186 protein-coding genes, 2 pseudogenes and 1 riboswitch (2 of these 189 only partly in view) are annotated in these 230,686 nt (G+C 62.7%); of the genes and pseudogenes, 92 read left to right on the top strand and 96 right to left on the bottom strand.

The genetic code is table 11. The features are described 5' to 3' along the window. The 4 genes from bufB to EK373_RS01745 form a co-directional block, all read right to left on the bottom strand. Positions 1 to 439 carry the 5' portion of an MNIO family bufferin maturase gene (gene bufB, locus EK373_RS01760; protein WP_129641031.1) on the bottom strand. The gene continues 413 nt to the left of window position 1, outside the view, so 439 of the gene's 852 nt are visible here — the first part of the coding sequence; its start codon is at positions 437 to 439; the stop codon falls past the left edge of the window. A gap of 89 nt (positions 440 to 528) precedes the next feature. Continuing rightward, on the bottom strand, positions 529 to 786 hold the full coding sequence (bufA2, locus tag EK373_RS01755) for a BufA2 family periplasmic bufferin-type metallophore (RefSeq protein ID WP_129641030.1): 258 nt from the start codon (positions 784 to 786) through the stop codon (positions 529 to 531). A gap of 161 nt (positions 787 to 947) precedes the next feature. Further along, positions 948 to 1,268, bottom strand: a complete 321-nt coding sequence (locus EK373_RS01750) for a BON domain-containing protein (RefSeq protein WP_129641029.1) — start codon at positions 1,266 to 1,268, stop codon at positions 948 to 950. A gap of 48 nt (positions 1,269 to 1,316) precedes the next feature. Beyond that, positions 1,317 to 1,745 (bottom strand): hypothetical protein, encoded by a 429-nt coding sequence (locus EK373_RS01745; RefSeq protein WP_129641028.1) that lies wholly within the window; start codon positions 1,743 to 1,745, stop codon positions 1,317 to 1,319. Positions 1,746 to 1,893: 148 nt separating this feature from the next. Here EK373_RS01745 and EK373_RS01740 point away from each other — a divergent pair, with 148 nt between their 5' ends. The 4 genes from EK373_RS01740 (at position 1,894) to EK373_RS01725 (ending at position 5,187) form a co-directional block, all read left to right on the top strand. Next, the gene (locus tag EK373_RS01740) at positions 1,894 to 3,519 is read left to right on the top strand and encodes a CHASE3 domain-containing protein (RefSeq protein ID WP_129641027.1); all 1,626 of its coding nucleotides are present in this window, start codon (positions 1,894 to 1,896) and stop codon (positions 3,517 to 3,519) included. Positions 3,520 to 3,681: 162 nt separating this feature from the next. Next, positions 3,682 to 4,068 (top strand): helix-turn-helix domain-containing protein, encoded by a 387-nt coding sequence (locus tag EK373_RS01735; protein WP_129641026.1) that lies wholly within the window; start codon positions 3,682 to 3,684, stop codon positions 4,066 to 4,068. Then, a complete protein-coding gene (locus EK373_RS01730; protein ID WP_129641025.1) occupies positions 4,062 to 4,766 on the top strand; it encodes a response regulator in 705 nt (234 codons plus the stop codon). The genes EK373_RS01735 and EK373_RS01730 overlap by 7 nt, the downstream gene beginning before the upstream one ends. Before the next feature lie 37 nt (positions 4,767 to 4,803). After that, the gene (locus tag EK373_RS01725; RefSeq protein WP_129641024.1) at positions 4,804 to 5,187 is read left to right on the top strand and encodes a LytR/AlgR family response regulator transcription factor; all 384 of its coding nucleotides are present in this window, start codon (positions 4,804 to 4,806) and stop codon (positions 5,185 to 5,187) included. 233 nt (positions 5,188 to 5,420) lie between these two features. Here EK373_RS01725 and EK373_RS01720 read toward each other — a convergent pair whose 3' ends face one another. The 3 genes from EK373_RS01720 to EK373_RS01710 all read right to left on the bottom strand — a co-directional run bounded on the left by EK373_RS01720 (position 5,421) and on the right by EK373_RS01710 (position 7,806). Beyond that, the gene (locus EK373_RS01720; RefSeq protein ID WP_129641023.1) at positions 5,421 to 5,663 is read right to left on the bottom strand and encodes a hypothetical protein; all 243 of its coding nucleotides are present in this window, start codon (positions 5,661 to 5,663) and stop codon (positions 5,421 to 5,423) included. A gap of 200 nt (positions 5,664 to 5,863) precedes the next feature. After that, complete coding sequence (locus EK373_RS01715; RefSeq protein WP_129641022.1) at positions 5,864 to 6,118, bottom strand: EF-hand domain-containing protein; 255 nt, start codon at positions 6,116 to 6,118, stop codon at positions 5,864 to 5,866. Between the two features lie 56 nt (positions 6,119 to 6,174). Beyond that, positions 6,175 to 7,806: a M28 family metallopeptidase gene (locus EK373_RS01710; protein WP_129641021.1), complete on the bottom strand. Its 1,632-nt coding sequence runs from the start codon at positions 7,804 to 7,806 to the stop codon at positions 6,175 to 6,177. 145 nt (positions 7,807 to 7,951) lie between these two features. Here EK373_RS01710 and EK373_RS01705 point away from each other — a divergent pair, with 145 nt between their 5' ends. Then, complete coding sequence (locus tag EK373_RS01705; protein ID WP_157994183.1) at positions 7,952 to 8,458, top strand: C40 family peptidase; 507 nt, start codon at positions 7,952 to 7,954, stop codon at positions 8,456 to 8,458. 60 nt (positions 8,459 to 8,518) lie between these two features. Here EK373_RS01705 and acs read toward each other — a convergent pair whose 3' ends face one another. The 4 genes from acs to hrpB form a co-directional block, all read right to left on the bottom strand. Continuing rightward, the gene (gene acs, locus EK373_RS01700; RefSeq protein ID WP_129641019.1) at positions 8,519 to 10,537 is read right to left on the bottom strand and encodes an acetate--CoA ligase; all 2,019 of its coding nucleotides are present in this window, start codon (positions 10,535 to 10,537) and stop codon (positions 8,519 to 8,521) included. A 13-nt stretch (positions 10,538 to 10,550) separates the two neighbouring features. Next, a complete protein-coding gene (locus tag EK373_RS01695; RefSeq protein WP_129641018.1) occupies positions 10,551 to 10,985 on the bottom strand; it encodes an HIT family protein in 435 nt (144 codons plus the stop codon). A gap of 8 nt (positions 10,986 to 10,993) precedes the next feature. Next, positions 10,994 to 11,263, bottom strand: a complete 270-nt coding sequence (locus EK373_RS01690) for a DUF4404 family protein (protein ID WP_157994182.1) — start codon at positions 11,261 to 11,263, stop codon at positions 10,994 to 10,996. A 164-nt stretch (positions 11,264 to 11,427) separates the two neighbouring features. After that, positions 11,428 to 13,971, bottom strand: a complete 2,544-nt coding sequence (hrpB, locus tag EK373_RS01685; RefSeq protein ID WP_232830994.1) for an ATP-dependent helicase HrpB — start codon at positions 13,969 to 13,971, stop codon at positions 11,428 to 11,430. Positions 13,972 to 14,174: 203 nt separating this feature from the next. Here hrpB and EK373_RS01680 point away from each other — a divergent pair, with 203 nt between their 5' ends. From EK373_RS01680 to EK373_RS01655, 6 genes are all read left to right on the top strand, one after another. Next, complete coding sequence (locus EK373_RS01680) at positions 14,175 to 15,428, top strand: serine hydrolase domain-containing protein (protein WP_129641015.1); 1,254 nt, start codon at positions 14,175 to 14,177, stop codon at positions 15,426 to 15,428. Between the two features lie 191 nt (positions 15,429 to 15,619). Beyond that, entirely contained in the window at positions 15,620 to 16,816 is a 1,197-nt protein-coding gene (locus EK373_RS01675) for an efflux RND transporter periplasmic adaptor subunit (protein ID WP_129641014.1), read from the top strand. Continuing rightward, positions 16,813 to 19,968, top strand: coding sequence for a multidrug efflux RND transporter permease subunit (locus EK373_RS01670; protein WP_129641013.1), 3,156 nt, complete (start codon positions 16,813 to 16,815; stop codon positions 19,966 to 19,968). Before EK373_RS01675 ends, EK373_RS01670 begins: the two co-directional genes overlap by 4 nt. Beyond that, entirely contained in the window at positions 19,965 to 21,377 is a 1,413-nt protein-coding gene (locus EK373_RS01665) for an efflux transporter outer membrane subunit (protein WP_129641012.1), read from the top strand. Before EK373_RS01670 ends, EK373_RS01665 begins: the two co-directional genes overlap by 4 nt. 29 nt (positions 21,378 to 21,406) lie before the next feature. Beyond that, complete coding sequence (locus EK373_RS01660; RefSeq protein ID WP_129641011.1) at positions 21,407 to 22,096, top strand: heavy metal response regulator transcription factor; 690 nt, start codon at positions 21,407 to 21,409, stop codon at positions 22,094 to 22,096. Next, entirely contained in the window at positions 22,093 to 23,454 is a 1,362-nt protein-coding gene (locus tag EK373_RS01655; RefSeq protein WP_129641010.1) for a heavy metal sensor histidine kinase, read from the top strand. Before EK373_RS01660 ends, EK373_RS01655 begins: the two co-directional genes overlap by 4 nt. A 16-nt stretch (positions 23,455 to 23,470) precedes the next feature. On the opposite strand, the gene EK373_RS01650 is transcribed toward EK373_RS01655, so the two are convergent. From EK373_RS01650 to EK373_RS01635, 4 genes are all read right to left on the bottom strand, one after another. Then, positions 23,471 to 25,174 carry a phosphate ABC transporter substrate-binding/OmpA family protein gene (locus EK373_RS01650; RefSeq protein WP_129641009.1) on the bottom strand — a complete coding sequence of 568 codons (1,704 nt, stop codon included), beginning with the start codon at positions 25,172 to 25,174 and terminating at the stop codon, positions 23,471 to 23,473. Positions 25,175 to 25,295: 121 nt separating this feature from the next. Continuing rightward, the gene (locus tag EK373_RS01645; protein ID WP_129641008.1) at positions 25,296 to 26,147 is read right to left on the bottom strand and encodes a hypothetical protein; all 852 of its coding nucleotides are present in this window, start codon (positions 26,145 to 26,147) and stop codon (positions 25,296 to 25,298) included. Beyond that, positions 26,144 to 27,799 (bottom strand): AAA family ATPase, encoded by a 1,656-nt coding sequence (locus tag EK373_RS01640; protein WP_157994181.1) that lies wholly within the window; start codon positions 27,797 to 27,799, stop codon positions 26,144 to 26,146. Before EK373_RS01640 ends, EK373_RS01645 begins: the two co-directional genes overlap by 4 nt. Before the next feature lie 19 nt (positions 27,800 to 27,818). Further along, positions 27,819 to 28,556, bottom strand: coding sequence for a PspA/IM30 family protein (locus EK373_RS01635; RefSeq protein WP_129641006.1), 738 nt, complete (start codon positions 28,554 to 28,556; stop codon positions 27,819 to 27,821). A gap of 161 nt (positions 28,557 to 28,717) precedes the next feature. Between EK373_RS01635 and EK373_RS01630 the strand changes: the two genes are divergently transcribed. Beyond that, positions 28,718 to 29,614: an acyl-CoA thioesterase gene (locus EK373_RS01630; RefSeq protein WP_129641005.1), complete on the top strand. Its 897-nt coding sequence runs from the start codon at positions 28,718 to 28,720 to the stop codon at positions 29,612 to 29,614. Here EK373_RS01630 and EK373_RS01625 read toward each other — a convergent pair whose 3' ends face one another. After that, the gene (locus tag EK373_RS01625) at positions 29,615 to 30,475 is read right to left on the bottom strand and encodes a pseudouridine synthase (protein ID WP_129641004.1); all 861 of its coding nucleotides are present in this window, start codon (positions 30,473 to 30,475) and stop codon (positions 29,615 to 29,617) included. A gap of 144 nt (positions 30,476 to 30,619) precedes the next feature. Here EK373_RS01625 and EK373_RS01620 point away from each other — a divergent pair, with 144 nt between their 5' ends. Together EK373_RS01620 and EK373_RS01615 are read left to right on the top strand one after the other, a co-directional pair. Continuing rightward, on the top strand, positions 30,620 to 32,041 hold the full coding sequence (locus EK373_RS01620) for a GMC oxidoreductase (RefSeq protein ID WP_129641003.1): 1,422 nt from the start codon (positions 30,620 to 30,622) through the stop codon (positions 32,039 to 32,041). Positions 32,042 to 32,048: 7 nt separating this feature from the next. Then, positions 32,049 to 32,513 carry a hypothetical protein gene (locus EK373_RS01615; protein ID WP_129641002.1) on the top strand — a complete coding sequence of 155 codons (465 nt, stop codon included), beginning with the start codon at positions 32,049 to 32,051 and terminating at the stop codon, positions 32,511 to 32,513. Here the strand turns inward: EK373_RS01615 and EK373_RS01610 are convergent, their stop codons facing one another. The 4 genes from EK373_RS01610 to EK373_RS01595 all read right to left on the bottom strand — a co-directional run bounded on the left by EK373_RS01610 (position 32,514) and on the right by EK373_RS01595 (position 39,337). Beyond that, entirely contained in the window at positions 32,514 to 34,274 is a 1,761-nt protein-coding gene (locus EK373_RS01610) for an ATP-binding response regulator (RefSeq protein ID WP_129641001.1), read from the bottom strand. 28 nt (positions 34,275 to 34,302) lie between these two features. Continuing rightward, positions 34,303 to 34,935: a response regulator transcription factor gene (locus tag EK373_RS01605; RefSeq protein ID WP_129641000.1), complete on the bottom strand. Its 633-nt coding sequence runs from the start codon at positions 34,933 to 34,935 to the stop codon at positions 34,303 to 34,305. Positions 34,936 to 35,079: 144 nt separating this feature from the next. Beyond that, entirely contained in the window at positions 35,080 to 36,558 is a 1,479-nt protein-coding gene (locus EK373_RS01600) for a tetratricopeptide repeat protein (RefSeq protein ID WP_129640999.1), read from the bottom strand. A 97-nt stretch (positions 36,559 to 36,655) separates the two neighbouring features. Beyond that, positions 36,656 to 39,337 (bottom strand): tetratricopeptide repeat protein, encoded by a 2,682-nt coding sequence (locus EK373_RS01595; protein WP_129640998.1) that lies wholly within the window; start codon positions 39,335 to 39,337, stop codon positions 36,656 to 36,658. Positions 39,338 to 39,653: 316 nt separating this feature from the next. Between EK373_RS01595 and EK373_RS01590 the strand changes: the two genes are divergently transcribed. After that, positions 39,654 to 40,751: a Gfo/Idh/MocA family protein gene (locus tag EK373_RS01590; RefSeq protein WP_129640997.1), complete on the top strand. Its 1,098-nt coding sequence runs from the start codon at positions 39,654 to 39,656 to the stop codon at positions 40,749 to 40,751. 3 nt (positions 40,752 to 40,754) lie between these two features. Here the strand turns inward: EK373_RS01590 and EK373_RS01585 are convergent, their stop codons facing one another. The 5 genes from EK373_RS01585 to EK373_RS01565 form a co-directional block, all read right to left on the bottom strand. Beyond that, the gene (locus tag EK373_RS01585; protein WP_129643242.1) at positions 40,755 to 42,272 is read right to left on the bottom strand and encodes a DHA2 family efflux MFS transporter permease subunit; all 1,518 of its coding nucleotides are present in this window, start codon (positions 42,270 to 42,272) and stop codon (positions 40,755 to 40,757) included. 47 nt (positions 42,273 to 42,319) lie between these two features. Further along, positions 42,320 to 43,561 (bottom strand): HlyD family efflux transporter periplasmic adaptor subunit, encoded by a 1,242-nt coding sequence (locus tag EK373_RS01580; protein ID WP_129640996.1) that lies wholly within the window; start codon positions 43,559 to 43,561, stop codon positions 42,320 to 42,322. A 24-nt stretch (positions 43,562 to 43,585) separates the two neighbouring features. Further along, positions 43,586 to 44,995 (bottom strand): efflux transporter outer membrane subunit, encoded by a 1,410-nt coding sequence (locus tag EK373_RS01575; protein ID WP_129640995.1) that lies wholly within the window; start codon positions 44,993 to 44,995, stop codon positions 43,586 to 43,588. After that, a complete protein-coding gene (locus EK373_RS01570; protein ID WP_129640994.1) occupies positions 44,992 to 45,489 on the bottom strand; it encodes a MarR family winged helix-turn-helix transcriptional regulator in 498 nt (165 codons plus the stop codon). Before EK373_RS01570 ends, EK373_RS01575 begins: the two co-directional genes overlap by 4 nt. Positions 45,490 to 45,575: 86 nt before the next feature. Then, complete coding sequence (locus tag EK373_RS01565) at positions 45,576 to 48,239, bottom strand: glycosyltransferase (RefSeq protein ID WP_129640993.1); 2,664 nt, start codon at positions 48,237 to 48,239, stop codon at positions 45,576 to 45,578. A gap of 138 nt (positions 48,240 to 48,377) precedes the next feature. Here EK373_RS01565 and EK373_RS01560 point away from each other — a divergent pair, with 138 nt between their 5' ends. Genes EK373_RS01560 through EK373_RS01545 form a run of 4 tightly spaced genes read left to right on the top strand, consistent with a single transcriptional unit; the run spans position 48,378 to position 53,426 of the window. Beyond that, the gene (locus tag EK373_RS01560; RefSeq protein WP_129640992.1) at positions 48,378 to 49,052 is read left to right on the top strand and encodes an outer membrane beta-barrel protein; all 675 of its coding nucleotides are present in this window, start codon (positions 48,378 to 48,380) and stop codon (positions 49,050 to 49,052) included. Next, the gene (locus EK373_RS01555) at positions 49,052 to 49,741 is read left to right on the top strand and encodes an ABC transporter ATP-binding protein (protein ID WP_129640991.1); all 690 of its coding nucleotides are present in this window, start codon (positions 49,052 to 49,054) and stop codon (positions 49,739 to 49,741) included. The genes EK373_RS01560 and EK373_RS01555 overlap by 1 nt, the downstream gene beginning before the upstream one ends. Then, positions 49,738 to 52,293 carry an FtsX-like permease family protein gene (locus EK373_RS01550; protein ID WP_129640990.1) on the top strand — a complete coding sequence of 852 codons (2,556 nt, stop codon included), beginning with the start codon at positions 49,738 to 49,740 and terminating at the stop codon, positions 52,291 to 52,293. Before EK373_RS01555 ends, EK373_RS01550 begins: the two co-directional genes overlap by 4 nt. Then, on the top strand, positions 52,293 to 53,426 hold the full coding sequence (locus EK373_RS01545) for a lipocalin-like domain-containing protein (protein ID WP_129640989.1): 1,134 nt from the start codon (positions 52,293 to 52,295) through the stop codon (positions 53,424 to 53,426). Before EK373_RS01550 ends, EK373_RS01545 begins: the two co-directional genes overlap by 1 nt. A 187-nt stretch (positions 53,427 to 53,613) precedes the next feature. Here the strand turns inward: EK373_RS01545 and rraA are convergent, their stop codons facing one another. The 4 genes from rraA to EK373_RS01525 form a co-directional block, all read right to left on the bottom strand. Further along, a complete protein-coding gene (rraA, locus tag EK373_RS01540) occupies positions 53,614 to 54,096 on the bottom strand; it encodes a ribonuclease E activity regulator RraA (RefSeq protein ID WP_129640988.1) in 483 nt (160 codons plus the stop codon). 82 nt (positions 54,097 to 54,178) lie between these two features. After that, on the bottom strand, positions 54,179 to 56,293 hold the full coding sequence (locus EK373_RS01535) for a hypothetical protein (RefSeq protein WP_129640987.1): 2,115 nt from the start codon (positions 56,291 to 56,293) through the stop codon (positions 54,179 to 54,181). 175 nt (positions 56,294 to 56,468) lie between these two features. Continuing rightward, positions 56,469 to 56,554, bottom strand: a riboswitch (cyclic di-GMP riboswitch). A gap of 160 nt (positions 56,555 to 56,714) precedes the next feature. Further along, a complete protein-coding gene (locus EK373_RS01530) occupies positions 56,715 to 57,116 on the bottom strand; it encodes a hypothetical protein (RefSeq protein ID WP_129640986.1) in 402 nt (133 codons plus the stop codon). Positions 57,117 to 57,317: 201 nt separating this feature from the next. After that, entirely contained in the window at positions 57,318 to 57,617 is a 300-nt protein-coding gene (locus EK373_RS01525; RefSeq protein WP_116807048.1) for a hypothetical protein, read from the bottom strand. 184 nt (positions 57,618 to 57,801) lie between these two features. Between EK373_RS01525 and EK373_RS01520 the strand changes: the two genes are divergently transcribed. The 5 genes from EK373_RS01520 (at position 57,802) to EK373_RS01500 (ending at position 62,454) form a co-directional block, all read left to right on the top strand. Beyond that, complete coding sequence (locus tag EK373_RS01520; protein WP_198683007.1) at positions 57,802 to 58,188, top strand: hypothetical protein; 387 nt, start codon at positions 57,802 to 57,804, stop codon at positions 58,186 to 58,188. 197 nt (positions 58,189 to 58,385) lie between these two features. After that, positions 58,386 to 59,807 carry a circularly permuted type 2 ATP-grasp protein gene (locus tag EK373_RS01515; RefSeq protein ID WP_129640985.1) on the top strand — a complete coding sequence of 474 codons (1,422 nt, stop codon included), beginning with the start codon at positions 58,386 to 58,388 and terminating at the stop codon, positions 59,805 to 59,807. Positions 59,808 to 59,877: 70 nt separating this feature from the next. Beyond that, positions 59,878 to 60,825 carry an alpha-E domain-containing protein gene (locus EK373_RS01510; protein ID WP_129640984.1) on the top strand — a complete coding sequence of 316 codons (948 nt, stop codon included), beginning with the start codon at positions 59,878 to 59,880 and terminating at the stop codon, positions 60,823 to 60,825. A 10-nt stretch (positions 60,826 to 60,835) separates the two neighbouring features. Continuing rightward, complete coding sequence (locus EK373_RS01505; protein ID WP_129640983.1) at positions 60,836 to 61,642, top strand: transglutaminase family protein; 807 nt, start codon at positions 60,836 to 60,838, stop codon at positions 61,640 to 61,642. 74 nt (positions 61,643 to 61,716) lie between these two features. Continuing rightward, positions 61,717 to 62,454: a proteasome-type protease gene (locus tag EK373_RS01500; protein ID WP_129640982.1), complete on the top strand. Its 738-nt coding sequence runs from the start codon at positions 61,717 to 61,719 to the stop codon at positions 62,452 to 62,454. 4 nt (positions 62,455 to 62,458) lie between these two features. On the opposite strand, the gene EK373_RS01495 is transcribed toward EK373_RS01500, so the two are convergent. Further along, a complete protein-coding gene (locus EK373_RS01495) occupies positions 62,459 to 63,052 on the bottom strand; it encodes a hypothetical protein (protein ID WP_129640981.1) in 594 nt (197 codons plus the stop codon). 97 nt (positions 63,053 to 63,149) lie between these two features. After that, entirely contained in the window at positions 63,150 to 63,959 is an 810-nt protein-coding gene (locus tag EK373_RS01490; RefSeq protein ID WP_129640980.1) for a secretin N-terminal domain-containing protein, read from the bottom strand. Positions 63,960 to 64,141: 182 nt separating this feature from the next. Between EK373_RS01490 and motA the strand changes: the two genes are divergently transcribed. Then, on the top strand, positions 64,142 to 64,999 hold the full coding sequence (gene motA / locus EK373_RS01485) for a flagellar motor stator protein MotA (RefSeq protein WP_129640979.1): 858 nt from the start codon (positions 64,142 to 64,144) through the stop codon (positions 64,997 to 64,999). Positions 65,000 to 65,019: 20 nt separating this feature from the next. Then, entirely contained in the window at positions 65,020 to 66,036 is a 1,017-nt protein-coding gene (gene motB / locus EK373_RS01480) for a flagellar motor protein MotB (protein ID WP_129640978.1), read from the top strand. A gap of 344 nt (positions 66,037 to 66,380) precedes the next feature. Here the strand turns inward: motB and EK373_RS01475 are convergent, their stop codons facing one another. The 4 genes from EK373_RS01475 to EK373_RS01460 all read right to left on the bottom strand — a co-directional run bounded on the left by EK373_RS01475 (position 66,381) and on the right by EK373_RS01460 (position 70,949). Further along, a complete protein-coding gene (locus EK373_RS01475) occupies positions 66,381 to 67,844 on the bottom strand; it encodes a sensor histidine kinase (RefSeq protein WP_198683006.1) in 1,464 nt (487 codons plus the stop codon). A gap of 70 nt (positions 67,845 to 67,914) precedes the next feature. Beyond that, positions 67,915 to 68,586 carry a response regulator gene (locus EK373_RS01470; RefSeq protein WP_129640976.1) on the bottom strand — a complete coding sequence of 224 codons (672 nt, stop codon included), beginning with the start codon at positions 68,584 to 68,586 and terminating at the stop codon, positions 67,915 to 67,917. Between the two features lie 96 nt (positions 68,587 to 68,682). Next, positions 68,683 to 70,182, bottom strand: a complete 1,500-nt coding sequence (locus EK373_RS01465) for a DegQ family serine endoprotease (protein ID WP_129640975.1) — start codon at positions 70,180 to 70,182, stop codon at positions 68,683 to 68,685. Positions 70,183 to 70,265: 83 nt separating this feature from the next. Beyond that, on the bottom strand, positions 70,266 to 70,949 hold the full coding sequence (locus EK373_RS01460) for a YceH family protein (RefSeq protein ID WP_129640974.1): 684 nt from the start codon (positions 70,947 to 70,949) through the stop codon (positions 70,266 to 70,268). 167 nt (positions 70,950 to 71,116) lie between these two features. On the opposite strand from EK373_RS01460, the gene EK373_RS01455 reads away from it, so the two are divergent. Further along, positions 71,117 to 75,079 (top strand): DUF3683 domain-containing protein, encoded by a 3,963-nt coding sequence (locus EK373_RS01455; protein WP_407676181.1) that lies wholly within the window; start codon positions 71,117 to 71,119, stop codon positions 75,077 to 75,079. A gap of 93 nt (positions 75,080 to 75,172) precedes the next feature. Here EK373_RS01455 and EK373_RS01450 read toward each other — a convergent pair whose 3' ends face one another. The 4 genes and pseudogenes from EK373_RS01450 to EK373_RS34160 all read right to left on the bottom strand — a co-directional run. Next, positions 75,173 to 77,608 (bottom strand): cellulase family glycosylhydrolase, encoded by a 2,436-nt coding sequence (locus EK373_RS01450; RefSeq protein ID WP_129640973.1) that lies wholly within the window; start codon positions 77,606 to 77,608, stop codon positions 75,173 to 75,175. Positions 77,609 to 77,630: 22 nt separating this feature from the next. Beyond that, positions 77,631 to 79,334: a lytic polysaccharide monooxygenase gene (locus EK373_RS01445; RefSeq protein WP_129640972.1), complete on the bottom strand. Its 1,704-nt coding sequence runs from the start codon at positions 79,332 to 79,334 to the stop codon at positions 77,631 to 77,633. Positions 79,335 to 79,421: 87 nt separating this feature from the next. Beyond that, positions 79,422 to 81,248, bottom strand: coding sequence for a glycoside hydrolase family 6 protein (locus EK373_RS01440; protein ID WP_407676180.1), 1,827 nt, complete (start codon positions 81,246 to 81,248; stop codon positions 79,422 to 79,424). Between the two features lie 51 nt (positions 81,249 to 81,299). After that, positions 81,300 to 81,707, bottom strand: a pseudogene (locus EK373_RS34160) (cellulose binding domain-containing protein); the annotation flags it as partial. A gap of 339 nt (positions 81,708 to 82,046) precedes the next feature. Here EK373_RS34160 and EK373_RS01435 point away from each other — a divergent pair. The 4 genes from EK373_RS01435 to EK373_RS01420 all read left to right on the top strand — a co-directional run bounded on the left by EK373_RS01435 (position 82,047) and on the right by EK373_RS01420 (position 87,195). Further along, positions 82,047 to 82,922: a dienelactone hydrolase family protein gene (locus EK373_RS01435; RefSeq protein ID WP_198683004.1), complete on the top strand. Its 876-nt coding sequence runs from the start codon at positions 82,047 to 82,049 to the stop codon at positions 82,920 to 82,922. Positions 82,923 to 82,950: 28 nt separating this feature from the next. Then, positions 82,951 to 84,054, top strand: a complete 1,104-nt coding sequence (locus EK373_RS01430; protein ID WP_129640970.1) for a D-2-hydroxyacid dehydrogenase — start codon at positions 82,951 to 82,953, stop codon at positions 84,052 to 84,054. 95 nt (positions 84,055 to 84,149) lie between these two features. Then, on the top strand, positions 84,150 to 86,423 hold the full coding sequence (locus EK373_RS01425) for a VTT domain-containing protein (RefSeq protein WP_129640969.1): 2,274 nt from the start codon (positions 84,150 to 84,152) through the stop codon (positions 86,421 to 86,423). Beyond that, entirely contained in the window at positions 86,395 to 87,195 is an 801-nt protein-coding gene (locus EK373_RS01420) for an endonuclease/exonuclease/phosphatase family protein (protein ID WP_129640968.1), read from the top strand. The genes EK373_RS01425 and EK373_RS01420 overlap by 29 nt, the downstream gene beginning before the upstream one ends. Here EK373_RS01420 and EK373_RS01415 read toward each other — a convergent pair. Continuing rightward, a complete protein-coding gene (locus EK373_RS01415) occupies positions 87,192 to 87,941 on the bottom strand; it encodes a hypothetical protein (RefSeq protein WP_129640967.1) in 750 nt (249 codons plus the stop codon). The genes EK373_RS01420 and EK373_RS01415 overlap by 4 nt on opposite strands. 132 nt (positions 87,942 to 88,073) lie before the next feature. Beyond that, positions 88,074 to 88,721: a GTP cyclohydrolase I FolE gene (gene folE / locus EK373_RS01410; protein ID WP_129640966.1), complete on the bottom strand. Its 648-nt coding sequence runs from the start codon at positions 88,719 to 88,721 to the stop codon at positions 88,074 to 88,076. A gap of 80 nt (positions 88,722 to 88,801) precedes the next feature. On the opposite strand from folE, the gene EK373_RS01405 reads away from it, so the two are divergent. After that, positions 88,802 to 89,380 (top strand): SRPBCC family protein, encoded by a 579-nt coding sequence (locus EK373_RS01405; RefSeq protein WP_129640965.1) that lies wholly within the window; start codon positions 88,802 to 88,804, stop codon positions 89,378 to 89,380. A 62-nt stretch (positions 89,381 to 89,442) separates the two neighbouring features. After that, positions 89,443 to 90,249, top strand: coding sequence for a M48 family metallopeptidase (locus EK373_RS01400; RefSeq protein WP_129640964.1), 807 nt, complete (start codon positions 89,443 to 89,445; stop codon positions 90,247 to 90,249). Positions 90,250 to 90,267: 18 nt separating this feature from the next. Here the strand turns inward: EK373_RS01400 and EK373_RS01395 are convergent, their stop codons facing one another. Next, positions 90,268 to 90,591 carry a hypothetical protein gene (locus EK373_RS01395; RefSeq protein ID WP_129640963.1) on the bottom strand — a complete coding sequence of 108 codons (324 nt, stop codon included), beginning with the start codon at positions 90,589 to 90,591 and terminating at the stop codon, positions 90,268 to 90,270. Positions 90,592 to 90,688: 97 nt separating this feature from the next. After that, positions 90,689 to 90,946 carry an EF-hand domain-containing protein gene (locus EK373_RS01390; RefSeq protein ID WP_129640962.1) on the bottom strand — a complete coding sequence of 86 codons (258 nt, stop codon included), beginning with the start codon at positions 90,944 to 90,946 and terminating at the stop codon, positions 90,689 to 90,691. A gap of 290 nt (positions 90,947 to 91,236) precedes the next feature. On the opposite strand from EK373_RS01390, the gene EK373_RS01385 reads away from it, so the two are divergent. Both EK373_RS01385 and EK373_RS01380 read left to right on the top strand, forming a co-directional pair. Continuing rightward, positions 91,237 to 91,965: a response regulator transcription factor gene (locus EK373_RS01385; RefSeq protein ID WP_129640961.1), complete on the top strand. Its 729-nt coding sequence runs from the start codon at positions 91,237 to 91,239 to the stop codon at positions 91,963 to 91,965. Between the two features lie 32 nt (positions 91,966 to 91,997). Beyond that, a complete protein-coding gene (locus EK373_RS01380) occupies positions 91,998 to 93,353 on the top strand; it encodes an ATP-binding protein (RefSeq protein WP_129640960.1) in 1,356 nt (451 codons plus the stop codon). Here the strand turns inward: EK373_RS01380 and EK373_RS01375 are convergent. After that, a complete protein-coding gene (locus EK373_RS01375) occupies positions 93,350 to 93,832 on the bottom strand; it encodes a hypothetical protein (protein WP_129640959.1) in 483 nt (160 codons plus the stop codon). The genes EK373_RS01380 and EK373_RS01375 overlap by 4 nt on opposite strands. A 209-nt stretch (positions 93,833 to 94,041) precedes the next feature. Between EK373_RS01375 and EK373_RS01370 the strand changes: the two genes are divergently transcribed. From EK373_RS01370 to EK373_RS01330, 9 genes are all read left to right on the top strand, one after another. Continuing rightward, a complete protein-coding gene (locus EK373_RS01370) occupies positions 94,042 to 94,281 on the top strand; it encodes a hypothetical protein (protein WP_129640958.1) in 240 nt (79 codons plus the stop codon). 98 nt (positions 94,282 to 94,379) lie between these two features. Further along, positions 94,380 to 95,651, top strand: coding sequence for a gamma subclass chorismate mutase AroQ (aroQ, locus tag EK373_RS01365; protein WP_129640957.1), 1,272 nt, complete (start codon positions 94,380 to 94,382; stop codon positions 95,649 to 95,651). Positions 95,652 to 95,774: 123 nt separating this feature from the next. Next, positions 95,775 to 96,356, top strand: coding sequence for a LemA family protein (locus EK373_RS01360; RefSeq protein ID WP_129640956.1), 582 nt, complete (start codon positions 95,775 to 95,777; stop codon positions 96,354 to 96,356). 16 nt (positions 96,357 to 96,372) lie between these two features. Next, positions 96,373 to 98,301 (top strand): M48 family metallopeptidase, encoded by a 1,929-nt coding sequence (locus tag EK373_RS01355; RefSeq protein ID WP_129640955.1) that lies wholly within the window; start codon positions 96,373 to 96,375, stop codon positions 98,299 to 98,301. Between the two features lie 267 nt (positions 98,302 to 98,568). Next, entirely contained in the window at positions 98,569 to 104,355 is a 5,787-nt protein-coding gene (gene uvrA / locus EK373_RS01350) for an excinuclease ABC subunit UvrA (protein WP_129640954.1), read from the top strand. 426 nt (positions 104,356 to 104,781) lie between these two features. Continuing rightward, positions 104,782 to 107,763, top strand: coding sequence for a TonB-dependent receptor domain-containing protein (locus EK373_RS01345; protein WP_129640953.1), 2,982 nt, complete (start codon positions 104,782 to 104,784; stop codon positions 107,761 to 107,763). A gap of 99 nt (positions 107,764 to 107,862) precedes the next feature. Next, positions 107,863 to 109,119 (top strand): aspartyl/asparaginyl beta-hydroxylase domain-containing protein, encoded by a 1,257-nt coding sequence (locus EK373_RS01340; protein WP_129640952.1) that lies wholly within the window; start codon positions 107,863 to 107,865, stop codon positions 109,117 to 109,119. Positions 109,120 to 109,134: 15 nt separating this feature from the next. Further along, positions 109,135 to 110,313: an aspartyl/asparaginyl beta-hydroxylase domain-containing protein gene (locus EK373_RS01335; protein ID WP_129640951.1), complete on the top strand. Its 1,179-nt coding sequence runs from the start codon at positions 109,135 to 109,137 to the stop codon at positions 110,311 to 110,313. Positions 110,314 to 110,432: 119 nt separating this feature from the next. Beyond that, a complete protein-coding gene (locus EK373_RS01330; protein ID WP_129640950.1) occupies positions 110,433 to 110,750 on the top strand; it encodes a hypothetical protein in 318 nt (105 codons plus the stop codon). Between the two features lie 35 nt (positions 110,751 to 110,785). Here the strand turns inward: EK373_RS01330 and EK373_RS01325 are convergent, their stop codons facing one another. Together EK373_RS01325 and EK373_RS01320 are read right to left on the bottom strand one after the other, a co-directional pair. Beyond that, positions 110,786 to 111,136 carry a hypothetical protein gene (locus EK373_RS01325; RefSeq protein WP_129640949.1) on the bottom strand — a complete coding sequence of 117 codons (351 nt, stop codon included), beginning with the start codon at positions 111,134 to 111,136 and terminating at the stop codon, positions 110,786 to 110,788. Between the two features lie 135 nt (positions 111,137 to 111,271). Continuing rightward, the gene (locus tag EK373_RS01320; protein WP_129640948.1) at positions 111,272 to 111,817 is read right to left on the bottom strand and encodes a hypothetical protein; all 546 of its coding nucleotides are present in this window, start codon (positions 111,815 to 111,817) and stop codon (positions 111,272 to 111,274) included. A 700-nt stretch (positions 111,818 to 112,517) separates the two neighbouring features. Between EK373_RS01320 and EK373_RS01315 the strand changes: the two genes are divergently transcribed. Together EK373_RS01315 and EK373_RS01310 are read left to right on the top strand one after the other, a co-directional pair. Further along, positions 112,518 to 115,424, top strand: a complete 2,907-nt coding sequence (locus tag EK373_RS01315) for a TonB-dependent receptor plug domain-containing protein (protein ID WP_129640947.1) — start codon at positions 112,518 to 112,520, stop codon at positions 115,422 to 115,424. Positions 115,425 to 115,520: 96 nt separating this feature from the next. Then, positions 115,521 to 117,341 carry a tetratricopeptide repeat-containing sulfotransferase family protein gene (locus tag EK373_RS01310; RefSeq protein ID WP_129640946.1) on the top strand — a complete coding sequence of 607 codons (1,821 nt, stop codon included), beginning with the start codon at positions 115,521 to 115,523 and terminating at the stop codon, positions 117,339 to 117,341. Here EK373_RS01310 and EK373_RS01305 read toward each other — a convergent pair. Beyond that, positions 117,289 to 117,903: a 2OG-Fe(II) oxygenase gene (locus tag EK373_RS01305; RefSeq protein WP_129640945.1), complete on the bottom strand. Its 615-nt coding sequence runs from the start codon at positions 117,901 to 117,903 to the stop codon at positions 117,289 to 117,291. The genes EK373_RS01310 and EK373_RS01305 overlap by 53 nt on opposite strands. Before the next feature lie 20 nt (positions 117,904 to 117,923). Here EK373_RS01305 and EK373_RS01300 point away from each other — a divergent pair, with 20 nt between their 5' ends. The 3 genes from EK373_RS01300 to EK373_RS01290 are packed head-to-tail and all read left to right on the top strand — an operon-like array spanning position 117,924 to position 121,462. Further along, complete coding sequence (locus tag EK373_RS01300; protein ID WP_129640944.1) at positions 117,924 to 119,195, top strand: aspartyl/asparaginyl beta-hydroxylase domain-containing protein; 1,272 nt, start codon at positions 117,924 to 117,926, stop codon at positions 119,193 to 119,195. A 2-nt stretch (positions 119,196 to 119,197) separates the two neighbouring features. Further along, a complete protein-coding gene (locus EK373_RS01295; protein ID WP_129640943.1) occupies positions 119,198 to 121,021 on the top strand; it encodes a sulfotransferase in 1,824 nt (607 codons plus the stop codon). A 24-nt stretch (positions 121,022 to 121,045) separates the two neighbouring features. Beyond that, positions 121,046 to 121,462, top strand: coding sequence for a hypothetical protein (locus EK373_RS01290; RefSeq protein ID WP_129640942.1), 417 nt, complete (start codon positions 121,046 to 121,048; stop codon positions 121,460 to 121,462). A 17-nt stretch (positions 121,463 to 121,479) separates the two neighbouring features. Here EK373_RS01290 and EK373_RS01285 read toward each other — a convergent pair whose 3' ends face one another. Genes EK373_RS01285 through EK373_RS01270 form a run of 4 tightly spaced genes read right to left on the bottom strand, consistent with a single transcriptional unit; the run spans position 121,480 to position 124,068 of the window. Next, positions 121,480 to 122,169: a hypothetical protein gene (locus EK373_RS01285; RefSeq protein ID WP_129640941.1), complete on the bottom strand. Its 690-nt coding sequence runs from the start codon at positions 122,167 to 122,169 to the stop codon at positions 121,480 to 121,482. Next, entirely contained in the window at positions 122,166 to 122,810 is a 645-nt protein-coding gene (locus tag EK373_RS01280) for an aspartyl/asparaginyl beta-hydroxylase domain-containing protein (RefSeq protein WP_129640940.1), read from the bottom strand. The genes EK373_RS01285 and EK373_RS01280 overlap by 4 nt, the downstream gene beginning before the upstream one ends. Positions 122,811 to 122,812: 2 nt before the next feature. Beyond that, the gene (locus EK373_RS01275; protein WP_157994180.1) at positions 122,813 to 123,349 is read right to left on the bottom strand and encodes a DUF192 domain-containing protein; all 537 of its coding nucleotides are present in this window, start codon (positions 123,347 to 123,349) and stop codon (positions 122,813 to 122,815) included. Next, positions 123,349 to 124,068: a hypothetical protein gene (locus EK373_RS01270; protein ID WP_129640938.1), complete on the bottom strand. Its 720-nt coding sequence runs from the start codon at positions 124,066 to 124,068 to the stop codon at positions 123,349 to 123,351. Before EK373_RS01270 ends, EK373_RS01275 begins: the two co-directional genes overlap by 1 nt. A 219-nt stretch (positions 124,069 to 124,287) precedes the next feature. Between EK373_RS01270 and glgC the strand changes: the two genes are divergently transcribed. Together glgC and EK373_RS01260 are read left to right on the top strand one after the other, a co-directional pair. Further along, positions 124,288 to 125,607 (top strand): glucose-1-phosphate adenylyltransferase, encoded by a 1,320-nt coding sequence (glgC, locus tag EK373_RS01265; RefSeq protein WP_129640937.1) that lies wholly within the window; start codon positions 124,288 to 124,290, stop codon positions 125,605 to 125,607. A gap of 78 nt (positions 125,608 to 125,685) precedes the next feature. Beyond that, entirely contained in the window at positions 125,686 to 126,156 is a 471-nt protein-coding gene (locus EK373_RS01260; protein WP_129640936.1) for an LEA type 2 family protein, read from the top strand. Positions 126,157 to 126,188: 32 nt separating this feature from the next. Here EK373_RS01260 and EK373_RS01255 read toward each other — a convergent pair whose 3' ends face one another. Continuing rightward, complete coding sequence (locus EK373_RS01255) at positions 126,189 to 127,652, bottom strand: glycogen synthase (RefSeq protein ID WP_129640935.1); 1,464 nt, start codon at positions 127,650 to 127,652, stop codon at positions 126,189 to 126,191. Between the two features lie 18 nt (positions 127,653 to 127,670). Beyond that, complete coding sequence (gene phaR / locus EK373_RS01250) at positions 127,671 to 128,204, bottom strand: polyhydroxyalkanoate synthesis repressor PhaR (protein ID WP_129640934.1); 534 nt, start codon at positions 128,202 to 128,204, stop codon at positions 127,671 to 127,673. 176 nt (positions 128,205 to 128,380) lie between these two features. Here phaR and EK373_RS01245 point away from each other — a divergent pair, with 176 nt between their 5' ends. From EK373_RS01245 to EK373_RS01195, 11 genes are all read left to right on the top strand, one after another. Continuing rightward, a complete protein-coding gene (locus EK373_RS01245; RefSeq protein ID WP_129640933.1) occupies positions 128,381 to 129,214 on the top strand; it encodes a poly(R)-hydroxyalkanoic acid synthase subunit PhaE in 834 nt (277 codons plus the stop codon). Then, on the top strand, positions 129,211 to 130,305 hold the full coding sequence (gene phaC, locus EK373_RS01240) for a class III poly(R)-hydroxyalkanoic acid synthase subunit PhaC (RefSeq protein WP_129640932.1): 1,095 nt from the start codon (positions 129,211 to 129,213) through the stop codon (positions 130,303 to 130,305). The genes EK373_RS01245 and phaC overlap by 4 nt, the downstream gene beginning before the upstream one ends. Before the next feature lie 156 nt (positions 130,306 to 130,461). Continuing rightward, positions 130,462 to 131,409 (top strand): cysteine synthase A, encoded by a 948-nt coding sequence (cysK, locus tag EK373_RS01235; RefSeq protein WP_129640931.1) that lies wholly within the window; start codon positions 130,462 to 130,464, stop codon positions 131,407 to 131,409. Between the two features lie 192 nt (positions 131,410 to 131,601). After that, positions 131,602 to 132,684: an efflux RND transporter periplasmic adaptor subunit gene (locus EK373_RS01230; RefSeq protein ID WP_129640930.1), complete on the top strand. Its 1,083-nt coding sequence runs from the start codon at positions 131,602 to 131,604 to the stop codon at positions 132,682 to 132,684. After that, positions 132,681 to 135,821, top strand: a complete 3,141-nt coding sequence (locus tag EK373_RS01225) for an efflux RND transporter permease subunit (protein WP_129640929.1) — start codon at positions 132,681 to 132,683, stop codon at positions 135,819 to 135,821. Before EK373_RS01230 ends, EK373_RS01225 begins: the two co-directional genes overlap by 4 nt. A gap of 461 nt (positions 135,822 to 136,282) precedes the next feature. Next, positions 136,283 to 137,779, top strand: a complete 1,497-nt coding sequence (locus tag EK373_RS01220) for a carboxypeptidase M32 (RefSeq protein ID WP_198683003.1) — start codon at positions 136,283 to 136,285, stop codon at positions 137,777 to 137,779. Positions 137,780 to 137,781: 2 nt separating this feature from the next. Further along, on the top strand, positions 137,782 to 138,612 hold the full coding sequence (ttcA, locus tag EK373_RS01215) for a tRNA 2-thiocytidine(32) synthetase TtcA (RefSeq protein WP_129640928.1): 831 nt from the start codon (positions 137,782 to 137,784) through the stop codon (positions 138,610 to 138,612). Next, positions 138,612 to 139,124 carry an alpha/beta hydrolase gene (locus EK373_RS01210; protein ID WP_129640927.1) on the top strand — a complete coding sequence of 171 codons (513 nt, stop codon included), beginning with the start codon at positions 138,612 to 138,614 and terminating at the stop codon, positions 139,122 to 139,124. The genes ttcA and EK373_RS01210 overlap by 1 nt, the downstream gene beginning before the upstream one ends. Before the next feature lie 62 nt (positions 139,125 to 139,186). Continuing rightward, positions 139,187 to 139,420, top strand: a complete 234-nt coding sequence (locus tag EK373_RS01205) for a hypothetical protein (RefSeq protein ID WP_129640926.1) — start codon at positions 139,187 to 139,189, stop codon at positions 139,418 to 139,420. 21 nt (positions 139,421 to 139,441) lie between these two features. Beyond that, positions 139,442 to 141,895: a glycerol-3-phosphate 1-O-acyltransferase PlsB gene (gene plsB, locus EK373_RS01200; protein ID WP_129640925.1), complete on the top strand. Its 2,454-nt coding sequence runs from the start codon at positions 139,442 to 139,444 to the stop codon at positions 141,893 to 141,895. Between the two features lie 109 nt (positions 141,896 to 142,004). Further along, on the top strand, positions 142,005 to 143,195 hold the full coding sequence (locus EK373_RS01195; protein WP_129640924.1) for a phospholipase A: 1,191 nt from the start codon (positions 142,005 to 142,007) through the stop codon (positions 143,193 to 143,195). 10 nt (positions 143,196 to 143,205) lie between these two features. On the opposite strand, the gene EK373_RS01190 is transcribed toward EK373_RS01195, so the two are convergent. Both EK373_RS01190 and EK373_RS01185 read right to left on the bottom strand, forming a co-directional pair. Next, positions 143,206 to 143,664, bottom strand: a complete 459-nt coding sequence (locus EK373_RS01190; protein ID WP_129640923.1) for a hypothetical protein — start codon at positions 143,662 to 143,664, stop codon at positions 143,206 to 143,208. A gap of 18 nt (positions 143,665 to 143,682) precedes the next feature. Next, on the bottom strand, positions 143,683 to 144,339 hold the full coding sequence (locus tag EK373_RS01185; protein WP_198683002.1) for a CPBP family intramembrane glutamic endopeptidase: 657 nt from the start codon (positions 144,337 to 144,339) through the stop codon (positions 143,683 to 143,685). Positions 144,340 to 144,403: 64 nt separating this feature from the next. Here EK373_RS01185 and EK373_RS01180 point away from each other — a divergent pair, with 64 nt between their 5' ends. Next, positions 144,404 to 145,267, top strand: coding sequence for a DUF1444 family protein (locus EK373_RS01180; RefSeq protein WP_129640922.1), 864 nt, complete (start codon positions 144,404 to 144,406; stop codon positions 145,265 to 145,267). A gap of 7 nt (positions 145,268 to 145,274) precedes the next feature. On the opposite strand, the gene arfB is transcribed toward EK373_RS01180, so the two are convergent. The 4 genes from arfB to EK373_RS01160 are packed head-to-tail and all read right to left on the bottom strand — an operon-like array spanning position 145,275 to position 147,783. Beyond that, positions 145,275 to 145,694, bottom strand: coding sequence for an alternative ribosome rescue aminoacyl-tRNA hydrolase ArfB (gene arfB, locus EK373_RS01175; protein WP_129643236.1), 420 nt, complete (start codon positions 145,692 to 145,694; stop codon positions 145,275 to 145,277). Then, positions 145,694 to 147,010, bottom strand: coding sequence for a mechanosensitive ion channel family protein (locus tag EK373_RS01170; RefSeq protein ID WP_129640921.1), 1,317 nt, complete (start codon positions 147,008 to 147,010; stop codon positions 145,694 to 145,696). Before EK373_RS01170 ends, arfB begins: the two co-directional genes overlap by 1 nt. Before the next feature lie 9 nt (positions 147,011 to 147,019). Then, a complete protein-coding gene (locus tag EK373_RS01165) occupies positions 147,020 to 147,244 on the bottom strand; it encodes a YdcH family protein (protein ID WP_116808299.1) in 225 nt (74 codons plus the stop codon). A 26-nt stretch (positions 147,245 to 147,270) separates the two neighbouring features. Then, positions 147,271 to 147,783 carry a DUF3301 domain-containing protein gene (locus tag EK373_RS01160; RefSeq protein WP_157994178.1) on the bottom strand — a complete coding sequence of 171 codons (513 nt, stop codon included), beginning with the start codon at positions 147,781 to 147,783 and terminating at the stop codon, positions 147,271 to 147,273. A gap of 135 nt (positions 147,784 to 147,918) precedes the next feature. Between EK373_RS01160 and yrfG the strand changes: the two genes are divergently transcribed. Next, positions 147,919 to 148,590, top strand: coding sequence for a GMP/IMP nucleotidase (gene yrfG, locus EK373_RS01155; protein WP_129643235.1), 672 nt, complete (start codon positions 147,919 to 147,921; stop codon positions 148,588 to 148,590). A gap of 29 nt (positions 148,591 to 148,619) precedes the next feature. On the opposite strand, the gene EK373_RS01150 is transcribed toward yrfG, so the two are convergent. Beyond that, positions 148,620 to 150,137, bottom strand: a complete 1,518-nt coding sequence (locus tag EK373_RS01150) for a DEAD/DEAH box helicase (protein WP_129640919.1) — start codon at positions 150,135 to 150,137, stop codon at positions 148,620 to 148,622. 507 nt (positions 150,138 to 150,644) lie between these two features. Between EK373_RS01150 and trxA the strand changes: the two genes are divergently transcribed. The 3 genes from trxA (at position 150,645) to EK373_RS01135 (ending at position 154,533) form a co-directional block, all read left to right on the top strand. Continuing rightward, entirely contained in the window at positions 150,645 to 150,974 is a 330-nt protein-coding gene (gene trxA, locus EK373_RS01145) for a thioredoxin TrxA (protein ID WP_129640918.1), read from the top strand. 239 nt (positions 150,975 to 151,213) lie between these two features. Further along, positions 151,214 to 152,470, top strand: a complete 1,257-nt coding sequence (gene rho / locus EK373_RS01140; protein ID WP_116808373.1) for a transcription termination factor Rho — start codon at positions 151,214 to 151,216, stop codon at positions 152,468 to 152,470. A gap of 212 nt (positions 152,471 to 152,682) precedes the next feature. Next, positions 152,683 to 154,533 (top strand): bifunctional diguanylate cyclase/phosphodiesterase, encoded by a 1,851-nt coding sequence (locus EK373_RS01135; protein WP_129640917.1) that lies wholly within the window; start codon positions 152,683 to 152,685, stop codon positions 154,531 to 154,533. Between the two features lie 11 nt (positions 154,534 to 154,544). Here EK373_RS01135 and EK373_RS01130 read toward each other — a convergent pair whose 3' ends face one another. Next, positions 154,545 to 156,560, bottom strand: a complete 2,016-nt coding sequence (locus EK373_RS01130; RefSeq protein ID WP_129640916.1) for an alpha/beta hydrolase family protein — start codon at positions 156,558 to 156,560, stop codon at positions 154,545 to 154,547. A gap of 72 nt (positions 156,561 to 156,632) precedes the next feature. Between EK373_RS01130 and EK373_RS01125 the strand changes: the two genes are divergently transcribed. Both EK373_RS01125 and EK373_RS01120 read left to right on the top strand, forming a co-directional pair. Beyond that, positions 156,633 to 158,069 carry a DUF1800 domain-containing protein gene (locus EK373_RS01125; protein WP_129640915.1) on the top strand — a complete coding sequence of 479 codons (1,437 nt, stop codon included), beginning with the start codon at positions 156,633 to 156,635 and terminating at the stop codon, positions 158,067 to 158,069. Next, a complete protein-coding gene (locus tag EK373_RS01120) occupies positions 158,066 to 159,259 on the top strand; it encodes a DUF1501 domain-containing protein (RefSeq protein ID WP_129640914.1) in 1,194 nt (397 codons plus the stop codon). Before EK373_RS01125 ends, EK373_RS01120 begins: the two co-directional genes overlap by 4 nt. An 86-nt stretch (positions 159,260 to 159,345) precedes the next feature. Here EK373_RS01120 and EK373_RS01115 read toward each other — a convergent pair whose 3' ends face one another. After that, complete coding sequence (locus tag EK373_RS01115) at positions 159,346 to 160,665, bottom strand: M20/M25/M40 family metallo-hydrolase (RefSeq protein WP_129640913.1); 1,320 nt, start codon at positions 160,663 to 160,665, stop codon at positions 159,346 to 159,348. A 44-nt stretch (positions 160,666 to 160,709) separates the two neighbouring features. On the opposite strand from EK373_RS01115, the gene EK373_RS01110 reads away from it, so the two are divergent. Beyond that, positions 160,710 to 161,804, top strand: a complete 1,095-nt coding sequence (locus EK373_RS01110) for an MBL fold metallo-hydrolase (protein ID WP_157994177.1) — start codon at positions 160,710 to 160,712, stop codon at positions 161,802 to 161,804. A gap of 6 nt (positions 161,805 to 161,810) precedes the next feature. Here EK373_RS01110 and EK373_RS01105 read toward each other — a convergent pair whose 3' ends face one another. Next, positions 161,811 to 162,515, bottom strand: a complete 705-nt coding sequence (locus EK373_RS01105) for a DUF4097 family beta strand repeat-containing protein (protein WP_198683000.1) — start codon at positions 162,513 to 162,515, stop codon at positions 161,811 to 161,813. A gap of 132 nt (positions 162,516 to 162,647) precedes the next feature. Here EK373_RS01105 and EK373_RS01100 point away from each other — a divergent pair, with 132 nt between their 5' ends. The 6 genes from EK373_RS01100 (at position 162,648) to EK373_RS01075 (ending at position 168,666) form a co-directional block, all read left to right on the top strand. Beyond that, a complete protein-coding gene (locus tag EK373_RS01100; protein WP_129640911.1) occupies positions 162,648 to 163,154 on the top strand; it encodes a DUF2721 domain-containing protein in 507 nt (168 codons plus the stop codon). Positions 163,155 to 163,263: 109 nt separating this feature from the next. Then, a complete protein-coding gene (locus EK373_RS01095; RefSeq protein ID WP_129640910.1) occupies positions 163,264 to 163,767 on the top strand; it encodes a hypothetical protein in 504 nt (167 codons plus the stop codon). Between the two features lie 53 nt (positions 163,768 to 163,820). Beyond that, positions 163,821 to 165,107 (top strand): dicarboxylate/amino acid:cation symporter, encoded by a 1,287-nt coding sequence (locus tag EK373_RS01090; protein WP_129640909.1) that lies wholly within the window; start codon positions 163,821 to 163,823, stop codon positions 165,105 to 165,107. Positions 165,108 to 165,121: 14 nt separating this feature from the next. Further along, positions 165,122 to 165,673, top strand: a complete 552-nt coding sequence (locus tag EK373_RS01085) for a GNAT family N-acetyltransferase (RefSeq protein ID WP_129640908.1) — start codon at positions 165,122 to 165,124, stop codon at positions 165,671 to 165,673. A 205-nt stretch (positions 165,674 to 165,878) separates the two neighbouring features. Then, on the top strand, positions 165,879 to 168,269 hold the full coding sequence (locus EK373_RS01080) for a protein kinase domain-containing protein (protein WP_129640907.1): 2,391 nt from the start codon (positions 165,879 to 165,881) through the stop codon (positions 168,267 to 168,269). Between the two features lie 13 nt (positions 168,270 to 168,282). After that, positions 168,283 to 168,666 carry a hypothetical protein gene (locus EK373_RS01075; RefSeq protein WP_129640906.1) on the top strand — a complete coding sequence of 128 codons (384 nt, stop codon included), beginning with the start codon at positions 168,283 to 168,285 and terminating at the stop codon, positions 168,664 to 168,666. A gap of 26 nt (positions 168,667 to 168,692) precedes the next feature. Here the strand turns inward: EK373_RS01075 and purD are convergent, their stop codons facing one another. The 12 genes from purD to cutA form a co-directional block, all read right to left on the bottom strand. After that, a complete protein-coding gene (gene purD / locus EK373_RS01070; protein WP_129640905.1) occupies positions 168,693 to 169,982 on the bottom strand; it encodes a phosphoribosylamine--glycine ligase in 1,290 nt (429 codons plus the stop codon). A gap of 4 nt (positions 169,983 to 169,986) precedes the next feature. Next, the gene (purH, locus tag EK373_RS01065; RefSeq protein ID WP_129640904.1) at positions 169,987 to 171,573 is read right to left on the bottom strand and encodes a bifunctional phosphoribosylaminoimidazolecarboxamide formyltransferase/IMP cyclohydrolase; all 1,587 of its coding nucleotides are present in this window, start codon (positions 171,571 to 171,573) and stop codon (positions 169,987 to 169,989) included. A gap of 15 nt (positions 171,574 to 171,588) precedes the next feature. Continuing rightward, positions 171,589 to 171,816, bottom strand: coding sequence for a DNA-binding transcriptional regulator Fis (gene fis, locus EK373_RS01060; RefSeq protein WP_129643233.1), 228 nt, complete (start codon positions 171,814 to 171,816; stop codon positions 171,589 to 171,591). A 140-nt stretch (positions 171,817 to 171,956) separates the two neighbouring features. Beyond that, positions 171,957 to 172,952, bottom strand: coding sequence for a tRNA dihydrouridine synthase DusB (gene dusB / locus EK373_RS01055; protein ID WP_129643232.1), 996 nt, complete (start codon positions 172,950 to 172,952; stop codon positions 171,957 to 171,959). Then, positions 172,952 to 174,151, bottom strand: a complete 1,200-nt coding sequence (locus tag EK373_RS01050; protein WP_129643231.1) for a DUF3426 domain-containing protein — start codon at positions 174,149 to 174,151, stop codon at positions 172,952 to 172,954. The genes dusB and EK373_RS01050 overlap by 1 nt, the downstream gene beginning before the upstream one ends. A 20-nt stretch (positions 174,152 to 174,171) precedes the next feature. Continuing rightward, positions 174,172 to 175,113, bottom strand: a complete 942-nt coding sequence (gene prmA / locus EK373_RS01045; protein WP_129640903.1) for a 50S ribosomal protein L11 methyltransferase — start codon at positions 175,111 to 175,113, stop codon at positions 174,172 to 174,174. A gap of 105 nt (positions 175,114 to 175,218) precedes the next feature. Further along, positions 175,219 to 176,562 (bottom strand): acetyl-CoA carboxylase biotin carboxylase subunit, encoded by a 1,344-nt coding sequence (accC, locus tag EK373_RS01040; protein ID WP_129640902.1) that lies wholly within the window; start codon positions 176,560 to 176,562, stop codon positions 175,219 to 175,221. A 24-nt stretch (positions 176,563 to 176,586) separates the two neighbouring features. After that, positions 176,587 to 177,048, bottom strand: a complete 462-nt coding sequence (accB, locus tag EK373_RS01035; RefSeq protein WP_129640901.1) for an acetyl-CoA carboxylase biotin carboxyl carrier protein — start codon at positions 177,046 to 177,048, stop codon at positions 176,587 to 176,589. Positions 177,049 to 177,108: 60 nt separating this feature from the next. After that, on the bottom strand, positions 177,109 to 177,558 hold the full coding sequence (aroQ, locus tag EK373_RS01030) for a type II 3-dehydroquinate dehydratase (RefSeq protein WP_129640900.1): 450 nt from the start codon (positions 177,556 to 177,558) through the stop codon (positions 177,109 to 177,111). Positions 177,559 to 177,809: 251 nt separating this feature from the next. Next, the gene (locus tag EK373_RS01025; protein WP_129640899.1) at positions 177,810 to 178,475 is read right to left on the bottom strand and encodes a TlpA family protein disulfide reductase; all 666 of its coding nucleotides are present in this window, start codon (positions 178,473 to 178,475) and stop codon (positions 177,810 to 177,812) included. A 20-nt stretch (positions 178,476 to 178,495) separates the two neighbouring features. Then, entirely contained in the window at positions 178,496 to 180,742 is a 2,247-nt protein-coding gene (gene dsbD, locus EK373_RS01020; protein ID WP_129640898.1) for a protein-disulfide reductase DsbD, read from the bottom strand. A gap of 31 nt (positions 180,743 to 180,773) precedes the next feature. Next, the gene (gene cutA, locus EK373_RS01015) at positions 180,774 to 181,112 is read right to left on the bottom strand and encodes a divalent-cation tolerance protein CutA (protein WP_129640897.1); all 339 of its coding nucleotides are present in this window, start codon (positions 181,110 to 181,112) and stop codon (positions 180,774 to 180,776) included. Positions 181,113 to 181,404: 292 nt separating this feature from the next. Here cutA and groES point away from each other — a divergent pair, with 292 nt between their 5' ends. From groES to EK373_RS00995, 4 genes are all read left to right on the top strand, one after another. Further along, positions 181,405 to 181,695 carry a co-chaperone GroES gene (gene groES / locus EK373_RS01010; RefSeq protein WP_116808371.1) on the top strand — a complete coding sequence of 97 codons (291 nt, stop codon included), beginning with the start codon at positions 181,405 to 181,407 and terminating at the stop codon, positions 181,693 to 181,695. A gap of 53 nt (positions 181,696 to 181,748) precedes the next feature. Further along, a complete protein-coding gene (gene groL / locus EK373_RS01005; protein ID WP_129640896.1) occupies positions 181,749 to 183,392 on the top strand; it encodes a chaperonin GroEL in 1,644 nt (547 codons plus the stop codon). A 100-nt stretch (positions 183,393 to 183,492) separates the two neighbouring features. Continuing rightward, the gene (locus EK373_RS01000) at positions 183,493 to 183,930 is read left to right on the top strand and encodes an NfeD family protein (RefSeq protein WP_129640895.1); all 438 of its coding nucleotides are present in this window, start codon (positions 183,493 to 183,495) and stop codon (positions 183,928 to 183,930) included. Positions 183,931 to 183,982: 52 nt separating this feature from the next. Beyond that, positions 183,983 to 184,903 carry an SPFH domain-containing protein gene (locus EK373_RS00995; protein ID WP_129643230.1) on the top strand — a complete coding sequence of 307 codons (921 nt, stop codon included), beginning with the start codon at positions 183,983 to 183,985 and terminating at the stop codon, positions 184,901 to 184,903. 37 nt (positions 184,904 to 184,940) lie between these two features. On the opposite strand, the gene EK373_RS00990 is transcribed toward EK373_RS00995, so the two are convergent. The 3 genes from EK373_RS00990 to EK373_RS00980 are packed head-to-tail and all read right to left on the bottom strand — an operon-like array spanning position 184,941 to position 189,790. Beyond that, a complete protein-coding gene (locus EK373_RS00990) occupies positions 184,941 to 186,431 on the bottom strand; it encodes a VWA domain-containing protein (RefSeq protein WP_129640894.1) in 1,491 nt (496 codons plus the stop codon). A gap of 15 nt (positions 186,432 to 186,446) precedes the next feature. Then, positions 186,447 to 187,388 (bottom strand): AAA family ATPase, encoded by a 942-nt coding sequence (locus EK373_RS00985; RefSeq protein ID WP_129640893.1) that lies wholly within the window; start codon positions 187,386 to 187,388, stop codon positions 186,447 to 186,449. A 2-nt stretch (positions 187,389 to 187,390) separates the two neighbouring features. After that, positions 187,391 to 189,790 carry a membrane-bound PQQ-dependent dehydrogenase, glucose/quinate/shikimate family gene (locus EK373_RS00980; RefSeq protein WP_129640892.1) on the bottom strand — a complete coding sequence of 800 codons (2,400 nt, stop codon included), beginning with the start codon at positions 189,788 to 189,790 and terminating at the stop codon, positions 187,391 to 187,393. 123 nt (positions 189,791 to 189,913) lie between these two features. Between EK373_RS00980 and EK373_RS00975 the strand changes: the two genes are divergently transcribed. Together EK373_RS00975 and EK373_RS00970 are read left to right on the top strand one after the other, a co-directional pair. Further along, positions 189,914 to 190,669 carry an ATP-binding cassette domain-containing protein gene (locus EK373_RS00975; protein WP_129640891.1) on the top strand — a complete coding sequence of 252 codons (756 nt, stop codon included), beginning with the start codon at positions 189,914 to 189,916 and terminating at the stop codon, positions 190,667 to 190,669. Then, a complete protein-coding gene (locus tag EK373_RS00970; protein WP_198682997.1) occupies positions 190,662 to 192,140 on the top strand; it encodes an ABC transporter permease/substrate-binding protein in 1,479 nt (492 codons plus the stop codon). The genes EK373_RS00975 and EK373_RS00970 overlap by 8 nt, the downstream gene beginning before the upstream one ends. Positions 192,141 to 192,144: 4 nt before the next feature. Here the strand turns inward: EK373_RS00970 and EK373_RS00965 are convergent, their stop codons facing one another. Further along, entirely contained in the window at positions 192,145 to 193,017 is an 873-nt protein-coding gene (locus tag EK373_RS00965) for a DUF72 domain-containing protein (RefSeq protein ID WP_129640890.1), read from the bottom strand. A 150-nt stretch (positions 193,018 to 193,167) separates the two neighbouring features. Between EK373_RS00965 and EK373_RS00960 the strand changes: the two genes are divergently transcribed. After that, entirely contained in the window at positions 193,168 to 194,586 is a 1,419-nt protein-coding gene (locus tag EK373_RS00960; protein ID WP_129640889.1) for an OmpP1/FadL family transporter, read from the top strand. Here EK373_RS00960 and coaE read toward each other — a convergent pair. The 6 genes from coaE to EK373_RS00930 all read right to left on the bottom strand — a co-directional run bounded on the left by coaE (position 194,574) and on the right by EK373_RS00930 (position 202,134). Next, positions 194,574 to 195,218, bottom strand: coding sequence for a dephospho-CoA kinase (coaE, locus tag EK373_RS00955; RefSeq protein ID WP_129640888.1), 645 nt, complete (start codon positions 195,216 to 195,218; stop codon positions 194,574 to 194,576). The two genes, EK373_RS00960 and coaE, sit on opposite strands and share 13 nt — an antisense overlap. A gap of 64 nt (positions 195,219 to 195,282) precedes the next feature. Beyond that, positions 195,283 to 196,203, bottom strand: coding sequence for a prepilin peptidase (locus EK373_RS00950; protein WP_129640887.1), 921 nt, complete (start codon positions 196,201 to 196,203; stop codon positions 195,283 to 195,285). A gap of 75 nt (positions 196,204 to 196,278) precedes the next feature. Beyond that, positions 196,279 to 197,496 carry a type II secretion system F family protein gene (locus tag EK373_RS00945; protein ID WP_129640886.1) on the bottom strand — a complete coding sequence of 406 codons (1,218 nt, stop codon included), beginning with the start codon at positions 197,494 to 197,496 and terminating at the stop codon, positions 196,279 to 196,281. A gap of 41 nt (positions 197,497 to 197,537) precedes the next feature. Continuing rightward, positions 197,538 to 199,277, bottom strand: coding sequence for a type IV-A pilus assembly ATPase PilB (pilB, locus tag EK373_RS00940; RefSeq protein ID WP_129640885.1), 1,740 nt, complete (start codon positions 199,275 to 199,277; stop codon positions 197,538 to 197,540). Positions 199,278 to 199,547: 270 nt separating this feature from the next. After that, positions 199,548 to 200,072, bottom strand: coding sequence for a pilin (locus EK373_RS00935; protein WP_129640884.1), 525 nt, complete (start codon positions 200,070 to 200,072; stop codon positions 199,548 to 199,550). Positions 200,073 to 200,274: 202 nt separating this feature from the next. After that, complete coding sequence (locus EK373_RS00930) at positions 200,275 to 202,134, bottom strand: hypothetical protein (protein WP_129640883.1); 1,860 nt, start codon at positions 202,132 to 202,134, stop codon at positions 200,275 to 200,277. Between the two features lie 59 nt (positions 202,135 to 202,193). Between EK373_RS00930 and EK373_RS00925 the strand changes: the two genes are divergently transcribed. Next, entirely contained in the window at positions 202,194 to 203,726 is a 1,533-nt protein-coding gene (locus tag EK373_RS00925; protein WP_129640882.1) for a hypothetical protein, read from the top strand. On the opposite strand, the gene rffA is transcribed toward EK373_RS00925, so the two are convergent. Genes rffA through EK373_RS00885 form a run of 8 tightly spaced genes read right to left on the bottom strand, consistent with a single transcriptional unit; the run spans position 203,723 to position 211,573 of the window. After that, positions 203,723 to 204,865 (bottom strand): dTDP-4-amino-4,6-dideoxygalactose transaminase, encoded by a 1,143-nt coding sequence (rffA, locus tag EK373_RS00920; protein WP_129640881.1) that lies wholly within the window; start codon positions 204,863 to 204,865, stop codon positions 203,723 to 203,725. The two genes, EK373_RS00925 and rffA, sit on opposite strands and share 4 nt — an antisense overlap. A 15-nt stretch (positions 204,866 to 204,880) precedes the next feature. Then, positions 204,881 to 205,282, bottom strand: coding sequence for a GtrA family protein (locus EK373_RS00915; protein ID WP_129640880.1), 402 nt, complete (start codon positions 205,280 to 205,282; stop codon positions 204,881 to 204,883). Positions 205,283 to 205,296: 14 nt separating this feature from the next. Next, positions 205,297 to 206,094: a GNAT family N-acetyltransferase gene (locus EK373_RS00910; RefSeq protein ID WP_129640879.1), complete on the bottom strand. Its 798-nt coding sequence runs from the start codon at positions 206,092 to 206,094 to the stop codon at positions 205,297 to 205,299. Then, positions 206,091 to 207,095, bottom strand: coding sequence for a glycosyltransferase family 2 protein (locus tag EK373_RS00905; protein ID WP_198682996.1), 1,005 nt, complete (start codon positions 207,093 to 207,095; stop codon positions 206,091 to 206,093). Before EK373_RS00905 ends, EK373_RS00910 begins: the two co-directional genes overlap by 4 nt. Before the next feature lie 10 nt (positions 207,096 to 207,105). Then, on the bottom strand, positions 207,106 to 207,543 hold the full coding sequence (locus EK373_RS00900) for a GtrA family protein (RefSeq protein ID WP_129640878.1): 438 nt from the start codon (positions 207,541 to 207,543) through the stop codon (positions 207,106 to 207,108). Then, positions 207,540 to 208,553: a glycosyltransferase gene (locus tag EK373_RS00895; RefSeq protein ID WP_129640877.1), complete on the bottom strand. Its 1,014-nt coding sequence runs from the start codon at positions 208,551 to 208,553 to the stop codon at positions 207,540 to 207,542. Before EK373_RS00895 ends, EK373_RS00900 begins: the two co-directional genes overlap by 4 nt. Positions 208,554 to 208,568: 15 nt before the next feature. Continuing rightward, complete coding sequence (locus EK373_RS00890) at positions 208,569 to 209,912, bottom strand: sigma-54-dependent transcriptional regulator (protein WP_129640876.1); 1,344 nt, start codon at positions 209,910 to 209,912, stop codon at positions 208,569 to 208,571. Then, positions 209,909 to 211,573 carry a sensor histidine kinase gene (locus EK373_RS00885; RefSeq protein WP_198682995.1) on the bottom strand — a complete coding sequence of 555 codons (1,665 nt, stop codon included), beginning with the start codon at positions 211,571 to 211,573 and terminating at the stop codon, positions 209,909 to 209,911. Before EK373_RS00885 ends, EK373_RS00890 begins: the two co-directional genes overlap by 4 nt. A 129-nt stretch (positions 211,574 to 211,702) precedes the next feature. On the opposite strand from EK373_RS00885, the gene sucC reads away from it, so the two are divergent. The 3 genes and pseudogenes from sucC (at position 211,703) to EK373_RS00870 (ending at position 215,719) form a co-directional block, all read left to right on the top strand. Next, positions 211,703 to 212,866, top strand: a complete 1,164-nt coding sequence (gene sucC / locus EK373_RS00880) for an ADP-forming succinate--CoA ligase subunit beta (RefSeq protein WP_129640874.1) — start codon at positions 211,703 to 211,705, stop codon at positions 212,864 to 212,866. 45 nt (positions 212,867 to 212,911) lie between these two features. After that, positions 212,912 to 213,775: pseudogene (sucD, locus tag EK373_RS00875) on the top strand (succinate--CoA ligase subunit alpha); the annotation flags it as partial. 312 nt (positions 213,776 to 214,087) lie between these two features. Continuing rightward, positions 214,088 to 215,719: an NAD+ synthase gene (locus EK373_RS00870; RefSeq protein WP_129640873.1), complete on the top strand. Its 1,632-nt coding sequence runs from the start codon at positions 214,088 to 214,090 to the stop codon at positions 215,717 to 215,719. Between the two features lie 51 nt (positions 215,720 to 215,770). Here the strand turns inward: EK373_RS00870 and EK373_RS00865 are convergent, their stop codons facing one another. Together EK373_RS00865 and EK373_RS00860 are read right to left on the bottom strand one after the other, a co-directional pair. Further along, the gene (locus EK373_RS00865; RefSeq protein ID WP_129643227.1) at positions 215,771 to 222,331 is read right to left on the bottom strand and encodes a YDG domain-containing protein; all 6,561 of its coding nucleotides are present in this window, start codon (positions 222,329 to 222,331) and stop codon (positions 215,771 to 215,773) included. A 76-nt stretch (positions 222,332 to 222,407) separates the two neighbouring features. Continuing rightward, on the bottom strand, positions 222,408 to 224,153 hold the full coding sequence (locus EK373_RS00860) for a ShlB/FhaC/HecB family hemolysin secretion/activation protein (protein ID WP_129640872.1): 1,746 nt from the start codon (positions 224,151 to 224,153) through the stop codon (positions 222,408 to 222,410). Between the two features lie 247 nt (positions 224,154 to 224,400). On the opposite strand from EK373_RS00860, the gene EK373_RS00855 reads away from it, so the two are divergent. Continuing rightward, positions 224,401 to 224,754 carry a zinc ribbon domain-containing protein YjdM gene (locus EK373_RS00855; RefSeq protein ID WP_129640871.1) on the top strand — a complete coding sequence of 118 codons (354 nt, stop codon included), beginning with the start codon at positions 224,401 to 224,403 and terminating at the stop codon, positions 224,752 to 224,754. 4 nt (positions 224,755 to 224,758) lie between these two features. On the opposite strand, the gene EK373_RS00850 is transcribed toward EK373_RS00855, so the two are convergent. Beyond that, a complete protein-coding gene (locus tag EK373_RS00850) occupies positions 224,759 to 225,544 on the bottom strand; it encodes an outer membrane protein assembly factor BamD (RefSeq protein WP_129640870.1) in 786 nt (261 codons plus the stop codon). Positions 225,545 to 225,650: 106 nt separating this feature from the next. On the opposite strand from EK373_RS00850, the gene rluD reads away from it, so the two are divergent. The 4 genes from rluD to clpB all read left to right on the top strand — a co-directional run. Further along, positions 225,651 to 226,619, top strand: a complete 969-nt coding sequence (rluD, locus tag EK373_RS00845) for a 23S rRNA pseudouridine(1911/1915/1917) synthase RluD (protein WP_129640869.1) — start codon at positions 225,651 to 225,653, stop codon at positions 226,617 to 226,619. Between the two features lie 4 nt (positions 226,620 to 226,623). Further along, positions 226,624 to 227,376 carry a peptidoglycan editing factor PgeF gene (gene pgeF / locus EK373_RS00840; RefSeq protein ID WP_129640868.1) on the top strand — a complete coding sequence of 251 codons (753 nt, stop codon included), beginning with the start codon at positions 226,624 to 226,626 and terminating at the stop codon, positions 227,374 to 227,376. A gap of 96 nt (positions 227,377 to 227,472) precedes the next feature. Beyond that, positions 227,473 to 228,300 carry a ZIP family metal transporter gene (locus tag EK373_RS00835; RefSeq protein WP_129640867.1) on the top strand — a complete coding sequence of 276 codons (828 nt, stop codon included), beginning with the start codon at positions 227,473 to 227,475 and terminating at the stop codon, positions 228,298 to 228,300. 101 nt (positions 228,301 to 228,401) lie between these two features. After that, on the top strand, positions 228,402 to 230,686 hold the 5' portion of the coding sequence (gene clpB, locus EK373_RS00830; RefSeq protein ID WP_129640866.1) for an ATP-dependent chaperone ClpB. The gene runs 298 nt beyond the window's last position; 2,285 of the gene's 2,583 nt are visible here — the first part of the coding sequence; the start codon lies at positions 228,402 to 228,404; the stop codon falls past the right edge of the window.

Raw genomic sequence — 230,686 nt, 5'->3', positions numbered from 1 at the left:
CGTTTTCCAGCACCAGCCGACGGCCGAGCCGCTCCTGAACGGCCGCGATGCGCGACACGACATGTCTCAGCGCGGTTTCGGTAAAGGGCATCGGCATCAGATCGTGCAGGTTCACGCCATCGACGCCAGTCCAGCACAGATGATCCGAGACCCACGCCGGCTCGACTCGGTCCGCGAGCGCTTTCACCTCGCGCAGATACGTTTCATTCAGCGGGTCGGTGCTGCCGATGGACAGCGACACTCCGTGCAGCACGATCGGATAATCGGCGCGCAGCCGTTCCAGATAGTGCAGCGGCTTGCCGCCAGGGAGCAGGTAGTTCTCGGTCAGCGCTTCCAGCCAGCTGACGCTGCCCCGGCGCTCGCCGAGCAGTGCGTCGTAATGAGTGGGTCGGACGCCGAGCCCGAAGCCTAGTGAGGGATGAGGGGACGATTGGGACACTGAACACTCGTGGACTGATCAGGAAACGGCGCGGCCGCTGACGGAAGACCGCGCCGCCCTGACCCTATCAGACCGGGCCTGGAGCTGAATTATTTCTTCAGCTTGGCCTTGGCGGCGTCGCATTCAGCCTTGCTCAGCATCAGGAAGCCCTGACCTTTGCAGGCGTTCTTGCCGGCGCAGGCATTGGCCGCCGTGCCGCAGGCGCTGGTGCCTTTGCACGCGTTCACGCCTTCGCATTTCACCTTGGCTTCATCGGCCGCATTGGCAGCGGTCAGCGGCGCGCTGCTGAACATCACCGCGGCCGCGGTGGCCAGAGCGAGCGTGGAAAGTTTCTTGCCGTGGGTCATCGATGCCATTCCTCATGGAAAGTGCGCTTCGAAGGCGAAGCGCAGGAGTATACGCAGCCTGGAATGAATCGGATTCACACGGCCGGCTGCCACCAACCGGCAATAAAAAAGGGCGGGTGATGAACTCACCCGCCCCTCTTTTCCGCCACGCGGACTGGCTGTTAGCCGCCCTTGCGGATCTCCAGCGCGTCCTTGACGCTCTTGACGCCGTCGACGTCGCGGGCCAGCTGCAGTGCCCGGGTGCGGGCCTGATCTGTCTCCACGAAGCCGCTCAGCTGCACCGCGCCCTTGAAGGTCTCGACGTTGATCTGATGCGCTTTGGTCACCGGATCCTCGATGAGCTTGGCCTTCACCTTCGCAGTGACGACGCCGTCGTCGATTGCCTGGCCGGTCGATTGCTGCGTCGGGGTCGACGAGCAGGCGACCACGGTCGAGGCCATGATTGCGGCCAACAACAATGCCGCCGCGTTTTGCCGTGCCATATCCCTCGCTCCTGAACTACTGAAGTTCGAGTTGATGAACTCTATCCCTTAACCCGCGCCGTCGCGACGGGCTTCAGCTGCGCGCTTGGCATTTTCCAGGTCTGCATCGGCGCGGGCCTTGCAGTCTTCCTGGGCATTGTCTTGCAGCGCTTCGCACTTCTCGACAGCGATCTTATGCGTGGCTTCCGCGCGGGCTACCGCGACTTTGAAGTCACCCTGAGCAGCCGTCTCGCTCGCGTCACGGGCCTGATCGGCCACGTCGTCCGCGTCGTTGTCGGCCTGCGCCTCAGCCACGTCCTTCTGTGCATCTGCCATCGACTCCTGAGCATCGGCCTGAGCGTCAGTTACGTCTCTCTGGGCTTCGGCTTGCGCGTTGCTCACGTCGTGCTGAACATCGGCCGGCGACTCGGCCTTGTTGCAGCCCGCCAGCGCCAGTCCGGCGGCGGCGAGAATCAGATAGATATTGGTCTTCGTCATTGCAGTACCCTCGTCTGTGACCTGTACGGCCTGTTGACTAAGTAACCACTCGCTCGCCGACTGAATCCTCCTGCGGAACGGCCGGTTCCTATCGGTGTGCAACCCGCCAGGAAGCGTGTGGAATTCGCGTCGATAACGTGCCGATGTTATGCAAGGTTCCTCGTACAACTTGCACGCCCGCAACAGCGGACATTTCTACACGTGCACGCTTCGCGAGCGGCAATGTGAGCAAGGGCAGCGACGATGTACGTCGGCCACGGCTGACGAAGGAACCAAGAAATGTACACAGTCGTTGCTGAACACGGCCCCGGAGCTACCCATTCCGGAGCTCGTTCAGGAGGCCATGGGCGAAGCTCCTCACACCGTGCATTCAGCGAATGCAGCCTCGAACACACCCCCGGCAGCGTCGGGCGGTGTGCCGTTGCACGTGCGCATCGTGATCGTGATTTCGATCGCGCTGCTCATGGTCAACGCCACGTTGCTGATCATCAACGTCGGCGCGACCATCGATTCGCACGCTCAATACGCGCGCTCCTACGAGATCAAGCGTTCGCTCAGCACGTTTCAATCGGTGATCACGGCGGCCGAGTCCGGCCAGCGCGGTTATTTGCTCACCGGTCAGACCGGATATCTCGAGCCGTATTACGTGGCGATGCGCAGCTGGCGCAGCGAGCTGGAGCGGCTGCGCACTCTGACCGCTGACAACGCCTCGCGACAAAAAGAGATTGCCGACCTGGAGAGCTTCACCGCAGCAGCGATCAGTCGCTTGAAGGCGACGATCAGTCGCAGCCCGCAGCCTGGACCGAACGGCACCGCCGACGTGGCTGGCACCGAGCAGGCCACGGCCACCATGGATCGGGTGCGAGGCATCGTCGATCGGATGATGGCGGAGGAAGATGCCCGCATCGAAGCGCAGCGTCGCGAGGTATTGCGGGACTTGCTGGTTGCCGGCGGGCTGGCCCTGCTCACCACCGTCGTGACGGTCGCCGTGCTGATCGGCCTGAACAAGCTGCTGCGCAAATACGTGCGCGATCGTGAGAAGGCCGAAAACGCGATACTCCAGGCCAATCAGGCGCTGAACGAGCAAGTCGAGCAGCGCACGGCCGAGCTGACCGAGCTCTCGCAACATTTGATTCGCGTCTCCGAGGAGGAGAAGGCCAAGCTCGCGCGCGAGCTGCACGACACGCTGGGCAGCAATCTCACCGCAATCAACATGGACTTGAACTGGATTCAACGCCGCCTGCCCGAAGGCGCTCGCGAGGTGAAGGAACGGCTGCAGCGGGCCCTGAAGATGCTGGGCGAAACGGTCGAGCTGAAGCACGAGGTGATCGAAGGACTGCGGCCCAGTCACCTGGACAATCTGGGACTGGCGTTCGCCATGCGCTCGCATTGCCGCGAATTCACGCGTCGCACCGGCTTGCCTTGCGAGCTGGACGTGCAGGAGGACTTCGACGATCTCGATCCCGCCTGGTCCATCGCGTTCTATCGAATCGCGCAAGAGTCGTTGACCAACATCGCCAAGCACGCGCAGGCGAGCAAAGTGCGCGTCATCCTGGCTCGCGAAGACGGCGGAATCCGGCTGCGAATCATCGATGACGGCGTCGGCGTCGCGGAGGAGTCGCTGAGCAAGCCGAAGTCGCACGGCGTCGTCGGCATGCGCGAACGAATGCGTCAGATGGGAGGCCGCTTCCAGATCCGTAAACCGGAGGAAGGCGCCGGCACTGTCGTCGAGGCCTTCATTCCAGCCTCCAGTGCGGCGGCCCTGTCGGCATGAGAAGCGCTTTTGCCCTAAAGCAGTGCCGTTTCGGTGGCGGGGTCAATACGTAGGAAACGTCTGACGGTACGAACTTCACTTTGTGGGGAACTTTTCCTCGCCCTGACGCCGTTGTGATCCATCGGGCCACTAAGTGTAAAGCTGACCGTCAGGAGCGAGCGCATGGAGAATCACGTCGAGAGAGCAACCCACAACGATCATCGGGCCTATTCGGGCGATGACCAGGATTCGGGCGAGGAATCGACGGTGGGGGGCGAACGCAACCTAGCGCCGGCGCCTGTGGCGTTACGCATCCCGGTCGGCACCAATCTGGCCGACGTGGAGCGTTGGATGATCTTCGCAACGCTGCAGAAGTGCGGGGGAAACAAGACCCGCGCGGCGGCGTTGCTGGGGGTGAGTCTGAAGACTCTCTACAACCGCCTCAACGCATACCGTGCGCAGGGGGTGGCCATGGACTATGGCCTCAATGACGGTGGGAACGTGGCCATTACCACCCTGCAGGGGGGCGACCTCCGTGAAGCAATGACCGAGGTACCACAGCGATGTTGAATCCAACCGAACTAGGCTCTCGCGAGAATGAGGCCAGGGACGCGTTTCAGGCCACACATACGCCGATTCGCGTGTTGATCGTCGACGACCACGCCATCCTCCGCGCCGGTGTGCGCGAGATGCTGGCGGAAGAACAGGATCTGCAGGTCGTCGCCGAAGCGGGCTCCGCCGAGGACGCCCTTCAACAGCTGCGCAACGGCTTGCAAGTCGACGTCGTCGTGCTCGACATCACACTGCCGGGCCAGAGCGGCATCGATTTGCTGAAACAGTTGAAGCGCGATCAGCCGGAACTGGCGATCCTGGTGCTGAGCATGCACCCGGAGCGCAGCTTCGCGGTCCGCTTGATGCGTGCCGGCGCGAACGGCTATGTGCCGAAGATGATCGTGCCCGAAGAGTTGGTGAAGGCCGTGCGTGCGGTCGGCACCGGGCGCCGTTACATCACTCCGCTGGTGGCCGAGCTGCTGGCTTCGGAGTGCGCGGCGGACGAAGAAGGCCCGATGCACAACCGGCTGTCGGAACGCGAGCTGCAAGTGTTCACGCGCATCGCGCGTGGCGTTTCCCCGGCTGTAATGGCGAACGAGCTCGGCCTGAGCGTGAAGACTGTAAGCACGTATCGGGCGCGCATCCTCGAGAAGATGGGCATGCGCAGTAACGCCGAGATCGCGGCCTACGCGGTACGCAACCAGCTGGTGGAGTGAGCAGCGGGAGCCGCTGGAGACGGACGGGAATGCGCCGATGGGTGCTGGATCCGAACTGACGATCTACATCGTCGAGGATTCGCCGGCTGTTATGGAGCGCCTGGTGGAAGCCGTGGGCGACATTCCCAACGCCAAAGTGGTCGGCAGCGCCGATGCGGTTGCTGCCGCGCTCGAAGGCATGCGCGTCTCGCAGCCTCGCGTGCTCATTCTGGATATCCAGTTACGCGGCGGCAGCGGCTTTCAGGTACTGAAACAATTGCGCGCGAGCGCGAGCCGGCCCGAAGCAGTCATCGTAGTTACGAATCATCCATCCGATGATTACCGGATTGCGAGCCGTGAGTGCGGCGCGGACCATTTCTTCGACAAAGCTTCGGAGTTTCACAAAGTCAGGGAGGTGCTACTGCAGATCGACGCTGCCTGAGAAAATCCGTAATCGCCGAAACAAAACGCAGCTGAATCACGGAACATACTCAGGATCCTGCGCGTCTGGTCGTGCGTTCTGACGCAACTGAATTCGAACCCTGCGCAACTCGTTACATGGACCTCCCCAGGACGATGGGGGCACCCGCTGAGAACCCATCGGACACCATGCTGACGGCTGCGCACTTCAAAGGCCGCGCCTCTTCGTGAAGCGCGGCCTTCTTTTATTCCAGGTTAACGGTCGCGGTCTTCGTGGCTGATGTTACGGCTCCACTCCGCACGGCTGCGGGAGGAATCGTATTCGACGGCTGACTCTGAATGGGTGCTGCGACATTCGTCCTGCCAACGCACGACGACATAGCGGCCGGTGCGCAATTGCCACACGTCGCCACGCAAATCCACGTCGCTGTCTTTGAGTCGGACCGGATCGCCGATACGCAGGCTACTGCGCATCGATTCGCTCATCTCTCTGCTCATGATGTCTCCTTACCCACCGCTATCGGCACGAGCAGTGCAGTAGGTTAGGGGCATCGATATGGATGTTCGACTAGGGGAAAGCAGCAAGCGCCCGGTTTCTTCGGGGACTGAGCATTACGTCACGTGGCGGCCGCATGTCGCGTGTGAGCGAAGTCACAGATTGCGACGCGGGGCGTTTTAACTAAATTCGTTGTCGCGCATCAGCGCGCGTCGGTCCACCAGCCCATGAATTCCTCGAAGCTGATCGAGCCGTCGCCGTCGGCGTCGGTGAGCTCGAACGCCAGCAGGCATTCATCCTCGGACAGGTCCTGATCCAGGGAGTGCAACAAGGCGCTGAATTCCTGATTCACGATCCAGCCGTCGCCATTGCTGTCGCAGGCGTCGAAGCTTTGTTTCAGATCGGGCAGGTCGTCCGCGTCCACATCCACGTCCTTGACTACATCCAGATCTGCCATGGCGCGTTCATCCTTAGTTGCGGGCACTGCGGCCAAGAGCGGCCGCGGCGCGCATCTTACTGCACCGTGTAAAATTTCTCCGCAAAGAAATCGCCATTCACCCAACGGGGAGCGGCCGGCGCATTCGCCACGCTGAGGGCGATGCGCAAGTCGATGCGCGCCAGGTCGGCAGCGGTGGCGTAATCGATCGGTAACATCAGATCGTCGCTGGGCTGATGATAATGCGTCGAAAGAAACTGCCGGCGCAGCTCTTCCAGGTCGACGCTGGGATTTCTCGGTTGATAGCCCGCGCTCAGCACCAGCGCCGGAATGCCGCGGCGGATGAAAGAGAACTGATCGCTGCGGATGAATTTGACCTGCTCCGGTGCGGCGTCGGCGCTGAGCCGATAGCCCTGCGCCGCGACGGCCTGACGTGCCGCTGTTCCCAACGTCGAGTGCTGAGCGCCGAGCGCCACGAAATCGAACACCGGCGCGAACGTCAGCGGCATGTCGACGTTGATGTTGGCGACCACTTTCTTTTCCTGATGCTCGGTCTGCCGCGCGAAAAAGTCGGAGCCGAGCAGACCTTTTTCCTCAGCGGTCACGGCGATGAACATTATCGAGCGCCGCGGCTTCGCATTCGATGCGTGAAATGCCCGAGCTATCTCCAGCATGACGCCGACGCCAACGGCATTGTCGTGCGCGCCGTTATAGACGGCATCACCATTCACCGCCGTGCCGCGGCCGAGATGATCGAGGTGCGCGGAAATAACGATGTATTCGTTCTTCAATTGCGAATCCGTACCTGGCAGCACTCCAACGACGTTCGCGCTCTCGGTCTTACGCAGGCCGGTGGTCGCCGACAAGGTCATCATGCCGGGCAACTCGAAGCCTTGCGGCGTGCCTTCCTCGGAAGCGGCAAGCGCCATGTGGAAGTTGCTTTGCGCCTTCTCGAACAGCTGTGCGGCGGCGTCGTGATTGAAACGAAAGCGCAGCTTCAAAGCGGGGAAGGCGTGGTGCGGTTGGCCCGATTCATCGAGCCAGCGCATCTGCGGGATCCAGCTCATGGCAACGCGACGTTCCCAAGGCGTGCGCTTGGTGTCCGCGTTCGAGTCGATGGTGATCACGCCGACGGCGCCACGATCGACCAGTGTCGACAGCTTGCGCTCCTCCCACGAGTAGTAGGCGCGCTTCTCGTTGGAAAACTTCGCGGGCGCGCCGCTGAAGATCACCGCGATGCGACCTTTCACGTCGATGGTTTCGAAGTCGTTGTAACCGAGCTCGGGAGCATCGATGCCGAAGCCGGCGAACATCATCGGCGCACTCAGTGTGGAACTGGCCGAAAAGAAATCGGCGTTCGGCAGGTAGTGAGTGCCGTATTCGAACGTATATGTATCGTCGTCACGCACCAGCTCGGCCGAGGAGCCGGGCAGCACCGGCGTGGCCTCCAGCAAAGGCACCCTTTGCAGATAGCTCTTGTCGTCGCCGCCGGGCTGCAGGCCGGCCTGGCGGAATTGCGACGCTACATACGCGGCGGCGATGTCATGGCCACGCGAAGCGGTAGCGCGGCCTTCCAGCAAATCGGCTGCAAGAAATTCAACATGACTGCGGATGGCGTCAGGCTGGACCTCGCTCCACGGGCCGCGCTCGGCTGCTTGCAGCGAGCCGGCGGCGATCAAAGGCAGCAGAAAAGCAGGCAATCCGCGCATGTTGTCTCGGGTGAGGGGCGAACGGGCGCAACAGTATCACTGACGCAGGCGTTTCGCTGAGCACTCACAGCACATAAGAGTTCATCCATTGTTCAGTGCTTGGCACTTAGCTTCAGAGTCCGGCATGCTTGGAAACGGTGTCGCCATGAACCGCTGCTTAGCATCTACTCTTGGTCTCGCGCTGGCCGTAGCAACCCTGACGCTGCAGGGATGCGCTGTGCCGCAGCCCTATGTGGCGCCGACGCCGACGGGTAGCACCGTCCGGCCGCCAGTCGCGCCCGCGACCACCGTCGGCAATGAAGTTGCGATTCGTGCGATCTCTCTGCTGGGTGCGCCCTACGAGTGGGGCGGCAATGGGCCGACCACGTTCGATTGCAGCGGGCTGGTGCGCTTCATTCACGACCAATTGGGAATATTCGCGCCGCGCACGGCGGCGGAACAATACTCCGCTGCGACGCCGGTTCCCTTGAACGATCTCGAGCCCGGAGATCTGCTGTTCTTTCGAATCAAAGGCCGCATTTCGCACGTCGCGATCTACACGGGCGAGGGGCGGTTCGTGCACGCGCCACAGACCGGACGCCCGGTCGAGCTGCGAATGCTCGACGATGACTTCTACCGCCCGCGCCTGGCCGGCGCGGGGCGGCTTTTCTGACGACGGATCGGGGCTCCTGCCCCGCCCTTGGCGGCGGGTACATCCATGTACCCGGGTGGATTACCCGGTCTTCTTCTTCTTTTTCTTGGCCGGCGCTTTGGCTTCGGCTTGCTGAGCAGCGGCAATTTCCGCGGCGGGGCGGTTCATGCGCTCGCGAACCAGGTTCTCGACGACGCTCGGATCGGCCAGCGTGGAGATATCGCCCAACTGATCGTGCTCGTTCGCTGCGATCTTGCGCAGGATCCGGCGCATGATCTTACCCGAGCGGGTCTTCGGCAGGCTGGGCGCCCACTGAATCAGGTCGGGCGTCGCGATCGGGCTGATCTCTTTGCGCACCCAATCGCGCAACTCGGTGCGCAATGCCTCGCTGGGCTGGGCATCGGCAATCAAAGTCACATACACATAGATGCCCTGGCCCTTGATGTCATGCGGATAGCCCACTGCCGCCGCTTCGGCGACGCTGGGATGCGCGACCATCGCGCTTTCGATCTCCGCCGTGCCCAAACGATGGCCGGCGACATTCAACACGTCATCGACGCGGCCCGTGATCCAGTAGTAACCGTCTTCATCGCGTCGCGCCCCGTCGCCGGTGAAGTAGCGGCCGGGGAATGTTTTGAAATACGTGTCGATGAAACGCTGGTGATCGCCGAACACGGTGCGCATCTGCCCGGGCCAGCTGTCGGTGAGGATGAGATTGCCTTCGCACGCGCCTGCCAGCGTGTTGCCCTCGTTGTCGACGATGGCCGGCTTCACGCCGAAGAACGGCAGCGTTGCCGAGCCGGGCTTCTGATCGATCGCGCCGGGCAGCGGCGAAATCAACACGCCGCCGGTTTCCGTTTGCCACCATGTGTCTACCACCGGGCAACGGCCATCGCCGACGACGCGGTGATACCACTCCCACGCTTCCGGATTGATCGGCTCGCCCACCGTGCCGAGCAAACGAATCGAGCTGCGCGACCAGGCCTTCACCGGCTCTTCGCCTTCACGCATCAACGCGCGAATTGCGGTCGGCGCCGTGTAGAACAATGTGACTTTGTGTTTGTCGACGGCCTGCCAGAAGCGGCCGCTGTCCGGATAGTTCGGTACGCCTTCGAACATCACCGTGGTCGCGCCGTTCGCGAGCGGGCCGTACACCACATAGCTGTGGCCGGTGACCCAGCCCACGTCGGCGGTACACCAGAAAATGTCGTCCTCGCGCAGATCGAAGACCAGTTCGTGCGTCATCGACACGTACACGAGATAGCCGCCGCTGGTGTGCAGGACACCCTTGGGTTTGCCCGTCGAGCCGGAAGTGTAAAGAATGAACATCGGATCTTCCGCGTCCATCACTTCCGGGGCGCATTCCTTCGGCTGCGCATTGACGACGTCGTCGAACCACTGATCGCGCGGCCCATACATCGGCACGCGAATGCCCGTGCGTCGCACGACCAGCACGTGCTTGACGCAGTCGGTCTTTGGCATCGTCAAGGCGAGATCGACGTTCGTCTTCAACGGCACGCGCTTGCCGCCGCGAAGACCTTCGTCCGCCGTGATCACGACGCTGGATTCGCAGTCGGCGATGCGGCCGGCGAGCGAATCGGCAGAGAAGCCGCCGAACACTACGGAGTGAACCGCACCGATGCGCGTGCAAGCGAGCATCGCGACAGCAGCTTCGGGGATCATCGGCATGTAGATGGTGACGCGATCACCCTTCTTCACGCCGAGCGACTTCAGCGCGTTCGCGCACTGACACACGCGCTCGTACAGCTGACGATACGTAATGCGTTCGGACAGCTTCGGATCGTCGCCTTCCCAAATGATCGCGGTCTTGTCGCCGCGCTTGGTGAGATGACGGTCGAGGCAGTTGGCGGAGACGTTGAGCTTGCCGTCGTAGTACCAGCGAATCCGGAAGTCGTGCTCCTCGAAGCTGGTGTCTTTCACTTTCGCGAACGGCTGGATCCAGTCGAGGCGGCGGCCGATGCGCGACCAGAAGCTGTTCGGATCGCGCACCGACTCCTGATACAACCGCTGATAGTCCGCCAGCCGCAAGTGCGCGAGTGCAGCGAAGTCCTCAGGAACTTTATAGATCTTCTGGCTCATGTGAACTGCCGTCTTATTGGCGTGGTGGCAAGCCGGCTAATGCGGCGCGAATTTTTTCGGCGTGCTGTGCCAGCACTTCCTTGTCCGCCCAGTCGCGGCCGTGGCCGCGTAGCTTCGCGCCTTCGTAGCAGGGGACGATGTGGAAATGGATGTGGAACACGGTCTGGCCGGCGGCCGGCTCGTTGAATTGAATGATGCGCATGCCGTCGGGAGCGAATGCTTGTTGCACGCCGCGGGCGACGTGTTGTGTCGCCTTGATCAGGTCGGCGAGCGCGGCCGGGTCGATGTCGAAGAAATTGCGCGCTTCGACTTTGGGAATCACCAGCGTGTGGCCGTCCGACTGGGGCATCGCGTCCATGAAGGACAACGCCCGGTCGTCTTCGTACACCTTGAACGCGGGGATCTCCCCGCGCAGGATTTTCGCGAACACATTGCTCTGGTCGTACATCGCGCCTCCTAAATGCCAGCCTTCGCGAGCGCGTCGATCAACTGGCGCACGGCCGTGCCGACGGCCGGATGCTCGGCTTCGAAACTCACCGCCAGTTGCTCGAGGCGTTCGGTGAGCGGGTGATCGTCATTGTCCAGCGACGCCGCACCGAGCAGGCGCGTCAGGTCGCTGAGCAGCAGCATGAGCGATTCGCGCGTGTCCGAGTCGACCGCGTCCCGATCGAGACCCTCGAGCCTCGCGTGCAGGGCAAGGATGTGCTGTTGAATGTCTTGGCTCACTGATCTCTCCATTGCTACATACCGAAGCTCGGGATCGGGCATCCTGCCACGACCCTCGCGCGAGCATCAAAAGGCGCGACTTTTGCTGCACGCTCGCCGCCCGAGGCGGCGGGGTACATCCATGTACCCACTGATAATTTAGGCGCGCACCGATTCTACCCGCTTTAGCGCGGCCGGGGCTTGGCCCGTGCGGTGGCCTGGGCGGTGAGGGGATCGTCGGGCCAGTAATGCTTTGGATAACGCCCCTTCAGCTCCTTTTTTACATCCAGGTAGCCGCGGGCCCAGAAGCTCACCAGGTCGCGCGTGACCTGAACCGGGCGATGGGCCGGCGAGAGCAATTGCAGCGTCAGGGGCACGCGGCCTTCGGCGACGGACGGCGTTTCGTGCATGCCGAAAACCTCTTGCAGGCGTACGGCGACAGTCGGTGACTCTTCGGTGTAATCGATGGGGATGCGCGAGCCACTCGGTACCGCTAGATGCGTCGGCGCAAACATTTCCAGGCGCTGCTGCGCATTCCAGTCGAGCAATGACATGAGGATGCCGTGCAGATCCAGGCGTGTCAGATGATCGCGCCGGCTCATGTCGGTGAGCCACGGCGCCAGCCAGTCATCGAGATGTTCCATCAAAGCGTTATCGCTCACATCGGGCCAGGGTGCGGGCGCACGCTCGTCGAAGCGCTTCGCGAAAACCAATCGAGTCTGCAGCGCGCGGGCCGGCTTGGTCCACGGCAGGGCGGCGAGCCCCAGCTCGCGCACGCCTGCCAGCATGGCGTCAAGCATCCGTGCAGGATCGGGCTTGTCGATTCGACGTTCGTATAATTTCAATGCGCCGAGCCAGCGCTCATCCTGAGCCGCCACACTCTGCTCGCGTGAGTCCCACTCGAAACGCTCGCGGTGTTCGATGTGCGACGCGAAGTCAGCCTCGAGCTGGTCGCGAGTAAGGGGCGCGGCGAGCCGGATCAGGGCCTCGCGATCGCCCGCATCGAGATCGGCGACCACGAGGAATTCCGCCTGCGACAGGCTTTGCGCCGGCGGCAACTGCGCGCCACGACCGTTCGATAACAAATATCGTCCGCCCGCGCCGCGAGACTGCGCGATGCGATCCGGGTAGGCGAGCGCGAGCAGACGGCCGACGTCCAGGTCGCCGAGTTTCGTATTGTCGTTGCGCGGCTGTTCCAACTGCCTGGCAAGCAGATCGATACTCCGCAGCGCTCGTTGCTTTGCGCCCTGGTCGATGGAGACGCCGGCGGGCAGGCTGCGCTCGCCACGCAATGCCTCGACGCGAAAACGCAGGTCGACGTTTCTATCCTGGCCTTGAGTGCGCAGCAGGTCGCGCTCGCCGAGCACGGCCGCGATCTGCAGCGATGTGGTTCGCAATCCCATCTCTGTCCCGCGCACGACCATGTGCGCAAGGCGAGGATGAGTGGACATCCGTGCCAACGTGCGACCGTGGTCGGTCACGCGACCGTCAGCCGCGATCGCATCGAGAGAACGAAGCAGATCGCGCGCTTGCGCGAAGGTCGCCGATGGTGGCGGATCGAGCCAACGCAGCGCGCCCGGGTCGGCAATTCCCCAATTGGCCAGCTCCAACGCCAACGGCGCGAGATCGGCGCCGACGATCTCCGGCGCCGTTTGCGCAGGGAGCGCCGAATGTTCGACTTCGCTCCAGAGCCGGTAGCACACGCCTGCTTGAATGCGGCCGGCTCGGCCCCGGCGCTGATCGGCGGAAGCGCGGGAAATGCTGCCGAGCTCCAGGCGGCTCATGCCGGTCACAGGATCGAAACGCGAGCGCCGCTCCTGGCCGCTGTCGACCACGATGCGCACCCCTTCGATCGTGAGGCTCGTTTCGGCAATGTTGGTGGCCAGCACGATCTTGCGTTCGCCGCTACGGCTGGGCTGGATCGCGGCATCCTGTTCCTGCGCCGCAAGCTCGCCGAACAGCGGTAACACTCTCACGCCCGGCGGCAGCGATGTTTCTTCCAGGAAGCGCTGCGCACGGCGTATCTCTCCCTGGCCGGGAAGGAAGGCCAGGACATCTCCCGGCTCATCTTCGATGGCGCGTGCGATGGTGCGGGCAACGATTTGCGCCATGTCTTCGTACTGCGGCCGAGAGCTGCGCACATCCAGGCGTTCTCGATAGTGTGTCGTTACCGGAAACGCGCGGCCTTCGGCTGTAACGATAGGGGCAGCGCCAAGTAACTTCGCAACCGCCGCACCGTCGAGCGTGGCCGACATCACCAACAAACGCAGATCCTCACGCACTGTTTCCTGAGCATCGAGGCAAAGCGCGAGGCCAAGGTCGGCATTCAAGCTGCGCTCGTGGAACTCGTCGAAGATCACCAGCGCGACGTCTTCCAGCGTCGGGTCGCGTTGCAGCCAGCGAGTCAGAATGCCTTCGGTGACGACCTCGATGCGCGTGTCTTTGGTCACCTTGGTTTCCAGCCGGGTGCGAAAGCCGACGGTGCGCCCGACCGGCTCACCCAGCGTCTGCGCCATGCGAGTGGCGACGGCCCGGGCCGCGAGCCGTCGAGGCTCGAGCATCACGATGCGAGCATCGCCGCGCCATCGTTCGGGCAGCAGCGCCAGCGGCACGCCGGTCGATTTGCCCGCGCCAGGCGGGGCCTGCAGGACGACGTTGCGATGTTCGGCCAGGGCGCGCCTCAGGTCGGGCAGCGCGGCTTCGATGGGTAGAGCAGCTGATCGGTTCACGCGGCCATTATCGACCATCGCACGGGGCAATCACGAGAGGCCGGCTCGTACAGCGAAACTGGCAGCACGCCCGGCAGTGCGCGGTTTCTTTCGACCGCTGCGTATGACTACACTCTCGATGCCAACTCGAACTCATACGGCGGTGGTCGCAGCTTCTGGAAGCGGCGCGCCGGAACACTACCTCGATCTTGTTTGGGGGACTCATGAAGCTTGCACGTCGCTTCTTTTGTTCGTTGCTGCTCGCGTTCGTCGTCGGCAGCGCCGGGGCCGCAGATCTCGGCACTGCGCGCCCCGAAGCCGTGGGCATGTCGTCGCAGCGACTCAAGCTGCTCACGGCCGAAATGAAATCGCTCGCCGAGCGCGGCGAGGTGTCGGGCGTCGTGACCATGGTGGCGAGGAAAGGCAAGGTCGTGCACCTGGAAGCGGCCGGTAAGCGCGAGCTGGAAAACGGCACGCCGATGCAGAAGGACAGCATCTTCCGCATCTATTCCATGACCAAGCCCATCACCGGCGTCGCCATGATGATCCTGTTCGAGCAGGGCAAGTGGCAGCTGAACGATCCGGTGTCCAAATATATTCCCGAGTTCGCCGACCTGAAGGTCGCAAAAGTCGATCCGGCCAATGGCGCCGTCACGACCGTGCCCAGCAATCATCCGATGACCATGCGCGAGCTGATGTCACATTCGGGCGGTCTCACCTACGGCTTCTTCGGCGGCACCGCGGTCGACAAGCAGTACGTGGAAAACAAAGTGTTCGACCAGGGCCAGCCGATGCAGACCTTCATCGAGCGGCTGGGCAAGACGCCGCTGCTGTTCCAGCCCGGCGAGCGCTGGCATTACAGCGTAGCGGTGGATGTGCAGGGTTATCTGGTCGAGAAATTGTCCGGCCAGACGTTCCCCGACTTTTTGCAGCAGCACGTGTTTGGACCGCTGCAGATGGTGGACACGGCGTTCTACGTGCCCGCTGCGAAGATGAACCGCTTCGCCGAGTTCTATTACCGCGGCAAGGACGACAAGAGCGTCAAGCATCCCGGCGTCGCCGACTATTCCAAGCCACCGGTGTTCCCGTCCGGCGGCGGCGGCCTGGTGTCGACAGCCAGCGATTACATGCGTTTCTGCCAGATGCTGCTCAATGGCGGTGCGCTCGACGGTCAGCGCATCCTGTCGCCGCTTACGGTGAAGCTCATGCGCACCAACATGCTGCCCGAGTCGGCGCGCACCATGGGGCCGGGCACGGGCTTCGGGTTGGATTTCGCGGTGGTCGAGAATCCGGCAGCCGCCGGCGGCTACGAGGGTGAAGGTACCTACTATTGGGGCGGTTTCGCGGGCACCTGGTTCTGGATCGATCCGGTGTATGAGTTGATCGTGGTCGGCATGATCCAGCAGCGCGGCGATGACATGCCCGACCTGCGTGCCGTGTCGCGTGCTCTGACCTATCAATCGATTGTCGAAGAGTAGCCGGGCGCTACGTTTATCCAGGGCAGGCACCTTCCCGGGCGAGGCTCGCCCGGGAAGGTGTAACTTATTGCCCGTTCAGCAATTCTCACCCCGGCGATCCTGACAGCTCCGTAAGCTGCTCGTCATATTCCGGTGCCGGCGGCTGGGCTATGTTGCTGAGGGCCTCCTTAGAGGCTTGCTCGTCCATCGCCATGTCCATTCGACTCCCTCAATCTCGCGGCGCCCTCGTTGGCGCAGCCGTGGCCGCTGCCGTCGTTTTGCTGATCGCCTATCGGCTGTTGTCCAGCTCGCTGGCTGCGGATCCGCCGATGGGACGACCACCCGTGCCGGTGTCGGTCGTCACGGTCGAGCAAAAGGATGTTCCGCAATTGGCTGCGGGCATCGGCACCGTTCAGTCATTGCACAATGTGATTTTACGTCCGCAGGTCAGCGGCATCGTCACCGAGGTACTGTTCGAGGAGGGGCAGCACGTGAAGCGCGGCCAGCTGCTGGCGCGCATCGACGATCGCACCATCCTCGCAAATCTGCGACAGGCCGAAGCGGAAAAGGCGCGCAACGAAGCTCAGCTGAAAGCCGCCGAGCTCGACAAGTCACGTTACGACAATCTGCTCGCCGAAGAAGCGATCTCACGACAGACCGTCGAGCAGCAGGTCGCGCTGGTCGAGCAGCTCGAAGCGGCGATTCGCGCCAACGAAGCGACCATTGCGGCTCAACAAGTACAACTGTCGTTCACCAAGATCACATCGCCGGTGAACGGACGCGTCGGCCTGCGTCGCGTCGATCCGGGCAACCTGGTGCAGGTGGGCGACGCCGACGGTTTGGTGGCCGTCACGCAGGTCGATCCCATCTCCGTCATTTTCACGTTGCCGCAGGAACTGCTGGGTCGACTGCAGGGCCTGACGCATGGCGACTCGTTCGCCCATGTCGGAGCGTTCGATCGCGACGGTGGCGTGCTGCTCGCCGAAGGCAAGCTCACCACGATCGACAATCAAGTCGACGCGAGCACCGGCACGATTCGTTTGCGCGCCGAGTTTACAAACACGCAGGACAAGCTTTGGCCCGGGCAGTTCGTGACCGTGCGCTTGCAGACGGGAGTGAGCGGCAACGCGCTGGTCGTGCCAACGCGCAGCGTGCGACAGGGTTTGGAAGGGCCGTTCGTGTTCCGCGTGCGCGAGCAGAAAGCTGAAGTCGTACCGGTGCAAGTTGGCTACAGCAACGATGAGATCAGCGTCATTACTGCGGGCCTCGCGAAGGGCGACAGTGTCGTCACCGACGGTCATTCGCGTCTCACGCCGAACGCGACGGTGAAGCTGGTCGCAGGGGCCAGTCCCACGGCGCTGGTTTCCGATGCGCAGAGGTCGCGGCTGCGAGGGAGTGCAGGCCGATGAGCGACAACCTCTCGACGCAGGCCAGTCGAGCGCAAGCCAGTCTCACTCGACCGGGCTTGTCCGACTGGTTCATCAAACATCCCATCGGCACTACGTTGCTGACCATCGGTATCGTGCTATTGGGCATCGTTGCGTTTCCGTTGCTGCCCGTCGCGCCAATGCCGGAAGCCGAGCTGCCGACCATGCAGATCAGCGCCAACCTGCCCGGCGCGAGCCCGGAGACGATGGCGTCCGCCGTCGCCACTCCTTTGGAAGTGCAGCTCAGCTCGGTGCCCGGCATCACTGACATGACTTCGAGCAGCACGCTCGGCAGCACCAGCATCACGCTGCAATTCGTGCTGAACAAGGACATCGACGTGGCCGCGCAGGAAGTGCAGGCCGCGATCAATGCTGCTTCGGGCCGGCTGCCGGCGGACCTGCCGAATCTGCCAACGTGGCGCAAGGTCAATCCCAACGACGGTCCGATCCTGGTCGTGCGCATGCAGTCCGAGTTGATGACGCTCACCGAGTTGAGCGATATCGCCGAGACTGTCGTCGGCCGTCAGTTGAGCCAGATCGAAGGCGTCGCGGAAGCTCCGATCAACGGTCAACGCAAGCCGGCGATGCGCATTCAAGCAGCGCCCGAAAAGCTCGCCGCGCTGGGCCTGACGCTGGCCGACCTGCGGCAGGCGACTCAAGCCGCCAGCGTCAACCAGGCCAAAGGCGCGCTGTTCGGCGCCGATCGGATCTCGACGCTGCAGACCAACGATCAGATTTTCACTCCGCAGGATTACGGCAATCTGATCGTCGCGTATCGCGCCAACGCGCCGGTGTTCCTGCGCGATGTGGCCACTGTGACGTTCGGAGCAGAAAACGAATATGTCCAGGCCTGGCAGAACGGCAAGCCCGGCATTCACTTCATCATCCGTCGGCAACCTGGCGCGAACATCGTCGCAACCGCCGATCGCGTCCGCGAGGCGCTGCCCGAGTTGCAGAAGCTGCTGCCTGCGAGTGTGGAGCTGGAGGTCATCAATGATCGCACTCGCACGATCCGCGCGTCGTTGCACGAAGTCGAAGTCACCCTGGTGGTGACGGCGTTGCTGGTCGTCGTGATCATGGGAGTGTTCCTGCGGCAGCTATCCGCCACGGCCATCGTCGCGGCGGTGCTCGCAGTGGCGTTGCTGACGACGGTCGGCGCCATGTATCTGCTCGGCTTCAGTCTCAATAATCTTACGTTGGTGGCGCTGGTCGTCGCAGTGGGATTCGTGGTCGATGACGCTATCGTCGTCGTAGAAAACATTCATCGACATCTGGAAGCCGGCGAGTCGATGCTGGACGCAGCCCGTAAGGGAGCCGCCGAGATCGGCTTCACGGTTGTGTCGATCAGCTTCTCGCTGATCGCGGCATTCGTGCCGTTGCTGTTCATGGGCGGCGTCGTTGGACGTTTGTTCCGTGAGTTCGCCGTGACCATGACGGTGGCGATCCTGATCTCCGTGGTCGCCTCGCTGACGCTCGCGCCGATGCTGGCGTCGCGTTTCATGAGACCGATGAAACATCACGCGGAGCAGGGCGTGGCGCAACGACTGGTCGCACGATATGACCGGGCGTTGCAGTGGGCGCTGGCGCACCAGCGCACCGTGCTGATCAGTTTCGGCGCGACAGTTGCGGTCGCCGTGCTGGGCTACGTATTCATTCCCAAAGGCTTCTTCCCGCTGCAGGACACGGCCTTCATCTTCGTGAGCACCCAGGGCGCCGAGGATATCTCCTTCGAAGACATGAAACAGAAGCAGCAGGTCGCCGCGGGCATCATCGCGCAGGACCCGGCCGTGCAAGCGATCGCGCATGTCGTGGGCGGCGGCCTCGGCAGCTCCAGCATGGCGAGCGGCCGCATCTTCGTCGTGCTCAAGGATCGAGGCGCTCGCGATGTCTCCGCCGAAGAATTCATCGGGCGGATGCGGCCGAAGTTGATGGGCATCCCCGGTCTGCAAATGTTCATGCGCACGTCGCAGGACATCAATCTCGGCGCCGGTGGCGGCCGCGCGCAATATCTTTATGTGCTGCGAGGGCCGGAAAGTGGCGAGCTCGCCGAGTCCGCGCGACGGTTGGCGGAGAAGTTACAGAGCTACGATCAGCTGCGTGACGTTTCCGACGATTTGCAGCTGGGCGCGTCGGTCACGCGCCTGACTATAGATCGCGCAGCGGCTGCTCGCTTTGGGCTGCGCACGGTCGATATCGATCAGGTGTTGTACGACGCGTTCGGGCAGCGTCAGATCAGCGAGTATCAGACCGAGACCAACCAATACAGAATCATCCTGGAGATCGATCCGACTCAGCGCGGCCGCGCCGAGAGCCTGCAGAACTTCTATTTGCGCTCGCCGTTGACGGGGCAGATGGTGCCGCTGGCGGCCGTCGCACGCATGGAACCGCCGGACACCGGTCCGCTGTCGATCACACATGACGGAATGTTTCCTTCGGTCACGCTCTCTTTCAATCTCGCGCCAGGGGTGGCGCTGGGGGAAGCTGTTACGCTGATTGCGCAGGCCCAAGCCGAGCTTGGCATGCCGGCCACCATCAGCGGCAACTTCCGTGGCACGGCGCAGGAGTTTCAGAAGTCGCTGGCCACGCAGCCGCTGCTGATCCTGGGCGCGTTGATCGCCGTGTACATCATTCTCGGCGTGCTGTACGAAAGCTTCGTGCACCCGCTGACGATTCTGTCGACGCTGCCCTCGGCGGGCGTCGGCGCGGTGCTGGCGTTGTGGCTGGCGAAGACCGACTTTTCCATCATGGCGCTGATCGGCGTGGTGCTGTTGATCGGCATCGTGAAGAAGAACGGCATCTTGATGGTGGACTTCGCGCTGGAGCGTCAGCGCAGGAATGGCTTGTCGCCGCTCGATGCGATTCACGAGGCGTGTCTGGTGCGCTTCCGTCCCATCATCATGACCACACTGGCCGCCATGCTCGGCGCGATCCCGCTGATGCTCGGTTTCGGTACTGGCTCGGAGTTGCGTCAGCCGCTCGGCGTCGCAATCTTCGGCGGCCTGGTCATCAGCCAGATCCTGACGCTGTTCTCGACGCCGGTGATCTATCTGGCGCTCGATCGACTGTTTCATAGGAAACAGCGCGAGGCTCAGCCCGACACGCCGGCACTTCCACATCCGGAGCCTGCGCGATGAGCCGTCGCGCATTGTTTCGAGTGACATCTGCTGTTGCACTCGGCGTGCTCACCGCCTGCAGTGCGCCGGTCAAGCAGCTGCCCGATGATTTGCAATCGTCCTGGGTCGACGAGCAGCGCCCGACGACGATCGCCGATGCCGCGGCGCTGACGTGGTGGCGAGCGTTCGACGATGCGACGATCGATCAGCTGGTCGATCTCGCTCAGCAGCGCAATCTTGATCTGCGCGTTGCGGAGGCGCGAGTGCGTGAGGTGCGTGCTCAGCGTCGCGCGGCGCTGGCGAACCTGGCGCCGCAGATCGATGGCTCGGTCGATGCGCAGCGTTCGCGGGGTCGGCGTATCGGGACCGATACCTCGGTGATCCAGGAGACTGCGTCGGCCAGTGCAAGCGCCAGCTGGGAGATCGACCTGTTTGGTCGCTTGCGCGCCGAAGCTCGCGCCGCCAATGCCGAGCTGCAAGCGGTGCAGTCCGATCGCGACGGCGTCCGCCTGGCGCTGATTGCCGAAGTCATTCGCAGCTATCTCGAGTTTCGGCTGTATCAAGTGCAGACCGAGCTGTCGCTGCGAAACGCTCAGGCGCAGGAGGAAACGGTCCGCATTACGCAGGCCCGCTTCGACCAAGGCATGTCCAGTCGGCTCGATCTGGAGCGCACGGTCTCGGCGCTGCGCACTACGCGATCGCAGATTCCTCAGTCCCGCGAGCTGGCCGAGGCGGCGCGCTATAGACTGGTGCTGCTGACCGCATCGACGCCGGACTCGTTGCGCCCGATGCTGCCGGCCTCGACCACCGATCCGGGCGCGTTGCCTGATAGCGATGCTGAAAGGGTGTTGCTGACACCCACCGACGTCATCGCCCGGCGGCCCGATGTGCAGGCCGCCGAGCGCCGTTTGGTCGCAGCGGCGGAGCAGAGGAACGTGGCCGCGGCTTTGCGCTACCCTCGCATCACGCTGGCCGGCTTGATCGGGGTGGAGGACAATCGCGTCAGCGACCTGCTCGACAATGGCTCGCGCGCCTGGTCGGTCAGCGGTGGCTTGCTGGCGCCATTGATCGATTTTGGCCGCATTCGCGCCGCCATCGACGCCGCCGACGCAGTCCAGGAACAGGCGTACTTGACGTACGAGCAGACCGCCCGCACCGCGCTCCAGGAAACCCAGACGGCGCTGGTGTTGTACACACAGGGTAAACTTCGACAACAGGAACTGTCGCAAGCCGCGGAGTCGGCACGACGCGCCGCCCAGCTCGCCCGTCGGCAGTACACTGCCGGTGCGCTCTCGTTGCTCGAAGTGTTGGATGCCGAGCGCAGCGTCTATGCGGTCGAGTTGAATGCGGCGCAGGCCACCGCGGATGTTTCCATGCGGCTGGTGAACGTTTACGAATCGATGGGCCTGGTGCCGCCGACCGGAGGTTAGCCATCTCTTCTCGCCATAGCGACGATGCCATGAAAGTTCTGATCGTAGAAGATGAGCCGAAAACGGCCGACTATCTCGAGCGAGGTCTGCGTGAGCAGGGCTACGTCGTGGACGTGGCGCGCGACGGGCTCGATGGCAAACACATGGCGCTCGAATATGAGTACGACGTGATCGTGCTCGATGTGATGTTGCCTGGCACCGACGGCTTTTCCGTCTTACATGCCTTGCGCGAGCGTCGCCAGACGCCGGTGATCATGCTGACGGCACGCGATCGTGTCGACGATCGTGTGCGTGGCCTGCGCGAAGGGGCGGACGATTATCTCGTCAAGCCGTTCTCGTTCCTCGAGCTGGTGGCGCGTCTGCAAGCACTGACTCGCCGCAGTCGCGGCCAGGAGGCCATGCAACTGCGCATCGCCGATCTTCAGATCGATCTGCTGGCGCGCAAGGCGTGGCGCAACGGTCAGCGCCTCGATCTAACCGCCAAGGAATTTGCGTTGCTCGCGGCGCTCGCCCGTCGCAAGGGCGAGATTCTTTCCAAGACGACCATTGCCGAGCTGGTGTGGGACGTGAATTTCGATAGCGACACCAATGTCGTCGAGGTGGCCGTGAAACGGCTGCGTAGCAAGCTCGACGATCCCTTCAAACCGACGTTGCTGCACACGGTGCGTGGCATGGGCTACGTGCTGGAAGTGCGCGATGAACAAAGCGAGGACGCATGAAGCTGTCGATCAGCAAGCGCCTGGCTGCGATGTTCGCCGTCGCCAGCTTCGTCATGCTCGCGGTGCTGAGCGTCGCCATGCACGGGCTGTTGAAGCGCGAGCTCGAGCGCCATCAAAGCAACGAGCTGCAGGCGCGCTGGACGATGTACAAGCCCATCATCATGCGCAACGACGACGTGGAGCATTGGGAGTATGTGCGTACCAAGTTCGACAATTCCATCTCCGAGAACAATCGCGTCAGCCTGTGGGTGCAAAGTAACGACAGTCGCTTCCTCTATGGCTCGTCGCTGACCGACGAGCAGCGACACATGATCGGTACGCGCGGCTTCGGGCAAGCCATGCTGCCGGGGCACGATGCGCCACTGAAAACCTACTCGGCGGAGGTCGAAGCTCGCGGCGAGCGTCCCGCGGTACTTTTGACGGTGGGCATCGATTCGAAGCCGTTCGTCGAAACGCTGCGCGCGTTCACCGTCGGGCTGATTGCATTGACGGTCGTGGGTGCGTTGGGCGCCGCTGGGCTTGGGTACTACATTGCGCGCGTCGGCATGCGTCCGCTCGACCGGCTTTCAGGCGAAGCGCGTGGGCTGTCGCCGGGGCATTTGTCGCGACGATTGCAGACTGACACGCTGGCGCCGGAACTTTCCGAACTCGCCGACTCTTTCAACGGCGCGTTGTCGCGGCTCGAGACTGCGTATCAGCAGCTCGAGGCATTCAACGCTGACGTGGCGCATGAGTTGCGCACGCCACTCGGCAACTTGATCGGTCAAACGCAGGTCACGTTGTCGCGCGAGCGCAGTGTCACGGAACTAAAAGAAGCTTTGCACTCTAACCTTGAGGATCTCGAACGGCTGCGCGCCATCGTCAACGACATGCTGTTCCTGGCTCGTGCGGATCGCGGCGAACGCGCGCCGAACCGGGTGGAGGTGTCGATCGCACAGGAAGTGTCGCACGCCGTCGAGTACCTGGAGTTCATCTTCGAAGAAGCTGGCGTGAAGGTGCGCATCGAGGGCGATGCGCAGGCCAGTATCGAGACATCTCTGTTTCGGCGCGCTGTGACCAATCTGTTACAGAACGCCGTCCAGCACGCCCCGCGCGGTGCCGAGATTGTCGTGTTCGTTTTGCAGCAGCCGGGCGCGATTCGCGTCTCGGTGCAGAACACCGGCTCCGGTATCGCGCGGGAGCACCTTTCGAGGCTGTTCGACCGCTTCTATCGCGTCGACAGCTCCCGCAGCGGCAGCCGTGAGAACCATGGGCTTGGCCTCGCCATCGTGCGTGCGGTGGCCACCATGCACGGCGGCACCGTGTTCGCAGAGAGCGAGAGTGGGGCCACCACTATCGGCTTCACTGTGGCGGCCTGATTGCTCAGGCCGACGCTTACTCCAGCGTAAACCACTGCACTTCGACGCGACGGTTCAGCTCGCTATCCGGACCGGCGGGCTCTTCCCAGCCGCGGCCGACGACTTCGATGCGTGATGGAACGATGTCCTTGTGACGTGCGCGTAGCGCTTCGCTGACGGCCATCGCGCGTTGACGGGACAGCTCGATCGCTTTGAGCGCCATGCTCTTCACCAGTTGCTCGCCGCCCTGATCGCGGAATTCGCTCACACGTGCGTTATCGACATGGCCCTTCAGCAGCACGGTCGAGCCGGGGCTGACCTGCAGGAAGCGCTTGATGGTGTCCAGGTACTCCTGGTTCTGCGGCGCGTTCTTGTCGAGCACGGCGGAGTTCGCTTCGAAGAAGAAACGAATGTCCTTGCTCAGCAGCGGATCGCCTTCGAGCGTGGCCTGCGTGGAGCTGCGGATCGGCGCGATGGCGATCTTCTGATCGGCGAACAACCCCTTCTTCGCCAACTCATCGAGTGCGGTGACATCGGCGAAGCGCGAAGCGTCCGTGGGATTGCGGATCACGCTGCCATAGGCCAGCACTGACGATTGGAAGATGCCGCCGAACGAACCGGCGGAATCGATCGTGCCGGAGAAGAACGCGCGGTTCTCCGGAAGGTTCGCGAGATGCACGCGTGACAATTCATCCCGCGCGTCCACGTCACTCCAGCCGAAAGCCTTAGCAACGATGCCGATGTTCGCAGCCTGCTGATCCCGCAAGCGGCGGTTGCCTTCGAGAATGCCGTGCACGAGGCCGCGGACCATATCCGGATTCGCGCGAGCGAAGCCGCCATTGATGGCGAGCACGTCGGCGATCACGAGCAGGTTGCGGTTGGAGACGAGCACCTTCGCGGCGCCATTCGACTTTTCGACGACTTCATCGGTGAACGGTGTCCAGCCCACACAGCCGTTCAAGCGCTGCGAACCACTGAGCTCATGGGCGTAGGCTTCGCAGGCGATGGAGGCGTCGTCATAGAACACGAGGCCGAGCTCGCTGGAGGCGGGCTTGGAGTCCAGATCGCGCAAGACCGTGACCGGCACGCCGGCTTCCTGGGCAAGATAACGAATGAAAAATTCGCTCTCGTTGAACTGAGAGGCGGCCAGGACTTTGCCCGCGAGCTGATTGACCGAGGTGATGCCTCGATCGACGACGACCATGTCGGCGCCACGCGAATAGCCGATCTGCAGAGGAACGACGGCGTCGAACTGACGGCCGAGCACGGCGAGTGCGTCGGTCGTTGTAGCAGTAGCGGCGAGGCGACCGTTGTTGAGCGCCGACCAGGTTTCGCTTTCGCTCTTGGTGATCTTCACCTTGAAGCCGTATTCCTTGGCGAAGAACGACTCGGGATTCGGCTCCATGCCGCCGTTCGCGACGATCAGGCCGCCGTAGCCGGCGTACTCGCTGATATCGATTTGCAGCACGTTGTCTTTGGGGACGTAGGTGGCTGCAGCTTCCAGGGTCGGGGAGCCGGTCACAGGTTCAATCGGCGCAGGCGCGTCGCCCTCGCCGCTGGCGGCCTTGCCCGTGCTTTGCGATGACGTACCGGAGTCGGTTGCGGACTCCGCGCCGTCGCCGCCTTTCTTGCCGAGCCACAAATAAGCGCCCAGGCCAATGATGCCGACCAGTAACAGCAGCGTGATGATGTTGCCGGCGGCGGAGCCGCGGTGGATCAGTCTTGCTTTGAGGTTGCTCATGGTGTGAGTCCTTGCTGAGAGCTCTGTGTTTGTTTCTTAGGCGAAGAGGACGTCGGTGGTTCGCGAGGGCTGGTGGGTTCCAGCTCCTTCCGGCGCCGGGCGTCGGCCGGAGCCTCGTTGCTCATTGAGCGATCCGTTCACCGCGACGCTTCGTCGCTCGCGGCCGAAGCAGATCTGCTGGCGGCGGCTCGTCAGTGAGCCCGTCCAGGCCCGCGAACAACTCTCGTTGATCTTTGAGCCAACGATTCGCTTCATTCAGCGACGCCGACAACGCATCGAGTGACGACGCGACGCTATGTTCGTCCGTCGCGAGCAGGGCCTGCTCGCGAACCAGCGAAACCTGCTGGCGGAGCCGTTCCAACTCGGCCTCGATCAGCTCACGACGATGCTGGGCGTCGGCATGTCCGGCGCGACGCGAGCGGAGGACTTCGAGCTGTTGCTCCAGGCTGCGCCGCAATTCATCGCCGATGGCGTCTTCGGACAGCCGGTCGATCACCCGACGTTCCTGCTCTTCGAGCGCGCGTTTGTCACGCTCTGCCGAATTGATCACTTGAAGGACGGAAGCACGGGCGGCGAGCAGCTTCAGGTGCAGCCACGCCATCTGGCGCACATCGCTCTTCTGCATTTCTGTCGCGCCAGTGCGTGACAGGAGATCGACGATCTCTCGCGCCTGGAACTCGATGGATTCCTGGCGGCGGCGGGCGTCTTCGTCGAGGTGATAGCTGAGCGCGTTGTAACGCGCCACCCAATCGTCGCCTTTGCCGCCCGCATCGACGGCGGCACGGAAGCGTTCATTGCGGGACACCACCCAGAGATACAAACCTTCCAGGCCGGCGCCAATCAACCACAGCCCGGGATTCACGAAGGCGCCGAGCAAGGCAAACGCGGCGATGCCGAACCAGTTCGGCGGCAGGGGCATGCCGAAAGGACGGGCGTTGAAAGCCGCGGCGAGATAAGAGCGTGAGCCGCTCATGGGATCGCAGTGGGCTCGGCGTACTTGTGGAACGCCGGCGGCACAAAGGCGAGATCGGTGGCTTCTCGAATCGAGATGCGCATCTGGAATTCCAGCACGTCGGCCGGCACCGGGTTTTGATAACCGACCAGGCACGCATCCAACGCGGCGCGCGGCTCCAAACTTTCCGTGCGAACGCGGCGATAAGCTTTCACGACGAGCGCTTCGGCCGCACCCGGCGTCAACAGCAACGGCATGCGCGGTTGAAGCGCAGTGAGATCGCCGTCATTCAACTGCAGCCCGTAGCGTTTTGCGAGCGCGCCGATCAGTGCGGCGCTTTCGGCATGCGTGCTGGTTGGCAGCAGCGGCACTTTGACGTCGACGCGGCCAGGGCGTTTCAAATCGACTTCGATCAAGTCAGGCCGGGACGATGCCAGGATCCACAACACGCGGCCGCGATTCGACGAGTCCGACATCTCCTGCGCGATCATCGAATACAAACGGCCCGACAGACCGCTGTCCCCGCTGCCGGAGTCGCGACGGCCGAGCGTTTGGTCGGCCTCATCGATGAACACCATGCAGCGGCCGAGCGCGCGGATCAGCCGGAAGATCTTCTCCAGGTTGCCTTCGCTCGAGCCCACCCAGCGATCCCGGAAGTTCTTGAGCTTGACGACCGGCACGCCGGCCTCGCCGGCGAGGCATTCCACTAGAAACGTTTTGCCGGTGCCGACCGGACCGCACAGCAGATAACCCATGGGCAGCGCTTTGAGATCGCCGGTCTGCCACAGCTTGATGTCCTGGCGCAGCCAGCGCTTCAACGCTTCCTGGCCGTGATACGCATCGAGGGTGCGAGCCGATTCGATGAACTCGACCAGTCCGGCGGAGTCGCGCTCCACCAGTTCTTTCTTGATGCGAGTGAGATCCGCGCTGCTGAGCGCTTGACCGGAATGGTCGCGGACTTTCACCAGGCTTTCCAAAGCCGAGATCGTCACACCAACCAAGGCCGCACCGATCTGGGCGAGATTCGCGTCCGGCGCAAAAGCTTTCGGTTCATGCGTGCGCAGCAGGGTCAGCGCGCGTTCGATCTCGGCCGCCTCCGGCAGCGGCACGCGAATGCGCGAGGCGTGCGTGCTGAACGCGACGAGCGGCTCGACATCGTTGAGATTGTCGGCGATCAGAATGCTGGTGAAGGGCAGATCGGCGAACGGCGCTTCTGAGGACCAGTCGCGCAACACACTCGTGAGACTGCCGTGTTCAAAGCCGGCGCCATCGGCGGGCACGATGTGATCGACGCCTCGCAGGATGACTGCGACGTTTTCTTTTACTTCGCGGCCGAGCGCACGCAAGTTGCCAAGATAGCGCAGATAGCGGCTGATCCACTGCAGCGCCGGCTGCGGCTCGCGCGGCATGGTCTGCAGATTCGCGCCGGGCCATTTCTCTACCAGCTCGCCACCGCGCTCGATGGTGATGCCATTGCCCAGATCGTAGGAGAGCACCACTTGAAAGCTGGAGAGCAGGTGACTTTCGAGATAACCGACCAGGCCGACCAGCTGCGCGCCGACGGCAATCCGATCGTGCACGTTGCCGTACAGAATGAATTGCCCGTGCGCGCCGCTTTCATAGGCGAGCGCGAGCTCGTTGGCCCAGGCCGGTGCTCCATGCGGTGCAGGCATCGCCTTTCTCGCCCGCTCGTTACGTTTCAGACTGCGCACCCATCGTGCGCGTAGCCGGAGCGGCTGGCGCGCCGCCCTCGATGGAAATGCCTTCGCGCGCGGCGAAGTCGGCCAGGGCCTGATCGGCCAGCGCATTCATCTCGGCTTCCTGCACGTTGACGTCGGTCATGTCGATCGAATCCTTGGCGACGCGGGCGCGGCCGGCAGCCTTGGTGCGCTCTTCTTCGACCATCTCGTGCAGGCGATTGAGCGTGTCGCCCGAGCCGCCAATGCTGGTGATCATGCCCGAGGCCATTTCGTGGATCTCGGCCATGGCCTGATTCATCTTCATGTCGTTGATGGCGCCCTTCAAGCTTTCGATCTTGGCGCGCGCGGTCTGCACCGCCACGTCGCGGGCCTTGACCAGATTCTTGTAAGTGCCCTCGGCCGCTTCGAGCTGCTTGCGGTTCTCTTCGAGCTGCGACTCGATGGTCTGCAGACGCAGGGCGTACTGGCCGGCCGCTGACTTGTTGCCGGCGCGCAGATGTGCGGCTGTCTTGGCGCGCAGGTCCTTCTGTTCCGCTTCGAGCTTACGCACCTGGCCCATGATCCGTTCGCACAGGCCAGCGTGGGTGGCGAGGCCCTGATTGAAGTTGGCGATCTGCTTGCGGAGGTTCTCCTGCTCCAGCTCGAGCAGGGCTTCGGGGTTGCGCTTCTCGATGCCCGAGATGAAGAGGGAGAAGAAGCCTTTGATCAGGTTACCAAGACGGCTGAACATGCACCCTCCAAGGTTCCATTGCCGGCCAAAGCCGTAAAAATTGCGCAAAGCCTAACCAAATTAGCAGATTCCGAGTAGGGCTCGAGGGTCGGCGGCCGCTCACTGCCGGTGAGTGGCCCGCCGCCACCGGTGAGGCCCACCCCGATGCTACACTCGCCGGCATGGCCATCCCGATTTCGCCGCCCCCGGCTCCGAAGTGTCTGCGTGAAGTGCTCGAGCTCGAGCAGCTCGACACCAATCTGTTCCGCAGCCAGGTCAACCAGATCAACGTCAATCGCACGCTGTTCGGCGGGCAGATCCTGGGCCAGGGCCTGAAAGCCGCCCAGCACACGGTGGCCGCCGACCGTGTCTGCCACTCGCTGCACGGCTATTTCCTGCTCGCCGGCGCCAGCGATATCCCCGTCATCTACGACGTCGAATTGACGCGCGACGGCGGCAGTTTCTCGACCCGCCGCGTCGTGGCCCGGCAGCGATCGCGACCCATTTTCCATATGGAGCTGTCCTTCCATCGGCATGAGGAAGGTCTGCAGCACGAAGTGACGGTCAGTGGCGATGTGCCCGATCCGGAAGATCTGATGGACGTGCAACAGTTGGTGGAGAAGTTCGGCGACCGCCTGCCGCAAGGGGCCGTCGCACTGCTCTCGCAACAGCGCATCATCGAGTTGAAGCCGGTGAATCCGGAGATGTTCATGCTCCGCAAGCAGTCGCTGCAGCGAGCCCAGTACTGGATTCGCTCCACCTCGCCGCTGCCGGACGATCCGCTCACGCAGCTGGCGGGCCTGGCCTATCTGTCGGATTACTTCCTGGTCTCGACGGCCTTGTTGAAACATCCGACAGCGATGCAGAACAAGGATGTGATGATGGCCAGCCTCGACCACGCCATGTGGTTCCATAGTCCGCCGCGAGCGGATGAATGGATTCTGGTAGAGGCGGTGAGCCCGTTTGCCGGCGGCGCCCGGGGGCTGACGCGAGCGGAGATGTTCAGCCGCGACCGCAAGCTGGTCGCGTCGGTCGCGCAGGAAGGTTTGATTCGACTGCTGGATAGACAGCAGCGCTAGTCAGTCGCTGCTCAACGTCGCCGACCGCAGCTTCTCCACATCCTTCTTGCCGAGCAGCTTGGCCTGCCCGGGCTTGAGATCGCCTGCGCGCAGCGGCCCGATCGCCACTCGCTCCAGCTCGCGCACTTTCAAGCCGACGCGCGCGAGCATGCGGCGGATCTCTCGATTCTGACCTTCGCGCAATGTCACGCTGAGCATCGTCCGATCGCCGCGCGCTCGGTCGACAAAACGCTTGATGATGCGCACGGACTCCATCGAAGCCTTCTTCGATGATTTCGTGCCATCGGCCGCCGGATTGACCAGATACATGCCGGAGCGAAGTTTCTGCAGCTGCTCGTCGGTGGCGAGGCCGGAGGTGAGCACGCGATATTCCTTGGCGATGCCGAACTTCGGATGCGTGAGCTGATATGCGAGATCGCCGTCGTTGGTGATCAGCAGCAGACCGGTGGAATCGCCATCCAGCCGGCCGACAGGAAACAAGCGCTCGTCACGACGCAACGACTGCGGCACCAGGTCGAGCACGTTGCGGCGGCCTTCGGGATCGCTCGTGGTCGTGATGACGCCCTTGGGCTTGTTGAGCAAAACATAGATGAAGGCGCGCGCCTTCGAGCCCGACTTGCCAGTACCGCCCGCGTCCGCGCTGTCTTCCGGAACCGGCAGCTCGATCACTTCGCCGTCGAGCTCGACCACGTCGGTTGCAGGCTCAACAAAGCAGGGCAGGGTCTTCACGACGCGTCCATTCACCTGTACGCGTCCGGCGACAATCATTTCTTCGCAATCGCGTCGCGCGCCGAGGCCGGCGTCGGCCATGGCTTTTTGCAGTCTGACGCCTTTCGCGGCGGGTTCGGAAGTTCGGGGCATGAAATAGTTTCAACGTGTTGCTCGATGGGGACAAGCTTACACGGAAACCCGCAGCCCGCTGTCAGGCAGGCGCGCAAAATCTACGTGTAGACGGAACCAACTGGCTGGGCGTCGGTTTAAGTCCGATGCGCGTTCGGAGGACGGATGGTTCAAGAGCATTTCGATGTCGTCGTGGTCGGCTCGGGATTCGGTTCCCTGTTTTTTGTCGAGGGATATCTGAGCAGGCGGCCGGCGGCGAAGATCCTGATGCTCGAGCGCGGCACGTTCAATTCGCACGCCTGGCAGCTCGAACAAAACAAGAACTCGACCATCGTGCCCAGCTCTACGTTCCGCACCGACGCGGCGAACAAGGTCTGGAATTTCACGATTGGCGTCGGTGGCGGCACCAACTGTTGGTACGCGCAGACACCGCGCTTTCATCCGAGCGACTTCCGGATGCGCAGCAAATACGGAGTGGCGCAGGACTGGCCGCTCGATTACGACGAGCTGGAGCCCTACTACTTCGCTGCTGAAACCAAGATGTCGGTGGCCGGCTCGCCGGAAATGGGGGAGATCCTGCCGCGCTCGGCGCCGTTTCCTCAGCCGCCGCACAAACAGACGGCGGTCGACGCGATCATGCGCAAGGCTCAGCCGCAGTTTCATGTGCCGATTGCCACGGCGCGCGCCAGTGTTGCAGATGCTGGACGCCCGCCGTGCTGTGCCTCGGCGCGGTGCAATCTGTGTCCGGTGAATGCGAAATTCACATTCGAGAACGGCTTTGCGAATCTGCGCGAGCATCCCAACGTCGAGATCCGGACCGATTGCGAAGTGACGCACTTCGATCGTGCCGGCGGCACAGTGCGCGCCGCTCTCTATAAGAAAGGCGGCGCCGAGCGTCGAGTCACCGGCGATCTGTTCGTGCTGGGTGCGAACGCAATTCATAGCCCCGCCATCCTGTTGCGTTCCGGGATCGATCATCCATTGACCGGTGTGGGCATACACGAACAAGTCGGCTACCAGTTGGAAGTGTTGCTCGAAGGCCTGGACAGCCTCGACGGCGGCACGATCACGACGGCGCTGAATTATTCGCTGTACGACGGCCCGTTTCGCAAGGACTACGCGGGCGCGTTGATCTATTTCGACAACCGCTGGCCGCACGGCTTGCGCAAGGAATATGGACGCTGGCGGCAGCTCGCGCCGCTGGTGGTTGTCGTCGAAGATCTGCCGCAGGACTCGAACCGCGTGGTGCTCGACGACGACGGCATGCCGAAGGTGCTGCACGCAGACGTTTCGGACTATGCCAAGCGCGGGCTGCAGGAGTCGCTCACGAACATCGAGAAGGTGCTCGAGCCGCTGCCGGTCGAGCGCATCGACTTCAAGGGCATGCGCGACACCGAATCTCACATCCAGGGCTCGCTGCGCATGGGCAACGATCGAGCTTCGTCGGTCATCGACGCCAGCCAGATCCATCACGATGTTCGCAACCTCGTGGTCGTGGGCTCCTCGGTGTTTCCTTCGGGCCCGAACTCGAATCCCAGCTTGAGCGTGGCGGCGCTGTCGTTGCGCAGTGCTGCTTTGATCGCGTGAGATGACGATGAAACAGAGCAACACATTCTCGCCGGGTCGACGCAAGCTGCTCATCGGTGGCGCCAGCGCCGCTGTCGCGCTAGGAGTCTTTGGTGCTGCCTCCTGGGAGCAGCTGACCAACTATCGCGCGAGCTGGATCGAACGGGTCGTCAGAGAGAACTTGCCGAACATAGATCTCGACCCCGCTTCATTGCAAGCCTTCATCAAGGACATGCTGGCCAGCGAACGCATGCAGCGTAAGGAAGTGAAGGTGACCGTGTTTGCCGATCGCTTCGTGCCATGGCTGCCGGCGCACATCTCCAAAGCGCGTAACGGCCTCGAAGGCCTGGAGCGGTATGTGCTGACGGAATATCTGATCGGCAGCAACTTCTTCCGCGTGCCCGATCCGAAGCGCGAGACCATCGTTTACAGCGGCATGGCCCTGGCGTGCCGGAATCCCTTCACGTACGCCAGTCCTTCCTCCAAGACTTGATCAGGCGCGCTGTTTCTTCGCGAACTCGTGATTGAGCAGGGCGCGCAGGCGCACTGCTTTCAGCGGCTTGTGCATCATCGTCAGGCCGGCGGCGCTGACCTTGCGGAGTTGTTCGGTCGCCGTATCGCCGGAGATCAGCACTGCGGGAATGTCACCCAGCTTCGCACGCAGCTCGCGAATTGCATCGATGCCATTGCGATCGCCGCGCAGCCGCAGGTCAGCGATGATGAAGTCCGGCACGCGGCCGTTGATGCTGGCCAATGCCTGGTCCGAATCCATGGCAGTGATGCATTTGCAGCCCCAGCTCTCCAGCAGACTCTGCATGCCGAGGCGCACCGATTCTTCGTCGTCGATGACCATGATGAGCTTGCCGCCGATCAGGTTCGGCACCTTCTGCTCGATGGTCGCGGCGCCCGAGTGAATCTTGTTCGGATCGGCGAGCGGCACTTCGATGCTGAAGCGCGAGCCGCGGCCCAGCGTCGAGCGAACGTTCAACGGGTGTTCGAGCAGGCTGACGATACGACGCACGGTGGCCAGGCCCAATCCCAGGCCGCGTGAGCGATCGCGGGCCGGATTGTTGAGCTGATAGAACTCTTCGAAGATGCGCTCGTGTTGTTCGGGCGGAATGCCGATGCCCGAGTCCCACACTTCGATGCTCACGCCATTGCGCCGCTTGCGGCACGCGACGATCACGCCGCCTCGCTCGGTGTAGCGAAGTGCATTCGAGACCAGATTGGAGAGCACCCGGAACAGCAGCGTCGGATCGGTGTACAGCACGCCGCGCGAGCGGCGCACGACGAACTTGAGCCCCTTTTCTTCCGCCGACTTGGCGAACGTGCTGCGCAAACGATCGAGCACCAGGTTCGCCGGCACGATTTCTTTCTTGACTTCGACCTGGCCGGCATCGAGCTTGGAGATATCCAGCAGGTTGTCGAACAGCTGCTCCAGCGATTCGGTGGCTTGCAGGATCTGATCGATCATGCGACGGCCTTGCTCGTCGACCTTGCCATTGCGCAAGGCCGTGGCAAACAAGCCGAGCGAGTGCAGGGGCTGGCGCAGATCGTGATTCGCGGCTGCGAAGAACAAAGACTTCGAGCGGCTCGCGGACTCGGCGCGGGCGCGGGCCTGATCGGCGAGCGCATATTGCTGCTGTAACTGACCGACGAGCTGCTCGTTTTCATAGCGCAACCGGATTTGCGCAACGAGCTCTCGGGCCTGGCGATCCCCGAACAACAACAAGTAGCCGAGCACCGCGAACCACATGACGCCGAGCGCGGCATTCCCATAACCGCCGAGCATGATGTAACGAAGCGCCAGCAAGCCGAACACAGGTGCAGTGAACGCGTGCAGCGCCGGCGGGAAGTGAGCATGAGTAATGACGCTGATCGTGGCGCGGGCGGCCAGACAGGCTGCGATCAAAGCCAGCGTCAGCGACTGGTTCGAGTCGACCAGTACGAAGGCCGAAGAGCCCCACACACAGCCAGCAATGCCCGAGGCGGCTGCGAAGCGCCAGCCCCACGAGCTCGACGCGGTCGCGCGATTGTCTGCGTTGCGAAAGCTTGTCGTCAGCACCAGGCTGCCGACCTGCACGAGCAGCGTCGCGATCGACCAGCCGATGATCCGTGTGTGAGAAGTGTGCGGCCAGGTGATGACCGCAATCATCGCCACCATCAGCAATGCGGAGCCGGAGACGGCCAGCGCATTGCCATACAACATTTCCACGCGCTGCTGCTCAACGCGTCGCAACAGTGCGGCGTCCATGTGGAGGCGGGTTTGTTAGAGAAACGAGTTAGCGCGCGTTCGCGTAAGCCGGCGCCGACGGCAGGAAGCCTCGCTTCTGCGCGACGAGCACCGCTTGAGTCCGATTGCGCACATTGAGCGCCTCGAACACTGCGCTCACGTGTGCCTTCACCGTGCGTTCGGCAACATCGAGAGCACGGGCGATTTCCTTATTGGAGAAACCGCGGCCCAACATGCTGATGACTTCCAACTGACGCAGCGTGAGCCCATTGGGCTGCTCGGCGGCGGTGAGATTGGTCGTTTCGGGGACGAAGACTTCGCCGGCGAGCACCTTACGGATCGACGCAATCATCTCGTCGGCGGTGAAGGACTTGGGGATGAAACCGGAAGCGCCGGCGGCAACCGCACGGGCTGCGACCGCTTGCTGATCGTCGCCGGAAATCATGATGCAGGCCGTGGTCGGGAAGCGCTCGCCGATCACCTTCAGTGCGTTGAAACCATCCTCGCCCTTCAGGTGGATGTCGAGCAGCACCAGGCCGATGTCACCGTCTGTCTGCAGGGACTGCAGCGCCTCGGGAACCGAGGACACGCTCAACACACCGGCATCCAGGTCGCTCTGCTCGAGCACCGCGTGGAAACCGGCACGAAACAACGGATGATCATCGACGATGAGAATTTTCATGACACTGCCCCGAAACAGTTGCCTACCAGAAATGCATCGGTCGGTCCGTCGCCGTGCGGATGGGTTTGTATTCCCGATGTGGATCGGGAGCCATCGTACTTCTGCGCTAGGGGGTGGGCAATGACCCTTTCGTGCCAGAGAGCGTCATTTGCTTGACGCTGGAGGTTCTTCACAGCTACAGCCCTGTTCCGTCAGCCAACCGCGCAGCCGGCGGAGTACCTCGGGGCTGGCTTGCGGGTCCTGCTTCAAGGCCCGATACCCCTCGCACAGCAGGCGGCAGGCTTCGGCGTCGTCGCTCCGTTGCAGCCCGATGGCGCGGCCCAGGTACGCCTTGGCCAGATTCTCGCCCGGGGTGTTCGGGCCGAGCTGTGCTGGCCAGATCTCGAGGGCTTTGCGGAGCAGGGTCTCGCCTTCTTTGCCGCCCGCCGCGCTGTCGCGCTCGACAGCGATCCGGCCCTGCCAGGTCAGGGTCTCGGCGATGAAGAAATGATTGGCGGGCAGCGCGCGCTTGCGAACGTTGCTGGCATAGATGGCCAGGGCTTGGGCAAAACCCTTGGTCGCCCCATCCCGAGCGCCGCTGTCATATTGCCAGCGCGCCAGGTTTGCGTAGTCGTTGCCGACCAGCACGTGCGACTCGCCCCGGATGTGCAGACCGAGGTCCAGCGCCTTCTGCAGGTACTTGCCGGCGTCCTTGGCCTGCTTGGGCAGCGAGCGTAGCAGCGAGCCCAGGTTGGCGTAGGTGTCGATGAGATTCGGGTGACAGTCCCAATTCAGCGTACCGACATACAGATCGATGGCGTTCCGATATGCGCGAACTGCGCCGGCGCGCTTGCCGCGCTGTTCGAGCACCAGGCCGAAGTTCGCCAGGTGAGTGGCGTACTTGGGGTGTTTGCGGGTGCCGAGTTGCTTTTGATCGAGCGGCAGCAGCGTCTTGTATGTTTCTTCAGCGGCGTCCAGCTCATGCAGAGCGCATTGCGCACGGCCCAGCACATCCAGCAGCCGCGTCGTATTCGGGTCGGTTTCGTACAAACCGGTTTGTTTCAGGATCTCGAGTCCCTCGCTCGCAGAGTTGCGGGCATCGACGAACAGTCCCTGCAACAGTTGCGCGATTCCCAGCTCCTTGAGGCTCACTGCCACCGGCAGGCCGCGCTCGCCGTAAACCTTGCGATTGATACGCAACGCGTCCTGCACCGCTATGGTGGCCGCTTCATAGTCGCCGCGCTCGCGTTGTACTCGGGAATAGCTGTTCAGGCTCAGTGCTGTGGCAGGATGGTCGTTGCCGAAAAATTTGCGCCGGATCCGCAGGGCGAGCTCGATGAGCCTGGCGCCTTCGTCCAGCATGCCGCCGTTCAGCAGCGTAATGCCCAGCGCATCGAGAATCGTGGCGGCGTGTTCAGGTTCATCGCCGAGGTCGAAGCCGTCGCTGCCGGGCTGCGCGCTGCCAGCTCGACCTTTGCTGACTTTGCTCGCGCCCTTTCGTGGTGCTCGAGCGAAGATCAATCTGCCGATGTCGGGGGCGCCGGCGGTGGCGCGAACCTTCGATCTTCCCTTGCCGCCGGCCGCGAACAGCGGGCGCAGCGTTTTGGATTGAGCGACTTCATCGTCCGCGATCAGGATTCGCACAGCAGCTTCTCTCGTTGTTCGGAGGGTGGGGAGCGCTGGTCGCAGCGGATACTGCAGGCTCCCGCCACTCGTTGCAACCGGACGAATGCACTAATCGCTAGCGCTGCTGCAAAGAAGAGAAATATTCCTTGGCTGCAGTCGGCCGTCCCGTGTCTGAATATAACTGCTCGATCCATCTGCGAACGTCGGCTGCCATTTCGCGATCGCTCTTGCGGGTCGACGTGCTGAGCTTTGGATAGGCCTTGAGCAGGGCGGTCTCGGCGTCTGCGTAGTTACCTTGTAAGGCCTTGGCCCACCCGAGCGCCGCGTTCGCGATGTGATAACCGGAGCTGTCCTGGCCGTACTCGACCTGCCAGATCTTCACGGCTTCGACTAATGACTGTTGAGCCTCTTGCGGCCGGTGCAGCGCCAGCTGCGTCCGGCCGAGCGTGGTCAGCGAGGTTGCGATGAAGCCATGGGTCGGCGGCAAACGCTGGCGATAGATTTCCAGCGCATCTTCGAGGTAGCGCCCGGCGCCGGCGAAATCGCCGCGGCGGTAGGCGAGCCGGCCCAGGTTCTCCAGGTCGTTGCCGATATAGCTGTGAGTGGGACCGCGCACGCGCCGATTGGCTTCCAGGACCGTCGTGAGCACTTGCTGTGCTTCGGCCAATCGATCGGTTTCCACCAGAAATGTGCCGAAAGCACTCAATGTATCGATGCTCTCGGGATGCTCGGGACCCAGCACGCGCTGATTCAACGCGACCACCTTGCGGTACAGGGCTTCCGCTTCGGACGTCTCGCCGAGATCGTGGGTCACTTCCGCGAGCCGTATCAAATGACGGATGTAATACGGATGCTCTTCACTGCGCGTCCTGCGATCGATCTCGAGTACTTCGGCAAGATATGCTTTTGCCCGCTGGCTGTCGCCGCGCTGTGAAGCGATGTGCGCCAGGTTGTCGAGCGGTATCGTGACGAGCGCGTCATGCGGGCCGAGGCGCGCTCTGTAGATGTCGAGGCACGACTGCAGCAGCTTCTCTGCCGAGGCGAATTCTCCTCGGATTTTTTTGATGGCGCCCAGCCGGCACAAGCTGGTGGCCGTGGCCATGCTGACCGGGCCGGTCTGGCGCTGATTGATCGCCAGGGCCTGGCTCGCCAGCTGTTCAGAGATGTCCAGATTGCCCTCTTTTTCGTAGACCTGATCCAACGTGTACAGGCTGCTAGCTACCGCCGCGCTGTCTTCGCCGAACAGCTGCCGGCGCATGGCGAGACCTCGCTCGATCAGCGGCCGGGCCTGGTCGGGCAAGCCGAGCCCGAGATAAGCGCTGCCGATCGTGTCGAGGACGTCGGCCTTGATCGCCTGCTGATCGTTCAGCTCGTGTGCGATGCGTGCGGCGCCATTGTCCAGGATCTGGCGCGCTGTGATTACCTTGCTGCCCTCGGCGAACGGATCGACGACTTTGAAGGAGTCGATCAGAAACCCGGAGACCGCTTCAGCGCGCTCGCGCTGTGAATCGGCGATGTTGCGCTGGGCTTGCGCCAGGTCGCGCTCCTGCTCGATGCGCAACGATTGCACGTAAACAGTGACCGTGAAGCCGATCAGCGTGGCGATCAGCGCCGCGGACAGCGTCACACCGAGTGCGTAACGCCGCACGAACTTGCCGGCTCGATAGTTCCACGAATCCGGCCGAGCAAGCACCGGCAGGCCTCGCAGATAGCGATCGACATCGCCGGCCAGTTGCTCCGCCGAGGAATATCTGCGCTCGGGCTCCTTGCGCATGGCCATGGCGACGATGTTGTCCAGGTCGCCTTGCAGTTCGCGCCGCAGCTTGGCGATGCCAGTGGAGCGTTGGGCGGCGACGGCTCCGAGGCCGCTGTCTTCCTGCCGCTCGGCCGTTGCGATCACTTCGCTCGGCATCGCGGGCACGTCCTCGCAGATGGTCCGCTCGACTTCGCCAAAGTGTTTGCCGCGCAGGGCGAACGGCTTGTAGCCGGTCAACAATTCATACAACAGCACACCCAGGACGTAGATGTCGCTCGCGGTAGAGATCAAGTCGCCGCGCACTTGTTCGGGGCTGGCATGGTCCGGTGTCATGACCCGCATGTCGGCTTGGGTCACCGCCATCGTGTACATCGCAGCCTGCTCATCCAGATCGAGTCGTTTTGCTATCCCGAAATCCAGCAGTTTCGGCACGCCATCGCGAGTGACCAGGATGTTGGAGGGCTTCAGATCGCGGTGAACGATCAGATTCTGATGGGCGCGATGCACCGCGGAGCAGACTGTGATGAACAGGCGGAGCCGCTGCGCGATCGTCAACTGGCGCTGGTCGCAATGGATATCGATTGGCGCGCCGTCGATGTACTCCATCACGATGTATGGAGTGCCGTCGGGCGTCGTGCCGCCGTCGTACAGGCGGGCGATATTCGGATGATCGAGCGAAGCGAGGATCTGCCGTTCCTGGCGCAGCCGGCCCTGCACCTGCCCGGACAGCAAGCCCCGGCGCACCAGCTTGATGGCGACGTTCTGACGGAATTGATCGTCGGCGCGCTCGGCGAGAAATACCTCGCCCATGCCGCCATGGCCCAGGCTTCGAATCAATCGATAGGAGCCGATGATCGACCCGGCAGGATCGGGGTGCGAACCGGTGTCATCGAGGGGCGTATCGAGCGATCCGAGACTATTCGGCAGCAACGGATCGCTCTTGTCGTTACCGGCGCCAGCCGACTGCGACGAATCTTCGGGCAGGATCGCGCTCGCCTTCTCGAGGAACCGATGCCCCACGCCTTTGCGAGTCTTGGTCATGGTCGATTGAGGCTCCGGGCGGTCCGTACCAACGATCAGTTGTTGGCCCGCCGGGCTTGTGCAACTATCCTCTCGGCGGTACTACGCGCAAGGGATGAGTCCATGTGTAAAGAACAACGCGACGAATCTCAATATGCCAAAGGCTTGTATGGCGGCGGCGGCGTCGGCCGCAGCGTCAGGCCGTTCGAGCCTGCCAGGGAATAGCTGCCGCTATCCTAGCGTTCCACCGGTCCGAGTCAAACGAAACCGCGTTGCAGTTTTGGTGGTGGAGGTAACGCTCACATCGTCGTAAGCTCGCTCCCAAAGGAGTGAGCACATGCATGAACTTTCCCGCCGTCATTTCATGAAGGGCGCGGCCGCGGCCACATTCGCGGCGCCCTTCATCAGCACCGCTGCCACACGCGAGAAGGCCGGTCCCGGTAAAAAACTAGGTGTCGCCTTGTGCGGACTGGGCAGGCTCAGCACCGACCAGATCGCACCGGCCTTGCAAAAAACCCAGCACTGCCGGCTCGCCGGCATCGTCACGGGTTCCAGCGGCAAAGTCGACGCCTGGCGCAATAAATACAACCTGCCGGCGCGCAGCGTTTATACATACGACACCATGCATCGCATGGCCGACAACGACGATATCGACATCGTCTATGTCGTCACACCCAACGCGCTCCATTTGGAACATACCGTCGCAGCCGCCAAAGCCGGCAAGCACGTGTTCTGCGAAAAGCCGCTGGAAATCTCGGTGGAGCGCTGCCAGCAGATGATCGATGCCTGTAAGGCAGCGGATCGCATGCTCGGCACCGCATACCGCTGCCGGTTCGAGCCGCATCATCTCGAATGCATTCGGATCGCGCGCGAGCAGGAGCTGGGCCCGGTGCGGATCATCGAAGCGGGCTTCGGCATCGACGTGGGTGCGGCCGATCAGTGGCGAGTCAAGCGCGCGTTGTCGGGCGGCGGCGCACTGATGGACGTCGGCATCTATGCCCTGCAGGCGACGCGTTATCTCACCGGTGAAGAACCGGTTCTGGTGTCGGCGACCGAGACCAAAACAGATCCGGTGAAGTTCGCAGAAGTGGACGAGACCGTGAGCTGGACGGCGCAGTTCCCGGGCGGCGCGACGGCGTACTGCTCGGCCAGCTTCAAAGTCGGTGGCATCAAGAACTTTCGCGCCAACTGCGATCGCGGCTGGTTCGAGCTGGATCCGGCGTATTACTACGGCGGCATCAAGGGTGCGCGTAGCGACGGCAAGCCGCTGTCGTTTCCCCAGGTCGACATGTTCGCCGCCGAGCTCGACGACTTCGCCCGCTGCGTTCTCGAGAAGCGTCCGACCATCGTCTCAGGCGAAGAGGGCCTGCAAGACGTGAAGATCATGTCGGCGATCTACGAGTCCATTCGCACCGGCCGGGCGGTGAAGATTTAAAACTCAATCCGCTGCGACGTGCGCCGCGCCGCCAGTGTGCGGTCGGCGCGCCAGCCAGACGAGGGCGATCATAGCCAGCGTCAGCCATGACGAGATCCAGAAATAATCTATCGAGGACAGCAGGTACGCCTGCCCGACCATTTGTTTGTTGAGCGCCGCCAAGGCGGCGCTGTCGGACATACCTAGCGAATGCATGTGTTCCAGCGCCTGCTGCATGGGGGCGTCATACACGCTCGAGCTGTTCGCCAGGTGCGCCTGATGGAACGCCTCGCGACGATCCCAGAACGTGGTCGTGATCGACGTGGCAAAGCTTGCCGCGATGGTGCGCAGGAAGATCGCAAGACCCGAGGCCGCCGGCACTCGCTGCGGTTCGATGCCGTCGAGCATGATGGTGAGAATGGCGACGAAGAACGTGCCCATCGCCAGGCCCTGAATCAGCTGTGGAATGATGAAGTCCATGGGCGCGGCTTCGGCGGTCAGTCGCGCTCGCATGTAATAAGAAACAGCGAACGCGACGAACGCCATCGAGGTCAGCCAGCGCGCGTCGTATCTAGCCAGGAAGCGCGCCGCCATCGGAGAAATGATCACCGCGATCAGGCCGCCGGGTGCGGCCAGCAATCCCGCCCACGTCGCCGTGTAGCCGAGCTGCGTCTGCATCCACAGCGGCAACAACACGATGTTGCCGAAGAACACCGCGTAGCCCAGGCACATCGGGATCAGCGCGAACGTAAAGTTTCGATGCTTGAACAGCGACAGGTCGACGATGGGATGCTTTTCGGTCAGCTCCCAGATCAGCCAGGCCGCGAAAGCGATCACCGAGACGATGGTGAGCACAACAATGAACGGCGACGAGAACCAATCTTCGTCCTTGCCCTTGTCCAGCATGATCTGCAGCGCGCCGACCCACACCACCAGCAGCGACAGGCCGATCGTATCGACCGGCAGCTTGCGGGTTGGCGTCTCTCGCTTGCGCAACTGGAACCAGCACACGGCAAACGTGAACAGGCCGACCGGAATGTTGATATAGAAAATCCACGGCCAGGTGGCGTTGTCTGAAATCCAGCCGCCGAGCACCGGGCCCATGATGGGCGCGACCAGCGTCGTCATTGACCAGAGCGCCAGCGCCAGTCCTTTCTTCGCAGGCGGAAACAGCATCAGCATCAACGCCTGCGACCCGGGCACCATCGGCCCGGACACTGCGCCTTGCAGCACGCGGAAGAAGACCAACGATTCCAGGTTCCAGGCCACACCGCAGAGGAAAGATGCGACGGTGAAGGCCAGCACCGCGGCAACGAACGTCCGCACGATGCCGAAGCGCTGCATGAGCCAGCCCGTGAGCGGCACGCTGATACCGTTGGCGACGGCAAACGAAGTGATGACCCACGTTCCCTGGTCCGCCGATGCGCCGAGGTTGCCGGCGATGGTCGGAATGGAAACATTGGCGATGGTCGTGTCCAGCACCTGCATGAAGGTGCCGAGCGCCAGTGCCAGTGAGGTCACGGCGAGGGCGCCGCCCGTCATGGGCGCCTGCTCGGATGCAGCGTTCGTGCTCACAGGAGCTCCTGCGATTACCGGCTGGCCTGCCGCGTGCCGGCGGAGTCGATCGCGGCGACCGTCGCGCCACGAGTATTCCCACGGTTGCTCGCGACCGCGCCATGGGCTGTCGCGTTCTGATGAATGATCTCGGCGATGCGTTGCTCGATGCCGGTGTCTTCACCGACGCTCTTCTGCACAGGTTGTGGCGTATTGCGAACCTGCGATGCCACCAACGGACCCGACGTGTCGCGCACGTCGATCTCCGCGTGCATCGACAAACCGACACGCAGTGGGTTCTGCTCGAGCTGCTCGGGATCGAGCGTGATGCGAACCGGCACACGCTGAACGATCTTGATCCAATTGCCCGACGCGTTCTGGGCGGGCAGCAGTGCGAACGCGCTGCCACTGCCGGCGGCGAGGCCGGCAACGGCGCCTTTGTATTCGACATCCTTGCCGTAAATGTCCGCGTGCACGGTGACCGGCTGACCGACGCGCACGCTCTTCAGCTGGCTTTCCTTGAAGTTCGCATCGATCCAAACATCATCGAGCGGCACGACCGCGAGCAATGGCGCCCCCGCATTCACGTGCTGACCCAGCTGAACGCCGCGCTTGGCGATCGTGCCGGATACGGGCGATCGAATGGTCGTACGACGCAGAGCGAGCGACGCGTCGCGAAGTTGGGCGGCGGCGGCGAGCACGTTGGGATGATCTTCCAGCGTCGTGCCTTCGATCTGCGCGAGCGTGGCGTCGAGCTGACGCTGCGCGGCCTGCAACGATGCGCGCGTTTGAGCGATCGTGTCTTGAGCGTGTGCGAGCTCTTCACCTGAGACGGCGCCGTCGGCGACCAATGCCTGACGACGAGCGTAGTCGTTCTGCGACTTCCTGAGATCGGTCTCACGCTCAGCGATCTGGGCGCGCAGCTGATCGGCCTGCGAGTAGAGCGCGCGAACCTGTCGAACGGTGCGTGCGAGCTCTGCTTCGGCTGCAGCCACGGCGATGTTTGCATCGGCGGGATCGAGCTCGACGAGCACCTGGCCGCGCTCGACACTTTGCGTGTCATCGACGTGCACGCCCAGTACGGCGCCCGGCACTTCGCTGGTGATCTGCACGATGTCGCTGGCGACGTAAGCGTCGTCCGTGCTTTCGTAATAGCGCCCGACCGTCAGCCAGTAGGCGGTGTAACCGATGGCGCCGAGCGCGACGACGGCGGCCAGGATCAGCAGGCCTCGCTTGCGGGCGCCGTTGCCGTTGGCAGGAGCAGGGGTGTCGCTCATAAGAATTCCGTTGATGAGTACCGATCAGCTGGCGGCAGTGAAGTTGCCACCGACGGCCAGCAGCAGCGACACGCGAGCGAGCGCTTGTTGATGAAGGATGTCCACAAAGGTGGTGCGTGCGTTCAGCACCTGGGTCTCGGTGGTCAGCACCGACAGATAATTCGCGAGCCCCGCTTCGTAGCGCTTTTGCGCCAGCCGATAAGCTTCTTCCGCGGCGGTGAGCGTGGCGCGCGCCTGTTGTAGCTGCTGCGCGCTGTAGTTCACCTGAGTCAGCTGATCCGCAACCTGCTGAACGGCAGAGAGCACGACGCCGTTATAGGAGCTGACAGCTTCGTCCTGCAGCGCTGTCGCGGTGTTGAATTGGGACTTGAGCCGTTTTGACTCGAAGAGCGGCAAGCTGATCGCCGGGCCGAAGCCATAAGTGCGATTGTTCGCTTCGAACAAGTTGTCGAGTCCGATCGCCTGAAAGCCCGCGAACGCACTGAGATTCACATTCGGATAGAACGCCGCGCGAGCTGCAGCTCTTTCCGAAGAGGCGGCTTCAACTCGTGCGCGAGCCGCGAGAATGTCAGGACGACGGCCAAGGAGATCGGCCGGCAACTCCGTCGGAATCGACAGAGCGGCTTCCAGATTCAGCGTGGGCTTGCCTATCCGCTCGTAAGCGTCCGCGCCGTCGCCGACTAGTGCAGCCAGACGATGCACGGCAACCTCGCGCGCCGCTTCGGCCTGCAGTCGAGCAAGCTCGGCCTGAGGCACAGCTGACTCGGCTTCACGCAATTCGACGTTTGTATCGAGACCCGCGTCGATGCGCTTGCGCGTAATGTCGAGAATGCGCTTTCTCTGTTCCAGCGACTGCTGCGCGATGTCCGCGAGCGCGATGGCGCGATTCAAATCGAGATAGGTTTGTGACAAAGCCACGGTCGTCGCGAGCCGCGCGGCTTCCGAGTCCAGCCGTGCGGCCTCGACGGTCGATCTGGCAGCATCGATCAGTGCGGCCTGCTTGCCCCAGAAATCCAGATCCCAGGACAGATCGGCGAGCAGTTGGCCGGACCAGTAGGTGCCGCCACCGAATGGCGGCGGATAAATATATTCCTCGGGCCAGCGGGCGCGTTGTTCTGCGCCATTCAGCGTCACGCCGGGCGTACGCTGCGCAACGACCAGCTGCACTTGCGACTGAGCGGCGCGCACGCGCGCCAATGTTTGCTGCAGATCGGGATTGTGCTCGAGCGCAGTGGAGACGAGTTGGTCGAACTGTGGATCGCCGTACTGTTCCCACCATCGATCAGTCACGGTCGGCGCAGTGGTGGCGCGGAGGCCGACACTCTCATCGGCGATCGATTGCACCTGTGGCTCGGTCTTCGGTGGAGTCACACATCCGCTGAGCGCGGCGGCGATTGCGAGCAGCAATGCGCCCGTGCGAGCAAGTGCGTTCATGACACTTTCTCCTTGTCCGAGGCTGCCGGAGCGTTGGGCATCAGCTCTTCCATCCGGCCTATCAGACGTCTCAACATCGACTGCAGCATCTTCACTTCTTCACGCGTGAAGCCATCCAACGCGGTGTTCAGTGCATCGCATGCCGTGGGAATCAGGGTGTCGAGGACTTCGGCGCCGGCCTCGGTGAGCGAAAGCTCGACGACGCGTCGATCGTCGGCGCTACGACGTCGCTCGATGAGCTTGCGGGATTCGAGCTGATCGATGAGGCGAGTCATCGCGCCGCTGTCATGGTGCAGGTTGCGGCACATGTCGGCGGTCGTCGTGGCGAGACCGTCGCGCAGATACATGAGCACCGCCCACTGTTGCAGGGTGAAATTCTGCTGCTCGAACAGGCGTTCGATGCGTTCCTGCATCAGGCGCTGCGCGCGCTTGATCAGGTATCCCATGCTGTCGCGCAGGTGAAAGGAATCGGGCTTGTAGTGCGGCTTGGGCATTTGATTGCCTCGGCAATGACTGCCTAGGCAGGCATTATAGGCCGGGCCAGCGGCCTCACAAGCCGGGAATTTCGCGCTTTCTAGAACTAGTCAGCGGAATCTTGGGCACGAAAGGGCGCGGCGGCTGGCACGCCCGTGCTCATTGGCGGGCGGCCCAGCCAACGGGCCGGCAGCGACAGGGCGCTGATCAGTGACATAACCAGGGAGGCCGCATGAGGGATTGCCTGAATGAGCAGCACCGCGACCCACAGCGACACATCGGGCGCCTTCAATTCCTCGGGAATTCCGACCACCAGGCCTGGGGCGATCGTGTACTGACCCGTCAGACCAATGGCTGCAAGCACCAACACGACCATCCAGGCCGTTTCGGCGCGTGCGGCGGCGAAGCCTTCGATCAATGCGTGCGGTTGTTTGCCTTTCGGCGTTCGGAAGAAAGGTTGGCTGCGCGTCAGCAACCCTTGCACGACCGCGACGCTGACGACATGTGACAAGGCCAGGCCAGCCAGTGCGGCGGCCAATGTCTGACGAATGTTTGCGCCGACGCGCGATGCATACAGATGCGCCAGCTTTGCGAGCTTGAACGCGAACAGCGCGAGCGGCAGCACCGAGAACATCATCAGCGGCGGATCGAAGCGATGAGGCGCGAGGATCATCGCGGCCGACCACACCAGAGCGAACGAATTGAAGATCAGGTTCAAGCCATCCATCATCCAGGGCAGCCACCCTGCGATGAAGTGGTATCGCTGGCCTTTGGTCAGGCGTTGATCGGAGCTCAGCAGCACATCCGCATGCGCACGCAGGATCTGAACGGCGCCGTACGCCCAGCGGAAGCGTTGTTTCTTATAGTCGGTGAAGGTCTCGGGCATCAGCCCGCGCCCGTAAGTCACAGGTAGGTACTGTGCGTCGTAGCCGTGCTCGAACAGTCGCAGTCCCAGTTCGGCATCTTCGGTGATGCACCACTCGGCCCAGCCGCCGGCTTTTTTCAACGCCGAGTGTCGGACCAAGGTCATCGTGCCGTGTTGAATGATGGCGTTGCGCTCATTGCGCACGACCATGCCGATGTGAAAGAAGCCGCGGTACTCGGCGTAGCACATGGCCTTGAACGCGTTCTCTTCGGCGTCACGGTAATCCTGCGGTGACTGCACGATTGCGAGATTTTCGTCCGCGAATGCCGGCACGAGCGTGCGCAACCAGTGCGGTTCGACCTTGTAATCGCTGTCGATCACGGCGACGACGCGAGCGTCGGCCGCCGTATGTTTGAGCGCGTAGTTCAGCGCGCCGGCCTTGAAGCCCTTGAGTGGCTCGACGTGGTGGAACTTGAAGCGCTCGCCGAGCTTCCGGCAATGCTCTTCGACAGGCCGCCAGACGGCGGGCCCGGGCGTGTTGTTGTCGACGACGATGACTTCGTAGTCGGGATAGTCCAGCGCAGCGAGCGCGTCGAGCGTCTCGATCAACATCTCGGGCGGTTCGTTGTACGCCGGCACGTGAATCGAGACCTTGGGCAGCACCGGCATCTGGAGCGCCGACAGATCGAACGGCCGTTTGCGCGGCTTGCCCCAGCGCGCCTCGGCCCATTCCAGCGCTTCCGTTATCAGCACGGCGATGACGCCGAGCATGCCCAGGATCAGCAAGGTGCCGATCAAGATGCTGGAAACGGTGAGGTAGCGTCGCGAATAGTCGTAAATGATCCAGACCAAGGTCGTGGCGACGCCGTACACGACGACGGCCAGCAAGCTGCGACCCCGCGTGCCGAGCGCGAGGCTGTGGAAGTAGAGCATGGCCAGGATCACCGTCGAGATCGCGACGGTCACCGCGGCCAGCGTTTGCCATTGTGGAATGCGGACAATGGGTTCGACGAATGCAAACTTGGCCTGACGATGGACGTCATACACGCCCCAGTACGCTTCGACCGCGCCTTGATATCGGGCCTTCCAGGGCTGATCGAACGCTTCCATCAGGTAGTAGACATAGCCCTCGCGTCTGGCGAGATCCAGAAAGCGCCGAAGAAACATCGCCTGATTGCTGGTCGAAGCGACCGCCCCGCCGCGAGTGCGCCCGTCCGATGGCCAGCCGACCTCGGCGATCACGATGGGCTTGCCGGGATAGGCGCGCCGCAATTGCTCCATGTTCGAGACCACGTACTCGATGGCGCGATCGACCGGGATGCCTTCCCAATAAGGCAACAAATGCACAGCCAGATAGTCGACGTGGTCGACCAGTTCGGGATATTTCAGCCAGACGTGCCACGGCTCCGCAGTGCTGACGGGCTGCTCCACTGCTTCTCGTACCCGATCCAGCTGCTCGGTCAGCTGCGCGACGGTGAGGTCGCCGCGCAGGATGGCTTCATTGCCGATCACCAGGCGGATCACATTGGGATGCTGCCTGGCCAGCTCGATGGCGGCGGCCGTTTCCCGATCGTTGGTGGCAAGACGCCGATCCAGCCAGGCGCCCACCGTGACTTTCAAATCGTAACGAGCGGCGAGCTCTGGAATCCTGCCCAGGCTCTTCAGCGTGGAATAGGAGCGAACGGCGGTAACCTTGTCGGCCAACAGTCGCAGGTCGCTGTCGATCTGTTGCTCGGTGGGCAGCACCTGCACGAACGGGTCCTGCCCCGCCTGGAACGGCGAGAACGCCATGCCCTGCACGCGCGCCGGCCAGGGCGGCTCGGCGGTCGGCCGGTTCACGTACGCCCACAGGGCGAAGGTGAGCGCGGCGAACACGGCCGCAACCAGAAAACCCGACCACTTCATTGTGACTCGATTGACGGCGTGGGGGCGAATAGGTGGTGAAGGGCAACGTTCAGGCAACGAACCTGCGACATGTTAACTTAGCCGGCGCGACGGTCAGCCGAAGTCGGCCCGCGGCCGCACCGAAGGAGTCTTTAGGCTATGCATTGGCACATTGGTAAGTGGTTCTTTCCACGACAGATTTCTCTGCGCAACTGGATGCGCGCCGCGTTTGGCGTAACGCTGTTGGCGGCGGCTGCCAGCGCTTCCGCGCAACACGCGCCCGATACGTATTCGAGCTGGGAGTTCACCCCGTTCTACGGCTACATGGCCGGCGGCGAATTCGAAGACCCGACCACCAACACCGATCGCGATCTGGATGCGGACAACAGCTTCGGCTTGTTCATCGATGCCGCCGCGGATGAATGGCGGCACTACGAGCTGATCTACACCAAGCAGGGCAGCTCGATCGACGGCGCCGTGCCGCTGGATCTCGACGTGGAATATCTGCAGATCGGCGGCACCGTCATGTATCAGGACGCCCAGACCGTGATTCCGTATTTCGGCATGACGATCGGCGGAGCGCGGCTCAGTCCGGACGGTCCGGGGCTCGATGACGAGACCAAGTTCGCGTTCTCGGTGGGCGGCGGCTTCAAGGTGCCTGTCACGGATCACTTTGGCGTGCGCTTCGATGCGCGTGCTTTCGTTACGCTGCTCGATAGCAGCGGCAACGTCTTCTGCGTCTCGGATAACGGCGTGGGCACCTGTGGGATCCGTGCCAAGTCCGATACGTTCGTGCAATACCAGGCCGCGCTGGGAGTCATCATCGGCTTCTGATGCTGCGGGTCGAGAACATCAGCAAATCCTTCGGAGGAACGCCGCCGCGACAGGTGCTCGGCGGCGTTTCTCTGCAGCTCGCGCCGGGGGAGTACGTCGCCGTAATGGGCGAGTCGGGCACCGGCAAATCCACACTGCTCAATCTGATCGCCGGGCTCGATACGCCGGACGCCGGGCGGATCTCGCTCGACGGTCGGGATATCGGCGAGCTCGACGACGATTCACGCACACGCCTGCGCCGGGCGCGCATGGGCTTCGTGTTTCAAGCATTCCATTTGTTGCCGCACTTGAGCGTCGAGCGGAACGTTGCCTTGCCGCTGGCTCTGAATGGCCAGCAAGGTCGCGAAGCTGCCGATCGAGTGCGTGAGTTGTTGGACGCCGTCGGCATGTTGGAACGTGCCAACGCTGCGCCGTCCCAACTCTCCGGCGGTGAGATGCAACGTGTCGCCGTCGCTCGCGCGCTGGCGCATCGTCCGGCATTGGTGCTCGCGGATGAGCCCACCGGCAATCTCGATTCCGAATCCGCGGCTGAAGTCCTCGAGCTGCTGGCGGCGCAACTCAAGCGCGACAATGCGGCCGGCATTCTGGTGACTCATTCGGAGCTGGCGGCCGCCACCACCGATCGCATCCTGCAACTTTCCCGGCAAGGATTGGCGCCGCGCGCAGCAGGTTCCTCCCGTCAGTCGTGATCGCGCCGCTGCTCATCGAGGCCGCGATCACCGGCCCCATGCGGCGCTCGCCGGGGCGCACGCTGCTCGCTGTTCTCGCGATTGCGCTGGGTGTGGCGCTCGGACTCGCGATCTATCTGATCAATCGTTCCGCTGCCGATGAAATTTCCTTGGCGGCGCGCAGCTTGTATGGGCTCGCCGATCTCGCCATCGAAGGCGGCGCAGAGGGCTTCGACGAAAGTGTGTATCCGCGCATCGCTCGAACACCCGGTGTGGTGGTGGCCAGCCCGGTCGTGGAAGTCGAAGCGAAGGTCGTCGGCCGTCGCGGTCCATTGATGGTGCTCGGGATGGACGGCTTCCGCTCGAAGCTTTTGCAGCCGGCATTCGCAGCGTCGGTTGTTGGCGCCGGCGCCGATGAAGAGAGATCGGGCGCTGACGCGGGCGATGAACAAACTGACGATCAGTTCGGCAATCGCTCCATCCTCTTGAGCGCAAGCGCGGCGCGCGAATTGCAGCTCGAGCGTGGCGAGTTCATCGAATTCCAGGTTGGCGTGAAGCGGGAGCGGTTGCGTGTGGCCGGAGTGCTGCCGCCGGCGGCGCTGCAGGACTTCGGTGGTGTCGTCGATATCGCGACCGCTCAATGGGTGTTCGAACGGCTCGGTAAGCTGTCGCGCATCAATCTGCGGCTCGCGACCGGTTCCAGTCCGGAGCAAGTAAAAGCAGCGCTCGCGGAACTGCTGCCGCCGACGGTGCGCGTTACGACGCCAGGTGAAGCGACCGACGATGCTTTGAGATTGTCGCGTGCGTATCGGTCCAATCTTACGGCACTGGCGCTGGTTGCGCTGTTCACCGGCGGCTTCTTTGTTTATTCCACGCAGTCGCTGGCGGCGCTGCGCCGGCGTCGTGAGTTCGCGGTCATGCACGCGATTGGCGTGACCCGCACGGAACAGCTGCTGTTGATGCTTTCGAGCACCGTGATCGTCGGCGTGCTCGGCGCGGCGGTTGGCATCGTACTTGGTGTGCTGATCGCGCGGATCGGACTGAGTGCGCTCGGCGCCGACCTGGGCGCTGGTTACTTTCGCGGGCTCGCGCCTGGGTTGAACGTTCATGTTGCTGAAGTCGCAGTGTTCTCGTTGCTCGGCATCGGCGTGGCCGTTGCAGGAGCGCTGCGGCCTGCGCTCGACGCCGCTCGGGTTCCAACGGCCAGTGCGCTGAAGGCAGGCGACATCACCAGCGGTGAGATTCGCCCACATGGCTGGATGGTGTTGACGCTCGGTGTGCTGGCGGCGATCACCGTGAGTTTGCCGCCGATCGCAGGGCTGCCATTGCCCGGCTTCGTTGCCATCGCGTTGTTCCTCATTGCTTGCGTGGTGGCGATGCCGTCGGTTGTTCGCTTCGTACTGCGTCACGCGCCGCGCTGGCGTCGTATTCCGTATGAGATTGCCATTGCGCAGATCGCCGGCACGGCGAAGTACGCGACGCTCAGTGTTTCTTCCATCATCGTCAGCTTCAGCTTGATGGCGTCGATGGCCATCATGGTTACGTCATTCCGCGACTCGCTGGATCAATGGACACAGAAGGTGCTGCCGGCGGACTTGTATGTGCGCGTCGGTTACGTCGGTCAGTCGTCGTATCTGGACGAGTCGCTGGCGAAATCGATGGGGCGGGTGCCGGGTGTCGAGCATGTGGAGTACAACCGCTTTGCTCGCGTGCAGCTCTCGCCCGATCGTCCGGCTCTGACTTTGATTGCCCGTTCGATGAATCGCGATCATCCCGAAAAGACGTTGTGGATGATGAGCACCGCGACTGACGACCCCCCGAGCGGCGCCTTGCCGGTGTGGGTGAGCGAGGCGGCGTCGGATCTGTTCGCCATCGAGTCGGGCGATGAGATCGAGTTCGATCTCGCAGGCAAGCAAGTTGTCGGCTCGGTGCGCGGCGTGTGGCGCGACTATGAGCATCAGAACGGCGCGATCGTCATGGGACGAGATGATTACGTGGCATTGACTGGTGATCGCGCGGTGAACACCGTCTGGTTCTGGCTGGATGACGCAGCGGACATAGGCAAGGTCGGCAATGCGATTCGCGACCTGATGCCACCGGGCACGGATCACGATATGCGCACGCCAGGTGAGCTGCGCAAGCTGTCGCTGGCCGCGTTCGATCGAACGTTTGCGATAACCTATTTGTTGGAGCTGGTGGCCGTGACTATCGGTTTGTTCGGCATTGCGGCCGGTATCAGTGCTCAGGTGCTGGCGCGGCGGAGCGAGTTCGGCGCACTCAGGCATTTGGGCTTTACGCGTGGCCAGGTCGCGACGATGCTGGCGATTGAAGGCTCGGTGCTCGGCGCGCTCGGCGTGATCGTTGGTTTGATCGCGGGCACCGCTATCAGCTTGATTTTGATCTACGTCGTGAACCGGCAGTCGTTTCACTGGAGCATGGATTTGAGCGCGCCCGTCGGATTGCTCGCTGGCTTGAGCGCGGCGTTGATCGCGGCGGCTGCATTGATCGCGGTCGTAAGTGGTCGGCAGGCGATGGGTGGCGAAGTCGTGCGCGCGGTCAGGGAGGATTGGTGATGCGCCGGGTCGTCGCGCGCAACCCGTCCTTGTTAGATGCTCAGCGCGTGTTGGAGCGCATCGTTGCGCGTGTTTGCGTGGTGCTATCGGTTGCGCTTCTCGTTGCCGCCGGTGCACGTGCCGAGGTTGTCTATCCTGACGTAACGCCCGGCTATCAAATGGAATTCCCACGCGACGAGGGCAGTCATCCTCTGTTCAAGACGGAATGGTGGTATGTCACCGGCTGGGTCGAAGACACCTCCGGTGCGCCGCTCGGGTTTCAACTCACTTTCTTTCGCTCGCGCACCGGCATCGACGACGACAATCCTTCGCGATTCGCCTTGCGCCAGGTTTTGTTCGCTCACCTGGCGGTCAGCGATCCAAAGCGCGGCTCGTTGTTACATCACGAGAAGTCCGCGCGGCCCGGGTTTGGGCTCGCTGAAGCTGCGGAAGGGTCGCTCGATGTTTATATCGACGATTGGCAGCTGCGGCGCGACGGCGATGGATATATCGCCGTGGCCAAAGCCGACGACTTACAGCTCGATTTGAAGCTGCAGCCGAAAGCGCCGCCCCTGCTTCAGGGCGATCAGGGCTTCAGTCAAAAAGGCCCGAACCCGATCTCGGCATCGTATTACTACAGCCTGCCTCAACTTGCCGTCACCGGCCGCATCGGTATCGGCGGCAAGGATCAATCGGTGCGCGGCCTCGCTTGGTTCGACCACGAGTGGTCCAGCGGCATCGTCGATGAGCGCGCGCAGGGCTGGGATTGGGTTGGCATCAACCTCGACGACGGCGGCGCGTTGATGCTGTTCCAGATGCGCGGCTCTGGAGACCGCGAACTGTGGGCCGCTGCGAAGTGGCGGGACGCCAGCGCCAACAATGCTGTTTCGTATAAACCCGAAGCAGTGGAGTGGAAGCCGCTGCGCTACTGGCGCTCGTCACGCACGGGCGTTCGCTATCCGATCGAGTGGCAAGTGACCGTCGGCGAGCGTGTGATCACGTTGCAGCCGCTCATCGACGATCAGGAAAACGATGCGAGCGGCAGTACCGGTACGATCTATTGGGAGGGTGCTGTTCGCGCCTTCGAAGCGGGCAAGCCCATAGGTCGCGGTTACCTGGAGCTGACGGGCTACGCAGGGAAGATGCGTTTGTAACTACAGCTACGTTGGCGCGGATGAAATCAAACGTCGCGGCCGCTCGGTGCTGGCCGTCAGCGACGGCAAGCTTTATGTGATGACGCTGGATGGCGCCGCGCTCCACTACTTCGAAGCGTCGCTGCCGGAATTCGAAAAGCTCACCCGGACCGCGAAGATCAGTTGAGCGCCGCGAGCTCGTCGGTCGTTACTTGACCAACTGCCGGCGAGCGAGGATCACGCCATCCTCGTCGGCATACAACCAATCGCCCGGACGGAACGTTACGCCGCCGAAGCGAACGACGATGTCGCGCTGGCCTTCGCCGCGCTTGTCGGTCTTCAAAGGATGCGTGCCGAGCGCTTTGACGCCGATGGGCATGTCGGCCATCGCTGCGGAGTCACGGATACAACCGTAGACCACGATGCCGGCCCAGCCATTATCGATGGCTTTCCGGGCGAGCACATCGCCAACCACTGCGCGACGCATGGATCCGCCGGCATCGATGACGAGCACGCGTCCGTCGCCAGCTTCAGCGGTTAGTTCGCGGACCAGCGAGTTGTCTTCGAAGCATTTGATGGTGGCGATCGGGCCGCCGAACTGGAGCTGTCCGCCGAAGTCGCCGAACAACGGCTCACAGATTTCCAACTCGTCGCTGAATTGATCGCAAAGATCGGCGGTTCGGATGTCCACGGCGCAGCCTCGTCAGGATGGGACGGTGCAGTGTGCCGCAGACCGAAGGGTCGGCGCGAGAGGGCGCGCCGAAACGCCGCAGTTACTTCTTTTTGCCTAGCAGGCGCGACAGCAACGAGTTGTTCTGCGGCAGCTTGCGAATGCCGCTCTCGGACAGCTCGACTTCGCGTGCCTCCTCCATCAGCTCCTCGGCCAGGCTCTTCTTGAGCTGCTTGTGCTTGCCGGTATTACCGGCGCGAGTCGGCTCGGAGCGCTTGGTCGCAGGGGCGGCGGATTTGGCGGCGACTCGGCTGTCCAGTGCTTTGTGAACGCCGGTGGAGTTCAGCTTGAAGGCGCCCGTGGCGTTGGCTTTGAACGCGCCGGTCGCGCCAGGCTTGAACGTGCCGGTGGCGGAGTTCAGCGCTCCCGTGGCGTTCGGGCGGAACGCACCCGTGGCATTGGGACGGAATGCGCCAGTCGCCGATGTATCGACTTCCATCGTGATGGTCGGCACAACGGGCGCGCGATTGGCGCGGGCATTGTTGAGCTCGACGACATTGTTCTTCGGCTCTTCACGTTCGGCACGACGCGGCTGCGGAGCATCTTTGAAGCGCGCCTGTTCGGCGACGCTGATGCGCAGAACCGAGGGCGACGGGAAGAACGTCTTGAGATATCCCGCGACCGCTTCGGCCGACACCGCTTCCTTGAAGAAGCCCAGACGCAGCGAGTGCACGATCTTGCCGCTGCCCGCCGTCGCGACGGAATACAAACGATACGCCTCGAAGATATCGAGGTGCGGCAGGATGTCCAGATTCACCGGCTGCTCGGACGCAGCCAGCTGAATCGCAAACCACTTGTCCTGCGCGTTCTCGTTCAGCTCTTCGCTGGTCAGCGCGCGAATGGTCTGGGTGCTGTCGAGATTCGGATGCGCATGCGACGAGTCGCGAACCAGTGCGGGCGGCACTTGCTTCGGAGACGGCGCCGCGGCTTTGTTTGCTACGGCAGCAGCGGGCTTCGCAGGCGGCTCGGCCTTCTTGGCAACCGGCGGCGCTGCAGGCTTTGCAGCGGCGGGTTTCGGCGCAGCGGCCCCTTTATTTACTGGCGCAGCGGCCGCTTTGTTTGCTACGGCCGGCGCTGGCTTCGCAGCAGCTGGTGCAGCGGCCTTGGCCGGCGGGTCGTCGTAGAGGTCGAGCTCGAACGCGTCGACTTCTTCGATATTGACGCCCTTGCCGACATGATACGGCTGGTTCGATCCGTTGCTCTTCTGAGCGGCGGCCGGGGTCGGTTCAGGATCGGAGAACGTCAGAGCGGGCACGCGCACGCTCGCGGACGTATCCAGCTTCGCCGGGACGACGACAGGGGCGGGCGGAGTGGCGGCCTGGCGCGCAGCCGGCGCCGGATTGGTCTTGATCTTCAGCTTGCCTGTATCGAGTGCGGCGAACTTGCCGCTCAACAAGCCAACGGCCAGCGGTTCCTTCGCCGTCGCGGATGCGGCCGCAGGGGCCGGCGCGGCAGCGGGCGCCGGAGCGGCAGCGGGCGCCGGAGCGGGGCTGTCGTTCCAGCTCATCTCATCGAGGCCAGGCGCTTCGGTCAGCGCCTTTATCTTCGGCAACGAGGCGGACGTGACTGCGGCCTTGGTGGCTTCGTCCGGCTCCCAGGTCATCTCGACGACTTCGTCGTTCGGAGCCTTCTTCGCGGCGGCCTTTGCAGGTTGAGCGGGCTTCGGCGCAGCGGGTTTCGCGGCGGCCTGCGGCGCTGGCGCAGCCTTCGGAGCAGGGGCGGCTTTCGCGGCAGGGGCTGCGGCAACAGGAGCAGGCGGCGGTGTGTTGACAACAGCAACAGGCGGGCGGGGTGCGGGCGCCGGCGCCGCGGCCGGCACATAGCCGCGGGTGAAGCGGCGATCTTCATCGCTCAGGCTGGTCGTGAATGCGGTCGGATATTGCTGACGTACGACGGTGAGCACGCGTTCAGCATGCGCTTCGTTGGTAAAGAAGCCGAGGCGCAAACGATGGCGCGTGCGTCCGTCTTCGACGCGCGCGACCTGATAAAGCTTGTAATTCTCGAGCCCGGGAATGTTACGGCCCGTCGTCGACACCGGCGCGATCGACGCGCACAGGTTGATGACAAACAGCTGCGTACCGCTCCCTGCGTTCTGGGAGACGAGCGGCGGCTGTGAGCGTTCCGGCTCTACATAGACCTTGCTGGTATTGTCTTCCACGTTTCTTCCCCGACCCGTTGCGCCGCCGAATACCGCCCGCTGCGGTGGACGCACTTCGGCTGAACGGATCCTTTCTGCGGGGGGGAAGTGAGCGCGCTTATGCGCGTCGCGCTCATTCACGGCAGTTTCGCTGTTTTCTTGTGTGGCGAAACCGTTGCCGCATCATGTCGCGGCCCGTGGCAACCCCGCTGTCTTAGGAATGAATCCGTTAGACCGGAAGCTTTGCGTCCTCGCCTTTCGGCGAGTTTGCCCGTAAAAAATCGACCAAGAAATTTCTTTGTAGGAACGTTTTGATCATCGACACGCTGAAGGCATAAGTCAAGCAATATGGTCGCTTTCAGCAGACAAGGCGTTTGGCGACAGGTGGCTTGCGGGCCGGGCCTCGAGCTTATGTCTCATTCAGCTGTTCCCCGGGCTGCTTTTACACCGCCATGCGCGTCCAGGCTTCCTTGCTCGCGCTCGCCGGCTCGCCCGCCATGATCCGTGGCGCGAGCTGAGAAACGATGTGGACCTGGGCCGCATCCGACAGGCCTAGCGCACGCAGCGCGCCTTCCAGGCCCTCGATCAGCTGGCGACGCTCGCCTTCCGTCGGGCAACTATCACGGGCCAGCGCCGCGAGCTCATCACCCACGCTCTCCAGGGTTTCGGCGATCGAAGGCGCGAACTCGCTCAGGTCCCCGCGCAGTCGCGCGGCGAAGCGAAACGAGTTGTATGCGCACACGTACGCGCGATGTCTGAGCTTCAAGTTCTTCAACATTCCCACCGCATCGGTCTCCCGCAGAAGCCACGCGGGCGAAAGTGTGAAGGGCGACACGAATTCCACGGTGTGCGCCAGATCGCAAAACCGGGTCGCATTTCGCCGTTGTATTTACGCCTCATTACGGATCAAACACGTACACGCAAACTATTTTTTGCTGCGAAAAATTCATGCGCGCGCCGTTGACAATGAGCAACTGTCATGATGCTGAGCGCGTGGCGAAAAATTCGCCACGCGGGGCGCGGGCGGAGAAGGAGCCTTCTCTACTTAAGCGCGGCCTACATTGCGGTCGGTGGGCGAATGGAAATATTCGCTTTCTTCGGCGAATTGACGCATCAGTTTGCGCAGCTCTTCGATCCGGCCCTCGGCGGTGCTGATCGGCTGGCATTCTTCGCATTCGGGATCCGAGCACGGCTGCCGCGAGTACAACCAGTACTGCACGGCTCCCGCCAGCAAACCGTCGGCGATGTCCCAGATATCGGCCTTGTCATCCGTGTCGGCGATCCGGTTGCCCAGATCGACGGCCTTGCCGAAGGCCTCGCTGAAGGGGTTATCGGGTTCCTGCATGGGTCGTCACTCGAGGCGGCTGGCGCCCGTTGCTCTCATTGAAGATGCCCCCATTGTAACGGCGTTGTGCCCCCTGACGAAGACCGTTCGCCTTGAAGACAGGCACGCCGACTGGTCTACTGTCAAAAAGCACTCGCAGATACCGTAGCCTGCTGCAAGCGGGCGAATTCATTAGAGGTTTCACATGGCCGAAGACCGCAATCAGGACCCGCAGATGGACGCCGAGGGGCTCTACCAGGAGGACAATTTCACCGACCGCCGCGTCGGTGCGATCCGCCGCCTCTCGCCGGTGCGCGCCGACGGCTCTGCCGATCCCAGCCGGCCGGTGCTGTTCATCGGCCAGGCCGAGATCATGACCAACATGGGCCCGGTGCCGATCAACTTCGAGATCGAGGGCCAGACACTGGCCGATGCCGTGATCGGCTTTGCGCCGGCGGCCCAGGTCGCGATCGAGCGCACCGTTCAGCAGATCCAGGAAATGCGCCGCCAGCAGGCTTCGCAGCTCGTGGTTCCGCAGGGCCCGGTGCCGGGCATCACCGGCCGCGGTGGCGGCAAGATCCAGATGCCTTGAGCCGGTCGGGAGGATGGGGCCCGCCCCATCCTCGTGCGTGGGGCCCGTCGTGCGGGCCTTATGCTGGTGCGTCCCGCCCCGAAGCGCCCAGGAATCACGCATAACTCGCCGTTTCCGGCGCTGGCACGTTTTTCGCTCCGTCGCCTGACATCCAGCTCGAGTCGAGGCATCGCTGCCCGACTACAACAGAGGTCGGGATGTTGGCGACTCCGTACGATGAAATGCATGCCAGCGACGGCGACGTGCGCGAGCACGAGCACTACAAGACCTTCGCTTCGTGGCTCGCGCGCACGCCAGGCGAGCGCGTTGCTCACAAGCGCGCCGAGGCCGACACGTTGTTTCATCGGGTCGGCATTACGTTCACCGTTTACGGCGAGGACGCCGGCACCGAGCGGCTGATTCCCTTCGACATCGTTCCCCGCATCATTCCGGCCAACGAATGGAAACATCTCGCCGCCGGCTTGAAGCAACGGGTGCGCGCGCTGAATGCGTTCACCAACGACATTTATCACTCGCAGGAGATCTTGAACGCGGGGCGCATTCCCGCCGAGCAGGTGCTGTGCAATGGCCAGTACCGGCCGGAGATGCAAGGCATCGATGTGCCGGGCTCCATCTACGCGCACATCGCCGGCATCGATGTGGTGCGTGCCGGCGAGGGTGAGTTCTACGTTCTCGAAGACAACCTGCGCGTGCCCTCGGGCGTGTCATACATGCTGGAAGACCGGCGCATGATGATGCGATTGTTTCCCGAGCTGTTCGCGCTGCACTCGGTAGCGCCGGTCGAGCACTATCCCGATCTGCTGCTGGAGAATCTGCGCAGCGTCGCGCCGTCGGGCGTGAACGATCCTACCGTCGTGCTGCTGACGCCGGGTGCTTATAACAGCGCGTACTTCGAGCATGCGTTCCTCGCGCAGCAGATGGGTATCGAGCTGGTCGAAGGGCAGGATCTGTTCGTCGACGACGAGTTCGTCTACATGCGCACCACTCGTGGTCCGCAGCGAGTGGATGTGATCTATCGGCGCATCGACGATGACTTTCTGGATCCGCTGGTGTTTCGGCCGGACTCGATGCTGGGCATCCCGGGATTGTTGGCGGCGTACCGCGCCGGACGCGTGACGATTGCGAATGCGATTGGCACGGGTGTCGCGGACGATAAGTCCATCTATCCCTATGTGCCGGAGATGGTGCGCTTCTACCTCGGCGAAGAGCCGCTGCTGTCGAATGTGCCGACGTTCGTTCTCCGGCGCAAAGAAGATCTGGACTACACGCTCGCGCATCTGCGAGAGCTGGTCGTAAAGGAAGTTCACGGCGCGGGCGGATATGGAATGTTGATCGGCCCGGCTGCGAGCAAGGCGGAGTTGGAAGCGTTCCGCCAGCGGATCCTGCGCGCGCCGGAGAAATACATTGCGCAACCGACGCTCGCGCTGTCGGCGTGCCCGACGTTCGTGGACGCCGGCATCGCGCCGAGGCACATCGATCTGCGACCGTTCGTGTTGTCCGGTCGGGAAGTCACATTGGTGCCCGGCGGGCTGACCAGAGTGGCGCTGAGAGAAGGATCGCTGGTGGTGAATTCGTCGCAGGGCGGCGGGACGAAAGATACCTGGGTGCTGGAGCGATGACCGACCAGCGCATAACGCCGCCACAGGTTGTTACCCTCTCTCGGCGGGGGAGCCCGCAGAGCGTACGCGCATGCTGAGCCGCACCGCCGATCATCTCTACTGGATGGCGCGCTACACCGAGCGTGCCGAAAACCTTGCTCGCATGCTCGACGTCAACTCGCGCATGTCGCTGCTCCCTCAAGGAGCTGAAATCCTGCAGCAGGGCTGGATCGCGACTCTCACCATCATCGGTCTGATGGACGCCTTCCGGCAGCGTTACGGCGCCGTGACCTCGTCGAACGTCATCGCGTTCATGGCATTCGACCGCGACAATCCCTTGAGCATCTGCAGCTGCGTCCACGCCGCCCGAGAAAACGCGCGCGCCGTGCGTGGCACGCTCACTTCAGAGATCTGGGAAACGTTGAACGCGACCTGGCTGGAGATGCGCGGCACCAGCCTGCGCTCTTCCAACGAGGAGGAAGTGGGCAGCTTCTTCGAGTGGGTGAAATATCGCTCGCACGTCGCGCGGGGCGTCATTCAAGGCACGATGTTGCGCGATGAAGCCTGGCACTTCACCTGGCTTGGCACCTATCTCGAACGCGCCGACAGCACCGCTCGCATTCTCGATGTGAAGTATCACTTGCTGCTCCCTCGCGGCGAACAAGCAGGCGGCGCGGCGGATTACTACCAGTGGAGCGCGCTGCTGCACTCCGTGTCCGCGTTCGAAATCTATCGTCGCGTGTATCGCGACTTGATTACGCCGAGACGTGTGGCAGAACTGCTCGTTCTGCGCGATGACATGCCGCGCTCGCTGCGTCGATGTATGTCTCAAGTACACATGCACCTGCAATCGGTGCGGAACGCGCAGTCAGCGGAGACCGAGCGGCGGGCCGGTGAGCTGCAGGCGTCGCTGCACTTCGGGCGTATCGACAGCGTGTTCGAAATCGGGCTGCACGAATACCTGGTGCGATTTCTCGGTAAGGTGCGCGATCTCGGCGATCGTGTGTCGCGAGACTTCCTGGTGTCGGCTGCTGACTAGGAGCAGGTGCGTGCAATTACATATCCGACACGAAACGTTGTATCGCTACGGCGAGCCCGTGAAACGCAGCGTGCAAAACCTGCGGCTGACCCCTCGGCGCGATCCCATGCAACGCGCGCTCAGCTGGAACATGGCGACGCCGGGACACTGTCGCTCGCAAGTCGATGCTTACGGCAACATCGTGCATTTGCTCACCCTCGATGAGCCGCACAAGGAAATTCGCATCGTCGTGAACGGCGTCGTCGAGACCGAGGATCATCCCGCCGTGTCGTTGCCTGACGAGGGGCAGCTGTCACCGCTGGCCTTTCTGGCCGAGACGCCGCTCACTCGTCCAGATGAGGTCATCGCAAGCTTTGCGCGCCCTCGCTTGGCAGCGGGTGCGGACTTGCGAGGCAAGTTGCTCGAGCTCGCGGAAGCGGTGTGTAAAGAAGTGCGCTATGAAAAAGGGGCCACTGACGTGCACGAATCCGCCTCGCGAGCGTTCGCGCGGGGTGCAGGCGTGTGCCAGGATCATGCGCACGTCTACATAGCGAGCTGCCGCAGCGCCGGCATTCCAGCACGCTATGTCAGCGGGTACTTTTACGCAGGCCCCCAGGGCGAAATCGCCAGCCACGCGTGGGTGGATGTTTGGACCGGCCGGGAACAAGGCTGGATGTCCATCGATGTGACTCATCGCACGCCCACCGACGGGCGACATTGCCGGCTGGCCGTAGGTCGCGATTACCTCGATGCTTGTCCGGTTCGCGGTGTCCGTCGCGGCGGCGGAGCGGAAGAAATGCAGGTCGCGGTACGGATTGCAGCAGCCGCGCAACAGTGATGGCCTGTGTCTCGAGAGAGAGTCTATAGTTCGCGTTTCCTGGGCACTGCCGCCCACTAATTGCGGTTGTAGCTATGACGTATTGCGTAGGCATGCTGCTCGATGCCGGGCTGGTGTTTCTTTCCGACTCGCGCACCAACGCGGGCGTGGACCAGATCAGCACGTTCCGCAAAATAACCTTGTTCGAACGACCGGGCGATCGCGTCATGGTGCTGATGTCGGCCGGCAATCTCGCCATCTCCCAGGCAGTCGTGAATGTTTTGCACGAGCATGAGAACGAGCCGGGCATCAAGGGGATCTGGACCTCCAAGAACATGTTCGAGGCGGCGCTCGCGGTCGGCGAGGCGCTGCGGGAGGTTCACAAGCGCGATGCCGAGGCGCTCAAAGAGCATCACATCGAATTCAACGCCTCGCTGATCTTCGGCGGTCAGATCGGCTCCGAAGAGCCGCGGCTGTTTTGTATCTACGCGGCCGGCAATTTCATCGAGGCCACGCCGGAGACGCCGTACTTCCAGATTGGCGAGTCGAAGTACGGCAAGCCGATCCTGGACCGTGTCATCTCACGCAGCACCAGCCTCGCGCAGGGAGCCAAGTGCGCGCTGATCTCGATGGACTCGACGATCCGATCGAACCTTTCGGTGGGCGTGCCGTTGGACCTGCTATCGGTCAAGCGCGATGAGTTGAAGATCCACAGCCACGTGAACATCGACGAGAACCATGCGTACTTCCGCATGATCCGCACTCGCTGGAGCGAGATCTTGCGCCATGCGTTCCACGAGATCCCGGATCCGGAGTGGATGCGGCGGAGCTGAAGGCTCAGCGCTGTTCGATCGACTCGACGTAGAACAACTCGCAGGCGCCGTCGCCCCGGTCGGCGCGGCTCAGTGAGCTCTTCCAGGTGAAATTATCCGGACCGAGCACGCTGACCAGTTGGCCGCGCAGGCGCACGATGTTGCCTGGCTTCACGCCCTTCAGACGGTCCTCGAGAATGCCATCGGCGGGAATCAGGTGCATGTTGGAGGCATTGAGCATGGCGGTGTTCAGGTCGATGGCCTGCTCATCGGGATAAATCGAAAAGAAACGTGCGCCCTGGCGGATGCGAAAGTGAGCGAGCACGGCGCTGTCGGACATCGGGCCCCAGCCGAGCGCGAAATCGATGGGCGAGACGCGAGCGCCGCCGTCCATGCTGTATTCCTCGACCGATAGCACGCGCGCTTCGAGATCGAAATCGGCCAGCGGCGTCAGCTCATATTCGCCGTGGGCAAACGGCGCCCGTTGCACCAGGCGCTGGATCGGCTCATCGGCAACCAATACTCCCGGAGGATGATCGATGGCGCGGCCTTCCACCAGCGCGCCTATGCCCGCACCGAGGGCGCCCAACGCCACCAGGATTCGCCAATGAGCAAACATGACGCGCAGGGTACTGACCAGCTGCCAGCGGCCGCAGTGCGCGCATCACATCGAGGCTGTCAGTGAAGAAACATTCGACGGTGCGATGTGATCCGGGTCACTGTGCGTCCACCTTCACCCACACCGACAGCTCATTGCCGCCGGTGCTGTAGCTGCGACTGGCAATGCCGCTGTTGGTGCTGCTGAAAGACTCACTCACGCCGCCGAGCTGGATCCAGGTTCCCAGCCGGCCCATGACTTGCGTGTTCAATGACTGCGATTGAATGCCGTTGCCGCCTACGCGCTCGTCCTGTTGATCGATCTGCAGGATCACCTGGTCGCCATTGACGCGTGGCGTCACAATGAAGCCGCGTTGCAGATTGCGATGCTCGACCCTGCCGGCGACGAACGGCCGTTTACCGCCGCCGACTGCGACGGCCGTCACAATGGGCACGCTCGTGCCCGTGGCGATGAAGGCGGAATTGCCTTCGAGCACCTGTACGCTGGAAACGCTCGAGTCGTTTGTCTGCAAGTTCCGCTCGCCGGCGCGCACCGTCGCAGACACGCCATCGCGCGTGCTCAACGTTCCGGACGCGGATGCCTGCTCCCGCTGAATGTCCTGCGCTGTGCTCCGGCGCACAGAAACCAACATCTGTCGCTGTTGTTTATCCAACTGAGCGACTGCGGAGCGCAGCTGCGAGAGGTTGCCGCTGCTGGTGCGGACGAACAGTTTGTAGTCCTGCCCGGTCAACGCGCCGCCCTGTTCGAGCAAAGGCTGCAAAACCGGGATCAACTCCTCCGCGCGGCGGTACTTCAAATCAATCACGGTCAGCGACTGCGCCCAGGCTCCGGCCGCCACCAGACAGGCGCTGATGCCGACCCAGGACCCTCGCTGCAGGCCGCGAAAATGCCTTCTCAGAATATTCATGAAGCCTCGTCGAACGTCGCTAAGTGCCTGTCTGGCGGTGATTAAACAACCCAATAAGGCATTCGCCTAGGAGGAAACCGCGGATCTGCCATGCCGGTCGCGCCTCAAGCCGTCGGGGATTATGCCGAATCAGTGACTGTGCGGCCGTGGAGCCGCGGGCTGATCGTTCCTACGGATAATCAATGAACCTGATCCTCGGCATCGTCGTGGTGTTTGGCTGCGTGCTGGGTGGCTTTGCCGTCCACGGCGGCCAACTGGGCGCCCTGTGGCAGCCCTCCGAGCTGCTCATCATCGGTGGCGCCGCGATCGGCGCGATGATCATTGCCAATCCGTTCAGCGTCACCAAGAAGATCGCGGCCGCCATTCCCGCCCTGCTGAAAGGTTCGCCTTACAACAGGGATCACTACCTCGCGCTGTTCTCGGTCATGTACGAGTTGCTGTCGATCGCGCGCAAGGAGGGCATGATGGGCCTGGAGCGTGTCATCGAGGAGCCGGAAAAAAGCGATCTGTTCAAGAAGCGTCCGCTGATCCTCGAGGATCACCACGCCGTCGAATTCATCCAGGATTATCTGCGTCTCATCATCAGTGGCGACATGGACCAGCACCAGCTCGAAGCGCTGATGGACCTGGAAATCGAGACTCATCATCACAGCGGCGAAGAGCCGGCGCAGGCGCTCAACAAAGTGTCGGACGCCATGCCGGGCTTTGGCATCGTGGCCGCGGTGCTCGGCATCGTGAACACGATGGGCGCGCTCGGCGGCCCGCCGGAAGAGATCGGTATCAAGGTCGCGGCTGCTCTGGTGGGTACATTCCTCGGCATTCTGCTCGCGTACGGTCTGCTCGGCCCGATGAGCACGGCCATGGAACGCCGCGCGCGCGACGAGACGGCGTTCTACACCGCTATCAAGACCTGCATCATGGGATTCCTGCAGGGTCACCCGCCGCAGATCGCGATCGAGTTCGGCCGCAAGTCGACGCCGGCGGATCTGCGGCCGAGCTTCAAGGATCTCGAAGCCCAGCTGCGCGGCAAAAAGGCTTGATCTCGTAACCGGGACACGCCATGGCACGCAAGGGTAAAGACGGCGAATCGCTCGCGCCGATCATCATCAAGAAGGTCAAGAAGGGCGGCCATGGTCACCATGGCGGCTCGTGGAAGGTCGCGTTCGCCGACTTCGCGACCGCGATGATGGCGTTCTTCCTGCTCATGTGGCTGATGGGCTCCACCACCGAAGAGCAGAAGGGCGCGATCTCGGAATATTTCAACAATCCGTCCGCCGTGCCGGGCACGAGCACGGTCCCGTCACCGACGTCCATCCACGGTCCCGGCGGCGCCAGCACCAGCATGATTCAGCTGGGCGGCGGTATGGAGTTACACACCGCCAGCGACAACCCGGAAGCGCCGCCAGCGCAAGTCGTCAATGACGAAGAGGCGGAGAAGCGCGCCGAACAGCTCGATCAGGAGCGCTTGAACTCGCTGATGCGTGCGTTGAAGGAAGCCATCGATGCGCGCGAGGCGCTCGCGAAGTTCAAGGATCAGATCCTGCTGGATATCACGCCGGAAGGTGTGCGCATTCAGATCGTCGATCACGAGCGCCGCCCGATGTTCCCGCTGGGCAGCTCGCGACTCGAGGAGTACAGCGCCAAGATTCTCTATGAGCTGTCGAACATCATCAACAACGTGCCGAACCGCATCAGCATCAGCGGTCACACCGACATCAAACCGTACATTGCCAACAACTACAGCAACTGGGAGTTGTCAGCAGATCGCGCCAACGCAGCGCGTCGCGCCTTGGTCACCGGCGGCTTGCCGCAGGAGAAGGTGGGTCGCGTCGTCGGTCTCGCCTCGAGCGTGCTGCTCGATAGCGCGGTGCCCGACAGCCCGGTGAATCGCCGCATCAGCATCATCGTGATGAACCGCCGCACCGAAGAAGCGATCATGCATGAGAACGGCACGCTGCTCAGCGTGATGCCCCCGGCCGCAACGGAAGCGGGATCGACGCCGGTCGCGGAGAGTGAAGCTCGTGAAGAGGGCGCTGCCGCGCCCGTCACGGCAGCAATGGCGCCGATTGCGGGGTAGGAGAAGCCGCCGATAGTTTGTTTGTAACGTTAGGCCCGACGCTAATTTTAAAATTCAGGGTGGAGGTCGAGCTGCGCAGACGTACAGTCGGATATGTCATTCGGCTCTGTCGGTAGCTCATGCCCGAGAAGCGCTCACAACTCGTACATCGGTTTTCCGGTCGGCGCTTTTGCAAACGCCATACACCCGGGTATGCTGATCTCATGAGCGCTGATCTGCGAAAATTGCCGCTGGAGGAACGTCTTCGCCTGGTTGAGGATGGGGTACTCGCCGCGCTCTGATGGCGCGTTTCCCATTCGGAATCTACTTTCGTGTCGAGGCAGACGACGTTGTCGTTGTAGCCATCATGCACGGGAGCCGGCATCCGCACCGCTGGCAGGGTCGGCCGTAAGCTCTTTGCGCACCGGCAACACACATCGCACCAGCAGCCCTGGGTGATTGTCGAGCAGCTCGATCGTCGCTCTATGTAGTCGCATCACCGCAGCGACCAGGCTCAGGCCGAGGCCGCTGCCGACCTGGTCGCGGTCGCGTTCGAGGCGCACGAAAGGTTGCAGGATGCGGGCGCGGTCGAGTTCGGGGATGCCGGGGCCGTTGTCGGCGACGGTCAAGGTGAGTGAGTCGCCGATGGCGCGGACGCTAGCCTCGACCTTGCCGCCTTCGGGCACGTACTTGATCGCATTCTCCAGCAGATTGACCACAGCCTGCGCGAGCAGCTGGCGATTGCCATGGACCGAGGCGGTTGCGTCGCCTTGGTAGTCGAGGCTGATGTTTCTATTGCCGGCTTCGGGTTGATACAACTCGACGAGTTCTTGAGCGAGCGCAGCCACGTCAACGTCTTCGGTGGGAACGTCGCGGCCGCGGCCATCGGTTTGAGCGATTTGAAGCAGCGTGCCCAGCGTTCGCTGCACGCGGTCCAGTTCGGCCAGGGTTGCGTCCATCGTCTCGCGAACGTTATCAGCGAGCCCCTCGTGCTGAAGCGACTCTTCGATTCGCACGCGGGCGCGATACAGCGGTGCGCGCAAATCGTGAGCGGCGCTGTCGAAGGTCGTGCGCAGCGTCTCGGTCTGTTGCTCGATGGTTTCGAGCATGCGGTTCACGGCGGTGGCGAGCGCGTCGAACTCGTCGTGCGCGGGTTCGACGGGCAGGCGTTGTGACAAGTTGCCGGCCATGATGGATTCGCACGTCGCCGCGACCGCTTTGACGCGTCGTCGAATGCGCCGGCTGTAACTCAAACCAAACAAAGTGGCGAGCAGCACGCTCGCGCCGACGCCCCAGAACATGGCGGTTCGCAAGCGGGAGGCGAGGCGGCTGCGATCCAGGATGTCGGTGCCGACGAGCAGCCAGCGATTGCCGGGCAAGCGAATGATCTGCGCGCGCACCGGATGCGAGACCGAGCCGCCGGCGTCGCTGGCGTCGATCTCGAACTCCACCCAATCGTTATAGCGACTGACGACCTGCGGCCAGCGGGCGAGATTGCCCGCGATGGGAAAGCCATTGTTCTCGACCAGGAGATAGACGGCGCCGGTGCGACCCCAGCCATCCGCACGCCGATGTAGTGTAGCGACGAGCTGCAGCAGACCGCCGCGCGAATAGTCGTCCACCAGATTGTTGACCTCAGAGTTGATGACGGCATCGACTTCGTTGTCGAGCACGCGTGCAGTAAGGAAATAAACGGCGGTCAGCACCAACGTGACGCCGACGGCGAAAATCACGATGAACAGCGTCGCGAGCCGCGACGTGGACAGTCGCATGCGCGGTCGCGGGCGGCCGGTCGGCCCGGCGGCATCCGGACGGCCGGAGTCGGTCATGCGTTCGCTGCTCTGAAGAACCTCTGAAGTGGCGGCCATTGTACGACGTCTCCCGCCGCCGCCTGGTCGCCTATTCCTTGAGTACGTAGCCCGCGCCACGCACGGTGTGGATCAGGGGCCGGGAAAAGCCTTTGTCGACGGCATTGCGCAGGCGGCTCATGTGCACGTCGGTGATATTGGTCTGCGGATCGAAGTGCAGGTTCCACACGCCTTCGAGCAGCATGGTGCGCGTGACCACCTGGCCGGGCCGGCGCATCAGGAACTCCAGCAGCTGGAATTCCTTGGTGGTCAGATCGATGTTCTGGCCGGCGCGCGTCACTTTGCGGGCCAGCAGGTCCAGCTCCAGGTCCGCCACCTTGAGCCGGCTCGATTCGGCCAACGCGGTGCCGCGGCGGCTCAACGCTTCGATGCGCGCCAGCAGTTCGGCGAAAGCAAAAGGTTTGGTGAGGTAGTCGTCGCCGCCGGCTTTCAAGCCATGGACGCGGTCGTCGACCGTGCCGAGCGCAGAAAGGATCAGCACCGGGGTGCGGTCGTTGCGTTCGCGCAGGGAGGTGATGATGGTCAACCCGTCGATGTGCGGCAGCTGGCGGTCGGCGATGATCACGTCGTAATGACGCTGCGTCGCCTTCTCCAGGCCGTCACGCCCGTCCGGGCTGTGATCGACGCTGTAGCCAATTTCGCGCAGGCTTTTGAGCAGATATTCGGCTGCCTGCAGATCGTCTTCGATGAGCAGTAGTTTCATGCGATGCGTGAACGTTGAGCTGACCGGCGACGGCCACGGGGATTGCCGGGAAACACGGGGAGAAGTGTCTGCCATCGCCGGTCAGCATTCAAACGTTTAGCCAGTCCGCACCGGGACGAAGATCTGCGCGCTGTCGCGTTCGATCAGCAACGCCACGACCTTGCCCTTGGACTTGCGTGCGGCGGACTTCAGATCCTCCACCGACTTCACCGGCTTGCCGTTGACGCCGAGGATGATGTCGCCCCGCTGCACGCCGGCGGCAGCCGCCGGGCCGTCCGAGTCTTCGACCACGAGATCGCCGTCGGTCTCGACCTGCTGCTTCTCCTGCTTCTGCAGCGGGCGCACGACCAGGCCGAGCTTGGCAGTCTCGTCGGCTTCCACGCCGTCACGATTGGCGACCTTGACGCCCTTCTCGGCGATCTCGACCGGCTTCGCGCTCAGGCGCTTGACGCCGCCGTCACGCCACACCTCAAGATTGACGGTGCTGCCGGGCTTCTTCGACGCGATCAAACCAGGCAATTGCGAGGACTGATCGATCTCGGTGCCGTCGACCTTCAGGATCACGTCGCCCGCCTTGATGCCGGCCTTCGCGCCCGGGCCGTCGTCTTCGACCATGCCGACCAGCGCACCCTTCGGCCGATCGAGGCCGAACGACTCGGCGAGCTGCGCATTCACGTCCTGGATCGAGACGCCGATGCGGCTGCGTGTGACCTTGCCGGTCGAGACCAGCTGGGTCTGCACGTTGCTCGCGACATCGATCGGGATGGCGAACGAGAGGCCCATGTAACCGCCGCTGCGGCTGAAGATCTGCGAGTTGATGCCGACCACTTCGCCCTGCAGGTTGAACAGCGGGCCGCCGGAGTTACCCGGGTTCACCGCGACGTCGGTTTGAATGAACGGCGCGTAGTTGCTGCCAGGCATGGGGCGCGAGGTCGCGCTGACGATGCCGGCGGTGACGCTGTTCTCGAAGCCGAACGGCGAGCCGATGGCGATCACCCACTCGCCGGGACGCAGCTTGGACGGATCGCCGATCTTCACGGTCGGCAGATTCTTGGCGTCGATCTTCAGCACGGCGACGTCGGTGGCTTCGTCGACACCGACGACCTTCGCGGTGTACTCGCGACGATCGGTGGTCTTCACCGTGACTTCTTCGGCGTCGGCAACTACGTGCGCGTTGGTCAGAATGTAACCATCGGCGCTGACGATGAAGCCCGAGCCTTCACCGCGCGGGGGCGGCTGATTGCCGCGCGGCATGGGCTGACCGAAGCGGCGCAAGAAATCGTTGAGCGGATCGTTGGGCGACATGCCCGGCATGTCGTTGTTCACGGGCTGTGACTTGCCGACCACGGCGACGTTCACCACAGCGGGGCCGTAGTGATCGACCAAGCCAGCGAAATCCGGCAGGGCCGCCGCGACGTTGCGCGACGATGCGGTTTGAATAGCGGGCGCGGCGCTCGCGGCTGCGGCCTGAGCGGCTGGGTTGTTGTCGGCAAAGCTGCCTGAGCAGCCCGCCAGCGCGATACCCAGCAACGTGGCGGTGGAAACCACGGTCGCGCGTGCACGATTGAAGGGGACTCGATTCTGTCTGACAAGCATGGATGCTCCTCCCAGTGTGGGTTTCCAATGCAATGCCAGTAAGACGCCCCTCCCCAGCCAAAGTTTGCGCTCAAGCCGCTCTATTACGAGGACTTAATGCTACTGCGTAGTTCTTCCAATTCCTGACGTAGGGCAGCGACCTGCTCTTCGAGAGCAACGACGCGCGACTGCAAGGAATGCCGGGCGTCGGAGGTCGCGGCGTTTGGCTGGGCTTCATCGTTGCGCTCGGTGTCGGCAGGGGGCGCAGGAATCGCGTCCTCACCACTGAACAAATGTGCATAACGCGAATCGCGACGGCCGGGCTCGCGCGGCAGCTGCTTTACGAAAGGACCATCGGGGCGTGTCGCGAGGTCTTCGAGCGCCGAGTCGATCTCCGCGGGGTCGCTCAGCTGAGCCATGCGTGGCACGCGCGTGCGCAGCTCGCCCGGCGTTTGCGGTCCTCGCAGCAACAGCTCACAAACGATCGCGGTCTGCACCGGCGTGAACTCGAAGGAGCCGAAGCCAGTATTGCAGAAGCGGTGCTGGTACTTGGGAACACGGCTGCCAAAGCCTGATTTTTCCAGCACCAGGTGCTTCTTCACCAGGCCCTCGACACTTTCCTGCACGGTGCGCTCGTCCAGGCTCAGCACCGGCTCGCGATTGCTCTTCTGATTGCAGGCGTTGGTCAGGGCATTCAGCGACAGCGGATATTGATCGGGCGTCGTGATGGCCTTCTCGATCAGGCTGCCGATCAAGCGGGCTTCGAGGACGGTCAGATGGGTATTCATGGCGGGTACAGCTGCCGTGGCCTTATGCAGTTTGGTTTGGGGAATATAAAGGATTGGCGAGATCAAGGGCTTATCGTTGATTTCTGCCTTCTTGGACCGGACTGTAACCGCGTACAATCACGGTCCATACCTCGCTTACGGCTCCTAGCCTTACTACCTTGCGCAACTTGTCCCTACCGATTGCTGTTACGGAGCCGGATGCCGCCGTTGCGGGCCCGGCCGCTCGTCTGCGCGAAATCCCTTACAACTACACCTCGTTCTCGGACCGCGAAATCGTGATCCGCCTGTTGGGCGAGTCGTTGTGGACCATTCTCGACGAACTGCGCAGCGAGCGCCGGACCGGCCGCTCGGCGCGCATGTTGTACGAGGTGCTGGGCGACATCTGGGTCGTGCAGCGTAATCCGTACCTGCAGGACGACCTGGTCGACAACCCCAAGCGTCGCCGCCTGTTGATCGAAGCTCTGCATCACCGCCTCAACGAGATCGAGCGTCGTCGCGATGTTTCCGATCCGGAGCGCGATCGCAAGGTGGGCGAGCTGTTGCAGGCGGCGCGTCGTGCGGTCGAATCGTTCGCAAACGATTTCGATCGCTTCGTGCAACTTCGCAAGCGCGCGCGCCGTCTGCTCGAGCGTCACACGCGCGAAGACAACATTCGCTTCGATGCGTTTGCACGCGTTTCGCACGTGACGGACGCGACCGACTGGCGTATCGAATATCCGTTCCTCGTGTTGTCGCCGGACACCGAGGCAGAGATTCCCGCGCTGGTGCGCGATTGCATCGAGCTCGGTCTCACGATCATCCCCCGCGGCGGCGGCACTGGTTACACGGGCGGCGCGATTCCGCTCACGCCGCTCGCAGCCGTGATCAACACGGAGAAGTTGGAGCAGCTGGATCCGATCGACATCATCGATATTCCAGGCGCGAGCACGCCCGATGCGAAGGTGCCGACGATCTTCAGCGGCGCCGGCGTCGTCACTCGTCGCGTCTCCGATGCGGCCGAGCACGCCGGCCTGGTGTTTGCTGTCGATCCTACGTCTGCGGATGCTTCCTGCATTGGCGGCAACGTCGCGATGAATGCCGGCGGCAAGAAGGCGGTGCTGTGGGGTACGGCGGTCGACAATCTCATCTGGTGGCGGATGGTCGATCCCGACGGCAACTGGCTCGAAGTCACTCGCCTCGATCACAACCGCGGCAAGATTCACGATGTAGAAGTCGCGAAGTTCGAGCTGACCTGGAAGGACGGCCGCGACAATCCGCAGCGTGCGCGTGTGTTGCGTACGGCGCGAGTCGATATCGAAGGTCGCAAGTTCCGTAAGGAAGGTCTGGGCAAGGACGTCACCGATAAATTCCTGGGCGGCTTGCCGGGCGTGCAGAAGGAAGGTTGCGACGGCGTGATCACGTCGGCTCGCTGGATCCTCCATCGCATGCCAAAGCATACGCGCACCGTGTGTCTGGAGTTCTTCGGCCACGCTCGTCACGCGATTCCGTCCATCGTCGAGATCAAAACGTTCCTCGACAACGAGGCACGTACGACAGGCGTGCAGCTCGCGGGCTTGGAGCATCTCGACGAACGCTATCTGCGGGCGGTCGGCTACGCGACCAAGTCCAAGCGGGGCGCCTTGCCGAAGATGGTGCTGCTCGGTGACATCGTTGGCGACAACGAAGATGCCGTGGCGCGCGCGACGTCCGAAGTCGTGCGTATTTCCAACAGCCGCGCCGGTGAAGGCTTCGTTGCCGTCAATCCCGATGCGCGCAAGAAGTTCTGGCTGGACCGCTCACGCACGGCCGCCATCGCCAAACACACCAACGCCTTCAAGATCAATGAAGACGTGGTGATTCCGTTGGATCGGATGGGCGACTACACCGATGCCATCGAGCGCATCAACATCGAGCTGTCGTTTGCCAACAAGATCAAGATGCTCCGCGAGCTGCGGGACTTCTTCGAAACCGAGCTGCCCTTGGGCAAGGTCGACGATCCCGACCTTTCTGGCGTGTCACGAGCCGAGCTGCTCGGGGACCGACAGATCCAGGCACAGCAAGTCATCGCGGATACGCTCGCGCGCTGGACGTACCTGGCCGAACATTTGGATACGCCGCTGGGCGCAGCGCTGCCTCAGTTGGTGACGCTCGGCTTCGCGCCGCTGCGCGCCGACTTCGAGCGGCGGGTCGATCGCGAGCCGAACGTTCGCGTCTTCGATCTGGTGCAGGATCGTTCGCTGCGCACGTCGTGGAAAACGGAGGTGCGCGCGCATCTGCGTCGACTATTCGTCGGTGGGGCGTGCTTGCCGATCCTGGAAGCGGTCGAGGAAATTCACAAGCGCGTGCTGCGTGGTCGCGTGTGGGTCGCGCTGCACATGCATGCCGGCGACGGCAACGTGCACACCAACATCCCGGTGAACTCGGACGACTACGAGATGCTGCAGACGGCGAACCGCGCCGTCGAGCGCATCATGGAAATCGCCCGTGGCCTGAATGGCGTGATCTCCGGCGAGCACGGCATCGGTATCACCAAGCTCGAGTTCCTGACGGATGCCGAGACCGAAGAGTTCCGCCGTTACAAGGATCGCGTCGATCCGGACGGACGCTTCAACAAAGGCAAGCTGATGCCGGGCGGCGATCTGCGCAATGCGTATACGCCCAGCTTCAACCTGATGGGACACGAGTCCCTGATCATGCAGCAGTCCGACATCAACTCGATCTCGGATGCGATCAAGGACTGCTTGCGATGTGGCAAGTGCAAGCCGGTGTGCGCGACGCACGTGCCGCGCGCGAACTTGCTGTACTCGCCCCGTAACAAGATTCTGGCGACCTCGCTGCTCATCGAAGCGTTCCTGTACGAAGAGCAAACGCGTCGCGGCGTGTCGCTGCGTCACTGGGATGAGTTCTCCGATGTGGCCGACCATTGCACGGTCTGTCACAAGTGCGAGAAGCCGTGCCCGGTGAACATCGACTTCGGCGACGTATCGATGGCAATGCGCGACCTGCTGCGCCGGATGGGCAAGAAGCGCTTCAATCCGGGCACTGCGGCGTCGATGTTCTTCTTGAACGCAACGAATCCGCAGACGATCAAGATCGCGCGCACGGCGATGCTCGAATGGGGCTTCAAAGCGCAGCGCATGGCCAATCGCGCGTTGAAGGTGGTGGGTAATGCGCAGACGGCGCGTCCGCCTGCGACGACCGGCAAGCCGCCGCTACGCGAACAGGTCGTCCACTTCGTCAACAAGAAGATGCCGGGCGGACTGCCGAAGAAAACGGCGCGCGCGTTGTTGGATATCGAGGATCGTCACTACGTGCCGATCATTCGCGATCCGGCGCGTACGACCAGCGATTCGGAAGCGGTGTTCTACTTCCCCGGCTGCGGCTCGGAACGTTTGTTCTCGCAAGTGGGCCTGGCGACCCAGGCGATGCTGTGGAAGGTCGGCGTGCAGACGGTGCTGCCGCCTGGCTATCTCTGCTGTGGCTATCCGCAGCGAGGCGCGGGCCAGTTCGACAAGGCCGAGAAGATCATCACGGACAATCGCGTGCTGTTCCATCGCGTCGCGAACACGCTGAACTACCTCGACATCAAGACGGTGGTGGTCAGCTGCGGCACCTGTTTCGATCAGCTGCAGGGTTACAAATTCGACGAGATCTTCCCGGGCTGCCGCATCATCGACATCCACGAGTTCCTGATGGAGCGCAACGTGAAGCTCGAGGGTGTGACGGGGGTGCGCTACATGTATCACGACCCGTGCCATACGCCGATCAAGAGCTACGATCCTTTGAAGGTCGTGAACACGCTGATCAACGATCAGATCAACGGCAAGATCGAGAAGAACGACCGCTGCTGTGGCGAGTCGGGCACGTTTGCCGTGACGCGCCCCGATGTGGCGACCCAGGTTCGGTTCCGCAAGGAAATCGAGATGAAGAAGGGCGCGGAGAAGTTACGCGCCGACGGCTTCAAGGGTGACGTGAAGATCTTGACGTCGTGCCCGTCGTGTATGCAGGGATTGAAGCGTTACAACGACGATGCGGACGTCGATGCGGATTACATCGTCGTTGAGATTGCCAAGCATGTGCTCGGTGAGAATTGGCTGCCCGAGTATGTGCAGAAGGCGAACGCTGGCGGGATTGAGCGCGTGCTCGTGTAACCGGGCTCGAAGAGCTCACGCCTCGGCGTTATGCCGAGGCGTGGCTTGCACGATCCCTGTGCTCTTCCTATCCCTGGAAGAACCTCTTTATTGTCAACGACCCCACAGGCGATTCAGCAGATTCGTCTTGCGCTGATCGAAGTTCTGCCACTGGCCCCACCCGGCTTCGTTCGACACCGGGTCATACGCGTGGCCATACCAGCCCGCCGTATCGCCCGACTCCGGATTGATCGACCAGTAGCACCCCTCGATATTCTTGCTCACCATATAGTTCACGAACGCGTCCTGCCATTGCGCGTCCACACCCGGGGTGATGTGGCTCCAGCGATCCCGATCGCGGATGCTGGCCTGCCCCTGCGGCCAATCCAGATTGCCGCCGAATTCCCCGACCACGATGGCGTAGCCCTGCTGTTTGAGATAGCCGAAGTGCTCTTCCCAGCCGGCCGCGAGCTGCGTCGAGTTGATCACGATGTTGCAGTTCGCATCGCCCGCCTCATCGCCTTCCAGGCCGGCGCATTGTGGCTGTGCCGGGTCCATGAACATTCGCTGCACGAACACCGACGGACCATAGGTGTGCGGTGAGAACACCAGCCGCTCTTTGGGAATATTGATCGGATTGCTGCCGGCCTCGAACAGATTCTCGCCCCAGTTCGGATTGGACGCCGCCGCGCCGTGCGGTATGTCCGTGGTTGTGTTCGGCGTGCCGTCCTGCGTGCCCGCGACCGTGCCGATGCCCTGCACGAACAGCAGCGTGTTCGGGTTCACTGCGTTGATCGCCGTGTAAGCGGACTCGACCAGCGACTTCCACTCGGCCCACGTGTAGTCGTGCGGCTCGTTGAAAATGTCGATGCCGATGATGTTATCGACGCCCAGTTGCGTGCCGAGCCCGGCCAGTGTGCGCAGGTTGTCCAGCCACAGCGTCTGGTTGTACGGATGCGTCGTGGTCACCGTGCTCGGGTTGCCGCTGGCCGCGCAGGAATAGTTCTCGCGCGTGAAGTCGTAGTTGTCGCGAGTGGCGTCGACCCAAGGTGGGCGTGCGTCGAGGCGGCCCTTTCTCCAGCCGACATAGTTGGAGCAGGAGTGCACGTCGAGCATGATCTCGATGTTGTTTTGGTCCGCCGCCTGGATGAACTGCTCCAGCGCCAGCCGCGAGTTGGCGACGCGCACCGATGAATGATTCTTCAGGTACGGGTCGCGGCCCTGCGGGTCATTGGCGTTGAGGGTCTGCGGCACGACCGGCAAGCGGATGACGTTGATGCCCATGCCGCTGATCTCGGTCATCGTCTGTTGAATCGTGCGGCCGGTGCCCGCGCCGCCGTTCGCCCAGAAGGTGTTGCCGATGTATTGCTCCATCGGCGCGCCGCTCGGATTGGTGGGATCGTCGGAAGGCTCATGACGTCCTTCCAGACCGAACCAGGATCCACAGCGGACCGGGAACGCCGTGCCGTTCTTGGTGATGCGGCCGGTCGGATCGACTCGGAACACTGCGCCGCCAGGGCTCGTCGTGCGCGTGGCGGTGATCGTCGCCGAGGTGTAACCCGACGCAGCCGCTGTGAACGTCGACGTCGCCGTGCCCGTTCCCGCAGCCGCGGTGAAAGTCACATTGACGCCAGTGTTCCAGTTCGAGCTGGTGAGCGTGACGCTGGTGGGCGAGTGCGTGATCGCCGTGCTGCCAGAGCGCGTGATCGTCACTGGTACTGAGCTCGTGGGAGCCGCACTCAAGCGGATCGACGACGTGCCGCTCGTGCCGCCCGCCAGCGACAACGTGCTGGGAGTCGCGGTGATCGACAGCGTCGGCGTTCCCTGAATCGTGAACGGCACCGCTGCAGTTGCCGTACTCAACGAGGGCGAGCCGTTGTCGAACGCAGTGGCTTGCGCAGTGTGGTTGCCCGAGGCGAGGCCCGTCGCATTGAAGCTGTAGGGCGAGCTCGTGTCGGTGCCCACGAGGTTGCCATCGACACGGAACTCAACGCGAGTAACGGCGCCGCCCGGATCGCTAGCCGTCGCGGAGAGCGGGACGGTCGAACCCGAAGGGAAGGTTTGTCCGCTGGTCGGGCTCGTCAAGCTGATGGTCGGAGCCGTGTTGCCAGTGCCGCCGCCCGTGCAGGCAGTGCCGTTCAACGTGAAGCCGCTCGGTGCGGCGTTCGTCGTGGTGAACGTTCCGTTGAAGCCGATGGTGAACGTCGCGCCGTTGCCGATGTTTTGCCACGCCGCGTTGCTCGTCACCGTCACCTGCGCGCTGCCGGCAGGCTGCGAGAATGACACCGGCCAGCCGTTCTGGATGCGCTCGCCGTTCTGGAATGTGAATACCAGCGTCCAGTTCGAGACCGTCGGGCCGGTGTTGAGAATGGCGATGTTGGCGCCGTAGCCATTACCGCCTTCCCAACTCTTTGTATAAGTGATCTGGCACCCGGCGGCCTGCGCGAATGCGCCGGGCGACGCGGCCAGATAACAAAGGGCCAACAGGATGAACGATAGGATCCAGCGCCATAGCGCTGGATCCCGAACATGAGCATGTGAACGAAGCATGATCTCCTCCGTGTTGCTTGCGTCAGAACGTGCCGGTTTGCGTGTACTGCGTGCCGCCGCTGGTGTAGGTCACCGTCCAGGTGTCGCCAGTGGTGGGATGAGCCGTGCCCGTGCCGCCGAACTGCGCGGCCAAGGTGCGATTCGTTCCAGGACTGAGCGTGACCCCCGAAGCGAGCGTGTACTGATAAGTGATGGCCGAGCTCGTGCTCGAGTTGCTCTGCTGGACCTGGCTGCCGAGCGTGTTGTATTGACCGCTGACGCTGACGCCCGTGGTCCTCTGCACGACGATCGTCGCCGACAGCGCGGTGACCGACGCCGTGTTGGCCAGGCGCAGCTGCAGCTCGTTGTAATACGGGCTGTTGGCGGCGACGGCCGGGGTCACTGTCACTCCGCCGTTGCCCGTAGTCGCCGGCGTGACTTGCAGGAACGCGCTCGAGATGTCCGCTGAAGTCAGTGCGTACACGCGATTGGCAGTCGCGCTCTGCTGAGGGACAACCTGACTCTGGGCATTGAGCACGCCGACGCGCACCGCGCCGTTCGCAGCATTGACCGCTTGCGCCAGCGCCAGTGGCCAGGCAGTGGCTGCGGCGTTGGACGACGTGATGACTAACGGGCTCGTTGGCCAGTATGCGTCTTGACCGCTGCCGTTGACGGTGCGGACGGAAACACGATCGCCGACCGTGAGCGTGCGCGACTCGGAAGTCAGCGGACCGAGATCGAACCACTGCGACGCGACCGCAGGCGCATGGACGAACGTGCGGGTCGCGCTATCGGAAGAGCCGCCGCCCGACACGACCAGTGAAACGGTGACGTTCGCGGATGCCTGCGGATTCCCCAACGTCAGAGTCGCGACCGACTGCGTGGCGTTGGTGAGCGTGTAGAGCGACGGGTTCTGCGAGCTGACGCTCCATTGATAGCTCAGGTTCGATCCGGTCGAGCTGCGCCCGTCGAGCGTGATCGAGCCAGCGCCCTGGAACTCGGCTACGTCGGGTGACAGAGCGATCTGCGCATCGAGGGTCGGTGTATTGCCGCCTTGGAACATGGCGTCGATGCAGCCGTGGAAACGTTCGTACGTCCACTGGTTGCGCCCCCACTCGGCGTAGATCACATGCCGGCCGGTGCGCGACGGAACGTTGCAACGCGTTTGGAAGGTCGCGGCGCCCGGGTTGGGAATCACATCAGGATTGGCGTTCGGTGTCGCGTCGTTGTAGTTGAGCACGCAGAACGGCGCATCCTCGAAATCGCTGAACGACAGCACTCTGCCGGTCTGGAACACGAAGCTGGGCTTGGTGATCCAGTAGCGGAACTCCTGCGTGTCCGAGAAGTGCGGGCCCCACGAGATGTTCCAGGTGAAGGTCTTCGACCCGGCCGTCATCGGCACCGTCGGCCAGTTGATCGGCTGATCCCACGGGGTTGCGTTGCCATTCCAGGTTTCCGAGTTGAAGCTGCAAACGTTCGAGCGCACGCCGACGCCGGCGCGGCCGGTCGTGTGCGTGAGCACGCTCATGAAGCTATAACCGGCATTGGGATCGACGCCGGTGGCCGTGAATGCCTGGCCGCAAACTGGATACTGCGCCGTGCCGTTGGCAACTTGATCGGGTTTGGTAATCGCGCCGCAGAACCAGTTGCGCGATGGCGGGTCTTGAATCAGTCCGTGCCCGTAAGCGCCGCCGATCATCATCAGCAGCCCTGCGAGCAGCATCGTCCGTAACGCGTCGAGCTTCATACATCCTCCGTTGAACATCTGAAGTCCCCCTCGCTTGTCGGATCAGACCCGGCGCACGAGGCGATGCCGGGTCTGAAGCTTTGTTTCCTAAAGTGGCGGATAGGCGTTCTGCAGCAACTGCTGGAATTGCGCCGGGAACCAGTGCCCGGACAGCGGCGCATTCGGCAGCGCGCCTGTCATGTTGTTGTTGTTGCGTGGGTTGCCGCCGTACGTCGGGTCGCACATACGGTCGAAGCCCTTGCCTTCGTCGTTGGGAATTTCCTCGCTCGCGCCGTCGGACTCGCCGGGCGGCTTGATCCAGACGTACGCATCGATGCCGGATGCAGGCGCTGCCCGCGGACGCTCACCCAGACCGGCGCCACTTGGATTGCACCAGTTGCCCTTGTGGATGCGGCGATCGATGCGCGACGCGTTGATGCGAGTGTTGAGATCGGCGGCGGTGCTCGGGCCGGTCGGTCGATTCGGGCCGCCCCAGCCATTGCGCGAGGTGTCGATCAGCATGCCGATGTTGGCGTCGAATCCGGCCTGGACCGCGCGCTGGCGGAACGCTTGGGCGTACGTCAGCTCATCGTTGAATTGATTCCAGTCGATCCAGGTCGACGGACGCGTGGTGCTGTCGACGACGATGTACGGCTCCTGCAACGCCGAGGTGTTCGCGGTGTTGGTGATGAAGCCGTGCACGTTCGCGAGCGTGCTGCCGGAAGCGGTGGCCGCCGTGCGCATCATGTCGACGGTCGGGCCGAAGTTCGTGTCCCAGCCCAGCCAGCCATGGTGGCCGGCATCGACATAGTTATAAACATTCGGGATGGCGCCGAAGGTCGCGAGCGCGTAGCCGACGCCGTCGACGTAGCCGCGATTCTGCAGCATCGTGTCACATTGCGCGGTGCCGGTGGGGCGGCTCGTCACGTTGGTCACCAGGTTCGGTAGCGAATCGATCTCGATGATCAACACGATGCGCAGGTTTGCGTACTCGGGCCGTCGCAGGATGGCTGCGATCGGGTCGACGTACTCCGCCTTGTAGCGCGGCAGATCGTTGGGTCCGAGCTCACCGTTAGAGGCGAGCGCGGAGCAGTCGCGACCAGGCAGGTTGTAGATCACGATCTGGATGACCATCGGCGTAGCGCCGTTCGCTTGATCCTGCGTGAGCGCTTCGTTCAGGTGATCGACCAAGCCCATGCTGCCGGTGGTCGGACTGTTGTTGCCAGTGATCGCGCTGATGCGATCCATCCACACACCGGTGGGCTGCATGGCGATGGCACTGCCGCCGGATGCGGCGGCATTCGCACGCCACTGCGGATTGTTATAAACACCGGAGCTGAGATAAGGATTGTCGACGCGGCCGGTCACGACACCGCTGCGTGTTACAGCTACGGTTGCCGACGTGTAGCCAGTCGCTGCGGCGGTGAACGTCGAGGTTGCGGCAGCTGTGCCACTGGCCGCGCTAAACGTCACCGTCACACCGCTTTGCCAGTTGCTATTGGTGAACGTGATCGTCGTCGGACTGGCGGTGATCGCCGTGCTGCCCGAGCGGGTGAGAGAGACTGAAAGGTTGCTCGTCGGCGCAGCGTTGAGTCGCAGCGTTGCCGTCCCGCTTGCACCGCCTGAGACGGTCAGCGACGCGGGGCTTGCTGTGATCGCGGGCTGGACGGTGCCTTGAATCGTGAATGGCACAGCAGCCGTTGCCGTGCTCAGCGCGGGCGAGCCGTTGTCGAATGCGGTGGCTTGCGCGGTGTGACTGCCGGAAGCGAGGCCGCTCACATTGAAGCTGTACGGTGAGCTGGTGTCCGTATTCACGAGGTTGCCGTCGACCCGGAACTCGACGCGACTCACCGCGCCGCCTGGATCGCTTGCGTTTGCTGCGAGCGTGACTGAGGAGCCGGCAGGAAATGTTTGAGCGCTGGTCGGGCTGGTCAAACTGACGATGGGCGCGGTATTGCCGGTGCCACCGCCGTTGCACGCCGTGCCGTTCAGCGTAAAGCCGGTCGGTGTCGAATTCGTGGTCGAGAACGTGCCGTTGAAACCGGCAGTAAAGGTCGCACCGCTGCCGATGCTCTGATTCCACGACGCGTTGCTCGACACCGTGACCTGAGCGCTGCCGGCAGGCTGCGAGAACGTTACGGGCCAGCCGTTCTGGATGCGCTCGCCGTTGGCGAACGTGAATTGCAGCGTCCAGCCGTTGGTGATCGCCGGACCGGTATTCAGGATGGCGATGTTGGCGCCGAAGCCGGTGCCGCCCTCCCAACTCTTGGTGTAAGTGACCTGGCAGCCAGCTGCCTGAGCGAATGCTTGTGAGGTGAGCCCGACACTGCAGATCAGCAGCAGGGCAAAAAACCAGCGCGCAGCAGGTCCTTCGGACCTTTGTCGTCCTTCCATGATACGACCCCCTGAGAGACATTCCTTTGTTCGAGCGGGCGCGAACATGGGGCAATTGGCCAACGCTGTCAACATGGAAATTATTGCCATTCGAGCCAATGCGAGACATGAACGACGCAACGTGCGCGACTCGTTTTCAAGAAAATCAGCGAACTTATTCGGTGCTCGAACGAGTCATTGCGGAGTCAATTGCGGGTCGTTGCGGCGCGCGTCGCAGGCAGTCTCGACGGTCCGGGTTTGTTGACTTTCGCGCGGGCGCGTAACAGCACCGATTCTTTGCAGGCCGAAGGCGCGTCGCTACACTCCGACGCCTGCCTTCATCGAAACAGGGGATGCGTCATGAGCCGGGATCTGCAGACCGATATCGCCAACGTGTTCTCGCGCATGGAGCTGAACCGCCGTCACATGATGGCGAGCAGCCTGGCCGCCGCTGGTTTCGCGCTCGCCGTGCAGCCGATCGGCGCAGCGACCATCACGACCGACGCCACCGGCCTGGAGGCGGGCGACGTAAAAATTCCAGTGGGCGACCAGACCGTTCCGGGCTATCGCGCCATGCCGTCCAAGGGCGGACCGTTCCCGGTCATCCTGGTCGTGCAGGAAATCTTCGGCGTGCACGAACACATCAAGGATATTTGCCGTCGCTTCGCCAAGCAGGGCTACTTCGCCATCGCGCCCGAGCTGTATTACCGCCAGGGCGATGTTTCCAAGCTCAAGTCCATCGACGAGATTCGTCCCATCGTCGCCAAGGTGCCGGACGAGCAGGTGATGGGGGATCTGGATGCAACTGTCGACTTCGCGCAGAAGTCGGGCAAGGGCGATGTGGCGAAGCTCGGCGTCACCGGGTTTTGTTGGGGCGGCCGCATCGTGTGGCTGTACGCGGCGCACAGCAAGCAGCTCAAGGCAGGTGTGGCGTGGTACGGCCGGCTGGTCGGCGATCCCACCGAGAATCAACCGAAGCATCCGGTCAATATCGCGGCTGATTTGCGGGCGCCGGTGCTTGGCCTGTACGGCGGGAAGGATCAAGGCATTCCGCTCGATACCGTCGAGCAGATGCGGACGGCGTTGAAGAAGGCCAAGGTGCCCTCGGAGATCGTCGTGTTCCCGGATTCGCCGCATGCATTCTTCGCCGACTATCGACCTTCGTACGTCGAGGCCGATGCCAGGGAAGCCTGGAAAAAGGCGCTGGCGTGGTTCAAGCAGCACGGCGTGGCCTGATCGATAGACAATTCCGCGGAGGATTCGGATGAAGTGTCGCTGGCTGGTGGCTGCCGCTTGTGCGTCGGTGTTACTCGGAGCGTCGCTCGAGGCGGCGGAGAGCTCCGCTGCCAATGTGATCGAGCGTTACGATCTGCAAGAGGCCGACACTCCGGTGAAGGAGCGCAAAGGCTGGCGCAAACCCAAGCGCATCCTGGTCGGCGGTATGGGGTCGCGGCTCGGTGCGGAGCTGAAAGCCGCGGCGCCGGAGGTTGAATTCATCGTCGCAGGCACGCCCGAGGCCAAAGCGAAGATCGCGAGCATCGACGCCACCATCGGTGTCTGCGACGCCGAAACCCTCAGTGCCGGCAAAGCCATTCAATGGATTCAGCTGGTGACCGCAGGTGTCGAGAACTGCGTCGCCATTCCGGCGATCAAAGAAAGAAACATCCTGGTCACCAACATGCAGCGCATCGCCGGCCCGATCATTGCCGAGCATGTGATCGCGATGACATTGGCGCTCACGCGCGGTCTCGATGTGTACATTCCCGCGCAAGCGCAAGGCCAATGGATTTCGCGCCTGCCACCGGGCCGCGCGACCACCGTCGACGGCAAGACGATGCTGGTCGTCGGTCTCGGGGGCATTGGCAGCGAAGTAGCCCAGCGAGCGCATGCGCTTGGCATGAAGGTCACAGCGACCCGCAATAGCGGCCGCACCGGTCCTGACTTCGTGAGCTACGTCGGTCTATCGGATGAATTGCCCAAGCTGGCCGCCGAAGCCGATTTCGTCGTGAACACCGCGCCGCTCACGCCGCAGACCAAAGGAATCTTCGATGCGGCCTTCTTCGGAAAGATGAAGCCGACGGCGTACTTCATCAACATTGCGCGCGGCGGCAGTGTGGTGACATCGGACCTGGTCGACGCGCTCAACAACAAGAAGATTGCGGGCGCCGCGCTCGATGTCACCGACCCCGAGCCGCTGCCTGCAGGGCATCCGCTGTGGAAGGCGCCGAATCTGATCATCACGCCGCACGTGTCGGCCGACTCGGATCTGGGCAGTGGCGCGCCGCTGGCGGTCGTGCGCGAGAATCTGCAGCGTTATTCGGCGGGCGGCAAAATGCTGTCGGTGGTCGACGTAACACGCGGTTATTGATCGCCCGCAGCCTCCTCTTCGGAACCGGCCGCATGGTGCGAGCGTTTCGCCGACATCGCACCCTTTTGCCATTTTTGCCAACCCCGCCAGCGATCATGACCTTGCCCGCTGCTCCATCGACTTTGCTCCAGCCCGGCCGCAATTGCTGGCGCGTGGAGAAGGCGCAGCGTGCGGCGTTTCTGGTCGACGGCGACGATTACTTCCGCGCCTTCGTGGAAGCCGCGCGCAAGGCGAAGCGATCCATCCTGATCTCGGGCTGGGATTTCCACAGCCGCACGCGCCTGCTGTGCCGTGATCGGCAGGATTGCGAGCTGGAGCTGGGCGATTTCTTGAACGGTCTGGCGCGTCGTAACCGACACCTGCACATCCACATCCTGATCTGGGACTACCCGGTGATTTTCGGACTGGATCGCGAGTGGGCGCCGTTCTACGGCCTGGGCTGGAAGCCGCACCGGCGCGTGCATTTTCGCTATGACAACACGCATCCCACCGGCGGCTCGCATCACCAGAAGATCGTCGTGATCGACGATGCGGTTGCCTTCAACGGCGGCATCGATCTGACCTGTCGACGCTGGGACACCAACGATCACTCGCCCGACAACGAGCATCGACACGTGAAAGGAACCGCCTATCCGCCGTTTCACGACTTGATGATGGCGGTCGAAGGCGACGTTGCGGGGTCGTTGGGCGATATCGTGCGCGAACGCTGGCGCAAGGCGACGGGCGAGGTGTTGCAGCCGCCAGCGGCGCAGCGGCGTGTGTTCCGCCGCAGAGCTGCGGCGGAGGAAATGAAAACATCCCGCTGGCCGCAGTCGCTGAATGCGCATCTCAGCGAGGTGGAGGTTGGCATTTCGCGCACCGCGCCCGCGGTCAACGGCGATCCCGGCATAAGAGAAATCGAGTCCCTGTATCTCGACATGATCGCTGCCGCCAGGAACAGCATCTATATCGAGAACCAGTATTTCACAGCCGATAAGGTCGGCGATGCACTGGCTGCCCGGCTCGCCGAGCCCGACGGTCCTGAGATCATCGTCGTATTGCGCGAGCTGAGTCATGGCTGGCTGGAAGAGCTCACCATGCAGACGCTGCGTACGCGCCTGGTCCAGAAGCTGCGCGACGCCGATAAATACAATCGTTTCCGCGCCTGCTATCCCTTCATTGCCGGGTTGAAGGAAGGCACCTGCATCGACGTTCACTCCAAGATGATCGTGATCGACGACGACATGGTGCGGATCGGCTCCGCGAATCTCGCCAATCGTTCCATGGGTATGGATACCGAGTGCGACCTGACCATCGAGGCACGCGGTCGCAAGGACATACAACAGCAGATCTGCGGTCTGCGTTCGTTGCTGCTGGCGGAACACCTGGGCTTTGATGTGCAGCAGGTGAGTGAAGCGGTCGCGAACACCGGCAACCTGCGTGACGCGATCGACCAGCTGCATCGTGACGATCGCACGCTGAAGCCGCTGAATGAATTGCCGCAGGTTTCCGAGACGCTGCTGAATGTCATCAGCGTCGCCGATCCGGAGAAGCCGGTCGGTCTCGCGGACCTGGCGCAGATTTTCAGTCCACGCAGCCCGGAGGCGAGCATGGCGGACGCCCATCCTGGCGCGTTCGTGACCAATCGTTCGGAGGCGAACGAGCCGTCGGAGGCGCTCGGTACAAGTGGCCCCGCGTGGGGAAAGATCGCCGCCATGGCGGCGGTCGTGATCGCACTGACCGCGTTGTGGAAGTTCACGCCGCTGCACGTGTATCTCGAAGGCAATCGCATCATGGGCTGGGCCCGGGATGTCGGCCAGACCTGGTGGGTGCCGATCCTGACCGTGCTCGCGTTCACGCCAGCCTCGTATGTGATGTTTCCAAGACCGCTCATCACGTTGTTTGCTGTCATTGCGTACGGGCCCATCTGGGGTTTCGTCATTGCCATGACCGGCATTCAAGTCGCCGCATGGTCGTCGTACGTTGCGGGCAAGCGGCTCGATCCCGGTACCGTGCGACGCATGGCCGGTGCGAAGCTGGACAAGATTCTGCAGGTGTTGCGCCGTCGCGGCCTGCTGGCGATGACGGCGCTGAGGCTGGTGCCGCTGGCGCCCTTCGCCGTCGAAGGGGTGGTTGCCGGCGCGATCCGCATGCGCCTGTGGGAGTTCATGCTAGGGACGGCGATCGGTATCCTGCCAGGCACGCTCACCTCGACGGTGTTCGGCGACCAGCTCTCGACCTGGCTCGATGATCCTCGCCGCATCAACTATTGGGCGATCGCGTTCGTGCTGATTCTGCTCGGCGGCGCCACCTGGCTGGTGCGGCGCTGGCTGCTATCGGCAGCCTCGACGTCCTCACGACATGGCGTCAGCGACCCGCGCACTGTCTGATGCCGAAGTCCCGGCCGAGGCAGCTGAGGCGCCCGCGCCCGGCGTGCGCCGGATTTCCATCGGCTCGTACAACATTCACAGCTGCGTGGGGCTCGATCGGCGCCGCTCGCCTTCGCGCATCGCCGACGTGCTCAGAGAGTTGAATTGCGACATCTATGCGCTGCAGGAAGTCGACAACGAGCCCGGCGATGAGGAGGACTCGCAGCAGCTCGAATATCTATCCGAAGCGATGCACATGGCCGCCATTCCCGGGCTGCGCATCGTGCGCCACAGCGGCGAGTACGGCAACGCGTTGCTGACGCGGTTCCCCGTCATCAGCGTGCACCGACATGATCTGAGTTACGGCAAATGGTTGGAGCCGCGCGGTGCAATCGATGTCGAATTGGATGTCGGCGGTCGCGCGCTGCGTGTGATCGCCACGCATCTTGGACTCAGCCGATCGGAGCGTCGCTTTCAATGGCGGCAGTTACTGGCGGCAATCGCAGCGTCACCGCCCGAGCATCCCACTGTCGTGCTCGGCGACATGAATGAATGGTTTCCAAGCGCGGGCACGCTGCGAGACGCGCACAAGATTCTGGGTGAAGCGCTGGCGCCGCCGGAGTTTCCTTCGTTCTGGCCGTTCCTGGCGCTGACCAGGATCTGGGTGCGGCCGGTGCACGCCATCGTTTCAGTGAAAGCGCACAGCACGCCGCTCGCCAAACGAGCATCGGATCATCTGCCGCTGCGAGCGGAGATCGATGTCGAGCGCTTCGCCCTGCGCGCGCCGACTTAATGCGACGCGAGTATTCGCGACTTGCTCGTTTCGTACTGGTCTTCGGTCAGCACGCCTAACTCGCGCAGCCGATGATGCTCACGCATTTCATCCCGCAGGAATTGATGAGGCGGCTGCGGCCGTGCGGCCTTCGCCGCGTTGATGCTCTTGATGAGCTCGACGAAGAATTTCTTGCCTTCGCGCGCACTGCCGATTGCGCCGGTCACGCTCACCAAGGTCACGCCGCCGTGAACGCTGGTGAACTCGAGCGATTCGGTGGTGCGCCGTAGAAACATCAGCGCCGAGCCAAGCGAGGCGAGCAGTGCGGCCACTGCAGTCAGCGGCACGGGGTGGATCCACTCGGTCCCGCTCTTCGGCCATAGCATCCACAGCGCGCAAGTGGCGAGCCCCGCCAGGCTGATCGCGAGCGCCAGCCAGAACCAGGCGATGTGACGCACGATCACCGGCTTTGCATTGGCGAAACGCAGATCGAAATCGTATTTGCACGGCTCGATGTCGGGGCGCGTGAGCTGCACGGCCAGGAAATGTTCGTCGAGCAGGCCCAGTTGCGTAGAACAGCCGCGCAGTTTGCTGGCGAGCGTATAGCTCATGCGCGTCGGGCGGTGCGGGCGCTTCTTGGGCGCGATGAGGCTGTCGTCGTCGTGACCCGTGTCGAGGGATATATGTTCTGCGCGTGCGCGGACAGGGCGGGGTTCGGGCTCCTGCATCATCGTTTCTGCCACCGCGTTCACATCTGACCTCTGCATCCGACCGTCGTTGTTCTTCGAAGGTGACCGGCCTCGATGCTAGGACTGTGACGGAGTTGCTAACGAGAACGCCGTCACACTCGCGGCGTGAGCGTGAGGAATTGCGGGAGTCCCCGACGTCGAGTGTTAAATCTAGCCGCTCGAGATGTCGATGAAGCGCAGGAATTCGTTGCGGGTGCGTGCGTCTTCGCGGAAGTCGCCCAGCATTTTACTCGTGATCATCGACACGCCCCGCTTGTGCACGCCGCGGGTGGTCATGCATTGATGGATCGCGTCGATCACGACACCCACGCCACGCGGCTTGAGCACGTCGTCGATGCAGCGGGCGATTTGCGCGGTGAGCTTCTCCTGGACCTGGAAGCGCCGTGCGTAACCGTCGACGACTCGGGCCAGCTTGCTGATGCCCACGACCTTGTTGGTCGGCAGATAGCCCACGTGCGCACGGCCGATGATGGGCGCCATGTGATGCTCGCAGTGGGATTCGAACTCGATGTTTCGCAGCACGACCATCTCGTCGTAACCGGCCACTTCCTCGAAGGTGCGGCGCAGATAGTCGGCGGGGTCGCTCAGATAGCCGGAAAACCAGTCGCGATAGGCGTGGACGACGCGCTTGGGCGTGTCACGCAAGCCTTCCCGCAACGGATCTTCTCCCGCCCAGCGCAGCAGCGTCTCGACCGCCTGACGCGCCTCCTGTTCGCTCACCGTCGGCGCCTGCACGTGTGCCTCGGGCAGGCCGTTATCGGCAGGTTTTCGGGTGCGATGGCTTTTTTTCTGGCTCATGGACGCTAGGTTACCATCCTTCGCCCGCAGGGATTACCATGCGCGGTCCGCAGCGGTGAGTCCCTGGAGAGGAAACAATAATGCGTGTACGCCTGATCGCGACGGCTGTCCTGGGCGCTTTATCGGTGACCGGCGCGGCGCGCGCCGAGATCGTCAGCGCCGGGCCGAGCGGCTTCAATCTGCGCCACACGGCCGAGACGCCGAATGTCGCGCCGCCGGTCATTTGGGCCGCGCTTGCCGATGTCGCGAAATGGTGGGATCCCGAGCACACCTACTCGGGCGATGCGCGCAATCTTTCGCTAGAGCCTCATGTGCGGGGTTGTTTCTGCGAGAAGCTGAGCTTGTATGCCGGCATCGAGCACGGCACCGTCGTGTATGCGCAGCCCGCCAAAACATTGCGAGTCAACGGCGCGCTCGGGCCGTTGCAGGAATTCGGCGTAAACGGCGTGATGACGTGGCAGATCGAGTCGGCGGCGGGCGGCTCTCGCATCACGTTCACATACAACGTCGGTGGCTTCGCCGACCGGCCGCTGGCCGACTGGGCGCCCATCGTCGACGAAGTGCTGGGCGGCCAATTGCAGCGCCTGGCGCGGTACGTGACCAACGGCAATCCTGAAGCACCGAAAGAAGCGCCCAAACAGGAACCGTCCAAGCCATAGTGAACTAGTGACATCAGAGCGGACAGATTTAGAATCTGTCCCGAACGGTTCTGGAGGATTTCATGCGCATACGCTCCCTGGTCATTGCTGCTGTCGCCGTGCTGGCGACCGCCTGTCAGAGCGTGCAGACCACGCAGCCCGGTGCGATCGGCGTCACTCGCAAGCAGATGATGGCGGTCTCATCCGAGCAGGTGGACGAGGGCGCCAAGGTTGCTTACGACCAGGAAGTGAACAAGGCGCGCCAGGCTGGCGCGTTGAACAAGGACAAACAAGTCTACGATCGGGTGCAGAAGATTTCGCAGCGCCTGATCCCACAGACCAGGACGTTTCGTCCCGACGCCACCGGCTGGAATTGGGAAGTCAACGTGCAGAGCTCCGAGGACGTGAACGCGTACTGCATGCCCGGCGGCAAGATCATGGTCTACACCGGCCTGATCGATACGATCAAGCCGAGCGATGCCGAGCTCGCCGCCGTCATCGGTCACGAAATCGCGCACGCGTTGCGCGAACACTCACGCGAACGCTTGTCTCGCGCCTATGCTGAACAGCTGGTGCTCGCCGGTGTGGCTGTGGCCACTGGCGCCGAGGCGACGACGATGCAAATCGCCAGTCAGGTTTCGGCTGTGACATTTACGCTGCCGCACAGTCGCGAGCAGGAAGCCGAGGCCGATCGCATCGGTCTGGAATTGATGGCGCGCGCGGGCTATGACCCGAACGCGGCCGTCACGCTGTGGCAGAAGATGAGCAAGGCGGGCGGCGGCGGTCCGCCGGAATTCCTGAGCACCCACCCGTCGGGCGAGTCGCGTATTCGCGATCTCGAAAAGAACGTGCCGCTGGTGCTGCCGTTGTATCAGGCAGCCGCGAAATAACCTGGATTTGGCTGGGGCTTACTGGCTGGCGGCCATCCCGATCGCAATCACGGCGACGACGATGGCCACCACGGCGGTGCCGCCCAGCCACAGCGATTGACGGTGCAGAGCGGTAGCCGCTCGCGTCAGATTCGCCAGCTGCTGCGCCATTTCGTTGACCAGCTCGGCCTGACGCCGCTCGTTTTCTTCCAGGCGTAACACACGCCTGATCAGCTCATCGCTGTCGTTGGGAACCGGCGCCACTTCCGGCGGCGGCATTTGTTTGGTGCGTTTCAGGAGCTCGCGCGACACATCGACGATGGAAGGCACGAGCTGCACGATTTGTAACCAGGGTACGGCCATAGATCAAGGGTAGCAGAGACGACGAGGCCCTACCGCACCGTCACTGGCAGGCGCGATAGGGCCGGTTGCTGAACGAAAACGAAAACGGCAGTGCGCCTCAGCTCTTGGTGCGAGCCGTGAATTCCGTCTTGCTCAGGTAGCCATCGCCGTTGGTGTCGGCCGAGGCGAAGCTGTCCGCCAGCGATTTGTCGGCGGCCGCTTCAGTCTTGCTGAGCTGGGCATCGCCGTTCTTGTCCAGGGAGTCGAAGGTCGCCGCGGAGGATTTCATCGAGTGATCCTTTTTGTCCTTGTTGTCGCCGGCGAACGCAGTCACGGACAGCAGGGCCGCTGCCAGGAATGCAATCAATTTGGTCATGATCGTCTCCTCGTTGATCGAGCTTGTTGATCCAGATAGGCGCGTCTCGTCTCATCTCGCCCGGGCGGGGAGGGAACGCGGAGGCTTAAAACGGGGTTCCGACGGCGCGGAGCGCATCCTGCGGGAATGAGCTGGCGAGAGAAAACGCCGGACATCCGCTGTAGGGCAACGGCATGCATCGACGGGGTTGCACAAAACGAAGTATCGTCCCGCCCGGTCAAACCTGCCTGTAGGCAGAACTTGACGAAACTTCGCAACCCGCGCTTTTTTGGTGTGCCATGGTCCAGCCCATGACCTTGCCTGCTTCCGTTTTGATCGTGGATGACGACCGCGAGCTGGGTCAGATGCTCACCGAGTATCTGACCGGCGAAGGCTTCCAGGTGTCCATCGTGCGCGATGGCGCCGACGCCCTCGAGCGTCTCACCGGCGAGTCGCACCCTTTCGATCTGGTGATCCTCGACGTGATGTTGCCCTCGCTCAGCGGCTTCGAGGTGCTGCGTCGTCTGCGTCACAGCCTGTCGGTGCCCGTCATCATGTTGACGGCGCACGGCGCCGACGTGGATCGCATCGTCGGCCTGGAGCTGGGCGCCGATGACTACCTCTCGAAACCTTTCAATCCGCGCGAGCTGGTGGCTCGCGTGCGTGCCGTGCTCCGGCGATTCTCGCCGCGTGATGCCGATACACCGGCGCATCCCGTGAGCGTCGGCCCGTTGCGCCTCGACCCGGCCACCTTCGAAGTCACATTGTCCGGTGAATCGGTGCGGCTGACCGGCACCGAGCTGCGGCTGCTCGAAGTGTTGATGCGAGCGGTCGGACAAGTGCAATCGCGCGAATCGCTGACGGAGCGAGTACTCGGCCGCCGGCTCACTCCTTATGACCGCAGCATCGATACTCACGTGAGCAACTTGCGTCGCAAGCTCGGCTTGGGTGAGAACGGCTTGCCTGAGATTCGTAGTATTCGTGGCGCGGGCTACGTGCTGATCGCCACCGGCGAAGTGCGTGCCGAGCAACGTGTCTGAGCGGTTGCCCATAGCGCGGCTCTGAGGCTCCAGTGCGCTCGCTGTTCCTTCGCATCTTCCTGTCGTTCTGGGTGGCGACGCTGCTGGTGCTCGCCACCACCGCGGCCGTGGCCTGGTATCGCTTTCAACGCGATCAGACGGCTTCGCCCAACATTCGACAACTCGCTTCGGAAGCACAGAACCGGCTGCTGGTCGGCGGCATGAAGGATCTGTATGCCTGGATCGAGAGCGCCGAAGATCGTTTTCCCGGGCGGCACATCTATGTGGTGCGTCCGGATGGTCAGGACATTCTGCAACGTCCGCTGCCGCCGACTTATCGCAGTTACGCAAATCGGTTGAAGGACGCGGGCTTCTTCGGCCGCGAGCCGCCGCCCAACGGGCGCGACGATCCGCTGTTGCTGACGCCGCTGTTCACCGATCGCGACGGCACTGTTTATACAGTGATGATCGGCCAGCGCTCGCCGATCAGTCCACTGCAGGCATCGGATGTGCGATTGGTGGTGTTCGCGTTCGCGCTGGTCATCAGCGGTCTGGTGTGCTGGTGGCTGGCGCACTACATCAGCAAGCCGTTGGAACGTCTGCAGTCGAGCGCACGCTCGCTGGCGGCCGGGAATCTCGATGAAAGAGTGGGCGAGGAGTTCTCGAGCCGTCGCGACGAGCTGGGCGTACTGGCGCGAGACTTCGACGCCATGGCGGACCACATCCGCACCCTGATCGCATCGAGAGAAGATCTGTTGCGGGCGATGTCGCACGAGCTGCGCTCGCCGCTGGCCCGGCTGCGTGTGGCATCGGGCCTGGCGCGCCGCCCGCAGGCGGACATCGTCAAACAACTGGATCGCATCGAGCTCGAGGCCGAGCGCCTCGATACTCTGATCGGTCAGATGTTGCAGCTGTCGCAGCTGCGCTCATACAAGCCGACGTTGCCGCTCGAGCCCATCGATGTGACCACTCTGTTGAACGAGGTGGTCGAAGACGCACGTCTGGAAGCAAGCGCCGCCGACAAGAACGTCGATTGGACGCCGGGCGAAAGCCTCTGGCTCAATGGCGATCACGACCTCATGCGCAGCGCCATCGAAAACGTCCTGCGTAATGCCGTGCGCTTTACCAAGCCGGGCACAGCCGTGGCGGTGTCACTGGTTCGCGAGCACCGCGATGCCTTGATTGCGATCGAGGATCACGGTCCGGGCGTGCCGGAAGCCGAGCTGGCGCACATCTTCGAGCCCTTCTATCGAGTTGCCGAATCGCGCGATCGGGATTCGGGCGGCACCGGCATTGGCCTGGCGATCACTGCGCGCGTCGTCGGCTTATATAAAGGCCAGGTGCGTGCCCAGAACGCGGCGACTGGTGGTTTGCGGGTGGAAATCAGGCTGCCGCTGCGACGGGACTAGACCTTGTCGTGCCCCTTCACGTCATGTTGCGAGACCGCGTGACTGCGTAGCGCTTGAGCGCGATCGCGTATCGCAGCGATCTCTTCGGCGCTTGCTTCCTTGTTGCCAGCTCTTGCTCTCAACACTTTGCCCTGCTGATCGAACTCGAGCTCGATGGTGTCGTTCGAATTGAGCGCGGCGCCGCTGTATTTCATCAAGCGCGCGCCAAGGAACTCATAAGTGGCGGTTTGTGACGTCGCCTGACGTGTCTCCTCCAGGCTCTGAATTTTTCCTTCCTTGAATTTCGCGCTGTAAGTCGCCGCGATTCCGCCCGGTGCAAACGAGCCGTGAAATTCGTCCATCGATCCTTGCGCCGGATCGGCAGCGCTTTGCTCGACGAGCGCTGTGCTCGGCGCTGTCGCCGGCTTGGGTTCTTTCGAGCAAGCGGCGGCGAGCAGCAGCGTCGCGATGAGCAGCGGAATTCTGATTGTGGTCAGCATTGGTGCAACGTTCTCTATTTGAGCGCCGAGTGCAAGAGGTTCCGTCGTCTGTAGCCGGCGACAAGCGCACGACATAAAACCGCGCCGCCTCGAGGCGTGGCATTCGAGCATCGCACGTGACGCGCGAACGTGATTTGCCTCACACGGCGGCTCGATCACTTCCTCTAGTCTGCCCGCGACTTTCCCACGGATCTCTTTGGAGGACATCGATGAGCGCCGCCAGCCCCGCCCAGACTCAGGTTCGTCGCACAGCCGCGGCCGCGCCTTCCCGAGCTCCGCAGCAGGAACAAGCGACGACGCGGGTGTATGACTTTTCCAAGCCGCGCGGCGAGGACGAGATTCGCGTGAACCTGGCCGACGTGCCGGTCATGCACACGGCCATCGAGGCCGATGTGTTCGAGCCCACGCTGCTGAGCCGGCTGTTCGATCTGTTTGGACCGCGTCGCTAAGCGGCCGATCGTTGCTTGAAAGACCCGCCGGCGACCCGGCGGGTTTTGCTTTTTTGTCTGAAGCGAAGTGCTACATTTCCCCGCCTCGAGGGGAAAGCATGTCACTGCACAAACGCATTTGGATCGCGCTCGCGATGCTGTTCACGGCCAACATCGGCGTCGCTGCGAGCTTTAGCGGGCCGAATGACGTGGCTCGCGTGTTCGACCTGATGCAGCAGCGGCTCGAGCTGATGCGCTCGGTCGCAGCCTGGAAGTTCGCAAACCACGTGCCTGTAGCCGACCCCACCCGCGAGCAACAAGTTCTCGACGCGACCGTTGCCCAAGCGCAGCGCCTCGGCATCGACGCCGCGCCGGCGCGCGAGCTGTTCTCGCTGCAGATCCGCATGGCGCGTGACGTGCAGGAGCACTTCATTGAGTCATGGAAGATTCAGCAGCCAGTCAACGAGCCGATCCGGGATTTGAAGAATGAGATTCGTCCGGAGTTGGACCGCCTCGGAAACGAGCTGCTGCGCTCCGTCTATCTCGCGTTGCCCGAGCTGATGACGGACGGCTTTGCCACTCGCTATCGACCGCAAGCCGCAAAGATCGTCATGCCGGGGTTGCAAAAGGATGATCAAGAATCGTTGTTGAAAGCAGTGAGCCGGCTGCGTCCGTCCGCGATGCCAGTGCTCGAACGAATCGCAGCCAGCAAAGTGCTGCGCATCGGCATGACCGGGGACTACGCGCCGTTTACGCTGGAGCGTGGCGGCGAGCTTTCCGGCGCTGACGTGCAGATGGGCGAGGCGCTGGCGAAATCGCTGGGCGCGCAACCGCAGTTTGTGAGCACGAGCTGGAGCACGCTGATGCGGGACTACCAGGCACAGCGCTTCGATATCGCGCTCGGTGGAGTCAGCATCACGCCGGAACGCGCCAAGCTTGCCGCGTTCTCCGTTCCCTATCATCAGGGCGGCAAGACAGCCATCGTTCGCTGTGGCACCGAGACGCGCTTCGACACCGTCGAAGAAATCGATCGTCCCGAGGTGCGTGTCGTCGTGAACCCCGGTGGCACCAACCAGCAGTTCGTGCGCGAGCGGCTGAGTCGCGCGCAGGTCACCGTGCATCCGGACAATCGCACGATCTTTGCTGAGATCGCGGGCGGTCGAGCGGATGTCATGGTGACCGATGACGTTGAGGTTGACTTGCAGGCGCGCCGTGACAAACGACTGTGTCGCGCGACTTCGGCCACGTTCACTCGCGGTGACAAGGCGATCCTGCTGCCGCGAGAGGAAGCGCTCCGCGGCCAGGTCGATCGGTGGTTGCAAGATCAGATCACCAGTGGGGCGGTGCAAGCCTGGTTGGAAGGCGCGCTCGCCGCGTCAGCTGTGAACTGAGTCACTTAACCGGTGCGGGCGAAGCCCGTTTGCCGGTCGCGGGCGGCCGTTGGCCGGCGAGCCGCTCGAGAGCCGGGCGCATTGGGTATGCTTTGATGCGGCATTTGCCGTGGAGGTCGTCAGATGGGCTGGATCGTTTTCATCGTCATCGTCCTGATCGCGCTTTTTTTCATTTCCATCTACAACAAGCTGGTCGGCGGCCGGAACGCGTACAAGAATGCGTTCGCGCAGATCGACGTGCAGCTCACGCGCCGTCATGACCTGATCCCGAACCTGGTGGAAACGGCGAAGGGCTACATGAAGCACGAGCGCGAGACGCTCGAAGCGGTGATCACTGCTCGTAACGCCGCGGTCGTCGGCTTGAAGAATGCCGCCGCGAATCCGACCGATCCCAATGCCGTTCAACAGCTGTCCGGTGCGGAGAACGCGCTGAGCGGCGCGCTGGGCCGGCTGTTCGCGCTGGCCGAAGCCTATCCGGACCTGAAGGCCAACCAGAACATGATGCAGGTGTCGGAAGAGCTGACCTCGACCGAGAACAAAGTCGCGTTCGCGCGGCAGGCGTTCAACGATGCCGTGATGACGTACAACAACAGCCGCGAAATGTTCCCGAACAGCATCGTCGCCAACATGTTCTCGTTCCTGCCGGCGCAGCTGCTGGAGATCGAGTCGCCCGAGAAGCGCGCGGTGCCGGTGGTCAAGTTCTGACAACCCGGTCCGGCGCATGAACTTCTTCGAGCGACAGGAACAGTCGCGACGTACGACCCGCTGGCTCGTCGTGCTGTTCGTCGCCGCCGTGCTGGCCGTGGCGGCGGCGGTCAATGCGGTCGTGTGCTTCGTGCTGTCTCTGGGAGAAGCAAACCGGACCGGCTATTCGCCGACGATGGGTGAGTGGATGAGCGCTCACCCGGGCACGGTGTTGCTCACGACGCTGGTGGTGGTGGGCATCATCGCGCTGGCGAGCCTCTACAAAACTGTGGTGCTGGGTGGCGGCGGCGGTGTGGTCGCGCGCTCGCTCGGTGGCGTGCGTGTCTCGCCGGATACCACCGATCCGCAGCAACGCCGCTTGCTCAACGTCGTCGAAGAAATGGCGATCGCCTCGGGTGTGCCCATGCCAGAGGTCTACTTGCTGGAGCAGGAGACCGGCATCAATGCTTTCGCCGCCGGTCACAATCCGGCGAACGCAGCGATTGGGGTCACGCGCGGCACGCTGACGACGCTGAATCGCGCCGAGCTGCAAGGCGTGATCGCACATGAGTTCAGTCACATCTTGAATGGCGACATGCGGCTGAACATTCGGCTGATGGGTTTGCTGTTCGGGTTGCTGGTGATCGCGCTGATCGGCCGCACCGTGCTCCGGCTCTCCTCCGGCGGCCGCGACTCCAAGAAGGCGATGCCGGTGCTGCTGGTGGCCCTCGCGGTGATGGTTGTCGGGTACATCGGCTTGTTCTTCGGTCGCCTCATCCAGGCTGCGGTGTCTCGCAGCCGCGAGTCGTTGGCTGACGCGTCGGCCGTGCAGTTCACGCGCGATCCCACTGGCTTGCGGGGGGCGCTGGTGAAAATAGGCGCGCTTTCGGGCGGGTCGAGGATCGGTAATTTGGAAGTCGAAGAAGTCGCGCACATGCTGTTCGCGCCGGGCATGAACCGGTTCTTTGCCACGCATCCGGCGCTGGAAGATCGGCTCAAAGCGATCGATCCGCGCTTCGATCCAAAAGAATTCGAGCGTGCTCGAGCAGAAATGGCGCGTCTCGCCGAACAGAAGAATGCGGACGCAGCTCCGAAACAAACATCCGCGGAGCGCTTGGATTCGTTGATCAACGTGCCTGGCGGCGCCGCGTCGGCCAGCGTCGCGGCACTGGTCGGCAATCCCGGCACGATTCATATGCAAGTGGCGCGGGACATTCGCAAATCACTACCCGACGAGATCGTCTCCGCCAGCCGCCATCCGCAGTCGGCGCGCACGCTGATGTTGGCGTTGGCGCTCGATGCGAATTCCGAAGCGCGTGAGAGACAGCGGCAATTCATCAGCCAGCAGCTGGGTGTTCAAACGGCGGACGACCTGGCTGAGCTGCTGAGCGCTGTCGATGCGCTCGAGCCTGAGCAACGCATGCCGGCGTTGCTGGGGGCAGTTCCAGCGCTGCGTCAGCTGACGCGAGACGAGCGCATGCAGCTGATGTCGACGTTGAACGGGATGCTGCAGCGGGAAGGGCGGGTTTCCTTGCAGAGCTACGTGCTTCGCAAGCTCGCGCAAGTGCATCTGAACGATGACCTGAATCCCGTCGCTCGCACCCGGCAGCTGCCGTTGAGCGCCGTGCAGAAGGACATTCAGGTGCTGTTTTCGGTGCTCGCTCAGCACGGCCACTCTGACGCCGCGACGTCCCGTCGCGCCTATGAAGTGGGCGTGCACCACCTGCTGCCGCGAGAGCGGCCGTCCTTCGTAAATCTGGCGCACTGGGCGCAGCCGCTCGACCTGGCGCTGAGCCGGCTGGATCAGTTGGCGCCCATCATGAAGGAGCAACTGGTCGAGGCGCTGGTCAAGACGGTCACCCACGATCAAAAGCTGACGCTCGGCGAGGCCGAACTGCTCCGGGCGGTCTGCGCCACGGTCCACTGTCCGCTGCCGCCGCTGGTAACGTCCGCGACAGATACCTAGCGGAAGGCCAGCCCCGGGTACATGGATGTACCCCGCCGCTTGCGGCGGCGAGCGACAAAAGTCACGCCTTTTGGCGCCTCGCACGAGGGTCGTGGCAGGATGCCCGATCCCTCGTTTTAACTAGACAAAGGCTGACAGCTTTCGGGGATTCAATGCGCCCTCGATTGGGCGCGTGGTTGAAGCTGCGCTTACAATCCGCATCTACTCCTCCCGGGTCCCCGGTTCCGTTTTTCCTACAGTGTTCATGGCCTTTGGCCATGGGTGAGCATGTCCCAGTCCATCGTCATTCGTGGCGCGCGCCAGAACAACCTCAAGAACTTGCACCTCGAGCTGCCCACCGGCGAGCTGATCGTCGTTACCGGCGTGTCCGGGTCGGGCAAGTCCTCGCTGGTGTTCGATACTTTGTACGCCGAAGGGCAGCGCCGGTACGTCGAGACCTTCTCGCCGTACGCGCGTCAGTTCCTGGACCGCATGGATCGTCCGCAAGTCGAGCGCATCGACGGCATTCCGCCGGCCATCGCCATCGATCAGACCAATCCGGTGCGGACCTCGCGCTCCACCGTGGGCACGATGACTGAGCTCAACGACCATTTGAAGTTGTTGTTCTCTCGCGCCGCGCAGGTGTATTGCCGCCAGTGCGCAGCGCCGGTGAAGCGCGACTCGGCGCAAAGCATTTATGAAGAGTTGAGCGAACGGCTGCAGGCACATGGACATGCCTCCGCACGCGTGGTTGTCACATTCCCTGTGCCGGTGCCGGCCAACTTCGGCGAGGCCGAAGTGCTGAGCTTGCTGGAGAAGCAGGGCTATACGCGCTTGTTCCAGCGCATCGAGAACCGTGCAGCGCTCGTTGAACCCACCAAGAGCAAGAAGAAATCGGCGAAGAAGGCACGCAAGAGCGCCGAGGAGCAGGCAAGCGTCGTCCTGGAAATGACTCAGGACCGCTTCCGCTTCGATAACACGGATCGCGAACGAGTGATCGAGGCGCTCGAAGCCGCGTTGCGCGTGGGTCGGGGCCGAGTCGCGGTGCACGTCCTGGAAGCGTCGAATGGTAGTGCCCGCGCGGCCGAGAACGAAACGCCCGCGATCGCTGCGACGTGGCGATTCTCTTCGGATCTGCACTGCGCCGATTGTGATATTCACTACCGCGAGCCGACGCCGAGCCTGTTCTCGTTCAACTCGCCGCTGGGTGCGTGCGAGTCGTGCCGTGGCTTCGGTCGCATCATCGGCATCGACTTCGGCCTGATCGTGCCCGATGAAAGCAAGACGCTGAAGGGCGGTGCGATCCGTCCGTGGCAAACCGAGTCGTATCGCGAGTGCCAGGACGATCTGATCAAGTACGCGCGTAAAAGAAACATTCCCATCGATGTGCCGTGGCGCGACCTGACCGAGGAGCAACGGCAATGGGTGCTCGAAGGCGAGGGCAGCTGGGAAGACAAGCTGTGGTACGGCGTGCGCCGTTTCTTCGCCTGGCTCGAAACCAAATCCTACAAGATGCACATTCGCGTCTTGTTGTCGAAATACCGCGCTTACACGCCGTGTACGGCGTGCGATGGCGCGCGGCTGAAGACGGATGCGTTGGTGTGGCGTCTCGGCACGAAGGCGGACGCCAAGGCCGTGTTACCCGACAACTTGCGGTTCAAGCCGAACGGCGTGCAATGGACCGGCCAGCAGCTCGCGGAACTGCCCGGCATCGGCATTCACGAGCTGATGCTGTTGCCCATCGATCGTTGCAAACAATTTTTCGATCGGCTGGCCCTGCCCGCACCGCTGGATGAAGCGAGCGACCTGGTCCTGCGCGAAATCCGCGGGCGCTTCGGTTATTTGCTCGATGTGGGGCTCGGCTATCTAACGCTCGATCGTCAGTCGCGCACGCTGTCGGGCGGCGAAGTGCAACGAATCAATCTGACCACGGCGCTCGGCACGTCGCTGGTCAATACCTTGTTCGTGCTGGATGAGCCGTCGATCGGCTTGCACCCGCGCGACATGGGGCGCGTCATCGATGTGATGCGTCGCTTGAAGGCGGCGGGCAATTCGCTGGTCGTCGTCGAGCACGATCCGCAAGTCATGCAGGCCGCCGATCGGCTGATCGATGTCGGCCCCGGGCCGGGCGAGAAGGGCGGTGAGATCGTGTTCTTCGGTGAGCCGTCCGAGCTGAAGAAGGCGGAGCGCTCGCTCACCGCGGATTACCTGCTCGGCCGCAAGCAGGTCAGCGAAGTGTCGCCTGATGCCGCTCAAGCTGCGCCGAGTGCCTTGCTCACAGTGAAGGGCGCGCGGCAGCACAATCTCAAGGGCATCGACGTCTCCATTCCCTTGCAACGCCTGGTGTGCGTCACCGGCGTTTCGGGCTCGGGCAAGTCGACCTTGATTCAAGATGTGCTGTATCCGGCGCTGCTCAAGCATTTCGGCAAGCCGACGGAAGCGCCGGGCGAGCACGACAGCATCAAGGGCGCGGAACACATCAGTGCAGTCGTGATGGTCGATCAAACTTCGATCGGCCGCACGACGCGTTCCAATCCGGCCAGCTACGTTGGCGCGTTCGACGCGATCCGCAAGCTGTTCGCCAATGAACCGCTCGCGAAGGAGCGCGCCTATACCATCGGCACCTTCAGCTTCAACTCCGGCAACGGGCGCTGCCCGACGTGCGGCGGCAATGGCTTCGAGCATGTCGAGATGCAATTCCTGTCCGACGTGTATCTGCGCTGTGCGGACTGTAACGGCCGGCGTTATCGCGGCGAGATCCTCGAAGTTACCTTGAACCGCGGACCCGGTCCGGGCCGTAGCATCGCCGATGTGCTCGACATGACGGTGTCGGAAGCGGTGGAGTTCTTCGCCGGTGAACGCGAAGTGCTGGCTACGTTGCGGCCGCTCGCCGAAGTGGGTTTGGATTATCTGCGGCTCGGTCAACCGGTGCCGACGCTCTCCGGTGGCGAAGCGCAGCGCTTGAAACTGGCGGGGCACCTGGCCGAAAGCGCGACCGTCAGGTCGTCCGACGACGCCACGCCCGGCAAGTTGTTCCTATTCGACGAGCCCACGACCGGCCTGCACTTCGACGACATCGCCAAGTTGTTGCGTGCCTTCCGCCGCCTGATCGCGGCCGGCCATTCGTTGCTGGTGATCGAGCACAACCTCGACGTGATCGCGGCGTCGGACTGGCTGATCGATCTGGGGCCCGAAGGCGGTGAGGCAGGCGGTGAAGTCATCGCTGTCGGCACGCCGGCGGAAGTGATGAAGGCGCCGGGATCGCACACCGGCAAGGCTCTTCGAGAAATCGAGAGCGGCTGGAACATCGCCGATCAGCGCACGGTCGTGCCGTTGGCCGCTTCCGCTCATCGTCCGCGCGCGAACACGATCAGCATCCACGGCGCTCGTGAGCACAATCTCAAGAACGTCGATGTCGAGCTGCCGCGCGACAAGTTCACAGTCGTCACCGGTGTGTCCGGCTCGGGCAAGTCGACGCTCGCGTTCGACATCGTGTTCGGTGAAGGGCAACGTCGTTATCTCGAATCGCTCAACGCCTATGCACGGCAGTTCGTGCAGCCGTCCTCGCGTCCCGATGTGGATGCGATCTTCGGCATTCCGCCGACCGTCGCGATCGAACAGCGCACCAGCCGCGGCGGCCGCAAGAGCACCGTGGCGACGCTGACCGAGATCTATCACTTCCTGCGTCTGCTGTACGTGAAGCTGGGCACTCAGTATTGCCCGGAGTGCGATGTGCCGATCGAGCCACAGAGCTTCGAATCGATCTTCGCTCGCATCTGCCGTGACTATCGCGGCAAGAGCGTGAGCCTGCTCGCACCGCTGGTCGTGGCCCGCAAAGGCTTCTATACCGATCTCGCCGCCTGGGCCGCAAAGAAAGGCTACGAACAATTGCGTGTCGACGGTGAGTTGCTGCCGACGCAGAACTGGCCGCGCTTGTCGCGATTCCAGGAGCACACGATCGAGTTGCCGGTCGCGACCGTGCAGGTCTCGGCTCGCAACGAGCGTGAGCTGCGTGAGGCGTTGACCACCGCGCTGGACTTCGGCAAGGGCGTGGTCCACTTGCTCGATGAAAGCGTCAAGGTGAAGAAGGCCCCGGTGGCGAAGAAGGTTGCGAAGGGCAGCAACGTCCTGGCGGCGAACGCCGGCCTGTCCATCTTCTCGACGCGCCGCGCCTGCCCTTCCTGCGCCAAGAGCTTCGCCGAGCTCGATCCGCGGTTGTTCTCGTTCAACTCCAAGCATGGTTGGTGCGCAGACTGCTATGGCACTGGCTTGCAGATACGAGGCTTCGATGAGGAGCAGAGCGGCGAGGAGATCTGGTGGAACGAGTGGTTCGAGCAGGAGGCCGAGGTTTGCGAGAGCTGCGAGGGCGAGCGGCTCAATCCGATCGCTCGCAACGTCCGCTTCCGCGATCAGTCGATCGCGGCGGTGACCGGGCAGTCGGTTTCCGACATGCGCAAGCAATTCAACACGCTGAAGCTGAAAGGCCGCGAAGGCGAGATCGCGCGTGACGTGCTCACCGAGATCCACTCGCGGCTGGCGTTCCTCGAGGACGTAGGGTTGGGATATCTCGCACTGGATCGCTCGGCGCCGACATTGTCGGGCGGCGAAGCGCAGCGTATTCGGCTGGCCGCGCAGCTCGGCTCGAACCTGCAGGGCGTCTGTTACATCCTGGACGAGCCGACCATCGGCCTGCACCCGCGTGACAATCGCATTCTGCTGGACACGCTCGACAAGTTGGCCGCCAAGGGCAATTCGCTGCTGGTCGTCGAGCACGACGAAGAAACTATTCGTCGCGCGGACTACGTGCTCGATCTCGGGCCAGGCGCGGGTACGCGAGGCGGACGTGTCGTGGCGGCGGGCACGGCGAGCGAGTTGGAGCGCTCGCCCGAGTCGATCACCGGGCGCTTGCTGGCGCAGCCGCTACAGCATCCCATCGGCAACCGTCGCGAAGTGACCTCACGAGCGCCGGCGCTGGTCGTCAAGGAAGCATCGCTGCACAACCTGCGGAAACAAACGTGCAGGGTGCCGCTGGACCGACTGACCGTCGTCACCGGCGTTTCCGGATCGGGCAAGTCCACCATGGCGCGCGACGTGCTTCACGACAACTTGCGTGCGGCGCTGGGCCGTCGCAAGGGCGCGAAGCTCGAATGGCGCGGCTGTAAAGAGATCACGGGCTGGGATCAGATCGAGCGCATTCTCGAAGTGGACCAGACGCCGATCGGCAAGACGCCGCGCTCGTGCCCGGCGACTTACATCGGCTTCTGGGACGCAATTCGTAAAGTGTTCGCCGAGACGCCGGAAGCGCGCATGCGCGGTTACACGCCATCGCGATTCTCGTTCAACACCGCTGGCGGCCGCTGCGAGGCGTGCGAAGGCCAGGGCATGCGCAAGATCGAGATGAGCTTCCTGCCCGACGTGCGCGTGGTTTGCGACAGCTGCGGCGGACGCCGCTTCAATCACGACACGCTCAGCGTGCAGTACAAGGGCCGAAGCATCGGCGATGTATTGATGATGAGCATCGACGAAGCGGTCGACTTTTTCAGCGCGCACACGCGCATTCATCACTGTCTGCGCCTGTTGCAGGATGTGGGCCTCGGCTATCTCACGTTGGGACAGCAGAGCCCGACCCTGTCGGGCGGCGAGGCCCAGCGCATCAAGCTGGTGACCGAGCTGTCGAAGGTGCGGGAGTCGAGGATGTTGCGCACCCCGGAACCGGGCGAGGTCGTCGAGAAGCTGCCGGGAACGCTGTATGTGCTCGACGAGCCCACGGTCGGCTTGCACATGGCCGATGTCGAGAAGTTGATCCGCGTCCTGCACCGGTTGGTCGATGCGGGCAACACGGTAGTGGTGATCGAGCACGATCTGGATGTGATCGCCGAAGCCGACTGGATCATCGATCTGGGTCCGGAAGGCGGCGCCGAGGGCGGCAAGGTGGTCGTGCAGGGCTCGCCCGATGACATATTGCGTGCGGCTCGCGAGTCGCACACCGCACGCATTCTGAAGGAGTTTTTGCGCGACCGTGCCCAAGCGACGGGGGCCAGGCCGACAGCGCAGCGGCGTCTGGCGTCTCTCTAAAGAAATTCGGTCGCTGTGTACACCGACCCGCCGGCGGAAGTCCGACAGCCTGTCGCCGGCCTGGGTCGGGTGGCGCCACTAACCAAAGTTAGTAGCGTCGTCTCATAGCGCGCGGCAGGCGTGCTCCTACGGTTGTCTTCCAGCAACATTGCGTCCTAATAGGCTTGTGCGCTGGCGGATTTGTCACGTCCAGTGCATCGCAAATCGGTATATGTGTGCGTTTCTTGGGCGAGACTGACGCTTGTATACAACGACAGTCCTTTAAATAGCTGAAACGCGGTTGTATGCTCGGAGCCACGCTTGGGTCGGATCCGATTTTTTTTCTGATCGGTAGAAGAAGGACGCCAAGAAGGGAGCACCGCAGTCTGCAACCTGCGGTGGGCTTACAAAGCTGATCAAACATACCTCTCGCAGGAGGGTTTTCTAATGTCGACGAGTAAATCGATTCGGCGTGCCGTCCACCTGGCATTGTGGACTGGCGCGGCGACCGTTACGGCTGCGCAGTCCGTGTACGCGGCCGAAGATCAAAACATCCAGGAAGTCGTAGTCACCGGCACCCGCATTTCCGTTCCCGGGGCAATTTCATCCAGCCCGATCCTGTCGATCGGCACCGATGAAATCTCCATGCAACAGGCCACGGAAATCGAGCAAGTGTTTCGCGATCTGCCGGTCACCGCCGTGGGTGACGGTTCGAACGTGAACAACGGTACGGCCGGCGCCGCGACCCTCAACCTCCGCGGCCTCGGAGCACAGCGCAACCTCATCCTGATCGACGGCAAGCGCGTCACCCCGTTCAATTATGACGGTCAGGTCGACACGTCCATCATTCCGACCGCGCTGATCGAGCGCGTCGACATCGTGACCGGCGGCGCCTCGGCCGTGTACGGTTCCGACGCCATCGCCGGCGCCGTCAACTTCGTGATGAAGCGCGACTTCGAAGGCGTCGACCTCAGCACCGACTTCTCGCAGTTCGACGAGAAGGACGGCGATGTGCGTTCGGCGTCGTTCGTAATGGGCGCCAATGTCGCCGACGGTCGCGGCAACATCGTGGTCGGCTTGAACTGGACCGATCGCGAGCCGGTCATGCTGGGCGATCGTCCGCTCGGCCAGCTGGGTATCGTGACCGCCAGCGGCGCCGGTTATCAAAACTTCCTCAATGGCGTCGCGCCGACGCCGGCGCCGGACGGTTGCGGCGGCCCGAACTCGGTGGCGTCCGGCGGTTCGACGACGACGTTGCCGACCCGCGTCGCGATCGCAGGCGGCGGCTCTATCGGCCAGTTCCGGGACAACGGCAACATCGGCCCCAATTGCAGCGTGTTCAACTTCAATCCCTACAACTATTACCAGACGCCGCTCCAGCGCGTCGGCGGTATGGTGATGGGCCACTTCGAGATGAACGAACACGCCGAAGCCTACGCACGGTTCGGCTACACCAGCACGGAAGTGCGCCAGCAGATCGCTGCCTCGGGCATCTTCGGCAGCGCGTTCTGGACTCCGCTCAGCAACCCGTTCATCAACGCTTCCGCTCAGCAGACGCTGATCGATGCGTATAACACGGGCCGCGGCGGCGCCGAGCCGATCGTCAGCACCGGCGGTGACTTCCCCAACTGGCGTGACTTGAACGGCAACGGCGTGGTCGACGCAGCCGACGACGTGCGCATCACGTACTCGCGTCGTACGGTCGAGTTCGGTCCACGTTCCACGACCTACGAGAACAATTCGTACAACATCCTGGTCGGTGTGCGCGGCCAGCTGATCGGCGACTGGGACTACGACGTGTTCGGTCAGTACGGCGAAGCCGAGCGTTCCAACGTGAGCGCGGGCTATACCAGCGTGACCAACGCCGCAGACGCCGTCGACGCGATCATGGGCCCCAACGGTGTGCCGGTTTGCCGCAGCGGCAACCCGGGTTGCGTGCCGTTGAACCTGTTCGGCGGGTTCGGCTCGATTACGCCGGAAATGGCCGCGTACTCGAGCGCTTCGGCGATCGAGCAGCAGGCCTATGAGCAGAAGATCGTCGGCGCTTCGGTCAGCGGCCCGATCAATGCCGTGCAGATTCCGTGGGCGGGCAGCCCGCTGGCAATGAGCTTCGGCGTGGAGTACCGCGAAGAATTCGGTACCGCGACGCCGGACCTGTGCTGGCAGACGCAACCGGCCAGCTGCTTGGGCGGCGCCGGCGGCTCCATCCTGCCGATCGCGGGCGGTTTCGACGTTCGCGAAGTGTTCGGCGAAGTGCTGCTGCCGTTGGCTAGCGATCTGCCGGGCGTCCGGGCGCTGGATCTGGAAGCCGGCTATCGCTATGCCGACTACGATCCGTCCGGTGCGAACCGGACCTACAAGTACGGCCTGAGCTACAAGCCGGTCGATCAGGTGTTGTTCCGTGTGATGAAGCAACGCGCGGCTCGCGCTCCGAACGTGGGCGAGCTCGCGGCGCCGAACACCACTGCGCTGGACAATGCCACGATCGATCCGTGCTCGGTGGCCAATGCCGGCAGCATCACTCCGGAACTGCGCGCGCTGTGTATGTCCACGGGCATGACCGCTGGCCAGGTCGGCGTGGTGAACGACCTCGTGTCGGGCCAGGTCAACTCGTTCCAGGGCACCGACCTGAACAACCTGCCGACGCCGGAACAGGCTGATACGTTGACCGTCGGCGTGGTGTGGACGCCAGACTTCATTCCGCTCGCGAATGACGTGCTGATCTCCCTCGACTACTACGACATCGACATCAGCGACGTCATCGGCGAGTTCGGCGCTCAGGAAGTGCTGGACGCCTGCTACGTGGGCGGCATCGCGGAGGAGTGCGCCAAGATCCGCCGTATCGGCGGCGGCTTGACGCTCGACGGCTCGGGTATCGAAACCTACACCACCAACCTGAAGTATCTGCGCGCTGAAGGCGTGGAACTGGGCGTGGCGCTCGGCTTCGACATCGGCAAGTTCGGCAACCTGCGTGTGTCGGCCAACGTCAACAAGTACCTGACGCACGAGTCGCAGAGCAGCTCGCTGACCCCGCTGGTGGATTGCGTCGGCACCTACGGCACGAACTGCGGTAACGGTCCTCAGGGCGGCCCGCTGCCCGAGACCCGCTGGCTGCAGCGTACGTCGTGGATGTACAACGACTTCACCGTGTCGCTGTTGTGGCGTCACCTGAGCGGTATCGAGAGCGCCGTGCCGGTGTTCCCGAAGTTCCAGAAGATCGATTCGTACGACTACTTCGATCTGTTCGGCAGCTGGCAGTTCATGGAACAGGCTTCCCTGAGCTTCGGCATCAACAATCTGTTCGAGAAGGATCCGCCGGTGGTCGGCAACGAAGCCGCCGATACGGGTTCCAATTCGGGCAATACCTTCCCGCAGCTGTACGACGCCCTGGGTCGGCAGTACGCGGTCGGGTTGCGATTCACCTTCTAAGCATGCCTCGAAGCCGGCGGCCCACGTGGCCGCCGGTCTCCAAGCAAACCACTGCGGCGGGCTTCGGCCCGCCGTTTTTTTGCGCTAGGCTTTACCCGCATGTCGAACCAGGTCGAACAGCTGATACGCACCGCCGGCCAGCTGGCCAACGCCGGGCGCTGGGATGAGGCAGAGCGCACGTGGCTGGAAGTCCGCCGCCTCGAGCCACGCAACCCAAAGGCATTATTCAGTCTCGGCGTGCACGCCTTGCAGAGAGGCGAGCTGGCGCCGGCGATCGAATTGTTACGTTCCGCACGCGCGGTCGCGCCCGCCGATCCTGTGATCCTGATGACGCTGGTCAATGCATTTGCCCGGCAGGGAGATCGGGAAGCGGAGCACGAAGTGATCGAGGCGACGCTCGCGCTCGATGCTTATTTTCTGCCCGCGCTGCTGGCGCGAGCCCATTGGATGGAACGCTATGGAAGAGCGTCCGCCGCGGCGACGATGTATCGGAATGCGTTGAAAGTCGCGCCGCCGCCGAGTCACTGGCCGGCACAGCTCAAGCCGCAATTGGAACATGCGCGCGACGTCGTCGAGCGTTACACGAAAGCGCTCGGCGAGCATTTAGAAACAAAGTTGGCCGCGACACGCGCTGCTCTCGACCCGTCGGTCGCAGGGCGCTGGCAGGAAGCGGCGGCGATCGTCACTGGCCGGTCCAAGCCGTTCGTCTCGGAAAGTAATCAATTGCTGGTGCCGCGGCTGCCGGCGATCCCATTTTTCGATCGCAGTCACTTTCCGTGGATCGGCGAATTCGAGGCAAAGACCGATGCCATCCGCGCGGAACTGCTGGCGGCCTTGCAGTCCCAGCAGGATCGCTTCAATCCATACATCGCGTATGGCAAGGGCGATCCCGTCAATCAGTGGCGCGAGTTGAATCATTCGCTGCGCTGGAGCGCCTTCCACCTTTGGCGTGGCGGCGTGCCGGTGCAGGAAAATCTGCAGTTGTGTCCATTGACGTCCGAAGCACTCGCGCTCGTTCCGCAAGTGGCCATCGGCGGTCTGTGTCCGAATGCCATGTTCTCGGCGCTGGCGCCGAGAACTCATATTCCACCCCATAACGGCGAGACCAACGCGCGGCTGGTCGCGCATCTGCCGTTGATCGTGCCCGATGGCTGCTGGTTGCGAGTGGGCTACGAAAGGCACGAGTGGAAGGTCGGCGAAGTCGTGGTGTTCGACGACACGCTCGAGCACGAGGCAATGAATGGCAGCGATGAGTTGCGGGTCGTGTTGATCTTCGACGTTTGGAATCCGCTGCTCGCGCCTGCCGAACGCGACATGGTGCGCGCGATGACGGCGGCCGTGCGCGAGTTCCAATAGGACATCGGCCTCGTCATGCAGACTCCGACAGATCAGATGCGCATTCTCGTCGAAGCGGCCGCCGCCGCTTTGCAAGCGGGCGATGCGAGCACCGCGCGGCGTCACTTCGAGCAAGTCGTTGCGAGCGGGCAGGCCAATGCGGGCGTGTTCGTCGGCCTGGCGTTAGCCTGCCAGTCGCTCGGCGATCGAGCGGCCATGCTGGCGGCCATCGAGCGCACGCTCGCCCTCGATCCCGTGAATATTCGTGCGCTGGTGATGAAGGGCGATCATCTCGTCGCCTCGAATGCCTCGCGTTCGGCGACCGCATTCTATGCAGCAGCGGTGCAGGCAGCTTCGCAGGCCAAAGCACTGCCTCCCGGCGTGGTGCAGATGGCGCGTCATGCCGAGCAAATGTATCAGCGCATCAACGCACAGCTGGAAAGTCACGTTCGCACGCAGCTCGAAGCTGCGGGCCATGTGCAAGGCGGCAGTGCGCGCTTCGCGCAGTCCGTCGAAATCTTGATGGGCAAGAAACAACGCTACGTGCAGGAGCCACGTGCTTATTTCTTCCCCGAACTGGCAAATATCCAGTTCTTTGCGCGCGAGATGTTTCCGTGGCTCGCGCCCCTCGAGGCGGCAACCTCCGAGATCGCTGCCGAGCTGCAGCAGTTGATCGCGACCGATCAGGGATTCGAGCCTTACATTCGACAATCGGCCGATGCGCCGACGCGCCAGGACCACCCGTTGTTGAACAACTCGGCCTGGAGCGCCTTCTTCTTGTGGAAGGACGGCGCGCCGGTGCCGGGCAATGCCGAGCGCTGCCCGAAAACATTGGCTGCGCTTGCCGAGCTGCCGCTGTGCCGGATCCCCGGACGCACGCCCTCGATCCTGTTTTCACGGCTTGCGCCTGGTGCGCACATTCCGCCGCACACGGGTTTCTTGAACACACGCCTGATCTGTCACTTGCCATTGATCGTGCCGCCGAACTGTCATTTGCGCGTCGGCAACGAGCGGCGCGAATGGCGCGCCGGCGAAGCCTGGGTGTTCGACGACACCATCGAGCACGAGGCGATCAATGGCAGCGAGCGCTCGCGCGTGGTGCTGATATTCGACATATGGCGGCCGGAGCTCTCCACTCAGGAGCGAGAGCAGGTGGCGGCGCTGCTGGCAGCGATCGATTCGTTCGGCCAGCGCGGAGAGGCATGGAGCGCGTGAGTGGTGGCCGTTCGTGCTCGCGCGCGGCCTCGTGAGCGAAATTGGCCCTGGGTCACATATCTGGCGGGTGCGCTCTCGGCTATAGTCCCAAGCGCCTTTCACCGCTGCGGAGTCGTGTCATGGCCAAGCTCGAAGTCGTGTGCGCAAGTGGCGCCCTGATGCTGTCGGCACTTTTATTGGGCTGCGCGAATGCGCCCAGCCAGAGGCTGGCAGACGCAAGCCAAGCTCAGGCTGCTCCGGCCAAGCGAGCGGTGGCTAAAGATCGGACGCCGTCCTGGCAGAAGTATCGCGTCAGCGGTTCGCGAATCGCCCGCACCCTGGATGCCAACGGCAAGCCGACCACTGCCGATTACGTTCAGAGCACGACCAGCGATGGACTACACATGCTGCCGGCAGTGACGATGACTCCTTGTGAGCGGACCCGCCACGGCTGCTGAGCGGGTCGCTCCAGTAAACGATTCGAGTCAGGAATTTAATTGCCCATGACCGGGTCGACCGAGCCGTGACCCTTCCTGTCACGCTCGTTCATCATCCGCCGCGCGGTTTCTTCCTCCAACTTGAATTGAGCGCGTGTCTTGCAGACGCGCTTGCCGATGCGAGTGCCCAGCGGTTTCTCGCTGCGACAGATGACTTCGTTGTCGTCGGCTGCCGCTTGTGCGATTGACTGTGGCGGCGGTGCGGCTTCGGCCGTTGGCGTGACGGGAGCCACGTTCGCCGGTACGAATGCCTCCGGCGCCGGCGCTGGCAGGTTCTCCTTCGGTGCGGGCGCGCCGCAACCAGCCAGGGTCACTGCGAGGACCGCATAAATCGTAATAGCACGCATCGAATTCGCTCCCTGCCCTGATCGATTGTCAGGCCGCTGTATTGATCAATTCATGCCACTGCGTCAGTGAAATTAGCCGCGCCCGGCGATTTTCTCAAGCGGGTCGAGGGACCATATCGAAGGTTATGACAGCGCCTACTTGATGCGCCGGACCCGTAGCGCCGGGCCGTTGGGAACGTCCATCAAAAAGGAGCCGAAAGCGCCGCGCCGGACGGTGACCCGGTCGCCGGCTTTGGGCGCGAAAGCCGTCGAGCCCGTGACCTGGCGCCACGTCTGACCGTTGTCGAGTGCGATTCTCAAACCGTCGCGCGTGGCGCTCACGTCGCTGACGCTCGCAGTAACTGACGAGAGCGCTGCTTCGCTCTGTTCCGAGCTCGCCTTTTCGGCGCGCGATTCAGTGACATCGGTCTGCAATCCGAAGCTGCTCTCGGCGGAAGGCGGTGGCAGCTGCTCGCCGCCCCGCTGCAAATATGCGACCGCTCGATCGAAGCAGGCGAGCCGTTCACCGTTCTGCTGAATGCGCGAGCACGTCAGAATTTCCGGAGGCAGGTCGACCGGTTCGGCGGCGAACGCGGACAACGAGCACGACAACAACAATCCGATGAGCAGGCAACGGCGCATTTGATTCATATCCTCCGTCAATCCATCTTCGTCGCGCGCGCAGTAATCTTCAACTGACATTCGCGCAATCGACGCGCCATTGTTGTTCGCGCGCATATCGCAAAAATTCGGTTCCCGGGCGCTTGAACCACACAAAAAGCGGTACGCCCGTGCGTTACGCTCCGGCGCTTGGGGCGCCGGCTGATCATGCATGGCGCTGCGTTGCTGTCAGCGCGAAACGAGCAACGCGTGCGACAGCTTTCTATGCTTCAGCAAGCAGTGCTGCATCACGCGTTCACTGATCAAGCCGCATCACGCGTCGCAGCGAGGCGTTCAGAAGCGGCGCTCGGCAACTGTCGTTGATCGCAGTCAAGTGCTGGATTTTTCAAGCCGTAGTGTGGGCGACAGAGTGTCCGCACCGGTGCCTCGCGCAGCTCGCCGGCGCCAGTCGATCGCTTTGCGTGCTGAAAAAACTACAGCCGAAATGGCCGCGAGGGGGCGTGCATAAATCGCTCACACGCCGTTGTCAAGCCGCAACGAGCGTTCAAGACTCATCACTTCGTGCTCCAATTCACCCACTTAAGTGGGTGATTTTCAAGCCCCCTTTTCGGGCGAGGCGCAGCAAATACGCTTGTTGACAGGAAAGCAACGGTTGTATGCTCCGCGCCCTTCGGACCAGCGCTGTCGCCGATCTCGCTCGGCAGTTGTTGTGTATCGATCACAAGCGATCAGCGCAATTGATGCCGTTGACCTTCAATCCCTCGCAGGAGGAGCGGAAAAAATGATCTCGACCAGTAACTCGCTTCGGCGCGCAGTGCATTGCGTGCTGCTGGCCAGTGCGGCTTCGGCCGTCACGGCCGTCCCAGCGGTAGCCCAGGAAACCGACGCGGCTGCCCGTCCTATTGAAGAAGTGGTGATCACCGGTTCGCGCATTCGTCGTGTCGACGAAGAAACCGCGAGCCCGGTGTTCGTCATGGATTCGAGCACCATCGCCAACACTGGCGTGCAGACCATGGGCGATCTGATGATGCGCGTGCCGGCAATCTCCGGCGCGGCCACCAACCCGCAAGTGAACAACGGCGGTGGTACCGGTGAATCGAACGTCGAGCTGCGCGGCCTCGGTGCGCAGCGCACCCTGGTGCTGTTGAACGGCCGTCGTATCAACGTGCTCGGCGCGAACGGCACGACCTCGGCCGTCGACATCAACATGATCCCGATCAACATGATCGAGCGTGTCGAAGTGTTGAAGGAAGGCGCGGGCGCCGTGTACGGCTCCGACGCGATCGCGGGCGTGGTGAACTTCATCACCAAGAAGAATTTCGACGGCGCCGAAGTCAACGTCGAATACGGCCAGACCGGCGAGAGCGATGGCGAGCGGCAGTCCGCCAGCCTGACGCTCGGCACGAGTGGCGACCGCATGAGCGTCATGTTCGGCGTGAACTACAACAAGCAGGACTCGGTGTCCGCGGCCGACCGCGAATTCTCCGCCACTGCGTTGTACCTGTACGGCGGCGTCGTGACCGAAGGCGGCTCGAGCCGCACCAACGTCGGTCGTATTCGCTTGCCGGCGGGCAGCCCTCAGGCCGCTGCGCTTGGCTGCGGCGGCGCCAGCCCGAGCGTCGCGCGTAACTCGGGTGCGTCCGGCGCGACTCCGGACCTCGCGAACTATCACTGCTTCGCCAGCTCCGACTTCTACAACTATCAGCCGTACAACCTGCTGATCACGCCGTCCGAGCGCGCCAACTTCTTCACGATGTTGAACTACAAGATCAACGACAAGGTGGAAGCGTACGGCGAAGTGCTCTACAGCCGCACGACGGCCGGCTTCAACCTCGCATCGCTGCCGTTCGATGCGAATGCCGATGACACCATCATTTCGGCGGACAGCTACTACAACCCGTTCGGTAACCGCTTCTTCCCCGGCCAGGGCCTCGCGTTCGGCGGTGTCGAGGGCGTGAACCCGAACATGCAGTCGCGCCTGGAAGCGCTCGGCAGTCGTCGCAGCGAAGCCGAAACCGAAAGCACGATCGGCAGCCTCGGTCTGCGCGGCGACATCGGCGACAGCACCTGGCAGTGGGACGTCGGCGCTCAGCTCGGTCACATGGGCCAGAACGTCAACATCTCCGGCTATCTGCTCGGACCGCAGCTGGCGCAGGCGCTCGGCCCATCGTTCGACGCGGGCGGCGGCAACATCGTTTGCGGTACGCCGGGCAACGTCATCGCCGGCTGTACGCCGGTCAACATCTTCAACGTAGAAGATCCGGTGCAGATCCAGGCGCTGCGTGACATCTCCACCAACTACCGCACTGACTACGTGTACGAGAGCCAGGGCTACTCGATCAACGCCAACGGCGAGCTCTTCGACACGGGCGCTGGCGCGGTGTTGATGGCCGTGGGCGCGGAATACCGCACTCAGCGCGCCGACTTCGAAACCGACGTGCTGACCCGCGGCGAGCCGCCGTTGTTCCTGTCGTGCTTGCTGGCGCAGGAAACCTGTACTGGCGACTCGCACGCCAAGTACAACGTGCGCGAGCTGTACACCGAGTTCTTCGTGCCGATCCTGAAGGATCTGCCGGGCGTGCAGGCGCTCAACGTGACCGCCGGCGTGCGCTACTCGGATTACTCGATCGACACCATCGGCGACGACACCAACGCCCAGTTCAAGGTCGAGTACCGTCCGATCAGCGACCTGCTGGTCCGCGCCTCGTACGCGCAGGTGTTCCGTGCTCCGACGCTGCTCGACTTGTCGAAGGCGCCGTCGCAGGACTCGCCGACCTTCAACGATCCCTGCACGCGCCTGACCGATGCGGCCGTGGCGGCCAACCCGAACCTGGCGCTGGCCTGCCAAGGCGTGCCGCGTGACGGTACCTTCGCGCAGCCGAACAGCCAGATCACTGGCTTGATCGTCGGCAGCCCGGACCTGAAGCCGGAAACCGGCGACGTGGTCACTTTCGGCGTGGTGTACGACCCGCAGTTCGTCGAAGGCCTGTCGATCAACGTCGACTACTGGAAGTACAAGATCGACGACCTGATCACTCCGCTCGATCCGAACTTCGCCAGCGACCAGTGCGTGCAGACCGGCAATCCGGAGTTCTGCAGCCTGCAGTTCCGTTATCCCGAGACCAGCAACAACGCCGGCTTGCACCAGGTGTTCGTCGAACCGATCGTCAACCTCGGCAACCTCGAGACCGACGGTATCGACTTCGGCGTGAAGTACGCGCTGCGTGACACCGCGGCGGGCTCGTTCAACATTTCGTTGGACGTGACTCGTATCAACAGCTACGAGAACACCCCGGCGCCGGGCGCAACTCCGGTGGAGATCGCCGGCACGTTCGACCGTCAGTTCGGTAACTACGCCGAGTGGCGCGGTCTGATGGGCATCGGCTGGGCGCTGGGCGGCTTCGACGGCCTGGTGTCGCTGCGTTACATCCACAGCCTGGAGATCATCGGGCCGGATGGCGGCCTGACGGACGAGGGACCGCTGGACATCGGCTCGATGACCTACATCGATGCGACGTTCGGCTATACCTTCCCGACCGACACGAAGGTGCAGGTTGGCGGTATCAACCTCGGCGACAAGACCCCGCCGATCATGTTCCAGAACAACGTGACCAACGCGAACACGGACGTGTCCACCTACGACCTGCTGGGTCGTCGCTGGTACGTCGGCGTGACGCAGAAGTTCTGATAACTGATCGAACTCGCCGCCTGCGCAAGCGGGCGGCGACGATTGAAGGCCGCGCGGCTCTGCCACGCGGCCTTTTTTCTATGTAGTGTGTCCCCTATGACTGAAGCATTCCTGCAGCGGGCCGCGAAGCTGTTCGAAGCGAATCAGCTGGCGGCGGCCGAAGCGCAGTGCCGGCAGCTGCTCGGGCTGCAGCCCGGCCACATCCATGCACTGGGCTTGCTGGGAGCGATCCTGCACGCGCAGGAGCGATATCCCGAGGCGGAGGTCGTCTTTGCCGATCTCACCCGGCGCCTGCCCCGGGAGGGCGCGCATTGGATGAACCTGGGCACGGCCCGTCGCGGCGCCGGCAAGTACGAAGAAGCGCTGCGGGCTTACATGCGCGCCGCTGAATTGGGCTACACCGACGCCGACTTCTATTTCAACGTCGGTCTGACGCATATCGACCGGCGCGACTATGAGTCCGCCCGCGTGGTGCTGAAAAAGGCTTTGGACCTGGCGCCCGGCGATGCTTTGATCCGATCCGAGTACATCAAGGCTTGTTACGAGTCGATGCAGACCGAGGAGGCGCTGGCGGCCATCCGCGGCTGGACCGATTTCTCACAGCTTGCGCCGGACCAGCTCGCCGACGTCGGGCAGCGGTTGATGAATCTGGGCGAGACCGAGCGTGCCGAGCAGGTGATCTCCAAGCTTGCCGCCAGCGAGATCGACGTGCACGCGATGCTGACGCTGGCGCAGATCATGGAGCGCACCAATCGGTTGCCGGAGGCGCAACGGCTCATGGAGCGAATCTCGAGCCATCCGCGCGCCGCGTCGCTGGGCAATGAAATGCTGATGACGCAGGCGCGAATCGCACAACGCGTCGGCGAACACGAGCAGACGGTCGAATTGCTCCGTCGCGCACTCGCCGGCGTCACTCAAGTTCACGACAAGCACTTCGCATTGTTTCCACTCGCGAAGTCGTTGGATGCTTTAAAGCGCTACGACGAGGCGTTTACCGCGCTGACCGAGGCGCACGCATCGCAGGTCGCGCATCTGCAGCTGACTGCGCCGATGGCGGTCGCGCGTGGTAAGCCGACGTGGGAAATCGCGAATTGGAGTTGCGATCCTGCGGACATCGCGCAGTGGGATACGGCGAGCGCGCCGACATTGGAGGAAAGCCCCGTGTTCGTGGTGGCTTTCCCACGCTCCGGCACGACGCTGCTGGAACAAACACTGGACGCGCACCCCCAACTGAAATCCATGGACGAACAGCCGATCGTCCAGGCGGCGCTCGACGATATGGTTGCGGCCGGCGTCCGTTATCCGGAGGAACTGGGCAAACTCACGGATCCGCAGCTGACGGCGATCCGTGCACGCTACTTCGAGCGTGCAGGCACGCGCATCAGGCTGGAACCGGGCCAGCGAGTGGTCGACAAGAACCCGCTCAACATGCTGCGCCTCCCGGCGATCAAGCGCCTGTTTCCGAATGCGCCGATCATTCTGGCCGTGCGTCATCCGTGCGACGTGGTGCTGAGTTGTTTCATGCAGCACTTTCGCGCGCCGCATTTCGTGATGTTGTGTTCGAGCCTGCAGGCGCTGGCGGATGGCTACCGGCGCTCGTTCGATTTCTGGTATTGCCAGTCGGCTCTGCTGGCGCCGCACGTGCTGGAAGTTCGCTACGAGAGTTTCGTGGCCGACTTCGAGCGCGGCGTGCGTGAGATCGCGGAATTCCTGCGATTGCCCTGGCACGACGGCATGCTCGCACCGGCCGAACACGCGCGGGCCAAGGGATATATCAGCACGCCGAGCTATTCGCAGGTCGTGCAGCCGGTGAATCAAAAGGCGGTGGGACGCTGGCGTGCCTACGAACGGCACCTCGCTCCGGTCATCCCTCAGCTACGGACTTATTTACAGCGCTGGGATTACTCGGATCGATGAACAGCAGGTACGTGGAAATGATGTACTTGTCGCCCGAGACCGGTGGCCTGCCTTCGTGCTGGTACATCCAGTACGGAGGAAACATCAGCAGCCGGCCGGCGCGCGCCGGAATGGTCACGTCCAACTGTGGGAACCGCGTTTCGCCGCCCTGCTCGACATCGTTCAGATACCACAGCAGCACCAGATAACGATTCGCCACATGGTTGATGGAATCGAAATGCAGCTGAAACTGCTCCTGCTGCCCGGGGCGGTAACGCTTCAAGGTCAGGTTGGAGAACAGCGGCGAGTTGGGAATGGGCAGGGCCAGCTCGATCTCGCGGTTGTAGCGCTCCAGCGCCCGATCGATGAACCCCCGGAACATGCCCTGGAAGGCCGCGTCCGACAGCCGGCTGACGTTCAGCTCGGTCCAGGCCGAGTCCTCCAATCCTCTACGCACGCCGCGGCCGTTGCGCATCTGGAAGCGCTCCAGCCCGGCGAACGAGCCGATCATTTGCTGGCACAGTTGCGGATCCAGGTCGTGATCGTACGTGCGGATGTAGCGGCGCAAGTCTGCGTGGCTCATAGGCAGCTATAGTAGCGCGAATGAATTCACCAGACGTCCAATCCCTGTTGCAGCAAGGCCGGCTCGACGAAGCGGAGCGGCTGGCGCGCCAGTCGCTGCAGTCTCGGCCAGGCGATATCGATTCGCTCAACGCCCTGGGTTTGATCGCCCTGCGTCGCGGACAGTTGCCTCGCGCTCAGCAGTTGCTGGAGTCGGCTGTCGAGTCCAATCCCAACCATGCCTTGAGCCGCCATTATCTCGGCCGCGTGTACGAGGCGGCCGGGAACGTGGATGGCGCCGTTGCAGCCCACGGCACGGCGATCAAACTGGCGCCGGGCATGTTCATCATCCGTTTGCACTACGCGGTCGCGCTGGAACGCGCGGGGCAGATAGAGCAGGCGGCGCTTCAATACTTTCGCGCGAGCAATGACGCGCAGGCGCAAGGCCGCTGGCTCAACGCCGAGACGACGGCGCCAGGATTGCGACCGATGGTCGAACATGCGGTGCGCATGGTGCGACAGACGCGCATGGCGACCTTCGCCAATCTGCTCGAGCCGTTGCGGCAGAAATTCGGCGCCGACTCGCTCGAGCGTATCGAACGCGGCCTGCGCATCTACTTCAGGGAAGAAGCGCCGGTCTATCCCGATCCACGCCAGCAACCGACATTTTTCTATGTGCCGGACGTGCCGCCGGCGGCCTATCTGGATCGAGCGCTGTTCCCGTGGATCGAGCAGCTCGAAGCACAGACCTTCGCGATCCGTCAGGAGTTGCTGCAGCTCCTGCCGAGCACGGCCGGTCGTGAGCGCGTGTTTACGACGGAGGCGATCGAAAAAGAAAACCTGCGTGGGCTGCAAGCGCCGCCGAGCTGGAATGGTTATTACTTTTATCGTCATGGCGAGCGACGCGCCGACAACTGTGCGGCGTGCCCGGTAACTGCGAGCACGCTCGATATCCTGCCGCTGTCTCACGTGCGAGATCACGGCCCGGAAGTGTTGTTCTCCGTGTTCACGGCCGGCACGCATTTGTTGCCCCATCGCGGCGTGACCAACACGCGGCTGGTCGGACATCTGCCGTTGCTAGTGCCGCCCGATTGCGCATTGAAGGTGGGCGGCGAAGTGCACGAGTGGCGCGAAGGTCGCGCCGTCATTTTCGACGACACCTACGAGCACGAGGCGTGGAATCGTAGCGAGCGCACCCGCGTCGTGCTGATCTTCGACATCTGGAATCCGCACCTCACCGAAGCGGAGTGCGCCGCAGTTGAAATGCTCGTGCCGGCGATGGGGGATTTTCGCAAAGCGGCGGAGGCGGCGTAGTCATGCGGTTGCCCAAGCCGTTCTATCGTTTGCCGTTGCGCTTCGATGTGGAGCGCCTGCGGGCCGAAGTGGCAGCCCTGCCTGCCGAAGCCTGGGCCCGGCACCCGAACGATATCAAGGGCAATAGCGCGGCACGCTTGATCAGCGTCGATGGCGGCGAGAACGACGACGTCAACGGCCGCATGCAAGCGACGGCACATCTCCAACAATCGCCGTACATTCGTCAGATTCTGGCGAGCTTTGGCGTGGTGTGGAGCCGCTCGCGCCTGTTGCGCCTGGCGCCGGGCGCAACCGTGCCGGAGCATGCCGATATCAACTATCACTGGTTCACGCGCGTCCGCCTGCACATTCCCATCGTGACGCGGCCGGAAGTTCGTTTCTATTGCTCGGACCAGGTCGTCCACATGGCGGCGGGCGAGGCGTGGTTGTTCGATAACTGGCGCTCGCATCGAGTCGAGAATTTCACGCCGGACGAGCGCATTCACTTGGTCGCGGACACTTCGGGCAGCGCCCACTTCTGGCAACTGGTTGCGCAAAGTGACAATCCCGCCGCGCAAGTGCGCACCGTTTCGTATGTGGCGGATCGTCAGGCGTCACCGCTCATGGAACGCGCCAAGCTCGCTCCTGTCATGACGCCGGGTGAAATCGACTTCTTGATTCTCGATCTGCGCTCGGAGCTGGTGGCTCGGGAAAACCTGCCCAACAGTCACGCGCGCCTGGTCCGTTATCACGCAATGTTGGAAGCGCTGTGCAAGGACTGGCGGCAACTGTACGCCTTGTATGGCGGCGATCCGCAGGGCTGGCCGGAGTTCACGAATCTGCGCGACGGCATTCGGAACGCGTCGCGAGAGCTGTCGGAAGGCCTGGTGATGCGCACGAATGGCGTAGGCGTTCATCAGGTGCTCGAAGGGCGAGTGTTGCGGGCCATGCTGTCGCTACCCCAACAGGCTGCGAGCACGGCCGCGCCAGCTCGACCGACGCGTGCACGTGCGCCGACGATCGAAGCGCCGATTTTTATCGTGTCCGCGCCGCGTTCGGGCAGCACGCTGCTGTTCGAAACATTGGCCGCGAGCTCACAACTGTGCACGGTCGGCGGCGAAGCGCATTGGCTGGTGGAAGGTATCGAGGGCTTGCGGCCGGGCGCGCCGGGTATCGATTCAAATCGCCTGAGTGCGGAGCATGCTACCGACGCCATCGCCGAGGACATCCGCCAGGAGATCCTGTCTCATCTGCGGGACCATACCGGCCAGCCGTTGTCCGAGCCCGGCCAGCGCCGTTTCTTGGAGAAGACGCCGAAGAACTCGTTGCGCATTCCGTTCTTCAATCGCATTTTTCCAGATGCGAGATTCGTGTTCCTGTGGCGCGATCCGCGTGAAAACATCAGCAGCATCATGGAAGCCTGGCGCTCCGGGCAGTGGCGCACGTATCCCAAGCTGGAAGGTTTCGACGGCCCGTGGTCGATGTTGTTGCCGCCAGGTTGGCGCGACATGAACGGCCGGCCGCTGGCCGAAATAGCCGCGTGGCAGTGGGAACGGACCAATGCCCAGATCCTCGATGATCTGCAACCGCTGGGGCCTGAGCGCTGGGCAGTCGTGCAATATGCTAATTTGCTCCGCGATCCGGCCGGCACGATCGGTAAGCTGTGCGAGTTCCTGCATTTGCCGGTAGATTCAGCGCTGGCCGATCGTTTGTCGGCGCCGCTGCCGTCATCTCGTTACACACTGACCGCGCCCGCCGCGGACAAGTGGCGGACGAATGAAGCGCAGATTGCTCCGGTGTTGCCGTCCGTTCAGGTCACGTGGGATAAGTTAATCGCGCTGCGTTGAGTTAAGGATGCTCAGGAGTCGGTCATGATGTTTCGTCAGGTCTGGTTGATGTTCGTCGCCATCGGTGCAACGGGTCAGGTCCTCGCACAGGAAACGGCTCCGGCCGAGCCCGCGGCGCCTCGAGCCGCAACTCCAGCGCAGCCGCCAGCCGATGCCAAACCAGCCAGCGAAGCGCCCGTCGCTGCGACGCCCGCCGCCAAGGCAGACTCGCTGACCGAGGGCGAGCTCGACGCCGACAAGATCATGGCCATGCAAAAGGCGGGCTACCAGATCAAGAACGAGAACGGCCGGATCCTGCTGTGTCGTCAGGACCTGCAGACGGGCTCGCGGCTGCGTAAAAAGACATCGTGCATGACGGCGCGTGAATGGGAGCAGCTGCAGGAAGACACCAAGCTGCAGCTCAAGGCGATCGAGCGCCGGCCGCGCATGGCCAATCAATAAGCAGACAGTCGCGGCTACTAGAACGAGTAGCCGTGACGCTCGATGACAAGCCGATCGCGCTCGTCGACCAATTGCGCCAGCTCAGCATCGTAGAGCTGGCGGTAAGGCGCATGTTCAGAGGTATTCAGCGCCGGCGCGGTGCTCATGTAGTCACGCAGCGCTGATGTCACAGGCTCACCTGCAGACTCCAATAGTTGTGGCACTTCGACCCGCAACTGCTCCATGCGCGCAAGCCTCACGGCGGTGATATCGGGCCCATACAAATAACGATACAGAAACGAATAGAAGCCCAGCCCGCTACCCCGAATCGGAGCTAAGGCAAAGCTCGGCAGATTCAGTCCCTGATTGAGGTACGCCGCCGGCAGGGCAGCGAGCACCCGATCCAGCAACGCTGGGTCGCGCTCCAGATTCAGCATGTTCCGGATCGTCCCGCCGAAGTCCAGTGCGCCGCTATTGCTGATCGTTTGAAACAGCGCATTCGGTCTGGGTCGCGAGCGCTGAAAGCTGTACCAGGAGACGTAGTAGCTCCAGGGATTGCGCACCAGGCCCAGCAGCGGCAGCGCTGTGTATTGCCCGGGAAGCATGGAGCGGGGCAGGTGATATCCGAGCTGTCTCGCCCCCGCGATGTGCTGCACGAGGCCGGCATTCACAAAGGTGCCGCCGGACTTATGCAAGTGCAGGAACACGAATCGAGGGGTAACGATCATCCCGTGGCGTGCGTGGCAAAGTGCCGTTCGACCGCCTCGTTGTGCTGGCCGAGATTGCGCTCGCCCGATGCCATGACTTCGAGCAAGGCGGGCGTCGGCAGGAAGTCACAAATCATGTGAGTACGCGAACGATCCGGATCCGCGTTCCATACGGCGTGCGGCGAGCTGTTGTTCAATACCCAGACTTCGCCGGGCCGCATGAGATAAGTGAGCTCGCCCGCGATCATGTGCACCTGCTCGTGCGATTCGATCGGGAAGTGCAGCCGCAGGGTCTTGGCGAAATAGGGCGCGCGATCGATGTGCGGATCGATGGATACGCCACCGGGCAGGCGCGCGAGCAAACATCGCTGCGGCGGAGCCGGTATCAGCCGCTCGATGATCTCGCGGGCATACGGCAGCATCGCCAGTGGCTCACGATCCTCGATCGGCAATGCTCCCTGGGCGGGGGCATACCCGCGAAGAAACAAAGCCTCGGCGTTGCGATGAACGCCGACGCGTCCGCCAGTGGAGCCCCACAGCGTTGGAGGTAATGTCGCGATCTCCGCCGCCAGGCGCTGCGCATCGATCCGCACCGGCAGCCGCAGACAGCCGCCCACCAGAGCGGTTTTGTCGAGGACGGGATGACCGGGGAGGTCGAGCATGGTTACCGTTGAGGCGCCGAGAGTGCGGCGTGAATCACCTGCGCACCGGGCGTGATTTTCAGGCGCGCCGCCGTGCCGGCTGGCAATTCGACCACGCCCAGGACTATACCGCCGGACTCGATGGTCTTCAGCGACAGCGGCTCGGTGTTTTGAGCGATGTGGATCACCTTGCCGTCGGCCGCCACGAACAGGATGTCCAGCGGCACGTAGGTGTTCTTCATCCACATCGCCACGGTCATGGGCTGCGGGTAGATGAACAGCATGGAATCGTCGGGGCGCAGCTGGCGGATGAACATCAGGCCGCGCTGGCGGCGCTGATCGTCATCGGCGATCCAGGTATTGAAGCGGTGCAGGCGCGCGTCCGGTGTCGCGATCTGCAGGGTGTCCCGCTCGAAGGCGCGGTCCAGGTCTTTGGCCGTGACCTCGGGTGCAGCCGGCTGACTGGCAGGCGCGGCGCCCAGTGCCGGGCCACCCAGGTGCACACAGATCAAGAACACCGGGGCGAGCCACCGCCCTGCAGACATTGTGAATTTGCTCATCATTGCTGTTTCATCCGGCCTTGCGCCGTCATCGCTCCGCCTGCAAGGGTTTCATCTTTGTCCTCGGCGTCGAAGTCAATCCGGCCTACATAGTCGAAACGCGACAGCAGGATCACGCCGTTGCCCCGCACGGCCCGTGCAGGGTGTGTACAAAAGCCGCGCGCAATTATGCGGTAGGAACGGGAACGGTGCGGTATCCCGACCAGTGGCTCCTGCCGCACATCATCGAGCGTGCATTTGTTATCTCCCTGGGTACTGTAAAACTCGCCCAGGCCTTCCCGTATGACAGTCAGGTTCACCGGCAGTGCCTTGGCCGACTGCCCTTCGCGCAACGCTGCGATACCGAACAACAGTACCAGGCGGCCGCCGTCGACACCGTCTTTGTGACTGAAACGTACGCGAATCCCACCGTCGGGCCGCACGGCGCCGGTGCATTCCGTGCCGTCGTTGCCCCATACGAGCTCTGTTTGCACCGCGCCCGACAGCCTCGCCTTGAGATATCCACTGCCGTCGGGCAAGCAGGCTGAGGCTACTGGCAGCTTGTTAGCGTTGTCAGCAGCGTCGGCTGGCTGCTGAGCATGGACCTTGCAGGACAGTCCCAACGTTAACCCACAGATGATCGTTAGTGCGGGCCGACAACGACGCCAGCCCGCCAGGTGCGAGGAGCCGCAGCCATGTCCGAGCGCGAGGACGACGTCGTTATAAAACCGTTGCAGCATGCCGGTATGCTTACTCTGGATGCGGGGTTCCGGCAGACTGTGGCGCCGGAGCCTCACCTTCCTGAATCCTTCGAGGATGGGGATGGCGAGCAACCAACAATGCCGAAGCCGCGCCTGCGAGGCAAGCGGCCGCGGTCGTCGCCGACACTGAGGTCGGTCAACCCAACGGATGGTGCCCGTGCCGACGGGACCGCCCGACGCGAAGCGAGATTTCCTGATATGGACGATAGAGCAGAGCCCGCTCGATCGAGGGAAGGTTTGGCGCGCCGGCGCGACCAATCGCAAGCCCGGACGCGCCGGTACGTCAGTCGCATCACGCGCAATACGCTGGCGGTGATCATGGCCGGCGGACGCGGCGAGCGTCTGAAGCATCTCACCGATTTCCGCTGCAAGCCGGCCACGCCGTTCGGCGGCAAGTTCCGCATCATCGATTTCGTGCTGTCGAACTGCGTGAACTCGGGCATTCGCCGCATTCAGGTCATGACCCAGTACAAGGCGCATTCGCTGATCCAGCACATCCAGCGCGGCTGGGGCTACCTGCGCGGCGAGTTCGGCGAGTTCGTCGAGATCATCCCGGCGCAGCAGCAGATGGGCGACTTCTGGTACCGCGGCACTGCCGATTCGCTGTACCAGAACCTGCAGATCATCAAGCTGCACAACCCCAAGCACATCCTGGTGCTGGCGGGCGATCACATCTACAAGATGGACTACGGCGTGATGCTCGCCTCGCACGTCGCGAAGCGCGCCGATATCACCGTCGGCGTCGTCGAAGTGCCGCGTGAGCAGGCCACCGCGTTCGGCGTCATGAGCGTCGATCCGGATTATCGGATCACCAAGTTTTCCGAGAAGCCCAAGGAGCCCGAAGGCATTCCGGGGCGCGAGCACATGGCGCTTGGCTCCATGGGCATCTATGTATTCAAGGCCAGCCTGCTGTATCGCTTGCTCGAGGAGCAGGCCCAGCGTCCGGGAACGTCGCACGACTTCGGCAAGAACATCATCCCGGGCGCGCTCAACACTCACAAAGTGATCGCGTATCCATTCACGGACAACGAGACGCGCGTTCAGCACTACTGGCGCGACGTCGGTACGGTGGATGCGTTCTACGACGCAAACATGGAGCTCATCTACGTCAATCCCGAGCTGAATATCTACGACGAGCAGTGGCCGATCTGGACCTATCAGCGCCAGTATCCACCCGCGAAGTTCGTGCTCGACGAGGACGGCCGGCGCGGCATGGCGATCAATTCGATGGTGTCCGGCGGCTGCATCATCTCCGGCGCCACCGTGAATCAATCGCTGTTGTTCTCGAACGTGCGCATCGACGAACGCAGCTACATCGAGCGCTCGGTGATCTTCCCCGACGTGAAGGTGGGCGCCGGCAGCGTCATCAAGCGCGCCATCGTCGACACCGGCGGCGTGGTGCCTCCCGGCACCCAGATCGGCGTCAACCGCGAGGACGATGCCCGCCGCTTCTACATGAGCGAACAAGGCGTCGCGCTGGTCACGCGCGACATGCTGGCCCGGTTGCAGCAGCCGTAGCCTCGGGGAGGGGCTGCGTCACATAATGCAGCCGGCCTCCTCTGCTATCCTTCGCCCCCAATTCTCCTTGGGGGCCAGATGAACAAGGTCATCGCTCGTTGCCTGTTGATCCTCACGCTGCTCATCACTGCGAGCAGCTGCAGCTCGCTGCGCCCCGACCTCAAGGCGCCGCGGCTCGCACTGGTGGCGGTCGCGATGACCTCGGCGGACATCTTCAATCAGCAGTTCCTGATCCGCATGAACGTGGAGAACCCGAACGATCGCGAGCTGCCGATCACGGGGCTGGATTACAAGATATTCCTGGAAGGCGACGGCTTCGCCGAGGGCATGTTGAACAAGCCGTTCGTGGTGCCGGCCAATGGCGAGACCGACTTCGACGTGACGGTGCGGACCAACTTCGTGAGCGGCATCGGCCGGTTGCTGTCGCGGCTCAATGGCCGCACGCAGGTGAACTATGCGATCGAAGGCAAGCTGCTCACCGACATCCGGTTCCTGAAGAAGATTCCGTTCAACGAGACCGGCAGCGTCAATCTCGCTGTAATGAAATAATCAATTGTTCCTGACTGTAACAGTCAGGCGGGTCAATCCCACTTGCCGGTGAGCTCGCGATACAGATTCACGTACTCGCCGGTCTGTCGGTCCCAGGAAAAGTCCTGCGCCATGCCGTTGAGCATGAGCTGAGTCCAGCCGTCCTGATCCTTGAAGAAGTCGAGCGCGGTGTGAAGGGCCCATTCCACCGCCGGCACATCGAAATCGTTGAACACGACACCGGTGCCCTGACGAGTCGTCGGGTCCCACATCTGCACCGAGTCCGCCAGGCCGCCGGTGCGACGGACGATGGGCGCCGTGCCGTACTTCAGGCTGTACATCTGATTCAGGCCGCAGGGCTCGTACTGCGACGGCATCAGGAACATATCGCTGGCCGCTTCGATCAGATGCGACAACTCTTCGCTGTAGCCGCGATGGAATACGACACGGTCGGGAAACCGCTGTTGTAGATCAACGAAGAAGTTCTCGTAATGCGCCTCGCCGCTGCCGAGCGCGACCAGGCTCATATCGCGCGTCTCGAGAATGTAGGGCAGCGAGTCGAACAACAAGTCAAAGCCCTTCTGCACTGTCATGCGCGAGACGATGCCGACCAGCGGCGCGCTGTCGCTGACTGAAAGATTCAGCCAGTCGAGCAGCGAGCGCTTGGTGAAGCGCTTGCCCGACAGATTTCCGGGCGAATAGTGATGTTTCAAATAACGGTCGGTCGCGGGATTCCACTCGTTGTAATCCACGCCGTTCAGAATGCCGACGACACCATCGGCGCGTGCGCGCAGGACTCCATCCAGGCCGTGACCGCCGATCGGCGTGCAGATCTCCTTGGCATAGGTCGGGCTGACCGTCGTGACTCGATGCGCATGTCGCACGCCTTCACGCAGCCAGTTGAAGGCGCCGCCCGCCAACGTTTCCGGCGCTACCAGATGACTCACATTGCCGCCGATGTCGTAAGTCGTGCTCGCCGGAAAAATGCCTTGGTAGCCGATGTTATGAATCGACAGCACCGGGCGAGTCGTGGCGAACAGGCTGTCCCAGGCGTACACGCTCTTGAGCATCATCGGCATCAGCGCCGTGTGCCAGTCATTACAGTGCAGGATGTCCGGGGTGAACTGCATGCGCTGGCAGGCATCGAGCGCCGCTCGTTGCAACACCAGGAAGCGCAGATGCTCGTCGACGCCCGACGTATAGATGGACGGCCGATCGTACGCTTCCGGACAGTGCACTAAATACAAGGGCACCGAGGAATTCGGCAGCTGCGATTCGAGAATGGTGAACGAATAACGATGCGCGCCCAGCGCCAGCGGCACATGCTGTGCGGCGGTCACCGGCCGCGCGTCTCGCAGCACGCCGTTGCTCATGCTCGAGTACAACGGCATGAATACGCGCACGTCGTGACCGAGCGCGTGCAGATGGCGCGGCAGGACGCCGGCAACATCGGCGAGCCCGCCGGTCTTGGCCAGCGGCGCGATTTCCGAAGCGACGAAACAGATCTTCAGCGGCATGCGTGCGCGGACGAAACGTCAGGACTCGTCAGCGTCGCTATCGGAAGCTTTGCCACCAGTCTTGCTCTTGGTGTTGTTGGCTTGGGGAGCTTGATCGCGCGGCGGCGCGAACGTCGCCAGCAGCGTCTCCTGCATCTTGGCCCACAGCTCCAGGTTCTGTCGAGTCAGCTCGGCGAGCGGATTGGGCGCGCCGCTGCCCGGAGCGGTAGTCCGATTCATCTGGTGCTGCATGACTTCCTGCTGGCGGATGAACGTCTCGACGCTCTTCTCGAGGTAGCTGCTGAAGTAACTCTGCATGGAGTTGCCATAAAAACGGATCATCGATTCGAGCAACGAGGTCGAAAGGATGGGGCGGCCGAATTGTTCCTGATCGGCGATCACCTGCAGCAGCACGAGGCGCGTGATGTCCTCATTGCTTTTATCCTCGATCACCTTCACGCGCGTGCCCGCAATCACCATGTCGCGGATGTCGTCGATCGTGATGTGACGACTTTGCGCGGCGTCGTACAGGCGCCGGTTCGCATATTTTTTGATCAGTCGTTCTTCGCTCATGCTCAGCTCGACAGGCTTTTGGCGCGCTCCGGCATGGTGGACACAATACAACCCTCGAGCGTCGGGGGCGGGCTACTGTAACGACGTGCATTTGGCGGTGCAACAGACATCCACCTGGCTGAGCAATTCGCGTCCGGACGATTGATAATGCCGTGTCGATGTGAGGGGAAGCGGCAATGTCCGAGTCGAAAAACGACGGATCCGACTGGATCCAAGCCTGGATCGAGCAACAGCGCGAGCAGTTGCGCCGTGCCGGCATGCCTGGCGCTGATGCAGCAAGCACGGCTGGCCCCAAGTCGGAAGGCGTCTCGGACCAGTTCCGCGATCTCGGCATGCGTTGGCTGGAAGCAGGGCAGTCCTATCTGCAGGGATGGCAGCAATTCGCGCAGCGAAGTGCGGCTGGCTCCGCTGCGGGCGAGGCGCCGCTGAAGTTCGGCGAAGAAATGCTCAACGCGTGGCAAGGCACTTGGGCCGGCGCCGCTTCGGCAGGCGAAGGCGCGACTCGTCAATTCGCCGACTTGATTTCGCGCATGCCCGCGCTGGGCATGGCTCGCGAGCAGACCGAAGCGTGGCGAGAGCTGCTGGCTGCGCAAGCCGAGTATCAGCACTTGGAACAAGAGCTGCGCACGGTGTGGTCAAAGGTCCAGACCGATGCGCTGTCGATGTTGGAAGCGGCCATTCGTGAGCGGCGCGCGAAGCACAGCTCTGGCGCCGCCCCGGGCATCGAGGATTATCGCGAGCTGTACAACTTGTGGGTGGAGTGCGGCGAGAAAGTATTTGCCCAGGTGGCGCACAGCGAGTCGTACTGCAAGCTGCAGGCGCAACTGGGCAATGCAGCCATCCGCTTGAAGACGCGCCAGCAGGCGGTGTTGGAGCGCACGTTGAAACAGTTCGATCTGCCGACGCGCTCCGAGTTGAACACGGTGCACAAGCAGATGCGCGAGTTGCGCGAGCGCATCGCCACGCTGGAAAGCGAGCTGGCTGCAGCGCGTGGGGAGGAACGATCATGAGCGGGTCCACTCCGGGCTCGGCCGAGCTGGCTGCTGTCACCAACGATTTCATGCGGCGCATGTCGCAGGGCCTCGCGGCGCTTGCGAACGCCGGCGAAGTCACGATCGGCAGCTCGGCCAAAGATGCCGTCTTCAGCGAAGACAAAGTTACGTTGTACCGCTACCGGCCCTCGGAAGTGGTGGCCGCCGAGAATCGCGTGCACACGCCGGTGCTCATCAGCTATGCGCTGGTCAATCGACCGTACATGATGGATCTGCAGGCCGATCGCTCGCTGATCCGCGGTCTGTTGCAGCGGGGCGTCGATGTTTATCTCATCGACTGGGGCTATCCCGACGGCGCCGACCGTTATCTGGCGCTGGAAGATTACGTGTTGCGTTACATGTCGCACTGTGTGGACTTCGTGCGCAAGGCCAGCGGTCACGATCGGATCAATCTGCTCGGCGTCTGCCAGGGCGGCACGATGAGCTTGTGTTACGCGGCGCTCCATCCGCAGCGGCTGCGTAATCTGATCACGATGGTCACGCCGGTGGACTTCCATACGCCCGAGAATCTGCTCACCAAGTGGGCGAAACATGTCGATGTAGATGCGCTGGTTGCGGCAACGGGCAATGTTTCGGGCGAGGCCCTCAATGCGTTGTTCGTGAGCCTGATGCCGTTCCGGCTGAACAGCCAGAAGTACGTCGACCTGTTGCACCAGCTCAACGATCCGAACACCAGCGCCGCGGCGCTGGAGAATTTCCTGCGCATGGAAAAATGGATCTTCGACAGCCCCGATCAGGCCGGTGAGATGTTTCGCCAGTTCCTGACGCTGTTCGTCAAACAGAACCGGTTGTCGAAGGGCACGCTGGAAGTGGGTGGCCGCAAGGTGGATCTGAAGCAGATCACCGTGCCGCTGCTGAACATCTATGCCATGCAGGATCACCTGGTGCCGCCGTCGAGCAGCAAGCCGCTGGGCGAGCTCACAGGCAGCAGCGACTACAGCACGCACGAGTTTCAGGGCGGCCACATCGGCATCTATGTGAGCGGCACGGCGCAGCGGCAGATTCCGGACAGGATTGCCGGCTGGTTGAGAGAGCGAGACCGCTCCTGAATCATCGATATAGCAATGTTCCCGCCGCCGCAGGCGGCGGCAACCGGTCGAGTCATCACCAAAGTAAGTGAATTGTCACATGCGAAAGGGTTGTTGACGCCGTTTCAGGGCGCGCGCAATCTGCCGCTCCTCCCCAAAAGCAAGTAGTTCCCCGCCATGATCTACGACAACATTCTCGGCACCATCGGCCGCACGCCCATCGTCAAAATCAACCGGCTCGCGCCAGCGAACGTCACGATGTACGCCAAGTGCGAGTTCTTCAATCCGATGTCGTCGGTCAAGGACCGCCTGGCCATTGCCATCATCGAGGACGCGGAGCGCCGGGGTACGCTGAAGCCCGGCCAGACTGTCGTCGAAGCCACCTCGGGCAACACTGGCATCGCGCTGGCGATGGTGTGCGCGGCCAAGGGTTATCCGTTCGTCGCGGTCATGGCCGAATCGTTCTCGGTCGAGCGTCGCAAGATCATGCGCCTGCTCGGCGCGAAGGTCATTCTCACGCCGGCCGCCGAGCGCGGCTCGGGCATGGTGCGCAAGGCGAAAGAGCTGTCGGAGAAGCACGGCTGGTTCCTCGCCCGCCAGTTCGAGAACCAGGCCAATCCGGAATATCACCGCAATACCACCGGTCCCGAGATCCTCAGCGATTTCGCCGGCCGCAAGCTGGACTTCTGGGTCACGGGCTGGGGCACCGGCGGCACGCTCACGGGCGCCGGAGAAATGATCAAGAAGGCTCGCCCCGATGTGCGCATCATTGCGGCCGAGCCGGCATCGGCCTCGCTGCTTGCCGGCGCCGAGTTCAAGCCTCACAAGATCCAGGGCTGGACGCCGGACTTCGTACCGGGCGTGCTGAATCGCGAGGTGGCCGATGAGATCCTGACCGTGACCGATGACGAGGCCATTCAAACGTCGCGTCAGCTCGCGGCGAAAGAAGGCATCTTCTGCGGCATTTCCGCCGGCGGCACCATTGCGGCGGCGTTGAAGGTCGCGCAGAAGGCGCCGCAGGGTTCGGTCATTCTGGCAATGCTGCCGGACACCGCCGAGCGTTACCTGTCGACCGCCCTGTTCGAAGGCATCCCGGACGCCTCCGACGCCGAGCCCACGATTTAAACCTTACATTTCTGTCAGCTGGAACCCGCCCCGCGGTTCGAATTTCTGAACCTCGGGCGCGGCGGTTCCCATTTGCGAAACTTTGCAACGATCGGCACAAGTCTTACGAATTTTCGCATGAACGTTGCGAAGACAAGCTGCACTGCAGCTGGGAGAATGGCTCGTTCTCCTAGCTGACTCCCTGGCGGATTCGTGAATCGCAATAGCATCGTGGCGGCGGCGCTAGCCCTCGTGGTCGGCGCCGGCGCCTGGTATTACTTCGGGCATTCGGGCTCTGACGCACAGGCTCCGGCAGGTGCCCGCGCTCCCGGCGCGCGTGAAGTGCCGGTCATGACGGCCCAACCCAAGCTGAAGGATTTCGCGCTCGAGGTCGAAGCGCTCGGCACCGTGCGAGCCAAGGAATCGGTCGATATCACCGCCAAGATCGCCGACCGCGTCACCGCCATTCATTTCGAGGAAGGCAAGCAGGTCCGCAAGGGCGACGTGCTGGTCGAGCTCGATAACGCCGAAGCACTCGCCGATCTCGCCGCCGCCGAAGCGGCCGAGCGCGACAGCCGCAGCCAATACAAGCGCAGCCAGGAGCTGTTCCAGACCAAGGCGCTGTCCGAGGCACAGCTCGATCAGCTCGAAGCGACGATGCTCGCGAATCAGGCCCGCGTCGCCGCAGCCCGCTCGCGCGTCAAGGATCGCATCATCACTGCGCCGTTCAACGGACGGGTCGGCTTGCGCAATGTGAGCTTGGGTGGATTGGTGAACCCGGGCGGTGTCATCACGACGCTCGACGATCTGAGTGTGGTGAAGCTCGACTTTGCGGTGCCCGAGTTGTTTCTTTCCAGTTTGAAGCCGGGCTTGACGGTCCAGGCGCAGAGCAGCGCGTATCCCAACGCCACTTTCAAAGGCCGGGTGGACAGTGTCGATACGCGCGTCGATCCCACCACTCGCGCCGTCGTCGTGCGCGCCGTGATCGATAACCAGGACAGCCGCCTGCGACCGGGCATGTTCATGACGCTGCGGCTGGTGCGCTCCGAAGGCAAGGCGTTGATGCTGCCCGAGACCGCCATTGTTCCGGAGGACAGCAAGCATTTCGTGTTTGTGGTCGCCGACGGCAAGGCTCAGAAGCGTGAAATCACCATCGGTCGTCGTCGCCCCGGCGAGGTCGAGATCCTCAAGGGCGTGACCGATGAGGACGTGGTCGTCACCGACGGCACGTTGAACGTGCACGACGGCACGCCGGTGGTCGCACGCTCCGAAGCCGCTCCCCAGGCCGCGTCATGATCCTCTCGGAAATCTCGGTCCGCCGCCCCGTCTTCGCGATGGTGGTGAGCCTGCTGCTGACCATCATCGGCTTGATGGCGCTCAGCCGCCTGACGGTCCGTGAGACGCCGAACGTGCAGCCGCCGGTCGTCAGCATCGACACCGTGTATAGAGGCGCATCGGCTGCGGTCATCGAATCGAAGATCACTCAGCTGATCGAGAACCAGATCGCAGGCCTGGAAGGCGTCGAGACGTTGCGTTCCTCCAGCTTCGATGAGCGCTCCCGCATCACCATCGAGTTCGCCTTGGATCGAGACATCGAGTCGGCGGCGAACGATGTGCGCGACCGTGTCTCGCGCGTCGTACAACAGTTGCCTGAGGAAGCCGAGCAGCCGCAGATCGCGAAAGTCGATACGTCCTCCGAGCCGGTGATGTGGTTGGCGCTGACCAGCGCCACGCGCACGCAGCTGGAGCTGACCGACTATGCGGATCGCTACCTCGTCGACCGGCTCTCCGTCGTGCCTGGCGTCGCGACCATCCGCATCGGCGGCGAGCGGCGCTATGCGATGCGCGTATGGCTGGATCGCAAGGCGCTGGCGGCTCGTCAGCTGACTGTGCAGGACGTGGAAGACTCGTTGCGACAGGAGAATATCGAGCTGCCGGCGGGCCGCATCGAATCGCTGGAGCGCGAGTTCACGTTGCGCACCGACACTGGCTTCCGCACGCCGGACGATTTCCGTCAGCTCGTGGTCGGTCGCGGCGGCGATGGCTATCTGGTGCGCCTCGGTGAAGTCGCGAGCGTCGAAGTTGCAGCGGAGGATTTGCGATCGATCGCGCGCACCGACGGCAATGCCGGCGTGAGCCTCGGCATCGTTCCTCAATCTACGGCCAACGTCCTCGATGTTTCCAAGGGCGTGTATGCGGAAATCGCCGAGGTGCAGAAGACGCTGCCCAAGGACCTGACGCTCGATACCAGCATCGACGACTCGGTCTTCGTCAGCAAGTCGATCTACGAAGTACAGCACGCGCTGGTCACCGCACTGCTGCTGGTGCTGGTGGTGATCTATCTGTTCCTGGGCACGGTGCGAGCCACCATCATTCCGGCGGTGACGATTCCGGTGTCCATCATTGCCGCGTGTATCGTCATGGCGATCGCCGGTTTCTCGGTGAACGTGCTGACGCTGCTCGGTGCGGTGCTTGCCATCGGCCTGGTGGTCGACGATGCGATTGTCGTGCTCGAAAACATCGTGCGTCGGATGGAGCTGGGCGAGGCGCCGCTGCTTGCGTCGGTGGACGGCAGTCGCGAGATCGGCTTCGCCGTCATCGCCACCACGCTGGTGTTGATGGCGGTGTTCCTGCCGATCTCGTTCATTCCAGGCAACGTCGGCCGGCTGTTCGGCGAGTTCGGCATCACCATCGCGGCGGCCATCGGCATCTCGGCGCTGGTGTCGCTCACCCTGGTGCCGATGATGTGTTCGAAGATCTTCGCCAAGGGCATCGTGCGCGGGCGGGTGGCGCACGCGGTCGATCGCTTTTTCCAATGGCTGTCGAACATGTATGAGCGCAGCCTGCGGCGTGCGCTCGCTGCGCCCTTGCTGGTCGTTGTGGCCGGCGCGCTCGCCTTCGGCCTGGCACTGGTTTTGTTCAAGGATCTGCCCTCCGAATACACGCCCAGCGAGGATCGTCAGCGCGTGTTCATCCGGGTCACCGCGCCGGAAGGCTCGAGCCTGCAATATCTCGATCGTTATTTGCGGCAGGTCGAAGAAGTGGTGGCCGAGGAAGTCGCGCGCGGCAACGTGCGCCGCTTCAACTCACGTGCGCCGACATTCGGCGGCACCGACATGAACTCGGGTTTCGTCTCGCTGAACCTCAGCGAATGGGATGAGCGCCAGGAATCGGCGCAGGAGATCGCTGCTCGCATGCGCCAACGCCTGTCCAATCTGGTGGGCGTGCGTGTCAACGTCGGCATGCCCGGCGGTCTGGGCATTCGCGGCTCAGGTATTCCAGTGCAGGTGGTGCTCGGCGGCAGCGACTATGCGGAATTGGCCAAGTGGCGCGACATCATTCTCGCCAAGGCGGCGGAGAACCCTGGACTCACCAACCTCGATTCGGATTTCTACGCGCGCAAGCCGCAGATCCGCGTCATGGTCGATCGCAATCGCGCCGGCGACCTCGGTGTGTCGCTCACGGCCGTGGGGCGCACGCTGGAAACAATGATGGGATCGCGCATCGTCACGACGTATCTGGATCGTGGCGAGGAATACAACGTGGTCCTGCAGGCGAAGGATACGGACCGCGCCACGACGAGCGACCTGACGAATATCTACGTGCGCTCGGCGACGACGCGCCAGCTCGTGCCGCTGTCCAGTCTGGTCACCATCGAGGAGACCGCGGGCCCGACCGAGTTGAAGCGCTTCAATCGCCTGCGCTCGATCACGCTGTCCGCGAACCTCACGCCCGGTTATTCGCTCGGCGAGGCGCTCGACTACATGGAGAATCTGATTCGCACCGAGCTGCCGGCGCACGCCGTGATCAACTACGACGGCGAGTCTCGCGAGTTCAAGCGTTCCGGCGACGCCTTGTACGTCACGTTCATGCTGGCGCTGCTGATCGTGTTCCTGGTGCTGGCCGCACAGTTCGAGAGCTTCCGCCATCCGCTGATCATCATGATGACGGTGCCGCTCGCGGTGGCCGGCGCATTGTCGGGACTGTGGTTGACGGATCGGTCGATCAACGTCTACAGCCAGATCGGCTGCATCATGCTGATCGGCCTGGCGGCCAAGAACGGTATTTTGATCGTGGAGTTCGCCAACCAGCTGCGCGATCGCGGCGTGGAGTTCTACGAGTCGATCATCGAATCGTCCGCGATTCGCCTGCGGCCGGTGCTGATGACCAGCTTGTGTACGGTGTTCGGCGCGGTGCCTTTGTTGATCGCATCAGGCGCGGGCTCAGAGAGTCGAAGCACCATCGGATCGGTGATCGTCTACGGCGTCACGTTCTCGCTGCTATTGACGCTGTATGTGGTGCCCGTGATCTACGCGTTCGTCGCCCGCAACACGAAGTCGCCGGAATACATCAGCCACATGATCGACAAGCTGCGGACCACCGCGGGCGCAAAGCCGGCCACGCCGCCGACAACCGAACCAGACGCAACTTAGTGCAACCGCCAAATGGATGATGCGATGGCGGAGATATTCCGCCCCGGGTACAGGGATGTACCCGCCGCCGTCCGGCGGCGGCGACCGGCAAAAAAGTCACGCCTTTTTGCCAGGTCGCGGGAGGGGCGGTGGCAGGATGGCCCCGCTCCCGACCCCGAAAAAAAATGAGCCGGTAGGCTGCAACACATACCGGCTCGTGTCCCAGAGTGGCTCGCACCACTCTCGCAGGAGGACGGTGTATGAGACCACGGCAGATACTCTGCGTTCCCTAAATATTTTGTAATTCAGAAATACTTTTTTGGAATGGAAGCCGCATCATTGCGGCACCTGCTAGTCGCATTAATTAGGAAAATTAAAAAATCAATTGCGGCCCGACGACGCTAGTGGCCAAACGGGCATTGCTAGAATGGCGCCTTTCGAGGATGTGCCCGCTTTGGGCAACCTAGCTTTCGGATCGCGCCATGGCTCTGACGCCTTATCAACAACTCGAACAGGAATTCCGGCGTCTGCACGCCTTTCGCAGCGCTGCCAGCCTGTTGCGCTGGGATTCCGCGGTGATGATGCCCCGCGGCAGCTCGGAACTGCGGGGCGAACAGCTCGCGGCTCTGGAGACCGAATCGCACGCGCTGGTGACCTCCCCTCGGGTGTCGCGCCTGCTCGACCGCGCCGAGGCCAATTTGCCGGGCCTCGAGGATTGGCAGCAGGCCAACCTGAAGGAGATGCGCCGGGAGCGCGACCACGCTATCGCCACCCCGCAGAACCTCGTCTCACGGCTTGCCAAGGCGACCGCACGGGCCGAAATCAAGTGGATCGAGGCCCGCCAGAAGAGCGACTTCTCCTTGTTCGCGCCGCATCTGGAAGAAGTTGCAGCACTGGTGCGGAACAAGGCGGATCTGCTCGGCAAAGCACTCAAGCTCGATCCCTACGATGCGCTGCTGGATGAGTTCAGTCCGGGCATGACCACCGCCGAGATTGACGCCATTTTCACTACAGTCGGTCGGCGTCTGCCCGGCCTGATCCAAGAAGCCATCGACACGCAGGCCAAGCACGCGCCGCTGGAAATCACCGGGCGGTTTGCCGCCAGCAAGCAGCGGCACCTGGCGACCGAGTTGATGAAGGTCATGGGGTTCCCCTTCGATCGCGGTCGACTGGACGAGAGTGAGCACCCATTCACCGGCGGCATTCCCGGCGACATCCGCATCACCACGCGCTTCAATGCGACCGAGCCGCTGACGGGCCTGATGGGCGTGCTGCACGAGACAGGTCATGCGATGTACGACGTGGGCTTGCCGGAACAGTGGCGCGGTCAGCCGGTCGGGCGTGACCGCGGCATGGCCATGCAGGAAAGTCAGTCGCTGCTGCTGGAGATGCTGATTTGCCGGAACCGGCCGTTCCTGCGTTATCTGAAGCCGCTCATGGAAAAAGCCTTCGGGGTCACCGGACCGGAGTGGGAAGTAGAAAATCTGTACCGGCTGCTGATCCGGGTTCGCCGCAGCCTGATTCGCGTCGACGCCGACGAGGTCACTTATCCGGTGCACATCCTGCTGCGCTATGAGTTGGAGCAGCAGATCCTGAAGGGCGAGCTGAAAATCCGGGATCTGCCCGAAGCCTGGAATACCCGCATGGGCGACCGGCTCGGCGTGCGGCCGGCGAACGACGCCGAGGGTTGTCTGCAAGACGTGCATTGGGCGGTGGGCTCGTTCGGGTATTTCCCGTCCTACGCGATCGGCGCGGTGATCGCCGGTCAGCTGTACGAAAGCCTGCGCTCCGACCGTGCGCAGCTCGATGAGGAGATCGCCGCGGGACAATTCGGGGGATTATTCGACTGGTTGCGGCAGAATGTGCACTCGCTCGCCGCGAGCGTGAGCACGCCCGACCTGATCCGCAACGCCACTGGCAAGCCGCTGTCCGCAGCCGCCTGGCTGCGCTATATCGAAGGCAAATACCTGGAAGCCTGAGCATGTCCGCCGTTCCCGACTACTCGAACAACTTCAAGCGCCTGCAAGCGCGGCTGCGCAGCCTCGCCGGCAAGGCCATCGAAGATTTCCGCATGATCGAGGCGGGCGACAAGGTGATGGTGTGCCTGTCCGGCGGCAAGGACTCGTACACCATGCTCGACATCCTGATGTCGCTCCAGCGCAGCGCGCCGGTGCACTTCGAGCTGATCGCGGTGAACCTGGATCAGAAACAGCCGGGCTTTCCCGAGCATGTGCTGCCGGGCTATCTGAAGGCGCTGGGCATTCCGTTTCATATCATCGAGCAGGACACCTACAGCGTCGTCAAACGCGTGATTCCCGAGGGCCGCACCATGTGCGGCCTGTGCTCGCGGCTGCGGCGCGGCGCTTTGTATCGATTCGCGGCCGAGAACGGCATCACCAAGATCGCGCTCGGCCACCATCGCGACGACATCATCGAAACGTTGTTCCTGAACATGTTCTTCGGCGGCAAGCTCAAGGCCATGCCGCCGAAGCTGCACTCGGAGGATGGTCGGCACATCGTGATCCGTCCGCTGGCCTATGTCGCCGAGCAGGACATCGAGCGCTACGCCCGCGCTCGGGAATTTCCCTTGATTCCGTGCTCGCTGTGCGGCTCGCAAGAGAATATGCAGCGGGTCGAGATCAAGAAGATGCTGCGCGAATGGGAACGCCAATACCCCGGCCGCACCGAGTCGATCTTCTCCAGTCTGCGCAACGTGACGCTCTCGCACCTGGCCGATCCGACGCGCTACGATTTCAACACGCGACCGACCCCAGAAGGTGAGGTCACCAATAATCCCGGGGAGCTGTTTTAGTGAGTCAGCAATACATCGTGTTCTCGCACGGCCAGGATGGCGACCCCTGGGGCACGAAGATCGTCGCCATGGCCGAAGTCGCGAAGAAACATGGTCTGACGGTCGAGTCGGTGGATTATCGCGGCATGGCCGATCCGGCCGCACGCGTCAGCAAGCTGCTCGAGGTCTGCAAGAAGTTGCCCGGAGAGCTGCTGCTGGTGGGCTCGAGCCTCGGCGCGCACGTGTGCACGACGGTTTCGACTCAGGTCGTAACGCGCGGCTTGTTCCTGCTGGCGCCGGCATTCTTCATGCCGGGCTATGAAAAATACACGCCGGCGCCGCCGGCCTGTCCCGTGGATATCGTGCACGGCTGGAACGACGACATCGTTCCGGTGGAAAACAGCATCCGCTATGCGCGCCAATATAAGAGCGCGCTGCATATTCTGGATTCAGATCACCGCCTCACGGCCAACCTGACCGATGTGTGCGCGTTGCTGGACAACTTCCTGCGGCGCCTGGCGGCCAGCGCATGAGTTTGCGCTCCTGCTAATATTCGCGACCGGAACGTGGCGAGGTCGACCGACAGGAGTTCCACATGACCAACAAGAGCAGGAATCGCAGCCTACTGTCGCTGGCGCTCGTCGCGTCATTACTCGCCGCTTGCGGTTCCCAGCAGCAGCCCGCCGAGCCGCCGCCGGTCGAGGAAACCGCGTTCGGTGACATGGCAGGCGCCGTCGACAAGGCCCGCGCCGTCGAGGGCCAGGTTCAGGATCACAAGCAAGCGATCGACCGCGCGCTCGAACAGAACGAGAACCAGACCGCCGAATAGCGCGGCGCAAACCCACCACCCATGGCTGACTTCTCCGGACTCGACAGACTCTGGTTGAGCTTGCTGCGCGCGCCCGTTTCGATGTGGGCGCGTCCACACGTTCTGCCCGAAGATCTGCGCGCCCGCTATGCGCAGCGGGAGCGGCCGATCTGTTATGTACTGAGCGAGTCCGCGATCGCCGACCTGGTCGTGCTCGAAAAAGTGTGTGCCGCGCACGGGTTGCCAGCGCCTTCGCAGGCGTTGAAAAAGCCTCTGCCATCCGAATCCGTGCTGTTCCTCGAACGTCGCGCGGGCTTTTGGGGAGATCGCACCGACTACCGCATTTCGGAGTCGATGCGCTCGCTGGTCGCTGCGGCGTTCGACGATCCCACGCTCGATGTGGATTTGATCCCCGTCACCGTCCTGTGGGGCCGGGCGCCCAATCGCAAGGACTCGTGGCTGCGCATTCTGCTGTCCGAGAACTGGGAGCGCGTCGGACGCTTCCGTCGTTTGCTGTCGCTGATGGTGAATGGCCGCAATCTGTTCGTTCAGTTTGGCGAGCCGGTCTCATTGCGTGCGGCCGTGAACGAAGGCACCGACAGGGCGCGCACCGTTCGGCGTCTCACTCGCGCGTTGCGGCTCAACCTGGCGCGCCAACGCGCGGCGACCCTCGGGCCCGATCTTTCGCATCGACGGACGATGGCGACGCAAGTGCTGCGCGCGGGGGCCGTGCGTCGCGCGATGGCCGACGAGATGCGCTCGAAGAAAATCTCCCGGCGCGAAGCGTTGAAGCTGGCGCAGGACTACGTTTGGGAGATTGCCGCCAATTATTCGCACATCTTCGTGGCGTTCATGGCCAAGGGCCTCAGCTGGTTCTGGACGCGTCTGTACGACGGCGTCGAGCTGCACCACGTCGAACAGCTGCAGAAGGTGATCGACGGCAACGAAGTGATCTACGTGCCGTGCCATCGCAGTCACATCGATTATCTGCTGCTGTCCTACGTCATCTATTACAAGGGCTACGCCATCCCGCACATCGCGGCCGGCATCAACCTGAACATGGCTGGCGTCGGGCGCTTCCTGCGCAAGGGCGGCGCGTTCTTCATGCGTCGCAGCTTCAAGGGCAATGCGCTGTACACCATGGTATTCATGAAATACCTGGGCCTGATGATGGCGCGCGGCCATTCGATCGAATATTTCATCGAAGGCGGGCGCAGCCGCACCGGTCGTTTGTTACAGCCCAAGACCGGCATGCTGTCCATGACCTTGCGCAGCTACTTGCGCGACCCGCGGCGGCCCATCGTGTTCCTGCCGGTGTACTTCGGCTACGAGCGACTGATCGAGGGCAAGACCTACGTCAACGAGATGCTCGGCAAGCCAAAGGAGAAGGAATCCGTCTTCACCATGCTGCGGACATTGCCGGCGCTGCGTAAGCGCTTCGGCAAGGTGCACGTGAGCTTCGGCGAAGCAATTCATCTCAACGAGATCCTGAAGCGTCACGATCCCGAGAGCCGTCACCTGGTCGAGAAAACGGAGCGGCCGGCGTGGCTCTCGCTCGCGGTGGATGAGCTCGCGACGCGCATCATGACGAACATCAACGGCGCCGCCTGCGTGGCGCCGATGAATTTGATTGCGACGGCGTTGCTTGCGACGCCAAAGCAGTCGATGCTCGAAAGCGATCTCGCGCGGCAGCTGGAGTTGTATGCGTCGCTGCTGCGACAGGCGCCGTATTCGTCCTTGATCTGGGTCACCGAGAGCGACGGCGCCTCGATCGTGCGCCATGGCGAGCGCATGGGCGTGATTCAGCGGCTGAAACATCAGCTGGGCGACGTCATGCAGATGACGGAGGAGAACTCCGTGCTCATGACTTACTTCCGCAACAACGTGCTGCACTTGATGGCACTGCCGTCGCTGATCGCGTGCTGCTTCCTGAACAATCGCACCATGCGCACCGAAGACATCCAGCGTCTGATGTGGCGAATCTATCCCTATGTTCGGGACGAGCTGTTCCTGCGTTGGACGGAAGAGGAAATGAGCGCGGTCACGCTGGAGACGCTGGATGACCTGGCGAATCATGGCCTGCTCGAGTCGGTGGAAGCCGGCGCGCAATGGCGGCGTCCGCCGACCGGATCCGCCGAGGCCGTGCAGCTGTCGAACCTTGCGCAGGTCACGGTGCAGATCATCGAGCGTTACTATCTGGTGATCGCCGTGCTGCTCAAACACGGCAGCGGTCGCATCAGCCAGGACGCACTCGAAACCCAATGCCAGCTGATGGCGCAGCGGATGTCGCTGCTGTACGAGCTGAACTCGCCGGAGTTCCACGACAAGATCCTGTTCAAGAACTTCATCGATCTGTTGCGTGCTCGCAATGTGCTGGGAGTAAACGCGGAAGGACGCTTGACCTATACGGACATGCTGCCGGCGGTTGCGGACGATGCGCAGCTGGTGTTGCACGAGCAGATTCGAAACAGCGTGCTCCAGGTGACCCACCGCTGACCAAGCGGTTCGGGTGTGGGCAGCCCGCGTTCCTGAATTACCGACGCTGGCCGGATCAGTGCTGGCCCGGTAGGCTTCAATCATTGCTCGCTCGCAGTCGTTCCGTGTCATGAATATTTCCAAGCTGCTGCTCGTGCTCGCTGTACTCGTCAGCTGGGGCGCGCGCGCCGACATCATTCTCTCCACACCGCATGCCCAGGTCGTTTCAGGCACGCCGCTGCAGCTCGATCTGACTTTGACGAACAGCGAGCCGGAGCCGCTGGTGGTGGAGCTGCCCGACAAGCTGCACGTGCGGTTCGAGACGCCTACCGGGCTGTCCGTCATCGAGATGACGCCGGAGCGCACCGGGCATATCGAGGTTGCTTCAGGCGGCTTCACACGTATGAAGTTGCAAGGTACGTTGCCGCAGAACGTCGAAGGGGTCGCAACGCTGGTGCCGACGGGGCTGGCGTCGAACTCGGTCGCTCTGCAGATTCTTCCGCCCGCGGCCAACACCGGGACAGTTGCGGCCAACGAGGCTACCCGTCATGCCGAACCTCCGAAGCAGTCATACACGACCGCGCTCGTCGACAAGCCGCCGCCGCTGGCGGTGTCGGTGTATGAACCGGTTTATTTCATCGTCGGCGGCGATGACGGCCTGAATGCGAAGTTTCAGATCAGCCTGCGCTATCAGCTGTTCGACAATCGGGGGCGGTTGGCCAGCCGCCTGCCCTGGATCGACGATTTGTATCTTTCATATTCGCAGACGTCGTTGTGGGACCTGAACGATCTCTCCAAGCCGTTCAAGGACTCGAGCTACCGGCCCCGGCTGTTTTATTCCCATACCGATCTCACCCGCCTGTTCGATGGCCAACTGCGGCTCGGCGTGGAGACCGGCTTCGGTCACGAGTCCAACGGCAAGGAAGGCGAGGACTCGCGCAGCTTCAACATGTTCTATGTGCGACCCATTCTGACCTTTGGCGACCCCGCCGGCCTGCGGTTCTATGCCGCGCCGCTGGTTCACAACTACATTTCCGCCGACGAGAATCCAGACATTGCCGACTATCGCGGCTATGTCGACTGGGTGCTCGGCTTCGGCGCCAAAGGCGGTCTGGATTTCTGGACCACGCTGCGCAAGGGCAAGCGCGGCAACAATGGCAGCATCGAGCTGAATGTTTCCTATCCGCTGTCCAAGCTCAGCGGCGGCGATCTCACCGGCTGGCTGACGATGCAGTACTTCAACGGCTACGGCGAGAGCCTGCTCGACTACAATCGCAAGCTGGATTCGCAGCTGCGCTTGGGCATAGCGGTGGCGCTGTAGGAGGCGCTCGTTAAAGCAACGCGCGCAGTGATAGCGGGCCGCAGTACATGACGGTGTTGCACACGAAGAGGTTGTTCAGAAAGAAGCCCAGGCCCCAGCCGAGCGCTCCACAGGCCAGTACCGGAAGGGCGTTTGCCTGGCGCTTGGACACGGCGACTCCAAGCACATGGCCAAGTATGCCCCCCGGCACCGAAAGCAAATGCCCCAGGCCGAGCAGCCCCTCCGGCCGTGTCGCCGTGTAGTTCACCATCATATAAACCAGAAAGGCCGCGGCGATGGTCAGCGACGCGCCGGTGAGATACGGCGGCGGTGCTTTCATCAGCGCGCCCGTGCCGATGATGAATGCCGGAATGGCCAGGTAATACCACAGCCCGATATAGAGCGGATCTCCCGTCACCAGCACGGTAATCGGCAGCGGCAGTGCCATCGCCGCTGCTTGCAGCAGATCTCTTTTGCGGGCCAGTTCCATGGTTGCCTCAGTGACAGTTCATTCGACATGCGGCCACAGCGCCACGAAGTCCATGAGTGCGTGTGCGACCACCAATGGCCAGAGCCTGCCGGTTCTGGCGAACCAGTAACCGAAGATCAGCCCCATGGGAACGATGCTCGGTACGGCGATCGGACCTTGATAGAGGTGGTACGCCAGTCGAATTGCCACGCTCACATTGATCGCGAACACCACGCTGCGACGTTTCTTCACTGCGTTGATCAAATAGCCGCAAACGAACAGCTCCTCGAAGAACCCGTTCACCAGCGACAGCAGCACTACGCTGGATACCTGCAGATCTGCCGAGATCGATAGATCGCTGCTGACGGTGGTGAACTGGCTGTAGATCGACCAGGCGACGATATAAACCATATAGTCCGCCAGGACGATGACGCCGCCAATGGCGGTATCTTTCAGGGTGGGCGAGAGCCCCACGTCGGCCGGGCGCCAGCCGCGCAGCGACAGAAAGATTCCCAGCATGGCCAACAGGACGGCTTCATACGCGACCAGATCGAGCAGGGCATCGTTGGTGAGCGGGCTGGACGATCCGCCGGCGAAGGCTGCCGTGAGGCTGCTCATCACGAACATGCCGAACGCGCCCAGCATCACCGTGGCAAACTCCGCGCGGGGCGATAATGACTCGATGATCTGTCTCAAGATCGGTCGTCCGTGGCTCGTTCAGCTTCGGAAAATATCTCAGGCCGCCGGATTGGGGTGAGCAATGCTTGGCAATTCGATGAAACGGATCTTTGCAGTGGCAAGCCTGCTGGTGGCGCTGAGCGTGCACGCGGCCTCGGGCGTGTTGTCGCCCCAGCAGTTCACGGAAGAATTCAGGGCGGCGCTTGCAGCAGCTCTGCCAGGGTCGGTTGTTACCGTCGTCGAGCCGCTGCATCTGACGATCACGGGGACGGAGGGAGAAACGGCGCGCGCGTTTCTCGACAATGCCTATAGCGAATATTCAGGAGAGGCCGCAAATAAGTCGGATGTGCTTGCGCGCTACGTCGCCTCGTTCGCCGAGAGCGCCAAGGAGCCGGGGCCGCTGGATCCACAACAAATCGTGCCGGTAATCAAAGATCGCGCGTGGTCCAAGGAGGTGCGACGTGCCGCCAAGGCTCGCAGCGGCGGCGAGCCTGCGGAGCAGGTGATCGAGGCGCTGAACAAAGACCTGGTGATCGTCTACGCCGAAGACACTCCGCAGAACATTCGTTATTTCGGCCCTAAGGATCTGCAGGAAGCCGGCTTGCAGAAAGACAAGCTGCGAGCGCTGGCGATCGAGAACCTGCGGCGGATCCTGCCGCATCCCGAAGCGGTGAGGGGGCCGCTGGTCTCCATGATGACCGCAGGCAGCGACTATGTTCCCAGCTTGCTGTTGCTCGAGGAGGTCTGGAACGCCGACGAGCTCGGCGTCGAAGGTGAGATCGTCATCGCGGTACCGACGCGCGACGTGCTGTTGTTCACCGGCTCGAACAACAAGGAAGGCGTGAAGAAACTCCGCGAGCTGGCCAAGAAAGCCGCCGCCGACGGTCCGTACTCGCTCACCGATCGGTTGTTTGTTTATCGCGGCGGCAAGTTCGAACGCTTCTAGGGGCGGGTCACCAGTCCTGACTGACCTTGCGCCCTTTCTTTACGTCGCTGCGCTTCTGCTTTCCTTCCAGGCGCCGTTCCTTCGACGCGCGAGTCGGTTTGGTCGCCTTGCGAACGCGAGGCTCGATGCGGGCTTGGGTGATCATTTCGCCCAAGCGTTCCAGCGCATCGCGTTTGTTGTGTTCCTGCGTACGGAAGCGCTGCGCGCTGATCACGATCACGTCGTCGCTGGTGAGCCGGCGGCCGGCGAGGGTGCGCAGGCGAGCACGAACGCGCTCGGGCAGCGCGGGCCACAACTTCAAATCGCAGCGGAGTTGGGCTGCGGTGGCGACCTTGTTGACGTTTTGTCCGCCGGGGCCGCCGGAGCGGATGAAGCGCAGGTCGATGGCTTCTTCCGGAATGCCCAGCTCATTCTCGAGCGCCATGATCAAGCATCGCGCGCGACGGGGCCGCGCTCGCGCATTTCGAGAATGACTTCGCGCTGCGCGACCGGAATGATGATGTCGTTCTCCTTGAACAGCCGCCAGATGGCGCGATTCGCTTCGGAGCGCACGTTGTTCACGCCCTCCTGCGGGTCGGCGATCCAGAAGCGCAGCTCGAGGTCGAAGCCGTAATCGTTGAAGCCCATCATTCGCGATACCGGCTTCGGGTCGCGCAGGATGCGAGGCTGGTCCTCCGCCGCCTTGAGCAGCAGCTCCAGCGCCTTCTCCGGGTCGCATTTGTAACTGACGCGCACCGGCAGCTTGAGGCGAACGCGCGGATCGGTGTAGCTCCAGTTGATCACCGGATTGGTGATCAAATTCTGGTTCGGCACCAGCGTCTCGACGCCGTCGCGATCGCGCACGACCACGTAGCGGCCGCGCAGCTCCTGCACCCAACCGAAGCCTTCGGTACTGGTGCCGGTCGTGCCGGTGAAGCTGATGACGTCACCGGGTTTGATCGAGCGGTCCATCAGCAGCACGAAGCCACTGACAAAATTGGCGGCGATGGCTTGCAGGCCGAAGCCCAGGCCGATACCGAGCGCGCCGGTGAAGATATTCAGCGTGGTGAGATCCAGGCCCGCGGCGTTCAGGCCCAGCAGGATCGACAACCCGATGAGGAATGCCTGCGAGAACTTGGCGATGCCGATGCGCATGCTGAGCGCGAGGCCCTGCATCGACATCAGCCGCCGCTCGAACCACCGCGCGATCCATACCGCGACCAGGATGAACGCGCCGACGGTGAACAGGATCTTGATCACCGACCACAGCGTGATGCGCCGGTTGCCGGCGTTGATGCCGACGCTGTCGAACGCCTGCACCAGCGGATCGAACCAGCCCAGGACGTGCAGCGCCAGCAAGCTCCAGATCGCAAACGTGATGAAGTTGCCCCAGCCCTTGGTGCGGTTGCCGAGCGACACCCGCACCACGTAGACGGCGAAGCGAATCAGCAGCAGCAGGCCGGACAGCGTGATCGCCAGGTCGACCAGCCGGCTGTTCGCCTTGAGCGCGTGCAAAGCGCCGCCGAACGCTGCGATGAGCACCAGCGCCGCAAGGTGCGGGGCCGTGATCATCAGCGCTTCGGTCAGGCGCGCCTGAAATCCGGTTTGCACCAGCGCGAGCTTGCCGCGCTCGGTGTTGCGCACCTGCCGGCCGAACCACCAGGCCACCAGAATGGCGATGGCGATCGCTGCCAGTTGCAGAAGCGATGTAGGAGTGAGCAGGGCCTCCAGAGCCAGGCCTGCGTTATGCAGCAATTCCTGCATGAGTGGGGATCAAGCGTTGAGGTCGGGGATCAGCTCGCTTTCCAGGCGGGCGATCTGGTCCTTCAACATGAGTTTTCGTTTCTTGAGGCGTCGCAGTTGCACTTCGTTGACGTACAAGTCCATCTGCAACCGGTGGATGACGTCATCCAGGTCGCGATGCTCGATGCGTAACTCCCGCAGCCGCTCCAGGCGACGGAAAGTTTCAGTCTCGACATTGTTTTCCGCTTCGCTCATCGGCGCGTACTTTAGCGCAAGCCGCACTACTGATGGTGATCCTGACCATTTGTGTGGTCGGTCGCGCCCGTGCGCCGCTGTGAGGCCGTTTGCTGTTGTTCGGTCCCGCGGCGGCGCGCGCGCCAGTCCGCGAGATCGAATACTTGGGCGCTTTCGGCCGGGCCGGGCGCCGGAGGTTCGGCGGGCGGCGGCGGAGTGAACGTCGCGGACAGCGAAATCGATGGCGCTGGCGGCTGCGGCTGGCCGCGCCGCTCCTCGCCGGGTGCGTAACCTACTGACTCGACGCGTCGGCCGAGCAATATGACGAATCCCTGACGCCGCTCGATACTGTTGGCCGTGTAATCGAACACGTACGTTCTACGGATGCCAAGTTGGCCGTGCTCACGGGTGAACGACAGTCGCGCGAATGCGACAGTACCGTCCAGGAACTGCAGGCTCAGGCGCTGGCAGGCCTCCATTGCCGCGGCATTGGCGCGTTCACGGGCCGCGAGACTGTCCCGCAGGAACCAAAAGCCTGCGGCGCTCATCACGATCAGCACCAGTGCGCCCCAACCCAATTCCATTAACCCGCATCCCCCGACATTGCCCAAGGTTGCCCTATCATACGGCCACCCGCCGTCGCCACGAACCGAGAATTTCGCTTGAGCTCGTCCCTGATTTCCGCAGCCCGGTCCGTGGCTGCCCTGCCGTGCTGGCAGGCTATCGATACTGTGTTGCTGGACATGGACGGCACGCTGCTGGACCTGCGATTTGACAATTACTTCTGGCTGGAACTGGTTCCGGAGCGATATGCCGTCAAGCACGGACTGACACTGGAGCAGGCGCGCGAGGTGTTGCGCCCCATGTTCGCGGACCGGCAGGGCACGTTGGACTGGTACTGCACGGATTTCTGGACGCGCGCGCTGTCGCTGGATATCGCCGGCATGAAGCGCGAGGTGCGCGAGCACGTGCGATTCCTGCCAGGCGCGGAGGAATTTCTACGCGCGCTACGAGAGAAGAACGTGCAGGTCGCGTTGGTAACCAATGCGCATCGCGATTCGCTGAAAGTGAAGGCGACCCAGACCGGACTGCTGAACTATTTCGACGTGGTGTTCAGCTCGCACAGCTTCGGGATGCCCAAGGAACATCCGGCGTTCTGGCAGCAGCTCGAAGCGGCGTTGGGATTCGATCCGCAGCGGACGTTGTTCGTCGATGACAGTCACTCGGTGCTGCGCGCGGCGAAGAACCACGGCATCGCGCACATCTTCGCCATCTCGAAGCCGGATTCCGGGATGGAAAAGAGAGAGATCACGGAATTCAAATCGGTGGAAGCCGTGAGTCATCTGCTCGGCGAGCTGGCCAAATAACAACCGGCTCGCCGCTTTCGCCGCTCTCGCTAAGTCGCTTCCGGCGCCGGTGGCGTGCCTGGGCCGGTGCTGTTCGAACGTTTGCTACGACGTCTGCGGCGTCTCTTTCTCGGCGGCGCTTCGTGCGCGGCTTCGCCGTTAGTTCCACTCGCACTGGCTTCGTCGGGTGCAACCGCTACGGGCGCTTCTGCCGCGGGCGGGCGAGGTGATGAATGACCACCGCCACCTCCGCCAGTGCGACGACGATCGCTGCGACCTCCGCCGCCTCCGCGACCGCCGCCACCGCCGGAGCGGCTACCACCGCCGCGTCCTGGTTTGCCACGACCGCCGCCTCCGCCGAAGTGACGTCTCGGCAGCGGGGCAGGCGAAACGATCTCCGGAAGCATGTCAGTGGCGACTGCCGCGACGGGCAGCTTGCGGCCGATGTACGCCTCGATATCCGGCAGGGAAATCACGTACTCCTCGCAACCGAAGCTGATCGCGTCACCTTCGGTGCCGGCGCGCGCGGTTCGACCGATACGATGCACGTAGTCCTCGGGGTCCTGCGGCAAATCGTAGTTGAATACGTGACTCACATCGGGAATGTGCAAGCCGCGCGATGCCACGTCGGTGCCGATGAGAACGGCGAGCGTGCCTTCGTGAAAATCACGAAGCATTCGCAAGCGCTTGCGCTGGGGAACGTCGCCTGAAATCGCTTCGGCGTTGATGTCATTGCTTCGCAACAGCCCTTCGATTTCTTCGGCCGCGCGCCGGGTGTTCACGAACACCATACTGCGTCGCGGGTCCATGTGCTTCAGCAAGCCGACCAGCAAGCGCGGCTTCTCATCGTTGGAAGGGTAGTAGATCACCTGACGGACGCGATCCACCGTCATCTTGTCCGGCTCGATGCGCACCAGCGTCGGCTCGTTCATGTGCTCGTAGGCGAGCTCGAGCACGCGATGGGAGAGCGTCGCGGAGAACAACATGTTGAGACGGGCTTGAGGATCCGGCAGCCGCCTCAATATGTAGCGGATATCCGCGATGAAGCCGAGATCGAACATGCGATCGGCCTCGTCCAGCACCAGGACTTGCACCGAGCGCAGGTCGATCACCTTCTGTTTGACGAAGTCGATGATGCGGCCGGGCGTGCCCATGAGGACATCGACGCCCGCCTCGAGATGATGCCTCTGTTTCTCGTAGTCGACGCCGCCGAAGGCGAGGCCGAGTTGCAGACCCGTGTGCGAGCCGAGCACCTCGGCGTCGCGATGGATCTGGACCGCGAGCTCGCGCGTTGGGGCGATGATCAAAGCCCGCGGTGCATTCAAGCTGCGCGACGCCGGAGGAGGCTCGCGCATCAGTCGCGCGTACATCGCTACTAGAAATGCCGCGGTTTTCCCCGTTCCTGTTTGCGCCTGCCCGGCAACGTCTAGCCCGGCGAGAGCCTGCGGCAGGGTTTGTGCCTGGATGGGCGTGCAACGCTCGAACGAGGCGTCAGCCAGTCCTTTCTGCAGAGCTTCCGGCAGATGCAGGCTCGAGAAGGACAGCTCAGTTAAGTGCGATTCAGCCATTCGATATGATTTACCCGGTGGAAGAGAGGGGGGCGCTTGCAAATTGCCAGGCACCCGGTTTTAATAAGCCTCAACGAAGCGGACTCATCCGCACCTGCCCCGAACGGAGCACAGGCTCCAAGCCCCTCGAAGACGTATCCCTCAGTGGAGTATCTCATTCGATACTCAAGAGGGTGTTCAGGGGGATACTCAAGCGGACACTCGACCGGAAGGGGCGAGTAACTGGCTTTAGCTTTAGCAGACTGGCTTACATCGAGCACGAGCACCGCTCACACAGATTTTTCCGAAGCATTCACGCGGCCTTCGTATGGAGTTCGGCCCAAGGCAATCAAGTCACTAGGCCCGGGCATTGTGCCCGACCGGACACGTTCAAGTCACCCGGTCATTTCCGCCGACCCATATGGCGCGTCGCCGCCCACATTCACCCCATGACCGAACCGAAGGTTTGAGTCGCTCCAATTCCACAACACCCGCCTATTTCCTTCCATCACCCCCGGAGAGTTTCTGGTGAGCAGCGAGACGATTGTGCATGTCACCGACGCCAGCTTCGAAGATGACGTCGTCAAGGCCAAGGGCCCGGTCCTGCTGGACTTCTGGGCGGAATGGTGCGGGCCCTGCAAGATGATCGCGCCGATGCTGAACGAGATCGCGACCGAATATAAAGAGAAGGTCACGATCGCCAAGCTCAACATCGACGAGAACCCCAAGACGCCGCAACGCTTCGCCGTGCGCGGCATTCCCACCCTGATTCTCTTCAAGAACGGTCAGGTCGAAGGCCAGAAGGTGGGAGCCCTCCGTAAATCAGACCTGGCCGCATTTCTGGACAGCAAACTGTGAGAGGCTATCTCGGCAATCAGGCCCGTAATCGCCCGGGCGGCAACAAAGGTGGCGGCGGCGGCGGCCGCTCCAATCGTGGTAACGACGGCAATCGCGGCAACCGCGGCAACCGCGGCGGCAACAACGGCGATCATCGCGGGGAAGGTCCGCAACACGACGACCTGCCGCAGGACGACGTGTTCGATGGCGATGACGTCGGCGTAATTTCCCCAGCCGAGCTGGCGGCCTCCCGCCAGTCCATGAACCTGACTCAGCTGAAGCTGAAGCCGGTGCCGGAGCTGGTGGAGATCGCGCAGAAGATGGGGCTGGAGAACCTGGCCCGTTCGCGCAAGCAGGACATCATCTTCTCCATCCTCAAGGCGCACGCCCGCAGCGGCGAGGACATCTACGGCGACGGCGTGCTGGAAATCCTGCAGGACGGCTTCGGCTTCCTGCGTTCCGCCGACAGCTCTTATCTCGCCGGGCCCGACGACATCTACGTCAGCCCCAGCCAGATCCGCCGCTTCAACCTGCGCACCGGCGACTCGATCTCCGGCCTGATCCGTCCGCCCAAGGACGGCGAGCGCTACTTCGCGCTGCTCAAGGTCGGCGAGATCAATTTCGATTCGCCCGAAGGCGCCAAGCACAAGGTGCTGTTCGAGAACCTGACGCCGCTGCATCCGACCAAGCGCTTCAAGCTGGAGCGCGGCAACGGCTCGAGCGAAGACCTGACTGCGCGCATCATCGATCTGGTGGCGCCGATCGGCAAAGGTCAGCGCGGCCTGATCATCTCCCCGCCGAAAGCGGGTAAGACGATGCTGTTGCAGAACATCGCCAGCTCCATCACTTCGAACCATCCCGATGTTTATCTGATCGTGCTGCTGATCGATGAGCGTCCGGAAGAAGTGACCGAAATGGCGCGCACGGTGCGCGGCGAAGTGGTGTCGTCGACGTTCGACGAGCCGGCCACGCGTCACGTGCAGGTTGCGGAAATGGTGATCGAGAAGGCCAAGCGCCTGGTCGAGCACAAGCGCGACGTGGTGATCCTGCTGGACTCCATCACGCGCTTGGCCCGTGCCTACAACACCGTGGTGCCGAGCTCCGGCAAGGTGCTGACGGGCGGTGTCGACGCCAATGCCCTGCAGCGTCCGAAGCGCTTTTTCGGTGCGGCCCGAAACATCGAGGAAGGCGGCTCGCTGACCATTCTGGCCACGGCGCTGATCGACACCGGCTCGCGCATGGACGACGTGATCTATGAAGAGTTCAAGGGCACCGGCAACTCGGAAATCCACCTGGATCGGCGCGTGTCGGAAAAACGCGTGTTCCCCGCCGTGAATATCAATCGCTCGGGCACCCGCCGCGAGGAATTGATCACTTCTGCCGAGGAGCTGCAGAAGATCTGGATCCTGCGCAAGCTGCTGCACCCCATGGACGAGTTGGCAGCGATCGAGTTCCTCATCGACAAGATGAAGGACACCAAGACCAACGGCGAATTCTTCGACGCGATGAAGCGTTAAAGAGCACAGCGGTACCGCCCCCTCGCAGAGGGGGTGGGGCCGGTGTGCGCTTCCTCACAGATTTCGCATTTGTATGTGTAGTCCGCGATGGCGTTACGCCGTCGATGCGAAACCGTTCTCTGTTCCCGGCCCCGGGACGGACTTAACTTGTGTCAACTCCAAAGCCCTAAGGAATCGAGGGGAAAGCCGGGTAATCCCGGCATTAGTTGCGCATGTCCGACCCACGTCCCGACTCGCCGACGCTACGCCTGCGCCGATTGGATGCATCGGCGCTGGAGCTCGCGGAGCTCATGCGCGAGGGACGCATCACGACCCTGTTTCAGCCCATCGTCGACCCGCGCTCGCGCGGTGTTTGCGGCTATGAGGCCCTGACCCGCGGCCCGTCCGATAGTTGGCTGCACGCTCCTCAGAATCTGTTTGAAGCGGCTCGTCGCGCCGGCCTGAAGGTCGAGCTCGACTTTCTGTGCATGCAAAACGCCTTCAGGCGTTTTGTCGCGGCGCGCGTGTCCGGCCAGCTGTTCATCAATGTTTCTCCCGACACCATCTACGAGCATCCGAATTTCGCCGAGCGCTTCGTCGATCTGGCGACCAGCGTCGGCATGCCGATGGACCGTTGTGTCATCGAGCTGACCGAGGAAAGTCTGCTGGAAGACTACGACCGCCTGCGCTCGGCCATGCAACGGCTGCGCGAGGTGGGCTGCGCCATTGCCATCGACGATCTCGGTGCGGGCTCGTCGGGCCTGCGCACCTGGTCGGAGCTGAAACCCGACTACGTGAAGATCGATCGTTATTTCGTCACCGGCATCGATGCCGACGCCACCAAGCTCGAGTTCGTGCGCTCCATGCTCGACATGGGTCGCGCCATGGGTTGCCGCGTCATCGCCGAAGGCGTCGAGACCGAGCGCGAATGCCGCGAGCTCGTGGATCTCGGCCTGGATCGGCTGCAAGGTCATTTGTTCGGTCGCCCCAGCTCGACGCCGGTCGCGGCGCTCCAGCAGCTGGAGTCGCTAGATCGCTCCATCGTTACTTACACGGCGCTGCTCGCCGAGCACATCTCGACGTACGTGCCGCCGGTGCCGCCGGACATGCGCGTTACCGAAGTCGCCGATTTGTTTCGCGACAACCCGGAACAACTGACGCTGCCGATCGTGCAGGACGGCCGGCCGCTCGGCGTCGTGCGTCGCGAGCGCCTGTTCGACCTGCTCGCCAAACCGTTGCACCCGGAGATCTTCAACAAGAAGCCGGTCACCGCGGTGATGGAGACGCCGACGTTGCTCATCGACGGGCAGCTGCGCCTGGAGCAGGTCAGCCGCCTGGTGACGCAGAAAAGCCGGCCGCGACTCACCGAAGAGTTCGTCATCACCAAAGAGGGGCGCTATCACGGCCTGGGTCAGACCATCGACGTGCTCCGGCTCATCACGGAACAGCAACTGCAGTCGGCGAAACATTCCAATCCGCTGACGCTGCTGCCCGGCAACGCCGCGGTTCGCAGCAGCATCGACAAGCTCATCGAAGTGCGCAAACGTTTCATCGTCGCGTATTTCGATCTGGATTCCTTCAAGCCCTACAACGACGTGTATGGCTATGCGCACGGCGACCAGGTGATCCTGCACCTGGCCGGGCTGCTCAAGGAACATTTCTCGGCGCGGCTGGATTTCGTCGGTCACGTGGGTGGCGACGATTTTCTGGTCGTCATGCGGTCGGCGGACTGGCGCGAGCGCGTCGTGAATGTGTTGAATCGATTCAGTGAAACCGTCGCAGATTTCTATTCGCCCGAGCATGCCTCGGCAAAGTCCATCACTGCGACCGATCGCGACGGTCGCCCGCGCAAGTATCCCTTGCTCACCCTGTCTGTTGCCGCGCTGGACTCGGAGACTATCGGCGCAACCAGTGCGGATGCGGTTGCGCATCTGCTCGCGCACGTGAAGAAGTACGCCAAACAACAGGCCGGCAACAGTTTCGTGCTCCGAAGCGACGATCGCATCGTCGACCTGCTCGCCGCCGCCCGCCGCGCGGCGCAGGCGGACATGCTGCCGATGGAGCAGTTGATGAATAGCGCCTGAGAGGGCGCGCGTCACTCCCGATTTTGCGGCCCCAGATAGCTCCACAGAAATGTTTCCATTTCGGTGAGCACGCGGATGCGCGTGTCACTGCGCGATAACCAGTGATCTTCGCCGGGCAGCTCGACGAACTTGTAGGGCTTGCCGTGCGCCTGCAATGCTTTGAACATGACTTGTGTCTGCACCGGCGGCACCACGGTATCGCTACTGCCGTGGAGTAACAGGATTGGCGCTCGAACGCCTCGCGCGGCCCGGGCCGGGGATTTGGCGATGACATTCTCGTCGTTGGCCGCGCCGATGTGTTCCGCCCAATACGCGACCGAATCCGACTCCGAACCCATCGATAATTTCTCGTAGCCGAGCATCAGCGGCAGGTCGCTCACGCCGTTGATGCTGATCGCGCAGGCATATAGCTCGGGCGTGAACGCCGCTCCCGCCAGTGCGGCGTAACCGCCGTAGCTGGCGCCGGCAATGCAGATGCGTTTCGGGTCCGCCACGCCGCGTTCCACCATCGCTTTGACGGCATCGGTGACATCGTCCTGCATCAGGCCGCCCCATTGGCGATAGCCGGCTTTCGCATGGGCCTCGCCCAAGCCGGTCGAGCCCCGGAACTGTGGTTGAAGTACCGCATAGCCGCGCGACGCCAGGAACTGCGCGAGCCAGTCGAAGCCTCCGACGTCGCGCGCCTGCGGCCCGCCGTGAGGCAGTGCGACCATCGGCAACTGTTTGCCTTCGGCGCCGGGCGGCAATGTGAGATAGGCCGGTATCTCGTAACCGTCGCGCGCTTTGTATGTAATCACCTGGACTTCGCCCAGCGTCGCCGCCACCAGCCCGGGATATTGCTCACCGACGACATCGGCCGCGCCGCGCTGGTAGTCGATCAAGTAATACGTCGATGGCTTGATCGAGGTTGAGACATCGACCAGCACGCGTGAATTGTCCGCCGAACGGCCGATTACGTGCGCATGGCTGCCGCCGAATGTCTTGCGCAGCGCTGCGGATTTCTTTTCAGCGCTCGCATCGAGCCACTGTATCTCGGGCGAGGGGCCGCCTTTCCACGCACCCAGGATCGCGCGTGAGTACGGATCCACGATCGGTGCGGAGACATCGTACGCGTCATCTTCGATGAGCGCCTGGGGTGCGCTGCCATCGATGGGCAAGCGCCAGAGTGCCTGGTGTGCCCGGTCGAGCGCACCAAACATCAACAGCGCCGAACCGTCGGCGCTCAATCCGGCGATGACGGGCGGACGAGCGGTTGCGAGCTCGAATATTTGTGTCCACGACGTGCCGCGCCGATACAGCACGGAGAAACGTTCACGCTCGGCTTCCCATTCGACGCGCGCTACCGGCTGGCCGCTGATATCTACCACCCAATCGCAGGTGAACGGCGTGCCCTCGGCGAGCATGCGGCCATCGCCGGTGGTGGTGTCGACATCGAACAAGTTATAGGTCCATCCGGAGTCCTTACGGCCGCCGCTCAGGCGCGAGCCAGTTTCCTGGCGATAGTTGGTCGCCGAGAAATCCCAGCTCGCCATCACTACGCGCCGTGGCGTGGCCGTGCGCAGGGTGAGTACGCGCGCGCCGGTGACATAGGAGAACTCACCCTTTTTCTGCAACAGGATGACGCTCTTGCGGGTGCGGACATTGATCGCCTTGATGCGCAGCCAGTCGACGGGCACGCTCATGGAGCCGTTCGCCAGCGGCACGGAGCGCGTGATGCTGTTGTGAACCAGCAAGGTGTCATCATCGGCCCAGTCCAGATCGCGGATTTTGAGCTCCGCTTCGGATTCCATTCGGAGCAACCGGGCATTCCTGGTGAAGTCGATTGCCTCGACCGCCTGCAGCGGGCCGCTGTTATCGATCCAGGCGAGTTGCTGACCGTTGGGACTCAACACCACGCTGGTCATCGCCGCCACGTTGCCAAAGGCGGCGACGGGAGGGAGAGTTGTCCCGGCGCCCAGGGCCTCCGGTACGCCTTTCCATGAGCACAGTGACACGATGATCGCGCCGACCGCCAACCAATGCTTCATCCGAAGAATCTCCCTGGCTGTACTTTTTTCCCGCCAGCCCAGTATATCCAGGGGTTTGCGACGATGTGCTGAATGGATGTCAACCGGCCGGCGCTGGCGGCGTTATGTACTCATCGGATTGGGTCATCGCCGGAGGATGGGCCGTTGACGCTCGATGCCATCATCGCCGCCAACCGTTTCGGATTGGGCGCCCGGCCGGGTGAGTTGACCGGCATCGGCAGCGACGCAAGGAATTGGCTGATTCGGCAGGTGGAAGATACTCGGCCGGTACCGCGGGAGGTGGCCGAGTTGCCATCTTCCGCGACGGCGTTTCAGACGTTTGCCAAGGCTTTGCGAGAGCGGCGCCAACAAGGCGAGAAAGACGGCGGCCGCCGCCAGATCGGCCTGATGTATCGCGATCAAGTCGCCGCTCGCTATCGGTTGGCGATTCGCACCGAGGAGCCGTTTCGGGAACGGCTGGTGCATTTCTGGACCAATCATTTCGCTGTGTCCGCGGATAAGGCCCAAGTCGTCGGGCTGGCGGCTACGTTGGAGAACGAAGCGATCCGACCGAATCTCGGCGGGCGCTTCGTCGATCTGCTGCTCGCGGTCGAAGCGCATCCGGCAATGATTCTGTATTTGGATAATCAGGCGTCCATAGGGCCGAACTCACCGCTTGCACAACGAACTTCACGGCGTGTCAAGAGTGATCGCAAGCTCGACATCAATGAGAACCTCGCGCGAGAGATTCTCGAGCTGCACACGCTCGGCGTGAATGGCGGTTACACCCAGGCTGATGTCACGACGTTCGCTCGCGCGCTGACGGGTTGGTCCGTTGCGGGGGCTCGGGGCAAGGAGTCCGAGCAGGCGGGGCAATTCCAGTTTCGTCAGATGGCGCATGAGCCGGGGGCGAAGACGATTCTCGGCAAGCGCTACAGCGAAGATGGCTTGGCTCAGCCGCGGGCGGTGTTGAAAGACCTCGCAGATCATCCGGCGACAGCGAAGCATCTGGCGACCAAGCTGACGCGTCATTTCATCGCAGACGAGCCACCGGAGAGTGCGGTCGCGCGGCTGACGAAAGTGTTCCGGGATACGGATGGAGACTTGCCGTCGTTGCATCGCGCGCTGGTCGAAAGTCCCGAAGCATGGGAGCGGACGACCGCGAAGTTCAAGACGCCGCACGATTTCGTGGTCTCGACATTCCGCATGCTCGACTTCGTGCCGACGCTCCCCGAGCAGATGCTTGCGCCGTTTCAATTGCTGGGTCAGCGGCCGTATACGCCGGGCTCGCCTGCTGGCTGGCCGGACACCGCCAGTCAGTGGGATGGTCCCGATGCGCTGCTCAAACGAATCGAATGGTCGAGCGCGGTGGGAAAGCGCATGGGTTCGAAGTTGCAACCTCTCGACGCCGGCGGGGCGTCGCTCGGCAGCGCGCTCGCCGAGCGCACGAGAGTGGCAATTGCGCGAGCGGAAAGCGGGGCGCAGGGCGTTACACTGTTGCTGGCGAGCCCGGAGTTTCAACGTCGATGAATAGGCGCGCCTTCGTCATCTCTTCCGTGCTGGGCGGCGTTGCTACGTTGCTGCCTCGGATTCCGTTCGCGTCTACCAGGGCGGACGCGCGACTTGTTCTGGTGATCTTGCGTGGCGCGCTCGATGGGCTAGCCGCTGTGCCTGCGTACGGCGACGGCAACTACGCCGGCAAACGGGGCGCGTTGGCCATCACCGCGCCCACGCAGAAACTAGATGGAATGTTCGCTCTGCATCCGTCGATGGTGAATCTCTATCAGCGGTATCGCGAGAAGGGGCTGATCGTATTTCACGCCGTCGCTTCTCCCTATCGCGAGCGCTCGCATTTCGACGGCCAGGATCTGCTCGAGAGTGGCACTGCCGAGCTGAAAGGCGCTCGCGACGGCTGGCTCAATCGCGCGCTTGCCGGCGTGCCTGCGGCCCAGAAACGCACCACTGATCAAATCGCCGTCGCTCTCGCGCAGAATGTTCCTTTGGTGCTGCGGGGTAATGCGGCCGTAAATTCCTGGGCTCCTTCGCGACTACCCGATGCGGACGCCGATACTCTGGAACGCATCGCCGATCTATATTCGACGGACGAGTATTTCGCCACCCGATTGCAGTCGGCTTTGGCGGCGGACGGCATCGCGGGCGAAAGCATGGCGGTTACAGGCGGCGGCAAGCGCGACCCGCTCAACGGATTCAACGCCGTGACATCAGCGGCCGGTAAATTCCTGGCCGCCGCCGATGGCCCGCGCATCGCCGTGATCGAAGTCGGCGGCTGGGACACGCACGCCAACCAGGGAGCCGAACAAGGCCAACTCGCCAATCGCCTGCGCAGCCTTGATCAAGGCTTGGAAACATTGCGTTCCTCTCTGGGCGCAGCGTGGAAGGACACCGCAGTGCTCGTCGTCACCGAATTCGGCCGTACGGTCGCCGTCAACGGCACCCGGGGCACCGACCACGGCACCGCCACCTGCGCCTTCCTCGCCGGCGGCCCCATCGCCGGCGGTCGCGTCATCACCGACTGGCCTGGATTGGGCAATGGCGATTTATATCAACAGCGCGATCTGAAACCGACGCTGGACCTTCGCTCTGTCTTCAAAGGCGTGCTCGGTGCGCACTTACGCATCAGCGACGGCGTGCTGGAAACGAAAGTCTTCCCTGACAGCCGCAGCGCAACCGCGCTCGATGGGCTCGTGCGGCAGAGTTAGCCGGACGCTGCTGTAAGCATGGACGCAAATGGGGCAACAACGTGCCGTCGTCTCGGCGCTGCGCCCCACCCACGCAAAGCACCCTCTTACCTCTTCCCCAACCTATACAACAACACCGCCAGCCGCTGCGTCTGAATCTGATACGTGCGCAGATCGGCGAACTCATCCGGTGTGTGCGAGCCGCCGCCGAGCAGGCCGAGACCGTCGAGGGCCATGTCGACGTGATCGGCTGCGAAAGAGATATCGGCAGCGCCGGCGTTGCGTGGGTTCACTTCGGTGATGGGGCCGAAGCCAAGGTCTTGGCTGACGCCGTCGTACATCGACAGCAACTTACGATTACCCTCCGTGGGCGCCATCGGAGGGTAGTTGTCCGTGAACTCGATCTCCGCCGAGGTGTTAGGCAAGCTCGCAGCCACGACCTTTCGCATCTTGGCGCGCGTGTCTTCGAGCTGCTTCATCGTGAGCGTGCGCAGATCGCCGGAGGCGATCGCCACCGGAGTAACGATGTTGTTCTTGCCGGAGAGCGTCGCGCCGAGCGGTTGTTGGTTGAAATCGAGCTGGGTGCTGCTGGCGATCAGGCCGGGATTGAAGGTGACGAATTCTTCGCCGCGCACTTCCTGATAAAAGCCATTGAGAATGCGCCCCAGCTCATAGGCAGCGCCGGCACCGACGTTATCGGAGAAAATCTGCGATGAGTGCGAGCTCTTCGCCTTCACTTTCACGACCCAGCCGGTCGCGCTGCGGCGCGCGGTCACAGCCTTCTTCGGATTGTCCGCGGCATTCTCCAAGCCGACGGCGATGTCCGCTGCTTTGGCAGCTTCGATCAGGTCGCGGCGTGCCAGGTCGAGCGGCTGGCCGGGGAGTTCTTCATCGCCATGCAGGACCACGGTGAACTGCAACGAGTCGAGCAGCTTCTGCTCGCGAAGCGCATCCAGCGCTGCGAGCGCGACGATGATGCCGCCCTTCATATCCGCCGTGCCGGGGCCGCGAGCGATGTTCTGGTCGACGCGCTGCCAGCGCTGAAACGGATGATTGGGCTCGAATACCGTATCGAGATGACCGATCAGCAGCACGTGCTTGCCGCGGCCAGGGCGAGTCGCGACCAGGTGGCCCGCGCGGCCGAACGGCGTGCCGTCGACCCAGGAGACTTTGAATCCCAGCGCTTCGAAGCGCGGCCGAAGCATGTCGCCGACCTGACGCACACCGGCGAAATTCATGCTGCCGCTGTTGATGTTGACGATCTGCTCGAGCAGCTCGATGGACGCTTGCTCACCCGCCGTCACGTGTTTGATCAGCGCCTTCTCCTTGCCGTCCGAGGACGACGCCTGCGCAGGCAGCGAACAGGACAGTGAGGCGAGGGCAACGAGCAGGGCGGTGGGCGCCAGGGCGCTCGGGCGAAGTCGCATGGTGGAATTTCCTCTTTCGGCCAAGAGGCCGCATGATACGCGGGATGACCGTCTCCGACCCTGCCAATACTTCCGTCGCGCCAGCGGTGACCGCGGAAGGTGAGGCGTTTCCCTCAGCGCCGCGCCGTCTGCAGTACGTGGACACACCGGCGCCTGCGTCCGGCCAGAGCGTAACGATTGCGCCGGGCGTGCGCTGGGGGCGCATTCCGCTGCCGCTGGATCTGAATCACATCAATGTGTGGCTGGTGGAAACAGACGACGGTTGCGTCGTGGTCGACACTGGCATGGCGGCCTCGGTCGGCAAGGACGCGTGGGAAGTCATGGAGCGTGAGTATTTCTCGCAGCGGCCGCTGCGGGCCGTCTTCATTACTCACATTCATCCCGATCACATCGGTCTGGCGAAGTGGCTGCAAGAACGACTGGGCGCGCCCGTGCTCATGTCGCGGCGGACGCATGAGCTGGCGCACGCGATGTGGAGCGGCGAGGGCCAGGCGCACTTCGACAAAGCCGAACAATTCTTCCGCTCGCACGGCGTGACCGATGCGCTGCAAATCCGAGCGATGTTTCGTCCCGACCGGTTCGCCCGCATGACCAGCGGCATGCCGAAGGTCGAACAGTTCATTGCGGATGAAGAAACGATTCGTTGGGGAGCGGGCGAGTGGACCGCGCTGGAGACCAACGGACACGCCGAAGGCCACTTGTGCCTGTCAAACCCAGCGGCGCGTGTGTTGATCAGCGGCGATCAGGTGCTGCCGACCATTTCCTCGAACATCAGCTTCATGTTCCACAGCACCGATCCCAATCCGCTCGGCTCGTATCTGTCGTCGTTGCAGCGGCTGCGCGCCCTGTCAGAGGACACGCTGGTGTTGCCAGCGCACGGCGTGCCGTTTCGCGGACTGCGCCAGCGGATCGACGATCTCACCGGCCATCACGTGCAGCAGCTCGACAAACTTGCGACGCTGTGTGTCGAGCCAAAAGTCGCGCTGGACGTGCTGCCCTTCCTGTTTCGCCGGGAGCTGAAGGACATGCACCTGTTCCTGGCGATTGGCGAGGCGCTGGCGCATCTGGAATACCTGGTGCACGCGGGGCGCGTCCGGCGCGAGCTGCGCGACGGACGCGTCTACTACATCAGTCTTTGAGAACCGCTATTCTTTGATGGGCTGGGCGCCGACGATCTTGCCGACGGTCGCGCTATCGCTGATACGCAGCTCGACCTCGCGCTCGAACTTCAGCGTGCCGTTGACCACCGCATTCGGACCGATCGTGATCTTCGGCTTGCGCTTGCTCCCAAAGAAGTTGAAGTCCTGTTTCTCGACATGAATGCCGCCGTCGACGCGCGAGCCTGCGCCGATTTCGATATCGCCGTTGGTCGTCTTGATGCCGTCGCCGATGCTGGCGCCTTCCAGCTCGATGCCGCCGTTGACGGTCTCGATGTGTCCGCCGACCCGGGCGCCCTTGGCGAGAGCGATGCGGCCGTTCACGCTCGTGACATTGCCGCGGACCTCGGCCTGTTCGTCCATGCGCACCCGGCCGTTGACCACCTCAACCGAGTCGGCCTTGGTGTTGCGGTCCAGGGTCACGTCGCCGTTGACGGTGTCGATGTCGCCAACCGTGGAGTCGTGGCCGATATCGATCGAGCCGCTGACGGTCTCGACGTTGTCGGCACGCACCGAATCGCCGAGATGGATCGAGCCATTGACGGTCTCGACCGAGCCGACCTGCCGGCCGCTTTCGACACGGATCGAGCCATTGATCTTGGAAATGTCCTCGTCGGCCCATAGCAGCGGGCTCGCCAGTAACAACGTCATCGCCGCCCAGGTTGCCGTGCCGGCCGTCAATTTGTTTTGCATCGATACGCCCTCCGTTCGCGTTTGAGGGTTTGGACGCGGCGATTGCTCGGAAGGTTGCAATGAGCATTTGCAACCGCCTAGCGGCATGATGCGAACGGCTGCTATCTTCTCGGACAAGTTACCGAGGTCCGCATGCTCGACACCGCTCCGCATATCGCGAATCTGGCGCAGGTCATTCAATTGGCTGTGGCGCCCGTGTTTCTTCTGGCGGGTGTAGGCACCACGTTGAACGCGCTCGCGACCCGCGTCGGACGCATCATCGATCGAGCGCGCACCTTGGAAGACCGGCTGGTGCACGTGAGCCCGGAGCAGGCGGAGGACTACCACAAGCTGCTGCGAGTGCTGTCCAAGCGTGCGACATTGGTGAATCGCGCGATCGGCCTGTCGGTGACCTGCGGCTTTCTGGTGTCGCTGGTGGTCGCGGCGCTGTTCATCAGCTCCTCGATGGGCATCAATCTCGATGCGCCGATCGCCATCACTTTCGTGATCGCGCTGGCATGTCTGGCGATGGGGCTGATTTATTTCCTGCGCGAAGTCATTCTGGCCACCAATTCGCTCACGTTCGGCGGGGTGCGGCCAACGCATCTGGAAGTGAACAGCAGCGGCAACGTGGCCAAGACGCCCGTCGCCAAAGAATGACAGGCAGGGACAAAATTTGGCGCAAAGGTGTCAGGGCTCGTCGGTCCACCTGATTCCGTGATCCAATGCACAACTTCACGCAGGACGCCCCCGGCATCATCGCGCCCACATGATCCAGCCGCCGCCAGAATTCGTGGTTCAGCCCGATGCGTTCCGCGTCTCCAAGGAATCCACGCTGCTCGCTTGCGAGTTGCGTGGGGCTTTGGCTGTCTGCGTTTATGACGATACGCAGCCGGCCGGCGGGCTGTTGCATTTGCGTTACGTCGCGCTCGCCAACGATCAGCCCCTCGATCTCACCGACAACACGCTCAGCTCCGATCTGCTGCTGATGGATCGTTTTTGCAAGGAGCTGCGCTCGGCCGGGGCGCGCAAGCAAAGCTGGCGCGTGAGCATCTTCGGGCACACGCCCGAAGTGCCGGGCATGCAAGGCCCGGCGGCGACGGTGATCGATCTCGCCAAAGCGTACTTCGCGGATGCGCGCCTGCCGGTGGAGTGCAAGGAGTTCAATCGCTCGCTCGGCCTGCTGGTGCGACTCGATCCGCGTGGCGGTCGAATTTTTGTTAATGCCACACCGGGTAGTGCACCGAACATTCGCCAGGCTGCGCCCGCATAGTCCTGCTCATGTAGACTGATCCGCTCCTGCATACAACGACAAACGCGGATCCGATGGTCACTGAAGCTCATGCCTCGCCAGCGGCCCCCACTCGCTGGTACAGCTCGCTCTACATCCAGGTGCTGATCGCCATCGCGATCGGCGTGATCCTCGGTCATTACTTCCCGGAAACCGCCACGCAGTTCAAGCCGCTCGGCGACGGCTTCATCAAGCTCATCAAGATGATGATCGCGCCGATCATCTTCTGCACCGTCGTGACCGGCATCGCCGGCATGGAGAACATGAAGGCGGTCGGCAAGACCGGCGCGCTCGCGCTGCTGTATTTCGAGGTGGTCAGCACCATCGCGCTCATCGTCGGGCTGGTGATCGTGAACGTGGTGCAGCCCGGCGCCGGCATGAACGTCGACGTGTCGCAGCTGGATGCCAGCTCGGTGCAAACATACGCCAAGGCGGCCGAGCAGCAGAGCATCACCGACTTCCTGCTGAACGTGATTCCCACCACCATCGTCGATGCATTCGCGAAGGGCGACATCCTGCAGGTGTTGTTGTTCTCGGTGCTGTTCGGCTTTGCGCTGCACGCCGTCGGCGAGCGTGCACGGAGCGTTTTCGATTTCGTGGATCGCTTCGCGTCGGTGATGTTCCGCATCGTCGGCATGATCATGCGGCTCGCGCCCATCGGCGCGTTCGGCGCGATGGCGTTCACCATCGGCCAATATGGGCTCGCGTCGCTCGCGTCGCTCGGCAAGCTGATGGCGTGCTTTTACGCGACCTGCCTGTTCTTCATCTTCGTCGTGTTGGGCACGATCGCCAGGGTGCACGGCTTCAGCATCGTGCGTTTCATTCGTTACATCCGCGAAGAGCTGTTCATCGTGCTCGGCACGTCCTCGAGCGAGTCGGTGCTGCCGCGGATGATGGGCAAGATGCAGCAGGCCGGCGTCGAGAAGCAGGTGGTCGGGCTGGTCATTCCCACCGGCTATTCATTCAACCTCGATGGCACTTCGATCTACCTGACCATGGCGGCGGTGTTCATCGCCCAGGCCACCAATGTGCCCATGTCGCTGCTCGACCAGCTGACGCTGCTGGGCGTGCTGCTGCTGACCTCCAAGGGAGCCGCCGGCGTGACCGGCAGCGGCTTCATCGTCCTGGCGGCGACCCTGTCGGCGCTGGGCACGCTTCCGGTCACCGCGCTGGCGTTGATCCTGGGCATCGACCGCTTCATGTCCGAGGCCCGGGCGCTGACCAATCTGATCGGCAATGGCGTCGCCACCCTGGTGGTCGCCAGATGGTGCGGAGCGCTCGATGAGAACCGATTGCGGGAGGAGTTGAGCCCGGGCAGTTGAGCTAGTATGGGCCGATGAGCGCAGTGGCCCCCTTCCAAACCAGTCCCCAGCTGAATTTCGTCCCGGTTACGCACCCGGAGCAGCTCGCAACGGTGGCGGCGCTCGCCCACGAGATCTGGTACGAATATTACGTACCCTTGATCGGCCGGACCCAGGTCGACTACATGGTCGACAAGTTCCAGAATCCCCAGGCAATGCAGGTCCAGATCGATCAGGGATATGAGTACTTCCTGGTGCAACGGCAGCTCGAAAGTGGCAAGCAATCCGACATCGGCTACTGCGCGGTGCAGCAGCAACCCGGAAGGGTGATGTTCCTCAGTAAGTTTTACCTGCACCATGCCGCCCGCGGTTCGGGAACCGGGCGTAGATGCATGGAGTTCATTGAGGGGCTCGCCAGGCGGCGCGGGCTCTCCCTGTTGTGGCTGACCGTCAACAAAGGCAATCCGGCAGTGCAGGCCTACCAACGGCTGGGTTTTCGGATTGCCGCAGACCTGGTGATGGATATCGGCGGCGGCTTCGTGATGGACGATTACCGAATGGAAAAGGCACTCGAGGTGCCGGGCTGACGACGAACCGCCATTCCAGCGAATCAGGCCGAGGTCGGAGCCGGGCGACAGGTATCGTTCAGCTTGCGACGCCGATACATTGAGCCGCATCGGCGTGAGCCGAATACCTGCTCGGGTCGAGCGCCGCTGCGATCGAACCAAGCGGCCTGCGGATCGCCTAAAGACACAAGCGACGTTGCGAATTGGGGCAATACTGTAAACGGTGATGAGTCTGTCCATCGACAAGGACCTTGGAGAGCAGGGCGAGAATGCCCGTGCGGTGCTCGCCAGCTGGCTGGATGATTACATCTCCGGCCGGTGCGACCGTGCGGACATGCAGGCCCAGTTCTTGTCGGTCTGCCGCAGCAATCCCGACGCGCCCTGGGATGCGCTGGCGCTGCTGGACCAATATCAGCGCCGCGGGCGCATCGATGTAGCGCTGGCCCGCACGCTCAAGACCGATATCGCGCAGCTGGTGTTCGGCGTCGCCAATCAGACCGAATCCAAAGCGGACGGCGCGCCGGGCGATCACGACACCACCGACGTCACCATCGATACCACCGGCTCGCGCTGGCGCAAGTTGATGGCCGAGCGCGATCCTGACTCGATCAATTCCGAGCCGGCGTTCGTCGATCCTTCCCTGCTGCGCAGGGGCGATGAAGACGCCACGGCCTTCCGCCGCGAGATCGAGGAGCCGCCGACCCGTCCGCCGCCGTCATTGAAGCACACCGATGACGACTCGATTCTGGTCCGAGGCCGCCCGCAAGAGCCCGCGCCTGGTGTGCACACACATGGCCCGGCGATCGAGCGTGAGCGCGAACGCCCGATGCGTCCGTCGTCGGTGCCGCCTCCCGGACTCACGAGTGATGTTCTGCGCGATCGGTACGAGCTGACCTCGATTCTCGGCCGTGGCAGCACGGGAACTGTCTACAAGGCCATCGATCGGCACCGCGCGCACCTGGAACCGTCGTCGCGCTGTGTGGCGGTCAAGGTGCTCAAGCTCAATTACCAGGATCGCCCCGATGAGCTGGCGCAGCTGGAGCGCGAGTTTCACGAAGCGCAGTCGCTGTCGCACCCGAACGTCGTCAGCGTGTTCGACCTGGATCGCGACGGCAATGTTTATTTCATCGTCATGGAGCTGCTCGAAGGCGAGCTGCTCGCGGACATCCTGAAGCGGCTGGATGGTCAGCCCATGGCGCGTCATTACGCGCTCGGCGTCATCAGCAGTGTCGGTGCGGCGCTGGCTCACGCGCATCGTCGCAACGTCGTGCACGCCGATCTGAAGCCACGCAACGTCATGATCACCACGACGGGTGAAGTGCGCGTACTCGACTTTGGTTTCGCGCGCGACCGTCCACTCGATTTGCACACGGCTTCCGGGCTGCACGAAGGCCCGGGCGTCGCGCCTGCGTATGCGAGTGTCGAGCGGGTGAATGGCAGTGACCCGCATCCCAGCGATGACGTGTACAGCCTCGCCTGCATCGCCTATGAATTGCTCTCCGGTCGCCATCCTTTCGGCGGCCGGTCCGCACCGCTGGCGCGAGCGCACGGTCGTGCGCCTCAGCGCATCCCGGGTCTGACGGGTAAGCAGCAACAGGCATTGCAGCGTGCGCTGATGTGGACTCGCGGCGAGCGTCGAATCGATATCGTCGAGCTGCTCGCCGGCCTGGGCTGTGGCGAGGCGCCGAGTCGTTTGGGATCGCCGTCCGAATTGATCACGCCCGATTCATCGCTGGGGCGATGGCGCCGAGCGGCAGTGGCGGTCACGCTCGCGCTGGTCATTGCCAGCGGTGCTTACGCGGTGTGGCAGTACGGGCTGCTGCCGAACAATCTGGCGAACGTGTTGCCCGTGATGCCGCCCATCGCCGATCGCGAGCGGCAGAGTGAAGTGGCGGCCAACACGGGCGTGGTCGAAGAAGACACGGCAGCGCGCGATACGATTGGATCGCAGCCGATGGCGCCCATCGCGCCACCCGATGTCGAGCCGCTGCCTTCGGGGCAGCGCCAGACCGCGCCGTCGGTTCCGGGCCCCGCACAAAGCGGTCAGCAAAGCGCGCAGACAACTGTGCCGACTCGCCCGCGCGGTGAGGCCCAGGTTCCCGTTCCGCTTCCCGAGCTGACGCGACCGTCGGCTGCGTCGAGGCAGTCGGCCGAGAGAGAGGCAGGCCAGTCCGGCCAGCAAACATCGCGCGCACAGTCGCAAGAGGCTGAGCCGAGTGCGTCAGGATCGAGCGCGTCAGTCGCGAGCTCGTCGGCGCCGGCCGGTGCGACCCGTCCGGTGATCGTTGAATTCGACAAGGACAGCTACGTCACATCGGAAGGCGACGGCTCGGTTCGATTGGTGATTCGTCGCACGGGCTCAACACGGCGCGCGGTCGCAGTTTCCTGGACTCTGCGCAGCAACTCCGCTGAGATGGGCGCTGACTTCGCCGGTATTGGCCCGGGCGTCGAGCGCATCCCCGCCGGCGCACGCGAGGCGAACATCACGATCCCGTTGGTGCAGGACTCGATCAAGGAAACCACCGAGTTGTTCCTGGTCGAGCTGCAGGTCAACGAGGAGGGCGTCACCCTGGGCGAGCGCAGCAGCGCCGCCGTCATCATCGTCGACGACGACTGATCCGGGCCGTAGCATGGACGTACGATTCTCCCGACATGCGCTGTATTGTCAGATCAGCCGCGCCGAGCTGGAGACGTTAACGTCGGGCCGTTCCGTCGATCTGATCGTGTCCTTGCCGCGTCATCGTTCGTTTCGAGTCGGCGTGCGTTCCTCGGCGATGAGCGCCGACCGCGGCGGCTGGCAGTTGGAGAGCGATCCCACCGGCATCTGGTTGACCATTCCCCGAGCCGAGTTGGAACAGCTCGGACAAACGGAAACGTTTGCTGAGAGATTGATGCGCGACTTTCCGGTGACGTCGGATCAACAGATGCGGGTGATACTGGAGGCCGTGCCGGATGCACAGCCCGAAGATCGCAGCGTAATCGAGATCACGCCGGTACACGATCCTGCGGAGTGACAGGCAAGGCTGCGCTGCGCTGAGCTCTACTTCTTAGCTGTCTCTCTCTGCACGGCGCGATAGCCGATATCACGGCGATACTGCACGCCATTCCAGCTGATCTGGTCGCACAGCGCATAGGCGGCCTTCTGAGCGTCGCTCACGGTGTTACCAAGACCGACCGCGCACAGCACGCGACCGCCGTTGGTAACAACCTTGCCGTCGCTCAGCGACGTGCCGGCATGAAACACTTTGCCCGGCAGCGCTGCGGCTTCCTTCAGGCCGTGAATTTCATCGCCTTTGCGCACCGAGTCCGGATAACCGCCGGCGGCGAGTACGACCCCGAGCGCTGCGCGCGGATCCCATTCGGCCTTCACTTGATCGAGCCGCCCGTCCAGCGCCGCCTCACACAGCGCAGTGAGGTCCGACGTAAGTCGCGACATGATGGGCTGCGTTTCCGGATCGCCGAAGCGGCAATTGAACTCGAGCACATTCGGCGTGCCGTCCGGAGCGATCATGATGCCGGCGTAGAGAAAGCCGACGTACGGCGTGCCATCGCTGATCAAGCCATCGGCCGTCGGCTGCATCACTTCACGCATGATGCGAGCGTGCAGCTCGTCGGTGACGACCGGAGCAGGCGAGTATGCGCCCATGCCGCCGGTGTTCGGGCCTTGGTCACCATCGTCGCGACGCTTGTGATCTTGCGACGTGGCGAGCGGCAGGATGTGCTTGCCGCTGACGATGGCGATGAAGCTGGCTTCTTCGCCTTCCAGAAATTCCTCGATGACGACAGTGCTGCCGGCGGCGCCAAACTGGCCGTCGAACATGGCCTGCGTGCTGGCAATCGCTTCTTCCTGCGTGGCGCAGATGATCACGCCTTTGCCGGCAGCCAGGCCGTCGGCTTTCACGACGAGCGGCGCACGCTGAGCGCGCACCCACGCGGGATCGAAGTTAGCCTTGGTGAAAGTGGCGTATGCCGCCGTCGGGATTTTGTGACGACGGAGGAATTCCTTGGTGAACGCCTTCGAGCCTTCGAGGCGTGCGGCAAGCTTGCGAGGTCCGAAGCAGCGCAGGCCGGCAGCTTCGAACGCATCGGTCACGCCGATCACCAGCGGCGCCTCGGGGCCGACGATGGTGAGATCGATCTTTTCGCGCCTGGCGAACTCGATGAGCTTGGGAATGTCGTCAGCGGCGATATCGACGTTCTTTACGCCCGCTTCGAGCGCGGTGCCGGCATTACCAGGCGCGACGAACACAGCGCTCACGCGCGGAGTGTTGGCAACCTTCCACGCGAACGCATGCTCGCGGCCGCCGGAACCAAGAATTAGTACGCGCATCGGCTTAATGTCTGAAGTGCCGCATGCCGGTCAGCACCATGGCCATGCCATGTTCGTTCGCTGCGGCAATGACTTCATTATCGCGCACCGAGCCGCCCGGTTGAATGACGGCCTTGATGCCGAGCTCGGCGGCGACGTCGAGACCATCGCGGAACGGAAAGAATGCATCCGACGCCATCACCGCGCCTTTGACTTCCAGGCCTTCGTCCTTCGCTTTCATCGCAGCGATGCGGCTCGACACGACGCGGCTCATCTGGCCCGCGCCGACGCCGAGGGTCATGCGGTCCTTCACATAGATGATGGCGTTCGATTTGACGTACTTGCATACCTGCCAGGCGAACAACAGGTCGGCGAACTGCTCATCCGTCGGCACCAGCTTGGTGACGACGCGCAGATCGCTGCGGCTGACGCGGCCTTCATCGCGCGTCTGCACGAGCAAGCCGCCGTTTACGCTGCGATATTCGTAGCGAATCCCGGTGGGGGCGACACCGCCCGTCGTGAGCACGCGGACATTTTCTTTGCGAGCGCAGATCTCGAGCGCTTCCGGCTCGACTTCCGGAGCAATGATCAGCTCGACGAACTGACGCTCGACAATCGCGCGCGCCGTGTTCGCAGTAAGCGGGCGATTGAACGCAATGATGCCGCCGAATGCTGACGTGGGGTCGGTGCGAAACGCACGATCGTAGGCGGCGAGTGTGTCGCCCGCGACAGCAACGCCGCACGGGTTGGCGTGCTTCACGATCACACAGGCCGGCTCTTCGAACTGACGCACACATTCGAAGGCCGTATCGCCATCGGCGATGTTGTTGTACGAGAGCTGCTTGCCCTGCAATTGTTTCGCGGTGCCGATGCTGGCGCCGGGAGCGTCGGGAACGGCATAGAACGCCGCCGATTGATGCGGGTTCTCGCCGTAACGCATTTCCATGCGCTTGGCGAACTGCAGCGACAACGATTCGGGATATTCCCGCTTCGCGCCTTGCTCGGGCTGCGTGACGCGAGTCAGGTAGCTGGCGACCGCTGCGTCATAGCTCGCGGTGTGCGCGTAAGCCTTGGCGGCGAGGCGCTTGCGGGTCTGTTCGGAGACGGCGCCGTTCGACGCATTCAATTCATCGAGCACGGCGCTGTAATCGAGCGGATCGACGATGACCGTCACCCGATCGTGATTCTTCGCCGCTGCGCGCACCATCGCCGGACCGCCGATGTCGATGTTCTCGATCGCATCTTCGTAAGTGCAATCGGGCTTGGCGATAGTTGCCGCAAATGGATACAGATTGACGACGACCAGGTCGATGGGCTCGATGCCATGCGTCTGCATGACGGCGTCGTCGATTTCGCGGCGACCGAGCAGGCCGCCATGAATCTTCGGGTGCAGCGTCTTGACGCGCCCATCCATGATTTCGGGGAAGCCCGTGTGCGCCGAGACCTGGGTGACTTTGACGCCGCTTTTTTCGAGCAGGCTGGCGGTGCCGCCGGTGGAGAGGATCGCCACGCCGCGACGTTGCAAGGCCTGCGCGAATTCAACCAGGCCGTCTTTGTTCGAAACACTCAGCAGCGCGCGACGCACACCAGAAGAAGACAAAGCAGGGGACATGGCGGTCGATCTCTCTCAGTTTGACAGACCGTAGGTCTTCAACTTCTTACGTAACGTGCCGCGATTGATGCCGAGAATATCGGCCGCGCGGCTCTGATTGCCTTCGGCGTAGTCGAGCACGGCCTTGAACAGCGGCTCTTCCACTTCACGCAGCACCAGGTCGTACAACTGACCGGGCTTGTGGCCGTTCAACGTCGCGAAATAGGAATCGAGCGCTTCCGCCGTCATCGTCCTTAAGGGCATCGCCCGCGTCGCGGGTCGTGCCAGCGGCTCTCGACGAGCTCTGGTTTTTTTTCTGGGGGCCATGGCCTCTCCGCCAAAATTCTCTGCAATCAAAAATTCGCTCACGTCGCGTGCCCTTCAGGTGCGCGCGACATAAGTAACTATGCCGCGCTTGACAGACTCTCTTCCGGCGCTTCTTCGAGCGCATTGAAATACGCCTGTACGCGATCGAGTTGTGTCGTCGCGTCCGTCGCCTGCATCACGGCTTGTCGTAAAGCCGGCGCAGACGCGCGACTCTTCGCATACCAATCGATGTGCTTACGCGCGACCCGGACTCCCGCCTCCTCCCCGTAGAAAGCATGCAGATCGCGCAAGTGAGCGAGCATGATATCACGGACTGTCGCGATGGAAGGCGCGGCAAAAAATTCTCCGTTCAGCGCGGCGAGAATCTCACGAAAGATCCACGGGCGACCTTGTGCGCTGCGCCCGATCATCAAGCCATCTACGCCGGTCTGTTCAAGTACGTGCTTCGCTTTCGCAGCTGAGTCGATGTCGCCATTGGCGAAAATCGGAATCGACACGCTCTGCTTGATGGCGCGGATGGTTTCGTACTCAGCGTTGCCCTGATACATGCAAGCGCGCGTGCGACCGTGAACCGCCAGCGCCTGCACGCCGATTGCCTCGGCCATGCGCGCGATGTTGAGGCCGTTACGATGCTCGGGATCCCAACCCGTGCGCATTTTCAATGTCACCGGCACGCTCACTGCCTTGACAACCGCTTCGAGAATCGACCTCACCAACGGTTCGTCCTTCATCAGCGCCGAACCGGCCGCCTTATTGCAAACTTTTTTCGCCGGACAGCCCATATTGATATCGATGATTTGCGCGCCGGCGTCGACGTTACGTTGCGCGGCCTCGGCCATCATCTCCGGATCGCCGCCGGCGATCTGCACGACGCGCGGCTCGGGCTCGCCACTGTGATCCATGCGCCGACGTGACTTCTCGGTGTGCCATAAACGCACATCGCAAGTCAGCATTTCTCCAGCGGCAATGCCCGCTCCCATGCGCCGACACAACAACCGGAACGGCAGATCGGTCACGCCTGCCATGGGCGCGAGCGCGAGATTGTTGACCAGTTCGTAACCGCCGATGCGCATCACAGCTTGCCCGGAACGTCTGCGGCGCAGACCGGGCCGCGCGCGCCGCGCAAGCAGACGTCGAATCGGAAACCTTCGGCGTCCGGACCCGGATCGACGATCGCGATGCTGGCGTTGCTTTGTTGAGCGGGCGCCAGCATGCGATCCGGCGCGGCGGTAGGGTCGAGATATTCGGAAGGATCGAATTCGCGCGCGCGCACCTGATCGCCCCAACGGTCTTCGAGCACTAACTTCAGCAAGGGATAGGGCTGCGGAAAGTCGGCGAGATTTTTCACGCTGGCGCGCACCTTCAGGGTTCCAGGCGCCGCGGGATCGGCAACCACGCCCCATTGACGCACTTCATAGGCGTGTAAGTTCCAATCGGGCCGCAACGTCAGGCCAAGTGCGCCATAAACGCTCTGCAGGGGCGCGCCGATCTGCGGGTGCCGCGCCAAAGTGGCGCGATAGTGATGTACGACTTGCACGAGCAACAGTAGAACCAGCGGCGCCGCCAGGATCTTCCACAGCGATGACACGTCCTCGGTGGGCTGCTGCTGGGGCGGGAAGTCGAAATCGACGGCCGGCGTTTCATCGACAGCGATCGCGCGCGGATTACGACGCGTTCGTGTGCCGGCCGGCGGTCGCACGCGTGTGTTCGTGAAGTTCGTTTGCGGCTGAGCCTGCGCCCAGCGACCCGATTGTGAGGCCAGGCGTGCGGCTTCCATCTCCGCGGCCGCGGCTTCGATGTCTGCATCCTCTTCAGCGACGCTGGAATATTCCTCCCGCATGTCGATGACGTCGGGCTCAGCAGCGCTATCTTCGTCATTGACGTCGCCGTCGACGGTGGCGTCGTCCTGGTCGATCTCGACCCACTCCTCGATGACTTCCTCGCGGATCTGCGGCTGGCCTTGCCCGCTCTCGTCGATGGCCTCGTACACGCCGCTGATTTCGATGTGGCGGCCTTCGAGCGTGATGTCCTCGTGCTCGATCGGCTCCTCGACTTCAATCTGTCCGGGGGACGGCGGCGGTTGCGGAATCGCGCGCGGCGGGCGCATGAACTGGCCGCTTTCGATCTCGCCGTCGTCGGTTTCTTCGATCAGGCGCTCGAGCGCGTCGAACTGTGTCTGGCAGCGGCCGCAACGCACTTGACCGTGCGCGACCCGAAGGATCTCGCTGGTGACGCGAAATGTCGTCTGGCAGCTGGGACACTGAGTCAGCATGCTCGGATCATCACGGGCGCTTAAATGGGTCTGGGCGGCGGTGGAGTCGGGCGGCGCACGCCGTCGAGGCGCGCCCAGTCGTCTCGGGCGACGACGGGGGCGATATCAAACCACGGCGCATAGGTGGTTGCCACAGCTTCCGCCTGATTCCGCAGAATTCCCGACAACACCAGCCGGCCGCCTGCGCGGATCCGGCTCGCGAAGGCCGGCGCCAGGCTTTCCAACGGCCCGGCCAGGATATTGGCCAGCAGAATGTCGGCTGGCGCGTCGTGCGATTCAGCCTCGCTATCGACCAGGCGCGCAACGATGAGCTGCGCGACGCCGTTGCGTTCAGCATTGTCGTGAGTGGCCAGCAGTGCTTGCGGATCGATGTCGATCGCAAGTACCTCGGCCGCGCCCAGCTTGGCGGCAGCGATAGCGAGGATGCCCGAGCCGCAGCCGTAATCGATGACTCGCGTGCCGGCGACATTGGCGGCATCCAGCCATTCGAGGCACAGCGCCGTCGTGGGATGGGTGCCGGTGCCGAAGGCGAGGCCGGGATCCAATTCGATCAGAACGGGGGCGGGGATCGCGCGCAATTGTTCCGCATCGGGCTGCTGGCCGCCCGGGCAGATCCACAGCCGCTGACCGAAACGCATGGGCCTGAAATCTTTCAGCCACTCGCGTTCCCATGCCCGGTCCTCGAGTGTTTCGAAAGCGACGCGCGCCAGCGGCTCGGCGAGCTCGCCGCTCAACTCCGCGCGCAGGATTTGTAGCAGCTCTTCTGGATCAGGCTCACCTTCGAACAGCGCTTTCAGGCGGACCCGCGGCCACAGCGGTGTCGTTCCGGGAAGCGGTTCGAGCACGGGATCGTCACCCTCGTCCTCGAGGGTGATGGAGGAGGCGCCGGCCGCCAGCAGCGCATCCTCGTACGGCGCAGGGTCGGCTGCGCCGATCGGAAGGATGAGCTGGAGGAAGGGCATGGCGGTTAGCGGGTGGCGGTTCGCGGTTGGCGGTTAGGTCGGAAAGGCGTAGTGGCTTTCTTCACCAACCGCCAACCGCGAACCGCTAACCGCCAACCGCTTCTCTCATTTGATGCCGAGTCGACGTTCCAGGTAGTGAATATCCAAACCGCCGGCCTTGAACGCGGCGTGATTGAAGATTTCCTGGTGCAGCGGGATGTTGGTCTTGATGCCTTCGATGACCATTTCCGACAGCGCGTTCTTCATGCGCGCGATCGCGGTGTCCCGATCCTCGCCATACGCGATGACTTTGCCGATCATCGAATCGTAGTACGGCGGCACGGTGTAACCGCTGTACAGATGGCTGTCGACTCGGATGCCCGGGCCGCCCGGCGCGTGGAACAACTTCACCGGACCCGGCGAAGGAATGAAGCCCTTCGGGTCTTCAGCGTTGATGCGGCACTCGATGGCGTGGCCGCGAATGCTGATGTCGTTCTGCGTCCACTGCAGGCGCTCGCCGGAGGCGATACGCAGCTGCGCTTTCACGATGTCGATGCCGGTGATCTGTTCGGTCACCGGATGCTCCACCTGCACGCGCGTGTTCATTTCGATGAAATAGAACTCGCCGTCCTGATACAGGAACTCCAGCGTGCCGGCGCCGCGATAACCGACTTCGCGACAGGCAGCGACGCAGCGATCGCCGATGGCCTTGCGCTGCTTCGGTGTGATACCGGGGGCGGGCGCTTCTTCGATGACTTTCTGATGGCGACGCTGCAGCGAGCAGTCGCGCTCGCCGAGATGAATCACGTTACCGTAATTGTCGGCGAGCACCTGGATCTCGATGTGACGCGGCTTTTCGAGGAACTTCTCCATGTAGACCTCGGCGTTGCCGAACGCGGCCAACGCTTCGGCCTGCGTCACATTGATCGCGTTGATCAACGTTGCATCGCTGTGCACGACGCGCATGCCGCGGCCACCGCCGCCGCCAGAGGCTTTGATGATGACGGGATAGCCGAGCTCGTTCGCGATCCGGAAGTTTTCATCCTGATCGGTGCCAAGCGGACCGCCCGAGCCCGGCACGCAGGGCACGCCCGCGGCCTTCATCACGCGGATGGCCGACACTTTGTCGCCCATCATGCGAATCACTTCGGGCTTGGGGCCGATGAAAATGAAACCGCTCTTTTCTACTCGCTCGGCGAAGTCCGCGTTCTCGGACAAGAAGCCGTAGCCGGGATGGATCGCGACCGAATCGGTCACTTCCGCGGCGCTGATGATCGCCGGCATGTTGAGATAGCTCTCTTTGGAGGACGGCGGGCCGATGCACACCGATTCGTCCGCGAGCAGCACGTGCTTTTGATTGAAGTCGGCTGTGGAGTGCACAGCGACGGTTTTGATGCCGAGCTCACGGCAAGCGCGCAAGATCCTCAGCGCGATCTCGCCGCGATTGGCGATGACTACTTTTTCCAGCATGTTTGTTGGTTACCGTGCCGCCGGTCACTCAATGATGAACAGCGGCTGGCCGAACTCGACCGGGTCGCCGTTCTTCACCAGCACGGCCGTGACGCGGCCGGACTTGTCGGACTCGATCTGATTCATCATCTTCATGGCTTCGATGATGCAGAGGGTGTCGCCGACGTTGACCTCGCTGCCGATATCGACGAACGCCTTCGCGCCCGGCGAGGCGGCGGAATAGAACGTGCCGACCATCGGCGCCGTCACCGTGTGATCGGCCTTGCTCGCGGCGGGAGCTGCGGCTACTGGAGCTGCGACCGCTGCTGGAGCAGCGGCCACGGGCGCCGCAACTGGCGGAGCTGCGTAGTGCACGATCGGCGCTGGGGCTCCGCCCTGCGGATAGCGGCTGATGCGCACCGACTCCTCGCCCTCACTGATCTCGATTTCGGCGATGCCGGATTCCTCGAGCAGCTCGATGAGTTTTTTGACCTTGCGAATATCCATACGGATCCTCTTGTTCTTTTCCTGCGAGAGCGCGGAAAGAGTGCGAAAAAAAACAGCTTGTTACTTACGGGGCAGGGTCAGGTAATTGGCCGCCGCGCGCAGCGCCAGCTCATACCCGAAGGCGCCCAGTCCCGTAATCGTGCCGATGGCGATGTCGGAGAAGTACGAGTGATGGCGGAAAGGCTCCCGCGCATACACGTTGCTCAGGTGCACTTCGATGAAAGGAATCTTCACGCCCAGCAATGCGTCGCGCAGCGCCACGCTGGTGTGCGTGAAGGCCGCGGGGTTGAAGATGATGCAGGCGACGTGCGAGGCCGGCGCCTCGTGAATGCGGCTGATCAGTTCAGCCTCGGCATTGCTCTGGAAGGCGGAGAGGTGGTGGCCGGATTCCGCCGCCAGCTGACTCACGCGGTTCACGATCTGCTCCAGGGTCACAGACCCATAGGTCCCGGGCTCGCGCGTGCCGAGCAGGTTGAGATTGGGGCCGTTGAGGAGCAGCAAATGAGCCATGCAGGAGTAAGCGCGCCAAATTCAATTTACCGAAGATGGCGGCGAGTTTAACCAGATTGGGTGCAATTTGGCGATGATCTGCGCCACGATTGCGCCAGAGTCGCCGCCGGATCGGGGCTTTTGGTGGGCAAATCCGCAACAGCGACCGGCTCGCGTCGGTGCGGCTCAGTACTCGAAAAAACACGTCGAAGTGCGTGCGCCCCGGAAAAACCGGGCACGCATCATATCCGATTCAGCGGTGTCGGCCAGCTTTACTCTTTAGCCGCTGGCAATTCCTGTAGTTGTTTGGCTGCAACGGCGCGTGCAGCCGCCGGCGTCAGTTCGCCTGCATTCACCCGGCGAACCGTCGCCAGCATCACTTCGGCCTGCTCCGGATGAATCTCGCCGAGGTGGAACAGCACCAGGCGATGCTGATTGTCCGTGAACACCGTGAACGGGAACCCCAACGAGCCGCGGCCGAACTTGGTGACTGCTTCGAGCCCGTCTTCCTCGCCGATCAGCAGGGGATAGTCGATGCCGATCTCCTTGGCGTACTTCAGCACGTCGTCGCGGAAGTCCACGGCGACACCGACGATCTGGAAGCCTTCCGCGCCGTGTTCAGCCTGAATCTTCTTCAGCAGCGGAATCTCGCGACGGCACGGGGCGCACCAGGTCGCCCAGAAATTCACGATCATCGACTTGCCGGTCCAGCTGCGGATGGACTGCGGCTGGCCTTCGAGATTGGCGAGCGTGAAGTCGGGCAGGGTTTCGGGGAGGTCGTCGTCGTCCGCCGCGTCGGCTTCAGCTTCGGCCGGCGGCGAGATCACCCGGGTCTCTATCGGCCCGGTCTGGATCCTGGGCTGGAGCGCAAATTGATAGATGCCAAAGCCCGCGGCCGCCGCCACGAGGGCGACCACGACGTAACCGATGGGTTTCATATCCGGTCTCGACTGGTTTCTCAGCTGCCGAAGGCGGCTTTCACATGATCGCGGAAGCGCTCGGCGGGCACGAATCCTACCAGCCGGAAGTCTTTACGTTCGACTCCATCGGCGCCGTAGAAAGCGATGGTCGGCGGACCGAAGATTTCGAAGCGGTTCATCAGCGCTTGATCCGCATCGTCGTTGGCGGTCACATCGGCCTGCAGCAGCACCGCATTTGCGAGCGCCGACTGCACCCCGGGATCGGGGAAAGTGAATTTCTCCATCTCTTTGCACGACACGCACCAGTCCGCGTAGAAGTCGAGCATCACCGGCTTGCCTGCGGCCATGGCGGCAGCGACGGCGTTCTCCAGGTCGTCGACGGTTTTGATGCGCTGGAAAGCAAGCGCATGTTCCTGCGTGCTCGCGCCACCGCCGCCAGCGGCGATCCGATCGAGCGGCTTCAGCGGATCCTTGCTGCCCGAGGCCGCGCCGATCAGCAACAGAATGCCGTAGACGAGCGCGATCAATCCCAGCGCTCGCAGCGGGGAGGCGGCCGGATTGCCGTCGCGGGCTTTGAGCGAGAACACCCAGAAGCCGGACAGCACCGCGAGCAGGGACCACAGGAGCATCACAGCGCTCGCGGGCAGCAGCGGCGAGGCGAGATAAACCGCCACGGCCAGGAACAGCACGCCGAACAGCGATTTCACCACGTCCATCCACGGCCCGGCCTTGGGCAACAACGATCCCGCCGAGGCGCCAACGATCAGCAGCGGCACACCCATACCCAGGCCGGTTGCGTACAAGGCGCCGGCGCCGCGCGCGATCTGGCCCGTCTGACTGATGACTGACAGCGCAGCGATGATTGCCGGAGCGACACAGGCGGTGACCACCAGCGCGGACAATGCGCCCATGATGAACGTGCCGACATAGGTGCCCGACTTCTGCTCATTGCTGACGTTGGTCAACCTGGTTTGCATCGAGCTCGGCAGCTGCAGCGTGAACACACCGAACATCGCCAGGGCCAGCACGACGAACAGCAATGTCATCAACGTAATGATCCACGGCTGCTGGAAGAACGCCTGCGGCGCTTGTTTGAATGCGAGCACGAACGCCGCACCGGCGGCCGCGTAAGTGAGCGCCATGCCTTGCACATAAGTAAATGCAAGCGAGAAGCCGCGAGCCGGCGTCACGGTGCCGCCCTGGCCCACGATGATGCCGGAGAGAATCGGGATCATCGGCAGCACGCACGGCGTGAAGGACAGCAAGATGCCGAGACCGAAGAACGTGGCGAGCACAGCAAACAAATTGCCGTCGCGGATCAGCGAGGCCAGTTTGTCCTGCTCGGCGACCGGCGCTCGTGCAGTCGCAGAAGAATCAGCGGTGCTCGACTGTGCATCGGCGGGCAGCGTCGTCGCTGTATCCGACGGCGGCAACTCCAAAGAAACATTCTTGACGATCGGGTTGTAACAAAGCCCGCCTTCGGCGCAGCCCTGATAGGTCACTTTCAGATCCAGCGTGCCGCCCGAACCGGCCGGGCGCGCAATCGGCAGCGAAGCTTCCAGGATTTCGTGATAGACCTCGGTGTTGCCGAAGTTCTCGTCGTATTTCATCTCGCCCTTGGGCAGCTGCAGCTGGCCCAGGGTCACGCCCGGCGTGTCGGTCGTGACCTGGAGGCGATCGCGATACATGTAATAGTCCTCGGCGATCACCCAGGTGAGCGCCACCGAGTCTGCTTTCTCCATGCCGGCGCCGAAGCGAAATGCTTCATCGGGTGGCAGGAAATCATCCTGCTTTTGTGTTGCACTCGACTTGGATTTAAACAGCGAGCTGAAGCCGCCGCCGCCGCTGCTCTCGCTCGCAGCCGCGGGCAGATCGACCTCGGTCTTCCAGCGCTGCGGCGGATAACACAGGCCGGCGTCGGCGCAACCCTGGAGCTTCAATTCGAGCGCCAGCTTCTTGGGGCGCTCGCCGCTGTGAACCGTGAACGCGACCGGCACTTCGACATTGCCGCGATAGATTTCCTGCGTGCCGAAGTAATCGTCGGTGTGGTCCTCGCCCTTCGGCCACTGTGGCTCGGCCAGCTGCACGGTCGCCATGGTCGAGGCCACGCCCATCTTCTTCTTGTAGAGGTAGTAGCCCTTCGCGACCTTCCAGTGGACCACGATGCGATCGCCATCCACATCGATCGTGTAGCGATAGGCGTCCTGGGGCGCCAGGAAGTCATCCGCCGCCAGTGCGGGTTGGGCGAGCGCGAGCCAGGCCAGCGCCGCCGCCAGCCAGCTCATCAGTCCCGATCGATGCCTGTCGATGTTCAAGTTATTCGCCTTCGGAAGTTTCGCTCACGCCGGTTCGGACCCATTGCAGATAGCGTTCGTTCCCGCCGAGGACCGGCAAGACCACGAGCTCCGGCAATTCATAAGGGTGCAGGGCCTGCAGCCGGGCTTCCAGTCCCGCCAGGCGCGCTGCCGTAGTCTTAATGATTAACAGAATCTCAGCGTCGTCCTGGAGACGCCCGTCCCAGAAGTATGTCGAGGCGACGCCGCCGACCCGATTCACGCAGGTTGCCAGCCGCTCGCTCACGAAAGCCTCGGCCAGACGCTTGGCCGTGGCCTCGTCCGGGCAGCTCGAGAGAGCAACAATCACTTGGTCGGTCATGGGGTTACACTCGCTTGGCGCGGCGCGCAGCATAGCCAATCGGCAGCCTGGAAGGCAGTGCTTATGCAACTACATGGGGGTCAACGCGAGCGCCAAATTCGACTTGAAATATCCCCTTCGCTCCCTATTATTAGCACCCGCATGGGGTGAGTGCTAACGCGATCTTGCGATCGACCTGGCCCGCACCCAAGCCACGATTCGAACACGCCGGCTTCGCGCCGGCCGTTTTTAACCTGACTCGTCAATCCAATCGCAAACTAGCTTTGCCGAGGTTTGAGCTATGGCCGACAAACTGAAGATTCGTCCCCTGCACGATCGCGTGATCATCAAGCGCCTGGAAGAGGAGCGCACCTCCCCCGGCGGCATCGTGATTCCGGACTCGGCGACCGAGAAGCCGATCAAGGGCAAGGTCGTTGCGGTCGGCAAGGGCAAGATCCTGGAGAACGGCGAAGTGCGCGCGCTGGACGTGAAGGTTGGCGACAACATTCTGTTCGGCAAGTACAGCGGCACCGAAGTGAAGGTCGACGGCGAAGAGCTCCTCGTGATGCGCGAGGAAGACGTCATGGCCGTGATCGAAAAGTAATCGATCGCCAGCCCCCGTCCCTTACCGAAAGAAATTCTAGAGGTTGAACTCACATGGCAGCTAAAGAAGTACGTTTCAGCGATGACGCCCGCGCGCGCATGCTCAAGGGTGTGAACATCCTGGCGAACGCGGTCAAAGCCACGCTCGGCCCCAAGGGCCGCAACGCGGTGCTCGAAAAGAGCTTCGGCGCCCCCACCGTCACCAAGGACGGCGTGTCGGTCGCGAAGGAAATCGAGCTGAAGGACAAGTTCGAGAACATGGGCGCGCAGATGGTGAAGGAAGTTGCTTCCAACACCTCTGACGAGGCTGGCGACGGCACCACCACCGCCACCGTGCTCGCCCAGGCGATCGTGCGCGAAGGCCTGAAGGCCGTTGCCGCCGGCGCCAACCCGATGGACCTCAAGCGCGGCATCGACGCCGGCGTCGCCGCTGCTGTCGAAGAGCTGAAGAAGCTCTCCAAGCCCTGCAAAGATCAGAAGGCCATCGCGCAGGTCGGCACGATCTCCGCGAACTCCGACGAGTCGATCGGCAAGACCATTGCCGACGCGATGGAGAAGGTCGGTAAGGAAGGCGTGATCACTGTCGAAGAAGGCTCGGGCCTGCAGAACGAGCTGGATGTCGTCGAAGGCATGCAGTTCGACCGCGGCTACCTGTCGCCGTACTTCATCAACAACCAGCAGAACCAGACCGCCGAGCTCGACAACCCGTACATCCTGCTGTACGAAAAGAAGATCTCCAACGTCCGCGAAATGCTGCCGCTGCTGGAAGGCATCGCGAAGGCCGGCCGTCCGCTGCTGATCGTCGCCGAAGACGTCGAAGGCGAAGCGCTGGCGACTCTGGTCGTGAACACCATCCGCGGCATCGTCAAGGTTGCTGCTGTGAAGGCCCCGGGCTTCGGCGACCGCCGTAAAGCCATGCTCCAGGACATCGCCGTGCTGACCGGTGGCACCGTGATCTCCGACGAAGTCGGTCTGTCGCTCGAGAAGGCGACGCTGAACGACCTCGGCGAAGCGAAGAAGATCGTGGTGGAGAAGGAAAACAGCACCATCATCGACGGCAAGGGCAAGAACAGCGACATCAAGGCTCGCGTCGAGCAGATCCGTCGTCAGATCGAAGAAGCCACTTCGGACTACGACAAGGAGAAGCTGCAGGAGCGCGTTGCCAAGCTGTCGGGCGGCGTGGCCGTGATCAAGGTCGGTGCTGCCACCGAGATCGAAATGAAGGAAAAGAAGGCTCGCGTCGAAGACGCGCTGCACGCGACCCGCGCCGCCGTTGAAGAAGGCGTGGTTCCGGGCGGCGGCGTGGCGCTGATCCGTGCGCAGAAGGCTGTCGAGAAGCTGGAAGGCAAGAACGAAGATCAGGCCTTCGGCATCCGCATCCTGGCGCGCTCGATCGAAGAGCCGCTGCGTCAGATCGTCACCAACGCCGGCGAAGACGCCGCTGTGGTGCTGGCGAAGGTGAAGGAAGGCAAGGGCACGTTCGGCTATAACGCCGCCTCCGGCGATTACGGCGACATGCTCGACCTGGGCATCCTGGATCCGACCAAGGTGACGCGTCTGGCCCTGCAGAACGCCGCTTCGGTGGCCGGCCTGCTGCTGACGACCGAAGTGATGATCGCCGAAGCCCCGAAGGAAGAGGCTGATCACGCTCACGGCGCCCCGGGCGGCATGGGTGGCATGGGCGGTATGGATATGTAATCGACCCCGAGTCGGTTTCATTCAGGGAAAGCCCCGCTTCGGCGGGGCTTTTCTTTTGTGCGCTGGTAATATCTGCACGAGCTGCACAGGAGGGAGCGTCATGGCTTGGTGGGCCTGGATGATCGTTGCCGCGATCTCGCTCGCGATCGAAATGTTCGTCTTCGATGCGCAGTTCTACCTGGTGTTCTTCGGCATCTCCGCCGCCCTTGTCGGTTTGCTCGGCCTTGCTGGCGTGGACATGCCAGATTGGGCGCAGGTGCTCGCGCTCTCGGTTTTCGCGGTCACCTCGATGGTGACTTTTCGCAAGCGCGCCTATGAATTGGTCCGCAGCCGCACGGGCCACGTCGAAGAGCGCCTGACCGTCGGTGATCGCGTCACCGTCCCGGTCCGGCTCGAGCCGTCGCAAACCTGCCGTGTCGATTACCGCGGCACTTCCTGGACAGCGCGCAACGTCGATGAAACGCCGATCGAAGCCGGTCGCGAGGCCGTGATTGCGAATGTCGACGGTCTGACGCTGCTGGTGCGCGCGACCGCCTGACGCGTCTTCCTTCGAATATTCACAAAAGCTGGAGGTTTTCGTGAGCACAACCATGTATGTGGTGCTGGCCGTCCTGGTGCTGGTGTTCATCATTCTGATGAAGACCGCGATCGTCGTGCCCCAGCAGAGCGCGTTCGTCGTCGAAACGCTCGGCCGCTACAGCCGCACCCTGCAGGCGGGCTTCCACATCCTGGTGCCGTTCGTCGAGCGCATCGCCTATAAACATACGCTCAAGGAGGAAGCGCTCGATATTCCCGAGCAGGTCTGTATCACCAAGGACAACGTGCAGGTCGGCGTCGATGGCGTGTTGTATCTGCAGGTGCTGGATGCGCGCGATGCCTCGTACGGCATCACCAACTATCGTTTCGCCATCATCCAGCTGGCGCAGACCACCCTGCGCAGCGAGATCGGCAAGATCGACCTGGATCGCACCTTCGAAGCGCGCGCCACGATCAACGCGAATGTGGTCAGCGAGCTGGACCACGCCTCGAACGCCTGGGGCGTGAAGGTCCTGCGCTACGAGATCAAGAACATCAATCCGCCGAAAGATGTGCTGCACGCGATGGAAAAGCAGATGCGCGCAGAGCGAGAGAAGCGCGCCGTCGTGCTCGCCTCGGAAGGCGAGCGCGATGCCAAGATCAACCAGGCCGAGGGCGACAAGCAGCGGGTGATCAAACAGTCCGAGGCGAACAAGCAGCAGCAGATCAACGAAGCCCAGGGTCAGGCGCAAGCCATCATGGCGATCGCCACCGCCACTGCCGAAGGCTTGAAGCGTGTCGGCGAGGCACTCGCGAGCCCCGGCGGTATGGAAGCCATGCAGCTGCGTGTCGCCGAAGAGTATGTGAAGCAGTTCGGCAAGCTCGCGGACGAGGCATCGAGCACGCTGATCGTGCCGGCGACGCTCAGCGATATTCCTTCGATGATCGCCATGGCCACCAGCGTGGTGAAGCAGCAGAACAAGGCGGCTGGCTGAACGGCAGCACGGCCGCGCTCGACCAATAGAGCGCGGCCTATCGCGCTGACTGCAGCAGCCGACTCACGACCCTCTCGAGCTGAGTCAGCGTTCCGCACTCATCGACCTGGTGGCAATACGGCGAGTAGTGCCTCATCTCCGAATCACCCGTGTTCCACATCGGGCGTGGCTCGGGGTTCAGCCAGATCACGCGACGGGCGCGATCGTAAACTTCCTTGAGCACGTCACTGCGGGTGTCGCCATAGTTGTTCCGTGCATCGCCGAGAATGATGACCGTGGTGCGCTTGTCGATGTCGCCGAGGCAGAGTTTCCGGAAATCGGCGAGCGCCTGGCCGTAGTCGGTTGAGCCGTTGCCGTATTGACGCAAAGCCAAGGCAATCGCGTCGTCGATGTCGTTGCGGGCGAACAGATCGGAGACTTCGCCCAGGTCGGATGAGAAGGCGAACGAGCGGACCTTCGGCAGCACTTCCTCCAGGCTGTATAGAAACATCAGCATGAAGCGCGCGTAGTTTGCGACCGAGCCGCTCACGTCGCAGATCGCGAAGACCTTGGGCTTGTCGGTCTTCACCGATTTCCATTGCAGATCGAAAATGGCGTCGTCGTACTTCATGTTCCGGCGCAGCGTGCGGGGAACGTGCAGCTGACCGCGACGAAACACTTTGCGTCGGCGCGAGTAAGCAGCGACGAGCTTGCGAGCCATTCGCTGGACCAGATCTTGAAGCAGGCGATGGTGGCGCTGCTCCAGGGTCGAGAGTCGAAGGTCGCGCAGCAGGCTTTCGCGGAGCCGCCTTCCCGTGACATCGGCGTGTAACAAGAATTGATGCTCGACATAGTCACGCACACGCTCGCGCAACCAATCGCGTCGCCGGCCAAGATCCTGCGCGAGGCGACGATCCGGAATGGCATCGCTAGCGGTCAGCGTGAATATTTCCTGTTGCAGATCGCCGTGCCCCATCGCTTCGAGCATGCGGCGCGTGTACACGCCTTTCTGGGTGAATAATTCGATCTCGTGAACGTTCACTTGCTGGCCAGCGGCGCTGATGGCCATGTTGATCTCGATCGTGTTCGCCCGGGTAAGGAGCTGGCCGAGCGCGGATTGAGCTGCCGATATATCGCCGTTGCCGAGTGACTCTGTGCTGCTCGCATCTTCGCGAACGATCTGTGTGGCAGCGTTCGTGCGTTCGCCTTGTCCCGTCCGTTTGCCCTGTGAATCGCCGCTGCCCGCATCTGCGTTGCCTGGCTGTGCGCCATCTGCATCGGCGGCGCTGTCGTCTTCGCTGCTCAGCGTGTCCGACGTGGGCAGAGGCGAGCGCTCACGAAAAGAGAAGAACTGATCGAAGCAAGTGTCGAATGCTGCTTTCTCGTCCGGTGTCTTGGGCAACACCAGCCCGAGGCTATCCTTCAACAATTGCCGATCGCGATAACCCACCAACTGCACGGTGCTGAACGCGTCGAGCGTCTCTGCCGTGGAGATACGCACATCGGCATTACGCAGCGCGCGGATGAAGTTGGTGAGCAGTTGGTCCATGACGGCGCAGCCTCGTCAGGAACGGACTGCCTTGTCGGTCAGGCCGCGCAGCTCGGGCTGCACGCTCTCGATATCTTCCTGATACTTCAAGATTACATTCATCGTATTGCGCACCAGCTCCGAGTCGAGCCGATCTGCGTGCAGCAGGAGCAGGGTGCGCGCCCAGTCGATGGTCTCGCTGATCGACGGCACTTTCTTCAGGTCCAGCTCACGCAGATCGTGAATGAATCGAACCAGTTGCTCGCGCAGCTGGGGAGCAACCTCCGGGACGCGGGCGTTGACGATGCGTTGTTCGAGCGCGATGTCCGGAAATGGGATGTACAAATGCAGGCAGCGGCGTTTGAGCGCGTCGGAGATCTCGCGCGTGTTGTTGCTGGTCAGGAACACGAGCGGCGGTGTGTGCCGCGCCTTCACCGTGCCGATCTCCGGGATCGACACCTGATAGTCCGACAGGATCTCCAGCAGCAGCGATTCGAACTCGTGATCGGACTTGTCCACCTCGTCGATGAGCAGCACGCAGCCGCGTTCCTCTCGCAGCGCCTTCAGCAACGGCCGCGCTTCCAGGAACTCTTCCGAGAAAAAGATATCGCCGAACTCATGCAATCGCTTCACGGACTCCGCGAAGCCCTTCGCGCCCTGCAGAACTTCATCGAGGGTCTGCTTGAGCACCTGCGTATAGAGCAATTGCTTGCCGTACTTCCATTCGTACAGCGCCTTCGCTTCATCCAGCCCTTCGTAGCACTGCAGGCGGATCAGCGGCAGCTCGAACATCTCGGCCGTGGTCTTCGCAAGCTCCGTCTTGCCGACGCCGGGCGGGCCTTCGATCAGGACGGGCTTGCGCAAGTGATAGGCGAGGTACACCGCGGTCGCGATCTGATCGGAACAGATGTAGCGATGCGCCTCGAGGTGCTGTTTCAAGGAGGAAACGGACGCCGCAATGCTTGGAATATCAGCCATGGTTAGCGAGTGTCCGCTTCGGGCAGCGCATATGCAATCAGCCACCCGCCGGCATGGGCCCTTGGAGCCGACTTGTCGGCGCCTTGCTGTGCTTCGGGCTCTGCGACGTGACTATCCTCGGGAGAGTCCGTTGCGGGCACGGCGATGACGACGTACTGCTTGTGGGTCCGCGGCGACACGTAGCTCATCGGTGTTGCCTGAGCATTGTTAGGCAACACGTCGCTCCAAAGTATCTTGCCCGTGCGCAGATCGAGCGCGCGGAAGCGGCGATCCATCGTGCCACCCATGAACACCAGCCCGCCTTTGGACACGACGGTGCCGCCCGAATACGGCACACCCATGGGAATCGACAGCCTGAATTTCAGTCCAAGCGGCCCCAGTTCGTTCGCTGAGCCTAGCGGCCTGCGCCAGATCACCGAGCGAGTGCGCAGATCGACGGCGGCGATCTCACCGTAGGGTGGCTGCTGGCACGGGGCAAACAGCGGTGACAGAAACGGTGCGGTGTACGCGGCGTAGGGCGTGCCGAGCTGGCGCCCACCACCGAAGCCCAGCATCGTCTCTTTGTTGACGGCGGCGCGAGGAAATAATTTCACGTGATTCGCAAACTGCAACGCGTTCACGATCATTACATTGCTCGATTCATCGATCGCGACGCTGCCCCAATTCATGCCGCCGGCAAAACCGGGAAACTGAATGCTGCCGCCCAAGGACGGCGGCGTGAGCGGTCCTTCGTAGCGCAGTCGTCGAAACTGGATGCGGCAAAGCATCTGATCGATGGGCGTGATGCCCCACATCTGCGCTTCGGTGAGTGGCTCGCGATTGAAGCCGGGCATGCCGACGGAGAACGGCTGCGTCTTCGCCGTCCATTCATCCGGCACGTCGGTTTGCGGAACGGGTCGTTCCTCGACATCGGCGAGCGGCTGGCCGGTCTCGCGATCGAGAAGAAACAACTCGCCGCGCTTCGTGGGCGCGACCAGCGCCCGCACTTTCTCCGTCTGTCCCGCGGGCACGAAGTCAACGAGCACGGGCTGCGATGGGACGTCGTAGTCCCAGATATCGTGATGCGTTGTCTGGAAGGACCAGCGCAACGTGCCGGTCTTCGCATCGAGTGCGACGACCGAACTGGCGAAGCGCTCAGATTCCGGCGAGCGATGGCCGCCATAGTAATCGGGCGTAGCATTGCCGGTCGGTATGTAAACCAATCCCAACTCATCATCGGCGCTGAACACGCTCCACGCGTTCGGCGTGCCGCGGGTGAATGTTTCGCCGGGTTTCAGCTCGGTCACGGGTTCCGTGCGCCCGATATCCCAAGCCCACAGCATGCCCCCGCTGATCGGATCGAAGCCGCGGATCACGCCGGACGGTTCCTGCACTTCGACATTGTCTGCAACCCAACCCCCGAGCACCGCGACGCCGCTCGCCATGGTGGGCGGCGAGGTCACATAGTAGAAGCCGGGTTTTACCTCGCCCATGCCCGTCAGCAAGCTGACTTGGCCGTTCGTGCCGAAGTCCGTGCAACGTTGTCCGGTTGCTGCGTCGACTGCGATAAGTCGTGCGTCGGTCGTCGCTGTAAGAATGCGTTCAGTGCACGCGGGCAAGCTGTCTGGCGACCGGTGGTAAGTCACGCCGCGACAAGTCGTTGTGAAGCCGACTTTCGAATCGTTGAGCTTGGGATCGAAGCGCCACCGTTCGGCGCCAGTGGCCGAGTCCAGTGCAGTGATGATGTTGCCCGCAAGACAGACGTACAGCGTGTCGCCGACTTGCAGAGGCGTCGCTTTGAATGCACCGCCGACAGCTGTGCGATAGGTCCAGGCCACGGCCAGTTTGGAAACGTTGCTCGGATCGATCTGGTCGAACGCGGCATAGCGGCGCCCGGCAGCCGAGCCGCCCCAGTGTTGCCAATCGCTCGGGGGCGCGCCCGATGTTTCACTCATGCTGGGAAATGGCTGAGTTGGGTACGGAGTGCGCAAGGCGACGCCGACGCCAACGGCAACCAACGAAGCAATCGAAGCCCAGGTGATCCAAGAACTGCGTAGCGGTCGTGGCTCACGGTCGAGCAGTGCGCGGCGAGTTCGGGGGCGCAAAAGAAACAATCCGAGCACCAGGAATGGCAGTACGCGTGGCGCCAGGGCCCAGCCGTCGAAGCCGGCTTCGGCGACGGCCCAGATGACCGTGCCGAGAGTCAACACTCCATATAGGTACGCGCCCCAGGCTTTCGCCCGCCACAACCCGACCGCGCTGGCGACGAGCGCCGCGCCGGCGGTCAGGTAGTAGCAGGAGCCGCCGAGCATCACCAATCGCCCGCCGCCGAGCAGGAGCACGACACCGATAACGAACAGCACAGCAGAGAAAATGCGAGGCGCCCGCGGCCGGACTCTGTCCTTGGAAACGTCGTTGTTCATTGGCTCGCCCAGGTTCCATCCCATCGCATGTATAGCCGATGCGCCCGCCACATGCATCTTCGTGCGGTCGGTTTGTACTGCTGGGTGGGAGGGATGCGAGGATTGCTTTAAGCTTGCACGCTCATGAGCTGCGCCATCGCCTTCGAGCACGTAACACATCGCTATCTGCACGCGGTCGCGGTGGATGACGTCTCGCTGCGGGTCGAACCGGGTGAGACGGTAGCGCTGATCGGGCCGAGCGGCTGTGGCAAGTCGACGCTGCTGAAGCTCGCGGCCGGGTTGGTCTGGCCGCAGCAGGGCACGGTGTTCGTCACCGACCGTGCGCTGGCGCCGGACAATCTGCTCGAGATTCGGCATCGCATCGGTTACGTGATCCAGTCCGGTGGCTTGTTCCCGCACATGAGCGCCGTGGACAACGTGACGTTGGCTGCGCGCTTTCTGAAGCGCGACCGGCAGTGGATTGCGGAGCGAGTCGCCGAGCTGGCCGAGCTCGTGCAGCTGCCGCGCGATGCACTGGATCGCTTCCCCAATAACCTGTCCGGCGGTCAGCGTCAGCGCGTGAGCCTGATGCGCGCATTGATGCTCGATCCCGCGGTCCTGCTGCTCGACGAGCCGCTGGGTGCGCTCGATCCCATGGTGCGGCATGGCTTGCAGGAGGATCTGCGCCGTTTGTTTCAGCGCTTGCGAAAGTCAGTGCTGCTGGTGACGCATGACATGGCGGAAGCAGCGTTCTTCTCGCAAAACATCGTGTTGATGCGTGAGGGGAAGGTCGTGCAGCGAGGCAGCTATCGAGATCTCATCGATGCGCCCGCCGAGCAGTTCGTCAGCGATTTCGTGAAGGCCCAGCGGGGGCTACATGCAGAGGCGCTCGATGCCTGAGTCGCATTGCCGCCTGTTACACCTGGTGTTGACCGTTGCGATGCTGAGCTTCAGCTCGGTGGCATCCGCGGCAACGACCATTATCGGCTCCAAGGCATTTACTGAATCGGTGATCCTCGGTGAGCTTGCTACGCAGCTGACCGAGGAGGCCGGGTTCGACGCCGAGCATCGTCGTCAGCTCGGTGGCACGCGAGTGCTGTGGAGCGCGCTGATCCGTGGCGATATCCAGTGCTATCCCGAATATACGGGGACATTGCGCACCGAAATTTTCTCGAGCGAGAACATTCGCAACGATGCCGAGCTGCGCCAGGCATTGGCGCGGGAAAAGATCTGGACCTCAACTTCATTGGGCTTCAACAATACCTACGTGCTCGGCATGCGGCGCGATCGTGCGGCTGAGCTGGGCATCGCTCGTATGTCGCAGCTTGCCGATCATCCGACGTTGCGCTTCGGCTTCAGTAACGAGTTCATGGAGCGGGCCGATGGTTGGCCGGGCATCCGCGCGCACTATCGGCTGCCGCAACAGGACGTGCGAGGTCTATCGCATGATCTTGCCTATCGTGGACTCGAATCCCGATCGCTCGATCTCACCGATCTGTATTCCACGGATGCGGAGATCGTCCACTACGACCTGACGACGCTCGTGGACGACGCCGGTTTTTTCCCTGTCTATGACGCCATCATCCTTTGTCGCGACGACGTCCCCGGGCCGATTCGAGAGTCGTTGAATCGCCTCGGCGGGCGAATCGATGAAATGACCATGACGAAGATGAATGCGCGCGCTGCGCTGGATCGTGAGCCGGAAGCGCAGATCGCGGCAAGCTTCCTTCGCGATCGGATGAACGTGAGTGCCGAAGCGAAGGTGCAATCGAGAACCGCCCGCATCTGGCAGCGGACGCGCGAGCATCTGGCGATGGTCGGCATCTCGCTCGGGTTGGCGGTGCTCGTCGCGGTGCCGCTCGGTATCGTTGCGTTCTATCGTCGCGGCGTCGGGCGAGTCGTGTTTGCGATTGCCGATATTCTGCAAACCCTGCCGGCGCTGGCCTTGTTGGTGTTTCTGATCCCGTGGCTCGGCATCGGATATGCGCCGGCCATCGTCGCGCTGTTTCTGTATAGCGTGCTGCCGATACTTCGAAACACGCACACCGGCTTGGCTGATATTCCGCGCGATCTACGGGAATCGGCTGAAGCGCTAGGGCTGCCACGAATTGCAAGGCTACGCTATGTCGAGCTGCCGCTTGCGGCGCGGTCGATGCTTGCTGGTGTTAGAACGGCCGCGGTGATCAATGTGGGCACGGCGACCCTGGGAGCGTTGATCGGTGCAGGCGGCTATGGTCAGCCCATTCTGACCGGCATCCGACTCGACGACACCAACTTGATTCTTGAAGGCGCGGTGCCCGCGGCGCTGCTTGCGCTGCTCGTGCAATGGGTGTTCGGTTGGCTCGAGCATCGCTGGGTCGCAGCGAAATGAATGCTTACTGACGCAGCTTCCGGATCAGCGTCTGTGCATCCACAGGCGCACGCAACTTCACATCGGTATTGTCGAAGTAACAATACACGTCGCGCGGCTTGGAGCTCGGTGGCTTCAGCTTGGTGACTTTCTGAGTGCTGCGCAGTTCGCTGCCGCGGTGCCAGGCGTCGATGCGCTTGGCCCATTTCTCCAGCGCCCGGTCGCTGTAGCCGCTTTGGTAGAGCGTCTTGTCTCCGTGCAGACGCATGTACACGAAATCGGCTGTTATGTCGTGCATCATCGGAAAGCGTTGTGCCGTTTCCGCGATCACCAGCCCGATGTTGTGCTCACGGAGCAGTTCGATGAACGAAGCATCGCAGAAGCTTTCGTGGCGGATTTCCATCGCATGCCGCAGCGGCCGGCGCACGTCGATGGCCAGCTTCGCTCGTCCCAGCATACGGGCGTCACGCCGGCGCGCGAGTTTCAAGGCCGCGTCCGTATCGCGCGGCAACAGCTCGAAGAACTTTGTGATCTTTTCGCGGTCATATCGAAAGTTGGGCGGAAACTGCCAGAGGATCGGACCGAACTTGCGACGCAGGTTGAAGACGCCGGAGGCGAAGAAATTCGCCAGCGGCGTTTCCACGTCGCGAAGTTTTTTCATATGAGTGATGAAGCGGGGGCCTTTGACCGCGAACACGAAATCGGCCGGTGTCTGGTCGTGCCAGGTCTGGTAGCTGGCCGGATATTGCAGGGAATAGAAGGAGCCGTTGATTTCGATGGTGGGCAACACGCGCGAGGCGTAGTGCAGCTCCAGTCGCTGCGGCAGATCCTTTGGATAAAACACCCCGCGCCAGGGTGTATAGCGCCATCCGGAAATGCCAATACGTATGCGGGCCATGTCCTGCAACGGTCCAAACCGGTGTGCGGTGCCTTGGTCACATTCTCGCTTTTCGCGATTTCTCCCTCGCTAGAGCGCGCGGAACTCTGCCTATGAGCGCGCGTTCATTTCTCTTGCATTCGTCTCCCGTAAACAGTGTTGGTTGACACCATGAACGAACAAATCAGGTCTGCGGTGAATTGCGCGATGCCGCGCCGCCGGTACGTATTGCCTGTCGGCATGCTGCTATGTTGTGCATCGTCCAGCGTGTTTGCGTCCGGCTTCGCATTGCTCGAACAGAGCGCAAGCCGGCTCGGTACTGCATTCGCCGGCACCGCTGCCAGCGCCGACGACGCCACCACGATTTTTTACAACCCCGCCGGCATGGCGAGGCTGACCGATACGCAATTGCTCGTCGTGGCGAGCGGCGTGCTCATCAATTCCGAATTCAACAACGACAGCTCCCTGCCAGCGCTCGGGCAACCGCTGGGCGGCGAGGGCGGCGATGCTGGCGATTGGAACGCCGTGCCCGCTGCATATTTCGCGTTGCCCATCAACGATCAGTTCGCCTTCGGCTTTGGCGTCAACGCGCCGTTCGGTCTGAAGCTCGAATATGAGAACGGCTGGATGGGGCGCTTCCAGGCGCTCAATAACGAGATCCAGACTTATAACTTCAATCCGTCGCTCTCGTGGCGAGTGAACAAGCAGCTGAGCTTCGGCATCGGTGCGGACTATCAGCGCATTCAGGCTGAGCTCACCAACGCGGTGAACTACACCGCCGTCGTCGCGCAGGGCTTGCAAACATTGGTGGCTGCAGGCCAGGTGCCGGCCGTTGCCGTGCCGACCATCCTGGCAGCCAACGGGAATCTCGAGGGACACACTGCCGTGCGTGGCGATGACAGCGCTTGGGGATGGAACGCCGGTGTGTTGTTCGAGTTCTCCGACGACACGCGCATTGGCTTGTCGTATCGCTCGACGATCGATTACACGCTCGAAGGGTCGGCTCGCTTCACGGCTCCGACATCGACGAATGCGATCGGTAACGGCATCATCGCGGCTGCTTCTGCGCCAGGCGCAACGCTCGCGACCGGTCCGGCAAGTGTGGATCTGAAGCTGCCCGACATTGCCACGGCTTCGTTCTATCACCGCATGGGCCGGGTCGAGTTGATGGCCGATATCGCCTGGACCGGTTGGAGCAGCATTCAAGAGCTGCGCATCGTGCGCGACACCGGCACAGTGTTGTCAGTGACGCCGGAGCATTGGGAAGACACCTGGCGGTATGCGCTTGGCGCGACGTATCAACTCAACGATCAATGGAAGCTGCGCGGCGGTCTCGCTTTCGACGAGACGAATGTTCCGGACAGCACGCGTACCGCGCGCCTGCCCGATTCGGAGCGCACTTGGGTGGCCATCGGCGCTCAATGGAATCCCGGCGACGCATGGGTCGTCGATGTGGGCTATGCGCATCTGTTCGCTGACGATGTGCCCTTGAACCAGAATGACGGCAACGCCTTGGCGCGCGGCTTCTTGATTGGCGAGCAGACCTCGGCCGTCGATATTATCAGCGCGCAGCTGGCTTATAAGTTCTGAGCGTTGATGCGCTCGGACAGCACGGTGTAATTGCGGTGCAGGGTCTGCACGAATTTGTGCAGATCCTGCAGCGTGCCGGTGTTGACGATCACGTCATCGGCGGCATCCAGACGGTCCTCGCGTGAAGCTTGCGCTGCGAGAATCTGCCGAGCTTGTTCCTCGCTCGATCCGTCGCGCGCCAGCAATCGTTTCAGCTGTGCTTCTTCGCTGGTGTCGACCAGCAACACGCGATCGTATAACTCGGCGCGTCCGCTCTCGATGAGCAACGGAATGACGTGAATTTGATAGGGACCTTGCGCACGTTGAGCGCGTGCCGCCAATTCTTCTCGAATCGCCGGATGCGTGATCGCTTCGAGCCGTTTGCGTTGAGCAGGATCGGCGAACACACGCGTGCGCATGCGGCTGCGATCGAGACGCCCGTTCGCATCGAGAATCTCGCTGCCGAATTCCGCAACGAGCTTGGCCAGAGTAGGAGTGCCAGGCTCCACCACGTCGCGCGCGATTTGATCGGTATCGAGGACCGGTGCGCCGAGCTGCGCGAAGATTTCCGCGACGGCGCTCTTGCCGCTGGCGATGCCGCCAGTCAGCGCTATCAATAGCGGCCGGAAATTCTTGTGGGCATTCGGATTCATCTCGGCCAGTGTAGGAGGCCGGCGCGGGGCGGGCAATGCGCCCGTTCGGGAGTTGTGAGCTGAATCAGCTGGCGCGATACCAGTACACGGCCATCAGCCGATCGCCCCACATCAATACGATCCAGCCAGCGGCGGCGAGGAAGGGGCCGAACGGAATGGCAAGCTTCCTGTTGCGGCCCTGGGCGATCATCAGCGCGATGCCGACCGCTGCGCCCGTGAATGCGGACATCAGGATGATCAGCAGCAGTTTCTGCCAGCCAAACCACGCGCCGAACGCGGCGAACAGCTTGAAGTCGCCGTAGCCCATGCCGTCCTGCTTGGCGATCGCCTTGTAGGCTTTGTTGACCGCCCACAAGCTCACGTAGCCGACGGCCGCGCCAAGGATGGCGGAGTGCGCATCCACGGGCAGACCGAACTGCGGCAGCGTCGGTGCGACGCTCAGCAACAGGCCGATCCACAGCAACGGTAGCGTGATGTCATCGAGCAGCAGCATGCGGTCGAGGTCGATGACGGTCAGTGCCACCAAAGCCCAGGTGAGGATCAGGGCTGCTGCGCAGTACCAGGTGACGCCGAACTTCCAGGCCACCGCAGCCGACAGCACGCCGGTGACGAATTCGACCACCGGATAGCGAATGGGGATCCTGGTCCTGCAATTGGCGCACGCGCCGCGCAGGAACAGATAACTGACGATCGGAATGTTCTGCAGCGCCGTGATCTGCGCGCCGCATTTCGGACAGGCCGAGCGAGGGACGAGGAGGTTATACGGCTGAGGCTTCTCGGTCGCGTCGCGGGGCGGATCGTAGAGGTCCGGGCCGAGCGTATCCCGCGCCATCTCGTGCCATTCCCGCTCCTTCATGATGGGCAGGCGGTGGATAACCACGTTCAGAAAGCTGCCCACCAGCAGGCCGAGCACCAGCATCGTTACGATCCACGCCGTCGGCGAGGAGCTCAGCAGGTACAGCAGGAATCCCAGCAGGTCTTGCATGATCGCTAAAAAAACGCCGCGCCACTCCTCAAAGGAGGGCGCGGCGTTCGTTTGTTATGAAGTTGCGGGCGGAGCTTACACCACCGCGCCGAGCTTGAAGATCGGCAGATACATCGCGATCACCAGGCCGCCGACCAGCACGCCGAGGATGGCCATGATGAGCGGCTCGAGCAAGCTGCTCATTGCATCCACGGCCGCATCCACGTCGGCTTCATAGAAGTCCGCCACCTTGCCGGCCATGGCGTCCAGCGAGCCGGATTCCTCGCCGACCGCGATCATCTGGATGACCATGTTGGGGAACAGCCCGGTCGATTCCATCGAGCGTTGCAGGCGCTGACCGGTCGACACCTCGTCGCGAATCTTCAGCGTGCCTTCCTCGTACACGATGTTGCCAGTCGCGCCGGCGACGGAGGTCAGCGCCTCGACCAGCGGCACGCCGGCGGCGAACATGGTCGCGAGCGTGCGGGAATAACGTGCGATTGCGGCCTTTTCCATGATCGGTCCGATCACCGGCGCCTTGAGCATCATGCGATCGAGGGCGCGACGCATCGGGCGAGAGCGCTTCTTGAAGTAGAAGAACGCATAGCCTGCGCCGCCGGCGACCAGGGCCAGGAACACACCCTTGGACTGCACGAACTTCGACATGTTGATGACCATCTGCGTGAACGCAGGCAGATCGGCGCCGAAGCCCTGGAACAGCGACTCGAACTGCGGGATCACGAAGATCAGCAGGATGATGGTGACGATGACGGCGACTGCCAGCACGGCGGCGGGATAGAACAGCGCCTTCTTGATTTTCTTCTTCAGTGCTTCGGTCTTTTCCTTGTAGGTCGCGATCTTGTCGAGCAGCGTCTCGAGCGCACCGGCCTGCTCGCCGGCTTCCACCAGGTTCACGAACAAATCGTCGAAGTACAGCGGATGCTTGCCCAGCGCTTCGTGCAGCGAGGTGCCCGACTCGATGTCGGCCTTGATGGCCAGCACCAGCTTCTGCATCGACGGCTTTTCGTGGCCGTTACCGATGATGTCGAAACATTGCACCATCGGAATACCAGCTTGCAGCATGGTGGCGAGCTGACGTGCGAACAGCGCGATATCGGCGGCATCCACTTTCTTGCCGCTCTTGAACAGCTGCACTTCCTTGCGCACGCTCTTCGCGAGGACGCCCTGGCGGCGCAGGTCGGCTTTGACCGCTGCTTCGGATGCGGCGAGCATCTTTCCCTTGATGCGCTTGCCTTTTTTATCCGTGCCTTCCCAAACGTATGGGAACTGCTGGCTGGATGCTACTTGGGCCATGGTCTAGGTCCTTGCTCGATGACTATGCAAGTAAGGCGCGGTCACTCGACCGTGCACTGATTGACTTCTTCCAGGCTGGTGATGCCGGCCTTCACTTTGGCGAGACCCGACTTGCGTAGGTCCCAGATGCCTTCCTTCGCAGACTGCGCAGCGATATCCACCGCATTGCCGTCCTGCAGGATGATGCGCTGGATTTCTTCGGACACCGGCATGACTTGATACAAACCGGTACGGCCCTTGTAGCCGTCGGTGCACGAGCTGCAGCCGACCGGTTTGTAGATCTGGATGCCTTCGTCGATTTCTTCCTGCGTGAAGCCTTCCTTGAGCAGGGCTTCGGCCGGCATCTCCAGCGGCACTTTGCAGTTGTTGCACAACCGGCGCGCGAGACGCTGCGCGATGATCAGCGACACCGAGGTTGCGATCGCGTAAGGCTTCACGCCCATGTCGATCAGACGGGTCAACGTCTTCGGCGCGTCGTTGGTGTGCAAGGTGGACAGAACCAGGTGGCCGGTCTGGGCGGCCTTGATCGCTATTTCGGCGGTCTCCAGGTCTCGGATTTCGCCGACCATGATCACGTCCGGGTCCTGACGCAGGAAGGCGCGCAGCGCCGATGCAAACGTCAAACCGACCTTGGGATTGACGTTGACCTGGTTGACGCCAGGCAAGTTGATTTCCGCCGGATCCTCGGCGGTGGAAATGTTCGTGTCCTCTTTGTTGAGGATGTTCAAGCCGGTGTATAGCGACACGGTTTTGCCGCTACCGGTGGGGCCGGTGACCAGAATCATGCCGTGCGGCTGCGCCAGCGTCTTCAAATACAGATCTCGCTGAGCCTCTTCATAGCCGAGCGCGTCGATGCCGAGCATGGCGCTGGAAGGATCGAGAATACGCGCGACGATCTTTTCGCCGAACAGCGTGGGACAGGTGCTCACGCGGAAGTCGATGGCGCGATTCTTCGAGATGCGCATCTTGATGCGGCCGTCCTGCGGGACGCGACGTTCCGCGATGTCCAGACGCGACATGACCTTGATGCGAGCCGCGAGCTTCACGGCCAATTGCACCGGCGGGCTGGCGATCTCTTTCAGGAAGCCGTCGAGACGCAAACGAATGCGATATGACTTTTCGTACGGCTCGAAGTGGATATCGGAGGCGCCGCGCTTGATCGCATCGAGCAGCACTTTGTTGACGAAGCGCACGATGGGCGCGTCTTCAACGTCGTCGCGGCCGGCGGCCGTTGGAGCTTCGTCCTCGTCGCCGCCGGAGACATCGAGGTTTTCCAGGTCCAGATCGTCATCCGCCAACGCCGGCATCTGCGTATCGACCTGCTCCATGGTCTTGTTGGCGATCTTCTGCAGCTTGTCCTCTTCGACGACCACCGCTTCGATGGACAGCCCGGTCTGGAACTTGATCTCGTCCAGCGCGTGCAGGTTGGTGGGATCGGAGACCGCGACGAACAGGCGCTTGCCGCGCTTCATCAGCGGCAACACGCGATGCTTGGCGAGCAGCTTGTCGGAAACCAGTTTGACGGCGTCGAGGTCGAGCTGAACCGCGTCGAGATCCAACAGCGGCGCGCCGAACTCCTGCGAGGCCGCGATCGCGATCTCCTTGGCGTCGGCGATGCCCTGAGAGACGAGGTGGGACACCAGGTTGGTATCCGACTCCTTCAGGTTCTCCAGCGTCTGGGTCATGGTGGCTTCATCCACCAGGCCATCCTGAATGAGCCGCTGCGGCAGTCCCTGAAGGACTACCCGTCGTGGAATGGAAGGTGCGACGTTCTCTGCCATGCGGCGGGCCAACCCAAAGTGAAACTCTGACTAGTCTGGCGGTAAAGGTCTCGAGCGATCAATCGCGATTTTGCAGCAGGCCGCGGCGATTATTCCCTGAATTGAGCGGGCATCGTTCAGCGTCCACGGTCGGCCCACGTCCGGCGATACTGCGATATTCTGTACAGTCGATCGCGCAGTGAACGCGATCTCGATCACAGTCCCGGCGTGCGCCCCAAAAGAAGAAGGGGGCCGTGAGGCCCCCTTCCAGTCGATTTACATCGATTCGGCTTAGTTGCCAGCGCGGCAGGCGCTCGGCACGTACTTGCCGTTCTGCAGGTCCGCCAGGTTGCCCGCTGCATACGTCGGGGTGGTGCCACGGCCCTGACCCATCGTGTTGGTCACGCCGCTCGGCAGGCCGGCATTGCCACAACGCCACACCACAGACTGGTCCTGAGTTTCGTACGGGGTGATGCTCAGGATCGTGCCGTTGATGACGCGGTTCACGTTGTTGCCGTAGGTGATGTCGATGCGGCCGGCGGCCACTTCGACCGAAGTCACATACTTGCCCTTCGTGTCGGTCGCAGTTGCCGACATGCCGGCCACCGTGCGGTTGTCCGGAGCAACGCCGCGCTGAGAGAACGACTCGGCCACGGCAGCCTTGGCGGCAGCGGCGAGCGACAGGCCCTCAGAGACCTGCGAACGGATCGTGTAGTCCTGGTAGGCGGGAATGGCGATGGCCGCCAGAATGCCGATGATCGCGACCACGATCATCAATTCGATCAGGGTGAAACCCTTTTGGATCTGCTTCAACATTGTCAACGTCTCCCTCGGGATGAAAATTCGAACTCTCGCGGCATCGAGTGCCTGCGGGCGAAGAATTAGCAAGCAGCATGCCAACTTTTCTGACTTCGATAAGTCACTGAAACGACCTGAATTTTGCCGGAGCGTCCAGCTCTTGCTCGGCGCCGGTTCAGGCGACGGATGAGCGCTTCATGCCAGTAAGTGACAAAGGACGTCACTCTCCGACGTCGTTCGCCGACGAAACTGCCGGCGGCTGTTTCGCGTGGACTTTGTACAACGTGGCATAAGGTACGTTGTACAGGCCGGGCAAGCGCACTTGCCCCACCAGCTCCAGCCCGTCGGGCACCGGGCTGTGCTGCGCCGCCGGGCTGTGCTCCTCATACATCAGCTTCGCCAGGTAAGGCGTCGGGCCAATGAATGAGAATGTGAGCTGCCCGTCAGCTTGCTCCATGATGTCCCCAGGACGGATGAGCACATACTTCACCCACGGCGCCTCTTTCATCAGCTGCTCCGGCGTCAGCGTGAACAGGTGCTGCATCTGGTCGATCTTGTCGAAATGCTGCTTGGTGAGCAGGAAGTTGTTGGCGACGACCGAGCAGTCCGAGTAGAAGCGGATGTAGTGCCCGATGTTGCTGTCTGCCAGGATGACGCCGGGGTCCTCCGCACAGGCCTTGGCGATGGTGGCGAGCATGGGGCGCGTCTCGCGAAATGAGAGGTCATTCGCCACCGACATTGGCGCGACGAGTTGATGGCGCAATGGCGGGTAATAAAGCAGCACTAGCGCCAGTGCCGTGAGCAGCACCGTTTTCTTGAAGTGTTGGGGCGCTCTGTCACAGAACTCCTGCAGAACGATCAGCCAGGGCAGCAACAGCGCAAATCCGCCGAAGTAGTGCATCCGCATTTGCGACACGAGCAGCGCCAGCCCCATCAAGGAGGTGACCCAGAACAACAACCGCGGACTGCTGCGCTCCCGAAATCCTTTGTATGCGCACAACAGCATGGTCAGCGGAACCAGGAAGATGAGGCTGGAATAGTAGTCCGCGATGTAGGCCATCCCGTTGCGCAGCCCGGCGCGCAGCGGCGGTTCCATCTCGGTGATGAGTTTCAACGGCGTCGGCGTGCCGGTGATGAATTCCTGCGCGATCGGCAGCTCCGTCACGATCGGGATCAGCAGCGCTACGCTGATGAGCGCGAACATCAGGATGCCGTTACGGGTGGCCTGCAATCGACTCAGCAAGGTCACGGTCACCGCCGAGCACGCCGCGATGTAAAGGTGAAACCAGGACAGCGTGTAGAACTCGAAGCGGCCGAGCCGAGCTGGCTCGGAAGGCAGCACTATCGCCAGCGTCGAGAGCAGCAGAGTCAGCGCGAAAGTCAGGCCGCTGCGCGCCGGCACGGTCCGGTTTTGCAGCCACAGTACGAATAGCGTGGCCAGCAGCGGCAACTGGATGATGAACAATCCATTCTGTACCGCTGGCGCCAGGCCCAGAACGACGGCAGCCAACGCCGCGCGCAGCTGACTCTCAGGCTTGCGCAGCCAGGCGAGCCCGGCCGCCAGAGCGGCCAGAATGAAGCTGAGCTCGGCGAAGTGATGATCGAACTCACCGACTCCGTGCAGTAGCTGATTGGTCGGCGCCACTGCCATCGCCAGCCCGGCGAGCACAGTGAACGCTGGCGAGAGCGGCAATTGACGAGTGATCGCGAACAACAGTCCGATATTGATTGCGAACGCCAGGACCGGGATCCAGACCAGGATCGCCATCGGATCGTCGCTCAGCCCGAGCGCCATGGCGCCGCGCGTAATGTGCGCCAACGCGTAATCGAATCCCCAGGGCCAGGTGAGCAGGCTGCCTTCGGGCGCGTGGATATGGGCATCGAACTCATAAAACGAGCTCGGATCGCGCACCGTGTCCAGGATGCGGCGTGCGTGATAGAACGCGTCGTTGCCGACCGGCACGTACTCGCCGTTCAAGGTGGCCGCCGGATACGTCAGGCAGGACGCCGCCATTGCCACCGCGCTGACCAGCAGCCAGGTGGCGATCAGAGTCCAAGGAAGTTTGCGTGGCGTGTGCATGGTCCGAACTGTGTAGTGGTTCTCGCGGCCGTGCGCCGATGATGGGATATGTTAACCGGATGACTGAAAGCACAGAGCGACTCACGCCTCAGTTTTCATCCCAGCTGGCGCAGACGATTTCAGTGGGCAACAACCGGTTGTTCATGGCTGCGGTGCTATTGTCGATCGCTCCGCTGTGGTTCGGGCAGAACCTGCCCATGGTCGACATGCCACAGCACGCGGCCCAGATCGCGGCCCTGCGCGAAATATGGGCGGGCAACGCGGCGTTCACCCAGCTGTTCGATGTGAATTGGTTTACGCCGTACCTGCTGGGCTACATGCTCCTGTACGCCGGCTCCACGGTGCTGCCGGTCGCTGTTGCCGCCCAGCTGCTGGTATCGCTCTCGCTGATCTCGATTCCTTTGCTCACCGCCGCGCTGCTGCGAGCGGCCGGCGCGGACGAGCGCTGGAAGTGGCTGGCGATCCCGTGCGCGTTCGGTTATGCGTTTTACTGGGGATTCCTGTCGTTCCTGGTCGCGGTGCCTTTCGGCCTGCTGTTCTTCATTCAGGCGATTCGATTCGCCGCCGCGCCCAGCGTGCGACGAGGCGTCTGGGTGGCGATGGCCTCGCTGGCGCTGTTCTTCTGCCACATCATCGTGCTGGGATTTGCCTCGATGCTGGCGTTGGGCTACATCGCCGGCGCCCACTATCGCGACTGGAAGGGGCTGGCGCTGAGATGGTTGCCGTACACCGCGCCGCTGCCGCTGATCGCCGTCTGGATGTTTGTGACTTACACCAACGAAGCGCGCGTCAGCAGTGACCCGGTGGTGTTCGGACCCGTCAGTTTCCGTCTGATGCAGTTGTTGATGCAGCCCGCCGGGCAGGATTCATTGGCGCTGTTCACTTGTGTACTCGTGACCGGCTCGGTCGTGCTGATGCCGTGGCTGATGGGCTCGAAGTTGAATCGCCAGCCACAGCGCTGGTTACCGTTGCTGCTGGGGCTGGCAGTGTTCATGACGGCGCCGCACTACGTTTTCAGCACCGCCTATTTCTATCAGCGCCTCGGCATCTTCCTCGTGCCGTTGTGGCTGCTGCTGTGGGATGCGCCGCCGGCCGGTACGCGCCGGCCCGACTGGCTCGTCATGCCTCTGATCTTGCTGTGGATGTTCTTGAACACCGGGCGCTTCGCGGCATTCGCTCGCGAGACCGAATCGTTCGATCGGATGGTCGGGCACATGGAGCCGGGTCGCCGGGTCGCAGCAATGGTCTACGACAAGCAGAGCCCGCTGTTCGCATTGCCGGTGTATTTGCACTTTCCGGCTTGGTATCAGGCCAAGCGCGGCGGCATCGTCGATTTCAATTTCGCAGATTTCTACTCGCAGATGGCGAGATACAAGCGCGACGCGGGGCCGCGAATCGACGAGCAAGTGAGCTGGGACCCGACGGCGTTCGATTGGGAAGCGCACGGCGGCGCCAATTACGACTACTTCCTGGTCAAGGCCGACGCCGATCTCGGCAGCTACATTTTCAAGCAAAAGCTCGACGCGGTGGAATTGGTGGCGCGCAGCGACTGGTGGTGGCTGTACCGTAACAAAGAAACGGCCAGGCGCTAACCAACGCCGAAGAAGGCGAAGATTTCCGAGATGACGCTGTCCTGCTCCTCGCTCGACAGCCCGGCGTACAACGGCAGCCGCAGCAGGCGATCGCTGATCGATTCGGTGAGCGGCAGCATGCCGGCGCGATATCCCATCCCGAGTCCCATCGGCGCGGTGTGCAGCGGCACGTAGTGAAATACCGCCAGAATGCCGGCCTTGCGCAGGTGTTCGATCAGGCGAGTGCGAATCTCCAGACTCTCCAGCACGATATAAAACATGTGGTAGTTCGTGCCGCAATGGTCGGGCACCACCGGCAAGCTCATCAGCCCGCGCTGCTCGAGTCGCTGCAACTGCCGCGCATACGTTTCGTAAACCCGTTTGCGCAGCGATGTGATCCGTTGCTTGTTCTGTAGCTGCGCCAGCAGGAACGCGGCGAGGATGTCCGAGGAGAGGAACGAGGAGCCGACGTCGACCCAGGTGTATTTATCCACCTGGCCACGGAAGAACTGACTGCGATTGGTGCCTTTTTCCCGGATGATTTCCGCGCGCTCGATAGCCTCGGCGCGAGTCGTCACCAGCGCGCCGCCTTCGCCGCACACGAAATTCTTGGTCTCGTGAAAGCTGTAGGCGCCGAAATCGCCCAAGGTGCCGAGGTAAGCGCCGCGATAGGTGGCATCGACTCCCTGTGCAGCATCCTCGACGACACGCAGGTCGTGGCGCGCAGCGATCGCGTTGATAGCGTCCATCTCGCAGGCTACGCCGGCATAGTGGACTGGCACGATGGCGCGGGTGCGAGGCGTGATCGCTGCTTCGATCAACGCTTCGTCGATGTTCTTGGTGTCGGTGCGGATATCCACGAACACCGGCTTCGCGCCACGCAAAACGAAAGCATTCGCCGTCGAGACGAACGTGTACGATGGCATGACGACCTCATCGCCGGGCTCCAGCTCGCACAGCATTGCGGCCATTTCCAGTGCCGAGGTTCCCGAGGTCGTCAGCAGCACCTGCGTCGCGCTGAACTCGCGTTGCATGAGCTCCTGGCACTCTTTGGTGAAGCGGCCGTCGCCGCACAGTTTGGCTTCCTCCAGGCACTGGCCGATGTAGCTCAGTTCCGTGCCGACCACGAAGGGCTTGTTGAATGGAATGCGGTACGCCATACGAGCAACTCGTGGTCAGGAAGGGGGAAGCAGTGCTGGCCGCCGGGCGGCAAAGACCCAGAACTTCTGCGCGCTGAAAATCAAAACCGCCGTCACGGCGATCAGTGCCGCCATGGCCCACTGGTGCGGCAGCCGGCCGAGGTCGACGAGCAGCCACAGCGCGACCAGATTGAATATGTAGCCCGCGGCGTAGGTCAGCACGTAACGCCAGAACGTCGCGACAGCCGCGGCATCGTGTCGGAACGTCCAGCTTCGATTGAGTGCGAAGGTAATGATGACGCCGACGCAATACACGAGGCTCATCGCAAGTTTGTGACCCAAACCAGCGTCACTCAACAGCAGATACGCGGCGTAGAGCAGTGCGTTCGATACCAGGCCTACCAGGCCGTAGCGAACCAGCTGATGCAAGGTCTGCACTGTCGGCGCTCCGCTCAGCTCAGCACCGCTGCATCCGGTGGCCGCCACTGCAGCGTCAGCGATGGAGCGGGGAAGCGAAAGCCGAGCGAGACATACAAATTGAAGACGGCGACATTCAGGGAAGAGATGCTGGTTGTGACCAGCTCGATGCCATGTGCACGGTGATGGCGCAGCATTGCGTTCCACACCCGTTTGCCCAATCCCTGGCCTTGCAGGCCGGGCGCCAGTCCGATCAATGACCAGAAGCAATGCTTCGGCTCGGGACGTTCGATCACGAAAAACGCCACCGCTCGGCCTTCGAGCGAGCACTTCAGGACCGTCTGCGTCGGGCGGCCGAATGCATTCATCATCCACACACGATAACGTTTGTCGCCCAATGCGGGATCGATGCGCGGGTCCTGATGGAAGCGGCCATGCCGCAGGACTTGCCCCGCCATGTCGGCGAGCGTTTCACGGTCCGAGTCGACTGCGGGCGCAATCTCGATGCCCTCGCTCTCGAATGATCGTTGCTGCAGATCGGCCAGGCGAGGCAGATAATTCAGCTCGATGAAACGAAAGCCGTCGCCCTGAAGAAACATCGACTCCGCCAGCCGGTCGGAGGGCAAGCGGCAAGCGCAGAGTTGAATGTTCTGCGCGGCGCGCCACTCGACGAATTGCCGATACGCCATCGCCGCGCGAGTCGGGTCTTTAACTTCGATACGGCTGACCTGTGCCACTGACGTGCCGAAGATCTCGCTGTCCCAGGGCACCAGGTGATAGTCCAGCTCGAGCGCCGGCGTACGAATCGATTCGATGGTGAAATCGAAGTTCATGCTTCGCGTCGCGAGGGCGCCCGGTGCGCGACGTTCGCCGGCTCGGCCGATTGTTCGCTGGTCTCCAGCACCACGTACGTCGGTCGCTCCATGGAGCGTCCATACATACGGGCGAGGTACTCGCCGAAGATGCCGAGGGTGAACATCTGCGCGCCGGAGAAGATGGCGATCAGCGATGCCAGGAACGGAAAGCCGGGAACACTGGTGCCTTGAATGAAGTAGCGGCCCAGCACCCAGGCGAGCACGGCGAAGCCGAACAGCGTGAAGCCGAAGCCGATGACGCTCGCGAGCTTCAGCGGCATGGTGCTGAAGCCCGTCATCAGGTTGAAGGCGTGCGTAATCAGCTTGCGCACAGTGTAGTTCGACGTGCCGCTCAGCCGCGGCGCGTGCTTGACGCTCACCGCAGTGAAGCGGGTGGTTGCCCAAGTCAGCAGCGCATCGATGGAAACGGAGGGGCTGCGATAGTCATGGAAGGCATCGCGCAGCCTCGTCGGGAATGCGCGAAACGCGCTGACCTGGGATGCGGAGCTGGCGCCCATCGCCCTTTGCAGCGCAAGCTTGGTCATGCGCGACGCCACGTTACGCCACAGGTCGTGCTGATTGTCATTCGAGCTGCCATAGACGACATCGTGTCCTTGTAGCAGCGCTTGGAGCAGCAGCGAAATTTCGCTGACGGGGTGCTGCAGGTCATCGTCCATGGTGAGGATCACGCCGTACTTCGCAGCTCGAATGCCGCACAAGAGCGCGTTGTGCTGGCCATAGTTGCGGCTCATCCGAAAGCCACGGACGCGCGGATCTCGTGCCGACAGAGCGCTGATCACATCCCACGAGCGATCGCGGCTGCCGTCTTCGACCATGATGACTTCGAAGCGCTCGACCAGGCTTTCCATCGCCGGCATCAATTGGCGATACAGCTCTGGCAGGTTCGTCTCGGCGTTGAAAACCGGAATGACGATCGAAACCTGCATCCGGCGGACGTCGCTGCTCACGGAATGGGTCATGGCGTGCTTCTCATCGCTGGTCCGCGGTACGGCTGCGCGCATAAAGCAGCCTGCTGTTGAAGAGATAGTTGGAGACCAAGCCGCCCAGCGAGCCCGCGGCCAGCGCGATCACTGGAAAGCGCACCAGTTGCGGCAGCAGCATCAGGCAGACGCTGTAGATCGCCAGGTTGATCGCGACGCCGGCGCTTTGAATCGCCATGTAGAAGAAGGCTTCGAGCGAGCGACGTTGCAACCCGCGTTCCGGGAACGTGTGACGGCGATTCAAGACCCACGTGGCCAGCACCGCGGTAACGAAAGAAGGCACGCGTGCCAACCAGGGCGACCACCCCGCAAACTGCGTCAGCACGGTCAGGATCACGGCTTCGATCAAAAAGCCCACGCCGCCCACGGCCAGATAGCTCATGACCTCGCGGGACGAACCTTTCGAGTCGACCGCGGCGTCGCTCATGGTGCGCGGCGGCGCTCCCTGAAGGTCGGACCCTGCAGTCCGAGATAGTGCAGGCGCTTGATCTCGCGCCGGCTCAGCGTGACGGTGTCGAGAATCAGCCCGGCCACGAAACTCACAGCCGCCAGGATCATCGTGCCCACGGCCAACACCGCGGTCGGCAATCGGGGCACCAGGCCGGTGTCGATGAAAGTCATGACGACCGGCCAGCCGAGCGCCAGCGAGGTTGCGAACAGCGCCAGCCCCACCAGCGAGAAGAACTGCATCGGACGTTCTTCCTTCACCAGATAGACGATAGTGCGCAGGATCCGGAAGCCGTCGCGAAACGTGTTGAGCTTGCTCTTCGAGCCGGGCGGACGATCGCGATAGGGCGTCGGAATCTCAGCGAGCGGCAGGCGCAGTTCCAGGGCGTGCACCGTCAGCTCCGTTTCCGTTTCGAATCCGGTCGCGAGCGCCGGAAACGACTTGACGAAGCGGCGCGAGAACACGCGATAACCCGATAGCATGTCCCGCAAGCGATTGCCGAAGATCGCGGCGACCGTGCCGGTCAACAGCTTGTTGCCGAACACATGACCCGGACGGAACGCAGCGGAGGACACCGGTACGCGCGCACCGTTGACCATGTCGAGCGAATTCGCCAGCAAGGTCTCGACCATGACGGCCGCGCTCGCCGCAGCGTAGGTGCCGTCGCCATCGACGAGCACGTACGCTTCCGCTTCGATGTCGGCGAACATGCGGCGAACGACGTTGCCCTTGCCTTGAAATGTTTCGGTGCGGACGATGGCGCCGGCGCGCGCGGCGCGCGCCTGGGTGTCGTCCGTCGAGTTGTTGTCGTAAACGTAGATGATGGCGGTGGGCAATGCTGCTGCAAAGTCCTTCACCACGCCCTCGATCGCCTCGGCCTCGTTGTAACACGGAATCAGCACCGCAATGCGCGGCGCCAACGCGGCAATGTTTGCTGCCGCGGTCCTTTGCGTCACGTCGGGATCAAACGAGGCAGGAGTAGAAATCATGGCTGGTGAGGCTCGTCACTCGATGCCGAGCTTCTTGATCCGGTATCGCAGCGACCGGAACGTCATGCCCAGCAACTGGGCCGCCTTGGTCTTGTTGTAACGGGTCTGTTCCAGCGCGCGCACGATGGCGTCCCGCTCGATGTCTTCGAGCGCATCGCCGAGCCGTTCGCCCGGCGCGACGCTGTTGGGAATAGGCACCTCGGTCGCGGCCACCTTCGGGCGCAACTGCAGATCGCCGGCGTCGATGACGCCGTTGACACACAGCGTTGCCGCGCGCTCCAGCACGTTTTCCAGCTCGCGCACGTTGCCCGGGAAGTGATATTCCCGCAGCGCCTTGGACGCCGCTTCGGTGACGCGCAACGAGCGATTGCCGATCTGCCGGCCGAGGCGCGCGACGATGGAGTCGACCAGCTCATCGATGTCTTCCAGGCGCTCGCGCAGCGACGGCACGCGGATCTCGATGACGTTGACGCGATAGAACAAGTCCTCGCGAAATTTTCCTTCCGCGACCTGCGCGGCGAGATTCTTGTGAGTCGCCGACAAAATGCGCACGTCGATCGGCAGCTCACGCGACTCGCCGACGGGCCGGATGGTTTTCTCCTGAATCACGCGCAGCAGCTTCACTTGCATGTGCAACGGCAGGTCCGCGATTTCGTCCAGGAACAACGTGCCGCCTTCGGCAGACTGAATCAGGCCTTGCTTGTCGGCAACGGCGCCGGTGAAGCTGCCTTTGCGATGACCGAACAACTCGCTCTCCATCAGTTCGGTGGGAATGGCGCCGCAGTTCACGGGAACGAACGGCCCTTCGCGGCGCGGTCCAGCCTCGTGAATCAGATGCGCAACCAGTTCCTTGCCCGTGCCCGATTCGCCGTAGATGTGCACGGGGGCCTGACTGCGCGCGACGCGCTCGATCATTTCGCGCAACTGTTCCATCGCGCGCGAGCCGCCGAGCAGCTTGACCTGGGGCAGCTGCATCGTGCTCTCGATGTTCTCGCCCAGCTTGAGCGTGGCGATGATGAGCTTGCGCAGCGCCGCGACATCGACGGGTTTCGAGATGAAATCGAAAGCACCCAGCTTGAGCGCACGCACCGCCGTTTCGACGTTGCCGTGCGCGGTGATGACGGCCACCGGCGTCTGCGGCTTATGTGTCTGGATCCACTCGACCAGGCTCAGGCCATCGCCGTCGGGCAGGCGCATGTCGGTGAGGCAAAGATCGAAAGGATTGGCGCGCAGCTCGCGCGTGGCTGCGGCAATCGTGTCGGCCGCGGTCACCTCGAGATTCATGCGTTCGAGCGTGATACTCAGCAGCTCGCGGATATCCGGCTCGTCGTCGACGACGAGCGCGCGGGGCTTCTTCACTGTGTTTCCCAACGTTGAGGATCGGCGAACACGAGGCGGAAAATACTACCACCCCCGGCGCGCGGCTCATAAATCAGCACGGCCCGATTGCACTGGGCCAACTCCCTGGCGATGAACAATCCGAGGCCGGTGCCGCCTTTGCCAGCCGTGAAAAACGGCTCGAAAATTCGTTCTGCATCGGTCGGCGAGATGCCCGGGCCGCGATCCAGCACCTCCAGCATCGGGCGTTCCGAGGTCGGCATGCGGCCGGTACGGATCTCGATGGCGTCATTGGAATCGAACTTGCGGCCGTACTTCAGTGCGTTCTCGCACAGATTCCACATAAGTTGGTGCAGATGAGACGGGTCGATGCGCACTTCGAGCTCGGGCGCCGAGGTGGTGATGTACAGCTTGCTGGCGTCCACCTGCGATGTCTGCCGGAATTCGCCGACGAAGTCCTCCAGCCAGCCGTTCAGTTCGATGCGCTCCTGGCGGGTCGAGTCCCGGCGCGACAGCTGCAGGACATTGTTGATGATCATGCTGACCCGCTCACCGTTCTTGGTGATGATGTCGGTCAAGCGCCGCTCTTGCGAGGTGAGCTGTGGTGCTTCGGCGAGCAGCTGCGCGGCGTGGCTCATGGCGCCGACGGGATTGCGGATTTCGTGCGCGATGCTGGCGCTGAGCCGGCCGAGCGCTGCCAGCTTGGATTGCTGGACGCGCTGGGCGATCAGCGTGGTGTCCTCGAGAAAAATCAGCGTCGGGCCGCCGCCGCCGTTACTGCGCAGTGACACGAAGTGCGGTTGCACCAGGCTGCTGCCGTCCGAAGTCAGCAAGGACAGCGAGCTGAGCTGCCAGTCATAAGAGTGACGACGCCAGGTATCGAGCAAATACAACAAACGCGGCGAGACTTCGCCCAGCGGCGTGCCGGCGGCAGCCGCACTACCCTGCAACATGGACGCCGCGGATTCGTTGATCAGGCGAATCGTGTCGTGGTCATCCACGACCAAAATACTCTCACGCAGGTGTTGGACGATGAACTGATTCAGCTCGGCGAGGTTGGCGACGTCCACTTCTCGCTGGCGCACGCGCTCTTCGCTTTCACGCAGGCTGCGCGCGAGCGGACCTACGCCCAATGTGACGATGAACATCAGCGCGCCGACGATGCCTGCCGACGCGAAATCCCCTGGATCGCTGGCCGCCGCCAGCGTCGTGAAAGCTTGCTGTAACAAAAGCGCGAGCGCCGCGACGGCCGCGAACATCAGCGCCAGTCGCTGTCCGACGACAAAGCTCGCTGCACCAATAGGCAGCACCAGCAGTGCGCCCAGGCCGCTGTTCATGCCGCCGCTGGAATAAGTGAGCAAAGATATCGCCAGGGTGTCCACGCCGACATTGAATGCGGTCTGCACCATGCGATCGGGCCAGCGCCGCCTCAAGGTCGGAATGGACAGCGCGGCGAACCCGAGGTAGGCGATGGCGGTGAAAAAGAACAGCTGCGAGTCCTGCTGTCCGACCAGGCGCGGATCGAGCGTCCAGTACAGCACCATCAAAAGCACTGGAATCAGCAGGCGAAACAGGTTGACGAGCGTCAGCACGCGCCAGGCCAGCTCCTCCGAGGAGCCCCAGGGCAATGCAGGGGACGGCTCGGCTCTGGGCTGCTCGAGCGGCGACTCGCCGATTTTCAATGAGGGCTCCGAGGACATTTCTTGGTGATCGCGCCTTTGCATCCCGGCCGAATTCCTCCAGAATACGCGGCCTTTGACTGTCGTTATTTTGACAGCACGCAATTTTAACCCGCCGCACCCACGAGCCCCATGAACCTGCACGAATACCAGTCGAAAGAGTTGTTCGCCAGCTACGGCATCCCGGTCCCCAAAGGCATTGTGGCCGCCACCGGCAGCGAAGCTGCCGACGCCGCGCGCAAGCTTGGCGGATCGAAATGGGTCGTCAAGGCACAGGTTCACGCTGGCGGCCGCGGCAAGGCCGGCGGCGTCAAACTGGTGGATTCGCCGGAAGCGGCTGACAAGGCCGCCGAGGCCATGATCGGCCAGCGTCTGGTCACCCACCAGACCGGCCCCGAAGGCCTGCCGATTCGTCAGGTCTACGTCGAGCAGGGCTCGAAGATCGCGCGCGAACTGTACCTGAGCCTGGTGCTCAATCGCGACAAAGGCCACATCGCCTTCATCGCCTCCGCCGCCGGCGGCATGGACATCGAGGAAGTCGCCGAGCACACGCCGGAGAAGATCACCCGCGTGAACATCAATCCCGCCACCGGTCTGATGCCTTCGCACGCTCGCGCGATCGCGTACGGCCTGGAGCTGGAAGGCGACCAGATCGCCGAGTTCGGCAAGATCGCGCAGGCGCTGTACAAGCTGTACCTGGAGAAGGATTGCGCCCTGCTCGAGGTCAATCCGCTGATCGTGACCGGCGAAGGCAAGCTGGTGGCGCTCGACGCCAAGATCAACATCGAGGACAACGCCCTGTTCCGTCAGAAGGATCTCGCCAAGTGGCGCGACGCCAGCCAGGAAGACGCGATGGAGCGCGCCGCGGCCGAGCACGAGCTGAACTACGTGTCGCTCGACGGCAATATCGCGTGCATGGTGAACGGCGCCGGCCTCGCGATGGCGACGATGGACCTGGTGCAGCTGCACGGCGGCTCGCCGGCCAACTTCCTCGACGTGGGCGGCGGCGCGACTCGTGAGCGCGTGACCGAGGCGTTCAAGCTGATTCTTTCGAACAAGAACGTAGAAGCGATCCTGGTGAACATTTTCGGCGGCATCGTCCGCTGCGACATGATCGCCGAAGGCATCATCCACGCGGTGCAGGACGTGGGCGTGAAGGTTCCGGTGGTCGTGCGCATCGAAGGCACGAATGCCGAGCTCGGCCGCAAGATCCTGGCCGACAGTGGGCTGGCGATCACGCCGGCGTCGGACCTTACCGATGCGGCCAAGAAAGTGGTCGCCGCCGCCAAGGGTTAAGCGCGCGCGCTTACGTTCAACCGTTAACAGATATTCAGCAACACCATGTCTATTCTCGTAAACAAGAACACGCGCGTTATTTGCCAAGGTTTCACTGGCAAGCAAGGCACGTTCCATTCCGAGCAATGTATTGCTTACGGCACCAAGCTGGTCGGCGGCGTGACTCCGGGCCGCGGTGGCGAAAAGCATCTCAACCTGCCGGTGTTCAACACCGCGCGTGAAGCGGTGAATGAAACCGGCGCGACCGTCAGCATGATCTACGTGCCGGCGCCGTTCGCCGCCGACGCCATCATCGAAGCGGCCGACGCCGGCATCGAGCTCATCGTGTGCATCACCGAAGGCATTCCGGTGAACGACATGGTGAAGGTGAAGGCTTCGCTCGCCTCCTACGGCAGCCTGCTGATCGGCCCGAACTGCCCCGGCATCATCACGCCGGGCGAGTGCAAGATCGGCATCATGCCGGGCTTCATTCACAAGCCGGGCAAGATCGGCATCGTGTCGCGCTCCGGCACGCTGACCTACGAAGCCGTGTTCCAGACCACCAACGCCAAGCTCGGCCAGAGCACCTGCGTCGGCATCGGCGGCGATCCGGTGCGTGGCATGAACTTCATCGACGTGCTGGCGCGCTTCCAGGAAGATCCGAAGACCGAAGGCATCATCATGGTCGGCGAGATCGGCGGCGCCGATGAAGAAGCGGCCGCTGAATTCATTCGCGAGAATGTCACCAAGCCGGTCGTTGCCTACATCGCCGGTGTGACCGCGCCTCCGGGCAAGCGCATGGGCCATGCTGGCGCCATCGTTTCCGGCGGCAAAGGCACCGCGGCCGACAAGTTCGCGGCGCTCGAGCGCGCTGGCGTGCGCACAGTGAAGAGCCCGGCCGACCTCGGCTCGGCCATCACTCAGCAGCTCGCCAAGGGCGGTAAGAAAGCCAAGGTCGTGTCGCTGCCGACGAAGAAGGCTGCGCCCGCTGCGAAGAAGCCTGTTGCCAAGGCCAAGCCTGCTGCGAAGAAGCCTGTGAAGGCTGCCGCCGCTGCGAAGAAGGCTCCGGCCACCAAGAAGGCGCCGGCCAAGAAGGCCGCTCCCGCCAAGGCGAAGAGCAAGGCTCCGGCCAAGAGCAAGCCGGCTCGCAAGAAGTAACCAAGGTCAGGTCCGCGGCGGCGTGAGTCGCCGCGGATTTCCGGCCGCAGATTGTTCCTTCCCCGCAAGCGCTATCATCAGGCCATGTCCGCCTCCCTCCGTATCGCGCTGGCTCAGCTCAACCTGTTCGTCGGCGATGTCGCAGGCAATACCCAGCGGCTCATCGATACTGCCGCGCAAGCGCGCGATGAGTTGCAAGCCGACCTGGTGTTGTTCCCCGAGCTGAGCCTGAGCGGTTATCCGCCGGAAGACTTGTTGTTTCACAGCGGTCTGCGCCGACAGGTAAAGACGGCGTTGGAGCGCGTTCGTAACGAAACGAGCGGTATCACCGTCGTGGCCGGCTACCCCGAATACGCCGACGAAGACATCTACAACGCGGCCGCGGTGCTGCGCGATGGCGTGACGGTCGCCAACTATCGCAAGCAGGAATTGCCGAACTACAGCGTGTTCGACGAGAAGCGCTATTTCAAACACGGCCGCGACACCTGCATCTTCGAGCTGAAGGGTATTCGCGTCGCGCTGCTGATCTGCGAAGACATCTGGGAGCCCAACCCCGCGCGCGCCGCCAAAGCGAACGGTGCGCAACTCATCGTCGTCATCAACGGCTCGCCGTATTCGCTGCGCTATCAAGAGCGTCGGGAAGCGGTGGTGCGGCAGCGTGTGAAAGACACAGGCTTGCCGGTCGTGTACGTAAATCTGCTCGGCGGTCAGGATGAGCTGGTGTTCGACGGCGGCTCGTTCGTGATGAATGCGAGCGGCGAGGTCGTGCAACGCGTCGCCCCGTTCGTCGAAGGCTTATTCGCCGTCGAGGTGGATCTCGTCGACGGCAAAGTGGTCCCGCGTCCCGCGCATATCGAGCCGCCGTTGTCGGAAGAGGCGAGCGTCTACAACGCGCTCGTGCTCGGAGTGCGTGACTACGTGAGCAAACATCGCTTTCCAGGCATCGTGCTCGGACTTTCCGGCGGCATCGATTCGGCGTTGACGCTGGCGATTGCGGTGGATGCGCTCGGCGCCGAGCGGGTGAGCGCGGTGATGATGCCGTCGCGATATACGTCGCAATGGAGTCTCGACGACGCCGCGGCCGAAGCGCAGACGCTCGGCGTTCGCTACGACGTGATTTCCATCGAAGGCATGTTTGCAACGGCGCTCGATGCGCTCAAAGACGTGTTCGCCGGCCGCCAGCCCGACACCACCGAAGAAAACATTCAGGCGCGCAGCCGCGGCCTGCTGCTGATGGCCATCTCCAACAAGACCGGTCGCATGGTGCTCACCACCGGCAACAAGAGCGAAATGGCGGTGGGCTATGCCACGTTGTACGGCGATATGGCCGGCGGTTTCGCACCGATCAAAGATTGCAGCAAGATGCTGGTGTATCGGCTCGCGAAATATCGCAACTCGGTGAGTCACGTCATTCCGGACCGCGTGATCGAGCGGCCGCCGTCGGCGGAGTTGCGTCACGACCAGAAGGATTCGGACTCGCTGCCCGAGTACGACGTGCTCGATGCGATTCTCGAGCTGTTCATCGAAGACAACCTGTCGGTCGACGAGATCGCGGCGCGCGGCTTCGATCGGGCGACGGTGGGGCGGGTGCTCGAGATGGTGAAGCGCAACGAATACAAACGTCGCCAGGCGCCGCCCGGTGTGAGAATCAGCGACCGGGCGTTCGGTCGCGACTGGCGCTATCCGATTACGTCAGGCTACAAGAGCAAGGTTTGAGGATCTCGAAGTCCCGGCGCTCGCGCGCCGGGACTTCGCTCATTCGATCGATCAGCGCTTGCGAATCACCACGCCCTGCAACTGCTTCGGCGTGACGTGCAGCTCCTTGCTGGCCAGCGTGAGGCCGAGCAGCGCAATGTCGTTGTTATCGACGGCCGGAGCATCGGCAGGCAACGTAACGAGCAGGATCGCTCCCGGGATGACCGTCACCTGCAGTTCGATCGCAGGACCGTCCGTCTGGGCAATGCTGCCGGTCGCGATCGGGCCGGTGGGCTCCACGATGTTGACTGTCATGGACGAGTGGCCGGCCGCCGGCGTCACGGACAACGAATTGCCATGATCGACGACATCCAGCGCGCTGCTGAAGCGCGCCTCTGAGTTACGGGCTTCATACAACGGCAGGGCATTGTTGCGCTCGGCGGGCTTCTCGGACGCGCCGGCGATCGCCAACGTCGAAGTTGCGCCGGACTGCGACAGGCTCAGACCGGAGGCGCCAGCGCTGCCGCTCAAGCTGAACGGCTCGTTGAACAGCGCGACGCGACTGTCGCTGATGATCGTGCTGGCGTTCTGGATCAGCGTGCCGCTGCCTGTACCTGCGCCGATCGAGCTGGCGATCGCGCTGCTGATCGAGCCGGATACGTTGCTCGTGCCGTTCAAGCTCGCCTGCGGGCTGGTGATGCTCGTGAGAATTTGATCCGAGATCGGACCCGGTTCGATGTTCGCCGTGGTGCTGCCGGTCGGGTTGGCAATCACATAGTTGCCCGCATCGGCGCCGCTCAGCGTGACGCCGCCGATCGACACTTCGCGATGGTCGCCGACGGTGAAGTCGACGAAGCGCGCATCCACACCGAAGCTCAGCGAGTCGCCGGCGACCCGGTTGTCAGCAACGCTGACGTTGGTGCGCGGCGTGCCATCGAACGTCTTGTCGTCGGCCGTATAGTCGAGAACCAGAGTTCGCGCCGCGATGTCCGCTGTCGTCGTGCCCGAGCTCGACGCAAGCACGTAATTGCCCGCGTCGGCGCCGCCCACCGTGACGTTGGAAACATTCACGAGCTTGCCGGTACCGGCGTTCTTGTCGGCGAGCGCGGCGATGTGCTCGATCGTTAGATTGTCGCCGGCGACGCGGTCATCGCTCGACGTGACCGTCATGCCTGTCGTGCCGTCATAGACTCGGTTGCTGCCGGCGAAGTCGACGTTCAGCGTGCGAGGGGTGATATCGGCCGTCGCCGAGCCGGTGCTGGAGCTCAGCGCGTAATTGCCGGCATCGACGCCGCTCAGCGTGATATTGGACACATCGATGTGCTTGTCGGCGCCGACGTTCTTGTCGCCGAAGCCCGCGACCTGATCGATCGTCAGCGCATCGTTGCCGACGCGATTGTCGCTGGAGACAACGTTCGCACCGGTGGTGCCGTCGTACACGCGATCGACGCCGGTGAAGTCGACGTTGAGTACTCGCGCGGTGATGTTGCCGCTGCCGCTGCCCGTCACGGTGTAGTTCGCAGCGTCCGTGCCGCTGAGGGTGATGCCGTTGACGGTGATGTGCTTGCCGGTGCCCACGTTCTTATCGCCGAACGCACCGCTGATTCCGCTGTAGTCCTGCGCAACCACGTCGCCGCCGACCAGGCCGCTCACCGCAGCGCCGCTCGCGTCGAGCGTTGCATGGGTCGTGCCGTCGTATGTACGACCGGCAGTGAAGCCAGCGACCGTCAGTTCCTTCGCGGTGACGGTCAATGTGCCGCCGGTCGTGCCACTCACGTTGTAACCCAGATCTTCAGCGCCGGAAGAGGAGGTCGCAGTGATGGCATGGGTGCCGACGACATAGTTGCCTGACGTCGAGACTGCACCGCCGACGGAGTAGGTGAAGTCGGTGCTCGCGTCGCCGTTCTTACCGTTGACGATGGTTGTGGTGAGCGACGGCGCGCTGCCGTACACCGCGGTGATGTCGTCCACCGACACGGAGATCGTCGGCTGCTCGCGATAGATGCCATAGACGCCGGAGCCCAAGGCCTTGGTGTATCCGTCCGAGACTTCGTCGCTGTTGTAACGGAAGTTGCCGGAGCCCCAGCCGACCAAGTCGGTCAAGCCGGTGCTGTTATCGATGCTGCCGCTGTACAACGTGGCGCGACCGCCAGCGCCTGTCGTGACAGACACGCCATTGTTCACGACGATATTGCCACCGGCGACCGTGCCCGCCGACGCGCTGCTGCCCGCGTTCACTACGATGGCGGAGGTGCCGGTGTTCGAGCTGATGACGTTGTTAGCCAACGTGATATCGCCGCTCGAAGTCGAGATATCCACCGTGCCGGAGCTGTTGATCCCGCTGATGCCGCTGACCGAGCCGATGGTTAGCGCGCCGCTGTTGGCAAACTCCAGGGCGCCGCTCTGCGCGGCGAGCGTGTTGACTTGATTGGCCGCGTTGTTCGCGACGAATGCGCCGCCGCGCAGAACCAGGGAATCGGCCGTGACGGCGCCAGACACCGTAGTCGTCTGGTTGTTCGCTGTGGCAATGGCAATCATGCCGGGCGACGTAAGAGAAGTCGCGTGCAAGTTGTTGCCCGCATAGGTCTGATCGCCGGCCGTTTCGACTGCTGTCGCCAACGTAACATCGGCGCTGGCTCCGCCAGTGCCGAGCGCACGCGTGTCGATAGTCAGATTGTTGATCGCCGCGCCGCCCGCATTGCCTGCGCGCAGGGTGACCGCGCCCGCATTGAGCGCGTTGCTGGTATTAATGGTGGTGTTGATGGTGAGGTCTTTACCCGGCGCGGTCGCCGAAACGCCAGCGCCGGTGAAGGTCACCGAGCCCGCGCTCGTCGGCGGGTTGTTGATCGACGTCTTGATGGTCACGCTCTCGGCCAGCCGGGTGTCGCCGTTGAGCACGACGTCGCCGCCGTTGGTGCTCAGATTGCCGTGCAGCGTGATGACGTTGCCGGTGTAGGTCTGATGGGTGGTCGCGCCATTGAAGTAAATGCCGGCCGTGCTGATCGCGGGCAGATCGATATCGCCCGTAGCGCCGCCGCTGCCACCCGTCGTGGTGATGAGGACCGTCTTGGCATTGAGCGTGCTGTGATAAAGCGTATCCAGATCGACGTTGCCGCCATTGCTGCCCGCGTCCGTGGTCGCGGCGTTGAACGTATAGCCGCTGTATTGGGAGGTGGTCAGCGTCTGCCCGCCGAACGTGATATTGCCGGCATGGCCGTCGTTGCCCTGTTCGGTATCGAAGATCACATCGGCGAAGCTGGCGCTCAGGTTGGTGCGACCGATGGAGGAGAAGTCGCCGTCCAACAGGAAGGAAGTACCCTGCAACGTGACGGTTGCGTCATTGAAATCCGTGCTGCCTTTGGCAGTGAAGGAAGCTGCGCTCAGATAGCTGCCGTTCGCGTTACCGAGATTGCCGTTCCAGGTGATATTGCCGCCGCCTTGCGTCGTCGAGCTTGCGTCCACGACCAGGGTGCGACCGTCCGCATCGGAGGAGATATTTCCGAGCATCGAGATGCTGCCCGCGACGCCTGTGCTGGCGCTGTTGGCGTCATCGTCGGCGTTGCTGTCGATGCGCACCGAGCGCATCAGCTCGATGTTGCTGGTGCGTGAATTCAGTGTGATCGCGCCGCCATCGGTCAGCACGTCGCTATTCAGGTGCAGGTCGTTGCTATAGATGTAATAGCTGCCGCTGCCGAGATCGACGCTGTCGATCTGCACGTTGCGCTCGTAGGCGGTCAACTGCCAGTTGCGATCGAAGTCGGTCAACGCGAGCTTGGTGTCGTTGAGAGTCAGCAGGCTCGCGGTATCGTCGAGTGTTACGTCGTCATCGGCGTTGAGGTCGAAGTGCACGCTCTGGCCGTCGGCGTGCAAGCCGAACAACTGCAGCGCCAGCGACTTGAAGTGGTGCGAGTCGAGCTCGGTGACGTCGACGTCGCCGTAGTAAGTGGCCACGCTCAACGAATTGTTGCTCGCACCCGCGCCCTGCGCGATCTCGATGTCGGAGATGCTATCGGTGCCCGGGCGGTAGATCGTGAACGAAGCGTTGCCGGTGGTGATTTCGGCCTGGCCGTCTTTGGTGTCGACAGCGTGGATCGCAGCGGCGCCCTCGGCCTCGGAATTGCCGGAATTGATGACGGCTGCCAGCGTGCCGGCGCCGGTGTTCACCGAATTGGTCTGGAAGCGGATGTCGCCGCTGTTGGCGGCGAAGGTGATGTACCGATTGCGGGCCTGCACGTCTGCACCGCTGCTCACGGTGATCGTCGGAATCAGAATGCCCGTGCCATCGGTGCTGTAATCGATGTGGTCGGTGGCGAACAACACCGAGTGCGTGCCGATGTTCTTGACGTTCGTCATGTGGACCGACGTGAAGCTGTCGTCCACCGACGTGATATAGGTGTTGCCACCATTGTTGTTATACGACAGCGAGTTGGCGCCGATGTCGCCGCCCGCGACTTCAAGACGACGGGCCAGGGTGCCAAGCTCCGTGCCACTGAACGACACGGACCCGCCGATGACTTCGGCTAAGCCGTCGGTGCCGTCGCCGACCATGGTTTGCGCGCCGGCGTAGAAGGCGCGGCTACCGACGTCGACCGAGTTGTTGGCGAAGGTGATGTTGTTGGCGGTGATCGAGATGTTGGAGCCGATGCCCGCTGTGTCGATGTCGTTGTCGAGCAGATTGAGCACGCCGCTGCCATCGGTGTTCATCAGGATGTGGCCGTGGCCGTCGGGATCGCCGCCCAAAGTCACCAGCTGTGTGCTGTTGAGCTGACTGCCCACGTTGACCGAGACGGTGCCGAAGCCGTACCAGGCGAATGCGTTCAACACGTCGACGTAGGAATCACCCGCAGTGTTGGTCACGGTGAGCGTGTTGCCCAACGAAGTGCGGCCGATCCTGATCGGGTTCGAGACGTCGCCGATCGCTGCGGACTGCAATATCACATCCGTCATGCCGGTGATGTCGACGAGCGCGGGATCGGTATTGCTGGAAGCGATGGCTGTGCCCGCTGCCAGGCGCATGTAGCTCCGCCAGCCGTAATTGGTGTAGCCGCTGTTCAAATATCGTGTGGTGTTGCCGCTGGCGCGCAGGCTGTTGGCAGCCAGCGCGATCGTGCCGCTCACGTCGATGTCCAGCGAGCCGTTGCCGACGTTCACATAGCTGCCGTTCGCCATCGTGAAGTTGCTGCCGGACCCCGTGGCATAGTTGCCGATGACCGTAGGCGCCACGCCGACGGTGAAGTTGCCGCCATTGGTGACGACCCGGCCGGTGGATCCGAAGCTCACATCGCGCGACGCCTGAAGCACCACGTTCAACTGAGCGGGGCTGCCGGTAATGGCCTCGTTGATCTGGATGTCGCGATCTGCCCGCAGCGTCAGCGTGCGGCCGCTACCGTCCCAGCCGGCCAGGTAACTGCCGGTGGTAGTCACCGCATCGTTGATGAAGATGTCGCCGCTACCGTCCGTGCCTGCGGTGTCAAGGACGACATTGTTGTTATTGAGATTGGCCGCCAGCTGCGCGCCGGTCATGGTGCCGCCGCTCTCGGCTATGGTGATGTCCCTCGGGTCGAGCAACCATGTGCCGGTCTCGCCGTTGGCGGCGCGCGTAGTGATGACGGAGTTGTCGCCGAGTTTCACGTCGGCGGCGGAGGTTTCGATGAAGCCGCCGTTGCCGCTGCCGGTAGCCGACGCATCCAACGTACCGTTGTTGCTCGTCGCACCGTTGGCCATGTCGGACAGCAACAAGATGCGACCTTCGCGTTGGGCGAGGGTTTGCGCTCGCACGGTCCCGGTGTTGTTCACCACAGCTTGATTGACGGTATCCGCGGCCTTGGCCGTCAGAACCGCGAGTCCGCCATCCGCTTGCACCAGGCCGCCGTTCTGAACGAGCGCGCGCGTGGTGCCGGCGTCGATGTTGTAGCTGATCAAGCCATCACCGACGAAATCCAAACTCACGCCGCGGCCGGCCGCGAGCAATGCGCTGCCGCCGTTGGCAGCGATCGTGCCTTCATTTGTGACTTGCGGCGCGAGCAAAGCGACGACGCCGCCGTTTGCCGCGGAGATCGAGCCCTGATTGATGATCGCGCCGCTGGCATCGCTGCCAGTGAATGTGAGATTGCCGGCGAGGAAATCTTCGTTGCTGATATTCAGGCTGGAAGCAACCAGCCCGCCGACGTTCACCTGCGCGCCGCGGCCGAACACGATGCCGCTCGGGTTGATCAGATACACCTGTCCGTTGGCGCGCAGCGAGCCGAAAATCTCGCTGGGATTCGAGTCCAGGATGCGGTTCAGCGCGACACTATTGGCGCTCGCCTGATTGAAGACGACGCTCGCGTCCTTGCCGACGTTGAAAGTGTCCCACTGAGCGATCAGCCGATTGCTGCTCTGGTTGAGCGTGAGCGTGTTGCCTTGGCTGTTGATCGAGCCCTGGCCGGCGACGATCTGGCCGTTGGTGGGCAACGCAGCGTTATCCGCAGCGTGTGTCGCAGGCGCGAGGCCCAGCGCCATCAGCACGGACAACGACAGCGCGCCGCTGGCGCGTTTGCCGCGGGCCTTGACGTTTTCCGCCACGGCCACCCAGGCGTTGAGACGCTCGTTCCAGACCAGGCGATACACGTGATTGAGGGAAGGACGCTTCATGATGACTTCGATTCCGTGAGCGCGGCCGGGCCGCGCGTCTGTTTATTGGTGGTGTTGGAGTAGGGCGTGGCGGTGTTTACAGTTGCACCGAGCCCTGCAGCCAGAACTGGCCGTGCTGATCGCGGCCATCGGCGTTCTTGCCGGTGACGCTGCGGCCAGGGTTGTCGTCGATCGCCGCGGCATAGGAGAAGCGCACGCTGTAGCGACCTTGCGCGGTCAGGTTGAAGCCGACGCCGGCGCCCGACAGGCCATAGCTGTTTCGCCCGTCCATGTTGTACACAGCGCCGATCCACGGCTTTTCATACAACCTGGTTTCGCCGTGATCGGCGAAGCCGACCAGCTGCAGCTCGCCCCAGTTGCTGGAGAACGGCACGTCGTAACGCACTTCAACCGTGCCGACCCAGCCGCTGTCGCCGCTGCCCTCGCCAACGGGATAAGCGCGCACGCCGGTCGGGCCGCCGAGAATGAAACGTTCCGAAGAGTCGAGATTGTCGCCGGTGAGCTGGCCGTTGATCGCGCCGAACATGGATACGCGGTCGCTCAGCCGTTGCAAACGAGCCAGGCCGTAACCGATCTTCGAGAAGCCACCATCGGTGCGCGCGGTGAGTGCATCGGCTTCTTTGTCGAATGCGACGCGCGACAGATCGAGATCGCCCGAGGTGTACACGAGCGACAGCTGAGTGATGCCGGCGCCGCCGAGACGATCCTGATGCGAGCCCGCGAACGACAGGCTGCCGCTGTTGATGCGCTTGTCACGCAGCGTGAGGCCCATCATCTCGTCGGTCAGCGACTTGTAGTTGTAGATCGCCGTGCCCCACAGATTGGTCGCGCGGCTGCGAACGATCGGATAGCTGGCGTTGATCGAAGCCGTCCGCGCATCGCCTTCGGCATCCAGGTGGCGCAGTTCTTCTCTGACTTCATATTCGAGCGCGGTGTAGCCCACGCCCAGGCGCAATCCGCTGGAGCCTACCGGCAGGCTGTAGTCGATGCTGGCGCTGCCGAGTCCTTCCGACTTGGTCAGGCTCAAACCGGCTTGGTCGCCGATCCGCAGCGGATCGTCCAAGCCGACACGCGCATTCAAACGTTCCGAGCCGTTATAACGATTGCCGTACGTATCGATCGACGTGCCTCCGGTGAGCATTCGTGCTTCGGCCACGGTGAGCGCGAGACGACTCGTGCCGGCTTCATCGCCGCGTTCCAGCGAGCCGCGCGCCGCGATGCCGGGCAGATCGTTGATCAACAGCACCGCGCGTTCCAGATCGCTCTGACGCACCGGCTGGCCAGGCTCCACCGCTCGCTCGGCGATGGAGCGCAGTCGCGACTGGCTCATGCGCAGCGTAGAGTCCGCTCGGATCACAACGCCGTTGGCGCCGTTTTGAATGCGACCTTCGACGATGGCGATTTCAATGCGGCCTTCGGTGACATCCTGCGTCGGCAGATAGGCGCCGACCAGCGGATATCCCTTGCCACGCAAGTAAGTGCTGACTCGATCGGCCAGTGCCTGCAACTCATCGAAGCCGAGCGCCTGACCGAGCGAACCCGCCACGAGCTTCTGCAGCTCTTCGCGAGTGGCGATGCGCTCTTCGCCGGAGAAAACGATTTCCTTGACTGTGACGCGCGTCCCGCCGATCTCGCGCATCGCCGGACGCTCGGCGGGCACGTCGTCGCTCGGCAGTCGATTCAAGCGCTGCTGTTGCAGGCGCTGTTGCTCATTCAATATCTGGCCGGCGTCCGGCGGAGTCTGTGCTTGCGCGAGCAGCGGCAAGCTGGAGAGCAGGAACGTGAAGGCGTGAGGGGCAAGGCGCGTCGTCTTGTTCGACATTGAAACCGGTCGTCCACAGTGTCCGTTGGGCGCCGCGTTTGTATTACGCGCTCCAGTGGGTCACTGCGACGTGAGTTCGGTTTTGACTTATCTAGCGCGCGGGTGCAGCACCTGGTAGTAGGTGACTACGACAAACCCTGCACGCCGGCGAGTGGAAAACATGGCTGGAGCGGTGCGACGGCTTCGTCACATACAATGAGGCGCGGGATAACCGATGCGCATTCGATAGATTGTTTGAGGACTGATCATGACCGCGCTGCCAGCTTGCCCGAAATGCAATTCCGAGCTCACCTATCAAGACGGACCGATGTACATCTGCCCGGAGTGCGCGCATGAGTGGTCGGCCACGTCGACCGCCGTCGAATCCATCGCGAGCGATGAGCCCGAGCGTGTAGTCCGCGACGCCAACGGCAACGTCCTGAACGACGGTGACACCGTGATCGTGGTCAAGGACCTCAACGTCAAGGGCGCATCGTCGGCCCTCAAGGCCGGCACCAAGGTCAAGGGTATCCGGCTGGTCGAGGGCGACCACAACATCGACTGCAAGATCGAGGGCTTCGGCGGGATGAAGCTGAAGTCCGAGTTCGTGAAGAAGGCCTAGCTGCCTACCAGAACTTCCACCAGTGTTTCTTCTGCTGCTCCGGCTCGACCTGCGGCTCGTTCAGGGCCGCGTAGTTCTCGTTCATCACCTTTTCGGTGTCGGCGGCCAGGTCGGTCATGCCCAGGCGGCGATAGGACTCGGCCATGATCTGCAGCGCCTGGCGGATCTGCGGCGAGCCGTCGTAGTTCTCGATGGCGTACTTGGCGCGATTGATCGCGCCCACATACGCGCCGCGCTCCAGGTAATGGCCGGCAACGTATACCTCGTAGGAGGCGAGGCGGTTGCGCAGGAAGATCATCCGTTTGCGCGAATCCTCGGCGTATTCGCTGTTCGGGAACCGTTGCACCAGGGTCTGGAAGGATTGGAACGACTTGCGCGCGTCGATCGGCGGACGCTGCGACAGGTCGGCATTGAACCAGCGCTCCAGGAAGTTCGGGTTGCGCTCGAACTGCACCAGGCCCTTGATGTAGTAGGCGTAGTCGACGCGCGGATGGGCCGGGTTCTCGCGGATGAACTGGTCCGCCTGGTCGATGGCCGCCTCCGGCTCGCGGTTCTTGTAGTAGGCGTACATCAGGTCGAGCTGCCCCTGGCGGGCGGCGTTGGTGAACGGGAAGCGCGCCTCGAGCTGCTCGTAATACTGAGTGGCGTCGCGATAATTGCCGTTATCCGAGGCCTTTTTGGCCAGCTCGTACAGCTTGTCAGCGTTGCCGATCGCCTCTCTGGGCTTGTTGCCGCAACCGGTGAGGCCCAGCGCCAGCAGCGCCGCCGTGGTCAAGAAGATGATCCGCATGCGAGAATTCAGGCCCTTTGCCAGCAGTTCTAGTACTCGTGCCTGGGAACCATCCCCAAAGGCGTCCCCGTTAGAGGGCGCGAGTATATCCACAGTTCCCCCCAAGATGTCCGAAGCCGTCCATCACCAGTTGACCATCCCCTTCGAGCACGCCGGGCAGCGCCTGGACCAGGTGCTCGCCGACCTGCTCGAAGGCTACTCACGCACCCGGATCAAGGAGTGGATCGACGCCGGCCAGGTCCGGGTGAACGGCGCCCAGCTGCGCCCCAAGGACAAGGTGCTGGGCGGGGAGAGCGTCGAGATCAACGCCACCCTGCCGGACCAGGTCAGCGTCGCGCCCGAGCAGATCAGCTTGAATATCGTGCACCAGGACAAGCACGTCCTGGTCATCAACAAGCCGGCCGGGCTGGTCGTTCATCCAGGGGCGGGCAACGCGGCCGGCACTTTGCAGAATGCGCTCCTGCACTTCGACGCCAAGCTGTCCCAGGTGCCCCGCGCCGGCATCGTGCACCGGCTCGACAAAGACACCAGTGGGCTCATGGTCGTGGCTCGCACAGTCGAAGCTCACACGGCACTGGTGCGAATGATCGAGGCTCGCGAGGTGGAACGTGAGTACGAGGCGGTTTGCGTCGGCGTGATGACCGGCGGCGGCGTGGTCGATGCGCCGATCGAGCGCCATCCGGTCGATCGTTTGAAGATGGCTGTTCGTGAAGGTGGCCGGGAGGCGGTGACTCACTATCGCGTCGTGACGCGCTTTCGCGGGCACACTCATGTGCGCTTGAAGCTGGAGTCGGGACGAACGCACCAGATCCGCGTGCACATGATGCACATCCACTATCCGTTGGTGGGCGACAAGGTTTATGGCGGCCGCATGTTGTTGCCGAAGGGCGCCTCGCCCGAATTGATCGAAGCCTTGCGTGGCTTCAAACGCCAGGCGCTGCACGCGGCCCGGCTCGCATTCGAGCATCCGGTCAGCGGCAAGCCGATCGTGAACGAAGCAGCGCTGCCGGGCGATATGCAGGACCTGCTGGGCGTGCTCGCGCGCGATACGGCCGCCGCTCCCAAGAAGCGCTGAATCCATGGCTGACTGGATCGCTCCCGACTGGCCCGCACCACCGAATGTGAAAGCAGCGGCGACGCTGCGCACAGGCGGGGTGAGCCAGGGCGCGTTTTCCAGCCTGAACCTGGGCTCGCACGTCGGCGACGATCCAGCTGCGGTCGCAGAGAACCGGCGCCTGCTGCGAACAGCATTGAACTTGCCGGCCGAACCGGCTTGGTTGAACCAGGTTCACGGCATCAACGTCGTGGAGGCGAGCGCCGAAGGCGCAACGTCGGCAGTGCCGCCGACCGCGGACGCATCCGTTGCTCGTGGCGCTGGTGCGGTCTGCGTTGTTATGACCGCCGACTGTTTGCCGGTTCTTTTCTGCGATCGCGACGGGACGCGAGTCGGCGGTGCACATGCGGGCTGGCGCGGGCTGGCCGGCGGCGTGTTGGGCGCGACGATCAAAGCGCTCGATGTTGCCCCGTCGCAGCTGATGGCCTGGCTCGGGCCTGCGATCGAGCCGGACGCCTTTGAAGTCGGCGACGAAGTTCACGAGGCGTTTCTAAAGCTCGCGGCCGATAACGCAGCCGCATTCAAACCGAACGCGCGCGGCCGCTGGCAGGCCGATTTATATCAACTGGCTCGAAACGAACTGGCGCGGCTCGGCGTCACCGCCGTGTACGGCGGCGGTTTCAAATGCTTTGCCGATAGCGAACGTTTCTTCTCGTACCGCCGCGAGAGCCGCACCGGCCGCATGGCCACCCTGGTCTGGCTGACCGGGCCGGCTTGACACGCGTGCTAACCTGCCTGTCACAACCAACATCGCCCTATAGCTCGCGAGTCTGCTACGGCGACTGGCAAGCGCCGTTTCGCGAATTCCGTAATCATGCATCTGCTCGGCTGGATCATTTTGTTTACTGCCATCGGCGGCTTTCTGAGCGCGCTGGCGGCGTCGTTGTTCCTGGTCGTGCCGGATCGGGTGCGCACGCGGGTGCTGCCGCACCTGGTGAGCTTTGCAACCGGCGCATTGCTGAGCGCCGCCTTGCTCGGGTTGCTACCGCACGCGATCGAAAGCGCCGGTGTTTCCAAAACGCATGAAATCGGCCTGACCCTGCTCGGCGGCCTGCTGCTGTTCTTCGTATTGGAAAAGATGGTGCTGTGGCGGCACTGCCATGCCGACGTTTGCGAGGTCCATGTAAACCCCGAGCCGCATGCCCACGCGCACGGCCACAATCACGCACATCACAATCACGACCAGCGACGCGATCGGGCGTCGGCCACGCTCATCCTGATTGGCGATGGCTTCCACAACGTCCTCGACGGCGTACTGATCGCCGCCGCCTTCATGACGGACGTGCATCTCGGCGTGGTCACGGCGATGGCGGTCTGTGCGCACGAGATCCCACAGGAGGTCGGCGATCTGGCCATCCTGCTCAATGGCGGCATGGGGCGCCTGCGGGCGCTGACGCTCAACCTGCTGACCAGCATTACCTCGGTGCTGGGCGGCGTGGTGGCGTACTTCGCGATGGCGCAGGTCCAGGAAGTACTGCCGTACGTAATCGCCATCGCGGCATCGAGCTTTCTTTACATTGCGGTCGCCGACCTCATTCCCGGCCTGCACCGCAAAGTCGACCCGGGCTCGGGCGTCTGGCAGTTTCTGTACATCGTGCTGGGCGTGATCGTGATCTACGTGAGTCACAGCCTGGCGCATTGACCCGCAGCTGGGCCGGGGCAGTTGAATTCCCCGACCTTCCTCCCCAGATCGCTGGCAAGTCAAGGGGCGCCGATGCAGGGGTGCGCCCGGGAAGAATTCACATGCGAATGGACAAATTCACCAGCAAATTCCAGCAGGCCCTGGCGGATGCGCAGTCGCTCGCGGTCGGCCGCGACAACCAGTACATCGATCCGGCGCACCTGCTGGTCGCACTGCTCGACCAGCAGGGCGGCACCGTCCGGCATCTGCTGGACAAGGCCGGCGTGAAGGTCAACCTGCTGCGCTCTCAGCTGGGCGAAATGCTCGACAAGCTGCCCAAGGTCGAAGGCACGGGCGGCGAAGTGCACGTCTCCAACGAGCTCGGCCGCCTGCTGAACGTGATGGACAAACTCGCGCAGAAGCGCGGCGACCAGTTCATTTCCAGCGAGCTGTTCGTGCTCGCGGCGCTCGAGGACAAGGGCCAGATCAGCACGGTGCTGCGGAACGCCGGCGCCGTGAAAGGCTCCATCGAGCAGGCCATCGACGAGCTGCGTGGCGGCGAGAAGGTCAACGACGCCAACGCCGAGGAAAGCCGTCAGGCGCTCGAGAAATACACCGTCGATCTCACCGAGCGCGCCGAACAGGGCAAGCTCGATCCGGTCATCGGCCGCGATGACGAGATCCGCCGCACCGTGCAGGTATTGCAACGTCGTACCAAGAACAATCCGGTGCTGATCGGCGAGCCGGGCGTCGGCAAGACCGCCATCGTCGAAGGCCTCGCGCAACGCATCGTCAACGGCGAAGTGCCCGAAGGCTTGCGTAACAAGCGCATCCTCGCGCTCGATATGGGCGCCCTGATTGCCGGCGCGAAATTCCGCGGCGAGTTCGAAGAGCGGCTCAAGGCCGTGCTCAACGACCTGGCGAAACAGGAAGGCCGCGTCATCCTGTTCATCGACGAGCTGCACACCATGGTCGGCGCCGGCAAGGCCGAAGGCGCGATGGATGCCGGTAACATGCTCAAGCCCGCGCTCGCTCGCGGCGAGCTGCACTGTGTGGGCGCGACGACGCTCGACGAATACCGCAAGTACATCGAAAAGGATGCCGCGCTCGAACGCCGCTTCCAGAAAGTGCTGGTTAACGAGCCGTCGGTGGAAGACACCATCGCCATCCTGCGTGGCTTGAAGGAACGTTACGAAGTGCACCATGGCGTGGAAATCACCGACCCGGCGATCGTCGCCGCGGCTACGCTTTCGCACCGTTACATCTCGGATCGGCAGCTGCCGGACAAGGCCATCGACCTGATCGACGAGGCCGGCTCGCGCATTCGCATGGAGATCGACTCCAAGCCCGAGGCCATGGATCGCCTCGAACGTCGCATCATCCAGCTCAAGATCGAGCGCGAGGCGTTGAAAAAAGAGACCGATGAGGCTTCCAAGAAGCGTCTGAAGGCCCTGGACGAACAGTTGGGCGCGCTGGAAAAGGAATATTCCGATCTGGAAGAAGTGTGGAAGGCCGAGAAAGCTTCCGTGCAAAGCGCGGCCGGCATCAAGGAGGAGCTGGAGCGCACCAAGATCGAGCTGGAAACGGCGCGGCGTGCGCAGGATCTCGGGCGCATGTCCGAGCTCGCGTACGGGAAGATTCCCGAACTGGAGCGTCGCCTCGCGCAGGCGACCGCGGCCGAGCAGCAGACGGACCAGAAGAAACTGCTGCGTAACAAAGTCACCGATGAGGAGATTGCCGAAGTCGTGTCCAAGTGGACCGGCATTCCGATCTCCAAGATGCTCGAAGGCGAGAAGGAAAAGCTGCTGCGCATGGAAGAGCAGCTGGGCAAGCGCGTCGTCGGTCAGCAGGAAGCGGTGCGGGCGGTGTCGGATGCCATTCGTCGCTCGCGCGCCGGCTTGTCCGATCCGAATCGGCCGAACGGCTCGTTCCTGTTCCTCGGTCCGACCGGTGTCGGCAAGACCGAGCTGAGCAAGGCGCTCGCGGAATTCCTGTTCGATACCGAAGAGGCCATGGTCCGCATCGACATGTCGGAGTTCATGGAGAAACATTCCGTGGCCCGCCTGATCGGCGCGCCGCCGGGCTACGTGGGCTACGAGGAAGGCGGCTATCTGACCGAAGCGGTGCGTCGCCGCCCGTATTCCGTGCTGCTGCTGGATGAGGTCGAGAAGGCCCATCCGGATGTGTTCAACGTGCTGCTCCAAGTCCTGGACGATGGCCGTCTCACCGACGGTCAGGGCCGCACGGTCGACTTCCGCAACACCGTCATCATCATGACGTCGAACCTGGGCTCCAATGTCATCCAGGAGCTGGCGGGCGAGGCGAATTACGCCAGGATGAAGGACGCCGTGCTGGAGATCGTGCAACAGCATTTCCGGCCGGAGTTCATCAATCGGGTCGACGATCT

Source organism: Peristeroidobacter agariperforans (genome assembly GCF_004138335.1).
GTDB lineage: Bacteria > Pseudomonadota > Gammaproteobacteria > Steroidobacterales > Steroidobacteraceae > Steroidobacter > Steroidobacter agariperforans.
Note: the sequence above shows the minus strand (reverse complement) of the source record. Positions and strands in the feature narration are given on the sequence as shown.

What these genes read in the sequence shown, in the direction of transcription:
- EK373_RS00895 (WP_129640877.1), bottom strand. Translation starts at nt 208,553, where the DNA reads ATGATTTCTACTCCTGCCTCGTTTGATCCCGACGTGACGCAAAGGACC.
- bufA2 (WP_129641030.1), bottom strand. Translation starts at nt 786, where the DNA reads ATGACCCACGGCAAGAAACTTTCCACGCTCGCTCTGGCCACCGCGGCC.
- EK373_RS01310 (WP_129640946.1), top strand. Translation starts at nt 115,521, where the DNA reads ATGACTGAAGCATTCCTGCAGCGGGCCGCGAAGCTGTTCGAAGCGAAT.
- fis (WP_129643233.1), bottom strand. Translation starts at nt 171,816, where the DNA reads ATGCCCTTAAGGACGATGACGGCGGAAGCGCTCGATTCCTATTTCGCG.
- EK373_RS00995 (WP_129643230.1), top strand. Translation starts at nt 183,983, where the DNA reads ATGTATGTGGTGCTGGCCGTCCTGGTGCTGGTGTTCATCATTCTGATG.
- EK373_RS01115 (WP_129640913.1), bottom strand. Translation starts at nt 160,665, where the DNA reads ATGCGACTTCGCCCGAGCGCCCTGGCGCCCACCGCCCTGCTCGTTGCC.
- EK373_RS01520 (WP_198683007.1), top strand. Translation starts at nt 57,802, where the DNA reads ATGGCCGAAGACCGCAATCAGGACCCGCAGATGGACGCCGAGGGGCTC.
- EK373_RS01085 (WP_129640908.1), top strand. Translation starts at nt 165,122, where the DNA reads ATGAGCGCAGTGGCCCCCTTCCAAACCAGTCCCCAGCTGAATTTCGTC.
- EK373_RS01375 (WP_129640959.1), bottom strand. Translation starts at nt 93,832, where the DNA reads ATGCTGACCACAATCAGAATTCCGCTGCTCATCGCGACGCTGCTGCTC.
- EK373_RS01560 (WP_129640992.1), top strand. Translation starts at nt 48,378, where the DNA reads ATGCATTGGCACATTGGTAAGTGGTTCTTTCCACGACAGATTTCTCTG.
- pilB (WP_129640885.1), bottom strand. Translation starts at nt 199,277, where the DNA reads ATGGCAGAGAACGTCGCACCTTCCATTCCACGACGGGTAGTCCTTCAG.
- EK373_RS01195 (WP_129640924.1), top strand. Translation starts at nt 142,005, where the DNA reads ATGAATATTTCCAAGCTGCTGCTCGTGCTCGCTGTACTCGTCAGCTGG.
- accB (WP_129640901.1), bottom strand. Translation starts at nt 177,048, where the DNA reads ATGGATATTCGCAAGGTCAAAAAACTCATCGAGCTGCTCGAGGAATCC.
- EK373_RS01660 (WP_129641011.1), top strand. Translation starts at nt 21,407, where the DNA reads ATGAAAGTTCTGATCGTAGAAGATGAGCCGAAAACGGCCGACTATCTC.
- EK373_RS01430 (WP_129640970.1), top strand. Translation starts at nt 82,951, where the DNA reads ATGAAGTGTCGCTGGCTGGTGGCTGCCGCTTGTGCGTCGGTGTTACTC.
- EK373_RS01150 (WP_129640919.1), bottom strand. Translation starts at nt 150,137, where the DNA reads ATGGCTGAATCGCACTTAACTGAGCTGTCCTTCTCGAGCCTGCATCTG.
- EK373_RS01340 (WP_129640952.1), top strand. Translation starts at nt 107,863, where the DNA reads ATGTCGAACCAGGTCGAACAGCTGATACGCACCGCCGGCCAGCTGGCC.
- EK373_RS01490 (WP_129640980.1), bottom strand. Translation starts at nt 63,959, where the DNA reads ATGAATATTCTGAGAAGGCATTTTCGCGGCCTGCAGCGAGGGTCCTGG.
- acs (WP_129641019.1), bottom strand. Translation starts at nt 10,537, where the DNA reads ATGAGCCAGAAGATCTATAAAGTTCCTGAGGACTTCGCTGCACTCGCG.
- EK373_RS01325 (WP_129640949.1), bottom strand. Translation starts at nt 111,136, where the DNA reads ATGCGTGCTATTACGATTTATGCGGTCCTCGCAGTGACCCTGGCTGGT.
- purD (WP_129640905.1), bottom strand. Translation starts at nt 169,982, where the DNA reads ATGCGCGTACTAATTCTTGGTTCCGGCGGCCGCGAGCATGCGTTCGCG.
- motB (WP_129640978.1), top strand. Translation starts at nt 65,020, where the DNA reads ATGGCACGCAAGGGTAAAGACGGCGAATCGCTCGCGCCGATCATCATC.
- EK373_RS01320 (WP_129640948.1), bottom strand. Translation starts at nt 111,817, where the DNA reads ATGTCAGTTGAAGATTACTGCGCGCGCGACGAAGATGGATTGACGGAG.
- EK373_RS01165 (WP_116808299.1), bottom strand. Translation starts at nt 147,244, where the DNA reads ATGAGCGAAGCGGAAAACAATGTCGAGACTGAAACTTTCCGTCGCCTG.
- EK373_RS01495 (WP_129640981.1), bottom strand. Translation starts at nt 63,052, where the DNA reads ATGTTTGCTCATTGGCGAATCCTGGTGGCGTTGGGCGCCCTCGGTGCG.
- EK373_RS01450 (WP_129640973.1), bottom strand. Translation starts at nt 77,608, where the DNA reads ATGCTTCGTTCACATGCTCATGTTCGGGATCCAGCGCTATGGCGCTGG.
- EK373_RS01435 (WP_198683004.1), top strand. Translation starts at nt 82,047, where the DNA reads ATGAGCCGGGATCTGCAGACCGATATCGCCAACGTGTTCTCGCGCATG.
- ttcA (WP_129640928.1), top strand. Translation starts at nt 137,782, where the DNA reads ATGTCCGCCGTTCCCGACTACTCGAACAACTTCAAGCGCCTGCAAGCG.
- EK373_RS01515 (WP_129640985.1), top strand. Translation starts at nt 58,386, where the DNA reads ATGTTGGCGACTCCGTACGATGAAATGCATGCCAGCGACGGCGACGTG.
- EK373_RS01190 (WP_129640923.1), bottom strand. Translation starts at nt 143,664, where the DNA reads ATGGAACTGGCCCGCAAAAGAGATCTGCTGCAAGCAGCGGCGATGGCA.
- EK373_RS01390 (WP_129640962.1), bottom strand. Translation starts at nt 90,946, where the DNA reads ATGACCAAATTGATTGCATTCCTGGCAGCGGCCCTGCTGTCCGTGACT.
- EK373_RS01545 (WP_129640989.1), top strand. Translation starts at nt 52,293, where the DNA reads ATGCGCCGGGTCGTCGCGCGCAACCCGTCCTTGTTAGATGCTCAGCGC.
- EK373_RS01225 (WP_129640929.1), top strand. Translation starts at nt 132,681, where the DNA reads ATGATCCTCTCGGAAATCTCGGTCCGCCGCCCCGTCTTCGCGATGGTG.
- EK373_RS01570 (WP_129640994.1), bottom strand. Translation starts at nt 45,489, where the DNA reads ATGCCCAAGCCGCACTACAAGCCCGATTCCTTTCACCTGCGCGACAGC.
- EK373_RS00855 (WP_129640871.1), top strand. Translation starts at nt 224,401, where the DNA reads ATGACCGCGCTGCCAGCTTGCCCGAAATGCAATTCCGAGCTCACCTAT.
- EK373_RS01050 (WP_129643231.1), bottom strand. Translation starts at nt 174,151, where the DNA reads ATGCTGACTCAGTGTCCCAGCTGCCAGACGACATTTCGCGTCACCAGC.
- EK373_RS01725 (WP_129641024.1), top strand. Translation starts at nt 4,804, where the DNA reads ATGGGTGCTGGATCCGAACTGACGATCTACATCGTCGAGGATTCGCCG.
- rho (WP_116808373.1), top strand. Translation starts at nt 151,214, where the DNA reads ATGAACCTGACTCAGCTGAAGCTGAAGCCGGTGCCGGAGCTGGTGGAG.
- EK373_RS01675 (WP_129641014.1), top strand. Translation starts at nt 15,620, where the DNA reads ATGTCCATTCGACTCCCTCAATCTCGCGGCGCCCTCGTTGGCGCAGCC.
- EK373_RS01095 (WP_129640910.1), top strand. Translation starts at nt 163,264, where the DNA reads ATGATCCAGCCGCCGCCAGAATTCGTGGTTCAGCCCGATGCGTTCCGC.
- EK373_RS01565 (WP_129640993.1), bottom strand. Translation starts at nt 48,239, where the DNA reads ATGAAGTGGTCGGGTTTTCTGGTTGCGGCCGTGTTCGCCGCGCTCACC.
- EK373_RS01625 (WP_129641004.1), bottom strand. Translation starts at nt 30,475, where the DNA reads ATGCCCCGAACTTCCGAACCCGCCGCGAAAGGCGTCAGACTGCAAAAA.
- coaE (WP_129640888.1), bottom strand. Translation starts at nt 195,218, where the DNA reads ATGAATCCGAATGCCCACAAGAATTTCCGGCCGCTATTGATAGCGCTG.
- EK373_RS01335 (WP_129640951.1), top strand. Translation starts at nt 109,135, where the DNA reads ATGCAGACTCCGACAGATCAGATGCGCATTCTCGTCGAAGCGGCCGCC.
- EK373_RS01605 (WP_129641000.1), bottom strand. Translation starts at nt 34,935, where the DNA reads ATGAAAATTCTCATCGTCGATGATCATCCGTTGTTTCGTGCCGGTTTC.
- EK373_RS01090 (WP_129640909.1), top strand. Translation starts at nt 163,821, where the DNA reads ATGGTCACTGAAGCTCATGCCTCGCCAGCGGCCCCCACTCGCTGGTAC.
- EK373_RS01105 (WP_198683000.1), bottom strand. Translation starts at nt 162,515, where the DNA reads ATGCAAAACAAATTGACGGCCGGCACGGCAACCTGGGCGGCGATGACG.
- EK373_RS01170 (WP_129640921.1), bottom strand. Translation starts at nt 147,010, where the DNA reads ATGCAGGAATTGCTGCATAACGCAGGCCTGGCTCTGGAGGCCCTGCTC.
- EK373_RS01420 (WP_129640968.1), top strand. Translation starts at nt 86,395, where the DNA reads ATGGCGTCAGCGACCCGCGCACTGTCTGATGCCGAAGTCCCGGCCGAG.
- EK373_RS01345 (WP_129640953.1), top strand. Translation starts at nt 104,782, where the DNA reads ATGTCGACGAGTAAATCGATTCGGCGTGCCGTCCACCTGGCATTGTGG.
- EK373_RS01385 (WP_129640961.1), top strand. Translation starts at nt 91,237, where the DNA reads ATGACCTTGCCTGCTTCCGTTTTGATCGTGGATGACGACCGCGAGCTG.
- aroQ (WP_129640957.1), top strand. Translation starts at nt 94,380, where the DNA reads ATGTCACTGCACAAACGCATTTGGATCGCGCTCGCGATGCTGTTCACG.
- EK373_RS00900 (WP_129640878.1), bottom strand. Translation starts at nt 207,543, where the DNA reads ATGAGCGACGCCGCGGTCGACTCGAAAGGTTCGTCCCGCGAGGTCATG.
- EK373_RS00850 (WP_129640870.1), bottom strand. Translation starts at nt 225,544, where the DNA reads ATGCGGATCATCTTCTTGACCACGGCGGCGCTGCTGGCGCTGGGCCTC.
- pgeF (WP_129640868.1), top strand. Translation starts at nt 226,624, where the DNA reads ATGGCTGACTGGATCGCTCCCGACTGGCCCGCACCACCGAATGTGAAA.
- EK373_RS01075 (WP_129640906.1), top strand. Translation starts at nt 168,283, where the DNA reads ATGGACGTACGATTCTCCCGACATGCGCTGTATTGTCAGATCAGCCGC.
- EK373_RS01445 (WP_129640972.1), bottom strand. Translation starts at nt 79,334, where the DNA reads ATGAAGCTCGACGCGTTACGGACGATGCTGCTCGCAGGGCTGCTGATG.
- EK373_RS00860 (WP_129640872.1), bottom strand. Translation starts at nt 224,153, where the DNA reads ATGTCGAACAAGACGACGCGCCTTGCCCCTCACGCCTTCACGTTCCTG.
- EK373_RS01745 (WP_129641028.1), bottom strand. Translation starts at nt 1,745, where the DNA reads ATGACGAAGACCAATATCTATCTGATTCTCGCCGCCGCCGGACTGGCG.
- EK373_RS00985 (WP_129640893.1), bottom strand. Translation starts at nt 187,388, where the DNA reads ATGGCTGATATTCCAAGCATTGCGGCGTCCGTTTCCTCCTTGAAACAG.
- EK373_RS00980 (WP_129640892.1), bottom strand. Translation starts at nt 189,790, where the DNA reads ATGAACAACGACGTTTCCAAGGACAGAGTCCGGCCGCGGGCGCCTCGC.
- EK373_RS01220 (WP_198683003.1), top strand. Translation starts at nt 136,283, where the DNA reads ATGGCTCTGACGCCTTATCAACAACTCGAACAGGAATTCCGGCGTCTG.
- rluD (WP_129640869.1), top strand. Translation starts at nt 225,651, where the DNA reads ATGTCCGAAGCCGTCCATCACCAGTTGACCATCCCCTTCGAGCACGCC.
- EK373_RS01425 (WP_129640969.1), top strand. Translation starts at nt 84,150, where the DNA reads ATGACCTTGCCCGCTGCTCCATCGACTTTGCTCCAGCCCGGCCGCAAT.
- cutA (WP_129640897.1), bottom strand. Translation starts at nt 181,112, where the DNA reads ATGACCGACCAAGTGATTGTTGCTCTCTCGAGCTGCCCGGACGAGGCC.
- dsbD (WP_129640898.1), bottom strand. Translation starts at nt 180,742, where the DNA reads ATGAGCTGGCTGGCGGCGGCGCTGGCCTGGCTCGCGCTCGCCCAACCC.
- EK373_RS01275 (WP_157994180.1), bottom strand. Translation starts at nt 123,349, where the DNA reads ATGAGCAAATTCACAATGTCTGCAGGGCGGTGGCTCGCCCCGGTGTTC.
- EK373_RS01510 (WP_129640984.1), top strand. Translation starts at nt 59,878, where the DNA reads ATGCTGAGCCGCACCGCCGATCATCTCTACTGGATGGCGCGCTACACC.
- EK373_RS01280 (WP_129640940.1), bottom strand. Translation starts at nt 122,810, where the DNA reads ATGCTCGACCTCCCCGGTCATCCCGTCCTCGACAAAACCGCTCTGGTG.
- EK373_RS00910 (WP_129640879.1), bottom strand. Translation starts at nt 206,094, where the DNA reads ATGAACTTCGATTTCACCATCGAATCGATTCGTACGCCGGCGCTCGAG.
- EK373_RS00835 (WP_129640867.1), top strand. Translation starts at nt 227,473, where the DNA reads ATGCATCTGCTCGGCTGGATCATTTTGTTTACTGCCATCGGCGGCTTT.
- EK373_RS01270 (WP_129640938.1), bottom strand. Translation starts at nt 124,068, where the DNA reads ATGCTGCAACGGTTTTATAACGACGTCGTCCTCGCGCTCGGACATGGC.
- prmA (WP_129640903.1), bottom strand. Translation starts at nt 175,113, where the DNA reads ATGCCCTTCCTCCAGCTCATCCTTCCGATCGGCGCAGCCGACCCTGCG.
- EK373_RS00945 (WP_129640886.1), bottom strand. Translation starts at nt 197,496, where the DNA reads ATGGCCCAAGTAGCATCCAGCCAGCAGTTCCCATACGTTTGGGAAGGC.
- EK373_RS01475 (WP_198683006.1), bottom strand. Translation starts at nt 67,844, where the DNA reads ATGACCGACTCCGGCCGTCCGGATGCCGCCGGGCCGACCGGCCGCCCG.
- EK373_RS01205 (WP_129640926.1), top strand. Translation starts at nt 139,187, where the DNA reads ATGACCAACAAGAGCAGGAATCGCAGCCTACTGTCGCTGGCGCTCGTC.
- EK373_RS01630 (WP_129641005.1), top strand. Translation starts at nt 28,718, where the DNA reads ATGGCCATCCCGATTTCGCCGCCCCCGGCTCCGAAGTGTCTGCGTGAA.
- EK373_RS01555 (WP_129640991.1), top strand. Translation starts at nt 49,052, where the DNA reads ATGCTGCGGGTCGAGAACATCAGCAAATCCTTCGGAGGAACGCCGCCG.
- rffA (WP_129640881.1), bottom strand. Translation starts at nt 204,865, where the DNA reads ATGGCGTACCGCATTCCATTCAACAAGCCCTTCGTGGTCGGCACGGAA.
- EK373_RS01245 (WP_129640933.1), top strand. Translation starts at nt 128,381, where the DNA reads ATGTCCGAGTCGAAAAACGACGGATCCGACTGGATCCAAGCCTGGATC.
- accC (WP_129640902.1), bottom strand. Translation starts at nt 176,562, where the DNA reads ATGCTGGAAAAAGTAGTCATCGCCAATCGCGGCGAGATCGCGCTGAGG.
- EK373_RS00965 (WP_129640890.1), bottom strand. Translation starts at nt 193,017, where the DNA reads ATGGCCCGCATACGTATTGGCATTTCCGGATGGCGCTATACACCCTGG.
- EK373_RS00990 (WP_129640894.1), bottom strand. Translation starts at nt 186,431, where the DNA reads ATGGACCAACTGCTCACCAACTTCATCCGCGCGCTGCGTAATGCCGAT.
- phaR (WP_129640934.1), bottom strand. Translation starts at nt 128,204, where the DNA reads ATGAGCGAAGAACGACTGATCAAAAAATATGCGAACCGGCGCCTGTAC.
- aroQ (WP_129640900.1), bottom strand. Translation starts at nt 177,558, where the DNA reads ATGGCTCATTTGCTGCTCCTCAACGGCCCCAATCTCAACCTGCTCGGC.
- EK373_RS01405 (WP_129640965.1), top strand. Translation starts at nt 88,802, where the DNA reads ATGCGTGTACGCCTGATCGCGACGGCTGTCCTGGGCGCTTTATCGGTG.
- EK373_RS01125 (WP_129640915.1), top strand. Translation starts at nt 156,633, where the DNA reads ATGGATGTCAACCGGCCGGCGCTGGCGGCGTTATGTACTCATCGGATT.
- EK373_RS01735 (WP_129641026.1), top strand. Translation starts at nt 3,682, where the DNA reads ATGGAGAATCACGTCGAGAGAGCAACCCACAACGATCATCGGGCCTAT.
- EK373_RS01650 (WP_129641009.1), bottom strand. Translation starts at nt 25,174, where the DNA reads ATGAGCAACCTCAAAGCAAGACTGATCCACCGCGGCTCCGCCGCCGGC.
- EK373_RS01615 (WP_129641002.1), top strand. Translation starts at nt 32,049, where the DNA reads ATGAAACAGAGCAACACATTCTCGCCGGGTCGACGCAAGCTGCTCATC.
- EK373_RS01705 (WP_157994183.1), top strand. Translation starts at nt 7,952, where the DNA reads ATGAACCGCTGCTTAGCATCTACTCTTGGTCTCGCGCTGGCCGTAGCA.
- EK373_RS01635 (WP_129641006.1), bottom strand. Translation starts at nt 28,556, where the DNA reads ATGTTCAGCCGTCTTGGTAACCTGATCAAAGGCTTCTTCTCCCTCTTC.
- EK373_RS01680 (WP_129641015.1), top strand. Translation starts at nt 14,175, where the DNA reads ATGAAGCTTGCACGTCGCTTCTTTTGTTCGTTGCTGCTCGCGTTCGTC.
- EK373_RS01670 (WP_129641013.1), top strand. Translation starts at nt 16,813, where the DNA reads ATGAGCGACAACCTCTCGACGCAGGCCAGTCGAGCGCAAGCCAGTCTC.
- EK373_RS01330 (WP_129640950.1), top strand. Translation starts at nt 110,433, where the DNA reads ATGGCCAAGCTCGAAGTCGTGTGCGCAAGTGGCGCCCTGATGCTGTCG.
- EK373_RS01355 (WP_129640955.1), top strand. Translation starts at nt 96,373, where the DNA reads ATGAACTTCTTCGAGCGACAGGAACAGTCGCGACGTACGACCCGCTGG.
- EK373_RS00975 (WP_129640891.1), top strand. Translation starts at nt 189,914, where the DNA reads ATGAGCTGCGCCATCGCCTTCGAGCACGTAACACATCGCTATCTGCAC.
- groL (WP_129640896.1), top strand. Translation starts at nt 181,749, where the DNA reads ATGGCAGCTAAAGAAGTACGTTTCAGCGATGACGCCCGCGCGCGCATG.
- purH (WP_129640904.1), bottom strand. Translation starts at nt 171,573, where the DNA reads ATGTCCCCTGCTTTGTCTTCTTCTGGTGTGCGTCGCGCGCTGCTGAGT.
- EK373_RS01100 (WP_129640911.1), top strand. Translation starts at nt 162,648, where the DNA reads ATGCTCGACACCGCTCCGCATATCGCGAATCTGGCGCAGGTCATTCAA.
- motA (WP_129640979.1), top strand. Translation starts at nt 64,142, where the DNA reads ATGAACCTGATCCTCGGCATCGTCGTGGTGTTTGGCTGCGTGCTGGGT.
- EK373_RS01590 (WP_129640997.1), top strand. Translation starts at nt 39,654, where the DNA reads ATGCATGAACTTTCCCGCCGTCATTTCATGAAGGGCGCGGCCGCGGCC.
- EK373_RS01080 (WP_129640907.1), top strand. Translation starts at nt 165,879, where the DNA reads ATGAGTCTGTCCATCGACAAGGACCTTGGAGAGCAGGGCGAGAATGCC.
- sucC (WP_129640874.1), top strand. Translation starts at nt 211,703, where the DNA reads ATGAACCTGCACGAATACCAGTCGAAAGAGTTGTTCGCCAGCTACGGC.
- EK373_RS01750 (WP_129641029.1), bottom strand. Translation starts at nt 1,268, where the DNA reads ATGGCACGGCAAAACGCGGCGGCATTGTTGTTGGCCGCAATCATGGCC.
- EK373_RS01370 (WP_129640958.1), top strand. Translation starts at nt 94,042, where the DNA reads ATGAGCGCCGCCAGCCCCGCCCAGACTCAGGTTCGTCGCACAGCCGCG.
- EK373_RS00925 (WP_129640882.1), top strand. Translation starts at nt 202,194, where the DNA reads ATGACTGAAAGCACAGAGCGACTCACGCCTCAGTTTTCATCCCAGCTG.
- EK373_RS01110 (WP_157994177.1), top strand. Translation starts at nt 160,710, where the DNA reads ATGACCGTCTCCGACCCTGCCAATACTTCCGTCGCGCCAGCGGTGACC.
- EK373_RS01255 (WP_129640935.1), bottom strand. Translation starts at nt 127,652, where the DNA reads ATGCCGCTGAAGATCTGTTTCGTCGCTTCGGAAATCGCGCCGCTGGCC.
- EK373_RS00970 (WP_198682997.1), top strand. Translation starts at nt 190,662, where the DNA reads ATGCCTGAGTCGCATTGCCGCCTGTTACACCTGGTGTTGACCGTTGCG.
- dusB (WP_129643232.1), bottom strand. Translation starts at nt 172,952, where the DNA reads ATGCGCATCGGCGGTTACGAACTGGTCAACAATCTCGCGCTCGCGCCC.
- EK373_RS00930 (WP_129640883.1), bottom strand. Translation starts at nt 202,134, where the DNA reads ATGCACACGCCACGCAAACTTCCTTGGACTCTGATCGCCACCTGGCTG.
- EK373_RS01360 (WP_129640956.1), top strand. Translation starts at nt 95,775, where the DNA reads ATGGGCTGGATCGTTTTCATCGTCATCGTCCTGATCGCGCTTTTTTTC.
- EK373_RS01130 (WP_129640916.1), bottom strand. Translation starts at nt 156,560, where the DNA reads ATGAAGCATTGGTTGGCGGTCGGCGCGATCATCGTGTCACTGTGCTCA.
- glgC (WP_129640937.1), top strand. Translation starts at nt 124,288, where the DNA reads ATGGACGATAGAGCAGAGCCCGCTCGATCGAGGGAAGGTTTGGCGCGC.
- EK373_RS01180 (WP_129640922.1), top strand. Translation starts at nt 144,404, where the DNA reads ATGCTTGGCAATTCGATGAAACGGATCTTTGCAGTGGCAAGCCTGCTG.
- EK373_RS01400 (WP_129640964.1), top strand. Translation starts at nt 89,443, where the DNA reads ATGCGCATACGCTCCCTGGTCATTGCTGCTGTCGCCGTGCTGGCGACC.
- EK373_RS01315 (WP_129640947.1), top strand. Translation starts at nt 112,518, where the DNA reads ATGATCTCGACCAGTAACTCGCTTCGGCGCGCAGTGCATTGCGTGCTG.
- EK373_RS01500 (WP_129640982.1), top strand. Translation starts at nt 61,717, where the DNA reads ATGACGTATTGCGTAGGCATGCTGCTCGATGCCGGGCTGGTGTTTCTT.
- EK373_RS00865 (WP_129643227.1), bottom strand. Translation starts at nt 222,331, where the DNA reads ATGAAGCGTCCTTCCCTCAATCACGTGTATCGCCTGGTCTGGAACGAG.
- EK373_RS01730 (WP_129641025.1), top strand. Translation starts at nt 4,062, where the DNA reads ATGTTGAATCCAACCGAACTAGGCTCTCGCGAGAATGAGGCCAGGGAC.
- EK373_RS01300 (WP_129640944.1), top strand. Translation starts at nt 117,924, where the DNA reads ATGAATTCACCAGACGTCCAATCCCTGTTGCAGCAAGGCCGGCTCGAC.
- cysK (WP_129640931.1), top strand. Translation starts at nt 130,462, where the DNA reads ATGATCTACGACAACATTCTCGGCACCATCGGCCGCACGCCCATCGTC.
- EK373_RS01000 (WP_129640895.1), top strand. Translation starts at nt 183,493, where the DNA reads ATGGCTTGGTGGGCCTGGATGATCGTTGCCGCGATCTCGCTCGCGATC.
- EK373_RS00960 (WP_129640889.1), top strand. Translation starts at nt 193,168, where the DNA reads ATGAACGAACAAATCAGGTCTGCGGTGAATTGCGCGATGCCGCGCCGC.
- EK373_RS01585 (WP_129643242.1), bottom strand. Translation starts at nt 42,272, where the DNA reads ATGACGGGCGGCGCCCTCGCCGTGACCTCACTGGCACTGGCGCTCGGC.
- EK373_RS01645 (WP_129641008.1), bottom strand. Translation starts at nt 26,147, where the DNA reads ATGAGCGGCTCACGCTCTTATCTCGCCGCGGCTTTCAACGCCCGTCCT.
- EK373_RS01120 (WP_129640914.1), top strand. Translation starts at nt 158,066, where the DNA reads ATGAATAGGCGCGCCTTCGTCATCTCTTCCGTGCTGGGCGGCGTTGCT.
- EK373_RS01290 (WP_129640942.1), top strand. Translation starts at nt 121,046, where the DNA reads ATGATGTTTCGTCAGGTCTGGTTGATGTTCGTCGCCATCGGTGCAACG.
- EK373_RS00935 (WP_129640884.1), bottom strand. Translation starts at nt 200,072, where the DNA reads ATGTTGAAGCAGATCCAAAAGGGTTTCACCCTGATCGAATTGATGATC.
- EK373_RS01460 (WP_129640974.1), bottom strand. Translation starts at nt 70,949, where the DNA reads ATGAATACCCATCTGACCGTCCTCGAAGCCCGCTTGATCGGCAGCCTG.
- EK373_RS01710 (WP_129641021.1), bottom strand. Translation starts at nt 7,806, where the DNA reads ATGCGCGGATTGCCTGCTTTTCTGCTGCCTTTGATCGCCGCCGGCTCG.
- EK373_RS01665 (WP_129641012.1), top strand. Translation starts at nt 19,965, where the DNA reads ATGAGCCGTCGCGCATTGTTTCGAGTGACATCTGCTGTTGCACTCGGC.
- phaC (WP_129640932.1), top strand. Translation starts at nt 129,211, where the DNA reads ATGAGCGGGTCCACTCCGGGCTCGGCCGAGCTGGCTGCTGTCACCAAC.
- EK373_RS01470 (WP_129640976.1), bottom strand. Translation starts at nt 68,586, where the DNA reads ATGAAACTACTGCTCATCGAAGACGATCTGCAGGCAGCCGAATATCTG.
- EK373_RS01720 (WP_129641023.1), bottom strand. Translation starts at nt 5,663, where the DNA reads ATGAGCAGAGAGATGAGCGAATCGATGCGCAGTAGCCTGCGTATCGGC.
- EK373_RS01740 (WP_129641027.1), top strand. Translation starts at nt 1,894, where the DNA reads ATGCAAGGTTCCTCGTACAACTTGCACGCCCGCAACAGCGGACATTTC.
- EK373_RS01395 (WP_129640963.1), bottom strand. Translation starts at nt 90,591, where the DNA reads ATGGCCGTACCCTGGTTACAAATCGTGCAGCTCGTGCCTTCCATCGTC.
- EK373_RS01525 (WP_116807048.1), bottom strand. Translation starts at nt 57,617, where the DNA reads ATGCAGGAACCCGATAACCCCTTCAGCGAGGCCTTCGGCAAGGCCGTC.
- EK373_RS01025 (WP_129640899.1), bottom strand. Translation starts at nt 178,475, where the DNA reads ATGAAACCCATCGGTTACGTCGTGGTCGCCCTCGTGGCGGCGGCCGCG.
- plsB (WP_129640925.1), top strand. Translation starts at nt 139,442, where the DNA reads ATGGCTGACTTCTCCGGACTCGACAGACTCTGGTTGAGCTTGCTGCGC.
- EK373_RS01305 (WP_129640945.1), bottom strand. Translation starts at nt 117,903, where the DNA reads ATGAGCCACGCAGACTTGCGCCGCTACATCCGCACGTACGATCACGAC.
- EK373_RS01465 (WP_129640975.1), bottom strand. Translation starts at nt 70,182, where the DNA reads ATGCTTGTCAGACAGAATCGAGTCCCCTTCAATCGTGCACGCGCGACC.
- EK373_RS00905 (WP_198682996.1), bottom strand. Translation starts at nt 207,095, where the DNA reads ATGACCCATTCCGTGAGCAGCGACGTCCGCCGGATGCAGGTTTCGATC.
- EK373_RS01620 (WP_129641003.1), top strand. Translation starts at nt 30,620, where the DNA reads ATGGTTCAAGAGCATTTCGATGTCGTCGTGGTCGGCTCGGGATTCGGT.
- EK373_RS01415 (WP_129640967.1), bottom strand. Translation starts at nt 87,941, where the DNA reads ATGCAGAGGTCAGATGTGAACGCGGTGGCAGAAACGATGATGCAGGAG.
- EK373_RS01715 (WP_129641022.1), bottom strand. Translation starts at nt 6,118, where the DNA reads ATGGCAGATCTGGATGTAGTCAAGGACGTGGATGTGGACGCGGACGAC.
- EK373_RS01610 (WP_129641001.1), bottom strand. Translation starts at nt 34,274, where the DNA reads ATGGACGCCGCACTGTTGCGACGCGTTGAGCAGCAGCGCGTGGAAATG.
- EK373_RS01640 (WP_157994181.1), bottom strand. Translation starts at nt 27,799, where the DNA reads ATGCCTGCACCGCATGGAGCACCGGCCTGGGCCAACGAGCTCGCGCTC.
- EK373_RS00950 (WP_129640887.1), bottom strand. Translation starts at nt 196,203, where the DNA reads ATGCAAGACCTGCTGGGATTCCTGCTGTACCTGCTGAGCTCCTCGCCG.
- folE (WP_129640966.1), bottom strand. Translation starts at nt 88,721, where the DNA reads ATGAGCCAGAAAAAAAGCCATCGCACCCGAAAACCTGCCGATAACGGC.
- uvrA (WP_129640954.1), top strand. Translation starts at nt 98,569, where the DNA reads ATGTCCCAGTCCATCGTCATTCGTGGCGCGCGCCAGAACAACCTCAAG.
- EK373_RS01575 (WP_129640995.1), bottom strand. Translation starts at nt 44,995, where the DNA reads ATGAACGCACTTGCTCGCACGGGCGCATTGCTGCTCGCAATCGCCGCC.
- EK373_RS01595 (WP_129640998.1), bottom strand. Translation starts at nt 39,337, where the DNA reads ATGACCAAGACTCGCAAAGGCGTGGGGCATCGGTTCCTCGAGAAGGCG.
- EK373_RS01260 (WP_129640936.1), top strand. Translation starts at nt 125,686, where the DNA reads ATGAACAAGGTCATCGCTCGTTGCCTGTTGATCCTCACGCTGCTCATC.
- EK373_RS00870 (WP_129640873.1), top strand. Translation starts at nt 214,088, where the DNA reads ATGTCCGCCTCCCTCCGTATCGCGCTGGCTCAGCTCAACCTGTTCGTC.
- EK373_RS01655 (WP_129641010.1), top strand. Translation starts at nt 22,093, where the DNA reads ATGAAGCTGTCGATCAGCAAGCGCCTGGCTGCGATGTTCGCCGTCGCC.
- EK373_RS01135 (WP_129640917.1), top strand. Translation starts at nt 152,683, where the DNA reads ATGTCCGACCCACGTCCCGACTCGCCGACGCTACGCCTGCGCCGATTG.
- EK373_RS01295 (WP_129640943.1), top strand. Translation starts at nt 119,198, where the DNA reads ATGCGGTTGCCCAAGCCGTTCTATCGTTTGCCGTTGCGCTTCGATGTG.
- EK373_RS01695 (WP_129641018.1), bottom strand. Translation starts at nt 10,985, where the DNA reads ATGTACGACCAGAGCAATGTGTTCGCGAAAATCCTGCGCGGGGAGATC.
- EK373_RS01285 (WP_129640941.1), bottom strand. Translation starts at nt 122,169, where the DNA reads ATGATCGTTACCCCTCGATTCGTGTTCCTGCACTTGCATAAGTCCGGC.
- EK373_RS01580 (WP_129640996.1), bottom strand. Translation starts at nt 43,561, where the DNA reads ATGAGCGACACCCCTGCTCCTGCCAACGGCAACGGCGCCCGCAAGCGA.